The following is a 228,040-nucleotide window of genomic DNA, read 5'->3' on the forward strand; positions in this document are numbered from 1 at the left end:
CGTCTAGCCCATGAGTATGCAGGACCCGTTAGCGGACATGCTAACTCGAATCCGTAATGCCCAGATGGCTGAAAAGTCTGTCGTAAGCATGCCGTCTTCCACGTTGAAGGCAGCTGTAGCAAAAGTCCTGAAGGACGAAGGTTACATCGCGGATTTTCAGATCACCACCGACGCCAAGCCGTCGCTGTCCATCTCGCTGAAGTACTTCGAAGGCCGTCCGGTTATCGAAGAAGTGAAGCGCGTTAGTCGTCCAGGCCTGCGTCAGTACAAGTCCGTTGAAGATCTGCCGAAAGTTCGTGGCGGTCTTGGCGTGTCTATCGTCTCCACCAACAAAGGTGTGATGACGGATCGTGCTGCGCGCGCTGCCGGTGTCGGCGGCGAAGTTCTTTGCACTGTGTTCTAAGGGGGGATAAGCATGTCTCGCGTCGCTAAGAACCCCGTTAAGCTGCCAGCCGGTGTCGAAGTCAAATTCGCAGGCCAACAGCTTTCGGTGAAGGGTGCCAAGGGTACTCTTGAACTGAACATCCATTCGTCCGTTGAGATCGTTGAAGAAGCTGGTGAGCTGCGTTTCGCTGCTCGCAATGGCGATCAACAAACTCGCGCAATGGCCGGTACCACGCGTGCGTTGGTGAACAACATGGTCCAGGGCGTAAGCCAAGGCTTCGAGCGCAAGCTCCAGCTGGTCGGTGTTGGTTACAAAGCGCAAGCAAAAGGTCAGGTTCTGAACCTGGCTCTTGGCTTCTCGCACCCAGTGGATTACGAACTGCCGGAAGGCATCACCGCTGAGACTCCTAGCCAGACCGATATCCTGATCAAGGGCATCGACAAGCAGCTGGTAGGTCAAGTGGCCGCCGAGATCCGCGACTTCCGTCCACCAGAGCCGTACAAAGGCAAAGGTGTGCGCTACGCGGACGAAGTCGTCCGTCGTAAAGAAGCCAAGAAGAAGTAGGGCATAGCAAATGACCGACAAAAAAGTTACTCGACTGCGTCGCGCTCGCAAAGCACGCCTGAAAATGCACGAACTCGAAGTCGTGCGTCTCTGCGTGTTCCGCTCGTCGCAGCACATCTACGCCCAGGTCATCTCGGCCGACGGCAACAAAGTCCTGGCAAGTGCCTCGACTTTGGATAAAGAACTGCGTGATGGTGCCACTGGCAACATCGACGCGGCCACAAAGGTTGGCCAGCTGGTCGCTACGCGTGCTAAGGCCGCTGGCGTATCGCAAGTGGCTTTCGACCGCTCTGGCTTCAAGTACCACGGCCGCGTTAAAGCGCTGGCTGATGCTGCTCGTGAAGCTGGGCTGGAGTTCTAAGTTATGTCAAATAACGACCAAAAGCGCGACGAAGGCTACATCGAGAAGCTGGTTCAAGTTAACCGCGTAGCCAAAACCGTTAAAGGCGGCCGTATCTTCACTTTCACCGCGTTGACCGTGGTTGGTGATGGTAAAGGGCGTGTTGGCTTCGGCCGTGGCAAGTCGCGTGAAGTGCCTGCTGCGATCCAGAAGGCAATGGAAGCTGCTCGCCGCAACATGATTCAAGTTGACCTGAATGGCACCACTCTGCAGTACGCAATGAAGTCCGCTCACGGCGCTTCGAAGGTGTACATGCAGCCTGCTTCTGAAGGTACCGGTATCATCGCTGGCGGCGCTATGCGTGCTGTCCTCGAAGTTGCTGGCGTTCAGAACGTTCTGGCCAAGTGCTACGGCTCGACTAACCCGGTAAACGTGGTTCACGCCACTTTCAAGGGTCTGAAGGCTATGCAGTCTCCTGAGTCCATCGCTGCCAAGCGTGGCCTGCGTGTTGAGGAGATCAAGTAATCATGGCTACCGTTAAAGTTACGCTGATCAAAAGCATGACCGGCCGCATCCCTAACCACAAACTGTGCGTTAAGGGTCTGGGTCTGCGTCGCATCGGTCACACTGTAGAAGTCCAGGATACTCCCGAGAATCGCGGGATGATCAACAAGGCTTACTACATGCTGCGTGTCGAGGGTTAATCGATGAAACTCAATGATCTGAGTCCGGCGCCGGGTTCCCGTCGCGAAAAGCATCGTCCGGGCCGTGGTATCGGTAGTGGTTTGGGCAAGACTGGTGGCCGTGGTCACAAAGGTCAGACCTCCCGCTCCGGTGGTACCATCGCTCCAGGCTTTGAAGGCGGTCAACAGCCGCTGCATCGTCGCCTGCCTAAGTTCGGTTTCGTTTCCCTGAAAGCCATGGATCGCGCAGAAGTGCGTTTGTCCGAGCTGGCCAAAGTGGAAGGCGACATCGTTACTGTGCAGTCCCTGAAAGATGCCAACGTGATCAACGTCAACGTACAGCGTGTGAAAATCATGCTGTCCGGTGAAGTGACTCGCGCTGTCACTATCGGCAAGGGAATCGGCGCCACCAAAGGTGCGCGTGCGGCTATCGAAGCAGCTGGCGGCAAGTTCGAGGAATAAATGGCTAAGCAAGGTGCTCTCTCTGCGCTCGGCAAAGGCGGTATGTCTGAACTCTGGGCTCGTCTGCGTTTTCTGTTCCTGGCGATTATCGTCTACCGAATAGGCGCACACATCCCGGTTCCAGGTATCAACCCGGACCGACTCGCAGACCTGTTTCGACAGAATGAGGGGACCATTCTTAGCTTGTTCAACATGTTCTCCGGCGGCGCGCTGGAACGGATGAGCATCTTTGCACTGGGGATCATGCCGTACATTTCGGCATCGATCATCATGCAACTGATGACCGCCGTCAGCCCGCAGCTGGAGCAGTTGAAGAAGGAAGGTGAAGCTGGCCGTCGCAAGATTAGCCAGTACACCCGCTACCTCACCGTCGCTCTCGCTCTGGTCCAGGCTATTGGCATGTCCATTGGTCTGGCCGGGCAGGGCGTCGCGTTCACTGGTGACTTTGGCTTCCATTTCGTCGCGGTAACCACATTTGTGGCTGGTGCGATGTTCATGATGTGGCTGGGTGAGCAGATTACTGAGCGTGGTGTTGGCAACGGTATCTCGATGTTGATTTTTTCGGGTATCGTCGCCGGTCTTCCGAGAGCAATCGGGCAGTCTTTCGAGTCTGCGCGTCAGGGTGATATCAACATCTTCGCACTGGTTGCCATCGGTTTGCTGGCAGTAGCGATTATCGGTTTCGTGGTGTTCATTGAGCGTGGTCAGCGTCGTATTGCTGTTCACTACGCCAAGCGTCAGCAGGGCCGCAAGGTTTTTGCTGCGCAGACAAGCCACTTGCCGCTGAAGGTGAACATGGCCGGTGTTATTCCGGCTATTTTCGCGAGCAGCATCTTGCTGTTTCCGGCTTCGTTGGGTGCCTGGTTCGGTCAGTCTGAAGGTATGGGCTGGTTGCAGGACATCTCGCAGTCGATCGCTCCTGGTCAGCCGTTGAATATTCTGCTGTTTAGTGCAGGGATTATTTTCTTCTGCTTCTTCTATACGGCGTTGATGTTCAATCCGAAAGACGTAGCGGAAAACCTGAAGAAGTCCGGTGCCTTTATTCCGGGCATCCGTCCAGGTGAGCAGTCTGCGCGCTATATTGATGGCGTTCTGACCCGCTTGACCCTGTTCGGTGCTCTTTACATGACGGCCGTGTGCCTGTTGCCCCAATTCCTGGTGGTTGCAGCAAACGTTCCGTTCTACCTTGGCGGGACCTCGTTGCTGATCGTGGTCGTGGTTGTGATGGACTTCATGTCCCAAGTACAATCGCACCTCGTTTCGCACCAGTACGAATCCCTGATGAAGAAAGCCAACCTGAAGGGTTACGGCAGCGGCATGTTGCGCTGAGTACCCATAAGGTTCGAGGAGTTGGTGATGAAAGTTCGTGCATCGGTGAAAAAGCTGTGCCGTAACTGCAAGATTATTCGCCGCGAAGGTGTTGTTCGAGTAATTTGCAGCGCGGAACCGCGTCACAAACAGCGCCAAGGCTGAGTGTGATTGTGCTTCAAGCCCGGTAGCTAGTGCGCTACCGGGTTGATTATTTGTTATTACAGCGATATTATCTCGCGCCCTATTTCTTGGCTTCCGGGGCGTAGGTAGCTGTCAATTGGAGTCCCACTGAATGGCCCGTATTGCAGGCGTTAACATTCCAGATAACAAGCATACTGTTATCTCGCTGACCTACATCTATGGTGTTGGTCGCACTACTGCGCAGAAGATCTGTGCAGTGACTGGGGTAAACCCAGCAGCAAAGATCAAAGATCTGAGCGACGAGCAAATTGAACAGCTGCGTGGCGAAGTGGCGAAGTTCACCACTGAAGGTGACCTGCGTCGCGAAATCAACATGAAAATCAAGCGCTTGATGGACCTCGGTTGCTATCGCGGTCTGCGTCATCGTCGTGGTCTGCCAGTACGCGGTCAGCGTACCAAGACCAACGCGCGTACCCGTAAAGGTCCGCGTAAGCCGATCCGCAAGTAATCGCCCCAGCGAATCGACAGGAATTTAATCATGGCAAAACCTGCTGCTCGTCCTCGTAAAAAAGTTAAAAAGACAGTGGTTGATGGCATCGCCCACATCCATGCATCTTTTAACAACACCATCGTGACCATCACCGACCGTCAAGGTAACGCTCTTTCCTGGGCTACCTCCGGTGGTTCGGGTTTCCGCGGTTCCCGCAAGTCCACCCCGTTCGCTGCTCAAGTAGCTGCTGAGCGTGCTGGTCAAGCTGCGCTGGAATACGGCCTGAAAAACCTCGACGTAAACGTCAAGGGTCCAGGTCCAGGTCGTGAATCCGCAGTCCGCGCTTTGAACGGCTGTGGCTACAAGATCGCCAGCATCACCGACGTGACGCCAATCCCGCACAACGGGTGCCGTCCGCCGAAGAAGCGCCGCGTGTAATCCAGGAGATTGTAAAGAATGGCTCGTTACATTGGTCCAAAATGCAAACTCGCTCGTCGCGAAGGCACCGATCTCTTCCTGAAGAGCGGCGTGCGCGCGATCGAATCGAAGTGCAACATTGAAGCAGCACCTGGTATCCACGGCCAACGCCGCGGTCGCCAGTCCGACTACGGCACCCAACTGCGTGAAAAGCAGAAGGTCCGTCGTATCTACGGCGTTCTCGAGCGTCAGTTCAGCGGCTACTACAAAGAAGCTGCTGGCAAGAAAGGTGCAACCGGTGAAAACCTGCTGCAACTGCTCGAATGCCGTCTGGACAACGTTGTATACCGTATGGGCTTTGGTTCGACTCGTGCCGAATCCCGCCAGCTGGTATCGCACAAGTCGATCAGCGTAAACGGTCAGACCGTAAACGTTCCGTCGTATCAGGTTCGTGCTGGTGACGTGGTTGCAGTTCGCGAGAAAGCAAAAAACCAACTTCGCATTGTCCAAGCTCTCGATCTGTGTGCCCAACGTGGCCGCGTAGAATGGGTAGAAGTAGACACTGAGAAGAAGTCGGGCGTTTTCAAGAACGTTCCTGCTCGCAGTGATCTGTCCGCCGACATCAACGAAAGCCTGATTGTCGAGCTCTACTCCAAGTAAGGGCTAGAAAATAGGTGCATCCATGCAGATTTCGGTAAATGAGTTCCTGACACCCCGCCACATTGATGTGCAGGTTGTCAGTCCAACCCGCGCCAAGATCACTCTCGAGCCTCTCGAGCGTGGTTTTGGCCACACCCTGGGCAACGCGCTGCGCCGCATCCTGTTGTCCTCAATGCCCGGCTGCGCAGTAGTCGAGGCCGAGATTGACGGTGTGCTCCACGAGTACAGCGCCATCGAAGGTGTACAGGAAGACGTAATTGAAATCCTGTTGAACCTTAAAGGTCTGGCCATCAAGCTGCACGGTCGTGACGAAGTTACGCTGACCTTGTCGAAGAAGGGTTCGGGGGTGGTTACCGCTGCCGATATTCAGCTGGATCATGATGTCGAGATCGTTAATCCCGATCACGTAATCGCTAACCTGGCGTCTAACGGCGCCCTGAACATGAAGCTCACCGTAGCTCGTGGTCGTGGTTATGAACCAGCCGACTCGCGTCAGAGCGATGAAGACGAAAGCCGCAGCATCGGTCGCTTGCAGCTCGACTCTTCGTTCAGCCCGGTTCGCCGTATCGCTTACGTGGTGGAAAACGCCCGTGTCGAACAGCGTACCAACCTGGACAAGCTGGTTATTGATCTGGAAACCAACGGTACCCTGGATCCTGAAGAGGCTATCCGTCGCGCTGCAACCATCCTGCAACAGCAGCTGGCTGCGTTCGTCGACCTCAAAGGTGAAAGTGAGCCGCTGGTTGTCGAGCAGGAAGACGAGATCGATCCGATCCTGCTTCGCCCGGTTGACGATCTGGAACTGACTGTACGTTCGGCTAACTGCCTTAAGGCGGAAAACATCTACTACATCGGCGACCTGATTCAGCGTACCGAAGTAGAGCTGTTGAAGACTCCGAACCTGGGCAAGAAATCCTTGACTGAAATCAAGGACGTTCTGGCCTCCCGCGGTCTGTCCCTCGGCATGCGCCTCGACAACTGGCCGCCTGCAAGTCTTAAGAAGGACGACAAGGCGACTGCCTGATCGTCGTAATCACCGAACGTAGTGTTTGGTAAGGAATGAACCATGCGTCATCGTAAAAGTGGTCGTCACCTGAGCCGCACCAGCTCGCACCGCAAGGCCATGTTCCAAAACATGGCGGTGTCGCTGTTCGAGCACGAGCTGATCAAAACTACTCTGCCAAAAGCCAAAGAACTGCGCCGCGTTGCCGAGCCGCTGATCACTCTGGCCAAGACAGACAGCCTGGCTAACCGCCGTCTGGCTTTCGACCGTACTCGTTCGAAAGCTATCGTCGGTAAGCTCTTCAACGACCTGGGCAAGCGTTACGCTACCCGTGAGGGTGGCTACCTGCGCATCCTCAAGTGCGGTTTCCGCGCTGGCGACAACGCGCCTATGGCGTACGTCGAGTTGGTTGATCGTGCTACTGCTGGCGAAGCTGTATCCGCCGAGTAAGACGTCAGTCTGAAACAAAGAACCGGGCCTAGTGCCCGGTTTTTTGTGCCTGTAAGAAATGCGTCGTCCGTACAAGTTTCTGACATGGTTGAACTGCCACTATGTGCCGGGAAAACATAATTAGTAATTATCTATCGATGCCTGCAAGTTAATGAATTTGTAGCTGTAACGTCGATGATCAATACTTCCCGCCAAGCCCATTAGCCGGCAGTTCAAGACTGACAGAGGAAGAAGACCGCATGAGCCAGACCAAGACGCTTACAACCGCCAGTGGCGCGCCAGTCGCTGACAACCAGAATTCCCGTTCCGCCGGCCCACGCGGTCCGCTGCTTCTCGACGATTTCCATCTGATCGAAAAACTTGCGCACTTCAACCGTGAAAACATTCCAGAACGCCGTGTCCACGCTAAGGGCTCGGGCGCTTACGGTACGTTCACCGTCACCCGTGACATCACCGAATACACCAGTGCAAAGTTGTTCGAATCGGTAGGCAAACAAACGCCAACCTTTCTGCGCTTTTCCACCGTAGGTGGCGAGCGTGGTTCGGCCGACACTGAGCGCGATCCGCGCGGCTTCGCCTTGAAGTTCTACACCGAGGAAGGCAATTGGGACATCGTCGGCAACAACACGCCAGTGTTCTTCATCCGCGATCCGCTGAAATTTCCTGACTTTATCCACACGCAAAAGCGTCTGCCGCAAAGCAACCTGAAAAGCGCGCAGATGATGTGGGATTTCTGGTCGCATTCGCCTGAAGCGCTGCACCAGGTCACCATCCTGTTTTCTGATCGTGGCATCCCTGACGGCTACCGTCACATGCACGGCTTCGGTAGCCACACCTACAGCCTGATCAACGCCAAAGGTGAGCGTCACTGGGTGAAGTGGCACTACAAGACCCAGCAAGGCATCAAGAACCTGGCGCCAGCCGAGGCCGCCCGTTTGGCCGGTACCGACCCGGACTATGCGCAGCGTGACCTGTTCGAGGCTATCGAGCGCGGTGAATTCCCGAAATGGCGCGTGTGCATTCAGATCATGACCGAAGCGCAGGCGGCGGCTCATTACGAGAATCCGTTCGACGTGACCAAGACTTGGTCGCAGAAGGAGTTTCCGTTGATCGAAGTTGGTGAGCTGGAGTTGAATCGCAACCCGTTGAACTACTTCGCTGAAGTTGAACAGGCGGCGTTTGGCCCGAGCAACATGGTGCCAGGCGTCGGTCTGTCGCCAGACCGCATGCTGCAAGGCCGTGTATTCGCATACGCTGACGCGCACCGCTACCGTGTGGGCACCAATCACCAGCAATTGCCGGTGAACGCTCCGCGCAGTCCGGTGAATACTTATCAGCGTGACGGCTCCATGGCGTTCGGCAGCAATGGCGGCGCGGCGCCGAACTATGAACCGAACAGCTACGTTCAGTCACCGAAGCAAGCGCCGCATTACGCGGAGCCAGCGCTGGCCTTGAGCGGTGCCGCTGATCGTTATGATCACCGCGAAGACACCGACTACTACAGCCATGCCGGTGCCTTGTTCCGCTTGATGAGCGACGAGCAGAAAGCATTGCTGGTCAGCAACATTGCCGGCGCAATGGCGGGCGTTTCCAGCGACGTCGTCGATCGTCAGTTGCAGCATTTCTACAAAGCCGATCCGGCGTATGGAGAAGCAATCGCAAAGCTGCTCAACTGACAGCTTAACGTAGTCTAAACGAGAAGCAGAACCGCCCTCATTTGGGCGGTTTTTGCGTTATTTGGCCCGCTTTTCTCAGAATATCTTCGCTTTTATTGCGCGCGGTGAGTGACCTTCCGGTCAGGTTGGTTCAAACTACAGACTTTCAGGAAGGGAGATGTAGGGCGATGCAAGGCCACCCAGATGTAATCGATTACCTCAATACGTTGCTGACCGGCGAACTGGCCGCGCGTGACCAATATTTCGTTCATTCGCGGATGTATGAGGACTGGGGGTTCACCAAGCTCTACGAGCGCATCAACCACGAGATGGAAGAAGAAGCCGGCCACGCCGATGCGTTGATGCGGCGGATTCTGATGCTCGAAGGCACGCCGCGCATGCGTCCGGATGATCTGGATGTCGGCACCACGGTGCCTACGATGCTCGAAGCTGATCTGCGCCTCGAATACAAAGTCCGCGCTGCGCTGTGCAAAGGCATCGAACTTTGCGAGCAACACAAGGACTATGTCAGCCGCGAAATTCTGCGGGTTCAGCTCAACGACACCGAAGAAGATCACACCTACTGGCTGGAAAAGCAGCTGGGCCTGATCAAGCTGATCGGTCTCGAGAACTACCTGCAGTCCCACGCGTCCTGATTGCACGGCTACAAAAAAGCCCCTGTCACTTCAACGGTGACAGGGGTTTTTTCATGCCTGGCAGTTAAGCCCGATCGCGGATCAGCAGCGGCTTGAGGTAATGGCCGGTGTGAGATTGCTTCATCTCGGCAACTTCCTCCGGCGTACCGGTGGCAATGATCTGCCCGCCCTTGGAACCGCCTTCAGGACCGAGGTCCACCAACCAGTCAGCGGTCTTGATCACATCGAGGTTGTGCTCGATTACCACCACGGTGTTGCCGTGATCGCGCAGACGATGCAGAACATCGAGTAACTGCTGGATATCGGCGAAGTGCAGGCCGGTGGTTGGCTCATCAAGGATATACAGGGTTTTGCCCGTATCGCGTTTGGACAGCTCGCGCGACAACTTGACCCGCTGTGCTTCACCGCCGGACAGGGTCGTCGCCGACTGCCCGAGCTTGATGTAGGACAGGCCGACATCCATCAGCGTTTGCAGTTTGCGCGCCAGTGCCGGCACCGCATCGAAGAACTCCCGTGCTTCCTCGATGGTCATTTCGAGGGTTTCATGGATGCTCTTGCCCTTGTATTTGATCTCAAGGGTTTCGCGGTTGTAGCGCTTGCTCTTGCACACGTCGCAGGGCACGTAGATGTCCGGCAGGAAGTGCATTTCCACCTTGATCAGGCCATCGCCCTGGCACGCTTCGCAGCGACCGCCCTTGACGTTGAACGAGAAACGCCCCGGGCCGTAACCCCGGGAGCGCGACTCGGGCACGCCGGCAAACAGTTCGCGGATCGGCGTGAACAGCCCGGTGTAGGTCGCCGGGTTGGAGCGCGGCGTACGGCCGATGGGGCTCTGGTCGATATCGACGACTTTGTCGAGATGCTCCAGACCTTTGATGCTGTCGTGCGCAGCCGCTTCCAGCGTGGTCGCGCCATTCAGTGCGGTGGCGCTCAGCGGGAACAGCGTGTTGTTGATCAGTGTCGATTTACCCGAACCGGATACGCCAGTCACGCAAGTCAGCAGGCCGATCGGGATGTCCAGATCGACGTTGCGCAGGTTGTTGCCACGCGCACCTTTGAGCGACAGGTTGAGCTTCTTGTTGCGCGGCGTGCGTTTGGCCGGCACTTCGATCTTCACCCGGCCGGACAGGTATTTGCCGGTCAGCGAATCCGGGTGCGCCATGACTTCGTCCGGCGTGCCTTCGGCAACGATCCGCCCGCCGTGCACACCGGCGCCCGGGCCGATATCGACGACATAGTCAGCCAGACGAATCGCGTCTTCATCGTGCTCGACCACAATCACCGTGTTGCCGATATCGCGCAAATGCTTGAGCGTGCCAAGCAGCCGATCGTTGTCGCGCTGATGCAGGCCAATGGATGGTTCATCGAGGATATACAGAACGCCGACCAGGCCGGCGCCAATCTGGCTGGCCAGACGAATCCGCTGCGCCTCGCCACCGGAGAGCGTGTCCGCGCTGCGATCCAGCGACAGATAGTCGAGGCCGACGTTGACCAGAAATTGCAGACGCTCGCGGATTTCCTTGAGGATCTTGTCGGCGATCTCGCCACGCCGCCCGGTCATCTTCAGCGCGCCGAAATATTCGCAGGCATCGCCGATCGGCAGATTGGTCACTGCCGGCAGGGTTTTCTCGCCGACCCAGACGTGCCGCGCTTCACGACGCAGACGCGTGCCACGGCAATCCGGGCAGGCCTGATGGCTGAGGAACTTGGCCAGCTCTTCGCGCACGCTCGCCGATTCGGTTTCGCGGTAACGACGCTCAAGATTCGGCACGATGCCCTCGAAAGGGTGCGAGCGTTTGACGATGTCGCCACGGTCGTTGAGGTATTTGAAGTCGACGTTCTGCGAGCCGCTGCCATGCAGGATGAACTTCTGCTGCTCGGCGCTGAGGTCGTTGAAGGGCTTGTCCAGGCTGAACTTGTAGTGCGAGGCGAGTGAGCCGAGCATCTGGAAGTAATAAACGTTGCGCCGGTCCCAGCCGCGTATTGCACCTTCGGCCAGGGTCAGCTCGCCATTGACCAGACGCTTGATGTCGAAGAACTGCTTCACACCCAGGCCATCGCAGGTCGGGCAGGCGCCGGCCGGGTTGTTGAAGGAAAACAGCTTGGGTTCCAGTTCGCTGATCGCATGGCCGCAGATCGGGCAGGCGAAGCGTGCGGAGAAGATCATTTCTTCGCCAGGCTCGTTGTCCATCGGCGCGACCAGGGCAATGCCGTCGGCCAGTTTCAGCGCGGTTTCGAAGGATTCGGCCAGACGTTGCTGCAGATCGGCGCGGACCTTGAAGCGGTCGACGATCACATCGATCGAATGCTTCTTCTGTTTATCCAGCTTCGGCAGCTCGTCGAGCTCGCAGATCCGCCCGTTGACCCGGGCGCGGACGAAACCTTGCGCACGCAATTCTTCGAAGACCGACAGGTGTTCGCCCTTGCGCTCGCGGATCACCGGCGCCAGCAGCATGAGTTTGCTGCCTTCCGGCTGCGCCAGCACCAGATCGACCATCTGGCTGACGGTCTGCGCTTCCAGTGGAATGTCGTGATCCGGGCAACGCGGCGTACCGACGCGGGCATAGAGCAAGCGCAGGTAGTCGTAGATTTCGGTGATGGTGCCGACCGTGGAACGCGGGTTGTGCGAGGTCGACTTCTGTTCGATGGAGATCGCCGGCGACAGGCCTTCGATGGTGTCGACGTCGGGTTTTTCCATCATCGACAGGAACTGCCGGGCATAGGCCGACAGCGATTCGACATAGCGGCGCTGACCTTCGGCATACAGCGTGTCGAACGCCAGCGACGACTTGCCGGATCCGGACAGGCCGGTGATGACGATCAGCTTGTCCCGTGGCAGGGTCAGGTCGATGTTCTTCAGGTTGTGGGTACGGGCCCCACGTATCAGGATCTTGTCCAAAGTGGCCTCGCTTGGCGGGCGTCGAAAACGTAGGAGTATACGGGCAAATACTGGATGGATGCACACTATCAAACGAAGGGCGTTTTGCCGTTCATGAAGAGAGTTTCATCTATACGCGTCATAGCGTCGCGATATACCCCGTCTTCCGATGGGACTGGTAGAATCGCCGCCGGTTCACACGAGGTTTTTCCATGCACGATCCCCACAGCGAACGCATGAGTGGCAGCGAGACCCGCGCGGCGAGCGGTCTGGCCCTGGTGTTCGCCTTCCGTATGCTTGGCATGTTCATGGTGTTGCCGGTGCTGGCGACCTATGGCATGGATCTGGCGGGAGCGACCCCGGCCCTGATCGGGCTGGCGATTGGCGCTTACGGTCTGACCCAGGCAATTTTCCAGATTCCGTTCGGGATCATTTCCGACCGCATCGGTCGCCGGCCGGTGATCTACCTCGGCCTGATCGTCTTCGCTCTCGGCAGTGTTCTGGCTTCCCAGGCCGATTCGATCTGGGGTGTGATCGCCGGGCGGATCCTGCAAGGCGCCGGGGCGATTTCCGCAGCGGTGATGGCGCTGCTTTCCGACCTGACCCGCGAGCAGCATCGGACCAAAGCCATGGCGATGATCGGCATGACCATCGGCCTGTCGTTCGCCGTGGCCATGGTGGTCGGGCCGTTATTGACCAGTGCGTTCGGGCTGTCCGGGCTGTTCCTCGCCACTGGCGCCATGGCGCTGCTCGGCATCCTGATCATCATGTTCATGGTGCCGCAATCCACCGGGCCGTTGCAGCACCGGGAATCCGGCGTGGCCCGGCAGGCGCTGATGCCGACGCTCAAGCACCCGGACCTGCTGCGCCTGGATCTGGGCATCTTTGTGTTACATGCCATGTTGATGTCGAGCTTCGTTGCCTTGCCCTTGGCACTGGTGACAAAAGCCGGTCTGCCCAAGGAACAGCACTGGTGGGTCTACCTCACCGCGCTGCTGATTTCGTTCTTCGCCATGATCCCGTTCATTATCTACGGCGAGAAGAAACGCAAAATGAAACGAGTTTTGCTCGGCGCCGTCATGACATTGATGCTGACTGAACTATTCTTCTGGCAGTTCGGCGACAGCCTGCGTGCTCTGGTGATCGGCACGGTGGTGTTTTTCACCGCGTTCAATCTGCTCGAGGCATCGTTGCCGTCGCTGATCAGCAAGGTTTCACCGGCAGGCGGCAAGGGCACGGCCATGGGCGTGTACTCCACCAGCCAGTTCCTCGGTTCGGCACTCGGCGGGATACTCGGCGGCTGGTTGTTCCAGCATGGCGGTCTGTCGGTTGTGTTCCTCGGATGCGCCGCGCTGGCTGCACTTTGGCTGGCCTTTGCTGTTACCATGCGCGAACCTCCCTACGTGACGAGCCTGCGCTTGCCGTTGTCGCCCGAAGCGATCCGCGAAGCGGGTCTGGTCGAGCGCCTCAAGGCCCTGGTAGGGGTAACAGATGCAGTGATAGTCGCCGAAGAGGCGGCTGTTTACATCAAACTGGACAAAGAATTAGTGGATCGCAGCACCCTCGAACGCCTGGTCAACAACCCGGCCGGGGCTGCGTGCGACGCTTAGGAGAACGTTATGGCCCGTGGGGTTAACAAAGTCATATTGGTCGGCACTTGCGGCCAGGATCCCGAAGTTCGCTACCTGCCTAACGGTAACGCCGTGACCAACCTGAGTCTGGCCACCAGCGAACAATGGACCGACAAGCAGACCGGTCAGAAGGTCGAGAAGACCGAATGGCACCGCGTATCGATGTTCGGCAAGGTGGCCGAGATCGCCGGTGAATACCTGCGCAAGGGTTCGCAGGTCTACATCGAAGGCAAGCTGCAGACCCGCGAGTGGGAAAAGGACGGTATCAAGCGTTACACCACTGAAATCGTGGTCGACATGCAAGGCACCATGCAACTGCTCGGCGGCCGTCCACAACAGGGCGATCAGCAAGGCGGCGGCAACAACTACCAGCAGCAGGCGCCACGTCAGCAGGCACCGCGCCCGCAGCAGTCGGCTCCACAGCAGCGTTCGGCTCCGGCACCTCAGCAGGCCGCACCGCAACCGGCTCCGGATTTCGACAGCTTCGATGACGATATTCCGTTCTGATTTGCCGCTGTAACCGCTTTGAATGAAAAAGGCCCGTCGCTTAAACGACGGGCCTTTTTTGTTCAGGAAATTCCTGGCTACTCGCAATCTCCTGTGGGAGCGAGCCTGCTCGCGAATGCGTCAGATCAGTCGATGCACCTGTAACTGACAGGACGCTTTCGCGAGCAGGCTCGCTCCCACAAGGTAACTTCGTCTTAATCCAAGATCAGGTGCGGCAAAAATCGACTTGAATCCTTGGTGATCAGACTATTGTCCTCACGCACACCAATCCCTGCCGCCTCATCACCAATCACCCACGAGCCAATCAGCGTGTAGCTGTCGCCAAACTTCGGCAGCGGTGCGAGCTCCTGCAGGATGAACGGCGCATCGGTGTAAGGCCCGTCCTCTTTGACGATCAGACCTTCCGCTGTTTGCAGTTCGATGTTGGCACCTTCGCGGGAAAAGTACGGCTTGCGCACCCAGCCCTTCGGCACGGCACTCTGCGGATTCGGATCAAGGTGCGCGGCGAGCAGATTCGGATGTCCCTTGTGCAATTCCCACAGCAGCGGCAGCGCACCTTTGTTCGACAGAATCGCCTTCCACGCCGGTTCGAAAAACTGCGTGTCACACTCGGCGATCGCCGCGCCGAACGGTTCGTGGAAGATGAATTCCCAGGCGTGCAGCTTGAACAGGTGCGGGATCCAACGATCCTGCAGATCGACGAAACGACCTTCAGCCGTCAGGCCGATGTCTTCGATATCGATGTGGCGTGATTCGATGCCGACCTTTTCCGCGATCAGCCGCAGATAGTCGGTGGTGCCTTTGTCCTCGACCGAGTCCTTCATCGAGGCAAAGTAGAACGGCCGCTTCAACTGCAACTCGGCGAAAGCCTGATGCAGCTTGGTGTCGATGCTGTTGAACTGGTCGGCATGCCGGGGCAAGGTGCCGCGTTCGATGCATTGTTCCAGCCAGCCCCACTGAAACGCCGCCGCCTCGTAGAGGCTGGTCGGCGTGTCGTAGTTGAGCTCCAGCAGTTTCGCCGGCCCGTTGCCGCTGTAGGAAAAGTCCATGCGACCGTACAGATGCGGATGACCTTCACGCCAGGAGGTGCGGATCATGTCGTAGTACGCCGCCGGGATGCTGAGGCGATCGAGCAACTCCTCGCTGTTGACCACGCGATCAACCAGGTCCATGCACATCTCGTGCAGTTCGGTGGTCGGGTCCTCCAGATCGTTTTCGATTTGCGCGAGGCTGAACTGGTAGTAGGCGCTTTCGTCCCAGTACGGTTCGTCGTCGATGGTGTGGAACAGGAAACCGAGGCTTTCGGCGGTGTGTTTCCAGTCGGGGCGCTCGGCGCAGTGGATCTTTTTCATGTCAGCTGCTCGAGCGTCCGGAACTGCTGCCCCAGCCACCCCAACCGCTGCGGGCGCTGGACTGGCTGCCGAAGCCGCCGCGCGAAGTCGACGACGCAACGTTCACCGGTTTGCTCTTGCTGCTCTCGTAATCCGACTGGCTGCGCGAGGTTGTGTCAGCTCGGCGGTACTGCGTTGAGGTGTTGTACGGCTGGCGCGTTTCGCGATCACGGTAAACGGTGCGTTCGGCGTTGTTGCTCATTGCGTTGCCGATCAGCCAGCCGGTCAGCCAGCCATTGCCGCCGCCACCTGAGCCACCGGAATAGTGCGAGCCGCCGTGGCTTGCGCTGCTGCTGGTGGTGGAGTCGCCCGCCGGCATTTGCGAATTGGCGATGGCATCGAGATCCTGCGGCGTCTCGGCATTGCCCGGCACTTTGAAGCCGCCGAGTTTCGGCACGAAACGGCCATCGGAATTTTTCTGACACCAGCCAGCGGCAAAGTCTGCGTCGCACTTGGCCTTGTCGGTGTAGGCCGGGGCGATGCGCCGGTGTTCGTTCAGGGCGGCGACGTAGGCGCTGGAGCAGAGATCGGCGGCCACTTCGGCGTCGACACACTGTTCAACGCTCTGGAAGTTGCGCGGCTGATCCAGCGCCGCTGCTTCACCGGAAATCGCCATCGCCACCGACGCGGCGAGGGACAATTGCACGTATTTGCTGCGTTTCATCGAGAGGCTTCCTGCCGGTCAGTGGGACGGGGTCATGCACGCGGCATTGAGCATGCCGACGCTGATCGCCACGGCGGCGACATAAATGCCGGCGGCGACTTCGCCGTTGGCGATGCGCTGGGACGTGCCCTTGAGCACCAGCCCGGTAGCGACAAACGCCAGCAATTGCACGACGGCGGCGATGACCGCCCAGAGGACGAAGTCGAGCACGTTGACCGAGTAGGCGATCACGTTGCTCGCCGGAATGGCGAAACCGATGATCGCCCCGGAGAGGGCAATGGCGGCGGCAGTGTTGCCGGCACGGATCAGTTCGAATTCCTTGTGCGCGGTAATGCGCGTGTAGACGAATTGAAACAGCATGAACAGCAACACGGCGCCGATCAGGTAGACGACAAAACCGACCAGCGCGGTTTTGTTCAGGGAAACGGCCAAGACTTCCAGCATGAAAAACTTCCTTTTTTAAATGGCGCTCAAATCAGTCGTGTACAGCGAGATGCCCAGCGAGGTGCTCAGGCTGACGGTGCCTTCTTCGTCCTGTTCGACGGAGAACAGCAGCAGTTCGCGGCGATCGGTCAGACCGGTGTCGCGGGCATACAGCATGGCGTGGTGCTTGATGGTGTAGGACTCGTCCGGGTTGACCACGTGTTCGGTCATTGGCACCAGTTCGGTCTGATGCAGTTCGGTGCCCCATTCGCGGGTGTATTCAACACCGTCGTGGGTGTAGGTCGGCAGACCTATCAGGCTGTTGGGGCCGGCCAGACGCTGGAGTTCGGCGTCACTGTTGACCGTTACATAGCTGAGGTAATTGAACAGGGTGACCGACTCGACCTGATCGTCGCCGGTGACGTGGATCTGCACCCAGAAATCCTCGTCGTTCATGTAGTAGCGGTGCAGTTTGTTGGACTGGCCGAGATCGACCCAGCCGGCGCTCCACACCGCTTGATCGAATGGCACCCGCACCGAAGTCGAGCCTTCCAGCAGCAACGCCAGGGTCGTGTCGAAGCGCACGCCTTTGCCTTGTGCCATGCCCAGCGGACCGCTGGCGGCGGTGGTCGTTGGCGCAGCGGTCTGCCAATTGCTGGTGCCGAGCAAGTCTTTAAACCATCCCATGGGTACGTTCCTTGAAGCGGGTGGAGGTGTTCGGGGGTGAAAAAGTGGCGGTAGTGTAACGGGCGAAGCGGTGAACGAGCAGAGGCAATTACGCCGCAAAACCATGTGGGAGCGAGCCTGCTCGCGAATGGGTTGTGTCAGTCACTCGATTATTTGACTGTCACGACGCTTTCACGAGCAGGCTCGCTCCCACAGGTTACCCTTCAGTGATTACTGCGCGGACTTCTGCTTCAGCCGCTCAAGGATCGCATTGGCGCTGCCTTCGTTCGGCGTGATGCCGGCGTCGCGCAGTTTGCGTTCCAAGTCGTTGCCGGTAGAGGCGTCGGCCAGTTCGTCTGCGGCGTTCAGTTCGGCAGCGCGTTGCTGCTGCTTGGCTTGCAGGCGGTTCAGGGTGCCGACTGCGGTTTCCAGTTTGCCGTTGGCGCCGCCGCTGGCAATCGAGGCGCTGACCTGGGCTTTCTGCACGCTATCGCGGGCCTTGGCCATGTCCACTTGCTGGCGCAGGCTCTTGATTCGCGATTCGGCTTTGCTGATGTCTTTGCGCATGTTGTCGGCGTAGGCGCCGAATTCATCGCTGAGTTTCTTCTCGGCAGCGAGGTCGTTGGTCAGGGTCGAAATCGCTTCGGCCACTTCCAGCGCCAGGTCTTCACGGCCGGCATTCAACGCGGCTACAGCCTTGGCTTCGAGGTCCTTGATCTTGGCGTCGTATTCGCTGACGCGGTCGGCGGCCAGTTTATGCTTGGCCATGATCGTCACCAGTTCGCGGCGGGCATTGGACAGCGCGGTGTCGGCGTCGCGGATTTCCTGATCGAGGATGCGCAGGGCCTGCTGGTCGGCGATGGCTTCGCCGACTTCATTGGCGCCGCCGCGCAGTGCGGTGAACAACTTGCTCCAGATGGACTGAGTCATTGGATATTCCCTGTTGATTACTTGAAGAAGTGTTCGAAGGCTTCGCTGGCGCGCTGCACGTTGTCGACCAGGGTTTTCACCTCGGTGACCACGTTGGTCAGGCTCGAATCAGCACTGAGGGCGCCGAACATGTTGTAGACGGTCTGCCCGTTCGGCATCGACTCGATCCCGATCGACGACAGCGGGAACATCTCGCGGCTGCGCAGCACGGCATCGTTGAACGCCTGGACGTTGCTGATCGAATCGATGTCCACCAGCACGGTGTCGACGATGATCTGCTGACCGGCCAGGGCGATGTGAATCGGCAGGCCGCCGAATTCGTTCATTTCCAGCTTGATGCTCGGCTCGGAGCTCTGGATCAGGGACAGCGAAATCTCTTGGGAAGCCACCTCTTCCAGCGCCTTGAGGGCATTGAAGAGGCTGTCGATGGTCCAGTTGTTGCCTGCGCTCATGTATTTCTCCGACATGAAAGAGCCAGCCAGAATCGGTTGGCGTAGCTGTTGCTCCATTTGCTTGAGCAAGCTTCGGTTTTCCGGAAGCACCCAAGTTTCGTGTTTCACATAACCGGCGGCGGCCAGGCCTGCGCGCATCTGCTTCATGTAGAAGCTCGATGGTTTTTTCGCCGACGTCTTGCCACGCTCGCCCTTGGGGCTGGCTGCGGCAGTCGTCCGAGTGCGGCTTGTCATGGCTGGAATCCGGTTATGAGCGTCTCACGCGTGGGCCACACTACAGCCAATGCAAAGTGCCATCAATGACTCACGCGTGAGATTTTCGTGACAGACGCAAAAAGGCCCGCAACGCGGCGGGCCAGGGGATTGCGCAGTTGTTGCTAGGCGTTGCTGCTGAGGAACTCGTCAGTGGATACCACGCTGGCATAGGCGAAACCCAGCGCGGCCATGAATGCTGCGTGCACATGGGCGGCCGGCACCGTCAGGCCGTTGAATTCCAGATCACGGCTGGCGCAGGCATCGTGAATCACGGTCACGCTGTAACCCATGTCCGCCGCCGCGCGGGTGATGCCATCGACGCACATATGGCTCATGCTGCCGACCACCACCAGGTCGGTGATGCCGTGTTCGTCGAGCACCGCTTTCAGTTCGGTTTCACGGAACGAGTTGACGAAGTGCTTGAGCACCACCGGCTCATCGGCATGGTTGAGCACTTTCGGATGCAGTTTCGCGCCCTCGGAGCCGGGAGTGAAAAACGGTGCCTCGTCGGAAGTGAATTCATGCCGAATGTGCACCACCGGATCGCCCGTTTCGCGAAAGGCTGCGATCAGTCGTGCGGCGTTGTCCGCAGCGGCGTCGGCGCCGACCAGCGGCCACTTGCCTTGGGGGAAGTAGTCGTTCTGGATATCGACTACGATGAGCGCTTGCTTGGCCATGGGATTGTCCTCGAGGCAGTGATTGGGTGTGGTCTCAGTATTGACGCTGGCCGAAGATTCGAGGATTGGCCGCACCGACAATAAACGGGGGAAAACTGACAATGGCTGCACAAAGAGCCGCCACCGCTGAGCTGGGCGTGCTGATTTACCCCGGCGCGCAACTGGCGGCGGTGCACGGTCTGACCGACCTGTTCGCCGTGGCCAACCGCATCGCCGCCGAGTATCAGGCTGTGCAATTGCCCTTGCTGCGGGTCAGTCACTGGCAGGTCGAGGGCGAGCAGTTGCCGACGCGGGTTTACGACAGTCATCCGGGCGACGAGGACGTTTTGCTTGCCGTGCTGATTCCGCCGTCTCTCGGCGGGTTCGATGCGGCGCAGATGACCGCGAGTCTTGCGCAATGGCTGCGCGATCAGCATGCACACGGCGCGACCCTCGGTGGTGTTTGTGTGGGCTCGTTGATGCTCGCTGAAAGCGGCTTGCTCGACGGTCGCAGCGCCACCACCCACTGGACCTCGGCCCAGGCGTTTGCCGAGCGTTACCCGAAGATCAAACTGAAGGCCGACACGCCGATTGTCGACGACGGCGACCTGATCACCACGGCCGGGCTGATGGCCTGGTCCGAACTGGGACTGCGCCTGGTCGATCGCTTGCTCGGCCCGAGCATCGCCACCGCGACCGCGCGTTTTCTGGTGATGGAACACAGCGACAGCGCCAGTAAATGCGGGAGCAATTTCGCGCCGATCCTCAGCCATGGCGACGCGTCGATTCTCAAGGTCCAGCACTGGCTGCAAAGCACCGGGGCGACGGATGTTTCGCTGAACGCGATGGCCGAGCGCGCGGGCCTTGAAGAACGCACTTTCCTGCGCCGATTCCGCGCCGCTACAGGCTTGAAACCGACCGAATATTACCAGCACCTTCGGGTTGGCAAAGCGCGAGAAATGCTCGAGTTCACCAATGGCACGATCGACCATATTGCCTGGACGGTGGGCTATCAGGATCCGGGCGCGTTTCGTGCGATCTTCAAGAAGATTACCGGGTTGGGGCCGAGTGAGTACCGGGGGCGGTTTGGTCTGACGCGGTAGCCTGAGCACTGGAGTAACCCTGTGGGAGCTGGCTTGCCAGCGATGCGATCAATCAGTTGCAAAACAGGTGACTGATCCACCGCCATCGCTGGCAAGCCAGCTCCCACAGGTTTTTGCACAAGACCACGGATCGTGCAATTTGCCGGAGTTTTGCGCGCTGTCGTGCAGTTTGAAACGGGCGTGATGCCAGCACTTATCAGGCAAACGCCTGTTAACCGGGCGATTGCGGCCGATTGCTCATTGGCCTGATCTCTGCAAATTCCCTGAGTGAACCCATCGACTGATGCAAGGGGAACGCATGACCCCGACACCCAGCAACAAAATCGTCGTGGCCCATTCGGTGCGTGCCGAGGCGCCGCAACATGAAGTCGAGACCAACAAGGCTCTGGCGCGTTGGATGGCGCAGATTCTCGGCTGCAAATTCGGCGGCAGTTACGATCCGGCCAAACATCAGGGCCGCGAGCTGTATCTGCTGCCAACGCAAACCATCGTTGGCGCCGCCCACGCTCAAGCGCTGGGCATCAAAGGCCCCGATGACTTGTGGGGCGGTTACGTCGAATACGATTTCATCTGCACCAAAGCCATCAGCCACGGTTTGCGCAGTCATCTGGCGCACGCGCCGCAGGGCTGGTCGCCGCTGTTTTCGGAACGGGTGCGCAACGTTGTGCTCGACGGTCTCAGCGTATTTGCCCTGGAAGATGCACGGCCTGCCGCCGAACATCTGCTGTACGCCGGGCCGATTCGCTTGAAGCCGATTCACGCTTGCGCCGGGCGCGGTCAGGAAGTGATCAAAAGCCTCGACGCGTTCGATGAGATCCTCGTGCGGCCCGAGTCGCAAAGCCTGTTCAGCGACGGCGTAGTGCTGGAGCAGGACTTGAGCAACGTCGTCACCCACAGCGTCGGCCAGTCGTTCATCGGCGGCAAAGTGTTGAGCTATTGCGGTGATCAATACTTGACCGAGGACGGCGAGGGCGAAGAGGTCTACGGCGGTTCGAATTTGCTGGTGGTGCAGGGCGGCTATGACCAATTGCTCGCGCTGGATCTGCCTGATGATGTGCGTCTGGCCATCGAGCAGGCGCAGGTCTTCGACAGTGCCGCCAACGAAGCCTACCCGCGCTTCTTCGCCTCGCGGCGCAATTACGATATCGCCCAGGGCCTCGACGCCAGCGACAACCCGCGCAGCGGCGTGCTCGAACAATCCTGGCGCATGGGCGGTGCCAGCAGCGCCGAAGTGGCGGCGCTGCAAAGCTTCGTCAACGATCCACAGATGCGCGCGATTCGCGTGTCGTCGGTGGAAACCTATACCGATCAGGCGCTGCCGGCGGACGCCATCGAGGTCTATCGCGGCCCGGCGGAAAACAGCGCGTTTCTTCTCAAATACGTAACGGTCCAATCCTATGACGGCTAGAAGCGAAAGCATTCAAATCGACATTGATGACGAACAGATGAGCGGGACTTTTCTCAGTCCCAAATCGAAGGTCCCGGGGGTGTTGTTTGTGCACGGTTGGGGCGGCAGTCAGGAACGTGATCTGGAACGGGCCAAAGGCATCGCCGGCCTGGGTTGCGTATGCCTGACTTTCGACCTGCGCGGGCACACCGGCGGCACCGGAATCCCGCTGACCCGGGTGACCCGTGAAGACAATCTGCGTGATTTGCTGGCGGCCTACGATCGCTTGCTGGCGCACCCGGCCCTCGACACTTCGGCGATCGCCGTGGTCGGCACCAGTTATGGCGGCTATCTGGCCTCGATCCTGACCTCATTGCGCCCGGTGCGCTGGCTGGCGCTGCGCGTGCCGGCGCTGTACCGCGACGAGCAATGGCACACGCCCAAGCGCGATCTGGACAAGGCCGACCTGCGCGATTATCGCGGCACGCTGGTGCGCGCCGACAGCAATCGCGCCCTGCATGCCTGCTCGCAATTCACCGGCGACGTGCTGTTGGTGGAATCGGAAACCGACGATTTCGTGCCCCACGCGACGATCATGAGTTACCGCGCCGCGTGTCAGCAGACCCACTCGTTGACCCACCGGATCATCGATGGCGCGGATCACGCGTTGAGTGACCCGGTGTCGCAGCAGGCCTACACCTCGATTCTGGTGGACTGGATTACCGAGATGGTGGTGGGGGAGCGGTTGAGCATTATCCAATCCAGATGATCTGTCGCGTGTACCGGCCCCCTTCGCGAGCAGGCTCGCTCCCACAGGTTGAACGCATTTCAAATGTGGGAGCGAGCCTGCTCGCGAAAGGGCCATCAGCAGCAATGCCTGGTCAGGACGGTTTCTTCTCAATCCGCAAGGCCTTGGCCTTGGCTTCCACCACCAGATACATCACCACCGTAATCAACAGCGGCAGCAGAAAATAAATCGCCCGATACGCCAGCAATCCCGCGACCAGACTGCCGCGCGATGCCTCGTGCTGCAGCAGCGCCACGAACACTGCCTCAAGCACACCCAGCCCCGCCGGAATGTGCGTGATGACCCCGGCAATCGCGCTGATCAACAGCACGCCGAGCACCAGCGGATAATCCAGTTTGCTCGGCAGCAGAGTGAAGATCACCGCCGCCATCAGCGACCAGTTCAACGCGCCCAAAAGCAATTGCAGCACCGCCATGCGCAGCGATGGCAGGTTGATTTCCACGCCGCGAATCGACCACTCGCGGCGCTTGGAAAACTGACACGCCGCCAGATAGCCGGCGCTGACCAGCAGCAATAACACACCGACCAGTTGCAAGGCCGAACTGCTGAGCTTCCAGCCCGGCGGCATCGTCACCAGACCGCTGCTGAACACTACGCCTGCGATGGTCATGTAGCCGAACCAGTTGGTCGCCAGGCTCAGGCCAAGAATCTTGGCGATGTTGCCTTTGCTCACGCCCAGCCGCGAATACAGGCGATAGCGCATGGCGATGCCGCCGACCCAGGCGCTGAGATTGAGGTTGAAGGCGTAGCTGATGATGCCCACCGGCAGGATCTGCTTCCAGGTCAGGTCCTGACGAATGTAGGTGCGGCCGATCAGGTCGAAACTGGCGTACACCAGAAAACTCAGCAGGGTCAGGCTGGCGGCGATGATCAGCGTGCGCACCTTGAAATCGGCGAGGGTCTCCAGCACCTCGGCCCATTCGATGCGGGTGGCGAACATCGTCAGCAGGACGATCAGCGCGAGGAAAAACAGGATGGTCAGCGGACGTTTCCAGCGGCTCCATTTCGACGGCGCCGCTTGTGCCGAATGGCTATCGGAGTGCACTTCGGAATGACTCATGGACGCGCACCTCGGAAAGGCTTCAGACGCGGTTTATGCGCCGGCAGCCAACCGGCCATGGCCGGAAAGTGCCGCAGGAAGTGGAACACCAGAAAACCCACGGTCATGTGCCAGATGCGCCCACGCGGCAAGAGTTTGGCGTCCATGGCTTTGCAGTGGTTCTGGCTGAGGTCTTCGAGGCGTTCGTACAGGTGCTGATTGAACGCTCGATCGCGGATCAGCACGTTGGCTTCCAGATTCAGCGACAGGCTCAGCGGGTCGAGATTGCTCGAGCCCACGGTGCTCCAGTCATCGTCGACCAGCGCGACCTTGCCGTGCAGCGGGCGCTGGCAGTATTCGTGGATCTGCACGCCGGCACGCAGCAGATAATCGTAGGTCATGCGCGCCGCCAGTTTCGCCACGAGCATGTCCGGCTGGCCCTGCAGGATCAGCCGCACCTCGACGCCACGGCGGGCGGCGTTGCGGATTTCGCGCAGCAAACGGTAGCCGGGAAAGAAGTAGGCGTTGGCGATGATTACCCGGCGCTTGGCCTTGCGCAGCACCTGCAAATACACGTCTTCGATATCGGTGTTGTGTTGATCGTTATCGCGGAACACCAGGCGCACCTGGCCGTCGTGGTCGGTGAAGGCCATTTCCTCCAGACGCTGGCGCCGGCGCTGCCACCAGAACCGCGCGCGTCCGGGACGACCGCTTTGCAGCAGGGCGAAGTGATGGATATCGGCGACCACCGGGCCCTGGATCTTCACCGAATAATCCTGCTTGGCTTCAGGGCCGAAGTCGGCTAGGTGATCGCCGGAAAAGTTGATCCCGCCGATGAACGCGATCAAGCCGTCGACCACCACGATCTTGCGGTGCAAGCGGCGGAACCAGTTGGTGCGGATGCCTAGGTGCTTCGGCGCCGGATCGAAGATCTGCAAGTGCACGCCGGCATCGCTCAAGGCCGACAGATAGCCAGTGCTCAGCTCGCCACAGCCGAAGCCGTCGAGGCTGACCGTGGTGCGCACGCCGCGCTGGGCGGCTTCGATGAGGATCTGCTGCAACTCGGCGCCGACCTTGTCTTCGAAAACGATGAAAGTCTCCAGCAGGATCTCGCTCTTGGCTGCGCGCATAGCTTCGAACACGCGGGGGAAATATTCCTCGCCGTTCTCCAGCAGCTCTACGCGGTTGTTGCTGTGCCATTGATACTCGACGTCAACGTGGCCGGGCTCGCGCACCGGCGGATTCAGCGGGACCGGGTCGACGGCGGATTTTTCCAGTGGCGCACTGTTCATAGTTCAATCTCCACCGATAACGGTGCGTGGTCGGAAAGGTGGGACCAGGGCCGGTTGGTCAATACTTTTGGCCGGCTGGCCTTGAGGTTGCGTACGTAGATGCGGTCGAGTCGTAGCGCTGGCAGCCGCGCGGGAAAACTGCGCGCGGGTTTGCCGTACTGCTCGGCGAACACTTCGCGCAGGCCACAGGGCTTGAGCTGCGCATCGGCACGCTGGCGCCAGTCGTTGAAATCGCCAGCGACGATCACCGGGGCATCGGCGGGCAATTCAGCGAGACGTTGCATCAGCAGATCCAGTTGCGCGTTGCGGTGGCTCTCGCGCAGGCCCAGATGCACGCAGATCGCATGCACTTCGGTGCCGTCTCCGGGCAGGCGCAGCACGCAATGCAACAGGCCGCGGTTCTCATGGCCGCTGATCGACACATCGAGGTTGTCGTGGCGGATGATCTGGAATTTCGACAGCAGCGCATTGCCGTGATCGCCCGCCGGATACACCGCGTTGCGCCCGTAGGCGAATTGCGGCCAGAGGCTGTCGGCGAGAAATTCGTATTGCGGCATCGTCGGCCAGTTGTCGTAGCGTTTCGGATGCTGCTCGTGCGTGCCGTGCACTTCCTGCAGAAACACCACGTCGGCGGCGACGCTGCGCACCGCTTCACGCAGCTCCGGCAGAATGAAACGCCGGTTCAGCGCGGTGAAGCCCTTGTGCGTGTTGACGGTCAGTACGGTGAAGGTGCGCACCGAGGGCGCAACCACGGAGCCTTCGTCGGTAAAACCGACCGGTTCGGGAATGCTCATGACAGAACTCCTTCTGCGGCAACTTGCCCGGGAGTCGTGGCGAGGTCTTTATCGAGGTCGAAGCGCTGCAACAGGTTGCGTGCGTCGTAGGGCGCGCGGACTTTGATGTCGTTGTCGAAGTAGCAGAATACTTCGCGGGATTTGCGCGCGCGGGGTTTCAGGCGTGGCGCTATCAGGTGGGCGTCCTCTGGCTGTTTACCGTGATGCCAGGCGTCGATGCGCTCGGCCCAGCGCTTGAGCGCTTGTTCGGAATAACCGCTGGCGTAGAGTTCTTCGGCGCCGTGCAGGCGCAGATAGACGAAGTCGCTGGTGAGGTCTTCGCGGTACGGCCATTTGCCGGCGGTGTCGGCGACCACCAGCGCGGTGTTATGGCGCTTGAGCAGGCGCACGAACTCCGGGTCGATGAAACTTTCATGGCGGATTTCCACGGCATGGCGCAGTGGCTTCTTGCGCCAGGCTTTGATGCTGGCATGGCCGGGCAGATGCGAATCGTGCTGGCGGGCGAGGGCGGCTGCGGCTTGGGTATCGTGGGGCAGTTGCGCGAGAAACTGGTCGAAACGCTCGGCGTCGAATTTGAAGTTTGGCGGAAACTGCCAGAGGATCGGCCCGAGTTTTTCCTTCAGCTCCAGCACACCCGAGGCAAAGAAATTCGCTAGCGGTTTTTCGATTTCGCGCAAGCGGCGCACGTGGGTGATGAAGCGCGGCGCCTTGACGCTGAAGACGAAGTCATCAGGGGTTTCGGCGTACCACTGGGCGTAACGTTCAGGGCGTTGCAGGGCGTAGAACGATCCATTGATTTCGATGCTGTTGACCGCGCGGGAGGCGAACTGCAATTCGCGCTTCTGCGCCAGTCCCTTCGGGTAGAAATCCCCGCGCCACGGGGCGTAGCGCCAGCCTGAAATACCGATGTGAATCGTCGCCATCCCATCCTCCCGTAGAAAGTCCTCGTGTTGCCGATGTTCTGTGATGACTGCGGCGGGTGCGGGAAAGTTTCGGTGGTGTTACGGACGGTCGCGATTGGGAATTGCTTGCGATTCATTGTGGGAGCGAGCCTGCTCGCGAATACGGACTGTCAGTAGACGATCCATCGACTGACCCAACGTTTTCGCGAGCAGGCTCGCTCCCACAGGGCATGTGTGTGGCGCTGGTCGCTGAACTTGCCGCGCAATTACCGATCAGTTCCTTACCAGGGTCAGCCACGGGAGATCGGAGCTTTGCGCAATTTCAGGATCGCCATTCTGCTGGGAGCGCTGCTGTGCTTGGGCGTCAACGCATCGCAAGCCGCCGCGCTACCAGGCGTTCCGGCCGCCGCCGATACGGCGGAAAAACCCGCCGAACCGGAACCGCTGGTGCAGGGCGGTCTGCTTGGGGCGATCAGTACGAGCATCGACGATGTGCAGGAAAAACTCGATCTCAACGAACACCTGGTCGATGCCTGGCGGCTGCGCGCCGACCGCGCGGCGGATGAGGTCGATCGGCTGGTCAAGCAACCGTCGAACCGCTCGGGCTGGAGCGTGGCCGGGGATTTCCTCACGTTGTCGGGAGTCTGGCTGGGCAGTTTCGCCCTGCTCACCGTGCTCGGCAGTCTGTTGGCCAAGCGTCTGCGTGAGGGCCGCTGGTTGCGCACCCGCCAGCGCAGTCAGGATCTGCTCGGCTACGTGCTGCCGTACACCGTGCCGGCGCTGATCTGCCTGCCGCTGACACTGTATGTCAGCCATTTTCTGCAAGCTTCGGTGGGCCGTGCGCTGGCGCTGTGTCTGGCCTATGCCACCAGCAGCGGCATCTTTTCCACGTCGATGTTGTTGTGCGTGGTGGTGATGTTCAATGTCGGCCACAAGCGCGCCGCCGCGCGAATCATCCGTGAATACTGCCCGCGCCCGCTGTTCCTGATCGGCTTTCTCGCCGCCCTCAGCGATGCCCTGACCAGCCCGCAGATCGCCCGACAATTGGGCGGCAATATCACCAGCAGCATCGCCGTGTTCACCGGGCTGATCGCCTCGGTCATCTTCGGTTTGCTGGTGATTCGCCTGCGCCGGCCGGTGGCACATCTGATCCGCAATCGCCCGCTCAGCCAGCGTTTGAAACAACCGTCGCTGCAGGAGTCGCTGCGGATATTTTCCGGGTTGTGGTACTGGCCTATCGTGCTGATGGTGCTGGTCTCGGCAGTCAGCCTGATCGGCATTGGCGAGGACAATCAGAAAGCCCTGCGCTGTGCCTTGTTCACCACTGTGCTGCTGATCACCACGGTGTTTCTCAGCACGGTGTTGCAGCACCTGTTCAAGTCGCGCAAAGCCGAGGCGATCCAGCGCAGCAGTGCCTACAAGGAACGTTTTCTCAGCCTGTTGCATGCGTTGCTGCGGATTGTCATGGCGATTGTGTTCATCGATATTCTCGGGCGGATCTGGGGCGTGTCGTTGCTCGATTTCGCCCAGAGCAGCACGGTCGGCCGGGCGATCAGCAATGCCTTGAGCAGCATCGGCCTGATCTTCCTGGTGACATGGCTGCTGTGGGTGGTGCTCGACACGGCGATTCAGGAAGCGCTGAAACCGCCGCTGAGCAAACGCGCGGCACGCCAGCCGAGCACGCGGGTGAAAACCATCCTGCCGCTGCTGCGCAATGCGATCAAAATCATCCTCGTGGTGATCTGCGCGATTACCACCATGGCCAACCTCGGCATCAACGTCGCGCCGCTACTGGCCGGTGCGGGCGTGGTCGGTCTGGCGATCGGTTTCGGTTCGCAGCAACTGGTGCAGGACGTCATCACCGGGCTGTTCATCATCATCGAAGACACCCTGTCGATCGGCGACTGGGTGGTGCTCGATTCCGGCCACGCTGGCACGGTGGAAGGCCTGACCATTCGCACCTTGCGCCTGCGCGACGGCAAGGGTTTTGTGCATTCAGTGCCGTTCGGCCAGATCAAGGCTGTGACCAACCAATCACGCCAGTTCGCCTTCGCATTCTTCTCGGTGCAGTTCACCTACGACACCGATGTCGACAGAGCCATCGAGCTGATCCGCGAGGCCGGCGATTCGATCCGCGAAGACCCGTTCCTCAAGTACAACCTGCAAGGGCCACTGGATGTGTTTGGCGTGGACAAAATGGATCTCAACGGCGTGGTCTTGACGGCGCAATTCCGCACGGTGTCCGGTGGGCAATATGCGGTGAGCCGCGCGTTCAACCAGCGCTTGAAGAAGCTTGTGGATAACACACCGAATGTGCATTTTGCGCAGACTTATCCACAGCAGGTGTTATTGCCGAAGCGGCAGGAGGAGGGGGCGGTGGTTGCGGGTGAGGTGCCGCAGGAGTCGCGGACCTGAAGCATGATTTTGGGGTGCAGGGCCGGCCATTCGCGAGCAGGCTCGCTCCCACAGGGGAAACGGGATTGGACTGTGGGAGCGAGCCTGCTCGCGAAGACGCCGGTGCGAACACTCTCAATGCCGGATCAGCTTGGCATGCAGTTGTCCCATGGCTATCGGATCCAGCTCTACCCAAACCTGCTGCTTGCCGGCAATCACCGCCGCCACCGCCACCCCATCGCGATAAACCAGCCGATTGCTCACCAGCGCCGGCACTTTCACCCCGGGCAACAACGTCCCGGCCAGATTCAATGGATCAACCCCACACACCGCCACCAGGCTGCCGTCCTGCGGGCGTCGGCGTACTTCGCGCAGCAAGGGAATGGCTTCGGGCAGGGCGAATTGCTCGCCAGCCAGACCACTGACAAACCGCCCGCCACGAATCTCGCCCCGCGCTTCCAGACGATGAAAGGTGCGCAGCAATTCCCGCCAGCTCGGCAGCCAGTCCGCTTCGCGTTCCAGCAAGCGCCAAAACACCACGCCGTAGCGGTCCAGCAGGGTCATGGCGACGTGTTCGAGTGTCTCGGCGGCATCGGCTGACGAACCCCGGCGCAGCAATGCCCAGCGCCCGGCATCGTCCATGCCGCCGATAAACGCGCCGCGCCCGCGTCGGCTACTGCGCTGCTGGCGCTTGCTTGCAGGAGTGATTAGCGCACGCAAGCCGGCGAAGCTGTCGGCATTCACCAAACCTGCGGCGACCAGTTCCTGCAAGGCGATTTCCAGTTCGCTGCGCAACAGGCGCGCTTCATGAATCAACTCATCGAAAAACAGCGCGCCATGCTGACTCAGCGCCTCGAAGACTTTCTGTGTTTTCGGCGATAACTCGCTCACTGGTGTCTGTTCTGCCAATGCACTCCACAGACCCACTTGGCTGCGCGGCAGCAGCACGATCGGCGTACTGCGCAATGCCGAGCCGCTGACCTTCTGCCGCGCATTGATGCGCGTCCACACCAGTTTGCCGTTGCGGCACAGTTCATCCAGCCAGCTCGGCGAATAGTCCTTGAGGCGGGCCGGCAGGATGTCGCTGTCCCACGCCGAAGCTGCCGCCGGGTAGCCTTCGAATTGGCCGACAATCGCCGGCAGCACCGCACTGCCCTGACCTTGGGTGGCCGGCGTCAGATGCTGCCAGTCGAACAGAAAACGCATGAAGTCCTGCAATGCCACCGGTTCGATTTCCCGGCGCAGGCGCTTGACCGTGTAGCGATGGATGCGCGCCAGCAGATGGCGTTCGCACCATTCTTCAATCGCGCTGATCGGCGTGAACTGGCCGCGCAACACATAGCCTTCGCGTTCCAGTTGCGCGAGGGCCTGATTGACTTGCGCGGCTGGCAGCGCGAGCGGTTCGGCGATGGCGGGCAACGGGATCGGCCCAAAGGCGCCGAGGCGGGCGCGGATCACTTCGACCAACGCCTCATCGAATGCCCACGTGTCGTCGAAGCCGGGCAGCGCGACTGCTGCGCTTGCCAACGTCGCCTGTGGATAAAGTGCTTGCAGGCAACTCAAGCGTTCGCGGGCCAGCCATAACTGATGCTCGGCGTCGATCTGCAACAGGCAGGCGCGGCCGCTGGCCATCAGCGTTTGCAGCCAGTCCGGCCAACCCGCGTTGGCGCGGGCTTCGGCGTCGCTGATGCAGGCGAGGCTCATCAGCGCTTCATGCATCTCATCCAGGGAGTTGGGCGACGGCCAGGCTTCTTCGCGCACTGCGGTGATCGCATCGGCATCGAGTGCGCCGAGATCATCCGTCGACTGCGGATCGCTCCAGCGTCGATTAATCACCGCTTGCGTGCGGCGTTCCTCCAGCGGCGCGTCGTCGAGAAACGTGTACGGCCGGGCGCTGAGGATTTCTGCCGCCAGCGGCGACGGTGCCGGCAGATCACGGGCGATCAAGCGCACCTCGCCACGCTCCATGCGCCGCAGCAGGGTCAGCCAGCCTTCGCTGTCCATCGCTTCGTGCAGGCAATCGTCGAGGGTCTGTTCCACCAGCGGATGTTCTGGGACTTCACGCTCGCCGGCGAGGTTTTCCAGGCAGGCGATCTGGTCGGGGAAGACGCTGGCGATCAGGTCTTCGCTTTTCATCCGTTGCAGTTGCGGAGCGACTTTGCGCCCGCCGGTAAAACGCGGCAACGCCAGCGCCACTCCGGCATTCCAGCGCCAGCGCACGCCGAACAACGGAGCATCAAGCACGGCTTGAATGAGCGTGTGTTCAGCGCTGTTGCTGTGCAGGTAACGCCAGACTTCGTCGAGCTCGAAGCTGTGACTGGTGGACAGCGACAGCACGATCGCGTCTTCGCTGGCGGCGGCCTGCAACTCGAAGTTGAAGGTGCGGCAGAAACGCTTGCGCAGCGCCAACCCCCAGGCGCGGTTGATGCGGCTGCCGAACGGCGTGTGAATGATCAATTGGGTGCCGCCGGACTCGTCGAAAAACCGCTCCATCAACAGCGTGTCCTGCGAGGGCAGGGCGCCGAGGGTTTGCCGCGCGCGCGCCAGATATTCGACCAGTTGCTCGGCGCTGGCGAGGTTGAGGCCGAGTGTGGTGGTCAGCCAGTCGAGCGCCGGTTGCAGATTACCGGGACTGGCGCTGAGCAATTCGTCCAGCTGCGCTTGCAGGCGCGCGACGGCCGCCGACAGTTCATCACTGCGCCCCGGCGCTTCGCCGAGCCAGAACGGAATGGTCGGCGGCATGCCCTGCGCATCCTCGACGCGCACTTTGCCGCTTTCCACCCGCAGGATGCGGTACGAGGTATTGCCGAGCTGGAACACGTCGCCGGCGATACTTTCCACGGCGAAGTCTTCGTTGACGCTGCCGATGTTCAAACCCTGGGGTTCGAGCAGCACGCTGTAGTCGGCGTTGTCCGGGATGGTGCCGCCACTGGTCACGGCGGTCAGTTGCGCGCCACGCCGGCCACGCAAGGTGCGACTGACGGCATCGCGGTGCAGGTAGGCGCTGCGGATGCCTTGGCGGCCGTTGTAACCCTCGGCGAGCATGCTCAGCAGGGCCTGATAGTGTTTTTCATCGAGGTCGCGATACGGCCAGGCTCGGCGGAACATCGCCAGCAATGCGTCCTCCGACCACTCCTGGCAACTGACCTCGGCAATGATCTGCTGCGCCAGCACGTCCAGCGGTTTTTCCGGAATGTGCAGCGTATCGAGCTCGCCCCGACGCACGCAGTCGAGCAGGGCGGCGCATTCGATCAGATCGTCGCGGGTGGTGGCGAACAAACGCCCCTTGGGCGTGCCGCCGACCTGGTGTCCGGAGCGACCGACCCGTTGCAGAAACGCAGCAATCGAACGCGGCGAACTGATCTGGCAGACCAGGTCGACTTCACCGATATCGATGCCCAGTTCCAGTGATGCAGTGGCGATCAGCACTTGCAGCTCGCCGCGCTTGAGCCGTTGTTCGGCGTCGAGGCGAAACTCCTTGGCCAGGCTGCCGTGGTGCGCAGCCACGGCCTGCTTGCCGAGGCGTTCGCTCAGATGCCGGCTGAGGCGCTCGGCAAGGCGTCGGGTGTTGACGAAAATCAGTGTGGTGCGGTGCTCGCGGGCGAGTTCGGCGAGGCGCTCGTACACCAGTTCCCAGACATCGTTGGCCATCACCGCCGACAACGGCACCGGCGGCACTTCGATACCCAGATCCCGAGGGCGGGCGTGGCCAATGTCGACGATTTCGCAGGGGCGATCGTGACCGACCAGGAATTGCGCCACGGCTTCTACCGGTTTCTGCGTGGCGGACAGGCCGATGCGGGTCAGCGGTTCGGCGCACAACGCTTGCAGTCGTTCAAGGCTCAAGGACAGATGACTGCCGCGCTTGCCGGCGGCCATGGCGTGGATTTCGTCGATGATCACCGTGCGCGTGGTGCCGAGCATCTTGCGCCCGGATTCCGAGCCGAGCAGCACGTACAGCGATTCCGGGGTGGTGACCAGAATGTGCGGCGCGCTCTTGCGCATGGCGGCGCGGTCTTTCTGCGGCGTGTCGCCGGTTCGTACGGCGGCAGTGATGGTCAGCTCCGGCAGGCCCATTTCGCGCAATTGCGCAGTGATGCCAGCGAGCGGGTTCTGCAGATTGATCTGAATGTCGTTGGACAGTGCCTTCAGCGGTGAGACATAGACCACCAGGGTTTCGGCGGGCAGACCATCGGGCTGTTCCAGACCTCGATGGACAAGCTCATCAAGCACGGCGAGGAACGCGGTCAGGGTTTTGCCCGAGCCAGTGGGCGCGGCGATCAGCGTCGACCGGCGCTGGCGGATCAACGGCCACGCACGGGCCTGAGCGGCGGTGACCGCCGGGAAAGTCTTGTTGAACCAGGCGCTGACGGCGGGGTGAAAACCGGCCAGCGCATTGTTGGCGGGGAGGGGCAGATTCATGACTGAAGTTATGCGGGCGGGGGCGGGAAGATGCAAGTACCGTTCGGACGCCTTCGCGAGCAGGCTCGCTCCCACCTTGGAACCGGTCCCCTTTGGGAGCGAGCCTGCTCGCGAAGGGGCCGGTCAGGACGCCGCAAATTCGCGGATCTACACTTTACGGATGACGGTTGCGCACTAAACCCGCAAAATGCAACGATTCCGGCAATTATCGACGACGGTTCCACGAGAACCGTCGCCAAAGCCATCGTTCCAATCAGACTGGGCCTGCTGACTCTATGCGAATGCGCCTTATGTTACTGGGCGGCGGAAATGCCCTTGGGCAGGCGCTGATTCGCCTCGGTGCGGAAGAAGACATCGGTTTCCTCGCCCCCCGCCCGCCCGAAAACGGCTGGGATGCCGCGAGCCTCACCCAACTGCTCGACGACACCCGTCCCGATGCGTTGATCAACCTCGCCTACTATTTCGACTGGTTCCAGGCCGAGAGCGTCAGCGAAAGCCGCATGAGCGGTCAGGAACGCGCCATCGAGCGTCTGGCCGAACTGTGCCAGCACCACAACATTGTCCTCGTGCAGCCGTCGAGCTATCGCGTGTTCGACGGCTCGCGGGCCACGGCCTACAGCGAAAAAGACGAACCGGTGCCGCTGGGCCTGCGCGGTCAGGCCTTGTGGCGCATCGAGCAAAGCGTGCGCGCGACCTGCCCGCAACATGTATTGCTGCGGTTTGGCTGGCTGCTCGACGACAGTCCGGACGGCACCCTCGGACGCTTCCTCGCCCGTGCGGAACAACCCGAAGAGTTGTTGCTGGCCGATGATCGGCGCGGCAATCCGACTCCGGTCGATGACGCCGCTCGAGTGATCATCTCCGTGCTCAAGCAACTCGACTGCGCCGCGCCGCTGTGGGGCACTTATCATTACGCCGGCCACGAAGCGACCACGCCGCTGGCGCTGGGCCAGGCGATTCTCACCGAAGCACGCAGCCTGCATCCGCTGGCGATCGAAGCTCCAACCGCGCAGGCCCACGCTGCGCGCCCGGACGCCGCCGAAGAGCCGCAACACGCGGTGCTGGCCTGCAAGAAAATTCTCCACACTTTCGGGATCAAGCCGCGCGCCTGGCGTGCCGCACTCCCAGGCTTACTGGACAGGTTCTATCGACATGGCTGAAGCAACGGTTCTAATCACTGGCGGAGCCGGATTCATCGGCTCGCACCTGACCGATGCCTTGCTCGCCAAGGGCTATGCGGTACGCGTGCTCGACGACCTGTCGACCGGCAAGCGCAGCAACCTGCCGCTGGACAATCCCAAGGTCGAACTGGTGGTGGGCGATGTCGCCGATGCCGCCCTGGTCGCCAGCGCCATGCAAGGTTGCAGCGCCGTCGCGCATCTGGCGGCCGTGGCCTCGGTGCAAGCCTCGGTGGACGATCCGGTGAAAACTCACCAGAGCAATTTCATCGGCACCCTGAATGTCTGCGAAGCCATGCGTCTGGCCGGGGTCAAGCGTGTGGTGTATGCCTCCAGCGCGGCGGTGTACGGCAACAATGGCGAGGGCGAGTCGATTGATGAAAACACGCCAAAAGCGCCGCTGACACCCTATGCCTCGGACAAACTGGCCGGTGAGCAGTACTTCGATTTCTACCGTCGCCAGCATGGCCTGGAACCGGCAATTTTTCGCTTCTTCAACATCTTCGGCCCCCGCCAGGATCCGTCCTCGCCGTATTCCGGGGTGATCAGCATTTTCAGCGAGCGCGCCTCGAAGGGTTTGCCGATCACCGTGTTTGGCGATGGCGAGCAGACTCGCGATTTCCTCTATGTCGGTGATCTGGTCGATTTGCTGGTGCAGGCGCTGGAAAAGCCTGATGTACAGGAAGGCGCGGTCAATGTTGGCTGGAATCAGGCGATGAGCCTGAAGCAGATGCTCGAAACATTGAAATCAGTGGTCGGTGAACTGCCGCCCGTGAGTTACGGGCCGGCGCGTTCGGGTGATATCCGCCATTCGCGAGCCGATAACCGACGCTTGCTGCAGCGCTTCGAAATGCCGCCGCAGACGCCGATGAGTGTGGGCTTGGCGCGGTTGCTCGGGCGCGGATGAAACAAGCTTTCGGACATGAAAAAGGCGCCCTTCATCAGGCGCCTTTTTCACGGCCGGAATATTGCTATCCCTGTGGCGAGGGGATGTTATCCCCCGATCGACTGCGTACGGTCTTCGTCAGGTCTGTGCCTGCCCGCCACCAAGCCTCATTCACCACCACGTGAACGTTCAGTAAAAAATCGACTTAGAACTTATAGCCCAAACCGACCATGTAGATGAACGGATCGACATCCACATTCACCCGTGCGCGGGTGCCGGGGGCGACGGCGTTGTTCTCGACGGTCGCGCGGGTATCGATATCGATATAGCGCACCTGGGCGTTGAGCATGATGTTGTCGGTGATCATGTAGTCGGCGCCGACCTGCCAGGCCAGACCCCAGGAGTTTTTCGCCTTGAAGTTGCTGAAGCCGTTGGCGCTGGCTTCGCTGCCGACGTGTTCGTCGTAGATCCAGGTGTAGTTGATGCCACCGCCGACATACGGCTGGAAAGCCGATTTCGAATCCAGCGGGTAGTAGACGACGCTGAGGGTCGGCGGCAGGTGTTTCAGGGTGCCCAGCTTGCCGTTGGCGGCGGGCAGGGCGGTGCCCTTGAGCTTGACGTCATGCTCGAACGGCGTGGCTGCCAGCAGCTCGATACCGATGTTATTGGTGAGCATGTAGGCGAAGTTCAGACCCAGTTGGGTGTCGCTGCTCATGGTCGCCTTGCCGCCCAGATTGGTGCCGCTCAGCGGACCCTGGTCGACCTTGACGCTGGAGCTGTCGGCCTTCGGGTTGACGGTGATCGCGCCAGCGCGCACAAGGATGTCACCGGCTTCGTGGGCGTGGGCGAGCGGGGCTGCGAGCGCGAGGGCAAACAGCGAGGCGCTGAGCAAGGACTTGTTCATGGGGGCTCCGAAAGGACATAAAAATTCGATGTCCTAGGGTACGAAGCCGTCTGATACGGTGTTTTGACTCAGCTCAATGAAACAGTGAAGGGGCGGGGTTTTGTGGAACCTTTGAGGGCCTATTCGCGAGCAGGCTCGCTCCCACCTTGGAATGTGATCACCTGTGGGAGCGAGCCTGCTCGCGAAGACGATAGACCAGCCAATACAAAACTACCGGGAATTACTCCGGCAGTTCATACGCATAAATCTTCTCCGCCTCCATCTGATACCCGGCATCGGCCAGCTCACTGCTCGAGGCTTTCACCTGCAACGGTCCTTCAACCCAGTACGGCTGATACAGCTCATCAAGCTTCACGCCCAGTTCGCTTTTCACATGGACGATCTGGTTCGACGGCGGTGGCGGTACGTGGATGCAGGCGCCGAAATACGGCACCAGCAAAAAGTCGGTAGTGCGCCCCTCTTCGCTGACTTCCAGCGGCACGATGTAACCGGGCAGGCGAATGTTCTGCCCGTCGAGGCTCTTCACTACCGGTGCGTTGGGCATGTCCTGCTTGGCCGCTGGTGCGGACTCGGCGGAGAGTGCGTCGCCCATCTTCGACAGGTCGTGCAGCGGGGTCATGTTGGGTACTTCCGGCGCGGCGTCCGGCGGGATCATTTCCGACCAGGTCAGGTCTTTCGGCGCCGCCGCCCACACGGGCAGGGCGACCAGCATCAGCAGCGCAAGCAGGGCGCGGGGCATGGTGAACATCCTCATAAACGGATCGACAGGCCATCGGCCAATGATTGGCGATACGCGCGCCAGGCCGGCACGCTGCCCATCAGCAGCGCGGCCGCCAGAATGCCACCGAGCAGCGTCCATTCATACTCGCTCGGCCATGCCAGCGGCAGATACAAACCGTAATTGGCCTGCACGTACCCTTGCGCAGCGGCGATGCCGATGTACAGCAACGCCAGCCCGGCAATCACCCCGGTCAGCGCCAGGGCAAAAGCTTCCAGCACCAGCAGACTTGCGATGTGCCACGGCCGCGCCCCCACCGAACGCAGAATCGCCATCTCCCGGCGACGTTCGTTGAGGCTGGTGAGAATCGCCGTGAGCATGCCGATCAGCCCCGTCAGCACAACGAACAGCGAGACCACGAACAAGGCTTTCTCGGCCGTACTCATCAGGCTCCACAATTCCTGCAAGGCCACGCCCGGCAGGATCGCCAGCATCGGTTCGCCACGGTACTCGTTGATCTCGCGCTGCAAGGCAAAGGTGGAAATCTTGCTGTTGAGGCCGAGCATGAACGCGGTGATCGCTTGCGGGGTCAGGTCCATGTTGCGCGCCTGATCAGCGCTGATCCGCCCGTTGCCGCGCGCCGGCACACCGTTGTGCCAGTCGATGTGAATCGCCTCCATGCCGCCGAGGCTGATGTGCAACGTGCGGTCCACCGGCGTGCCGGTACGCTGGAGAATGCCGACCACGGTGAAGGGTTTGTCGTCGTGCTTGACCAGGCTGATCGCCGCCACGCCGTGGGCCAGTACCAGTTTGTCGCCGAGCTTGTAGTGCAGCGCTTCGGCGACTTCGGCACCGAGCACCACTTCGAAAGGATCGGTGGCAAACGCGCGACCGTCGGCCAGCGCCAAGTGTTGCTGGCGCCCGTACTGGTAGTGCTCGAAGTAGGCTTCGGTGGTGCCCATCACGCGATAGCCGCGATGGGAATCGCCGAGGGACATGGGGATTGCCCACTTCACTTTCGGATTGTTGGCGAAGTGTTCAAAGCTGTCCCAACGGATGTTGTTGGTAGCGTTGCCGATGCGGAACACCGAATACAGCAGCAGGTTTACCGACCCCGAACGAGCACCGACGATCAGGTCAGTACCGCTGATGGTGCTGGCGAAACTCGCCTTGGCTTCGGTGCGCACACGCTCGACGGCGAGCAGCAGGCACACCGAAAGAGCAATGGCGAAGGCGGTGAGCAATGCGGTGAAACGGCGGTTGGCCAGGCTGGCCATGGCCAGACGAAACAGATACATCTCAGACCTCGGCGGACGTGGCGGCGCGATTGAGTTCGGCCAGGGACAGATGACGGTCGAACAGCGGCGCCAGGCTCTGGTCGTGGCTGACGAACAACAGACTCGATCCGGCCTCGCGACACTCGGCAAACAGCAGGCGAATGAAGTTCTCGCGGGCGTCGTAATCCAGTGCCGACGTCGGTTCGTCGGCGATCACCAGTTCCGGTTGGCCGATCAACGCGCGGGCGGCAGCGACCCGTTGTTGCTGGCCGATGGACAGCGAGTCGGCGCGGCGGCTGAGGATGCTTTCGTCTTTCAGACCCAAGTGCGCGAGCAGGGTGGCGGCGGCCTGATCGACGCTGCCGTGGCGCTGTTTCGCCCGTTGCGCGCGCAGTTTCGAGAAGTGACACGGCAACTCAACGTTCTCGCGCACCGAGAGAAACGGCAACAGGTTGAATTGCTGGAAAATGTAGCCGGTGTGATCGACACGAAACGTATCGCGCTTGCCGGCAGACAGCTCGGTCAGCTCCTGGCCGAGCAGGCGAATGCTGCCGCGACCGGGCTTCTGCACCCCGCCAAGCAGGCCGAGCAGAGTGGTCTTGCCGCTGCCGCTGGGGCCTTTGAGAAACAGGGTTTCGCCGGCTTCCAGACGAAACGCCGGGATGTCCAGCAGCGGCGGGTGACCGGGCCAGTTGAAGCCAAGGTCGGAAAGTTCGATGAGTGCTTGGGTCATGGCACCGATTTTCATGAAGTGAACACATAACCCTGTGGGAGCGAGCCTGCTCGCGAAAGCGCTGGGTCAGACACCCACATGTCAGCTGACACGCCGCCTTCGCGAGCAGGCTCGCTCCCACAGGGGATTTCGGTGGATCCTAGAATTTCAGCGCAGCCGACTTGGTCGTCACTTCGGTACCTTGCTGGCCGGTCGCGCTGATCAGTTGTACCTGAATCTTCTGCGTCGCCGGGAAGGTCTTGAAGATGTTTGTCAGGTTCAGCGTGCTCAGTGCCCCCGGTGTGGCGCAGTTGAATTGGTAATGCGCGTGGATTTCGCTGTGGTCGTGGTGATGCTCGTGACCGTCCTTGTCCGCTTCATCTTCGTCGTGATCATCGGCGTCCGGCTTGTCGCCGAACAGCGGGCTTTCCAGTTCCTGGCTGACCACCTTGCAACCGGCCGCAGCGGGCAGGCTGAACAGGGCCAATGGTTTTTCCAGTTGCGCACGAGCGGCAGCGACTTTGGCCTTGTCGGCGTCCGACGTGGCCGCATGTTCAAAACCCACCAGATTCATCGCCGGGCTTTCCAGCTCCAGCTCCAGGGTCTGACCGTCGAGCGCGGCGTTCAGCCGACCCACGCCATGTTCGTGAGCGCCGAGGCTGCCGTGCTCATGATCGTGATCGTGCTCATCAACCGCATGGGCAGCGGCCAGCGGCAACAGGGCAAACGGCAAAGCGAGCAACAGACGACGCATGACGGACTCCGAGAAAAATGAAAAGTTTGTTATGTAATCTTATAACGAAAGTGCGCAGAGTGTGCCCGTGCGCTTGAGATTGCGCAAGACATGGCTAAGCACCGCCCGGGATGAGTTCGCGGGCGGTGCTGGGATTGGATGTCATGCTTGCAGAATCAGAAGCCTGCGCCGGGATAGTCGAACCAATAGTGTCCCGAAAGAACATCGTTGATCAGATTTGCGTCGAGCACGCTCGGCGCATCGCGACTGAAACGCTGTCGCCAAGCCGGAAGCCACCAGTAGTTGATGGCTGTTCCGCGCGGAAATACCACCAGAGTCAGCACCTCCTTATCCATTTTGCCCTGCGTGTAGAGTTGATGACTGCGATCCATCAGGGCCATGTACTGGTCGATTGGCAGTCTGAACATAAGTGCCATGGTGAAGATTTTTTCACTCTGACTGAACGCCGGACTCTGCAGTACCCGCAATGCTTCGCAAGTGTGTGAGTTCGGTTGACTCGCTATGCTCTGGCCTTCGGGGGTTGAAAGTATGTCGAAACGATCATCCATGTCTCGCCAGTCGGTCCGGTTATTGCGCTCAAAGTAATCACGAATAACAAGGGTCAGTGGACCTGCAGTTTCCCCGTCAGCGGGACAAGCCGAAAGATCGGCAGGCAACCAGATGCGCCATGCCACGATGAGCAAAAACGGAATTATGAGGAGGAGCGAATAAGGGCGTTTCATTGTGGCGTGCTGTGTTTATAGCGTCGGAAAATAGTGAAGTCATGGTCGCTGGGATTTGCATTACCGGTCGCATGGCGAAAACCTGCGTCGTTAACTTCAACTTTTTCCCACCCTGCAGAAATGCATACGCCCTTCGTTAGAACGAAGCCGACATGGCCGCTGGCGTCGGAATAATTCATTGCGTAAGCGCCGACGTCCCCGGGCAACGGCGTGCGCTCGACTTTCCAGCTATTGAGCAATCGTTGTCCATTCGCCCATTCACCCGCAAGCGGAGGACTAACCTTGGAGAAATATGGCAGGTATTTCGATTTGCCATGTTCAATCAACGCCACGTTGACCCCAATTGCGGTCAGCACGTCGTAGACGAACAGATTGCATTTATTTGTGTTTGGTGGAAATTCCACGCTCTGCCTGAGAGTAGGGTGTGGCAGCGACTTTTTGCTTTTATTCCCTGCCCACTGTGTTGATCCCCGGTGTGACAGCGCCTCCATCAGTATCCTGCGCGGCATGTCCTGAATGACGACTTTCACCGTTCGGGTTTCATTTGTACGTTTCACACCATATTCGACTTCGTAGAACGCGTCGTTCGAGACAGCGCCGCTGGTCGTTAGCGGGACTTTTACCCACGGTGATATCGCTACGATCGAAAGAGACTTCCCTGGATTCAACGTAGCAGTGTGCATACCTTTTTTTGTACCGGAGTTCCCCACAATCTGAACCGTCACTTCGTGGGTGTCTCGGGTTTTGATCGACGGTAGTTCCTTGCCCGCGAGCGTTATAGCGATCTGGCCGTTTTTGGATATCAATGAATAAATGCGAGGCCTGTCATCGTTTTGAACGATGTTGTCATCTACGACCTGACCGTCGATAAGCAGCTGAAATTTTACGCCTGGCGGTGGCTGCATCAGAAAGTCTTTAAAGATGAGTTTGATTTCCGATTTCATGACAAATCCTGTGTCAGGGGCTCTTCATAGGCATAGAAAGTCCATTCGGAATCTTCCCCTACCAACAGGGTGTCGTAATCCGAAGCGTTTTTTACCGGGTGTTCGCAGCCTTCGCCTGTGAGGTTGCAAGTGCTGTCTTGTAAAACGGCAACCTTCGCCTTGTCCTTGATTTTGTAAGCCCAACCTGGCTTTTCCGTGTCATCAAGGCGTTCGATGATGACCTGCAAGTAGCGATAAGAGGTCAGGGCAGCAATCGGTGGCCCCATGTCAATTGGAGCGGGCCGGCCAATTCCTGCGAAACCACTGTGTTGCTGAGTGAGCAGCTTATTGGTCATAGGCGGACAACCGCAGGCGACGTAGTCACCCTCTAGCGCAGCTGGTCCGGCAGGTAAAATCAGCGTTCTTTCACCCACTGCTACGATGGGGCCTTTGCCAGGCCCACAGACCGGACAACTGGCGAGTTGTCCAATGGAAGCGATTATTCTTCCTTCGATATTGAGGTTCTCATTTCCTTCAAGTATCACGCCACCTGTAGAGGTCGGGCCTCCTTTAGAGGCCAGTTTTCGTCCTGAAGACATTGGGAATCCTTCCCGCAAAAAGAGATTAATTTAGCCGATTAACCGGTAATTACCAGATGTGTTTGGCGCCCTTTACTTGGCGTTGCACAAGTCCCGTGGGAGCATGCAGGTCAGAAAAATGCAGGAGCGAACTCGATGTTGCGGATACGCGGAACGGTCGGCGAGGTGCCGGTGGATTTGACGGTGGAGCTGGATGACAGCGATTGGGCGAGGCTGGGTTCGGCGCTGAGCGGGCAGGCGCCGGTCGTGCAGTCTGAGGCAGTGGCGTCGGCCCCGGCGGCGAAGCCGGTGAATCAGGACGATGCGCTGTGGCAGGTGGCCAAAGACTTGCTGCGCAACGCCGGGCAACTTAGCGGGCCGGATCTGCTCGATCAGTTGGAGGCGCTCACCGGCAGTGCGGTAGCGGGCAAGCGTCTGCTCGTGCGTCTGCGCCATAGTTCCGATGTGAAAGTGGCGAGCGGCGGGGATACGCCGCTCTATAGCTGGATCGGGTGAGGCCTTAATACAGCGCCGCAAACACTTTGCGACGGTAAGCCGTCACCAACGGATGATCATTGCCCAGCAGTTCGAACACCTGCAGCAAGGTCTTGTGCGGCAAGCCTTCGCCGTAGCTGCGGTTGCGGATGAATAGCTTCAGCAGGGCGTCCAGCGCCGCTTCGTATTGCTGGCGCGCCAGTTGCTGGATCGCCAGTTGGTACACCGCTTCATCGTCCTGTGGATTTTGCGCCAGGCGGCTTTTCAGGTCGGCGGCGTCCGGCAGGTCGCGGGCGAGGCCGAGGAACTGGATCTGCGCCTTGGCCCCGGCGAGTGCGGCTTTGTGCTCATCGCTCTTGACCGCGTCGAGCACGGTTTGCGCTTCGCCCAGCTCACCGCGTTCGGTCAGGCAGCGTGCGTAAAGGATCAGCGCTTTGGCGTTGGTATTGTCTTCATTGAGAATGGTCACCAGCACCGCTTCCGCCTCGGCGAAGTGACCTTCGTCGAACATCGCTTGGGCCTGTTCGAACGGGTCGGCAGCGGCCGGTGGCGGCATCTGCACATGCGGTTCCAGCAGGGCGCGCACGGCGGATTCCGGTTGTGCCCCGGCAAAGCCATCGACCGGCTGACCGTCCTTGAACAGCACCACGGTCGGCAGGCTGCGAATGCCGAAGCGGGCGACGATGTCCTGCTCGATGTCGCAGTTGACCTTGGCCAGCAGCAACTCGCCCTGATAGCTCTCGGCAATGCCCTGCAGCATCGGCATCAACGCCTTGCACGGCGCACACCATTCGGCCCAGAAATCCACCAGCACCGGTTTGTTGAAGGAGGCTTCGATCACCGACTGGTCGAAATCGGCAGTCGTGGCGTCGAAGATATACGGCGTTTGCTGACTCATGGGGGATCTCGTAAAAGCGTGGATGGGCTCACTATAAAGCTTCGCGAGGGGCTGCTGAAAGCTGTAACACTGATCGTTCCCATGCTCCGCGTGGGAATGCCTCCGGTGACGCTCTGCGTTACGCCGTACGAAGGGACGCGGAGCGTCCCGGGCTGCATTCCCACGCAGAGCGTGGGAACGATCATGCGCGGGTGGCGTGGTAAAGGCTCACATGCCGAAATTCCTCAGGCTCGGCCAGATCCGGCAAGGTCATCGCCTCGAGCATTTCAATTCGCTCATACAACGGATGACGAAAATCCCGCACCCGTGAATCCGCCACCAGCGCCTCGCGGCCGCGAGTGAGAAACGCGTCGAGCAGCGGCAGGTTGGCCCGGTCATACAACACGTCCGCCACCAGAATCAGATCGAAGCGATCGGCCTCGGCAAAGAAATCCGGCGAATAACTCATCTGCACATCGTTGAGCTCGGCGTTCGCCTTGCACGCGGCGATCGCCAACGGATCGAGATCGCAGGCCACCACTTCCAGCGCTCCGGCCTTGACCGCTGCGATGCCGGCGATCCCGGAACCGGCGCCGAAATCCAGCACGCGCTTGCCGCGCACCCAGTCGGGAAACTGTGCCAGATAACGCGCCACGGCCAAGCCGCTGGCCCAGCAAAAACTCCAATAGGGCGGTTCATGCAGGATGCGCTGGGTTTCTTCCTGGCTGAATTCGCGGGCCATGTTGTCGCCATCGATCAACCACAGCTGCAAATCAGTGCCCGGCAACGTACAGGCTTTCAGTCTGGCGTCGCCGAGCAATTCCCCCAAGGCCTGTTGCAGGTCGAGCGGTGCTGTCATGGCGCTTTGACGAATTGCAGCTGGCCCAACGCCTGAGTGGTCGGTTGAGTGATGGTCTGCGACGGCAGGTGCAGGATCAATTGCCCGGACTGGCTGGCACGACCGCGCAGCTCAACCCGTGCGCCGGCCGGAAACGCCTCGGGGTTGAAGCGCAGATGAAACGGCAGGATCTGGTTGTTGCCGATCAGGCTGGAACTGGCGAGCAATTGTTGCGGGCGATCCTTTTCATCGATCACCAGCAGCGCCAGTTCGACCTCAGCGCCGGCCGGCACGCCTTGCAGGGTGCCGCTCAATTCGCGCTGATGGGCTGGCAGCGGACCGAGTTCGGCGGCCTCTTTGGCTTTTTTCTGCGCCTGTTGCGGCGCGGGGCCTGGGGTCGGCGGTTGCGGCTTGGGTGCGTCGCTGCCACAGGCCACCAGCAGGCTGAAAAGACTGAGCAGAACGAGCGGACGTAACGGCATTGGAGGCTCCGGCAGAATGAATTCCATGGATCAGACGATCATGCCGTTCTGTATACCGCAAAGCCTATGGCTTGTCTTGCCACGGGGATGCGCTACCATGGCCCTCCCATTTTTTGTTGCCAGCCACCATGCACTGTCCCTTCTGCGGTGCCAACGACACCAAGGTCATCGACTCGCGTCTGGTCGCCGAGGGCGAACAGGTGCGCCGCCGGCGTGAATGCCTGGCCTGCGGCGAACGTTTCACGACGTTCGAGACGGCCGAACTGGTGTTGCCGCGCCTGATCAAAACCGACGGCAGCCGCCAACCGTTCGACGAAGAAAAACTCCGCGCCGGCATGCAACGCGCGCTGGAGAAACGTCCGGTCAGCGTCGAGCGCCTCGAATCCTCTCTGGTCCATATCAAGCACAAGCTGCGCGCCACCGGCGAACGCGAGGTCAAATCCCTCGTGGTCGGCGAGCTGGTGATGGCCGAGCTGCAAAAGCTTGATGAAGTCGCCTATATCCGTTTTGCCTCGGTGTACAAGCGCTTCCAGGACCTCAATGAATTCCGCGAAGAGATCGACCGCCTCGCCCGCGAACCGGTGAAAGAATGACCACCGCCGCCGAGCAGGCGATCCTCGACGCGCATTTCATGGCCCGCGCGCTGGAACTGGCGCGCAAGGGCCACTACACCACCCATCCCAATCCGCGAGTCGGTTGCGTGGTGGTGCGTGACGGCCAGATTGTCGGCGAAGGCTGGCATGAGCGCGCCGGCGAACCCCATGCCGAAGTCCACGCCCTGCGCGCCGCTGGCGAGCAGGCCCGGGGCGCGACGGCGTATGTGACCCTCGAACCTTGCAGCCACCACGGGCGCACGCCGCCGTGTGCCGATGCCTTGGTGACCGCTGGCGTTGCCCGGGTCGTGGCGGCGATGCGTGATCCCAATCCGCAGGTCGCCGGGCGCGGTTTGCAGCGCCTGGCCGAGGCTGGTATTGCCACCGAAAGTGGTGTGCTGGAGGCTGAAGCACGCAAGCTCAATCAAGGTTTTCTGAAACGCATGGAACTTGGCTTGCCATTCGTGCGGGTCAAGCTGGCCATGAGCCTCGACGGGCGCACGGCGATGGAAAGCGGCGAGAGCCAGTGGATCACCGGCCCGGCGGCGCGTTCGGCGGTGCAGCGTTTGCGCGCTGAGGCGGCGGTGGTGCTGACCGGCGCCGACACGGTGTTGGCCGATGGCGCACGCTTGACCGTACGCGCGGACGAACTCCGTCTCGACAGCGAGCAAACTGCGCTGGCCATGAGTCGCCCGCCATTGCGCGTATTGATCGATGGCCGCCTGCGGGTGCCGCTGGATGCGCCGTTCTTCAAGGCCGGGCCGGCGCTGGTCGCCACCTGTGTCGCGGTCGAGGAGCAATATGCCAATGGCCCGGAATGCCTGATCGTGCCGGGTGCCGACGGCCAGGTCGATCTGCATCAATTGCTTATCGAACTGGCCAGCCGTGGCACCAACGAGGTGCTGGTCGAGGCCGGGCCGCGTCTGGCCGGCGCCTTTGCGCAACTGGGGCTGGTCGACGAATTCGTGATCTTCATTGCCGGCAAATTCCTCGGCTCCACGGCGCGTCCGCTGCTCGACTGGCCGCTGGCGCAGATGAAAGATGCGCCGGAACTGAAAATCACTGAAATCCGCGCGGTGGGCGATGACTGGCGAGTCACTGCGATCCCTGTCCCTGCAGCCCGCGTATAATTCCCGGCCATCGCGTTAGCGCTGGCCTCGTTCTCAAGGAGAACCCCATGTTCACCGGCATCATCGAATCCATCGGCAGTATCCGCGCACTGACCCCAAAGGGCGGTGATGTGCGGGTGCACGTCGCAACCGGCAAGCTCGATCTGAGTGACGTCAAACTCGGCGACAGCATCGCCGTCAACGGCGTTTGCCTGACCGCCGTCGAGTTGCCGGGCGACGGCTTTGCCGCCGACGTCAGCCGCGAAACCCTCGATTGCACCGCCATGAATGACTTGAAAAGCGGCAGCCCGGTCAATCTGGAAAAAGCCCTGACCCCGACCACTCGCCTCGGCGGGCATCTGGTCAGCGGCCACGTCGATGGTGTCGGCGAAGTGGTATCGCGCAGCGACAATGCCCGCGCCGTGGAATTTCGCATCCGCGCGCCGAAAGAGCTGGCCAAGTACATCGCCCACAAAGGCTCGATCACCGTCGACGGCACCAGCCTGACCGTGAACGAAGTCGATGGCGCCGAATTCATGCTGACGATCATTCCGCACACCCTCAGCGAAACCATCATGGCTTCATACAAGCCGGGCCGCCGGGTGAATCTGGAAGTCGACCTGCTGGCGCGTTATCTGGAGCGTCTGCTGCTGGGCGACAAGGCCGCCGAGAAGACCGCCGGCAGCACCATCACCGAAAGCTTTCTGGCCCAAAACGGCTACCTCAAATAATTCAAAAGAAGGGGGTGCCTTGTGGCGCTCAATAGCATCGAAGAACTGGTTGAAGACATCCGCCAAGGCAAGATGGTTATCCTCATGGATGACGAAGACCGCGAGAACGAAGGCGACCTGATCATGGCCGCCGAATGCTGCCAGGCCGAACACATCAACTTCATGGCCAAGCACGCCCGTGGCCTGATCTGCATGCCGATGAGCCGCGAGCGCTGCGAACTGTTGAAGCTGCCGCTGATGGCACCACGCAACGGTTCCGGTTTCGGCACCAAGTTCACCGTCTCGATCGAAGCCGCCGAAGGCGTGACCACCGGCATCTCCGCCGCCGATCGCGCGCGCACCGTGCAGGCCGCTGCGGCCAAGGACGCCAAGGCTGAAGACATCGTCAGCCCGGGCCACATCTTCCCGCTGATGGCCCAGGCCGGCGGCACTCTCGCTCGCGCCGGCCACACCGAAGCCGCTTGCGACCTGGCGCGCATGGCCGGTTTCGAGCCGAGCGGGGTGATCTGCGAAGTGATGAACGACGACGGCACCATGTCCCGTCGCGCTGAACTCGAAGCCTTTGCCGCCGAACACAACATCAAGATCGGCACCATCGCCGACCTGATCCACTACCGGATGATCCACGAACGTACCGTTCAGCGGATTGCCGAGCAGCCGCTGGACAGCGAACTGGGCCAATTCAACCTGGTGACCTATCGTGATTCGGTGGAAGGCGACGTGCACATGGCCCTGACGCTGGGCACTGTCTGCGCTGAAGAACCGACGCTGGTTCGCGTGCACAACATGGACCCGCTGCGCGATCTGCTGATGGTCAAGCAACCGGGCCGCTGGAGCCTGCGCGCCGCCATGGCTGCGGTCGCCGAGGCCGGCAGCGGTGTGGTGCTGCTGCTCGGTCACCCGCTCGATGGCGACGTGCTGCTGGCGCATATCCGTGAAACCGGTGAGCAGGCAACGCCGAAAAAACCGACCACCTACAGCATCGTCGGGGCCGGTTCGCAGATCCTGCGTGACCTCGGCGTGCGCAAAATGCGCTTGATGTCGGCACCAATGAAATTCAATGCGATATCCGGTTTCGATCTGGAAGTTGTAGAATACGTGCCCTCCGAATAATGACCGGCTGTTTCCGGACTCCAATTCGCGGCAAATAATCACTGAGGGGCGCGTAGCAGACGCGTCCCGGCTCTTTAAGAGAACTGACGAATGACCCTGAAGACCATCGAAGGTACCTTCATCGCCCCCAAAGGCCGCTACGCTCTGGTAGTGGGCCGCTTCAACAGCTTCGTGGTTGAAAGCCTGGTCAGCGGTGCCGTTGATGCCCTGGTTCGCCACGGCGTGAGCGAAAGCGACATCACCATCATCCGCGCGCCGGGCGCCTTCGAAATCCCGCTGGTTGCGCAGAAAGTCGCCCAGAAAGGCGAGTTCGCAGCGATCATCGCCCTTGGCGCGGTCATTCGTGGCGGTACTCCGCACTTCGAATACGTAGCTGGCGAGTGCACCAAAGGCCTGGCCCAGGTCTCCATGGAATTCGGCGTACCGGTCGCGTTCGGCGTGCTGACCGTCGATTCCATCGAGCAAGCCATCGAACGTTCCGGCACCAAGGCCGGTAACAAAGGTGCCGAAGCTGCCCTGTCCGCTCTGGAAATGGTCAGCCTGCTGGCGCAGTTGGAGGCCAAGTGATTAGCGACGAAAGCGATCGTTTCAACCCGCGCGATCCGAAACCTGCGGATGCCGGCAAGCCGTCGAAGAGCGCCAAGCGTCGCGAAGCCCGTCAGCTCGCGACCCAGGCGCTGTACCAGTGGCACATGGCCCGGCAATCGCTGAACGAGATCGAAGCGCAGTTTCGCGTTGATAACGATTTCACCGATGTCGACGGCGCCTACTTCCGTGAAATCCTTCACGGGGTTCCGCAGTTCAAGACCGAAATCGACACTGCCCTGACGCCTTGCCTGGATCTGGCGATCGAAGAGCTGGACCCGGTTGAACTGGCGGTTCTGCGCCTGTCGACCTGGGAATTGCTCAAGCGCGTCGACGTGCCATACCGCGTTGTGATCAACGAAGGTATCGAGCTGGCCAAGGTGTTCGGTTCGACCGACGGCCACAAGTTCGTCAACGGCGTGCTCGACAAGCTGGCCCCGCGCCTGCGTGAAGCTGAAGTGAAGGCGTTCAAGCGCTGATCGGCGCTTGAATACTTTTTCTCGGCCATGGGCGAGTTTGAGCTGATCCGCAATTTTTTCGCCGCCGCGCCTTGTGCGCAGGGCGGCGAAGGCGTTGCTCTGGGGATCGGCGACGACTGCGCCTTGCTGGCGGTTCCCGCTGGGGAACAGCTGGCGGTTTCTACCGATACGCTGGTGGCCGGTGTGCATTTCGCCGACCCCTGCGATCCGTTTCTGCTCGGCCAGCGCTCGCTGGCCGTCGCGGTCAGTGACCTGGCCGCCATGGGCGCCGCGCCCGTTGCCTTTACCCTTGCCCTGACCTTACCGACGGTAACCGCCGACTGGCTGCAAGCCTATGCCCGGGGTTTGAACCGCATGGCGCAAAGCTGCGGCGTCGCACTGATCGGCGGCGACACCACGCGCGGGCCGTTGAGCCTGACGGTCACCGTGTTCGGCCGCGTACCCGCTGGCCAGGCCTTGACCCGCAGCGGTGCGCAGGCCGGTGATCTGCTCTGCGTCGGTGGCGAACTGGGCAATGCCGCCGGCGCCTTGCCGCTGGTATTGGCCCAACGTGATGCCGAAGCGCATATCGCCCAGCCGCTGCTCGAGCATTACTGGTCGCCACAGCCGCAACTGGCCCTCGGTCAGGCCCTGCGCGGCAAGGCCACGGCGGCGCTGGATATCTCCGACGGCCTGCTCGCCGATTGCGGGCATATCGCGCTGGCGTCGAAGGTGCGACTTGAGATTGAACGCGAGCGTGTACCGTTGTCGGATGCTTTAGTCGCGTTTCTCGGCCAGCGCGGTGCCGAGCGCGCGGCATTGAGCGGAGGTGATGATTACGTACTGGCGTTCACCTTGCCGTCCGCCGAGTTGCCGGCACTGCTGGCCGATGGCTGGCCGATTCATGTGATCGGGCGAGTGCTGCCGGGCCAAGGCGTGCTGCTGCTGGACCGCGACGGGCGCGACATCACTCCGCAGATTCGCGGCTACCAACATTTTCAGGAGACACCGTGACAGATCACCCGAAACAGGTCCCTGCCGAATTCGTGCCTCCTTCGGTCTGGCGCAATCCGTGGCATTTCCTCGCGTTCGGCTTCGGCTCCGGTACCTTGCCAAAAGCGCCGGGCACGTGGGGCTCGCTGGTGGCGCTGCCGTTCATTCCGCTGTGGCAGATGCTGCCCGACTGGGGCTACTGGCTGATGCTTGGCATCACCATGCTGTTCGGCTTCTGGCTGTGCGGCAAAGTCGCTGACGATTTGCGCGTGCACGACCACGAAGGCATCGTCTGGGATGAAATGGTCGGCATGTGGATCACCCTGTGGCTGGTGCCGGAAGGCTGGTACTGGTTGCTCGCGGGTTTTCTGGTGTTCCGCTTCTTCGATATTCTCAAGCCGTGGCCGATCCGCTGGATCGACAAGCACGTGCATGGCGGCGTCGGCATCATGCTCGACGACGTGCTGGCCGGTGTGTTCGCCTGGCTGGCGATGCAAGGGCTGGTCTGGGTATTCGCCTGATTCGACTCACGTGAGGAAACACGCAATGCTGCGACGCGGGTTGGCGCTGCTGCTTCTGGCTCTGCTGGGCACGTTCGCCCATGCGCAGGCCGCCGCGCCTGTGCCTGCGGTGATCCATCTGGCCAGCGAAGACTGGGAGGATTACACCGCCGCCGACGGCCACGGTCTGGCCTGGGACGTGTTGCGCAAAGTGTTCGAGCCGGCCGGGGTCAAGCTGGACATCCGCACGGTGCCGTACACCCGTTCGATCGGGCTGGTGCAGTTGAAGGAAGTCGACGCGCTGGTCGGCTCCTACCGCGACGAAGCCGAGCACGTGCTGTACCCGCAATCGAAGTTCGATTCTGATCACATCTACGCGCTGGGCCTGGCGAGCAGCCCCCCGCCGACCCAGGCGACCTTGGGCAAATATCGGTTGGCCTGGGTGCGCGGCTACCGCTACGAAAACTACTTGCCGAACATCCAGCGCTTCAACCAGATCGAACGACGTACCGGCATTCTGCTGATGCTCAAGCAGGGCCGGGCGGATTACTACATCGATGCGCTGACCGAGATTGAAGCGGTCGTGCGCGATGCCGCGGATCCAGCGCAGTATCGCTATTCGCATCTGGCTGAGTTGCCGCTGTTTCTCGGTTTCGCCGATACCCCACAGGCTCGCGCGTTGATGGCGCTGTATGACCGGCGCATGGCGGAGCTGGTCAAGAGCGGAGAGTTGAAGCCGGTCTTCGAGAAGTGGCAGCAGCCGTATCCGTTTGATCCAAAATGATCACAATGTCCTGTGGGAGCGCATGGCAACTGTCATCAAACTTTTTGATGGTTATGCCCGATAATTCAGCCTAAGCGTCCACAGGAACCTGCTGTTACAATGCCCGCCTGCGAATTTTCAGTCTTCTAGATCAGGAGCACATCGGTGCCTGTCGTCTTCGTCGCCGCTTCCAAGCTGCCAACGCCTTTTGCGCAATTCACCATGCACGGCTTTCTAGATGAGAGCACCGGGCGTGAGCACGTCGTGCTGAGCCTCGGTGAAATTGCCGATGGCGCCCCGGTACTCGGTCGCCTGCATTCCGAATGCCTGACCGGCGATGCCTTGTTCAGCCAGCGTTGCGACTGCGGCTCGCAACTGGAAGCCGCGTTGCAGGCGATCGCCCGCGAAGGCCGCGGCGTGCTGCTGTATCTGCGTCAGGAAGGGCGCGGCATCGGGCTGCTGAACAAGATCCGCGCCTATGAATTGCAGGACGGCGGCGCCGACACCGTGGAAGCCAACGAGCGTCTGGGCTTTGCCGCCGATCAGCGCGACTACGCCATGTGCCTGCCGATGCTTGAGCATCTGGGCGTGAAATCCCTGCGCCTGATGACCAACAACCCGCGCAAGGTCAAAGCGCTGACCGACATGGGCATCGTCGTCGCCGAGCGCGTGCCGCTGCACACCGGGCACAATCCGCACAACAAACTCTATCTGGCGACCAAGGCCAGCAAGCTCGACCACATGATGGGCAACGAGCATCAGGGCGAGGTTGACCGCGCGTGACCCGTGGCCAGGTGCGGCGGCGGTTGTCGGTGGCCTGGTGGCAATACCTGGCGCTGGCCCTGTTGCCGCTGTTCGTGCTCAACGCGCTGTTCGGTGAAGGCCAGGGCCTGCTGCCAGTGCTGGCAATGCCTTTGTTCATCGCCGGCGTCGCCTCGATGTTTGTCAGCCTGAAGTATTTCGCCCGCTACAAACACGCCCTGATCGCCACGCAAAAAGCCCTCGATACCGCCGAAGAACCCGCCGCCTGGATTGCCCTTGCGGCGCGTCGGCGTACGGCGTCGCTGGTAGCGTCCTTGCCGGCCTGGATTGGCGCACTGGCGGTATTCGTCGGCCTCGAAGCCGTGCCGTTGATGTTGCTGGCGCTGTCCACCGCCGTGCTGTTCTACCTCTATCGTATTCCGCGTCAACTCGGCTGATGCATCGCCTGTGGCTGGCGGTTCTGCTGCTCGCCCTGAGCAGCCCGGCGCTGGCCGCACTGCGTGTGGTCAGCCTCGCCCCCTCACTGTCTGAAATCGTCGTTGAACTGGATTCCGCTGACCTGCTGGTCGGCGTACTGGATGCGGGCGAGCGGCCGGCGGCGATAGCGGATGTTTCATCAGTGGGCCGCTACGGCCAGCTCGATATGGAGCGCTTGCTCAGCCTGAAACCGGATTTGCTGCTGCTCTGGCCCGGTAGCGTCGGCGCGGGGCAGCGTGATCAGCTCAAGCGCCTGAACATTCCGACCTTCGTCGCCGAGCCGCATACGTTGGCGCAACTCGCGGCGCAGATCGAAGCCATTGCCGAACAGCTCGGGCGTCCTGAACGCGGGGCGAAACGAGCGGCCGAATTGCGCAAACAACTGGATGACCTTCGTCAGCGTTATCGTCGTGATGTGCCGCTGCGGGTGTTTTATCAAGTCTGGGACAAACCGCTGTATACCATCGGTGGCGGGCAGATCATCAGCGATGCGCTTGAGGTGTGCGGCGCGCGCAATGTCTTCGCCGAGCTGAATCTGCCGGCACCGCAGGTGAGTATCGAGGCGGTATTGCAGCGTGATCCGGAAGTGATTGTCGCCGGTGATCAGGCGCAGCTAGGGGCGTGGAAGACCTGGCCGCAGGTGGCGGCGGTCAGGCAGGGGCGGTTGTTGCTGGTCAGTGACAAAGGTCTGGAAAGGCCCAGTGGTCAGATGATCAGTGCGACCGCCAAACTCTGCCAATTGATCGCGCCGGATCGGTAGACCGCATCGCCTGTATTCGCGAGCAGGCTCGCTCCCACACTGGATTTGCGTTGAAAACAAACTGTGTGGCCGCACTCAGTCTACTGTGGGAGCGAGCCTGCTCGCGAAGAGGCCTGCCAACCAACACAAATCTCAGTTCAGAGTTCAGGGGTCCATGTCACCCCAAACATCCACGCCCGACCTTCCTCACGATAGCCATACTGCGCGCCTTCATAGCTGTAATTCGCCCGGCTGTAGCCCTTGTCCAGCAGGTTATCCACCTTCAGATCCAGCTTGATCTCACGGTTCAGCGCCCAACTGCTGCGCAGCCCGAGCGTGCCGTAGCCACCCAGCGACTGGGTGTTGTTCAAGTCGTCGTAACTGCCGCTGACCAATTGCCAACTGGCGCCGAGTCCCAAGCGATCAAACTGCCGATCCAGATCCCAACTGGCCGTGCGCCGCGCCCGTCGCGCCAGCGTATGCCCGGTATCGCGATCACGCGGATCAATGATTGCCACGCCAAGATTGCTCTGCCAGCCAAACAGCTCCTGTTTCAGTGCTGCTTCAAAACCATTGATCCGCGCTGACGCAACGTTCTGCGGGCGGGAGTTGCTGCCGAAGATGATCGCGTCTTCCAGGTCGGTGCGGTAAATCGAGGCTTCCAGCCGCGCGCTGTCGCTCAACTGGCTGCGCCATTGCAGTTCGTAGCTTTTCGAAGTTTCCGGTTTCAGGTCGGGATTGCTGAAATCCGGGTAGTACAGGTCGTTGAAGGTCGGCGCACGGAACCCTTCGCTGTAGCTCAGCAGCACGTCGTTGTCCGGGTTCAGCGGCAGGGTGAAAGTGCCGCTCCAGGTGTTTTGGCTGCCGAACTGCTGGTTGTCGTCGTGGCGCAGGCCGAACTCGGTGGAGAAACTGTCGGCCTGATAGCGATGCTGGATGAACGCGGCGCGATTCCAGCGGCTGTCCTCCTCAAACGCAGTGCTGCTGTTGACCCGGTCTTCGTACCAGTCGCCGCCGAGGATAAGGCTGTTGCGCGCGTCCAGCGTCAGGTCGTTCTGCCAGTTCACCGAGTCGCGATAGGTGTTGAACACCGTGCGCTCGTCGCTGAGCTTGTCGAAGGTCTTTTCGCGGTTTTCGCTGTGGCCGAATTCGATGCGGGTTTTCCAGGTTTCGTTGACCCGCGCATCGACATAACTGCTGATGCTGCTGACATTGAAGTCGCTGTAGGGCTGCTGTTGCACCGACTCGAAAGTGTCCATGTCGAAGCGGCCGAACGGATTGTCGAATTCGCCCCTGCCACGGTTATCCAGCAGATTGGCGCCGACTTCGACGTCATCGGTCAGCGCGTGGCTGAGGCTCAGGCTCAGGGATTTGTTGCGGTAGGCGTCATGGTCGCTGTCGCTTGGATACGACTCGTGGGTACGGTCGATCCCGGCCGTTTCGTCGAGGCTGGCGCCGAGGTTGAAGCGGGTTTTGTCGTCGCCGCCGGACAAGCCGAGGCTGCGTTCCCAGGTCTGCTGACTGCCGAAGCCCAGATGCAGGCGTGGCTGCAAGCCTTGCTCGGTGCCGCGTCGGGTGAAGATCTGGATCACCCCGCCAATCGCGTCGCTGCCGTAAATCACCGAGCGTGAACCGCGCAGCACTTCGACGCGCTCGATCTGCTCGATGTTCAGATGTTGCAGGTTGCTGTCGCCGGAAGTCGAGTTACCGATGCGCTGGCCATCGACCAGCACCAGGCTCTGCGCCGATTGCGTGCCGCGAATGTAGACCCCCGGCAGACTGCCGCGCCCGCCGGTCTGCGCCACTTGCACGCCAGGCACGCGCCGCAGCAGATCGGGCACGTCGCTGGGTTGCAGGCGATCGATGTCTTCGCGGGTGAACACGGTGTTGGCGGCGCTGCTGTCGTTGCGCGCCTCGACCTGACGATTGGCGCTGATCAGCGTGTCCGGCAGCTTCAGCGCCTGATCGCGTTCGAATGTATCGGCAAGGGCGCTGGCGGTTGGCAGCAGGAGGAAGGGCAGGGCGAGGCGGGAGAGGTTCATGGACAGTCCAACGGGAGTTTCAGGTGTACACAAATCAAATGTGGGAGCGAGCCTGCTCGCGAAGGCGGTGTATCAGTCAGTTCGTCTTTGACTGACAGTCCGCTTTCGCGAGCAGGCTCGCTCCCACAAGGGTATTGCGTTTATTGGGCGAGCAATGCCAGGCGCTGGCGAATCGACGCTTCGATCCCGGCCTCATCCAGCCCGCACTCGGCAAGCATCTGCGCCGGTTTCGCATGCTCGACGTAAATGTCCGGCAAGCCCAGATGCAGCATCGACTTGAGAATGTTCTCGCGGGCGAGGAATTCGCTGACCGCGCCGCCGGCGCCACCCATGATTGCGTTCTCTTCGATGGTCACCAGCAACTCGTGGTTGCCGGCGATCTCGCGTACCAGCGCTTCATCCAGCGGTTTGACGAAACGCATGTCGACCACGGTGGCGTCGAGCTTCTCGGCGACTTTCAAGGCTTCGCTCAGTTGCACGCCGAACACCAGCATGGCGACCTTGCTGCCCTGACGACGAACGATGCCCTTGCCGATTTCGATCGCTTCGAGATCTTTTTCGATGACAGCATTCGGGCCGCTGCCGCGTGGGTAACGCACTGCCGCCGGGCCGTTGTAGAGGTGGCCGGTGGTGAGCATTTTGCGCAATTCGTTTTCATCGCTCGGGGTCATGATGACCATGCCCGGGATGCAGCGCAGGTACGACAGGTCGTAGCTGCCAGCGTGGGTCGGGCCGTCTTCGCCAACCAGGCCGGCGCGGTCGATGGCGAACAGCACGTCCAGGTTCTGCACCGCGACATCGTGTACGAGTTGGTCGTAACCGCGTTGCAGGAATGTCGAATAGATCGCCACCACCGGTTTCGCGCCTTCGCAGGCCATGCCGGCAGCGAAAGTGACCGCGTGCTGCTCGGCAATCGCCACGTCGAAATAACGCTCGGGGAAGCGCTCGCTGAACGCCACCAGATCCGAGCCTTCCTTCATCGCCGGGGTAATTCCGACCAGACGAGCGTCAGCCGCCGCCATGTCACACAGCCACTCGCCAAACACCGCCGAATACTTCGGCCCGCTGACGGCTTTCGGCGCAGCGGCGGGGGCGTCCAAAGGTTCGAGTTTGGTGATGGCGTGGTAACCGATCGGGTCGACTTCCGCCGGGGCGAAGCCTTTGCCTTTCTTGGTGACGATGTGCAGGAACTGCGGGCCTTTGAGATCGCGCATGTTGCGCAGCGTGGCGATCAAGGTGGGCAGATCGTGGCCGTCGATCGGGCCGATGTAATTCCAGCCCAGCTCTTCGAACAGGGTGCCGGGGACCAGCATGCCCTTGGCATATTCTTCGGTGCGACGGGCGATTTCCCAGGCGCCGGGCAGGCGCGAAAGGACTTTCTTGCTGCCCTCGCGCATGCTCGCGTAGGTGCGGCTGGAAAGGATCTTCGCCAGATAATTCGACAACCCGCCGACGTTGCGCGAGATCGACATATCGTTGTCGTTGAGGATCACCAGCATGTTGGCGTTGACTTCAGGCGCATGGTTGAGCGCCTCGAAAGCCATGCCGGCGGTCAGCGCGCCGTCGCCGATCACGGCGATGGCCTTGCGATCGCTGTCCTGCAGGCGGGCGGCAATGGCCATGCCCAGCGCGGCGCTGATCGAAGTGCTGGAGTGGCCGACGCCGAAGGTGTCGTACTCGCTCTCGGAGCGGCGCGGGAACGCGGCAATGCCGTCCTTCTGACGCAGGCTGGCCATGCGCTCGCGGCGACCGGTGAGGATCTTGTGCGGATACGCCTGATGCCCGACGTCCCACAGCAGACGGTCGTCCGGGGTGTCGAAGACGTAATGCAGCGCGATGGTCAGCTCGATCACGCCCAGGCCGGCACCGAAATGCCCACCGGTCTGGCCGACCGTGTAGAGCAGTTCCAGGCGCAACTCATCGGCCAGGGTTTCCAGCTCGGCTTCGCCTAACCGGCGCAGGCCGTCCGGCGTGTTCGCGCGGTCGAGCAGGGGCGTGGTCGGGCGCTTGCGGGGAATCTCATGAAACGTCGTGGGCATCAGGCGAATCGTTATAGGTATAAAAGATGCGGCAGTTTACCTGATGCATCGCCCCCTGCCCACGCGTTGGTCTTTTTTGGCCGATACGCCGTCAGTTGCGTCGCTCGACGATATACCGCGCCAGCTCGCGCAGCGGCTCGGCGGCCGCGTCAAACGGTCGCAGCGCCTGCAAGGCCTGATCGCGCAGTTCCAGAGCGTAGGCCTTGGCGGCGTCGAGGCCGAGCAGCGCCGGGTAGGTTGGCTTGTCGCGGGCAATGTCGGCGCCCTGCCGTTTGCCGAGGGTCGCGGTATCGCTTTCCACGTCGAGGATGTCGTCCTGCACCTGAAAGGCCAGGCCGATGGCCTGTGCATAAGTCTGCAAAGCCTGAAGCTGATCAGGCTGGGCGCGGCCGCTGGCCAGGGCACCAAGCTTGACGCTGACCTCAATCAGCGCGCCGGTCTTGTGCCGGTGCATCTGTTCCAGGGCTTGTTGATCGAGCTTGAGACCGACCGAACCCAGATCGATGGCCTGACCACCGACCATGCCCGCCGGACCGGCTGCATGGGCCAGCGCTGTGACCATCTGCAGACGGATTTCGCTGCTGCAATCGCTCAGGCGCGGGTCGAGCAGGGCGCTGAAGGCCAGGCTCTGCAAGCCGTCACCGGCGAGGATCGCGCAGGCTTCGTCGAATTTCTTGTGGGTCGTCGGCTGGCCGCGACGCAGATCGTCATCGTCCATCGCCGGCAAATCGTCATGCACCAGCGAGTAGGCGTGGATCAGTTCGACCGCACAGGCCGCGCCGCTGGCCTGTTCAGCCTTTGCGCCGAGGGCTTCGCATGCGGCGTAAGCCAGCAACGGGCGCACGCGCTTGCCGCCGTTCATCACGCTGTAGCGCATCGCTTCGTAGAGCCGCGCCAGTTCCGGCAGCGGCGCGTTGAACAGCGTCTCCAGCGCCGCGTTGACCCGGGCCTGACTGCTCGCCGAATACGCCGCGATCATTCTGGCTCATCCGCGTCGAAGGGTTCCTCGGCGAGCTCGCCATCGCGCTCCAGCAGCACCTGCACTTTCTGCTCGGCCTGGGCCAGCGCCGCCTGGCAGTCACGGGTCAGACCGATGCCCTGCTCGAAAGCGGTCAGCGAGTCTTCCAGCGACAATTCACCGTTCTCCAGACGCTCGACCAGTGTTTGCAGGTCGGCGAGGGATTGTTCGAAATCCAGTGCAGCTTTTTTGCGGGCCATGGCGGCAAATTCCGGTAGACGTTAAACCGGCGCGACACTAGCAGATAGGGGGGGTATGGGCAAATGAGGCGCCCTACCCAAAGCCGCGCACATGACCCCCGTGGCGAGGGGATTTATCCCCGCTGGGTTGCGTAGCAACCCTAAAACCAGACAACCGATACTCTCAGGAAAATCGAAGTCGCCGGTTTTACGACTGCTGCGCAGCCGAGCTGGGATAAATCCCCTCGTCACAAAGTTAATGTGAAGTTTCGGGGCTGAGGCTTATTCGGCTCATTTTATGAGCCGAATAACTTCGCTATTCGGCTCACGCCCTCTCGAAAGCGAGATTCCTACAGCAATCACACATGTATCCGATTGTTAAAAAACTGCCGAATCGCTACTCTTCGCGGCTTCTACGGCCCCGACAGTTGCGGGGTATTCAGACGAAACGCAGTTCACCGCTGTGAAGTACCGAGGATCGGGTGCAAGGTTTCGTTCAAGGCATGGCAGGAGGCGTCACATGCGTTCATTTCTTTTGCTGCTGATCGGCCTCGCCTGCGCGCCTGCGCTGTGGGCCGCGCCGACTGCGCAGTTGTCCGAGCCGGTCGGCGGCTGGCGTTATCACGGCCTGCTCGATCGTTCGGAAAATCCGCAGGTCGCCTACCCGACGCCGCCGATCGATCGCGGCATTCAGCGCAATCGCACGATGATCCAGGGCCAGCTCAAAGCCCTCGGCCGCATGCGTCCGCCGCACAGCCTCGCCGTCAACGGCAATCCATTGAATCTGTACACCGACGATCAGGGGCGTTTTGCCCGGCCCTACGCATTTGGCGCCGGTTCCAACAGCGTCGAAGTGATCAGCGCCGAAGGCCAGTCGCTCAAGCGCGTGCAATTTTATGAAGCAAATAATCTGCGCACGCCGGCGAAGATTCGTCTTGTCTTGGGATGGGACGACCCGAAAGCCGAGCTGGATCTGCATATTGTCACCCCCGACGGTCAGCATGCCTTTTGGGCACGGCCGGCGCTGAGCAATGGCGGCGGCCTCGACCCGGATGGTGTCGACGGCCCCGGCCCGGAAATGTTCACCATGACCGCGCCGCTGCACGGCACGTATCTGGTCTACGTCAACTATTGGGGCAACTACGGCGATGGTGGCTATAACTTCGAGGAAACCAGTAATCAGAACGAGGTGATCACCTCGCAGATCACCCTGGTGCTCAACGAAAACACCGTCGACGAAAAACGAGAAACCTTCATCGTGCCCCTGCGGGCGATCGGTGATTTGTTGCTGGTCAAGACTTTCAACTATTAAGCATCCCGCCACGGATGAACTCGGATGTTGTGAACATGAGCGATAACACTGTGACTCCAGCTGCCGCGACACCGGCGGCCAAACCTTCGCGGCGCTGGCCGCTGGTCGTGCTCGGCCTGTGCCTGGTGGCCGGTGTGGCGGGCGGTTTCGGCTGGCTGCTGCTCAAGCCCAAAGCGCCGCCGGCGACACTTGCCAGTGACAAGCTCGGCCTCGGCCGTCCAGACGCCTTGCTCGAAACTCGCTCGCTGAGCCAGTTGCCCAAGGACCTCCTGACGGTGCCGTTTCTCAAGGCCACGCTCACCGAGGATTTCGTCTTCTATTACGAAACTCACGCCGACCGCCTCGGCCTGATCGGCAGCCTGCGGCGGATCATCTACGAGCATGACCTGAAGTTGCAGGACAGCCTGATCGAGCAGCTTTTCGATCAACCGGCCGATGTTGCGCTGTGGCGTGGCGCCGATGGCCGCTTGAAGGATTTCCTGCTGGTGATGGATCGCGGCGGATTGGCCAAGCTGCTCGAGCCGTTGGCGAAAGTGGCGCTGGATGACACTCAGCTCAGCATCTTCGGCACTCTCAAAGTCGGCGGCGATGACGTGCCGCTGTATCAACTCAGCTACAACGCCAGCAAATCACTGCTGTTCGCGTCGCGCGGCGACAAACTGGTGGTGTTGTCCAATCCAGCCAAGTACTACGACCCCGAGAGCGGCGTCTCGGAAGAGTCGGGCCGAGTTTCCGCGCAAGCGCTGGCGGCGTTACTCAACGGTGAAAAGCTCTTCCCCGAAGCGTTCGGCTTGCCAGCGAAAAAACCGGAAACCAAGCAGCGTCTGTCGGTCAATTCCAGCGTGCTCGCCATGGGCTATCAGCGCTTCATCCCGAATTTCGCCGGGCTGCGTTTCGACATGGACGACAAGGGCTGGCACAGCTATCTGGCCATGGATGAACTGGAAAACCAGCCGGACTTCGATTTCAAACCGGTCTGGCAGGCGATGCCGTTGGGGGCGAGCGCTTGCGTGACCCTGCCGGTGGCGGCGGAGCCGCAGAAGCCGATATTGATCAAACTCGGTGCCGATGAAGCTGTTGCGCAAACGCTGACCGAACACGTCGCTGGCGCGGCCGGCCTGTGCTGGTACGCCGATTCGCGGTTATACACACCGTTGCTGGTCGCCAGCCTCAAAGACGAAGACAGCAGCAAGCTTGACGGTGATCTGGGCAAGTTGTTCGGTTCGATGGTCGGCGCGTTCGAAGCCAATGTCGCCGAAAGCGTATTCCCGGTGATCGACAAGCAGGAAGGCCAGAGCCACGTCTGGCAGCGTCAGGTCAGTTCCAGTTTCGGTCCGTACGCGGCGAAGACCGCTGAAAACCCGGAGGCGATTTCCGGCAAGGCGTTCATGAAAGTCAGCCTCGCCCGTCATGGCTCGACGCTGCTGTTCTCCCTCGACGACAAACTCGTCGACAAAGCCCTCGGCACTCTCGACAAGCGCTTCCCGCCGATGGCCGACGGTTTGCCAAAAGACGTACTGATGCCGATCTACTTCGGCCCGGACGCGATGGCGCAACTGATGCAGCGCGAAACCCTCGACAGCCTGCCGCAGGACATGGAGCCGGTGTTTTATAACGCTGCGCAAACCTACCTGATGCCGAAACTGCGCACCCTCGGCGGCTACGGCAAATATGCCCTGACCCTGCCCGAAGGCAGCGAGCCTGACGGCCACTGGCAATGGCTGCCGCTGGAATGGAAAGCGCTGTGAGCGCACTGATCCGCAGCCTCGGCTTGCTTGCGTTGCTGCTGAGCGCAGGCGCCCGAGCAGTTGAAGCGCCAGCGCTCGGCCCGGCGCAATCCCAGGTGTTTCGCGCCTGGTTTGTGCGCATCGCTCAAGAGCAGCTCAGCCAGGGCCCGAGCCCGCGCTGGTATCAACAGGACTGCGCCGGGCTGGTGCGCTTTGCCGCCAACGAAGCGCTGAAAGTCCACGACGACAAATGGCTGCGCAGCAATGGCCTGTCCAATCGCTATCTGCCGCCGGAACTGGCGCTGAGCGACGCGCAACGCAAGCTCGCGCAACAGTGGCAGCAGGGCGGCGGCAAGGTCGGGCCGTACGTCAACGCGATCAAACTGATTCAGTTCAACAGCCATCTGGTCGGCCGCGATGTGTCGCAGGCGCGGCCCGGTGACCTGATGTTTTTCGATCAGGGCGACGACCAGCACCTGATGATCTGGATGGGCCGCTACATCGCCTATCACACCGGCACCACCACCCCCACTGACAACGGCATGCGTTCGGCAAGCCTGCAGCAACTCATGACATGGAAGGACACCCGATGGATACCCGACGCAGCCAACCCCAACTTCATCGGCGTCTATCGACTGAACTTTCTTTCCCAATGACCGGTGCCCGCATGTTGCGTATCTGTTCGCGAATTTCCTTGCTGTTGGCGTTGTTGCTGCCGTTTACCTGCGTCAACGCCGAAGACTCGGTGGAGCCGAGCAATTACACACCGGTGGCCGGTGAGAGTTTCTTTTTGCTTGCCGACAGCAGTTTTGCCAGCGACGAGCCGGCGATGGTCCGCCTCGAAGCCCCGGGTCGTGACTACCGGCGCTTTCGCATGGAACCGTACGGCGGCGCCGACATTCGCGTATACCGCATCGACAAGCCGCTGGATTTCCTCAAGCGCCAGAAGAACCTGCATCGCGTCGTCAGCGACGGCCAGTTCAAGGGCGAAGGTCTGTCCAACACTCTCGCCTATCTGTGGGACAACTGGTATCGCAAGTCCCGCCGGGTGATGCAGCGTGCGTTCTCCTACGAGTCGCGCAAGCAGGTCACCGAAGAAGTGCCGGAGTTGAAAATGGGCGAGGCCATGGTCGCGCCGACGCCATACGACGCGCAGCCGCAATTCGCGCTGATCCCGGGTTTGCCGGTGGTCAGCCAGTTCCGTTATCCGCTGTGGCAGGCCAAGCCTATCCAGCCGCCGGCCGGGGTCAATCTGGCCGGCTCGTCCAGCGACTTCGTCAGCGTCGCGCCGGGCAACGTCTACATCCCGTTGGGTAACCTGAAGCCGGGGCTGTATCTGGTTGAAGCGCTGATCGGCAAGTACCGCGCGACCACCATGGTTTTCGTCTCCAACACCGTCGCAGTGAGCAAGATTGCCGGTGATGAACTGCTGGTCTGGGCCGCGCGCAAGCACGAAGGCAGTTCGGTGCCGAAGGTCAACGTGCTGTGGACCGATGGCCTCGGCGTGATGAGCAGCGGTGCTACCGATGCCGACGGTCTGCTGCGCCTGAAACACGTCAGCCCGGAGCGCTCGTTCGTCATCGGCGAGGACGAAGAGGGCGGCGTGTTCGTCTCGGAAAACTTCTACTACGACAGCGAAATCTACGACACCAAACTTTACGCCTTCACCGACCGGCCGCTGTATCGTCCGGGCGATTGGGTGTCGTTGAAAATCGTCGGTCGCGAGTTCAAGAATGCCCGTGATTCGGTGTTGCCGGGTGCGGCGGATGTCAGTGTCAGCGTGCTTGATGCCACGGGGACCGAATTGCAGACCCTCGATCTGAAACTGGATTCCAAGGCCGGTACTCAGGGCCGTTTCCAGTTGCCGGATAACGCCGTGGCTGGTGGTTACGAGATCCGTTTCAACTACAAGGAGCAGGCCTACAGCAGTGCTTTCCGTGTGGCTGAATACATCAAGCCGCACTTCGAAATCTCGCTGAATCTGGCCAAGCAGGATTACCGTACCGGTGAGCCGGTGAAAGGCAGCCTGGTGTTGCTCTACCCGGACGGCAAACCGGTGGCCAACGCGAAATTGAGCCTGAGCCTGTGCGCCCAGCAACTGTCGATGGTCGACAACGAGCTGCAATACCTCGGGCAATTTCCGGTGGAACTGACCAGCACCGAACTGACTACCGACAGTAAAGGCAACGCGACACTGGATCTGCCAGCGGCGGAAAAACCGAGCCGCTACATGCTCACCGTGTTCGCCAGCGACGGCGCGGCGTATCGGGTCAAGACCACCAAGGAAATCCTCATCGACCGTGGCGCGGCGAGCTTCCGCTTGAGCGCGCCGCAGCGGTTCAGCGCGGTCGCTGACAAGGTTGCCTTCAGCTACGCGAATGAGGGTGGCACCGAACAAAGCAAAGCCGTAACGCCGAGCAGCTACGCTTGGGTGCGCCTGGAAGATCAGAGCACCGGCGAAGGCAAACTCGCCGCAACGGACAAAGGCTTCAGCCTCGCCTTCGAACGTCCGGGCACCTACAACCTGACGCTGAAGGATCAACACGGTCGCGTCCTCGGCGCCACCGGCCACTCGGTCACCGGCGACGGTGTGAAAGCGGTGCAGGGTACCGTGGAAATCGTCCTCGACAAGCCCGAGTACAAGGCGGGCGAAGAAGCGCTGGCGCTGATCACCTTCCCTGAGCCGGTCAGCGATGCACTGCTGTCGCTGGAGCGCGACAAGGTCGAAGCGACCGCGCTGCTGGCCAAGGGCGCTGACTGGTTGAAGCTGGAAAAACTCAGCGACACCCAATACCGCGCGCGCATTGCGGTGAAGGACAACTTCGCGCCGAACCTGACCTTCTCCGTGCTCTATACCAAGGGCGGTCAGTACAGTTTCCAGAACGCCGGGATCAAAGTGGTCGCGCCGCAAATCGACGTGGCGATCAGCACCGACAAAGCGGTGTACCTGCCGGGCGATACGGTCACGGTCGACCTGACCACGCAGTTCGCCGGCAAAGCGGTTCCGGCGCATCTGACGGTCAGCGTGGTCGACGAAATGGTCTACGCGCTGCAACCGGAAGTCGCGCCTAGCATCGACCAGTTCTTCTATCACCCACGGCGCAACAACGTGCGTACCAGTGCCAGCCTGTCATTCATCAGCTACGACGTGGCATTGCCGGGCAGCCCCGGCGCACCGGGCAAGGCCAATCGCAGCGAGCGCGGCGTGAAAGTGCTTGAGCGTCCGCGCCGTGAAGACGTCGACACCGCTGCGTGGCAGCCGGAGTTGTTGACCGGCGCCGACGGCAAAACCCGCTTCACCTTCAAGATGCCGGACTCGCTGACCCGCTGGCGCATCACCGCGCGGGCGATTGCCGATGACGGTCAGGTCGGGCAGAAGAAGCAGTTTGTCCGTTCGGAAAAACCGCTGTACCTGAAGTGGAGCGGGCCGAGCAGATTCCGCAAGGGCGATCAGCCGCAACTGGGCGTGTTCGCTTTCAGTCAGGCGGAGAAACCGGTCAAGGCTGAATTGGTCACGCACTATGCCGGCGCCGAACAGCGCTCGCCGGTGACCCTGAACAGCGGCATCAATTACCTGCCACTGCCGGCGTTCGCTTTGGCCTCTGGCGAGTGGACGGCGGAGCTTGTGCAGGATGGCAAAGTCGCCGATGCCCTGGCTGTGCGCTTGAGTGCCACCGGTGAAGGCTGGCAGGTCACCCAGACACAAAGCCTCGACGTGGTTAGCGGCGATACACCCTTGAGTTTGCCGGCGGATGCCACGGATATCCGCCTGCGTCTGGATGACGGTCCGCAAGCGCTGTTCCGTTCCGCCCTCGATGATCTGCTCGGCTACCCGTACGGCGGCGTCGAGCAGACGGCCAGTCGCTTGCTGCCGTTGAGCATCGCCTATCCATCGCTGGCTTCGAACCCGCAGATTCGCGATCGCTTGCGCCTGATCATGCAGAACAGCCGCCTGCGCCTGGTGCAAATGGCCGGGCCGTCGGCGAGCTTCACCTGGTGGGGCTACGACGGCGAGCCGGATGCATTTCTCACCGCCTATGCCTATTACGCCGACTGGAATGCCAGCCGCGTACTCGACCTGACCCTGCCGCCGGAGCACTGGCAGCGGGTGCTGGAGGTCTATGCCAAGCAAGCGCCGAATACACCATTGCTGCAACGGGCGCTGATTCTGTCGTTCGCCAAACAGATGCAGCTGCCAGTGAACACGCTGCTCAGCGGTTTGATCGACGATCTGGCCAAGGCCGGTGAAGGCGCTGCCGAAACCTTGCTCGACGACGGCCAGAACAGTCTGGTGATGAACGACCCGGATTCGGCACTTGGTCTGGCGACGGCACGGGTACTCACTGCATCGTTGGCCTCGCAGGCGAAAGTTGCTTTGCCGGAGGCGTTCAATCGGCAACTGGGCGCAGCGCAACAACGTCTGGCGGTCAGCTCGCAGCCCTTCGTTGAAGCACTGAACCTGTCGCTGCAACCGTTTGATCAGGCTCGCGCCACGGCGTTGCTGCAACGGTTACTGCCGCAGCAATCGACACTGGAACGTGCACTGGCGCTGACCTGGCTGCAACGCAGCATCGCTCAGGCTTCGCCGACCATCGCGCTGATGCCGGGTGAAGGCTGGAAGAAAAACTACGGGGCCAGCGGCGAGATGTACTGGACATGGCAGGGCGCGGCGCCGCTGCCGAGCGTGCTGAGCGTGTCCGGCACGCAAGAACGACCGCTGCGTGCAGCACTGAGCTTCCAGACGCAACAGCCGCAGGTCGATCCGATGGCCGTGACCATCACCCGGCGCCTGTCGCGTCTGGTGCCGGGCGAAGAAGCGTTCACCTTCAAACTCGAGCCGGTCGGCACTAAACCGTTGTCCAGCGACAGCCTGTACCTGGATGAGGTGATCCTCACCAGCAAGGCACCGAAACCGTTGCGCTACGGCGTGCTTGAAGTGCCGCTGCCACCGGGCGCGGATGTCGAGCGCACGACCTGGGGCATCAAGTTGCAGGGCAAGGACGGCACCGAACCGACCGCGCTGGAGAAGGCGCGTTTCGAACCGGGTCAGTTGGCTTACGCGGTGCCGGTCGATGCATTGAGCGGTGAGTTGCGCCTGCGTCATCTGGTGCGCTTCTCGCAGAAGGGCCAGTTCAACCTCCCGCCGGTACGCTTCAAGCAAGTGTATGCACCGCAGCATCAGGCCCAAGAGGCGAAAGCCGCCCTCGGTCAGGTCACGGTCAACTGACATGCGCCGGCCGCTGTTGTGGCTGCTGATGGGTGTGATGCCTGCGCTGGCGACAGCGCAGGACGAGCTGTTGCGTGTGGCCTATCAGGGCGAGTTGTTGTCGTTGAGTCAGACGCAACTGATCAAGCGCGAACCGTTGCCAGCGTCGCTGGATGCGCCGCTGGGCAGTCTGTGGAAGTTGTTCGTCTACGCGTGGCTGGTGGATACCGGTGCACAGGAACCGGCGTATGAATGTCGCGGGCAGTCCAAAGAAGAAGTTTATTGCTGCTCGGCGGGCGGCAAGATCGAGCGGGATCAGGCACTGGTGAAGTCCTGCGGTCTGTATTTCGAACCGGCGCGGTTGGGCATTGCAGCGACGGATTGGCGAGCGTATTGGCAGGCGCGGCAAGCGCCGACGTGGTTGCTGGATTTGCCAGCCGTGCAACCGGCAACAAGGGTTTCGGTTGCCGAGTTATTGAGCGTTCTGGCGTTGCTGCCAGCGCAGGAACAGATGCGCCGCGTGCTGCTCGATGTCGTACTGAACGCGGCGGACGGCAATGTCGCCGGCGAGTTGGGCGGACGCCTGCGGGTGAAAACCTGGAGCTGGCTCGGCGACCAGGATGCACAATCGCGCCAGGGTGGATTCGCCGGCTGGAGCGCCGACGGCGCGCCGATCTGGGTGGGCGGGCGCGGCACCAGTCAGATGGTCCTGCGTCATTACGGCCAAGCGTTGGCCAGCGTATTGCCGACGGCTTGGCCGGTGGACGCGGGGCGTTGTGTGGAAGTCGGGCTGTTTTCGAAATATCCGGTTTCGAAGGTTCTGGTCGGGGATCGTGTCGCCACGTCCGGGCCATTGCGCGGCGACTACCGCGTCGAATTCGCCAACGGCAACGCGCTGCTCATCCACAGCGACGGCGAATTGTTTCTGCTCAACGACAAACTCGTCGCAAGGCTTGATCGCGAAGAATATGTCGCCCGCGTCCTTGAGCGCGAAGCCAAACCGGAACCTGCCGAAGCCGCCAAGGCGCTGGCCGTAGCGATCCGCACTTATCTGCTGCAAAACGCCACGCGCAACGGCGACTGCCTGAGCATCGACGACAGCAGCAATCGCCAGCGCGTCGCCCCGCGTCCAGCCTCGGCCGAGTCACGCAACATCGCGGCGTGGACGGCGGACCTGGTACTGGCCGGCAGCACCGTCACCTATCACTCCGACCAGCCCGGCCCGGACAAACTCGCCTGGCAGCAAGCCGTCGAGCAAGCGAACGCCGGCCAACGTTACGACGCGATTCTGCTGCACGCCTATCCACGCGCCAGCCTCAGCCGTTGGGACAACCCGGTCGCCTCCTGCGAAGCATTGCCCGCCGCGCAAGACTGGCTGCAGAAGCAGCGGCGCGGCTGGCGTCCGAGGCTTGAAAGCGAAACCGGCTACAACGAAGTCAGCACTTTCGCCGTATGCAAACTCGCCTTCGGCCGGCCCTTCGTCGACCGTGAGCGTCAGCGCATTTATGTGCGCGGCGTGCTGACCCTGCAGGATCGCCTCGACCTGACTCATGAATATCTGCACCTGGCCTTCGAAGCACACCCCAACGGCCAGGATGAAACCTACATCGAAGGGCTCGCCCGTCACCTTTTGCTGGAATAGACCATGACACTCCGTTATCCACAGGTCTTGCTGCTGCTCTGTGCCCTCAACGTACTGCCGCAAGCGTTCGCCGCCGATGGCGTCAAACTCGACACCCCGGTGGGCGGCTGGCGCAGCGGCGCACCGCAAGGCGAGGGCGAGAGCTTTCGCCAGACCGTCAACTACCCGGCCTCGTCGGTCAACACACCGCTTGGCCAGGCCAATACCGCCAGAATCAGCGGCCAGATCAAAGCCGTGCCGAAGAACAACGAACCCGGCCGCCTGATCGTCAACGGCGTCAGCATGCCGCTGAAAATCGACCCCGCCGGCGGCTTCGATCGCCCGTTCTCCTTCCCCAACGGCAGCAACAGCATCGAAGTGCGCAGCGCCGACGGCCAGCAACGCCACCGCACGCAATTCCTCAACACCCGCGGCGGCGCCACCCCGGCCAAATTGCGCGTGCTGCTGGCCTGGGACAGCGACGGCACCGACCTCGACCTGCACCTCGTCACCCCCGACGGCGCCCACATATGGTACGGCAACCGCGTCGCACCCAACGGCGCCGCCCTCGACGTCGACGTCACCACCGGCTACGGCCCGGAAATCGCCGCCATGCCCGCGCCGATCAAGGGGCAGTATCTTGTCTATGTGAATTATTACGGCGGCGGGTATCGCGGAGATGACGAAGGTGGGGATGAAGCGGTGCAGGCGCTGACCACGGCGCAGGTGACGGTGATTACTGAAGAAGGGACGCCGAGCGAGAAGATGGAGACGTTTGTAGTGCCGATGCGGACGGCGGGGGAGCTGACGTTGGTGAAGTCGTTCAGTTATCCGTGAGGGGCATTTGTCCAACAGGTTGTTGGACAAATTCAGCAACTGTAGCTGGGCGCTCGAACAGCTTACAGATCAGCCAGACTGACCTGCATTCGCTGAGGAGCGGCGAGGCGCTCGTGAACGATGGCGGCAAGTTCGTCATCTTCTTCACTGGCCAACTTATCTTCGGCAGGCGGCTCGCCTCGTTCGGCGGCGCGCTTCAGCGCGTCCTCAATGGGGAATGAGGTTTTGGGCATTTGGTGTTTCCTGCGATATTTGGCGGGACGGTAACCAGTGCATTGGGCGCTATACAAGCTGGAATGCAATTTCAGCAATGGATATGGTTTGTTGCAGGCATTAAAAAGCCGGCTTGTGGCCGGCTTCTCGGGGACTGGCTTGGTTTATTTTTGGTAAACCGCGCCAGCCTTCAAAACGTACATCCGGATCTGCGTCCGGCTGTGGGACTTGGTCAGACGTTGGTCTGCCTCGTCGGGCGTCATCCGAGCCGCAGGGCGGGTCGATGCGCGAATGTGGGGCGCAGGATACTGAGTTTTGCTTTGGATTCCCAGCCTCAAGTGCGGTTTAGAGCGACTGAAGCGGTACAAACTCGGGATTTGTACCGGTTGTCAGGGCCTCTTCGCGGGCGAGCCCGCTCCCACAGGTTCTGGCAAACAGTCATAGAAACGGCACCACCGGCCGGCGCTTGCCCAGTGTCGACCACCAGAACACCCAGCCAAGAATGTGAATCCGCTGCTCTTCGATCTGCGCCGGCCGGAAGACCTCGTCGGGGTATTCGGCGCTGTTGTGGCTGCGCATGCGCAGGCCGTTGCCGGGCATGCGGTGCAGGTATTTGATGCGCAGCATGCCGTCGTGCTCTACGGCGTAGATTTCGCCGTCGACGACCTGGGTCAGGCCACGGTCGATGGCGACGATGGAGCCGTCTTCGATGCGATCGGCCATGCTGTTGCCGATCATGTGCGCGCAGATGGCGTTGGCGTGCTGGATGTCGAGTTGATCGAGGTGGGCGCGGGGCAGGCGCAGGGACTGGTCGGGGTCGAGGATGACGTGGGTTTTGCCATCGCCGTTGGCGATCGGGGTTTCCTTGAAAAATGCCAGGTCGATGTCGCTGGGGTTGATGACGGTGTAGACGCCGCAGATGGACTGGGCATCGAACGTGTCGCCGTTGCTGGCGGGTGGGTGCAGGCGCGCGACCTCCTTGACGCCTTCCCCGGTTTTCAGCCATTCACTATTGACCGACAACAGGCGTGAGACTTCTTCCATGCGATACGCCGGGACGCCCCGGGTGTACCAGTTATGAACGTTTTGGGCTTCCGTGCCCCAGAACCTTGCGAAATCCGTGGTGCTGATGTTCGCTGCTTCCAGGAGTGCCTTGAATCGTGGACCGCTAGTGTTCTTTCTCATAAACACGGAGTCTACGGCCGGACTAGAGCGGTTTGAATAAACCGGGCGTTCAAAAAAAGCCTGTATTTTGCGACGGGATGTAAGACGTACTTGTGGGAAATTAAACAGATTAAAACTGCATGTAGGAATTTAAACGGTTTGTTTAGTCGGGCTTTTTCAAGAGCCCCTCACCCAACCCTCTCCCGGAGGGAGAGGGGGCCAACCAAGGTGTATTTCGAGTTACATCGACCAGAACAACCGAGTCGATTATGCAGACGCCAATAACAAAAAACCCCGGAAATCCGGGGTTTTTTTCAAGCGTCACGCAAGGCGCAATGGCTTAGCCCTTGTAGGCGGCAACCGACTTGGTGATCGCTTCGCGGGCGGCGTCTGCGCCGGCCCAGCCTTCGATCTTGACCCACTTGCCCTTCTCGAGATCCTTGTAGTTCGCGAAGAAGTGCTCGATCTGCTGGATCAGCAGGGGTGGCAGGTCGGTGTATTCCTTCACGTCGACGTACAGCTGCGACAGCTTGTCATGTGGCACGGCGATGACTTTGGCATCGCCGCCGCCGTCGTCGGTCATGTTCAGGATGCCGACTGGGCGCGCGCGGATCACCGAGCCTGGCGCTACCGGGTAAGGGGTCACGACCAGTACGTCGAGGGGATCACCGTCGTCAGCCAGGGTGTTCGGGATGTAACCGTAGTTGGCCGGGTAGAACATTGGGGTGGCCATGAAACGGTCAACGAACAGGCAATCGCTGTCTTTGTCGATTTCGTATTTGATCGGCGCGTGGTTGGCCGGGATCTCGATCGCGACGTAGATGTCGTTCGGCAGGTCTTTGCCAGCCGGAATCTTGCTGTAGCTCATTGGGCGTTGCCCCCGTAGTTGACCAAAAACACTTGGCCGGATTGACCAAAAAGTGGCGGCGATTATAGGCACATTCCTACGCCGACGCCACGTACCAGAAGTCGTGCAGAGCTTAGTCGTGCGCCTGATAGACCGGGTCTGTGGCCTGAAGTTGCCGCAGTCTGCCCAACGGATCCTGCCGGTAGAAAAGCTGCAGTTGCAAGTAGACCTGTGGATAAGCCTCGTGGAGCAGGTCCGGGGCGCTGAAGAAGTATTCGCTGGTGACGGCGAAGAACTCCGCCGGGTTCTCGGCGGCGTAGGGATCAATGGCGGTTTCGGCGTCGGGATCGTGGTCGAGCTGGCGGTTGAGGTCGTCGTAGGCGGCCTGCATCACTTCGGCCCAGTCGCTGACGCGCATGTCGGCGTGCAGTGGCGGCAGGCCGTTGGCGTCGCCGTTGAGCATATCGAGCTTGTGCGCCAGTTCGTGGATCACCAGGTTGTAGCCTTCCCAGCCACCGCTGGCCTGTACGCCGGGCCAGGCGAGAATCACCGGCCCCTGCTGCCAGGCTTCACCGCTGTGTTCGCCGTCCCACTCATGCTCGACGCCGCTGGCATCGCGATGACGTTGCGGGCTGAGGAAGTCATCCGGGTACAGCACGATCTCGTGGAAACCCTGGTACCAATTCAGATCACCGAGATGCAGCAACGGCAACTGCGCTTGGGCGGCGAGCAGCAGGCGTTGCTCCTGATGCAGTTCGACGCCGGGCAGGGCGGTCAGGTGTTTGTCGTCGAGAAACAGCACACAGGCTTCGCGCAGCCACTGGTCTTCAGTCGCGCTGATGCCATCGAGGAAGGAGAGTTGATGGCGCACCCGTTGCCACAGGTCGTCGGCAATCGGGTGCCTGGCCAGGAGGCGCCGGCATCGCCAGGCGCTCAGTGACCACATCGGATCAGTGCGATTGCACTTTGGTGCCGCCGAACCGGCTGCGCACCACGCCGATGATCATCGGCACCAGCGACAGCAGGATGATTGCCACCACCAGCAGCGAAAGGTTTTTCTTGATGAACGGCACGTTGCCGAAGAAATAACCCAGGGTGACCAGACCGCCAACCCAGAGGATGGTGCCGAGCACGCTGAAGCCGAAGAAACGCGGGTACGGCATCCGCGCCACGCCCGCGACGAACGGCGCGAAGGTGCGGATGATCGGCAGGAAACGCGCCATGGTCACGGTCTTGCCGCCGTGCTTGTCGTAGAAGTCGTGGGTTTTTTGCAGGTAGTCGCGACGGAAGATTTTCGAGTTAGGGTTGCTGAACAGCTTCTCCCCGGCCGTGCGTCCGATCACGTAGTTGGTACTGTCGCCCATGATCGCCGCCAGCATCAGCAGGCCGCCGAGCAGCACCGGATCCATGCCACCGCCGGCAGCCACTGCGCCAGCGATGAACAGCAGCGAGTCGCCCGGCAGGAATGGCATCACCACCAGACCGGTTTCACAGAAGATCACCAGAAACAGGATGGCGTAGATCCATGGCCCATAGTTGTTCACCAGCAAATCGAGATACACATCGAGATGCAGGATAAGGTCGAGCGGGTTGAAATCCATGGGGGCACCTGTATGACGGCCCGACTCGGCAGGCCTGTGCGGATGACTTCGTGTAAGCCTACAGCGGGGTGTAGTTTTTCTTACAAGCCGGAAAGATCGGGATTATACGGTCTGACCGCTGAAAAGCGCGCCGGTTTTGTAGCGGGGAGTGTCGCGAAGTGAGCAATTGTCAGGGAAGGGGCGGCCGTGGCGAGGGAGCGAACTCCCTCATCACCGAAGCCGTTGGAGTCAGAGCTCGTCGCTGATTGGCAGTACGTAGTTCTTGAACTCGGTGTCTTCCTTGAAGCCGATCGATTCGTAGGTTTTCTGCGCCACTTCGTTGTTCGCGCTGGTCGAGACGCGCATGCGCACGGCCTGGGTTTCCTTGGCCATTTTCTTTGCGGTGCGGATCAGGTTGTCGGCCACCAGTTGCCGGCGCGCATCTTCGGCAACGTAGATATCGTTGAGAATCCACACGCGTTTGAGCGACAGCGACGAAAAGCTCGGATAGAGCTGGCAGAAGCCCATGAGTTTCTTGTCGTCATCGTCGGCCAGGGCCAGATAGATCACCGACTCTTTGCGGCGCAGGCGTTTTTCGAGGAACGCGCGGGAGGAATCCGGGTAAGGCAGGGAGCCGTAGAACTCGCGATATTTGACGAACAAAGGAGTCAGCAAATCCAGATGTTCGAGGGTCGCTTGAATAATCCGCATGATAGGTCTCGTCTTCAAGTGGCTGTCTTCAACTGCTCTGACGGCGATGGGAAACCCGGGCGGCCGTGCGTCGATCCTGCCTGAAAGCAGCGCAGAAAGGCAATGCGGAAACGGTTCAGGCTGGCGGTGGATCGAGCAGGAAGTTGCCTTTCATGTCGACAGCGTCGTCCGCCTCCAATGTGTGCAGCTGAGCTTCATCCTTCAGGTTGACCCCCGACAGCTGGCGCCGACACGCCTCGCGCATCAGATACAGCAAGCGATGCGCCGCCATGCCGTAGCTCAAACCTTCAAGCCGAACATTGGAAATGCAGTTGCGATACGCGTCGGTCAGGCCGACCTTTGGCGCGTAGGTGAAATACAGCCCGAGGCTGTCCGGCGAACTCAGGCCCGGGCGCTCGCCGATCAGCATTACCACCATTTTCGCCCCGAGCAACTGGCCGATCTCGTCACCGATGGCGACGCGACCCTGCTCGACCAGCACCACCGGCGCCACGGACCAGTCGTCGCCGCTCATCTGTTCTTCCAGGCGCGTCAGGAACGGCAGGGTGTGGCGATGCACCGCCAGCGCCGACAGGCCATCCGCGACGACAAGCACCAGATCGACGCCGCCCGGGTATTGGCTGGCATAGTCGCGCAAGGTCTGCGCCGCTTCATCGCTGAGCTTGCGCCCCAGGTCCGGGCGTTGCAGGTAGGTGTGTCGGTCCGGCGCGGCGCTTTGCAGCGCCAGGGTTTCCCGCCCGCGCTCGCTCAGTTGTGCGCTGATTTCGCTGTGATCGAAGGCCAGGTGCACGGCATCGCGGGCCTGGGCGTGGGCAAACTGAAAATCCAGCTGCGCCCGCGTCGGCAGACTGGTGCCGGTGCGGCCCAGGGCAATGCGTGCCGGGGTCAGGCGGCGCAGTTCCAGCCACGGGTTTTGCGGATCGACCGGAGGTTTTTCCATAAGACTCATCCCAAGTGCGCCAAGGCCTGGCGGAAGGCCGGCGGCAGATTGTTGCCGAAGCGAACCTTGCCGTCCGCCTGGGTGAAGATGCCCATGTTGGCCAGCCATTGCTCGAACTCCGGCGCCGGTTTCAGGCCCAGGGTCTGGCGGGCGTACAAAGCGTCGTGAAACGAAGTGGTCTGGTAATTGAGCATGATGTCGTCCGAGCCGGGGATGCCCATGATGAAGTTGATCCCGGCGACACCGAGCAACGTCAGCAGGGTGTCCATGTCGTCCTGATCGGCTTCGGCGTGGTTGGTGTAGCAGATGTCGCAGCCCATCGGCACGCCGAGCAACTTGCCGCAGAAATGATCTTCAAGGCCGGCGCGGATGATCTGTTTGCCGTTGTAGAGGTACTCCGGGCCGATAAATCCTACGACGGTGTTCACCAGGAACGGCTTGAAATGTCGCGCCACGGCGTAGGCCCTTGTCTCGCAAGTCTGTTGATCTATGCCGTGGTGGGCGTTGGCCGACAGCGCGCTGCCCTGACCGGTTTCGAAATACATCAGGTTCTGCCCGAGGGTGCCGCGCTTGAGACTGAGCCCGGCGTCGTAGCCTTCCTGCAACACGTTGAGATTGATGCCGAAACTGGCATTGGCGGCCTCGGTACCGGCAATCGACTGGAACACCAGATCCAGCGGCACGCCACGGTTGATCGCCTCGATCGAAGTGGTGACGTGGGTCAGCACGCAGGCCTGGGTCGGGATGTCGTAGCGCTGGATGATTGCGTCGAGCATTTCCAGCATCGCGCAGATCGAAGCGATGCTGTCAGTGGCCGGGTTGACCCCGATCATCGCATCGCCGTTGCCGTAGAGCAGGCCGTCGAGAATGCTCGCGGCGATGCCGGACGGCTCGTCGGTCGGGTGGTTGGGTTGCAGGCGGGTTGACAGGCGCCCGCGTAAACCGAGGGTGCCGCGAAATTGGGTGACCACGCGGATTTTCTGCGCGACCAGCACCAGATCCTGCACGCGCATGATTTTCGACACGGCGGCGACCATTTCCGGGGTCAGGCCGGGGGCGAGGGCGCGCAGGCTGGTTTCGTCCGCCGCATCACTGAGCAGCCAGTCGCGAAAGCCGCCAACGGTGAGGTGGCTGACCACGGCGAAGGCTTGCTTGTCGTGGGTGTCGATGATCAGCCGGGTGACTTCATCGGCTTCGTAGGGAATCAGCGCTTCTTGCAGGAAGTGGGTGAGCGGGATGTCCGCCAGGGCCATTTGCGCGGCCACCCGTTCGCCGTCGTTGAGCGCGGCGATCTCGGCGAGAAAATCCCCCGAGCGGGCGGGGCTGGCCTTGGCCATGACGTCTTTGAGGCTGTCGAAGCGGTAAGTCTGCGCGCCGACCGTGTGAGCAAAACTGGCCATTCAGCGTTCTCCGTGACGGCGCAGAATGCGTCTGCGCCGTGGTTTTCGACAATCAGTGCAAGGCTTGTTCAGCTTTTTGAATCGCCGCGAATTCTTCTTCCGGCGTGCCCGCTACCAAGTGATGCCGACTGTAGAAAGCAAAGTAAGCAATTAACACTCCATAGATGATCGCGGCGCCGATCACCACCCGTGGATCGACGAGGAAGCCCGCCACCACGGCGATGCACGCCAATACCAGCGCCACACCCGAGGTGAAAATGCCACCCGGCGTGCGGTACGGCCGGTCCATTTTGGGGCGCCGGATGCGCAGGGTGATGTGCGCGGCCATCATCAGCACGTAGGAAATGGTAGCGCCGAACACCGCGACGAGAATCAGCAGGTCGCCCTGACCGGTCAGCGACAGACCAAAGCCGATGATGCCGGGAATCACCAGGGCCAGCACCGGCGCCTTGCTCTTGTTGGTCTGCGACAGTTTGCGCGGCAGGTAACCGGCCCGCGACAGCGCGAAGATCTGCCGCGAGTAGGCGTAGATGATCGAGAAGAAACTGGCGATCAGCCCGGCAAGACCGACCAGATTGACGAAGCTGCCCATCCACGTCGAGCCACCGTAGGCCTTGCTCAGTGCTTCGACCAGCGGATTACCCGACGTCAGCAGCGAATTTGCACCGGCGCCGCCAGGGCCGACGATCAGAATCAGCAGGGCGAACATCAGCAGCACCAGCATCGCCCCGATCAGACCGCGCGGCAGGTCGCGCTTGGGGTTTTTGGTTTCTTCGGCGGCCAATGGCACGCCTTCAACGGCAAGGAAAAACCAGATCGCATAGGGAATCGCCGCCCAGACGCCGACATAGCCGAACGGCAGAAACGGACTGGCGCCGACCGCAGTGGTCACCGGGATGTCGAGCAGGTTGGCAACGTCGAAGTGCGGCACCATTGCCACCAGAAACACGCCCAGCGCCAGCGCGGCGACGGCGGTAATGATGAACATCAGCTTGAGCGCTTCGCCGACCCCGAAAATGTGGATGGCGATGAAGACGATGTAGAACGCCAGGTAGATCATCCAGCCGCCAATGCCGAACAGCGACTCGCAGTAGGCGCCGATGAACACCGCGATGGCAGCGGGGGCGATGGCGTACTCGATGAGGATCGCGGTGCCGGTGAGAAACCCGCCCCACGGTCCGAAAGCACTGCGGGCGAAACCGTAGCCGCCGCCAGCGGTGGGAATCATCGAGGACAATTCGGCCAGGGAAAAGCACATGCACAGGTACATGGTCGCCATCAGCAGCGTGGCGAGAAACATGCCGCCCCAGCCACCCTGGGCGAGGCCGAAATTCCAGCCGGCGTAGTCGCCGGAAATCACATAAGCGACGCCGAGGCCCACCAGCAGGACCCAGCCGGCGGCGCCTTTTTTCAGTTCGCGTTGTTGGAAATAATCGGTGCCGACTTTTTCGAAGTCGACGGAGGAGCCGGTCGCCGGAGCGCCGGCCGGGGATTCGCTTGGCATAGGGTTCACCATTTTTATTGTTTTATTGGCCCGGCTACAGCCAGGAACCTGATCGTTCCCACGCTCTGCGTGGGAATGCAGCCCGGGTCGCTCCGCGTCCCTTCGAAACCGAACGCGGAGCGTCCGTTGAGGCATTCCTTTGCTGCGCGTGGGAACGATCAGCATCGCAGGATCAGAAGAATCCCAACGGATTGATGTCGTAGCTCACCAGCAGGTTCTTGGTCTGCTGATAATGGTCGAGCATCATTTTGTGGGTTTCACGCCCGACGCCGGACTTCTTGTAACCGCCGAACGCGGCATGCGCCGGATAGAGGTGGTAGCAGTTGGTCCACACGCGACCGGCCTTGATCGCCCGGCCCATGCGGTAGGCGCGGTTGATGTCGCGGGTCCACAGGCCGGCGCCGAGGCCGAACTCGGTGTCGTTGGCAATCGCCAGGGCTTCGGCTTCGTCCTTGAAAGTGGTGATGCTCACCACCGGGCCGAAGATTTCTTCCTGGAACACGCGCATCTTGTTGGTGCCCTTGAGCAGGGTCGGCTGGATGTAATAACCGGTGGCCAGGCTGCCCTCGAGTTTTTCCACTTTGCCGCCGGTCAGCAGTTCCGCGCCTTCGCCTTTGGCGATTTCCAGGTACGAGAGGATCTTGTCGAATTGCTGCTCGGATGCCTGGGCGCCGACCATGGTGTCGGTGTCCAGCGGGTCGCCGCGTTTGATCTGGCTGACTTTCTTCATCACGGCCTGCATGAATTCGTCATAGATCGATTCCTGCACCAGTGCGCGGGAAGGGCAGGTGCACACTTCGCCCTGGTTGAAGAACGCCAGTACCAGGCCTTCGGCGGCTTTTTCGATGAAGCTCGGCTCGGCCTGCATGATGTCTTCGAAGAAGATGTTCGGCGACTTGCCGCCCAGTTCCACGGTGGATGGGATGATGTTTTCCGCCGCGCATTTCATGATGTGCGAGCCGACCGGGGTCGAGCCGGTGAAGGCAATCTTGGCGATGCGCTTGCTGGTCGCCAGCGCTTCGCCGGCTTCTTTACCGAAGCCCTGCACGACGTTGAGCACACCCGGCGGCAGCAGGTCGCCGATCAGCTCCATCAGCACGCAGATGCCCAGCGGGGTTTGCTCGGCAGGCTTGAGCACCACGCAGTTACCGGCGGCCAGCGCTGGCGCGAGTTTCCACGCGGCCATCAGCAGCGGGAAGTTCCACGGAATGATCTGGCCGACCACGCCCAGCGGTTCATGGATGTGATAGGCCACAGTGTTGCCGTCGATTTCCGCAGCGCTGCCTTCCTGGGCGCGCAGGCAACCGGCGAAATAACGGAAATGGTCAGCGGCCAGGGGGATGTCGGCGTTGAGGGTTTCACGGATGGCTTTGCCGTTGTCCCAGGTTTCGGTGATCGCCAGCAGTTCGAGGTTTTCTTCGATGCGGTCGGCGATTTTCAGCAGGATCAGCGAGCGCGCCTGCACCGAAGTGGCGCCCCACGCATCGGCGGCGGCGTGGGCAGCGTCCAGCGCCTTGTCGATGTCTTCGGCGGTGGAGCGGGGGAATTCGGCGATTGGCTGGCCATTGACTGGCGAGGTATTGGTGAAGTACTGACCTTTGACCGGCGCGACGAACTCGCCGCCGATGTAGTTGCCGTACTTGCTCTTGAACGAGACTTTGGCGCCGTCAGTACCGGGGTGGGCGTAACGCATGATGATGTTCTCCTTGGCTTTGTACTTATTAGAGAAACGCGCAAGTGCGCTTGCTTTAAGCGTAGAGCAAGGGCCGGGCCACTGCCGTGCAGGTCAGGCAAATCAAGGGCTTGGCCGGTTTGTCTCGGACGAATGGAGTGGTGCTGTGACGGTATCGGTACAGCGCGAGTGACAGTTTGTACCGCTTGCGGCACAGCCCATGACCGGGCGGTCTTGCCAGCATTGCAATGCCGGAGCCGCTGGAGGATGCTGGGCGTCACCTCATGCTTTGGGCCATCGCGCCCCGGGGAGAACAATAAGAAATGCACGACAACCATTTGAGTCGCCATGCCCGCCAGGTTCTCACCGTCACCCAGGGCAAACCGCACCTGCACGGCCCCGGCGCCGATCCATCGATCGCCCGTTCGTGGCTGCGCTGCCTTGAGGACTATCACCTCGATCCTTCTGTGACCATGGCGCCGACCGTGCTCGAGCATGGCCGGGTGCTAGAAAGTCGCGAACGTCTGCAACAAGTGCTGCAAATCGCCGGCACCGAGATGAGCAGCCTGCATCAGCAGCTCTCCGGCGCCGGCCATGCGGTGCTGCTGACCGATGCGCGTGGGGTGATCCTCAATTGCGTGACCGCGCCGGCCGAACGGAAGATTTTCGAGCGTGCCGGGCTCTGGCTCGGCGCTGACTGGAGCGAAGCCTGCGAAGGCACCAACGGCATCGGTACCTGCCTGGTGGAGCGTCAGGCGCTGACCATTCACCAGGACGAACACTTTCGCGGCCGCCACACCGGGCTGACCTGTTCGGCGAGCCCGGTGTTCGATCCCCATGGTGAGTTGCTGGCGGTACTCGATGTGTCTTCGGCGCGGCCGGACGTCTCGCGGCAGAGCCAGTTCCACACCATGGCGCTGGTCAACCTGTCGGCGAAAATGATCGAGAGCTGCTACTTCCTGCGCTGTTTCGACAATCAGTGGTTGCTGCGTTTCCATCTGCAGGCCGAGTCCGTCGGCCTGTTCAGTGAAGGGCTGCTGGCGTTTGACGGCGAAGGGCGGATCAGCGCAGTCAACCAGAGTGCGATGAACCTGCTCGGGCATATTCGCGGTGGTTTGCTCGGTAAACCGGTGGAAGCGTTTTTCGATTGTTCGCTGGATGACCTGCTTGGCCGCGCGAGTGCCAACGCCAGCGCCAGTTGGCCGCTGCGCACCCGTGATGGCCGGCATCTGTTCGCGGTGTTGCGCGGCGAATCGCGCAAACCTACTGCCATTGTTCCAGCGCCAATCGCTACTCCAGCGCCACGCCTGTCCGGCATCTGCCTCGGCGATGAAGCGTTGCAGGCGGAATTTCGCAAAGCCCTGCGCGTGTTCGAGCGCGACGTGCCGCTGTTGATCAACGGCGAAACCGGCTCGGGCAAGGAAGCGTTCGCCAAAGCTGTGCACCAGGCCAGCCAGCGCTGCGGCAATGCTTTCGTCGCACTCAATTGCGCGGCCATTCCGGAAAGCCTGATCGAGAGCGAACTGTTCGGCTATCGCGGCGGCAGCTTCACCGGCGCGCGCAAGGACGGCATGCGCGGCAAGCTGCAACAGGCCGATGGCGGCACCTTGTTCCTCGACGAAATCGGCGACATGCCACTGGCGTTGCAAACGCGCTTGCTGCGTGTGCTGGAAGATCGACAAGTGGTGCCGATTGGCGGCGAGCCGCAAGCGGTAGACGTGCGCATCATCAGTGCGACGCACCGCAATTTGCTCGAGCGGGTCGAGGACGGCAGTTTCCGTGAAGACCTGTATTACCGCTTGAACGGGCTGGAAGTGGCGTTGCCGGCTTTGCGCGAGCGCAGTGATAAATCGCAGTTGCTGGATTTTCTCCTGGCGGAGGAGGCGGGAGGCGAAACGATTCTGATCGACGAAGCCGCGCGGCAGGCGCTGCTGGCGTTCGATTGGCCGGGCAATGTGCGGCAGTTGCGCAATGTCCTGCGTACGCTGGCGGCGTTGTGTGATGGCGGGCGGGTCGGCGTTGAGGATTTGCCGGTGATGATTCGGCAGGCGCGGCCGGCGGTGGTGGCGGCGCAGATTGTCGCGCAGCCATTGGACGACGCCGAGCGTGTCGCATTGCTCAATGCGCTTGAGCAGACGCGCTGGCATATGACCCATACCGCTGAACAGTTGGGCGTCAGCCGCAATACGCTGTACAGAAAGCTTCGCAAGCACGGCATCGCCCGCTCTGCCTGACGACCTGATCGTTCCCACGCTCCGCGTGGTAACGCCTCCCCGGACGCTCCGCGTCCGCTTTGGGACGCAGAGCGTCCCGTGCTGCATTCCCACGCAGAGCGTGGGAACGATCAGGTCGAACAGGCCCGCCCCTCAGCTAAAGAGTGCCATTTCCCCCTCCCTACGCTAACCTGCGGCCATGTTTTACGAGGTCGACTATGCACATTCATATTCTGGGTATCTGCGGGACTTTCATGGGCTCGATGGCGGTGTTGGCCAAAGAGCTGGGCCATCACGTCACCGGCTCCGACGCCAACGTCTATCCGCCGATGAGCACGCAGCTCGAGGCCCAGGGCATTCAGCTGACGCAGGGTTATGACCCGGCACAGCTCGATCCGGCGCCGGATCTGGTGGTGATCGGTAATGCCATGTCCCGTGGCAACCCGGCGGTGGAATATGTGCTGAACAAAGGCCTGCCATACGTCTCCGGCCCGCAGTGGCTGGCCGATCACGTGCTGCAAGGGCGCTGGGTGCTGGCCGTGGCCGGTACCCACGGCAAAACCACCACCAGCAGCATGCTCGCCTGGGTGCTGGAGCATGCCGGCATGAGCCCGGGTTTCCTCATCGGCGGCGTGCCGCAGAATTTCTCGGTATCGGCGCGCCTGGGCGGTACGCCGTTTTTTGTGATCGAGGCTGACGAATACGACAGCGCATTCTTCGACAAGCGCTCGAAGTTCGTCCACTACCGTCCACGCACGGCAATTCTGAACAACCTTGAATTCGATCACGCCGACATCTTCCCTGATCTGCCAGCGATCGAGCGTCAGTTCCACCATTTGGTGCGCACCATTCCGAGCGAAGGTCTGGTCATCCACCCGACCACCGAGCCAGCGTTGCAGCGCGTGATCGAAATGGGCTGCTGGACGCCGGTGCAAACCACCGGCGCCGGCGGTCAGTGGCAGGTCAAGTTGCTCAGCGAGGACGGTTCGGCGTTTGAAGTGATGTTCGAAGGCGTGTCCCAGGGCACCGTCGAGTGGGAATTGACCGGTCAACACAACGTCGCCAATGCCTTGGCTGCTCTGGCCGCAGCGCGTCACGTTGGCGTGGTGCCGTCCATGGGCATCGCCGGTTTGAGCGCGTTCAAGAACGTCAAACGGCGTATGGAGAAAGTCGCCGAGGTGCGCGGCATCACCATTTACGACGACTTCGCTCACCACCCGACCGCCATCGCCACCACGCTTGATGGCCTGCGCAAACGCATCGGCGACGCGCCACTGATTGCGATCATCGAGCCGCGCTCCAATTCGATGAAGCTCGGCGCCCACCGTGACGGTCTGCCGGACAGCGTGGTCGATGCCGATCAGGTGATCTGGTATGCCCCGGCCAACCTCGGCTGGGACCTCGGCGCCACCGCAGCGTTATGCACCGTGCCGTCCATCGTCAGCGATTCGCTGGAAGGCATCATCCAACGCGTGAAGAGCCAGGCGCAGCCCGGCACGCACGTGGTGATCATGAGTAACGGCGGCTTCGGCGGCCTGCACGGCAAGCTCGCCGAGGCACTGCAATGAACAGTTTTTCCCAGGCCGGCGGCCCGGAACGCATCACCCTGGCGATGACCGGTGCTTCGGGCGCGCAGTACGGTTTGCGCCTGCTCGATTGCCTGGTGCGCGAAGATCGCGAAGTGCACTTCCTGATCTCCAAGGCTGCGCAACTGGTAATGGCCACCGAGACCGACGTGTCCCTGCCGAACAAGCCGCAGATGATGCAGGCCTTTCTGACCGAATATACCGGCGCGGCTGCTGGGCAGATTCGCGTGTACGGCAAGGAAGACTGGATGTCGCCGGTAGCCTCCGGCTCCGGCTCGCCGGCAGCCATGGTGGTGGTGCCGTGTTCGACCGGCACGCTGTCGGCGATTGCCACCGGCGCATGCAACAACCTGATCGAACGCGCGGCGGACGTCACCCTGAAAGAGCGCCGTCAGTTGATTCTGGTGCCGCGTGAGGCGCCGTACTCGAGCATTCATCTGGAGCACATGCTCAAGCTGTCGAATCTGGGCGTGACGATTCTGCCGGCCTCGCCGGGCTTCTATCACCAGCCGCAGACCATCGATGATCTGATCGACTTCGTTGTGGCGCGGATTCTCAATCTGCTTGGCATCCCACAGGACATGCTGCCGCGCTGGGGCGAGCATCACCTGAGCAGCGATGAATAAGCTGCTGGTGCTTGTGCTGGCGCTGCAATTGGGCGGGTGCGCCACCGTGCGCACGCTGGATGCGGCCAAACCCGGCGCACCGGTGGTGTACGCCGGGACGCGCCTGGATTTGTATGCGTTGAACGGCGGCTGCTGCGCCATGGACCGGTTCGGTGCCGAGGCGCCGAGCTATCCGGGCGTGGACCTGCCGGCTAGCGCGTTGCTCGATACGCTGTTGTTGCCGTTGTCGTTGCTCACCGTGATTGGCGTGGGCTTTCAGGCGACTGGTGGATTGTAGCGACTGATCGTTCCCACGCTCTGCGTGGTAACGCATCCTGTGACGCTCCGCGTCACGCTTTTTAGGACGCAGAGCGTCCATGGCTGCATTCCCACGCAGAGCGTGGGAACGATCATCATGGGCGGATGGATTATTTGCCGAGCTTGCGCAGCTCATCCGACTCGATCACCCGCACCCCATCCTGTTCTTCCAGCGCCAGGCGCCACATTGCTCGCGCCAACTGGCACGCTTCGATGCCGTGGTATTTGCCCGGAATCAGCTTCGACAACGGCCCGGCCAGTTGCTCGACCAGACGCGGTTCGGTGCGTTCGCCAAGCAGCAGCGAAGGTCGGCAAATGGTCAGCTGCGGCCAGTTCTGCGCGCGCAGCGCCTGTTCCATTTCACCCTTGACCCGGTTGTAGAACACCGAGGAATTCGGATCGGCGCCAATCGCACTGATCACGATCAGGTGCCGCGCGCCCATCTCCCGCGCGCGCTTGGCGAACGCCACGACCATGTCCAGATCGACTGCGCGAAAGGCTTCTTCGGAGCCGGCCTGTTTGATCGTGGTGCCGAGGCAGCAGTAGGCGATATCGACCCGGCCACTGAGCTGCGGCAGAAACGCCTGCGGGTCGCCGACCGGGTTTTCCAGATGCGGATGCTCGGCCAGCGGCCGACGTGAAGGGGCGAGGACACGGGTAATGGTTGGCTCGTTGAGCAAACGGTCGAGCAGATGTTCACCGGTCAGTCCGGTGGCTCCGGCAAGCAATACGTGCTGAGGCGTCAAGTACATAGTGTCTCTCCCTTGATACTGTTCAGCTTAGTTGCCTTTTTTCGCCGCGTCGTTCAATGCGCTGCTTTGCAACGCTTTGCGCGCCTGCTGTTTTCGCAGCAGCTGCCAGTGCGACAGCACGGTTTTCGGCGCCCAGATCTGCGGCTCCGAGGCTTCGAAGCCGTCGGCCAGTTCGCGTTCGGCGACGGTGGCCTTGGCCAGTTTGAATGCCTGCTCAAGGTCGTCGGTCTGGTTCAGTGCCTGGGCAAACAGCGCATCGCCGAAATAAGTGAAGTTGGCTTCTTCCGAGCAACCGAACGACACCCGATCGGCGCGCGAGGCAGTCATGATCAGCGTGCGTTCGTCTTTCAGCGCCGGGATGAAGCCGCCGGAATAGCACGAAGAAATCACGATGACCTTGTCGCGATGCTTCAGCGGCGCGAGCACGGCGGCGAGCTCATCGGCGGGCAGGTCGGCCAGTTCCATGCGCGGCTGATCGAGCACCAGTTCATGCTCGGCGGTGCCGTGGCTGGTCAGATAAATGAACAGCAGATCTTCCGGCCCGCTGCGTTCGGCAAGGGCTTGCGCGGCGCGGCGCAGGTTTTCCCGGGTGGCCATCGGCCGGTCGCCGAGATGATCGCGATGATTGACCAGACGAATCTGGCCGAAGGCGCCGAAGCGCGTATTGAGCATGTTGGCGACATAGTCTGATTCACGCAGGAACACGCTTTGCTTGCCGTCGCCGCCGAGGGTCAGGGTGTACAACTCGACTGCCGGAGTCGAAGCGGGAATCGCCGCCAGTGCGTCGTCGAGCAGACGACCCTGGGCGAGCAAACCGAGTTCGAGAGTGTCGGGCAGCAACTTGCCGTCGGCGTCACGAACGCGTTGGCCGTTGATCCAGGTGCCACTGAGCACGCTGCCATCGGTCAGCACCAGCGTGCCGCGTCCTGAATAGCTGTCGTTGTCGAAGCCGCCGATGTAGAAGCTGCCATCGGCGAGGTTCAAACGGCCCTGGCCGGTGAAGCGCCAGTCATTGAACACACCGATGTAATGGCTGCCATCCGCGCCGATCAATTCGCCCTTGCCGGTCAGCGCGCCTTCCTTGAACTGGCCGAGCCAGACGTCGCCGTCGGCGTTCTCGTAGCGGCCCTTGCCGTGCAGTTGATTGTTCTTGAAACCGCCGACGTAGATATCGCCGTCGGCGCTGTTGTAAGTGCCGTTGCCTTCCAGTTGGCCGTTGACGAAATGCCCGCTGAACGAATTGCCGCTGGCATCGCCGCGCTGGCCTTCGCCGTTGGGTTTGCCGTGGGCGAACTGGCCTTGATAGGAGCTGCCGTCGTCCATTTCCAGACGGCCGAGGCCGGAATACTGGTCAGCCTTGAACTCGCCGCGATAGGTCATGCCGTTTTCTTTTAGCGTGCCTTCGCCATCGCGCCGGCCCTGCTTGAAACCACCGGTATAACTGCTGGCATTGGTGCTCAGGCTGCCCTGACCATCGAACAGCCCTTGCTGGAACTGGCCGCGATAGACCTCGCCGTTGCTGCCATGCCATTCGCCCTGCCCGTGCCACTGGCCCTTGTCGAACTCCCCGGCGTACCAGCTGCCGTTGGGGTAGTCGACGCGGCCCTGACCTTGCAGCAAGCCGTCGACCAGCTCACCGCGATAGCGACCGCCATCGGGCAGGCGCGCATCCGGCGGCAACAGCGATTCGCCGTCGCCGCAAGCGGTGAGCATCAGGGTCAGGGCAAGGGGTGCAAGTCGAGCGATTGAGCGCATAGCGGGATCCGGGCAATTAGGCGACCGAGTATGCCGCAGCTATGCGTCGCATATATACAGACGTGACGCGAAACAGCGTGCGCTGCTTCGCATCCGGGATGATCAGACGAAGCAGAGTGACAGCGGCTCGGCGATGTAGGCCGGTTTGTCCGAACCTTCTATCTCCAGTGTCGCGGTAGCCTTGAGCAACCACTGGCCGGGTTTTTTCTCGGTCACTTCGACCATGTCGACCTTCAGTCGGACTTTCGAGTTGACCTTGACTGGCTGGATGAAACGCACGCTGTCCAGGCCATAGTTGACGACCATCTTCACGCCTTCGGGCAGCACGAGGATGTCTTCCATCAGTTTTGGCATCAGCGACAGCGACAGGAAACCATGGGCAATCGTGCTGCCAAACGGCGTTTGCGCAGCCTTGACCGGATCGACGTGAATGAACTGAAAATCACCGGTGGCTTCGGCGAACAGGTTGATGCGCTCCTGATCGATGGTGAGCCATTCGGAACGTCCAAGTTCCTTGCCGACATAATCTTTGAGCTCTGCAACGGGAACATAGGGCATTGAGACTCTCCTTGGGTTCATCGGTTTTATAGTTTTTCAGGGGGCGGATTTGACCGGCCTGCGAACCACTGTAGATCATCATGGCGATTTGCTCAGGTCAACCGACCATGCTTTTGGCGAATGCCGGTCCATAGCGCCGGCATGCTTATAATGCCGAGCCCCTGCTGGCTGAAAATGTAAGACGGAGATGTCGGATGTTGTTACGTGGCCTGACCCTGCTGGTGCTGTTCCAATTGCTTGGCACCGCGCTCAATCACTTGCTGTTGCCGATATTGCCGGGGCCGATCATCGGGCTGCTGCTGTTGCTGGTGTTTCTGATCATTCGCGGTGAAGTCGGCGAGCCGTTGAATCAGGCAGCGGGCAGTCTGCTGCGTTATCTGCCGTTGCTGCTGGTGCCGCCGGCGGTGGGCGTGATGGTGTATGCCACGGCGATTGCAGCGGATTTCTGGGCGATTGTCGGCGCGCTGGTGATCTCGCTGATCCTGTCGATGGCCTTTGCCGGCGTGCTCATGCAGCGGCTGGTCAAACGTCACGCGCCGCCGGCGGAGGAGTCCTGATGCTGTTTGACTGGCAAGGCGCGTGGGCGTCGGTGATTCATCATCCGCTGTTCGGCATCGGCATCACCCTCGGTGCCTATCAGCTGGTGCTGGCGGCGTTCGAGAAAACCCGCTGGATCTTTCTGCAACCGGTGCTGGTCTCCATGTTGTTGGTGATCGGTGTGCTGGTCGGCTGCGGCCTGACTTACGCGGAATACCGCAAGAGCACCGAGATCCTCAGCATTCTGCTGGGGCCGGCCACGGTGGCGCTGGCGGTGCCGCTGTATTTGAATCTGCGGCGCATTCGCCAATTGTTCTGGCCGATTTTTACTACGCTGGTGATAGGCGGGGTGGTCGCAACGGGCATGGGCGTGGCGCTGGGCTGGTGGTTCGGTGCCGATCACATGATCCTGATGACCATGGCGCCGAAATCGGTGACCTCGCCGATCGCCATGCTGGTCGCCGAGCAGATCGGCGGCGTGGCGGCGCTGGCCGCGGTGTTCGTGCTGATCACCGGGGTGATTGGCGCGATCTTCGGCCCGGCGCTGCTGACCCGCCTCGGCGTGCACAGCCCCGAAGCGCGCGGCATGGCGCTGGGCATGACCGCGCATGCGGTCGGCACGGCGGTGGCGATGCAGGAAAACGACGAGTGCGGCGCGTTCGCCGCGCTGGCAATGAGTTTGATGGGCGTGGCCACGGCGGTGTTCCTGCCGTTGGCGGTGTCGATGGTGGTGTAAGGAAATGTCTATGAGTCTGCCGCTTTTTCCGCTGAACACGGTGCTGTTCCCCGGCTGCAACCTCGATCTGCAGATCTTCGAGGCGCGCTACCTCGACATGATCGGCCGCTGCATGAAACAGGGCGTCGGCTTCGGGGTGGTGTGCATCCTTGAGGGCAGCGAAGTCGGTGTGGCACCAGAAGGTTTCGCAATGGTCGGTTGCGAGGCGCGGATCACCGATTTCGAGCAACAGGACAACGGCTTGCTCGGCATTCGCGTGCAAGGCGGGCGGCGTTTCACGGTGTTGCGCACCGAAATGCAGCGCGATCAGTTGATTGTCGCTGACGTCGAATGGCTGGACGATGAGCCCGAGCAACCGTTGCAGGACGAGGACGCCGACCTGGTCGCGCTGCTCAAGGCGCTGGCCGAACACCCGATGGTCGAGGCGTTGAACATGGGCACCGAAGCCGCCGGGCAACAGTCGTTGGCCAATCAGCTTGCCTATCTGTTGCCTTTTGCCGAAGAGGACAAGATCGATCTGCTGCAACTCGACGACCCACAGCAACGGCTGGATGCGATCCAGGCATTACTCGACGAACTGCAGGGCGAACTGTTCGCCTAGTTTCACTTTGAATCAACTCGCGCTGCCTGCCAGTATTGTTTCGCTTTTGTCTTTGTCTTAATTTCAAGTTGCTCGCAGGATGCGAGCAACTTGAAAATAACAAGGATAAATCATGACTTTATATGAAGATGAACGGGCATTCTGGGACGATATTGCTGGCAAGTATATCTTGAAGCATGCCGGTACTGATCATAACGCTGGCCACGTCATTGAGGCGGCAGCGATTTATGCGGATCGCATGGTAATGGCCCGGCGGAAACGAAAAACCGAAAACATTCCAGATGGCGATGTTCTGCGGATGTCGGCAACAGCCACAGTCGCTATCTGATCCTTTTCCTTTTTCAAATTTTCTGTCGCTGTCTTGAACATGACAGCAGAGTGTTTACCAATGGGTAGTTCTATGTCTTTGGCAAAAGTAAACAATGAAAGCTTCAGTGCCAATCTTTATCTGGACGGTCTTCCGGTAGTTCTTAATCAGCAACGCCTGCAACAGACCCTGCGCCACAAGCGCATAACTCAAGGCGAAAAACTCGATGCTGAAGTGGGGTTGGCCGACTCGCGGACATCCGCCCTTATCACCTTGGCTGACAATGAGGACGATGCTCCGTTGCTGTTGAAATTTGTTCCTGAAGGTAACTTTTACGCAATCCAAGTGATCCATCCGGGCGTGTTTGACGGTGCGCGATTATTCATCGAAGACAAGACACATAATTTGCTGGTCAGCACCAGCGCTCCGGCACAACTCTATTCAATCAGTACCTACGGCGTGGCCAAGGCTTCTTTAAGCAATATCGCATCCGGCCCGGCTTATATCGAATTGAACAGCGAGCCGAAAGATAAACCGCTGTATCGTCAGGTAAGCGATGGCATGAGCAAATTCCTCGACGCGAACCCCAACGGGACAGGGCATAACGCCTTCAATCCAAAACCCGCAAGGTTTGTGATCAGCGTGCTCAAATAGCGCAACGCCGCCATTGAAGGACAGACGCCATTCGTTATCGAATGGCGTCTGGATTTCACGGCCGATGATGTTCAGCAACGGGCCAGACTATATCGTTGGAACATGTTTTCCTGCCCTTGGGCAGCCTCACTATGGGGCCATTGGAGGCAGCTACGCGATCGATCAACTGATCGTATGAATTGTTGTGATTGCCCCCAGCCCAAGTGTGCTCCTCGATATCCGCGGCATCGCCTCCGGCCTTCCTGAAAACATCCTCGACTCTTGCCGCCCGACTCAGGTCCGAGCGCACCAGCCATATCCGCTCGGCACTGATGCCTCGCGTGGGCATGGAAATACGTCCTTCGTGGCTGTCGCCATCAAAATCCCTGTTGTTCAGGTAAAGGTTTTCCACCCTTGGGACCACTTCGATGCCGCGGGTGTCGATGACATACAGGAAACCATGTGTCTGTTTGCGTCGCAGCAACGGATAATCGCGCGAATTATCCATTTCAAATGAGGTGTCTGACTCTTCACCCGAACTGTGTCGATTTCCGCTGGATGAGTCACTGTCGGAAAAATGCCCCGGATAGCGATTGGCCTGGCTGTTGTAGTGCCGAGGGTTGGAGTAGTAATCAAAACGCAGGTATTGAATGCCGTTGCCCAATGAAAACGTCGAGCTGAAGGCATGCCGGGTTGTCGAGTCGGAAGGGTTGCCCCGCAACTTCACCAAACGTTTGTCCCGCGCCAGTTCGAAGGGGGTGCGCAAATCGGCGCGGAACATTGCCGGAATATCCGTACGGTAAAGATAATCATGCTTGTTGCGCATGTAGCCGGCATGTTCCAGATAGCTTTGCAAAAAGTCTGCTTCGTAACGCTGTTGGACAGGCGGCAAGTCACCCTCGATGCTTTCACCTTCTTGCCGCAGTCTCAGACTGAAGGGGCCAAGCTCTTCGGCAATCGGTTCGAAGCGTTTGGCATCCTGCACATTTCGGGTCAGGCTTTTGTGCTGTTCGGCCCATGCGGGAAAGCCGTTTTCCATGTCCGGACGCAAGCGTTTTTGTTGCGCGGTGCTGAGATTGTAGGTGCGTAAAAGCTCGGCGCACTCACTGCGAGTCTTTTGCGGGTGGGACCATTTCATGGAATCCAGAAGGAATTTGTAGTGACTTTTGATATCTCTGCGTCTTGCCCAGCCCGGCGGGCCCCCGATGGCCTCGGCCTCGGTACGAAAGGCAAGAATTTCTGCGCCGCGCAGGCTGTACACATCCCATAGTTCGCCATCGGTCCAGTTCACCAGCTTCAACGGCAAGGCGGCATCCGCGCGTGCTTCGCTCGGGTCTGCCTTGATCAGGCGGCCATATTTGCCCTTGAATGCGAAGCCGACATTCAGCCGAGTATTCACTTGCCCTTCATAGGGATTTTCCGCCCATTCGTGTACCGCGTAATAACCTTGTTCGTTCGGCACCGGCTGGGAACGCGGCTTGGCCAACTCATACAGGGTGTAGCGGTCGGGCGGGTACTCTTCGATGGGCTTGTTCAAACCCCACAAATCAGTGTCCGCGACTCGATAAAGAGGCGGTCCCGATGGCGTCCGTTCACTGGGCAATCTGGCGCGCCAGGCTTTGATCAGATCGTGGTACGCCACCATTACCGTCTGCCCTGCGGCCGATCCGTCGTCGTTGGCGACGTCTGCGAACTTGCGCCCCTTGTATTCTTTCAGGCCGTCTGCATCCGGGCGTAGAGTCCCGTCGATGTCTTGCAGGTAAGCCTCCAGCGGCGACATGGCAGACCGCTGAGTAGGCCTCTGCGCATCAAGGATCCGGCTCACCGTTATCACGGGTTCCGGGCTGGCGTGACTGCCGTGAGGACCGCGGGCGAGAATGTCCGGCGATGTGAGCGAGCCGTCCGGCCTGACGCGGCCAGGCAAGCGTGCATCAAGATCGATGGGACGATCCAGGCTGATCGGGCGGGAGGTCGAGGTGCCCGGCGTTTCCGGTGTCGGTAATGGGCGAAGTGTCCCGGGTTTCTGGCGCATAAAGGTCATTCCATGTAGTGAACCCGGCCAGTCATTGGCCGAGGTGATCAAGTGCCGGAATGGAGCTCAGGTCCATCCCGGCACGTTGTTGAAACCGGCAGCGCGCGGTCAGTTGATGTTGACGGGAATGAACAGGTCTTCGCGTTTGACGCGTGTCTGCCGATCAGTCAGCAGGCTCCAGTGGCGGTTTACCGAGTTGTAAACCAGCGTGCCCACTGTGTCGGGCTGGTAGCCGATGTGAGTCACGTAGACCCGCGCTGCCAACTCGTTGCGCTGCCGGTGTTGCTCGATTTCGGCCAACAGCGCATCGACGCTGGCGTAGCCTTGGGCATTGATCACGTACAGCTGCAACATCTCGAGCAGCAGCGAGACTTGATAGAGATTGCCGGCGGTGGTTGCCACGCTGACCGATTCCACCGGTGTGTCATCGCCGATATCCGGCAATTGGACAGTCACGCTGGCGATGCGCAAGCGGTTGTCCTGCAATTGGATTTCGTCGCGAGTGACGGTTTCGTCCATTGTCCTGGTGTACAGATTCCAGCTTGAGGCGTTGGCCGTTTTTGCCGCAGCCCCAGGTGTGGCCAGGCGCACGATGCAGTTGCTGGCCAGGTAGATGTCGTACGTCGCGCTATGACCCTCAAGCAGATAAATGCCGGTATGCGCCCGGGATTCGATGACGATTTTGCTGGGTCGATCGGTCAGCAGCGGCTTCTCACTGATGGCGGGCCGGGTGAACGGGTATTTGCCGTTGCGCCGTTTCAGCCAGCTTCGAGTGCTGACCTGTCGTGCGCCGGGGTTGTTGGCGTCCTCTTCGTAGTCCAGGTGCGGCAGTTGCAGGCGATAGGACACTCCGTCCCGCATGACCACAACGATGTCTTGCGCCAATTGCGGCGTGGTCACTTTGAGGCTGTTGCGCCCGCTGTACCCGGTGGCGGCAGCGATCGGTTGAATCACGCCCTTGAATGCCAGCACTTTTGCCGGCAACCGCAGCGACAGGCAGAAGTCTTTGTAGGTCAGGTGAGTATTGCCCGAAACGCCTTTGCGCACCTGGACGGCATAGCTGAGCTCGACGTCGATGATTTCGTCGTCGCCGTAGTCCAGAAAAACGCTGCGCGGCCTGGTGGCGCTGCGTGCGATGACGAACTCGACCTCGCGCTGAGTACGGGTGACAAAATGTCGGCCCAGGCTCTGATTGTCGATCGTCACCGTACCGCCATTGACGATCGCCGGGGCAGGGGCGGGCTGACCAATGACGGTCACGGCGACATCGATGTCCTGACTCAGCGCTGGACCTGGTTCCTGAGGGAGCTGAGCCAGCAGTTCGTAGCCATCCTGGGTGCGGAACAGCCATCGATCGTTATGCAACCGACGCTGGCCGTCGACCATTCGATAGACGTTTTCCAGGGTCAGCACGTGGTCCGGGTCGTCGCCGTCCTTGCCGCGCAAGGAATTGATCACCAGCGAGGTGCCGATGATCTGCCAGCGCTGAATCACCGCGTACGGCCAGCCCAATTCGATCACGCTCGAATGCGCGCTGTCCTCGGTAATTGTCGTGCGTGCGTTGGTGTGAGCGATGTAATAGCGATCGACGCCGCTACCGCCGTCCACGTGACATTCGAGGCCATAGATGGCAATCGTGTCGTTGCCGGCACCGGCGCTGACGCGATCATGGCCATGGGCGGAGATCTGGTTGGCCTCGGTATTGCCGATGACGTGGCTGCTGCCTTTGCGCAGCGTCGAAACGTTCTCGAACGATGTCAGGTGCGCGACTTCAATGCCTGGGCCTTCCGGGTCCAGACCACGCAGCGTGACCTTGCCGCTCGGCAGGTCAATCCGATGGCCGATGTATCGTGTATCAATGGCCGGCCGCTGGCCTTCGAACGCAAACGTATCGCTACCGTCGCCGCCGTCCAGCACGTTGATGTGCGGCGGTTTGGTCAGCCGATCCAGTTCCTCGTCAGCGACCTGCTGATAGAACGCATCGTTTTTGTCGCCACCGCTGAGCGCCTTGTGTCCCTGGCGGTAGGTAAACAGGTTGGGCTGCGCCTTGACGCCAGTGACACGGTCATTGCCGTCGCCCAGGCGCCAGAACACGCCTTTGCCTTCGCCTGCACTGCCGTTGACAACGCCCTTGAGGTTGTCGGGTAATCCATGGCTTGCATCGATGATATCGTCGCCGCCAACGATCACCGCCTGGCTGTCGAGTCTGAACGGCGGCTGCCCGACGCTTTCGTCCCACTGGTAACGCCATAGTTCGACAGGGCGCAATTCGGCGCGAAACGCGCCATTGACCACTTGGGCGATGGAGTCGCTGTAAGCGCCGGCAAGCATGTCTTTGGCCGACAGTTCGAGCTGTTTTTCGTAGTCACTGGAAAGCCTGGACAGCTTGAAGCGATCCATCACTTCGGCGTCCAGTTCCTTGCCGGTAAAAGCGAACCATCCCGAGCGCAGACGCTCGAGTGTTGTCAGTTCGATGTAATCATCGATCTGGTCGACGACCCTGGCGGCTTGATAGATCAATGAACCGGAGATGAGCAGTGCGGCAGCCGCGAGGCCGAGCGGGCCGGCAACACTGCCGAAACCGGCCAGCGCGGCGACGCCCAGCACCAGGCTGATGCCTGCGCCCGCTACACTCAGGGCAGCGCTGAAATAATGGTCCTGAGCTTCTTTGCCCGATGACGCGGCGGCGGCGTTGAACGATTTGATCGCGTCGACAATGTCGAACGGCAAGGTGATCGCGCTGGCGAACATTCCCGCGCCACGGCTCATGTATTTGCCGATCGAGGTCAGCGCAAAACCCCTCAGTACATTGCTGCCCTGAGTCAGCATTGCCTGGCCTGTTCTGGCCAGACCCCGCTCAATGATCAGCGAGCCGAGTTCTGCGGCGATGGATCCGCCGTAGTAGAGCATTTCCAGCGCCTCGCCTTTTTTGATCGCATCGGTCAGGGCCATGTAGCCGCTGTAGATGCCGAAGGCTTGCATGCCGACTCCTGCGCCGCTCATCAAATAGCTTTTGGTCTTGTTGATCCAGCCGGGCGCGTGTTCAAACGCGTCCGCCCGGTGGATTTCCAGCTTTTGCGCAGCCTTGCCCAATTTGTTGAGACGATCCATGGCGCTGCCCGAAACCAGCGGCGTATCACTGACGAACAATGGGCCGGCATCGACCGAGCGCTTGCAGGCAATCTCATAGAACAGCAGTGCCGCCATGTCATTGTCGGGAAAGTCCACGGCTTTCAAGCGGGACTGCACCTTTGCGGACTCGAAATGGAGTCCGTCCAGAAAAGCCTGATCCACGCGCTTCATGTTGGCATTCGCCGGACTGACAGGTTGACCGTCTACGGTCGCCCCCAGCGCTTGCAACTCGACCCGACTGATCACGACCTCGCCGATACGCAGTGGGCCCAGGTGTTTGTCGATTGCCTTCAGAGTCTGGCGAAGGGATGGGGGGCTGTCAGGCACCTCGCCTGGCACGTCCGCTCGATCGGGCATGGGTGTGGACGGCGTATGGGCATTGGCCGAGGCGTCTATGGGGGTAACTTGAAGCGCGCGCACGTGGGCGACATGAGCCGCGGGAACGATGAGTTTCGACACGTATTAATCCTTTAATGGTGTGCATGAGGAGCCGGTTTCCCTGGCGGCTTTACTTGAGCATTTGAAGTTCGGGCCAGGCGATGTCATGGGCAAACTCGTCCTTGTTGCCTGAGAGCCTGATTATCGGCAGGCCCGCCGCCTCCACCTGGTCGATCAACTGGTCGTATTCGAACCGGTTGGAGTGCCCGGCATGGGTGGCCGCTTCGATTCGATCAGCGTTTGCCCCAGCCTGCTCTTTGATGTCTTCGACCCTGGCGCCCTTGGTCAGGTCTGTGTTCAGTAACCAGACACGCTCGGCTGAAACTCCTCTGCGCGTGACCGAGATCAGCCCTTCGAAATCGTCGGAGGGGAACCAGGTCGGCGGGGTGTCACGCGCAGCGGAATTGAACATCATGTTTTCTTCGTGGGGGACGACCTCCAGATCGCGCGTGTCGAGTGCGTAGAGAAACATTTCCGTCTGCCGTGTGCGCGTGGACCGGTAGCCGCGTTCGTGATCCCATGCCACAGGGCTGTCAGGATCCGACCAGTCTGACGAGGAGTCACTCGGTGTATCACTGGCGTCGCTTGCGCCGCTTTCCGAACCGCTGTCGCCCGTGTCGCGTCCCGGGTATTTATGGGTCTGGCTGTTGAAACGCAGGTATTCGGGATCGGGGGTGCGGGCATATCCCTGTCCTGCCTGGAGACTGAACGTCGCGCTGATCGGCTTGTGTGTGGTCGCGCCGGGTTCGTGGTGATAGCGCGGCAGCATGGTGCCGTCGTTCGCCAGCTCGAACGGCGTGCGCTCGTCACCGCGAAACAGCGCCGGAATGTCCGTGCGGTACAGGCAGTTGTTCTTGTTGCGCAGATAACCGAGCTGTTTCAACAGCGCTTCGCGCACCTCGGGGGTCAGGCTGTTTTCTGCGTCGTACCAATCGTGGCGGGCATTGCGCTTGAGGTTGAGCTGCTCGAGCGCATCGGCGGCAAACTGGTCGAAGCGTTGCGGGTTGCTGACGTCCTCCAGCAAGCGCTTGTGCGCCAGTGCCCACGCCGGGAGCGTCAGATGGCTGGCCATTTCCTGCTGCAAGCGTGTGAGTTGCCTGGGCAGCAGATTGAACGATTGCAGAAAGGCTTCGCGCTCTGCAAAGCCCATCTGCGGGTGCAGCCAGCGCAACGAGTCGCGCAGCAGATCGGTTCGCGGATTTTCCGTGGTTGTGGGGTGTGCCCACTGTGGCGGCGTGCCGGTGGCCTGGGCTTGGACACGAAAGCGCGCAATGTCCTCGCCCTGTAGCCCATATAGCTGCCATATCTCATGATCGGTCCACTGTTTGAGGTGGAGCGGCGACGCTGCGAATCCACCCGCTGGAGGATCAACCGCTATGTAATTGCCATATGAATCCCGGAAGGCGAACAGCATGTTGTCTTTGCGTGAGCCAAATAGCGGATTCATTTCGTAATAGCCCTGAGCATCCGGCGAACGCCAGGATGGGCTGTAACGACTTTGATTGATGGGTATTGTCACGGGGGCGAGGCGCGGTCGCTTTGGCGCGGGTTGTTCGGTCAGGCGCCAGGTGGGGCTGTCTGCGTTTTTGTACAGGCGCGGTCCGGAGGGAACGCGCTCGGTGAGTAACTTGCTGCGCAACGCGCCGGTTTCATCCTCACCCACATGCGTGGTTTGCAGAGCTCCCTGATATTCGACGTCTGCGAACTTTCTGCCAACGATCCAGCGAAATCCATCATTGTCGGCAGGCTGCATTCCACGCACAAAGGTCTCTGATAACCAGTAATCGTTTATTGAAGTGGAATGTTCCGAGCGATAGGCGCTGTGTGCCGGTAACTGAAAGATTTCAACCGCTGGCAACCGCGGATTCGCATCGGCAAGGGCGCTGTCGAAGTTGGTACTGTGCAGCGCAAGATCGGGGATGCCGGCTCTTGGCGATATTTCAATGCTGCTGACATCAAACATGGGCCGATGTGGCGTTGGTACGTTTGCATCAGTTTGATGCGTGGTTGTGACTGACGTCTTGCGGGGTATTTTTGGACTCATGAAAGACTCGATAAGAAATGGATTGTTGTATGACTCGGCAGAACTTCAATGCATGGTTTGAATAAATATGGATAGCCAGCAAATGACCGAGTCGGGCCCATCAATCTAACTGTTTTTCAAAAGCGCGAAACACTGAGCAGGCATGTTTCAACTTGAATATGTAACGCTAGTTTTGCGTCGATCGAGAATGCGGAAATGTCGGTTTTATAACCAGGAAAGTTAACCGGGAGGGAGGAAGTTTGCGTAGGTTGCAAGCGCCGCTCTTGTCGGAATATTCCGAAAGAGCGGCGTATAAGAAATGTCGCTTGTAAATTGCCTGTTTTAGTAGGCGTAACGCAACAATGTATGTGGCAAGTGGCGCATAACGAAGAATCCGAACAGCGCGACCATGGACGGCAGGATCAGCCACCAGATCTTGAAAGGCATGGCGTTGAGCGGCGCCTGCCGCTGGTTTAACCACAGCATCGCGGCGCAGACGCAGCTTGCAAGCATTGCACCGGCCAATATGTCGGTTGGCCAGTGCGCGCCGAGATAGACCCGCGACAAAGCAATGGAGAATGCCGGGATGCAGGCAATCAGCAGCCAGGTCAGGCGCATGCGTGGCGGCTGCCCGCGTCCGGCCAGGACACCCAGCGTCAGGAACAGGGCGAATGCGCCAGAAGCATGGCCGCTGGGCATGCTGTAGGTGGTCAGTGGATCGCTGAGCACTTCCGGGCGTACCCGGGCGAAAAAATACTTGGTGCCGGTGTTGGCCATGGCGGTGATCAGCATGGTGGCGCCCGCGAACACTGCCTGGCGCCACTGCTTGCACAGCAACAGCAATATGACGAGCAGGGCGCTGAACAGCAGCATGTTGCGGAATTCGCCGATCAGGGTCAGCGTCACGGCGATTTCGTCCAGCGCTGGCTGGCGATGTTCCTGCACCAGAGTCATCACACCGTTGTCGAGCGCGGTGAGGTATGGATAGCCGATAAACAGCCCGATCAGGATCAACAGGCTCATGCCGCCGATCCAGATTGTCGCGCGACGATGGCGGCGCACGCTGCTGTTGACGCTCAGGCCGACCATCACCGCAATGCTGGCCGCGACAATCCCGGCTTCGAGCCAGAAACCTTCAGGCAATGGCAGGCGGAACGCTGCGCCCGTGGCCCAGCCCGGCAATAGATAAGCCAGGCTCCAGCCCGCAGCGGCCAGCAGGCTGACGGCGAAGAAACGCGGGAAGGGCATGTCGCACATCCCGGCGACCATCGGCAGCATCGGCCGCAGCGGGCCGATGAAACGCCCGACCAGCAGGCTGGCGATGCCATAGCGCTGGAAGTACGACTCGGCGCCGGCCATCCATTCCGGGTGATGGCGTAGCCCGGGGAGGCGGCGGATGTTCTGGTGGAAATGGCGGCCGAGGAAGTAGGAAATCAGGTCGCCAAGAATGCCGCCAAGAAAGCCCAGCAGCAGCGTTTCGCTCAATGACAGCGCGCCGCTGCCGGCCAGCACCGCCACGGCAAACAGCAGCACCGTGCCCGGCACGATCAGCCCGGCGATCGCCAGACATTCCACGCACGCCACGATGAACACCGCTGCGGCCAGCCACTGCGGATTGGCGCCGAGCCATCCGGTGATGCTATCGAGCCATGGGCCCATACAGAAAAACTCCATTCATTCTTTAAGTAATTGTTACGCGGTGGACTGCTGACCTGTGGGAGCGAGCCTGCTCGCGAATGCGCTGTGTCAGACGATAGAAGCGTTGGCTGGCACGACCCCTTCGCGAGCAGGCTCGCTCCCACAGGGGGAGACATCATTCATTGACGGATTCGGCGTCGGTTACGGGAAGCAAAATATAATCCCGGCCTTCGACCTGACCCCGTCGCAGCGGGTTCCGCGTGCACCATTGCGCATACGCAGCGTCAACGAAGCGATACATCAGGTGTTCATCACGGCCCAGCGGAATGCCCAGCCGGGTGGTTTGAATAATCTGCGAAGGTGCCGGCCCCGTATCTTCGACCAGCAACAATTCATGGTCGAAACGCTTGGCGTCCCACATCGGTACTTTCAAACCCAATGCCTTGCACAACAACGTCTGCCCGGCGCACAACTTCTGCGTCGGCCGCGGTCGGCCCTGGGCATCGGGATTGTTCAGCAGCATCTGCGCCAGACTCGCCGGGCCGCTGACCTCGTCGACCCACGGATAGGCGGATTTGATCAGCACGGCATTGCCCGGACCTTGCGCACTGAAGTTCAGCGAATCACCGCCGCGGGCGTAGTACATATAGATGTGGCCGCCATCCAGAAACAAAGCCTTACGCTTTTCTGTGTAACCGAGCGAGGCATGACTGCCTTTTTCCGCGAAGTAATAGGCTTCGGTCTCGATGATTCGCGCACTCAGCCACAGGTCACCGACGCGATGGCGGATGACTTTGCCGAGCAGCGCCTGCGCCAGAACCTGGGCGTCGCGGTCGAAAAAACTGTCCGGCAGGCCCACGGGCAGGCGCGCGGACTCGGGGCAAAGGGGCACGTTGGTCATGATGGGCAAGGTTTATCCAGGCTCAAGAGGTCGTGATGATAACAACGCTGAGCTTAATTACGTCTGAACGACGGGCAAACGCAGCTCATTTCGACCATCCGCCCGTCACCGCTGTTAGTCCCGGGACGCGACAGCTATAATCTGCCGCTTTCCTCTTTGCCAAGACCCCAGCAGACCATGACTGAGTCCGTTCTTGACTACATGACCCGATTGGGTCGCGCCGCCCGCGCTGGCTCCAAGGTCATCGGTCGCGCCAGCACCGCGCAGAAAAACCGCGCCTTGCAGGCTGCCGCCAATGCTCTGGACGCTGCACGCGCCGAGCTGGCCGCAGCCAATGAGCTGGATCTGGCTGCCGGTCGCGCGAGCGGTCTGGAGCCGGCGCTGCTGGAGCGTCTGGAACTGACCCCGGCACGCATCGACGGCATGATCGTCGGCTTGCGTCAGGTCGCTGCACTGGCGGATCCGGTCGGCGCGATCCGCGACATGAGCTTCCGTCCGTCGGGCATTCAGGTCGGCAAGATGCGCGTGCCGCTGGGCGTGATCGGGATCATCTACGAATCCCGTCCGAACGTGACCATCGATGCCGCCAGCCTGTGCCTGAAGTCCGGCAACGCGACCATCCTGCGCGGTGGCTCCGAGGCAATTCATTCCAATCGCGCGATTGCCGCGTGCATCCAGCGCGGTCTGGCCGAAGCCGAACTGCCCGCCGCTGTGGTGCAAGTGGTCGAAACCACTGACCGTGCCGCTGTCGGCGCGCTGATCAGCATGCCGGAATACGTCGACGTCATCGTGCCTCGTGGCGGTCGTGGCCTGATCGAACGCATCAGCCGCGATGCCCGCGTGCCGGTGATCAAGCATCTGGACGGCATCTGCCACGTTTACGTCAGCGAACACGCCGATCTGGCCAAAGCCCAGCGCATCGCTTTCAACGCCAAGACCTATCGTTATGGCATCTGCGGCGCGATGGAAACCCTGCTGGTCGATCAGGCTGTTGCCAAGGATTTCCTGCCGTCGATGGCTGCGCAGTTCCGCGGAAAAGGCGTCGAGCTGCGCGGTTGCGAGCGCACCCGGGCGATCATCGAAGTGGTCGCGGCCAGCGAAGACGACTGGCACACCGAGTACCTGGCGCCGATTCTGTCGATCCGTGTGGTCGACGGTCTGGAGCAGGCGATCGAACACATCAACCATTACGGCTCCCATCACACCGACTCGATCGTCAGCGAAAACCTCGCCGACACCCGCCGGTTCGTGGCGGAAGTCGACTCGGCCTCGGTGATGATCAACACGCCGACCTGCTTTGCCGATGGATTTGAATACGGATTGGGTGCCGAGATCGGCATTTCTACTGATAAGCTGCACGCCCGCGGCCCGGTCGGGCTCGAGGGGCTGACCTGCGAGAAGTACATCGTGGTCGGCGATGGCCAGTTGCGCGGCCAGGCGACGGTCTGACTTGACCGACCTCGACCTGACAGCGCCGCACACCGGCAGCGAGTCGCGCCCGCAACGCATTGGCGTGCTGGGCGGTACGTTCGACCCGGTGCACATCGGCCATTTGCGTGGCGCGCTGGAAGTCGTCGAAGCGCTGGCGCTGGACGAGTTGCGCCTGATGCCGAACGCGCGCCCGCCACATCGCGGGACGCCGCAGGTGTCGGCGCAGGATCGGCTGGCGATGGTCGAGTGCGCGGTGGCCGGATTGCCGCCGCTGGTGGTGGACGCCCGCGAATTGCAGCGGGACAAACCGTCCTGGACCATCGATACCCTGGAGTCGCTGCGCGCAGAGATGCCCGCCGAGACCCAGGTTTTTCTGCTTTTGGGCTGGGACGCATTTTGCGGCCTGCCCACTTGGCACCGCTGGGAAGAGTTGCTCCAGCATTGCCACATCCTGGTGCTACAGCGCCCGGACGCCGACAGCGAACCGCCGGATGCCTTGCGCAACCTGCTGGCAGCGCGTTCGGTGAGCGACCCGCTGGCCCTGAAAGGGCCGAGCGGACAGATTGCATTCGTCTGGCAGACACCGCTCGCGGTTTCCGCCACCCAGATCCGTCAACTGCTGGCCAGCGGTAAGTCGGTACGTTTCCTGGTGCCCGACGCGGTCCTGGCCTACATCGATGCGCACGGTCTGTATCGTGCGTCGAACTGAACAAGGCGTGCTTCACTGATACGAATCACCGTATCCCCAAGCCGCCGAATACATGAGCAAAACGAGTTACATATGACTGATAAAGATCTACCGAAAGTAAAGCGCAAAGGCACGTTCAAGAGCGCACCACTGCCGGAAGCCGTCAACACCAACGAGCCGCTCAAGGGCGACGAACTGGTCAAGATTGCCGTCGCTGCGCTGGAAGACGTCAAGGCCCAGGACATCCAGATCATTGATGTGCGCGACAAGCAGAGCATCACTGACTACATGATCATCGCCACCGGTACCTCCAATCGCCAGATCAACGCGATGCTGGACAAGGTCCGCGAGGAAGTGAAGAAGCAGGGCGCCAAGCCACTGGGCGAAGAAGGCAAGGGCGACAGCGACTGGGTTCTGCTCGACCTCGATCTGGTGATCGTGCACATGATGACCGCCTCGGCGCGTCAGTTCTACGACCTGGAGCGTCTGTGGGCCGGTGCCGAGCAAAGCCGTGCGGCCGATGCCAAGCACCACAGCCCGGAAAACACCCACGAGCATTTCACCAAGCTCAACAAAGACCAGTTCTAAGGGATCGCTGTGCGACTGCGCCTGATCGCCGTCGGTTCACGCATGCCCAAGTGGGTGGAAGAAGGCTGGCATGAATATGCCAAGCGTCTTCCGTCCGAGCTGGCGCTGGAACTGGTGGAAATTCCGCTCAACACCCGTGGCAAGAATGCCGACGTGGCCCGTTTCATCCGCCAGGAAGGCGAAGCCATGCTGGCCAAGGTCGGGCACAACGAGCGGATCGTCACGCTGGAGGTTCACGGCAAGCCGTGGAGCACCGAGCAACTGGCGGTCGAACTCGATCGCTGGCGCCTGGATTCGCGCACGGTCAACTTCATGGTCGGCGGCCCGGAAGGGCTGGCACCGGAAGTCTGTGCCCGCGCTGACCAGCGCTGGTCGTTGTCGCCGCTGACCTTGCCGCACCCGCTGGTGCGGATTCTGATCGGCGAACAGTTGTACCGTGCCTGGACCGTGTTGTCCGGCCACCCTTACCACAAGTAAGCCTGCCCTCATGTCTCAGCCGATCCGCATCAAGGACCACGAAAAGGACGCCCGTCTGGTGCGCAGCCGTGTCGTGTTCGGTGCGATCGTGATCGTGGCGCTGATCTGTGTGTTGATCGCGCGTCTGTATTACCTGCAGGTGATCCAGTACGAGTACCACTCGACCCTGTCGGAAAACAACCGCGTCCATGTGCAGCCGATTCCGCCAACGCGCGGGCTGATTTTCGACCGCAACGGCGTGGTCGTGGCCGACAACCGGCCGAGCTTCAGTCTGAGCATGACCCGCGAGCGCTCCGGCGACTGGCAACAGGTGCTCGACGTCATCGTCGAGGTGCTGGAGCTGACTCCCGAGGACCGGGTGATCTTCGAGAAACGCATGCGTCAGGGGCGCCGGCCATTCGAGCCGGTACCGATCCTGTTCGAACTGACCGAAGAGCAGATCGCCCGCATCGCGGTGAATCAGTTCCGCCTGCCCGGGGTGGAAGTGGTCGCGCAACTGGTCCGGCATTACCCGCAGGGCGCGCACTTTGCGCACTCGGTGGGCTACATGGGGCGGATCAACGAGAAAGAGCTGAAGTCGCTGGATCCGGTCAACTACAGCGGCACCCACCACATCGGCAAGACCGGCATCGAGCGGTTCTACGAGCCGGAATTGCACGGTCAGGTCGGTTACGAGGAAGTCGAGACCAACGCCCGTGGCCGCGTGTTGCGGGTGCTCAAGCGCACCGATCCGATTCCCGGCAAGGACATCGTCCTGAGCCTCGACATCAAGTTGCAGGAAGCCGCCGAGGCCGCGCTGGGCGGGCGTCGTGGCGCGGTGGTGGCGCTCGATCCAAAAACCGGCGAAGTGTTGGCGATGGTCAGTCAGCCGAGTTTCGACCCCAACCTGTTCGTCACCGGCATCAGCTTCAAGGCCTACGCCGAGTTGCGTGATTCCATCGACCGGCCGCTGTTCAACCGCGTGCTGCGTGGTCTGTACCCGCCGGGCTCGACGATCAAACCGGCGGTAGCGATTGCCGGTCTTGACGCTGGCGTGGTCACGGCTTCGAGCCGGGTGTTCGACCCGGGCTATTACATGCTGCCCAACTACGACCACAAGTATCGCAACTGGAACCGTACCGGTGACGGCTTCGTCGACCTCGACACGGCGATCATGCGGTCCAACGACACCTACTTCTATGACTTGGCGCACAAGCTCGGCATCGATCGGCTGTCGACCTATATGAACAAGTTCGGCATCGGCCAGAAGGTCTCGCTGGACATGTTCGAAGAGTCCCCGGGCCTGATGCCGTCGCGCGAATGGAAACGGGCGACGCGCAAACAGGCGTGGTTCCCCGGCGAAACCCTGATTCTCGGGATCGGCCAGGGCTATATGCAGTCGACGCCGCTGCAACTGGCCCAGGCCACGGCGCTGGTGGCCAACAAAGGCATCTGGAATCGTCCGCACCTGGCCAAGTCCCTCGACGGGGTCAAACCAGTGGATGAAAACCCGATGCCGAACATCGTCCTGCGCGACCCGTCCGACTGGAACAAGGTCAACCACGGCATGCAGCAAGTGATGCACGGTGCCCGTGGTACCGCGCGCAAAGCGGCGATCGGCGCGCAATACCGCATCGCCGGCAAGTCCGGTACCGCGCAGGTGGTGGCGATCAAGCAGGGTGAGAAATACGACCGCTCCAAGGTCCAGGAACGCCACCGCGACCACGCCCTGTTCGTCGGCTTCGCCCCGGCCGATGATCCGAAAATCGTCGTGTCGGTGATGGTCGAGAACGGTGAGTCCGGTTCCGGCGTTGCCGCGCCAGTGGTGCGCCAGGTCATGGACGCCTGGTTGCTCGACCAGGATGGCCACCTGAAAGCCGAGTACGCCAGCCCTATCACTGCGGAGGCCCCGGCCCGTGATGAATAATTTCGATCGCATGCTCTCCAGCGAGGATGTGATGCGTCGCCGCGCGACGTTGCTGCAAAGACTGCATATCGATGGCCCGCTGTTGATCCTGTTGCTGATTCTCGCCGCCGGCAGCCTGTTCGTGCTGTATTCGGCCAGCGGCAAGAGCTGGGAGCTGCTCGGCAAGCAGGCCACATCCTTCGGCATCGGCCTGGTGGCGATGATTGTCATCGCCCAGTTCGAGCCGCGTTTCATGGCCCGCTGGGTGCCGCTCGGTTACGTGATCGGCGTGATATTGCTGATCGTCGTCGACATCATGGGCCACAACGCCATGGGCGCCACCCGCTGGATCAACATCCCCGGGGTGATCCGCTTCCAGCCCTCGGAATTCATGAAGATCCTGATGCCGGCAACCATCGCCTGGTACCTGTCCAAACGCACGCTGCCGCCGCAGCTCAAGCACGTCGGCATCAGCCTGATGCTGATTGGCGTGCCGTTCATTCTGATCGTGCGCCAGCCGGATCTCGGTACCTCGCTGCTGATTCTCGCCGGTGGCGCCTTCGTCCTGTTCATGGGCGGCCTGCGCTGGCGCTGGATTCTCAGCGTGCTGGCGGCGGCGGTGCCGGTGTCGGTGGCGATGTGGTTTTTCGTCATGCACGACTATCAGAAACAGCGTGTCCTGACTTTCCTCGACCCGGAAAGCGATCCGCTCGGTACCGGCTGGAACATCATTCAGTCCAAAGCCGCGATCGGTTCCGGTGGCGTATTCGGCAAAGGCTGGCTGCTCGGCACCCAGTCACACCTGGACTTTCTCCCGGAAAGCCACACCGACTTCATCATTGCTGTGCTTGGCGAAGAGTTCGGTCTGGTGGGGATTTGCGCGCTGCTACTGATCTATCTGTTGTTGATCGGTCGCGGGCTGGTGATCACCGCTCAGGCGCAAACGCTGTTCGGCAAATTGCTCGCCGGCGCGTTGACCATGACTTTTTTTGTTTACGTTTTCGTCAACATCGGTATGGTCAGTGGCCTGTTGCCGGTCGTTGGGGTGCCGTTGCCGTTCATTAGCTACGGAGGAACTTCGCTGGTGACGCTGCTGTCAGCGTTTGGGGTTTTGATGTCGATCCATACCCATCGCAAGTGGATCGCACAGGTTTGAATAAGGTGAAGAGTGCAATGCAAGTAATGCGTGGCTGGGCGACTCGATGCGCGCCGCTGGTTGGCCTGATGGGCCTGCTGGGGAGCGTGCAGGAAGCGCTGGCCGGCGACTATGAAGGCTCGCCGCAGGTGGCCGAATTCGTCGGCGAAATGACCCGCGACTACGGTTTCGCCGGTGAACAACTGATGGGTGTGTTCCGCGAGGCGCAACGCAAGCAGTCGATTCTCGACGCCATCTCCAAACCCGCCGAACGGGTCAAGCAGTGGAATGAATATCGCCCGATGTTCATTACTGACGCGCGTATCGCCCGTGGTGTCGACTTCTGGCGTCAGCACGAGGCGACCCTGGCCCGTGCCGAGCAGGAATACGGCGTGCCGGCACAAGTGATCGTGTCGATCATCGGCGTCGAGACCTTTTTCGGACGTAATACCGGTAATTTCCGCGTGATCGACGCATTGTCGACCCTCGGCTTCGACTATCCTCCCCGTGCCGAATTTTTCCGCAAGGAACTGCGTGAGTTCCTGCTGCTGGCCCGCGAAGAGCAGGTCGATCCGCTGACCCTGAAAGGCTCGTACGCCGGGGCGATGGGCCTGCCGCAGTTCATGCCGAGCAGCTTTCGCGCCTACGCGGTGGACTTCGACGGTGATGGCCACATCAATATCTGGAACAACCCGGACGATGCCATTGGCAGCGTCGCCAGCTACTTCAAGCGCCACGGCTGGGTCGCCGGCGAGCCGGTGGTCAGCCGCGCCGATGTGCGCGGCGAGCAGGCCGATGAAGGCCTGACCACCGGTATCGAACCAGTGAAGACGGTCGCAGAGTTGCGGGCGCTGGGCTGGTCAAGTCATGATGCGCTGCGCGATGATATGCCGGTTACCGCATTTCGCCTCGAAGGCGACAACGGCCCTGAATACTGGATGGGCCTGCAGAATTTCTACGCGATCACGCGTTATAACCGCAGCGTGATGTACGCCATGGCCGTACATCAACTGTCTGAACAGCTGGTACAAGCACGGGGCGTCAAGTAATGCAGGCATTGCCTAACAATAAACCCCTGAAGCTGGTGGCTTTCGCTGCGTTGGCAGTCCTGGTCGCCAGTTGCACGACCAGCCGTACGCCGACGCAGAAAACCCCGTCCACCGCTGTCCGCGCCCAACCGGGCCTGGACATCAACCGCGCGCACAAAGACGGCGCGCCGTGGTGGGATGTCGATGTTTCGCGCATCCCGGATGCGACACCGACCCTGCACACCGGCCCGTACAAGGCCAACCCGTACACCGTGCTGGGCAAGACCTATTTTCCATTGCAGGAATCCAAGACCTACGTGGCTTCGGGCACAGCGTCCTGGTACGGCACCAAGTTCCATGGCCAGAACACCGCCAACGGCGAAGTGTATGACCTGTACGGCATGAGTGCGGCGCACAAGACCTTGCCGCTGCCAAGTTACGTTCGGGTGACCAACCTGGACAACAACAAGACCGTGATCCTGCGCGTCAACGACCGTGGGCCGTTCTACTCCGATCGCATCATCGACTTGTCCTACGCAGCGGCGAAGAAGCTCGGCTATGCCGAAACCGGCACCGCGCGGGTCAAGGTCGAAGGCATCGATCCGCAGCAGTGGTGGGCGGCCAAGGGCCGTCCGGCGCCGCTGATGCTCAATGAGCCGCAAGTGGCGCAGAATAGCGCGCCAGTGATCACGGCGTCGGCCGGCACCGTCGAGCAATGGACACCGCCGCCGCAGCAACACGCCGCGGCCGTGGTGCCCGTGCAGATCGATGCAAAAAAAAACGCTTCTGCACCAGCGTCTGGCCAGTATCTGCAGGTGGGCGCGTTCGCCAACCCGGACGCTGCCGAACTGCTGAGGTCGAAGCTCAGCGGGATGGTGAGCGCGCCGGTGTTCATCAGCTCGATCGTGCGCAATCAGCAGACCCTGCACCGGGTACGCCTGGGGCCGATCGGCTCGCCGGGTGAGATCGCCCAGGTGCAGAACAGTGTGCGGCTGGCCAATCTGGGTTCGCCCAGCGTGGTCACCGAGTAACACGTAGACCTTGATTGACGGTTCACTTGCGGTATTCGGGGGGTGAACCAGGTTGTTGGCTCGTCGAAGAACAAAAGCCCGGCAAGGGTGACTGGAGTGAGCAACTGAACACGCGATGGCCCGTTAGAAGGCTGTCTGAATAAGTTTTGCCTTCGGGCAAGTTTCCATTAGCGATTTCGAGAGACGGATGAACATCACCACCTTTGCCAAACGCCTGTGTCTGCTAGTCCCGCTGCTCCTCTCGCCAGCCGCCTTCGCGGCCGAGATGATGCCGTCGCCACCACAACTGGCCGCCAAGGCCTATGTTCTGATGGACGCCAGCAGCGGCAACGTGCTGGTCGAAAACAACGGCGACCAGCGTCTGCCACCGGCCAGCCTGACCAAGCTGATGACCGCGTACATCGCGACCCTGGAAATCCGTCGCGGTCAGATCGGTGAAAACGATCCGGTGACCGTCAGCGAAAACGCCTGGCGCACCGGCGGTTCGCGGATGTTCATCAAGGTCGGTTCGCAGGTCACTGTCAGCGACCTGCTGCACGGCATCATCATCCAGTCCGGTAACGACGCCAGCGTCGCCCTGGCCGAGCACATCGCCGGCAGCGAAGACGCCTTCGCCGACCTGATGAACAAGACCGTCACCGAACTGGGCATGACCAATACCCACTTCATGAACCCGACCGGTCTGCCAAACCCTGAGCACTACTCGTCGGCGCACGACATGGCGATTCTGGCCCGTGCGATCATCCACGAAGACCCGGCTCACTATGCGATCTACTCGCAGAAAGAGTTCTTCTGGAACGGCATCAAGCAGCCTAACCGCAACCTGCTGCTGTGGCGCGACAAGACCGTTGACGGTCTGAAAACCGGCCACACCGATGAAGCCGGCTACTGCATGGTGTCTTCGGCTGTACGTGATGGCCAGCGCCTGATCGCCGTGGTGTTCGGCACCAACAGCGAAGTGGCCCGCGCGGCTGAAACCCAGAAGCTGCTGACCTACGGTTTCCGCTTCTTCGAAACCCAGACCTTCTATCAGAAGGGCACCGAACTGGCGCAGGCGCCGGTATGGAAAGGCACCACCAGCCAAGTCAAGGCCGGCCTGGCGCAAGACCTGACCATGACCCTGCCGAAAGGCCAGCTGAAGAAGCTCGCTGCCAGCATGACCATGAACCCGCAACTGGTTGCGCCAATCGCCAAGGGCGACGTGATCGGTAAAGTCGAAGTCAAACTGGAAGACAAGGTGGTGCACAGCGCCGACCTGATCGCTCTGGATGGCGTCGAGGAGGGTGGTATCTTCCGCCGCATGTGGGATAGCATCCGTCTATTCTTCTACGGCTTGTTCAACTGATTTTGTGTTGACCTGCATGGCCCCGCCCCGATCCGGTGCGGGGCCATGTGCGTTACCACGGCTTGCGCTATAGAGGCCGTTACGCCATGACCGATACCGAAGTAAAGGCGCCAAAGATCGAATTTCCCCAGACCGATTATCCGATCAAGGTGATCAGTGATACGGGTGTTGGCAACAAGGACAGGATCATCGCGATCGTCCTGAAACACGCGACCATCAATGATGAGCGCATCGACGAGCGTCAAAGCAGCAACGGCAAATACACCACCATCCAGTTGCACATCGTCGCCACCGACCAGGATCAGCTGTACAACATCAACAGCGAACTGCGGGCTTCCGGCATCGTGCACATGGTGTTGTGATGCACGGCACGCTGGGCTTTCGCGAGCTGGGCCAGATGGCTTACGAGCCGGTCTGGCATGCCATGCAACGCTTTACCAACGAACGCGGCAATACTGCCGCCGACGAAATCTGGCTCGTCGAACACCCGCCGGTGTTCACCCAGGGCCAGGCCGGCAAGGCTGAACACCTGTTGCTGCCGGGAGATATTCCGGTGGTGCAGGTCGATCGTGGCGGCCAAGTGACTTATCATGGCCCCGGGCAACTGGTGGCTTATCTGTTACTGGATGTACGCAAGCTGGGTTTCGGCGTGCGTGATCTCGTCAGCCGCATGGAAGCCTGCCTGATCGAACTGCTGGCCAGCTACGGCGTCACCGCCGCCGCCAAGCCAGATGCTCCCGGCGTATACGTCGATGGAGCGAAAATCGCTTCTCTGGGTTTGCGCATTCGCCACGGTTGTTCCTTTCATGGCCTGGCCCTGAACGTGGATATGAACCTGGAACCGTTTCGACGGATTAATCCCTGCGGCTACGCCGGGCTGGCCATGACCCAGCTAAGCGATCACGCAGGATCGATTGAATTTGCCGAGGTAAGTGCCCGGCTGCGCGCGCAGCTCGTCAAACACCTCGACTATGCTGAGCAGACGACCCTCACGGGCGGAATCGACTGATATGACTACTGATGCAGTGCAAACCATGATCCCGACGCTCGACGTGACCGAGCGCCCGGCCCCGCGTCCCAAGGTTGAAGCCGGCGTCAAGCTGCGCGGCGCCGAGAAGGTTGCACGCATCCCGGTCAAGATCATTCCGACCACCGAACTGCCGAAGAAACCCGACTGGATCCGCGTGCGCATCCCGGTTTCGCCGGAAGTCGACCGCATCAAGAGCCTGCTGCGCAAGCACAAGCTGCACAGTGTCTGCGAAGAAGCGTCCTGCCCGAACCTCGGCGAATGCTTCTCCGGCGGCACCGCAACCTTCATGATCATGGGCGACATCTGCACCCGTCGCTGCCCGTTCTGCGACGTTGGCCACGGTCGTCCGAAGCCACTGGACGTCAACGAGCCGGAAAGCCTGGCCATCGCCATCGCCGACCTCAAGCTCAAATACGTGGTGATCACCTCGGTTGACCGTGACGACCTGCGTGACGGCGGTGCCCAGCACTTTGCTGACTGCATCCGCGAAATCCGCAAACTGTCGCCGAACGTTCAGCTCGAGACCCTGGTCCCGGACTACCGTGGCCGCATGGACATCGCCCTGGAAATCACCGCCGCCGAGCCGCCGGATGTGTTCAACCACAACCTGGAAACCGTGCCGCGCCTGTACAAGGCTGCGCGTCCGGGCTCGGATTACCAGTGGTCGCTGACCCTGCTGCAACGCTTCAAGCAGATGATGCCGCATATCCCGACCAAGTCCGGCCTGATGCTGGGTCTGGGCGAGACCGACGAGGAAGTCATCGAAGTCATGAAGCGCATGCGCGAACACGACATCGACATGCTGACCCTCGGGCAGTACCTGCAACCGTCGCGCAGTCACTTGCCGGTGCAGCGTTTCGTGCACCCGGACACCTTCGCCTGGTTCGCCGAAGAAGGTTACAAGATGGGCTTCAAGAACGTCGCTTCGGGCCCGCTGGTACGTTCCTCGTACCACGCCGACGAGCAGGCGAAGCTGGTCAAGGCCGAGCTGCTGGGTTCCTGATTCACTGCTGATGTAAAAATGCCCGCCGAGGACGGTTCCTCGGCGGGCATTTTTTTGCCTGAGACAAGGGGCTTTTGTTTGTCTCTTCAGCTGACTACTGTGTGTGCATGACTTTACCGCTGGAGCCCAAGGATGACCGTTCGACCGAGCCACACCCTGATTGCCCACCGACCCGTACCGGCACTGCCCTCCGAAGGGACGATTGGCGTCATCGCGCCTGCCGGCCCCGGCGCCCTAGACACTGAAAAAGCGCTGCAATGGATGCGCGCGCGCGGCTATGGGCTGAAGGTGTTTCCGGGTGTCTATGAGAAGGACGGCTACCTGGCCGGCAGTGACGACGTACGCCTGCGCGATCTGCACGCGGCGTTCGCTGACCCCGAAGTCGACGCGATCATTTGCCTGCGCGGCGGCTACGGCACGCCGCGTCTGCTGGACCGAATCGATTACGACCTGCTCAGCCGGCATGCCAAGCCGTTTGTCGGCTATAGCGACATCACCGCGCTGCACCTGGCCATCAGTCGCTACGCCGGGTTTGTGACCTTTCACGGCCCGCTGCTCAATGCCGACCTGCTCGGCGACAAGGAGCCGCCGACCGTCACGTCATTCTTCGCCATGCTGCGCGGGCAACTGAAGTCAGGGAGTGTACTGAGCCATCCGGCGGCTTATCCGTTATCAACCGTCGAACCGGGCATCGCTCACGGGCGTTTGCTCGGCGGCAATCTGGCGATGATTGCTGCAACCCTCGGCACGCCCTACGAGATTGATGTCGAAGGCGCAGTTCTGTTCATCGAGGACATCAACGAGCCGCTGTATCGCATTGATCGCCTGCTGACCCAGATGCGTCTGGCCGGCAAGCTGGCCCGGCTGCGCGGTGTGCTGGTCGGTGATATCGCCGGGGTGGAGGTCGACGCGCTGAATCGCCTGCTCAAGCAAACCTTTGAGCCGTTGCGGATTCCGGTGCTGTCGGGTTGGCGCAGTGGCCATTGCGACCCGAACCTGACACTGCCGTTGGGCGCGCTGGTGCGCCTGGATGCAGGGAAGCAGGAGTTGCTGCTGGAGCAGGATGTGGTCATCCGATAATTCGGGAGGCAAAAGATCGCAGCCTTCGGCAGCTCCTACATGGGATTGATGATCGTCCTGTAGGAGCTGCCGAAGGCTGCGATCTTTTGATTTGCTCTATTGGGAGCGCAGGCTCTCAAGCAACTTGTGCGTCGGATAGCCATCCGCCGGCCAGCCCAGCGCCTGCTGGGCACTGCGAATGGCCTTGCGGGTATTGGCGCCGATAATCCCGTCCGCTGTGCCGGCGTCGTAATTACGCGCGCTCAATAGCGTCTGCAGTTCGATGCGCTCGGTGCGGCTCAGCGGCAGATCATCTTTCGGCCAGTCGCCATTGATCAGGCCCGCGCCTTCAAAGCGCTCGGACAACAGGCTCACCGCCAGCGCATACGACGACGAATTGTTGTACTTGAGAATCGCCCGGAAGTTGTCGAGGATCAGGAACGCCGGGCCGCGATAACCGGCCGGCAGCAGCAGGGCGGCGGACAGTTGTTCGGAACCGGCTGGCACCTGCGCGCCATTGGGCAGGTTCACGCCCAGTTGCCGCCATTCGGCAACGCTTTTACGAATCGCGCCATCGGCCAGCGTGTAGTTGAAACCGCTCGGCAATTGCACCTCGAAGCCCCAAGGCTGGCCGCGTTGCCAGCCCGAGCTTTGCAGGTAATGCGCGGTCGAGGCCAGCGCATCGGCGGGGCTGCCCCAGATGTCGCGGCGACCGTCACCATCAAAGTCCACGGCGTGGGTGTTGTAAGTGGTCGGAATGAACTGGGTCTGGCCCATCGCGCCGGCCCAGGAACCGAGCATCTTCTCCGGGGTGATATCGCCCTGTTGCAGAATCTGCAGGGCGGCGATCAGTTGCGCGTGAGCAAAGCCCGGACGACGGCCTTCGTAGGCAAGGGTGGCCAGCGAGTTGATCACCGACTTGCTGCCCTGAAACTGACCGAAATTGCTTTCCATGCCCCACACCGACACCAGTGCCTGGCGATCAACGCCATAACGCTGCTCGATGCTTTGCAGAATGTCGGCGTACTGATTGATCAACGCCTGGCCCTTGCGGACGCGCAGTGGCGACAGCGCACCGTCGAGGTATTCCCACACCGGGCGGGAAAATTCCGGCTGACTGCGATCGGCACGGATCACGCTGGCGTCGAAGCTGATGTTGGCAAATGCCTGATCGAACAGCTCGGGGCGAATCCCGGCGGCGAGGGCGTCCTTGCGGAAGCCCGCCTGCCATTCGGCAAAGGTCTGGGTCGGTTGAATATCGAGCGGGTCGGCGGACGGCACTACCGGCGGAATAATCGCTGGGGCCGTGGTAACCGGGGCGGCTTGAAGCGGTTGTGCATCGGCGGCGGTGGGTTTTTCCGCGCAGGCGACAAGCAGAATGAAGCTGGAGGCAGCGATCAATTGGCGCACGGGCCAACGACGGGAAAGACTTGGGGGCATGCACAGTTCCAGGGAAACGAATCAGGTGCAGACCTTAACATGAGCGAGGGGTAGTGCGCTTCAGGCAGCCAGAAAGTAAAAAGCCTCCCGGTTGTCAGACCGGAAGGCTTCGCGGCGGTAGCTGCCTTTGCCCTTGGCTGGTCGTTCCTGGCGGCTGCGGAACAATGGCTGGGCGACGATGGATTTGGCCTTGTTGGGGCCATGCTTTGCTGGCTTTTTGCTCATGAGGGTTCTCTGGATTGAGTGGGTTTGGCGCGGCAAATAATCTGCCGATGTTGGGCGTCTGTCCAGTGCCTGTTGTGTAGGAATGTTCTGGCGCTTTCGCGAGCAAGCTCGCTCCCACATTTGGAATGCATTTCAATGTGGGAGCGAGCTTGCTCGCGAATGGCCGTTATGCGGGAAACAGGTTATTCGGCAGGAAGTGTCAGGCGCTGGCCTGCCATCAACAACGCCAGACGACTCAAGCTCATCCACGGCGAACCCGCCGCCTGGCCCTTGATCTGCGCGTCGATACGCTGCGCTTCAAGCAGCAATTGCGCCCAGCGTTGCGCCGAGTAGCGTTGCAAAGCCTTGCTCATCAGCGGCTTGCGCTTGTCCCAGACCGGCGGTTTCGACTGGCTGAAACACTTGTCCAGTGGCGTGCCCTGGCTGTATTGCAGGGAAATGTTGGCCAACAGGCGCAACTCCCGCGCCAGTGCCCAGAGGATCACCGGCGGTTCGACGCCTTCGCCGCGCAAACCCTCAAGCATGCGCAAGGCGTGGGCCGGTTCGCCGTTGAGTACCGCGTCGGTCAGGCCGAATACGTCGAACCGGGCACTGTCGGCCACAGCGGCCTGCACGGTTTCGACGGTGATCTGCCCACCCTCGGCCATCAACTTGAGCTTTTCGATTTCCTGGGCGGCGGCGAGCAGGTTGCCTTCGACACGCGCGGCAATCAATTCGACGGCGTCCTGACTGGCCGACAGGCCTGCCTGGGACAGGCGCTGACGAATCCAGCTCGGCAGCTGATTGGCATCCACTGGCCAGATCTGCACGAACTGGGTTTGCTGGCCTTCGACCAGTGCCTTGCCCCACTTGGTTTTCTGCGCGCTGCCATCGAGCTTCGGCAAGCTGATCAGCAGGACCGTGTCTTCCGCAGGACGTGAGCAATATTCGATCAGCGCGGCGGCGCCTTTATCGCCAGGCTTACCGGACGGCAGGCGCAGTTCCAACAGGCGTTTTTCGGCGAACAGCGACATGCTTGCGCCGGCCTGCAGCAACGTACCCCAATCGAAATTGGCGTCGGCGGCGAACACCTGACGTTCGTCGAAACCTTGCTGGCGAGCAGCGGTGCGGATGGCGTCGGCGGCTTCCTGACACAGCAACGGATCATCGCCGCTGATGATGTAGACCGGCGCAAGTGCGCCTTGCAGGTGTTTGCCGAGTTGCGCGGGAGCGAGCTTCATAAAGAAGGGCGAGCGGGGCGCCTGAGCGCCCCGGCCGTCTTACTGCTGCGGGATTTCGAGCGGCGACTGACGCGGAGTTTCCGCCTCAGCCTTCTGCGCCGCTTCCAGCGCATCGGCTTCAGCCTTGGCGCGGTCGTTGGCGGTTTGCTGCAGTTGCTGCAACTGGCCCGGGGTCAGCTGCGACAGGCGCAGCATCATGCGCTGCACCAGCTCGCGACGGATTTCATGACGGGCGTCGTTGGCTTCCTGATCGGAGCCGACGAGGTTGTTGCCGTCGTGAATGAACACCTTCTGCACTTCGAGCTTGTCGCTAAGCAGGGACAGGTCTTTGTCGCCGCGGATGTCATAGCTCAGCACAGTGTTGACCTGATACTCGCCTGTGCGCCCGGCACCGGCATAGCTGAGAATGCGCTGGCTTTCCTGTTCGTCAGCCAGATACAGCTTGTACGGCGCGCCTGTGTAGACCTTGACGCCGCTGGACTCCAGCGTCTGACGCAGCTGTCTTACGGTTTCGCCATAAGCGTTACGCGCGCTCAGGTCGATTTCCTTGATCGACAGTTCGTTGGTGCCGGTACCACGCAACTGGAAACCGCAGGCGCTCAGCAGAACGGCGAGGCCCATCACCAGCAGATTGCGTTTGATCATTGTGTTGCTCCCCTTGAAACCAGGTGAGCCGACTCTGCGGCCCGAAAGGTTTTACTGGCTGCCAGGCGAGCCTGGCAGCCGATCCAATTTAGCTGGCGACGATGTTGACCAGTTTGCCCGGTACCACGATCACTTTGCGAATGGTCAGGCCGTCGACGAAACGCAGCACGTTTTCGTTGATGCGTGCAGCGGCTTCGATCTCTTCGCGGGTGGCGCTGGCCGGCATTTCGATCTGCCCGCGCAGCTTGCCGTTGACCTGAATGACCAGGGTCAGGTTGTCCTGCACCAAGGCACTTTCGTCCACGGCCGGCCAGCCTGCATCGATCACCGCATCGGCGTGACCCAACTGCTTCCACAGTTCGTGGCTGATGTGCGGGGTGATCGGCGCCAGCAGCAGGGTCACCGCTTCCAGGCCTTCGTGCAGCAGCGCGCGGTCCTGTTCGGTGCCTTGGGCGGCTTTTTCCAGCACGTTCATCAGCGTCATCACCTGAGCGATGGCCGTGTTGAATTTGTGGTTCTGGCCGACGTCATGGCTGGCCTGCTTGATCGCCAGGTGAATCGCACGACGCACGGTTTTCTGCTCGTCGTTCAGAGTGGCGATATCCAGTTTGCCCGGCAGACCCTGGGTGACGTGGGCTTGCGCCAGACGCCAGACGCGCTTGAGGAAACGGTGCGAACCTTCAACGCCGGAGTCGGACCATTCCGCGCTCATGTCAGGCGGCGAGGCGAACATCATGAACAGGCGGCAGGTGTCGGCGCCGAACTGGTCGATCATCGACTGCGGGTCGACGCCGTTGTTCTTCGACTTGGCCATCTTCTCGGTACCGCCGATTTCCACCGGCAGGCCGTCGGACTTCAGCTTGGCGCTGATGACCTTGGCTTTGCTGTCACGCTCAAGTTCCACGTCTGCCGGGTTGAACCAGGTGTAGGCACCGTTGGCTTCGCGACGATAGTAGGTCTCGGCGATCACCATGCCCTGGGTCAGCAGGTTCTTGAACGGCTCATTGGAGCTGACCAGACCTTCGTCACGCATCAGTTTGTGGAAGAAGCGCGCGTAGAGCAGGTGCAGAATGGCGTGTTCGATACCACCGATGTACTGATCCACCGGCAGCCAGTGGTCGGCGGCGGATTTTTCTACCAGGCCACCTTCAAAGTGCGGCGAGGCGTAGCGGGCGTAGTACCACGACGACTCGACGAAGGTGTCCATGGTGTCGGTTTCACGCTTGGCCGGCGCGCCGCATTTCGGGCAGCTGCATTCGTAGAACTCGGGCATGCGCGCCAGCGGCGAACCGGCGCCGTCCGGCACCACGTCTTCCGGCAATACGACCGGCAGTTGATCTTCCGGCACCGGCACGTCGCCGCAGGTGGCGCAGTGGATGATCGGGATCGGGCAGCCCCAGTAGCGCTGGCGGCTGATGCCCCAGTCGCGCAGGCGGAACTGGGTGCGCGAGGCGCCCAGCTCTTTCTTTATCAGCGCCACTTCCATGGCGTCGAACGCGCCGGCGAAGTCGAGGCCGTCGAACTCACCGGAGTTGATCAGCGTGCCATGCTCGCCATAGGCGTCCTGCCACGGCGCCGGGTTGCTGTCACCGGAACTGGTGCGCACCACCGATTTCACCGGCAGGTTGTACTTGTGCGCGAATTCGAAATCGCGCTCGTCGTGCGCCGGAACCGCCATGACCGCGCCGTCGCCGTAGTGCATCAGCACGTAGTTGGCAACCCACACCGGCAGCTTCTCGCCGGTCAGCGGGTGCTCGACGAACAGGCCGGTCGGCAGGCCTTTCTTTTCCTGGGTGGCGACATCGGCTTCAGCGACGCTGCCGCCCTTGCATTCAGCGATGAACGCTTGCAGCTCGGGATTGTTCTGCGCGGCCAGGGTGGCCAGCGGGTGCTCGGCTGCGACGGCGACGTAGGTCGCGCCCATCAGGGTGTCCGGACGAGTGGTGAAGACTTTCAGGGTGCCGGCTTCGCCGATCGAATCGACGTTGTACGGGAACTGCACTTCCATGCCACGGGACTTGCCGATCCAGTTGCGCTGCATGGTCTTGACCTGTTCCGGCCAGCCAGTCAGTTCGTCGAGGCTTTCCAGCAGCTCGTCGGCGTAAGCGGTGATCTTGAAGTAGTACATCGGGATTTCGCGCTTTTCGATCAGCGCGCCGGAGCGCCAGCCACGGCCGTCGATGACTTGCTCGTTGGCCAGAACGGTCTGGTCGACCGGATCCCAGTTCACGGTGCCGTTCTTGCGGTAGATCACGCCTTTTTCGAACAGGCGGGTGAACAGCCATTGTTCCCAGCGGTAGTAGTCCGGCTTGCAGGTGGTCACTTCACGGGACCAGTCCACCGCGAGGCCGAGGCTGCGCAACTGCGACTTCATGTAGGCGATGTTCTCGTAGGTCCACTTGGCGGGCGCTACGTTGTTTTTCATTGCGGCGTTTTCCGCCGGCATGCCGAACGCATCCCAACCCATGGGCTGCAGAACATTCTTGCCCTGCATGCGCTGGTAGCGCGAAATCACGTCGCCAATGGTGTAGTTGCGCACGTGGCCCATGTGCAGCTTGCCGCTGGGGTAAGGGAACATCGACAGGCAGTAGTAGGTTTCCTTGCCTGGCTGTTCACTGACTTCAAAGGACTTTTGCTCATCCCAGAACGACTGGGCGGCGGCTTCGATCTCACGTGGCTGATATTGTTCGTGCATGGCTACTTTTGTACTGGATAGGGGTGGCCTAATCCTCTTCGACGGCGGCATCCGGGATGGCCCGGCTGCGCTGGAAGTGGAATGACAGGAAGCGCCGTAGCATACATGACCGCGCTTGGCCGAGGGAAACCCTGATTACAGCTGTTTGCCCGACCTTTTGGGCGACGAGGGCCGTTGGTCGCGGCGTGTAGCCGGTTCGTGCAGCGAAGCTAAGCTCTAATTGGGGAGTGAGTCTTATCTTCAATGAGGTGAGGGATGGTGGAGCAACGGAAAAAGAACGTAACGAAACCCGAGTTGTATGAAAGGTTGATCGATCGTCTGGGCATGGCGCTGGACGCCGTGAAAACCGCTGACCGGCTGCGCGACGAGCGCCCCCTGGAACTGGAATTGCGTGGCTTGAGTCCCGCCGAGTTCAAACTGGTCAAGGCCTATCTGGATCGCAGTGAACGTGAAACGCAGGGATGCCTGTCTCAAGCAGTGAAGCAGCTCGATGCAGCACATTCGGCCAAGGTCATCTGGCTCAAGGACAAGGCGCCGCGCAGAGACACCGGCAAGGTGCGTTCTGTGCAGGCCAAGTAAGCGCATGGCAGGTCATGAAACGGATCTTTTGCAACCGGATCCGGCCTACTGGTTGTAACGCGTAATCAACACTCTTAGGCTTCGGGCATCTTTGGAGATGCCCGATGCCCCTTCGCTATTTCATCAAACAACTTTTACTGCCGCCCGGCATTCTTTTGCTGCTGTTGCTGGCCGCCTGGTGGCTGCGCCGCTCACGGCCGCGTCTGGCGGGTGTGTGTTTTGCCCTCGGCTTTGGCGGCCTGTGGCTGATGAGCCTGCCGGTGGTCGTGCAGTGGAGCGCCAAGGCGCTGGAACGAGAGCCGCCGCTGGCGCGGCAGGAGTGGGCAACGCTGGCGCAACGCGCCGATGCGATCGTGGTGCTGGGCTCGGGGCGTGAGCGCGGTGATCTGGCCTGGGGCGAAGACCAGCCGACCGGCGTCGGCCTTGAGCGCCAGCGTTACGCCGCACGCTTGGCCAAGGCCTCGGGCCTGCCGATTCTGACCAGCGGCGGCCTGCATTACGGCACGCCCCCGACCGAGGCGAAGTTGATGGCGGATTCGTTGCGTGATGACTTCGACGTGAGCGTGCGCTGGCAGGAAGGCGAGAGCCGCACCACATGGGAGAACGCGAAGATGACGGCAGATATTCTCTTGCCGCAGGGGATCAAGCGCGTCGTCGTGGTGACGCAGGCGTGGCACATGCCGCGTGCGGTGTGGAGCTTTGAGCAGGCGGGTTTTGAGGTGGTGCCGGCACCGGTGGGTTTCCTCGGTACCGATAACGCACGGCCATTTGGCGGCTGGCTGCCGGAGTTCAAGTCGATCTGGCAGAGCGGGCAGTTGCTCAATGAAGCGGTGGGGCAGGTGGGGTATTCGTTGTTTTACCGCTGAAGATCATTGTGCCGAGGGGATTTATCCCCGATGGGGCGCGTAGCGGCCCCTCTCTTACCTTCAGAAGAGGAGACTGCTGCGCACTCCAGCGGGGATAAACCCCCTCGCCACATTTCTCAGAGGGTCTTCGACATCCGGCTGGCCATCAGCGCCCAGCCAAACAGCAGCAGGCACAACACGATCAACGGCCACGAGCGCCATTGCAAGTACGGCGTCAGGTCGTGCATCGGCACCACTTCGCCATACAACACGCCTTGTTCGAACTGCGGAATCTGCTCGGTGATCTGCCCGAACGGATTGATCAGGCCGGTAACGCCGTTGTTGGTCGCGCGGATCATCCAGCGTCCGGCTTCCAGCGCGCGCATCTGCGCCATCTGCAAATGCTGCAGCGGGCCGATGGACGTGCCGAACCAGGTGTCGTTGCTGATCGTCAGCAGCAGATCACTGCGTGCCGACAGGCCGGCGGCGAATTCCGGATAGACCACTTCGTAGCAGATAAACGGTGCGATCTGGTAACCCTTGGCTTGCAAGAGCGCTTGATCCGACGGGCCGCGCGCGAAGTCCGACATCGGCAGGTCGAAGAACGCGATCAAGCCGCGCAACACGTCCTGCAACGGCACGTACTCGCCGAACGGCACCAGTTTCTGCTTCAGGTAAGTGCCATCGCCTTCGCCGACCACGGTGATGCCGTTGAAGAAGCGCCGCTCGTGATGCACGGTCTGGCGAATCGGCACACCGGTGATCAACGCTGACTTACGCTCGGCGGCGAAGTTGCCCATCATCGTCAGGTAGCCCTCGGCGGACTCCTTCAATACCGGCACGGCGGTTTCCGGCCAGATCAGCAGATCGACCGGTTTGGAGCGGAAGCTCAGATCACGGTACAGCGCCAGTTGCGCGTTGAGCTCGGCCGGGTCCCATTTCATGCTCTGCGCGACGTTGCCCTGAATTGCGGCCACGGTCAGCGGTGCGCCGGACGGGCTGGTCCACGCGTGGCCTTTGAGGGCGATGCCTGCTACCCAAGGCCCCGCCAGAAGTACCACACCGGCCGCGATGAAACCCTTGCGTCGCGCCTGCAACAAGCGCGACGCGTTGTAGATCAGCGCTGCGGTAAGTGCCAGAACAAACGATACCAGCCACATGCCGCCCACCGGAGCGAGCCCGGCCAGCGGGCCGTCGAGCTGGCTGTAACCGGAATAAAGCCACGGGAAACCGGTAAGGAACCAGCCGCGAAACGCTTCCTGGCCGACCCACAGCGCAGCAAAGGCCAAGGCATCTGCCAGCGGTGCTTCGTTACGCCGCAACCAGCGCGCCCACAGCCACGCGGGCAGGGCGAAGAACCAGGCAATCGCCGCGGTGAACAGCAGCATCAGGAACCCGGCGAGCAACACCGAAGCGCCACCAAAGTGGTGGATGCTGTAATAGATCCAACTGGTGCCGGCACCGAACAGGCCGAAGCCGAAGCACCAGCCACGGCCGAGCGCCTGACGCGGGCTCAGCTCACGCAAACCGGCGTAGAACAAACCGACCGCGAGCAAAGCCAGCGGCCAGATGTTGAAAGGTGCCAGAGCGAAGGTGGTAATTGCACCGGCCGCCACGGCCAGCAGGTTACCGGGCCAGCCGGGGCGGGTTGTCCAGCGCATTTCAGTCCTTAGAATTAACGAGCGATAGGTGTCAGTCGCAGCAAATGAATCCGACGGCTGTCGGCGTTCAGGATGCGGAAACGATAAGCGCCGATTTCAGTGGTTTCGTTGCGTTTTGGTAAGTGGCCGAACGCGCTCATCACCAGACCGCCGACGGTGTCGAACTCGTCGTCGGAGAACTCGCTGTCGAAGAACTCATTGAAGTTCTCGATCGGCGTCAGCGCCTTGATCAGGAAGTCACCGCTGGGCAGCGGCTTGATGTAGCTGTCTTCTTCGACGTCGTGCTCGTCCTCGATGTCGCCGACGATCTGCTCGAGCACGTCTTCGATGGTCACTAGACCGGCGACGCCGCCGTACTCGTCGATGACGATCGCCATGTGGTTGTGGTTGGCGCGGAATTCACGCAGCAACACGTTCAGACGCTTGGACTCCGGCACGAAGGTGGCCGGGCGCAGCAGGTCCTTGATGTTGAAGCTGTCGCCGTTCTCCTTGAGGATCAGCGGCAGCAGATCCTTGGCCAGCAGCACGCCCATCACGTCGTCGTGGCTTTCGCCGATGACCGGATAGCGCGAGTGGGCCGAGTCGACCACGGCAGGGAGGAATTCGCGGGGTGTCTGGGTCGCCTTGATGCTGATCATCTGCGAGCGCGGCACCATGATGTCGCGCACTTGCAGGTCAGCCACCTGGATGGCGCCTTCGACGATGGCCAGCGCTTCGCTGTCCAGCAGTTTGTTCTGATGTGCATCACGCAGCAGCTCGAGGAGCTCCTGACGGTTCTTCGGCTCGTGGGCAAAAGCCTGGGTCAGTTTACCCAGCCATGACTTCTGCCCGTTGCTCGATCGATCTTCGCTCATAGCGATTACTCTGAATCCTTTGTTGTAACGATGGGGGAGTGTTCGGTTTCGTCATCCGCGTACGGATCGGGATAGCCCAGTTCAGCAAGCAACTCGCGTTCCAGTGCTTCCATTTCTTCGGCTTCGTCGTCATCTATATGGTCGTAACCGAGCAGATGCAAGCAACCGTGAATGACCAGATGTGCCCAGTGGGCCTTTAGTTCCTTGCCCTGCTCGGCGGCTTCGCGTTCGACCACGGCCACGCAGATCACCAGATCGCCGAGCAGCGGAATATCGAGAAACTCGTCAGGCACTTCCGCCGGGAACGACAACACATTGGTCGCGTAGTCCTTGTGGCGCCAGGTGTGATTGAGCTCGCGGCCTTCTTCCTCGTCGACCAGACGAATGGTCATTTCCGAATCAGCGCTGCGCTGGCGCAGGGCCAGTTCGCACCACTGGCGGAACTCGGCTTCACTCGGCGCGCTGGCCTCGGTGGCGATTTGCAGATCCAGCTCAAGCATCGCGCGAGGCTTCCTTCGCAGCTTCGGCACGGGTCTCGAAGCGCTCGTAGGCCTCGACGATCCGCTGCACCAACGGGTGGCGCACGACGTCTTTGGGCTGGAAATGGGTGAAGCTGATGCCCGGCACGTCTTTGAGCACTTCGATCACATGGTGCAGGCCGGACTTGGTGCCGCGCGGCAGGTCGACCTGGGTGATGTCGCCGGTGATCACGGCGGTGGAGCCGAAGCCGATGCGCGTGAGGAACATCTTCATCTGCTCGACGGTGGTGTTCTGGCTCTCGTCGAGAATGATGAAGCTGTTGTTCAGCGTACGACCGCGCATGTAGGCCAGCGGCGCGACTTCGATCACCTGTTTCTCGATCAGCTTGGCGACGTATTCGAAACCGAGCATTTCGTACAGCGCGTCGTAGAGCGGGCGCAGGTACGGGTCGATCTTCTGCGACAGGTCGCCGGGCAGGAAGCCGAGTTTTTCCCCCGCTTCGACCGCCGGACGCACCAGCAGGATGCGGCGGATCTGCTCGCGCTCCAGCGCATCTACCGCGCAGGCCACGGCCAGATAGGTCTTGCCGGTACCGGCCGGGCCGATGCCGAAGTTGATGTCGTTACCGAGGATTTCCTTCACGTAGCGCTGCTGATTCAAGCCGCGCGGGCGAATCATGCCTTTCTTGGTGCGCAGGGCGACAGTCGCTTCGGCAGGGGCCGGGTTGTCGATATCTGCTGATTCCTGAATGAACAGGTGCACCAGGTCTGGCGACAGCTCGGTACCCTTGGTTTCCCGGTACAGGCGGCGCAGCAGGTTTTCCGCGGACGTGGTGAGTTTTGGATCGCCAATCAACTCGAACTGGTTTCCGCGATTGCGGATCTCGATGGCCAGGCGCTGTTCGATCAAGCGCAAATGCTCGTCGAATTGCCCGCACAGATTGGCGAAGCGGCGAGCCTCAAAAGGCTCGAGGAGAAAACGATGTGGTTCGATGGGTGCGTTCAAGGTCGTATTTAGCCGCCCTGGGGCAATTAGGATGAAATCAAGGATAACGCCAGTGGCGTGGGTGCGAAAGCTCTTAAATATCTCAGCCGATCAGCGCCGCTGCGCTTTACCTGTGGGAGCGAGCCTGCTCGCGAAGGCGGCGACACATTCAAAATTGATGTGTCTGACAGACCGCCTTCGCGAGCAGGCTCGCTCCCACAGGAGAAATGCGGCGTTATTGAATTAAAGAACCACGCAGTGAGTGCGGTTGCGCGGCGTCGATGTGCACATCGGCGAACTGACCGATCAGGGTGGGATTGTCGCAGCGGAAGTTGACGATACGGTTATTCTCGGTGCGGCCCTGCAGCTCGCCCGGGTCTTTCTTCGAGTAATCGGTCACCAGAATGCGCTGGATCGAACCGACCATTTGTCGGCTGATTTCGAAGCCCTGCTGATTCAAACGATGTTGCAGCGCGTTCAGACGTTCTTTCTTCAATTCTTCCGGGGTGTCGTCGGCCAGATCGGCAGCGGGCGTGCCCGGGCGCTGGCTGTAGACGAACGAATAGGAGAAATCGAAGCCGACATCGGCAATCAGCTTCATGGTCTGCTCGAAGTCTTTCTCGGTCTCGCCCGGGAAGCCGACGATGAAGTCCGAACTGATGCAGATCCCCGGTACGGCGGCGCGCAATTTGCGCAGCTTGGATTTGTACTCCAGCGCCGTGTGGTTGCGCTTCATCGCCGCGAGAATCCGGTCCGAGCCCGACTGCACTGGCAAGTGCAAGTGCTTGACCAGTTCCGGCACTTCGGCGTGGGCCTGGATCAGGCTGTCGGAGAACTCCAGCGGATGCGACGTGGTGTAGCGGATGCGGTCGATGCCATCGACAGCGGCGACCACGCGGATCAGTTCGGCCAGGTCGGCCAGGCGACCGTCGTGGGTCTGGCCGCGATAGCCGTTGACGTTCTGCCCGAGCAAGGTCACTTCACGCACGCCGTGTTCGGCCAGGTGAATGATTTCCGCGATCACGTCTTCGAACGGTCGGCTGACCTCTTCGCCACGGGTGTACGGCACCACGCAGAACGTGCAGTACTTGCTGCAACCTTCCATCACTGACACATAAGCGCTCGGACCGTCGATGCGCGGCTCGGGCAGGTGGTCGAATTTTTCGATTTCCGGGAACGACACGTCGACCTGCGGCAGCTTGCTGCTGCGCGCGGCGTCGATCATTTCCGGCAGACGGTGCAGGGTCTGCGGGCCGAACACCACATCGACGTACGGCGCGCGATCGCGGATCGCCGCGCCTTCCTGACTGGCCACACAACCGCCGACGGCGATGACCATGTCCGGGTTGGCCAGCTTCAGTTCGCGCCAGCGGCCGAGTTGCGAATACACGCGGTCTTGCGCGCGTTCGCGGATCGAGCAGGTGTTGAGCAGAATCACGTCGGCGTCTTCCGCGCGAGCGGTGACTTCCAGGGCCTGATGTTCGCCCAGCAGATCGACCATGCGCGAGCTGTCGTACTCGTTCATCTGGCAACCGTGGGTTTCGATGTAAAGCTTCTTGGCCATGGATTCGGGTCGTCACGTGATTCAAAGAACCGCGCATTATAGGGAACAAGCCGTCAGGTTCCTACCGCTGTGCGTCCGGTGGCTATGCTATAGTTCGCGCCCTCATTTTTACCCCGATGTTATCCGCCCGCCATGACCAAACGCGAAGCTCCAATCTACAAGGTGATTTTCCTCAACCAGGGCCAGGTGTTCGAAATGTACGCCAAGCAGATCTATCAAAGTGATCTGTGGGGTTTCCTGGAAGTTGAAGAATTCGTCTTTGGCGAGCGTACGCAAATGGTCGTCGACCCGAGCGAAGAAAAGCTCAAGGCGCAATTCGAAGGCGTGGTGCGCAGCTTTGTACCGATGCATTCGATCGTGCGCATCGACGAAGTGGAACGTCTGGGCACGCCGAAAATCAGCGAAGCCCGGGGCGCGGTCGGCAATGTCATGCCGTTTCCGATGCCGATGCCTGAGAAGTAAGCACAGCTTTGGATTTGGAATGATGTTGTGGCGAGGGGATTTAGCGAAACGTCGCACCGCCCCGCTCGGCTGCGAAGCAGTCGCAATCCATCCAGCAATATGTGTCAGACAGAACCGGGTTGCAGGGTTTGGGGCCGCTTCGCAGCCCAACGGGGATAAATCCCCTCGCCACAGGTAATCTCCACAGCCTTTAGGGCAGTGGGGAGAATGGCGTGCGCCCGTCGGCGTTCTGCAGTTCCATCAGGTATTTGCGGAAAATCTGCCCGAGCACCTGAGTGGCGGTTTCGAGATCTTCGCGGGACATTTTTTCCGAGACTTCGTCAGCCGTGTCCAATGCCTCTTCAGCACCATTGACCGCTGCCATCTTCAGCACGATGTAGGCCTGGATATTGTTGGCCTGCACGCCTTCACCGTGGAAGAACATGCTGCCGAGCTTGAATTGCGCCTGGGCGTGGCCTTGCAGCGAGGCCTTTTCGAAATAGCTCAGGGCTTGATTGAGGTCGCGCGGCGCGTTCTTGCCGTCGTAGTAGAACTCACCCAACTCGTATTGCGCTTGCGCGTCCCCTTCGTCCGCCGCTTTCTGGCAGGCGGCCAATGCCTGCGTGACGTCTTGCGGCTGAGTATTGAGGGTGCAACGACCCATCGCCGGGATCAACAACGAGTTGCCGCCTGCTTGTGCATGCGCGAGCAGGGGCTGAAGGAGCAACAGGCAGCCCAATGCAAGGGTGCGGCCGGTGCGGTTCATGGGAATCGACTTACCTCTGAAGGGCACGCGGACCCGTCGAGGGATCCAATAAGCGCGCATTATGAAATAAGCAGGGCCAACCTTACAAAGTCTTTACTCGTTTTTCTGCTGCGTGGGGAATATATCGCCCGATTCAGGCAGGATTTTCGCAGACGCGTCGGAAAAACCGAGCGGATGTAGGCGAAAGCTGACGCTGGCCATAGCCAACGTCAGCGGTACGGCGACTATTTCAATGCGGCGAAGGCGCGCTCGGCAGCGTCCAGCGTCAGTTGCAACTCGGCTTCGCCGTGGGCGATCGAGGTGAAACCGGCTTCGAAAGCGCTCGGCGCCAGGTACACGCCACCTTCGAGCATCAAGTGGAAGAAGCGACCGAACATTGCCGCGTCGCTGGCCATCACGTCGTCGAAGGTGACGATGTCGTCGGCGCCGCTGAAGTACAGACCGAACATGCCGCCGGCCTGAGTGGTCACGAACGGGATGCCCGCAGCATCGGCACGCTGCTGCAGACCGTCGAGCATGCGCGCGGTGTAGTCGGTCAGTTCGGCGTGGAAGCCCGGGCGGCTGATCAGGCGCAGGGTCGTCAGGCCGGCAGCCATCGCCAGTGGATTACCCGACAACGTACCGGCCTGATACACCGGGCCCAGTGGGGCGATGCGCTGCATGATCTCGCGTTTGCCACCGAAGCAGCCCACCGGCATACCGCCGCCGATGATCTTGCCGAACGTGGTCAGGTCCGGCGTCACACCGTAGTGCGCCTGGGCACCGCCGAGGGCGACGCGGAAACCGGTCATCACTTCGTCGAAAATCAACACCACGCCGTGCTTGTCACACAGCGAACGCAGGCCTTCGAGGAAGCCCGGCGCTGGCGGCACGCAGTTCATGTTGCCGGCGACCGGTTCGACGATGATGCACGCCACGTCCTCGCCCACTTCGGCGAGCATCGCTTCAACCGCGTCGATGTCGTTGAACGGCAGGGTCAGGGTGTGTTTGGCGAAGGCTGCCGGCACGCCGGCCGAGCTCGGTACGCCCTGGGTCAGAGCGCCGGAACCGGCCTTGACCAGCAGGCTGTCGGAGTGGCCGTGGTAGCAGCCTTCGAATTTGATGATGCTGTCGCGACCGGTGTAACCACGGGCCAGACGGATCGCGCTCATGGTCGCTTCGGTGCCGGAGCTGACCATGCGCACCATGTCCATCGACGGCACCAGCGAGCAGACCAGATCGGCCATCTCGGTTTCCATCGACGTCGGCGCGCCGTAGGACAGGCCGTGTTGCAGCTGATTGCGCACCGCGTCGAGCACGTCCGGATGGCTGTGGCCGAGGATCATCGGCCCCCACGAACCCACGTAATCGACATAACGCTTGTCATCTTCGTCGGTGACGTAAGCGCCTTCGGCGTGTTTGAAGAACAGCGGGGTGCCGCCGACGCTCTTGAACGCGCGCACCGGCGAGTTGACGCCGCCGGGGATGTGTTTCTGAGCATTGGCAAACAGGGTTTCGGAACGAGACATGATCGGGCTCTCAAATCAGATTTTCAGAAGTTCGTTGAAGGCGCGGGCGCGGCGGGTCACTTCGGCGCTGCTCTCGGCGCCGAACAAACCGTGGATCACGGCGAGCAGATCGACACCGTGCTCGACCAGTGGCGCGGCGTTATCGAGGGTGATCCCGCCGATCGCGCAGACCGGCAAGTGCAGCGTGCGTTTGGCTTCGTCGAGCAAGTCGAGGCTGCAACTCGGCGCACCGGGTTTGGTGGTGGAATTGAAGAAGCGGCCAAAGGCAACGTAACTCGCGCCTTCTTTGGCAGCCTGTTCGGCCAGGGCGATTTGCCCGTGACAAGTCGAACCGATGATGGCTTTCGAACCGAGCAGCGCGCGGGTCGGCGACAGCGGGCCGTCGGTCTGCCCGAGGTGCACGCCGACGTTGAGGCGTGCGGCCAGCTCGGCGTCATCGTTGATGATCAGCTGCGTCTTGTAGCGCTCGCACAAGTTGCGCAACGCCTCGGCCTCGCGCAGACGGCGGGCCTCGTCGCTGCTCTTGTCGCGGTATTGCAGCAGGGTGACGCCGCCGTCGAGCGCCGCCTCCACGTAAGACAGAAACTTGCCGGCCAGCAACTGGCTGTCGGTAATGGCATACAGGCCACGGAGTTTCATCGGGCAGACCTCACGACGTTACGAGCAGAAATCCAGCGGCAGGCGACGCGGCACGAACTGGCCTTTGCCCAGTTGTTCGGCATCGCGCAGCGTCCGCCAGGTGTAATCCAGCGCACTGCGCACGGCACTGGCCAGGTGTTCGCCCTGAGCGAGTCGCCCGGCCAAAGCGCTGGCCAGCGTGCAACCGGAGCCGTGATAGCTGCCCGGCAGGCGCTGGCAGATAAAGGTTTCGCGCAGGCCGTCGCGGCTGTACACGCGGTTGTGGATTTCAGTTTCGTCGCCATGGCCGCCGGTAATCAGCAGGTTTTTGACGAATGGCAGGAGTTTTTCCGCGCACTCGTCGGCCGTGCCTTCGGGCAGTTCGGCGAGGATGCGCGCTTCAGGAAGATTGGGCGTGGCAATGATCGACAGCGGCAGCAGACGCTCGCGCATCGCATAGCCGACCTCGTCCTTGCCCAGGCGTCCGCCGCCGCCGGCACGCAGCACCGGGTCGCAGACCACTGGCAGGTGCGGGTGCGCCGAGAGCAGTTCGACCACGGTGTCGACCATCTCCAGCGACCCGAGCATGCCCAGTTTCACTGCGGCGACTTCGGAGTCGTTGAGCACGGCGTTGGCCTGGGCCAGTACCCACTCACGGTCGAGGACGCGGAAGTCAGTGACGTTGACGGTGTCTTGCACGGTCAGGGCGGTGACGGCCGGAGCCGCATGGCAACCCTGCGCGAGCAGGGCTTCGATATCTGCCTGCAAGCCGGCGCCACCACTGGGGTCGTGGCCGGAGAGACAGAGGACAACGGGGCGGGAGCTGTAGATATTCATGGTGCGCGAGCTTACCACCAAAGCTGATTTTGGGGTGTGGGTGGCAGAGCAAGATAAATGCAGGAGCTGCCGGAGGCTGCGATCTTTGACGTTCCTGACCATTCCAACAGCTCTATCTCGGTGCTTTGCCCTGGAACGCCCGTTCTAGAGCCGTTGTAGGAAAAATTTCCATGGTGCTCAATGGCCATCAACGGCTATGCTAGGCTGGATCCAAACAATCACAGGTAATACCGGTTTTACGTCTACTCAAAGGGAATGGGGGGCTTCCTGACACAACCGGACGAGCCACGCTGGGGCTTCAATGCGCTATTTGCTGATGTTGCTGTTCTGCTTGCCCCTTATGGCGAGCGCCGTCGAATTCGACGAATTCACCCAGAGCCTGCCACTGGGCCGATCGCTGCAAGTGTTCGAAGACCCGAGCGGTCAGGCGACGATTGCCGACGTCCGTGCGCAAGACGCCGCCGGTCAGTTCAAAGCTCACGACAAAGCCACGCTCAACGCCGGTTACTCGCGTTCGGCGTTCTGGCTGAAGATCGACCTGCATTACCGCCCGAGCAACCCGGCCGCCCAGCGCACCTGGCTACTGGAACTGGCGTATCCGCCACTCGATCACCTCGATCTTTACTTGCCTGATGCCACCGGTGCATACCGACTGGTGCGCCAGACCGGCGATGCCTTGCCCTTCGCCAGTCGCGAGATCCGCCAGAACAATTACCTGTTCGACTTGCCGTTCAAACCGGATCAACAGCAGACGCTGTACCTGCGACTGGCCAGCGAAGGCTCGATCCAGGCGCCGGTGACGTTGTGGTCGAGCACCGCGTACCTCGAAGACCAACCGGTGCGCCTGTATGTGCTCGGCATCATTTATGGCGTGCTGTTGGGGATGCTGGTCTACAACCTGTTCATTTACCTGAGCGTGCGCGACACCAGCTACCTCTATTACATCTTCTATATCGGCTCGTTCGGCCTCTATCAATTGTCGGTGAATGGCGCGGCGGTCGAGTATTTCTGGCCGGACAACCCATGGTGGGCCAACGCCGCGACGCCATTCTTCATCGGTTGCGCCGGGCTGTTCGGCAGCCAGTTCGCCCGCAGTTTCCTGCAGACCAAGACCCACAGCCCCTGGCTGGATCGCTTGCTGATCGGCCTGATTGCCTTCAGTGCGCTGGTGATCGGCCTGTCGCTGATGACCAGTTACGCCCTGGCCCTGCGCCTGGCGACCACACTGGCGCTGACCTTCACCGTGGTGATCTTTGCCGCCGGGATTCTTGCCTGGTGGCGCGGCTTGCGCGTGGCGCGTTACTTCATCATCGCCTGGTCGGCGTTCCTGCTCGGCGGCATCGTCAATACGCTGATGGTGCTGGGCCTGCTGCCCAACGTGTTCCTGACCATGTACGCCAGCCAGATCGGCTCGGCGATCGAGGTTGCGCTGCTGTCGCTGGCGCTGGCCGATCGCATCAACGCCATGCGCGAACAACAGGCGCAGACTTTGTTCGACGCCGGGCAGAAACTCGAAGTGCTCAACCAGCAACTGGCCCACAGCAACAAGCTCAAGGACGAATTCCTCGCGACGCTGACCCACGAATTGCGCACGCCGATGAACGGCGTGATCGGTTCGCTGGAGCTGATGCAGACCGTCGACCTCGATCCCGAGCTTGAGCAATATCAACAGACCGCCGCCGGTTCCGCCCGCGACATGATGCGCATGGTCAATGGCATCCTCACGCTCACTGAGTTGCAGGCCGGCAAGCTCAAGGCGACGCCGGGCAGTTTCAGCCTGCGCGGCGTGATCGAAGCGTTGCGCGTGCAGTTCGAAGGCAATGCAGCGAGCAAGTCGCTGGACTTCAAGGTCGAGGTGCTGCCGACCCTGCCGGATCGCTTGCTCGGCGACAGCGCGAAACTGGCGCAGTGCCTGGAATGCCTGCTGGACAATGCGATCAAGTTCACCCGCGTCGGCGGGTTGGCGCTGCGCGTCACCGGGCGGCCGTCGGCGGATGAGCGCATGGCGCTGTCGTTTGCGGTGATCGACACCGGTATCGGTTTCACTGATCTGGGCGAGGCGACCCTGTATCAGCGTTTCTTCCAGCTCGACGGTTCGATGACTCGCGAATACGGCGGCCTGGGGGTGGGTCTGGCGATCTGCCGGCAACTGGTCGAGTTGCTCGGCGGCAAACTCACCCATCGCTCCGAGCCCGGACGCGGCAGCCGCTTCCAGCTCGATGTCGAATTCGAACTGCCGGTGATCGAAGCGCCTGCGGATCAGCCGCCTCGCGATTGCATTCGTGCGCCGCAGGACTGCACAGTGCTGCTGGTGGACGACAACAGCGTCAATCAACTGGTGATGCGCGGCATGTTGCTCAAGCTCGGTTTCCGCGTGCGCAGCGCGGATAACGGCGCCGCTGCGCTGGACTGCCTGCAACGGGAAAGCTTCGATGCAGTGCTGATCGATTGCCAGTTGCCCAACCACGAAGGCGCATCGCTGTGCTGCCAGATCCATGCATTGCCAGGCTGCGCGCATTTGCCAGTGTTCATGCTGGCGCTGGGTGCGGATCGCGAACAATGCGCCCCGGGCGCGCCTATCGACTATCTGCACAAACCGGTGAAATTCGAGGATCTGCAGGCTGCCTTGCAGCGCCGCGTGCTCAGTTGCTGATGGGGTAAAAGCGCCGCAAAAACGGCGTCTATGACACTTTGTTCAAAAAAGCACCAGTGCTTAACTGGTGCCATTGCTGAACACGGAGCGCCGTCATGAACCTGCATCAGTTCGCCGAAACCCACGAAGTCACCAATCAGCCGCCGTCGCTGGACGGCACCAACCTGTACCGCATCGACCTGCCGCTGCAGGAGTGGTCGCGGCGTTTTGGTGCCGGTTGGGCCGAGTCGCGCATCGATGCCTATGGCGCACTGGCGGGTGGGCCGCTGATGGAAGCGGGGTTTCTCGCCAACCAGAACAAACCGGTATTTGCCAGCCATGATCGCTACGGCCATCGCATCGATCTGGTCGAGTTTCACCCGGCTTACCACGAGCTCATGCGCACTGCGATCGAACATGGCCTGACCTCGCTGCCTTGGGCACACCCGCAGGACGGCGCGCATGTCGCCCGCGCGTCGATGACCTATCTGCACAGCCAGGCCGAGGCCGGCAGTGGTTGCCCGCTGACCATGACTTTCGCCAGCGTGCCGGCCCTGCGCTTGCAGCCTGACCTGGCCGAACAGTGGCTGCCGAAAGTCCTCGCCACCGAATACGATCCACGCAACGTCGGCATGGCGCACAAGGCCGGCGTGACCATCGGCATGGCGATGACCGAGAAGCAGGGCGGCACCGACGTTCGCGCCAACACCACCAAAGCCTATCCGGTCGGCGCCAGCGGCCCGGGTCAGGCCTATGAGCTGGTCGGGCACAAGTGGTTCTGCTCGGCGCCGATGTGCGACGCCTTCCTGACATTGGCGCAAACCGACAAGGGCTTGAGTTGCTTCCTGCTGCCGCGCCATCGCCCGGACGACACGCGCAATCAGTTCTACATCCAGCGTCTGAAAAACAAACTCGGCAACCAGTCCAACGCCTCCAGCGAAGTGGAGTTTCGTGGGGCGCTGGCATGGATGATCGGCGAAGAAGGGCGCGGCGTGCCGACCATTATCGAAATGGTGGCGATGACCCGCTTCGATTGCATGGTCGGCTCCAGCTCGCTGATGCGCCAGGCACTGACCCAGGCCAGCCATCACTGCGCGCATCGCAAGGTCGGCGGCAAATTGCTCAGCGAGCAGCCGCTGATGCAAAACGTGCTGGCCGATCTGGCGCTGGAGAGCGAAGCGGCGTTGGCGCTGAGTCTGCGCATGGGCAAGGCGCTGGACCATCTGAATGATCGCCACGAAGCGCAGTTCGCGCGGCTGGTGACGGCAGTGGGCAAATACTGGATCTGCAAGCGCGCGCCAGGAATGATCAACGAAGCCGCCGAATGCATGGGCGGTGCTGGATATGTCGAGGACAGCATCCTGCCGCGCCTGTACCGGGAAGCGCCGGTGAACTCGACGTGGGAAGGGTCGGGGAATGTGCAATGTCTCGACGTGCTGCGCGCTCTTTCGAAGGAGCCGGGCGTGCTCGATGTGCTGTTCAGCGAACTGGGCGACGGCCATGGCGACAAACGTCTGGCCGCGCACATTCAGCAGTTGCAGGCGCAGTTCAAGGACACCAGTGACATTCAGTATCGGGCGCGGCAGTTGACCGAAGACATTGCGCTCGGTTTGCAGGCCAAGCTTCTATTGGAGGCGGGGAATTCAGCCGTAAGCGATGCTTTCATTGCCAGCCGTCTGAGCGGTGGCGGTCGCGTCTACGGCGCGTTGCCGCGTGGGCTGGACGTTGAAGCGATCGTCGCCCGCTCGACTCCACAGCTTTTCTGACCGCAATTTTCCCGACACCACAAAACCCTGTGGGAGCTGGCTTGCCAGCGATGGCGGTCTGTCAGTCAACATCGATGTTGAATGTGATGGCCTCATCGCTGGCAAGCCAGCTCCCACAGGGATTCGGGTTAACTGAAAGATTTCGGTACACCCACAACGCCACTGTTCCCGTGCGTCCACGATGCAGGCAAGATGAAGCTCTGCAAGTCAGAACACAGGAAGCTGATCGTGACCGAAGCGTTTATTGTCGTTCAAACCGCCGAACAAGCCGTGGATCGTCTGGCCGAGCTGCATGAGCGGGCCACCACTGCGCTGAATTCTGCCCTCAAGCGTTACCTCAAGGACCGCGTCGAGCCCGACGCCGAACAGCGTGCCCTGTTTCGTTATCCCGAACTGCGTCTGACCTACCACTGCCAGGGCGAAGTGCCGCAGACCACCCGCGCTTACGCCAAGGTGCAGTTGCCCGGTACTTACAGCGTCACCGTCACCCACCCGGCGGCGTTTCGCAAATACCTGCTCGAACAACTGACGCCGTTGATGCACGACTTCACCGTGACCGTCGAAGTCGGCGTCAGCCAGCAGAACATTCCGTATCCGTATGTGGTCGAGCAGGGCGATGAACTGGCCGGTTCCGGCGTCACTGCAGCGGTGCTGGCGCGGGTGTTCCCGAGCACCGATCTGTCCGCCGCTACCGATGGCATTGCCGACGGCCTCTACGACTGGGAAAACACCGATCCGCTGCCACTGGCACTGTTCGACGCCGCGCGCGTGGATTTCTCGCTGCGCCGGCTGGTGCATTACACCGGCAGTGACTGGCGCCATGTGCAGCCGTGGATTCTGCTGACCAACTATCATCGCTACGTCGATCAGTTCATCGTTCATGGTCTGGAGCAGTTGCGCCGCGACCCGCGTTTCGTGCGCATGGTCCTGCCGGGCAACGTGATCATCGAGAAGAGCATGGACCACGGCGAAGCCTCGGCGATTGCCGCCGGTGTGGTCTGGCACCGTTACCAGATGCCGGCCTATCACCTGATCGCCAGCGATGGCCACGGCGTGACGCTGGTCAACATCGGTGTCGGCCCGTCCAACGCCAAGAACATCACCGATCACCTGGCCGTGCTGCGCCCGCATTGCTGGCTGATGATCGGCCACTGCGGCGGCCTGCGTCAGTCGCAGACCATCGGCGACTACGTGCTGGCTCACGCCTACATGCGCCGCGACGGCATTCTTGATCGTGTGGTGCCGCCGAATATTCCGATCCCGGCACTGGCCGAAGTGCAGCTTGCGCTTCAACAGGCAGCGGCGAATGTCACCGGAGAGAAAGGCGACGACTTGAAGAAACGCCTGCGCACCGGCACGGTTCTGACCTACGACGACCGTAACTGGGAACTGCGCTGGGCTCAGGAGCGGCCGCTGATCAACCTGTCCCGCGCGGTTGCGGTGGACATGGAAAGCGGCACGATTGCAGCGCAAGGTTATCGCCTGCGTGTGCCTTACGGCACGTTGCTCTGCGTTTCGGACAAGCCGCTGCACAGCGAAATCAAACTGCCGGGCTCGGCCAACGCCTTCTATGAGCGCGCGGTCAGCCAGCATTTGAAAATCGGCATCGAAGCGGTGGATCTGCTGCGTACCGAACTCAACTCGCTGCACTCGCGCAAGTTGCGCAGCTTCGACGAGCCGCCGTTCCGTTAACGGTTAGTCGTGGTCATTTGGCGGTCGGGGCACTAGCATTGTCAGCCCTGATCGCTAAATGTTCTGTCTCTTATGTCCCGTCCCCCGCGTCCACCTTCCCGCCGTCCCGGCGTGAAGCCTCAGTCTTCTGCCCCGCGCCGTGTTGCCAAGGCACCACCGGCCGAGCCGAAACTGATCCTGTTCAACAAACCCTTCGATGTGCTGACGCAATTCAGCGACGGTGAAGGGCGGGCGACACTCAAGGATTACATCGATGTGCCGGGGATTTACCCGGCCGGACGTCTGGATCGCGACAGCGAAGGTTTGTTGCTGCTGACCAACGACGGCCAGTTGCAGGCGCGCATCGCCGATCCGAAACACAAACTGGCGAAGACTTATTGGGTGCAGGTGGAGGGCGAGCCGACGGCCGAGCAGTTGCAGCGCCTGCGTGATGGCGTCGAGCTGAATGACGGCATGACTCTGCCCGCCGAAGCGCGGCAACTGGCTGAGCCGCAATTGTGGCCGCGCAATCCGCCGGTACGCTTTCGCGCGACCATACCGACTTCATGGCTGGAACTGGTGATTCGCGAAGGACGCAACCGTCAGGTGCGGCGCATGACGGCGGCGGTCGGGCTGCCGACGTTGCGTCTGGTGCGGGTCAGGATTGGCGACTGGACGATTGAAGGGCTGGATCAGGGCCAGTGGCAGGAAGTGCCGGCGCGCTTATAAGGCGCCGGATTCGATCAGGCCGATCACCACACTCTTGATGATGAACGCGGCCACGCCCAGGCCCAGCACGAAAAACAGAATGAACGAGCCGAACCGCCCGGCCTTGGACTTCTTCGCCAGATCCCAGACGATGAAACCCATGAAAATGATCAGGATGCTGACCAGACCGGTCATCATCCACTCTTCGAACAGTGCTGGATCCATTGGCGATCTCCGGCGCGGACAGGGCTGAAAGGGCGGCGGCGAGTATACGCCAAGGGCGGATGGCGGGGCATTGATCTGCGTCGCCTGTGCCGGCCCCTTCGCGAGCAGGCTCGCTCCCACAGGTTGAAATGCATTCCCCTGTGGGAGCGAGCCTGCTCGCGAAAGCGATATCAGCTACGCAAATGAGTCAGCGGCAGTTCGGTGCTGTTGAGCACCTGGTTCAGCACAAAACTCGACCGCACGCTGGTGACCCCTTCAATCCGGGTCAGGTGCCCCAGCAGTAATTTCTGATAGTGATCCATATCCGGCACCACCACTTTCAACTGGTAGTCAGCATCCACTCCGGTCACCAGACTGCACTCCAGCACTTGCGGCAATGTGCGGATTGCCGCTTCGAAATTCTCGAAGCGTTCCGGCGTGTGCCGGTCCATGCCGATCAGCACATACGCGGTCAGACTCAGCCCGAGCATCTTGCGATCGAGCAATGCAACCTGGCGCGAGATATAGCCATCGTCTTCCAGTTGCTTGACCCGGCGCGAGCAAGGCGAGGGCGACAGACCGATGCGCTCGGCCAGTTCCTGGTTGGAGATACGGGCGTCGCGCTGCAATTCCGCCAAAATACTCAGGTCATACCGGTCGAGTTTGCTCATCAATCTGTCCTTGGTCGTAACTATTGCGGCGGATTATCTATCCAGGGTTAAAAATTGCGCAAGCAGTGTTTAATTGAGCAATTTTCGCAATCCTCTGTCGCGGCTTCAGGCCTATTCTTATCACCAGAATCACTGCTCGGTAACACAGTCCACGCGGCCCGCCCAATCAGGCCCGCCGCGGCCGCCACCCCCACCGGGGATGTGCCGGCCCCCGAGCTGCACACTGTCCAGAAGACGGCGTGAGGTGAGCCGACGTCAAAAGCGTCGAGCCAGGACGAAGTTCTCAGAAGGGAGGCCGACGGGTCTCCCTTTTTTCTTGCCTGCGATTTCATCTTGGCGCCTCAATAAATATGTCCCGCGACTGATAACCTGTTGCAGAACCCGGTGGGGCTGTTTCGAGTCTCAGCAACAAGCCCTGCCAACGACAGGCTCCCGCAGTGAGGAAAAGCATGAATTCGCGCATCTGGCGTCTGGCCGGTGTTGGTTTGCTGTGTGTGGGTGTCAGTGCGCAAGCGCTGGCCGATGAGCCGCAGATTCGTGGGCCGGGCAACGGGCCGCAGAACGACGGGATCATCCGTGGCGACAACAGCCGTCAGTTCGAGCACAACGGCCAGCCGCATAACAATGACGGTCAATGGCAGAACCGCAACCGTGCCGATGAGCGTCCGCAACCGCCTCGCCAGCCGGGCAACAACCTGCCGATCCAGCCGCGACCCGACGCCGTGCGCCAGACCCAGGAACCGCGTCAGGGTTACTACCGCGACGAGCGCCCGCAGAATGGTTACCACAATCAGCAATGGCAGACGCAGCCGCGTCCCGATGACAACCGCTGGCCGGGACGGCCGAACGGTCATGGCAATGGCTGGGGGCCTGGCCCGCAGTATCGTCCGGGCCATGTGATCGACCGTTTCCCGGATCGTGATTACCGCGTGCCGTATCGCGGTCAGGATTACTTCTATTCCGGCGGCTACTGGTATCGCCCGCAAGGCCCGCGCTACATCGTCGTGCAACCACCGCGCGGGATCCGCATCCAGTATTTGCCGGATTACGCCCGTGAAGTGTGGATCGGCGGCTCGCTGCTGTTCCTCGCCGCCGGCTCGTATTACGCCTATCAAGAGGCGACGCAGGATTACGTGGTGGTCGAGCCGCCGCTGCAGCAACCGCCGCAACCACAATCTCAAGGCTATGACGTCGAAGCCTATCCGGCCAACGGCCAGTCGCCGCAGCAAGTGCAGCAGGACGGTTACCAGTGCTCTCAGTACGCGGTGCAGCAAAGCGGTTTCGACCCGCGCACCGCGACCTATCAACCGGCACCCGAAGTGGTTCAGGCCTATCGCCAGGCGCAGGGCAACTGCCTGAGCAGTCGCGGTTATCAGGTCAGATAGGGGCAGCTGCACAAGCTACAAGCTGCAAGCTACAAGCTTGAAGCTAGAGGCTTTTCGCTTGTGGCTGCTTTTACAGGATCGGCGTGGACCAGTACCTCGGCTCTGGGATAAGCCTTGTGTATTGCCGCCGCCGCTTGATCGCTGATGCCATGGGCGACTGACAGGGTCAGTTCGCCCGGCAATTCCAGGTGCAATTGCACGAACCAGTGGTTGCCCGAGATCCGCGTGCGCAAGTCATGCGCACCCAGTACGCCGGGGACGCTGCACGCCAGTTCGAGCATGTGCTGGCTGACATCGGTCGGCAGTTCCTCGTCCATCAGCACCGAAAAACTTTCCCGGGCAATCTGGATTGCGCTCCAGAAGATGTACGCGGCGATCCCCAGGCCGAACCACGCATCCAGTTGCGCAAAACCCATCCGGGCCAACACCAGCGCGATCAGGATGCTGCCGTTGAGCAGCAGGTCCGAACGGTAATGCAGCGAGTCGGCACGCACGGCGTTGGAGCCGGTCTGCTTGATCACCCGGTGTTGCAGCATCAGCAGCGCGGCAGTCAGCAGCAGGGAAAACACGATCACACCGATGCTCAGCCACGGTGCGCCAAGTGGTTCCGGCGTCTGCAAGCGTTGGTAGGCTTGAAACGCGATCAGCACCGCGCTGCCACCGATGAACAACGCCTGCGCCATGCCCGCCAGCGATTCGGCTTTGCCGTGGCCATAACGGTGATCATCATCCGCCGGGCGCAAGGCGTAATGCACCGCCAGCAGGTTGAGCATCGAGGTGACGCCATCCAGCGCCGAGTCGGTGAGGCCGGCGAGCATGCTCACCGATCCGCTGAGCCACCAGGCAATCGCCTTGGCGACGATCAGCGTGCAGGCGACCGCCACCGAGGCGCGGGTCGCCAGCCGCAGCAGGCGGGCGTGTTCGGGGCTGGAGGTCATTGAACGTCCTTATTCAAGCAGCGGGTTGCAGGCCGAACATCGCCAGTTGCTGAGTGCTGCCCTTGTGCTGGATCAGGCGCGGATCATCCAGAGGAAAATCTCGGCCCAGCTCGCTCTCGAGAATCGCCTGCAACTTGTGATTGTCGACCTGTCCATCCGGGCCGATGGCTTGCTTGAGCTTGGCCGGATCGATCTGCGCGGTGTGGCCCGGTTCGAAATAGATCGCCCCGGTGGCGAAGTCGACGGCAAACGCGATCAGCCCGGGAATGATGTAGAACAGCAGGCCGACGGCATCGAGCACGGCAATCGCCGGGTCGATCTTGCCGTCGATCTGGCCACGGCGGTCCGGGTAGAAAATCGAACCGCACGCCGACAATTGCGTGAGCAGAGTGGCAACCAGAACACCGCCGATCAGGCGAGAGGGTAAGCGCATGGAAATGTCTCCTGAGTCATCAAATAACGAAGCTTCGTCTTGTGAAGTTAAGACCCTGACGAACGCCCGGCAGTTCGCCGTTATACTCGGCCCTCTGTTTGGGAGCCAGCATGATTTCTTTGCCGATCGACGATGTTTTACCCGCCCTGCGTGAAGCCCTCGCGTCACGCCACGAAGCCGTGCTCGAAGCACCTCCCGGCGCCGGTAAAACCACCCGCGTGCCCTTGGCCTTGCTCAACGAAGCCTGGCTGGCCGGGCAGACCATCGTCATGCTCGAACCACGGCGCTTGGCTGCGCGGGCGGCGGCGGAGCGTTTGGCCAGCGAGCTCGGCGAGCAGGTCGGTGAAACCGTCGGCTATCGCATCCGCCTCGACAGCAAGGTCGGCCCGAAGACGCGTATCGAGGTGGTCACCGAAGGCATCCTCACCAGGCGCTTGCAGGACGACCCGGCGCTGGACGGTGTGGGCCTGCTGATCTTCGACGAATTTCATGAACGCAGTCTCGACGCCGATCTGGCGCTGGCGCTCAGTCTGAACGGTCGCGAGCTGTTTCGCGCTGAACAGCCGCTGAAGATTCTGCTGATGTCGGCGACCCTCGAAGGCGAGCGCCTGGCCGGCTTGCTCGATGACGCGCCGATCCTGCGCAGTGAAGGGCGCATGTACCCGGTGACGATGCGCTGGGGCCGGCCGTTCCAACCGGGTGAATACATCGACCAGCGCGTTACCCAAACCGTACTCGAAGCGCTGCACGACGAGACCGGCAGCCTGTTGGTGTTCCTGCCGGGACAGGCGGAGATCCGTCGCGTACATCAGCAACTGGTCGACGCAATCGGCGAGCGCAAAGACGTTCTGCTGTGCCCGTTGCACGGCGAACTCGACCTCAATGCGCAACGCGCGGCAATCGACCCGGCGCCGCCCGGTCAGCGCAAAGTGGTGCTGGCAACCAACATTGCCGAGACCAGCCTGACCATCAACGGCGTACGCGTGGTCATCGATGCCGGATTGGCGCGGGTGCCGCGTTTCGATCCGGGCAGCGGCATGACCCGCCTCGACACCCAACGCATCTCCAAGGCCAGCGCCACCCAGCGTGCCGGCCGCGCCGGGCGATTGGAGCCGGGCGTGTGTTATCGCTTGTGGTCACAGGATCAGCACGAACAACTGGCGGCTTATGGCAGCGCGGAAATTCTCTCGGCGGATCTGGCCAGCCTCACTTTGCAACTCGGGCGCTGGGGCGTGACGCCGGGCGAACTGGTCTGGCTCGACGTGCCACCCGCCGCCGCGTATGCCCAAGCGCAGGATCTGCTGCAACGCCTCGGCGCCTTGCACGGCGACACGCTGACGGCCCACGGCCAGGCCATGGCCGAACTGCCGGCGCATCCGCGCATCGCGCATTTGCTGTTGCGCGGTCAGGCGCTGGGGCTGGCGGCAATGGCCTGCGATGTGGCGGCGCTGCTCGGCGAGCGCGATATCCTGCGCGGCGCTGGTGCGGATCTGCACAGCCGATTGGTTCTGCTTTCCGGCGAAGAACGTGCCGGTCGTGGCGCGCAGGGCGGGGTGCAACGCGCCCGGCAATTGGCTCGGCAGTATCGCGGCTACTTGCGCGGCAAGCCGAGCGAACCGGTAAACGATCCCGAGCATCCGCGCTGGCTCGGCGCGCTGTTGGCGCTGGCCTACCCGGATCGCGTCGCCCAGCAACGGCGGGCCGGTGGCGCCGAATACCGTTTGGCCAACGGTCGCGCGGCGCTGTTTGCTGAGGCCGACAGCTTGATGAAGCATGAGTGGATCGTTATCGCCGACCTCGGCAGCCGTCAGGGCCAGCGCGAAGAACGCATCTATCTGGCGGCGGATTTCGATCCGGCGCTGTTCGATTCGGTGCTCGCCGAACAAGTGCGCAGCGTCGATCAACTCGATTGGGATGAACGCGAAGGCGTGCTGCGTGCCGAGCGCCAGCGCAAGGTCGGCGAGCTGATTCTCAGCCGCGAACCGTTGACCGGTCTGGATGAAAACGCGCGCAGTCAGGCGCTGGTCAATCTGGTGCGGCGCAAGGGTCTTGAGTTGTTGCCGTGGACGCCGGAACTGCGCCAATGGCAAGCGCGGGTGGCGCTGTTGCGTCAGCTTGATCTGAGCACTCAGGACGACAGCCAATGGCCGGATGTCAGCGATGCGGCATTGTTGAATACCCTGGAAGACTGGCTGATGCCGTATCTGGGCAAGGTCTCGCGGCTCAGCCATTTCGCCAGCCTCGACCTGTCGAGCATCGTGCGTAATCTGCTGCCGTGGCCGCTGCCGCAGAAGCTCGACGAACTGGCGCCGCATCATTTGAGCGTGCCGTCGGGGTCATCGATTCGTCTGGATTACAGCGAACATCCACCGATTCTCGCGGTGCGTTTGCAAGAGCTGTTTGGTCTGGCCGATACGCCACGGATTGCCGGTGGCCGGCAAGTGGTCAAGCTGCATCTGCTCTCGCCGGCGCGGCGGCCGGTGCAGGTCACGCAGGACCTGGCCAACTTCTGGCGCAGCACCTATGCCGAGGTGAAGAAGGATCTCAAGGGGCGCTATCCGAAGCACTATTGGCCGGACGATCCCTTGGTCGCCGAAGCCACGGCGCGGGCGAAACCACGCGGCACCTGACCCGCAATGGCTGCGCGCCATTAGCCCATCCGTGCTAATTGCCCTTGGTTGTTCCGGCTCGCAAAATCGCCGCCTGAACAATAACAGCCTTGTTGCCTGGCAACTTGCGCCCAAGGAACGGAACTGCCCATGACCACTTTTTTCAAGCTGAAGAAGTTGATCTTCTTGTCGGCTGCGCTATTGGCCGCCTCCAGTTCGGCCATGGCCGAAGAGCCCGATCCGATTGGCGACTGGTGGATTATCTACGGCAACGGCGTGCCCCAGAAAAACATCATGTACGTCGCCGATGCGACGTCGGTGGTGCCTTCGCAGAAAACCAAAGGCGCAACCATGGTCGCGGTGACTCTGGTTTATGAAGAGCCGGGCAAACCGATGATCGACGTCTATAACCTCGAAGCCCAATGCTCTACGGGCAAGGTGCGTTTTATCAATGGCCAGTCCATCGAGCGTTTGGCCTACACCATGCGTCATCTGAAAGTTGCCAACCAATGGCAGACCCCGAAAGAGTTCTGGGTCCAGCAAGCGCTGAAGTTTGCCTGCGCGCCGGGCAGTCGCGCGAAAAACGACATGGCCGCCGTGGGCAAGATGGAATACCTGCAGATGATCGAGATGCTGCAGCAGATGTTTTTCAAGCTCGCGCCGATTCAGCAAAAGAGCCAGATGATGGACAACATCGACAGCCTGCTCGAACTTAAGAAATAAGCCGAGGCATCCAATGACTTACACACGTTTATGGCTGGCAACCCTGCTGGCAGGATTGCTCTTGAGCGGCTGTTCCACTATAGCGCAAAGCCGCTGGGAAGGCCGTGATATGCAGGAAGCACTGGACCTGTTCGGCACGCCCGACGCGATGGCAAAGGAAACCGGCCCGAACGGCGAACCCTTGGCCGTACTGACCTGGCACAAGTCCGCGAGCTGGACCTCCACCGAAGCGGCCGGCACTTCGATGACCCATACCGGCAATGGCATGGTGTACACCGAGCACTACCAACAGGTCGGCCACAGTTCTACCTGCAAGTTGCAGGCGAAGATCAATCAGCAGAAGAAGATCGCCCAGTTCCTGATCGAAGACGGGCGAATACTGCACGGCAAGTGCGCCAATGTCCGCTATGTTCCGGGCTACGTTCCGCCCGGCTTATAAGGGCAAAGCGCTCAGGGCGCAGCGGGCAGGAGGAACCGCGCAATCACCGGCAAATGGTCGGAGATGCGCAAGGTATCGTCCTGCCGCACCTGCGCTTGCAGGCGTTTGAGCTTCGGGCTGTAGAACAGATAATCCACCGTGCGATCCGGGCCGTTGAGGCCGGGGTCGTTGGGGTAATGGGTCAGCCATTTGGCTCGATCGATACCGCCGGCCTCGTTGTTGGTCGGGATCATCGGGTACTTGTCCCACAGCAGATGCAGTTCGCTGTCGGCAGAGTAGGGCGTGCGGCGCTCGACCGGCAGGCGTCGATACTGGCCCAGCGGCAGCAGATTGAAATCGCCACCGATCAGCCACGGCAGGCCTTGGCTTTCATACTTGTCGAGGACTTTGGCCACGGCAGCCACTTGCGCCTGCACGTTGCCGTCCGCCTGGCTGGCGCGCTGCAAGTGGGTGTTGAACACGGTCAGTTGTCCGCCATCGCTGAGCGGCAGTTTGACTGCGAGCAAAGCGTCTTTGGGCTGGAACTGGCGGCTGATGAAGTTGCTCGGGGCGACGGGCAGTTGCAGGCGTTCGGCGTGTTCGATGCGATAGCGGCTCAGCGTGGCCAACTGGCGGCCGACGCTGCCGTAGATATGTGGCTCGGGGACGAAATCGGCTTTCCAGTCGAAGGCGCTGGCACTGCACGGATACAGGTCGGCGACGCGTTCCTGCAACAGCTTGAGCTGATTCTGGTAGTCACTGGCCTTGGCGCCGTCGTCGAGCTCCTGCAACAGCACCACATCCGGTTGTTCGTCACGGATCACCCGCGCTACTTCGTCGAGGCTGAACGCCATGTCTTCGGCGGTCGGCGCCTCATCGTCGCCTTCGGCCAGGTCATTCCAGAATACGTAGCGCTTGCCGGCGAGGAACTGCACGTTCCAGGTCATGACTTTCAGCGCTTGCCCCGGCACCAGCGTCGGCGCGGTAGTGCCGCAACTGACCGGCAGGGTTTCGCGGGCATCGGGGCGCCAGGTCAGGCTGAACAGCAGCACACCGAACAGGACGGCGGCGAGGATGACGAGGAGCAGGGTGTAGCGCAGCAGACGGGTCATGGCTCGGCTTATAGCGTTACAGAAAGTGGCCCCGAGCATACCTGACGGCAGCGACGAAGCCCAAGCACGGCGCGGTCAGACTGCGCCGTTACGTTTGTCAGGCAATTCGCTGATCAGCATGAACAGACGGAACAGCACCACACTGGTGAACAGTTGCAGAAAGCTGTGAGCGCTGTCGATCAGCCCGGCAATCAGCGGATTCTGCGGCTCGGGGTACACCGCCAGCGTCGCGCCCTTGAGCAGCCACAACGGTGTCATCACGCAGAGAATGCACAGCAGGATGCGCCAGAAGTGCCCACGGGTCAGGCGCAGACTTTCCTTCATCGCCTGCAACGGTCCGAGGCCGCGCAGCACCAGCAGGTATTCGGCGAAGGCGAGCATGACCATCAGCATCAGGCCCGGCAGGAAGTACAACGACAGACCAAGCAGAATCAGCAAGGTATTGAGCGCGGTCAGCACGGCGAAGCGTGGCCACAGGGTGGCGGCCATCGCCAGCAGGTCACGGTTGCGCGGCGACTCGCCACGGCTGCGTGCATCGAGAAACAGGATCAGCGCGGCGGTGTACAGCGGATACACCAGCAGGCCGACGATGATGCTGACGCCGGCGAAGGTGTCCGGCCCGGTGGCGTGATCGACCGCCTGCTGCAAGAAGGCTTCGACAATCACCAGCGGCAGGCACAACTGCACGATGCTGCCCAGATGGCGTTTGAAAAAATACAAAGAGTCGCGCAGTACTTCGAGGGCATTCATCAGTCGGTATCGCAGGTCGAAAACAGTGGCTCACTTTAACCGATGCAACGCGAGCCGACACAAACGTAAACATTCGGTAAAGGTCATTGAAACGTTTTGTCACTGTCTCCATTACAGGAGAGCACCGCACCCGGAGTGGGCGCGGGCACGTTATTACCGGCAATCTACGAGGTCGCCATGAACAGCGAAGAGCAAACCCTGATCGATGGACTGTTTTCCCGGCTGCAACAGGCCGAAACGGAGGCAGCCCCGCGCGACGCCCAGGCCGAGGCGCGGATCAAGGAACACCTGACGCGCCAACCGGCGGCAGGTTATTTCATGACCCAGGCGATTCTGGTGCAAGAGGCCGCGCTGAAAAGCCTCGACGAGCAGAACAAGCAGCTGACTCAGCAAGTCCAGCGTCTGCAGGCCGAACTGCAATCGGCCAAGGCCCAGAGCGGCGCACCGGCATCCAGCGGTGGCGGTGGCTTCCTGTCGAGTATCTTTGGCGGCGGCAATTCACGTCCGGCGCCGAGCCAGAGCGCCGCACCGTCGTCCTCCGGCGGCTGGCGTGAACCGGCACCGCAGCAGAGCTATCAGGCTCCGGCACCGCAACAGAACTTCGGCGCCGCGCCGCCCAACTATGCGCAGCAGGCAGCCCCGGCGGCGGGCAACAGCTTCCTCGGCGGCGCGCTGAAAACCGCTGCGGGCGTAGCCGGCGGTGTGATGCTGGCGCAGGGCATCAGCAGCCTGTTCCACCACAATCAGCAACCGGAAGAAATCGTCGAGGTCATCAAGGAAGAACCGGCGCAGGTCGCCGACCAGAGCAACAACGGCTGGGGCGATGATCAGCGCGTGACGGACAACGGTTTTTCTGGCAATGACCAGGGCGGTTTCAGCGACGCCGATTACAGCAGCGACAATTCGTCGTTCTTCGATGACGACGACTCCTCTGTCTGACATCGTCTTTGAAGGCTGGCATAGACACTGAAGGCTGGCATAGCCTCTGAAGGCTGACATAGACACTGTGGTGAGGGGATTCATCCCCGCTGGGCTGCGCAGCAGTCCTCGCTTTAATCAGGAAAAGCGGGGCTGCTCCGCAGCCCAGCGGGGATAAATCCCCTCACCACAACACCGTTTGTCAGGGACACCTCGGCGCCAGCTGGTGATTATTCGCTGAATCTTTCTCTTGGCTGGCATACTGAGCGCCTTTTTCGGGCCTGATCGCCTGACCCCGCTTCGTGCGCTTGCGCGCCCACAGGAACTCCGGTGAAAAAAATCGCAGTGTTCGCCGATGTGCAGAACCTCTACTACACCGTGCGTCAGGCCTATGGTTGCCACTTCAACTACGCCGCATTGTGGGCCGACATCAGCAAGAACGGGCAGATCGTCGAGGCTTACGCCTACGCGATCGACCGTGGCGACAGCAAGCAGCAGCAGTTTCAGCAGATCCTGCGCAACCTCGGTTTTACCGTGAAGCTCAAGCCCTACATCCAGCGCAGCGACGGCTCGGCCAAGGGCGACTGGGACGTGGGCATTACCCTGGACATCATGGACGCCGCCGACCATGTCGACGAAGTGGTGCTGGCCTCCGGTGACGGCGATTTCGACATGCTGCTCGAACGCATCATCAACAAGCACGGCGTGCAAGCGGTGGCCTACGGCGTCCCCGGCCTGACCGCCAACTCGCTGATCCGCGCCGCCAGCCGTTACGTGCCGATCGAAGGCGCGCTGCTGTTAAAGAATTAAGCTCAAGAACTGATCTGTACGGAGTTGAACCCGGTTTGGAACGCATTGCAGTCATCGACTTTGAAACCACCGGCCTGTCGCCGAACAGCAGCTGCCGCGCCACGGAAATTGCCGTGGTGATGCTGGAAAACGGCCGCATCGTCGAGCGTTACCAGAGCCTGATGAACGCTGGGGTGCGCGTCCCCGCGTTCATCGAGCAACTGACCGGCATCAGCAACGCCATGCTGCGCACCGCGCCGCCGGCCGAGCGGGTGATGGAAGAGGTCAACGAGTTCGTCGGTTGTACGCCGCTGTTGGCGCACAACGCCTCGTTCGACCAGAAGTTCTGGGATTTCGAACTGGGGCGGATCAAACGCACCCGCCTGCAGAATTTCGCCTGTTCACTGCTGCTGGCGCGGCGCCTGATGCCGGCGGCGCCGAATCACAAGCTCGGCACGCTCACCACTTTCGCGCGGCTACCGCATACCGGTCAGGCTCACCGGGCCATGGCCGACGCCGAGATGGCGGCCAATCTGATGGCGCATCTGGCGCAAGAGTTGCGGGGCAAGCACGGGGTGCGCGAGTTGAATCACGACCTGTTGTGCAAGTTGCAGAAAGTCCCTGCGGCGAAAGTCGGCGAGCATTTGCAGCGTTATCGCTGATTCCAGGCACTCCGACTGGTCGTTCCCACGCTCTGCGTGCGAATGAAGTCCAGGACGCTCGGCGTCCCTTTCAAAGCCGAACGCAGAGCGTCCGTTGAGGCATTCCCACGCGGAGCGAGGGAACGATCCAAGATGGATGTCTGCTGATGCACCGCCTTCGCGAGCAAGCTCGCTCCCACAAGGACCTTGTCGGTCTCAGCTGCTTTCATGCAAAAGTGTACCGGCGCGAAAAACAGGTTTTGTAACTTATTTTTGCGCGGCGGTCTTTCTAGAATGACCGGTCCACAGAAATCTGACTGTCGAGCTGCCCATGCCTGCCTTGCGCCGTTTTTCCCTGCCATTGATCGCTGCGTTTTTTGCGTTGTACGTGATTTGGGGGTCGACCTATCTGGTGATCCGCATCGGCGTCGAATACTGGCCGCCGCTGTTGCTGGCCGGGGTGCGCTTCGTCATTGCCGGCAGCTTGATGTACGCCTGGCTGCGCTGGCGCGGGGCGCCGGCGCCGACCTGGGCGCAGTGGAAAGCAGCGGGGCTGGTCGGCATTCTGCTGCTCAGTTTTGGTAATGGCGCGGTCAGCGTGGCCGAGCACACTGGTGTGGCGTCAGGTGTCGCTGCGCTGGCGGTGGCGACGGTGCCGCTGTTCACCTTGTTGTTCGGTTACTTCTGGGGCGCGCGCAATACGCGGCTGGAGTGGGCGGGTGTGGCGCTGGGGATTATTGGCATCGCCATGCTCAACATGGGTTCCAACCTGCAATCGAGCCCGCTCGGTGCGATGCTGCTGATCTTCGCGGCGGCGAGCTGGGCGTTCGGCTCGGTGTGGAGCAAATACCTGCCATTGCCAGCGGGGGCCATGGCCAGCGCGGTGGAAATGCTCGTCGGCGGCGTGGTCTTGCTGATCGGCAGTGCGCTGAGTGGCGAGCACCTGCAAGCCATGCCGCCGCTCGAAGGGTGGCTGGCGCTGGCCTATCTGATTTTCTTTGGCTCGATCATCGCCTTCAATTCCTACATGTATCTGCTCAAACACGTGCGCCCGGCGGCAGCGACCAGTTATGCCTACGTCAACCCGGCGGTGGCGGTGTTGCTCGGTGTGGTGTTTGTCGGCGAGACCATCGGCATCGAAGAAGCGCTGGCGATGCTGGTGATCATCAGCGCGGTGCTGCTGATCAGCCTGCCGCAGTGGCGTCGACCTGCGCAGCCACCCGTGGAAGAGGCGAAAGCCGTTCCGACGGAAGCGCGTACGAATTAGGGTAAACTGCGCGGCATTGCATCCCCGCGTCATTTTTTCCTACGGTACTCCCATGACTTTCGCCTCCCTTGGCCTGATCGAACCCTTGCTGCGCTCCCTCGAGACGCTCGGCTACCAGACCCCGACGCCGGTGCAGGCGCAAGCCATTCCGGCGGTGCTGGCCGGTCGCGACCTGATGGCAGCGGCCCAGACCGGCACCGGTAAAACTGCCGGTTTCGCCTTGCCGCTGTTGCAGTTGCTGGCCATGGAAGGGCCGAAAGTCACCGCCAACTCGGCGCGTGCGCTGATTCTGGTGCCGACCCGCGAACTGGCCGAGCAAGTCCATGAAGCCGTGCGCCAATACGCGGAAAACCTGCCGCTGCGTACTTACGCCGTGTATGGCGGCGTCAGCATCAACCCGCAGATGATGAAGCTGCGCGGCGGCGTCGATGTGCTGGTCGCCACCCCTGGTCGCTTGATCGACCTGTTTCGCCAGAACGCGCTGAAACTCAATCAGCTGCAAACGCTGGTGCTGGATGAAGCCGACCGTATGCTCGACCTGGGCTTCTCGGAAGAACTGGCGAACATTTACCGCATGCTGCCGAAAAAGCGCCAGACCCTGCTGTTCTCCGCGACCTTCTCCGATGACATCCGCCTGCTTGCCGGGCAGATGCTCAACGATCCTTTGAGCGTCGAAGTCAGCCCGCGCAACGTCGCTGCCAACACGGTCAAGCAGTGGATCGTCACCGTAGACAAGAAGCGCAAGGCCGAACTGTTCGTGCACCTGATGCGCAAGAACAAGTGGAAGCAGGTGCTGGTGTTCGCCAAGACGCGCAACGGCGTCGATGCGCTGGTGGAAAAGCTTCAGGGCCTCGGTGTGAATGCTGACGGCATCCATGGCGACAAACCCCAGGCGACCCGCCAGCGCGCGCTGGACCGGTTCAAGCTCAGCGAAGTGCAGATTCTGGTGGCGACCGACGTCGCCGCTCGTGGTCTGGACATCGAAGACCTGCCGCTGGTGGTCAACTTCGATCTGCCGATCGTCGCCGAGGATTACATTCACCGCATCGGCCGGACTGGTCGCGCGGGTGCCACCGGTGAGGCGATTTCGCTGGTGTGTGCGGACGAAGTGAACATGTTGTCGGCAATCGAGATGCTGACGCGGCAGAACCTGAAGCGCCAGAACGAACCGGATTTCGAACCCGAGCACCGCGTGCCGGACACCGACGCCAGCGGTCAGGTGATCAAGAAGCCGAAAAAGCCGAAGAAGCCGAAAGCGTCGGGCGGTGGCGGTGGTAAACGCAATCTGGGCAAGTGGGTCGACAGCGGCGAGACCTCGGCACCGGAGCCATCGATCAAGCCAGTGCGCAAAGTGCCGGTGTTCAATACTGGACCGCGCAAGCGCAAACCCTGAAAGCAGCTTCGAGCGTTCAGCTGCAAGCTGCAAGTTAGAAGCGCTTTGCTTCGGCTTGCAGCTTGCAGCTCAGAACTTGCTGCTGCTTTTGAACCACTGGACGATTCCCAGCCCTGCCGCGCGCCCGCTGGCGAAACACCCGGTCAGCAAGTAGCCGCCCGTCGGCGCTTCCCAGTCGAGCATCTCGCCCGCACAAAACACCCCCGGCAGCGCCTTGAGCATCAAGCGCTCATCCATCGCCTCGAATCTCACGCCACCGGCACTGCTGATCGCTTCGTCCAGCGGACGGGTTTTCACCAGAGTCAGCGGCAGCGCCTTGATCGCTCGTGCCAGGAGCGCCGGATCGGCGAAGGTTTCGGCGTCGGTCAGCTCGCGCAACAACGCTGCCTTAACTCCATCAATCCCCACCTGACTGTGCAGATGCTTGGCCATCGAGCGCGAGCCACGTGGTTTGCTCAGCGCTGCCTGTAATTTATCCACAGGCCGGCCGGGCAGCAGGTCGATGTGGATAACCGCTGCGCCATAGCGATTGATTTCTTCGCGTATCGGCGCCGACAGCGCATAGATCAGGCTGCCTTCAATGCCGGTCGCGGTGATCACGCATTCGCCCAAGCGCGGGATGTCGTCGTTCAAACCGATGGCGATGTTTTTCAGCGGCGCGCCGGCGAATTTGCTCACCATCAGCTCGCTCCAGGCTTGCACCTCGAAGCCGCAATTGCTTGGCTGCAACGGCGCCAGATCCACGCCGCGCTGCTCAAGCGGCAACATCCACGCGCCATCCGAGCCTAGGCGCGACCAACTGCCGCCGCCGAGGGCGAGCAGGGTGGCGTCGGGGTTTACGCTGATTTCGCCTTGCGGGCTGGCGATGCGCAGTGCACCGCTTGCGTCCCAGCCGAGCCAGCGATGGCGGGTGTGGATAACTACGCCGCTGTCGCGCAGGCGCTTGAGCCAGGCGCGCAACAGCGGGGCGGCTTTCATGTCGGTGGGGAACACGCGGCCGGAGCTGCCGATGAAGGTTTCGATGCCCAGTTCGTGAATCCACTGGCACAAGGCATCAGCATCGAATCCGCGCAGCAGCGGGGCGATTTGCGGTGCGCGCTCAGCGTAGCGGGAGAGGAATGCCGGGTAGGCTTCGGAATGGGTGATGTTCATGCCGCCGACCCCGGCCAGCAGGAACTTGCGCCCGACCGAGGGCATGCCGTCGTACACGTCGACGCGGATTCCGGCCTGGCTCAGCACTTCGGCGGCCATCAGGCCGGCGGGGCCACCGCCGATGATGGCGACGTGGGTATTGGCGGGGGCGGAATTCAGGGTCATGGGCATGCGCTGCGGTATGGCGGAACAAGGCGCGCATTCTAACAGCGCTGAACCCTGTGGGAGACACCATGTGGGAGCGAGCCTGCTCGCGAACGCGGTCTGTCAGTCAATTAGATGTTGTGGGTGCTAAAGCTTTCGCGAGCAGGCTCGCTCCCACCGGGGCTGCGGTGTATTTCGAGGCTGGTTAAAAAATAAACAGTGCGCTGGGCGCCTTGGGCAGCATGGCCTGCAGTCCCTTTCGCTCAGGTTATCCACAGGCAGTTCCACAGCGATTGTGGGTAACGCAGCACGTTTCAATGACAGCCGTGTGAATCCCACACTCGTTGCGCGCTGTGATGGAGGATGCCGTGGCGGCGGGCGAGGGCGTGGCGATCCTTGCTGTAGCCGCCGCCGATCACCCCGACCACCGGAATGTCGCGGCCCAGGCAATGGCGCATGACCCGTTCATCGCGCTCGGCCACCCCGGCGTCGGTCAGTTGCAGATAACCAAGGGCATCGTCCTTGTGCACATCGACGCCGGCGTCGTAGAGCACCAGATCCGGTTGATACAGCGGCAGCAGGTAATTGAGCGTGTCATCGACCACCTGCAGATAGTCGGCATCGCCCATGCCTTTGGGCAGCGGAATATCCCAGTCACTTTCGGCTTTGCGTGCGGGAAAATTCTTCTCGCAGTGCAGGGAAACGGTAATCGCCTCCGGCGTGTCATGCAGAATCCGCGCGGTGCCGTCGCCCTGATGCACGTCGCAATCGAAAATCAGCACGCGATTGACCCGGCCGCTCTGCAACAGGTACTGGCTGATGATCGCCAGGTCATTGAAGATGCAGAAGCCGGCGGGGTAATCGTAGTGAGCGTGATGGGTGCCGCCGGCCAGGTGACAGGCCAGGCCATGTTCCAGGGCTTGCTCTGCGGCGAGAATCGAACCGCCCACCGCGCGCACGGTGCGTCGCGCCAGCGCCTCGTTCCAGGGCAGGCCGAGGCGCCGTTGGTCTTCGCGGGACAACTCGCCGCTCATGTAGCGTTCGATATAGCTGCGGTCATGGGCGAGGGCGAGGATGTCGTTGGGACAGATCTGCGGGCGCAGCAGGTCGGCGTCGCGGGTCAGGCCGCTGTCGACCAGGTGATCGCGCAGCAGACGAAACTTGTCCATGGGAAAGCGGTGATCCGCGGGAAACTCGGGGCTGTAGTCTTCGTGGTAGATCAACGGCAAGGGCATGGCTTGTTTCGCGCAGAACCAGGGAAAGAATGAACGATCCTACCAGCGATGTAGACTCAACGGCATGGAAATGGAGGGGACGATGGAGCCGATACTGGAGCTGCAAAGCGCGCGTTTGTTGATGCGTCAGTGGCAGGACGAGGATTTGCCGGCATTCGCCGCGATGTGCGCCGATCCGCAGGTGATGCGCTACTTTCCGGCGCCGCTGACCCGGCTCGAAAGTGCCGCGCTGATCGGCCGCGTGCGCGGGCATTTTGCCGAGCATGGCTTTGGCCTGTGGGCGCTGGAGCGCAAGGACACGGGCGAGTTCATCGGTTTCACCGGGTTGGGCGTGGTCGGCTTCGATGCGCCGTTTACCCCGGCGGTGGAGATCGGCTGGCGGCTGGCCAAGGAACACTGGGGCCTGGGTTACGCCAGCGAAGCGGCGTGGACCGCACTGCGCGCGGGTTTCGACCAGTTGAAACTGGAGGAAATCGTCTCGTTTACCGCCGGGCAGAATGCGCAGTCGGAGAAGGTCATGCAGGCGATCGGCATGCATCACGATCCGCAGGATGATTTCGATCACCCCAGGCTTGCGCTCGATCACCCGTTGCGCCGCCATGTCCTGTATCGCATCAGCCGCGAACAATGGCTGCAAACCTTGCATGAATAAGCCGACACGGACGTTTACAATGGCCGCCATCGTATTTGGCCCGTGCCAGAACCTGAATCGTCCGCCGCAGCCAAGACTGCGCGGCCATTGCTTTGTGTGAGGAGAGTCTGAATGAGCCAAGTGCTGGAAGATCTGGTCGATCTGCTGACCCTGGAACCGATCGAAGAAAACCTGTTCCGTGGTCGCAGCCAGGATCTGGGGTTCCGCCAGTTGTTCGGCGGTCAGGTGCTCGGCCAGTCGCTGTCGGCGGCCAGTCAGACGGTGGAAGAGGCGCGTCATGTGCACTCGCTGCACGGTTATTTCCTGCGCCCGGGCGATGCCAAGTTGCCGGTGGTCTATTCGGTTGATCGCGTCCGTGATGGCGGCAGCTTCAGCACCCGCCGTGTGACGGCGATCCAGAAGGGCCACCCGATCTTCACGTGCAGCGCTTCGTTCCAGTACGACGAAAAAGGCTTCGAGCATCAGGGCCAGATGCCGGCGGTGGTCGGCCCGGAAAACCTGCCCTCGGAGCTGGAGCTGATCCAGCAGCGTGCGCACCTGATTCCCGAGCACATGCGTGAAAAACTGCTGTGCCCGAAACCGATCGAAGTACGCCCGGTCACCGAAAAGGATCCGTACAACCCGCAACCGGCCGATCCGATCAAATATGTGTGGTTCCGCGCCGACGGCGCCCTGGCCGACATCCCGGCGCTGCACAAATACCTGCTGGCGTACGCCTCGGATTTCGGCCTGCTGACCACGTCGATGCTGCCCCACGGCAAGTCGGTCTGGCAGAAGGACATGCAGGTCGCCAGCCTCGATCACGCGCTGTGGTTCCACAACGACCTGCGCGCCGATGACTGGTTGCTCTACGCGATGGACAGCCCGTGGGCCGGCAACTCCCGTGGTTTTTCCCGTGGCAGCGTGTTCAACCGCGCCGGGCAACTGGTCGCTTCGGTGACTCAGGAAGGCCTGATCCGCCATCGCAAGGACTGGGCATGAGCCTGACCGAGGTTCGTCATTGGGTGTTCGACATGGACGGCACCCTGACCGTCGCCGTGCATGATTTCGCGGCGATTCGCGTGGCGCTGGCGATTCCGCCCGAGGACGACATCCTCACCCATCTCGCTGCATTGCCAGCGGATGAAGCAGCGGCCAAGCATGCCTGGTTGCTCGAGCATGAGCGCGATCTGGCGTTGGGCTCGACCCCGGCCACCGGCGCGGTGGAGCTGGTGCGCGACCTGCATGCGCGCGGTTATCGCCTCGGCATTCTCACGCGCAATGCGCGGGAGCTGGCACATGTCACGCTGGAGGCGATCGGCCTGGCCGACTGCTTCGCGGTCGAGGATGTGCTGGGTCGCGACGAAGCACCGCCGAAGCCGCATCCCGGCGGTTTGCTGAAACTGGCCGAAGCCTGGCAAGTGCCGGCCAGTAACATGGTGATGGTCGGCGATTACCGCTTTGATCTGGATTGCGGCCGAGCAGCGGGGGCGCGGACGGTGTTGGTGAATCTGCCGGATAACCCGTGGCCGGAGCTGACCGATTGGCATGCTCAGGATTGTGTTGAGTTGCGGCGGATGCTTCAGGCCTGAGATGGTTGTTGTCTGATCGGATGCCTTCGCGAGCAGGCTCGCTCCCACAGAGGAATGCATTCCAACTGGGGTATTCATTCCCGTGTCGGAGCGAGCCTGCTCGCGAAAGCGCCGGTGGATTCAGCAAAAAACTCACTGATCAAACAACGCCTTCTGCCCCTCCGCCGACGTCAACATCCCATCCCCGTCATGCCCGACCCCGGGCACTTCAATCAGCCGTTGATTGACCCCCTCAGGATGCCGGCGCAGCAAATAACCGAAATACAGCTTCCCGCGCATCAAGCGGTAAGCCCCTTGCGCCTCGGCCGCGCAGCTCTTGTCCAGCGCCGGATGTTCCGGATCGACGTCCTGCTGCCCGAGCAGATAAATCACCTCGCGTTTGACGTAAGCGCTCTCGACCTGCAACGGCGTTTGCCCGCCGGCATACACCGGCATGTCCGCCAGGCCGTACTTCCAGCGATTGAAACCAGGACATTGCGCGTGATCGAACGCCACTGGCCGCTGCTCGTTGAAGTACGCATAAGAAGAAGGATTGGCCACCACATAGCGCAAGCGAATGCCGTTGGCCTTGAGCGCTGGCTGATCCTTGGCCAGCAGGGCGTAACGCTGCACCACCTGACCACCGCCGGAGTGGCCGAAAATCACGATCTGCTTTACGTCCGGAAACTGTTTGCGATCGCTGACCCGCGCGACGATTTCATCCAGCGCCGCGTAGGAGCTCAGCGGATTTGGCCCGGTGGACAAGCCGCCGCCCATCCACTCGTTGCCCTGCCAGCGCAGCACCGTCGGCGGCAAGGAATACAGGGTGACGTCGCTTTCATTGAGAAACTGCGGAGCGATCACCAGCGTGTGCGCGGTCTGCCCGGCGAGCTCGGCGGCGCTTTCCGCGCTTTTGCGGTAGGTCTCGGCGTTGCGCAGGCGACCGTGAATGACGATCAGCACCCGCTCGATCTTCTCCGGTGCCGGGCCGATGCCCACTGCCATTTCCCCGGCCTTGAGTTGCAGGCGACCGGGGCTGATCGCATCGACGCCGGCGGCTTGCGCGGTGCCGGCGATGAACAGTAACGCCACAAGCCATTTATGCATTTACAGGGTTTTCGCCGCGAAGGTGTCGCACTGGCTTACCTGGCCTTGCGCGAATCCGGTTTTGAACCAGCGCACCCTTTGCGCTGACGTACCGTGGGTAAACGAGTCCGGCACCACACGGCCCTGACCCTGTTGCTGCAAGCGATCATCGCCGATGGCGTTGGCGGCGTTCAAGGCTTCTTCGATGTCGCCCGGTTCCAGCCAGTTCAGGCGTTTCTGCGCGTTATACGCCCAGACACCGGCGAGACAGTCCGCCTGCAATTCCTGGCGAACCAGCAAGCCGCCGTCGCCCTCCATCTGCCGGCCTTGCTGACGCGCCGCCTGCATCTTCGCCGAGACGCCCAGCAGCGTCTGCACATGATGGCCGACTTCGTGCGCAATCACGTAAGCCTGAGCGAAATCGCCAGCGGCTTTGAAGCGCTGCGACATCTCCTGAAAGAAGGCCATGTCCAGATAGACCTTCTGGTCGGCCGGGCAGTAGAACGGGCCGGTGGCAGAAGTGGCCATGCCGCACGCGGAGTTCACCCGACTGCTGAACAGCACCAGTGTCGGGTCTTTGTATTGGCGTCCGGCCTGCTGGAAGATCGGACCCCAAGTGTCTTCGGTGTCGCCGAGAATCGAGCGGACGAATTCAGCCTGTTCATCATTGGCCGGTGGCGCCTGGCGGGTTTGCGAGGTGGGCGCCGGCTGCTCCATCTGCCCGGTCAACTGACCGAGAATCTGCATCGGGTCCTGGCCGGTGAACCAGCCGATGCCGACGATCAGCACAATAGCGGTCAGGCTCAGACCTTTGCCGCCACCGAAGCGCATGCCGCCGCCACCGCCGGCATCATCACCCCGGGCGTCGACGACGTTGTCACTGCGTCGGCCTTTTTTCCATAGCATGTGGGAATCCTCTTTTATTGCCGGTGATGAAACTGCTGGTGATGAGTGTTGCCGCTGTGTGAGTGTGGCGCCAGTCCGGTCGTCCGTCCATGCACACGCGCCCACATGGTGCGAGCCTGGTATTGACGGTCGAGCGGGCCGTGAATTCAATCCCGAGTGGAATTTCTTCCGTCGAATTCATGAACCCGCTGTTTCGACGGCAGTCTGTGATGTTGCACACTGGCCGGGCGCCGAAGTGGCGGGAATCTTGCCTCAAGGTTTTGCCTGGCGGCGGTTTCCCGGCGAAGAAGAGTGCAACCTGTGCGGTTGCTGAAAGCTCAGCCGACTATGATTGCCACAACGATTGCCGCCAGCGCGAACGCTCGCCCGGATTTTTTTCAGAGATTGCCAATGACCGTCAGCACCCCGCTCTCCGGTGTCAACCAGCCCTTCAAAGGGATCCTGCTGATTGTCGTGGCGACATTCCTGTTTTCCAGCCACGACGCGTTGTCGAAATACCTCTCCGGTTTTTATCCGATCGTGATGGTGGTGTGGGCGCGCTATGTGGTGCACACCTTGTTGATGGCGGGGATTTTCCTGCCGCAGTCCGGCTTGCGTGTGCTGCGCACCAAGAAACCGTTATGGCAGCTCGCCCGTGCCCTGTGCCTGCTCGGCACCAGCCTGTTTTTCACCACGGCGCTGCTGTACATCCCGCTGGCGGAAGCCACGGCGGTCAACTTTCTCGCGCCGGTATTGGTGACGGCGTTATCGGTGCCGTTGCTCAAGGAACGCGTGACGCGCGGGCAGTGGATCGCGGTGATCTGCGGCTTCATCGGCGTGCTGATCATCGTCCACCCGGGCGGCGAACTGTTTACCCCGGCGATCCTGCTGCCGTTCTGTTCGGCGCTGTTCTTCTGCTTCTACCAACTGCTGACGCGCAAGCTCGCCGAAGTGGACAGCCCGACCACCAGCAACTTCTTTGCCGGGCTGTGCAATACGCTGGTGATGAGCGCGCTGGTGCCGTTCTTCTGGCAAGTGCCGACGTGGACTCACGCGGCGCTGATGCTGGCGCTGGGCAGTTGCGGGATGACGGCGCATCTGTTCCTGACCCAGGCCTTCCGTCACGCCGCACCGGCATTGCTGGCGCCGTTCGGCTATTGCCAGATTGTCTTTGCCGGGTTGTTGGGCTGGCTGCTGTTCAATCACACCCCGAGCGGGTTGACGGTGATTGGTATCGCAGTGATCTGTTGCAGCGGATTGGCGGCAGCGTGGCAGCAGAGCCGGCGCTGAAGAGCGGATCCCGGTACAACTTGTGGGAGCGAGCCTGCTCGCGAAAGCGGTGGGTCAGTCGCCATATTCAGCGGCTGACGTGACGCCTTCGCGAGCAGGCTCGCTCCCACAATGGGATGTATGCAGGCAGGTTATTCGACGGTCGGAATCTTGCGCGGTGCCATGAAGTACATCCACGTCAGTGCGAGGAAGTACATCGCCGGGATCAGCGTGAACAGCACCGTGTAGTTGTTGTTGGTGACGGTGAGGATGTGGCCGACGATCTGGGTCATGAACATCCCGCCGATCGCCGCGCACATGCCGCCGAAGCCGAACACCGTGCTCATCATGTGCTTGGGCGTGTAGTCCATCACCAGGCTCCAGATGTTCGCAGTCCAGGCCTGATGCGCGCCGATCGCCAGCGAGATCGCCGCCACCGCCACCCACAGGTTCGCCGAGCCGGCGGCCATGACCACGCCGATGATGCAGCAGGCAAACAGCAACATCGACAGCAGCCGCGCCTTGATCGAATTCATGCCGCGACCGATCAGGAACGAGGACAGAATCCCGCCGCCGACACTGCCGAAGTCAGCCGTGACGTAGATGATGATCAGCGGAATACCCATCTGCGTGACGTTGATGCCGAGGTTGTATTGCTGATTGAGAAACGGCGGCAGCCAGTACAGATAGAACCAGAACACCGGCGCGGTCAGCGAGTAGGCGAGGGCGAAGGCCCAGGTGCCGCGCATGCGCAGGATCTTGCTGAACGGCACGCGGGCCTGTTCCGGTTCGACTTGCTGCTGGATGTAATCGAGCTCCGACTGTTTCACCGTCGGATGGTCTTCCGGATTGAAATACTTCAAGCCCCAGAACAACAGCCAGATGCCGCCGAGTGCCGCCATGCACAGGAACGCCGCTTGCCAGCCCCACACATGCAGGACCAATGGCAGCAGCATCGGCGTGAACATCGCGCCGACGTTGGTGCCGGCGTTGAAAATGCCGGTAGCGACTGCACGTTCACCGGCCGGGAACCACAGGCGCGTGGTCTTTACACAGGCCGGGTAGTTGGCCGCTTCCGTCAGGCCGAGGATGAAGCGGCAGACCATGAAGCCGACCGCCGAGGTCGCCAGGCCATGGGCGCCGGTGGCCAGGCTCCAGAGCAGCACGGCGCAGAAGAACACGCGCTTGACGCCGACCCGGTCGATCAGGCGTCCCTGCAGGACAAAACCGATCGCGTAGCCGACCTGAAACCAGAAGTTGATGTTGGCGTAATCCATCGCCGTCCAGCTCATTTCCTTGGCGAGGATCGGCTGCATGACGCCGAGGGCGGCGCGGTCGATGTAGTTGAGGGTGGTGGCGAAAAACACCAGCGCCAGCATGCCCCAGCGGGTCTTGCCGACAGCCATGGCGCCGCGGATCTTGTCGCCTATGCCACCCGTGGCAGTGCTCATGGCCGGAGCCATGCGGGAAGTCTGTGAAGGAATCATGTGTTCCACCCGTTTTTGGATTTGTTATTTGGTGTTCTTTTCTGTCGAACACCTTGCCCGGTGGTTAGTGGCCGGACTCGATGTGCAACCGATGTTGGGCAGTGAACAAAAAATCGTCAATTCGCCAAATCGCCTTAGTGTTCGATAATCGCACGCAAAACTAACCGGGTAGTACACTTTAAATTGCTGCGCGCAGGGATGCAGCCAATAATTTCCCTCACTATAAAAACCCATTCCCCGGTAGGAGCTGCCGAAGGCTGCGATCTTTTGATTTTGCTGTTTTGGTAATCATGATCAAACGATCGCAGCCTTCGGCAGCTCCTACAGTAAAGATAAAGCGGCGCAGTCCGGGAGTTGAAACATGCAGCGTTCCATTGCCACCGTTTCCTTGAGCGGCACCCTGCCGGAAAAACTCGAAGCCATTGCCGCCGCCGGGTTCGACGGCGTGGAGATTTTCGAAAACGACCTCCTGTACTACGACGGCAGTCCCCGGGAAATTAAACAGATGTGCGCCGATCTGGGGATCGCCATCACCCTGTTTCAGCCGTTCCGTGACTTCGAGGGCTGCCGCCGCGATCGCCTGGCGCGCAACCTCGAGCGTGCCGAGCGCAAGTTCGATCTGATGCAGGAACTTGGCACCGACCTGGTGCTGGTCTGCAGCAACGCCTCGCCGGACAGTGTCGGCGATCAGCAAATCCTCGTCGATGACTTGCGCCTGCTGGCCGAACGCGCCGGCGCCCGTGGCTTGCGCATCGGTTACGAAGCGCTGGCGTGGGGCCGCCACGTCAATACTTATCAACAGGTCTGGGACATCGTCCGTCAGGCTGATCACCCCAACCTCGGCGTGCTGCTCGACAGCTTTCACACCCTGTCGCTGAAGGGCGATCCCAGCGCGATCGCCGACATTCCCGGCGACAAGATCTTCTTCGTGCAAATGGCCGACGCGCCGATCCTGGCCATGGACGTGCTGGAGTGGAGCCGGCATTTCCGCTGTTTCCCGGGGCAGGGCGAATTCGATCTGCCGGGGTTCCTCGCGCCGATCATCAAGAGTGGTTATACCGGGCCGTTGTCGCTGGAAATCTTCAACGACGGCTTCCGCGCCGCGCCGCCACGGGCCAACGCCGCCGACGGTTTGCGCTCGCTGCTGTATCTGGAAGAGAAGACCCGCCAGCGTCTCGAGCAGGAAGCGCCGCCGGTGGCCAACCGTGACATTCTTTTCGAAACGCCGCCGGCCAGCGAATACAACGGTGTGGAATTTCTTGAGTTTGCCGTCGACGAAGCGCTAGGCGCGAAGCTCAGTCACTGGCTGCAACGCCTCGGTTTTGCCAAGGCCGGGCAGCATCGCTCCAAGAGCGTCAGCCTGCTGCGTCAGGGCGATATCAACCTGATCCTCAACTCCGAGCCGTATTCGTTCGCCCACAGCTTTTTCGAAGCTCACGGCCCGTCGCTGTGCGCCACGGCCGTGCGGGTCAAGGACAGCGCCAGTGCGCTGGCCCGCGCCGTCGCTTACAAGGGGCAGCCCTATCGCGGGCTGGTCGGGCCGAATGAACTGGAACTGGCGGCGGTGCGCGCACCGGACGGCAGCCTGATTTATCTGGTCGATGCGGACGCCGACGTGTACGGCACCGATTTCAATCTGTTGCCCGACGCGCAGACCGGCGGCGGCCTCAAGCGTATCGATCACATGGCCATGGCCCTGCCTGCCGACAGCCTCGACAGTTGGGTGCTGTTTTACAAAAGCCTGCTGGATTTCGAAGCCGACGATGAGGTGGTCTTGCCCGATCCGTACGGTCTGGTGAAGAGCCGCGCACTGCGCAGTCGCGACAGCTCGATCCGGCTGCCGCTGAACATCTCCGAGAACCGAAACACCGCCATTTCGCATGCGCTATCGAGTTATCGCGGCTCCGGTGTGCACCACATCGCCTTCGATTGTGACGACATCTTCGCCCAGGTCAGTCGCGCCAAAGAGGCTGGCGTGCCGCTGCTGGACATCCCGCTGAATTACTACGACGACCTCGCCGCGCGTTTCGATTTCGACGATGAGTTTCTCAGCGAGCTGGCCTATTACAACGTGCTCTACGACCGTGACGCCCAAGGCGGCGAGTTGTTTCATGTCTACACCGAGCCGTTCGAAGGGCGTTTCTTTTTCGAGATCATCCAGCGTAAGAATGGCTATGCCGGCTACGGCGCGGCCAACGTTGCGGTGCGGCTGGCGGCGATGGCCAAATCCCGCAGTGGTGCGGTGCGTCAGGCGAAGTTGTAGGAAATTCGTAAACGCGGGATCAAACACCGGCTGCGCGGCTTCCTTCACTGTCCCGCGCGGCCCATAATCGCCAGCTTGTGCAGTGATGGCCGTGAGCCCGCGATGACCATGAATTCAGAACTTTCCGCCGCTGCTGTCGAGTCCGAGGCAGTGCCGCGCAAGAGTCGCAAGAACAACCCGGAAAAGACCCGCGAAAACATTCTCCAGGAGGCGATCGTCGAGTTCGTCCAGCAGGGTTTGTCCGGCGCCCGCGTCGACGCGATCGCCGAGCGCATCCACACCTCCAAGCGCATGATCTATTACTACTTCGGCAGCAAGGAGCAGTTGTACGTCGAGGTGTTGGAGAAGCTTTACGGCGATATCCGCAGCACGGAAAACCGCCTGCATCTGGACGAACTGCCGCCCGAGCTGGCGATCCGCCGGCTGGTGGAATTCACCTTCGATCACCACGACCACAACGTCGATTTCGTGCGCATTGTCAGCATCGAAAACATCCACAACGCCGAGTACGTAAAGCGTTCCGATGCGATCAAGGCGCTGAACAACACGATCCTCGATACCTTGGGCGGGATTCTGCAACGAGGCGCGGACGAAGGTCTGTTCCGGCGTGGCATCGATGCGCTGGACGTGCATCTGCTGATCAGTTCGTTCTGCTTCTATCGCGTGTCGAACCGCCACACGCTGGGGGAAATCTTCCAGATCGACCTGCCGGACGAAACCATCAAGCAGCGCCACCGCGAGATGATCTGCGAATCGGTGTTGCGCTACCTGAAGGCCTGAGTCGATCCCCCCTATGGGAGCGAGCCTGCTCGCGAAAGCGGTGTGTCAGTCGGCCTGTTCGTTGACTGAATCGGCGCCTTCGCGAGCAGGCTCGCTCCCACAGGGGCCGCTTTGATATTCAGCCATTCATGCTCTGAAAATGCTCGAGCATGCGCTGCGCATCCGGCACCACGCCGCTGAACAGTTCAAACGCCTTCACCGCCTGAAACACCGCCATGTTGCCGCCATCCAGCGTGCGGCAACCCAAGGCGCGGGCGTCGCGCAGCAGTTCGGTTTCCAGCGGGAAATACACAATCTCCGCGACCCACATTGCCTTGCGCAGCAACCCGGCCGGCACCGGTGACCCCGGCAGCTTGGTCATACCCATCGGCGTGGTATTGACCAGGCCATCGGCCTGCGCCAGCGCCCCGGGCAAATCCCGCCCCGCCTGCGCGCGACTGGCGCCAAAATGTTGATTCAGATTGTTTGCCAGGCTCTCGGCACGCTCGCGGTCCACATCAAAAATCGTCAATTGCCGTACGCCTTCGCTGAGCAGCGCGTGGGCCACCGCCGCGCCAGCGCCACCGGCGCCCATCTGGACGACGCGTTCACGGGCAGCGTCTGTCAGACCCCGGCGAAAACCCTCGGCGAAACCGAGGCAATCGGTGTTGTGGCCGACACGCTTGCCGTCCTTCAGCACCACCGTGTTCACCGCGCCGATGCCACGGGCTTCCGGCGACAACTCATCGAGCAGCGGGATGACTGCCTGTTTGCACGGGAAGGTGATGTTCAGCCCGGTGTAATTCATCCGCTCCGCCGCTTGCAGCAAGTCGGGCAGAGCCGTGCTGTCGAGGCGCAATTGATCGAGGTCGATGAGCTGGTACAGATACCGCAGGCCCTGCGCATCACCTTCGTGCTCGTGCAGTGCCGGCGTGCGTGAAGCCTGAATCCCGGCGCCGATCAGCCCGGCGAGTATCACCTTGGAACGCGACATGGTTCTTACCTCTGCAACCGCTGGCTGAAATGCTCCAGCGCCAGGCGATAGCCATGGCTGCCGAACCCGCACATCACCGCCGTGGCAATGCCGGAAACAAATGAATGATGACGAAACGGCTCACGGGCGTGGACGTTGGACAGGTGCACTTCAATCACTGGCAGCTCGCTGGCGACCAAGGCATCGCGAATCGCCACGGACGTGTGCGTCCACGCCGCCGGATTGATCACGATCCCGGCACAACGACCACGCGCGGCGTGAATCCAGTCGAGCAGCTCGCCTTCATGATTGGTCTGGCGAAATTCCACGGTCAGACCGAACTCGTCAGCCGCGCGACCACACAGCGCGGAAATATCCGCCAGGGTTTCATGACCATAAGTCGCCGGCTCGCGGGTGCCGAGCAGGTTCAGGTTCGGGCCGTTAAGCACCAGAACGGTAGGGGACATGGGGTAACTCCACTTCTTGTTTTTGGCATCGGCCGAGAGGGTTCAGCCTGTGGAGATAAAATGTACTAGATGGTTACATCGGTCAATTGGACAGAAATGACCTTGGCGTTTTATGTTCGGTGATCGCACAGATCAAAAGATTCCCCACAAAAAAGCCGTCAATCACGACGGCTTTTCCGTATCAGCTACCCGCAATCAACGCCGGGTCAGCAGCACACCGGATTCCATGTGATGGGTCCACGGGAACTGGTCAAACATCGCGCACTTGGTAATGCGGTGGGTGTCATGCAACTGGGCGATGTTGGCCGCCAGGGTGTCCGGGTTGCAGGAGATGTAGAGGATATTGTCGAAGCGCCGGGTCAGTTCGCAGGTGTCCGGGTCCATGCCGGCGCGTGGTGGGTCGACGAAGACGCTGCCGAATTCGTAGCTCTTCAGATCGATGCCGTGCAGGCGACGGAACGGGCGCACTTCGTTGAGCGCTTCGGTCAGCTCCTCGGCGGACAAACGCACCAGCGTGACGTTATCCACAGCGTTTTCGCTGAGATTGCTCAGGGCCGCGTTGACCGAAGTCTTGCTGATCTCGGTGGCGAGCACTTTGCGCACGCGAGTCGCCAGCGGCAGGGTGAAGTTACCGTTGCCGCAGTACAGCTCGAGCAGATCGTCGCTGCGATCGCCCAAGGCTTCGTATGCCCAATTGAGCATCTTCTGGTTCACCGTGCCGTTGGGCTGGGTGAACGCGCCTTCGGGCTGGCGATAGCTGAAGGTGCGACCGCCGACTTCGAGTTTCTCGACGACATAGTCCTGACCGAGCACTTCGCGCTTGCCTTTGGAGCGGCCGATGATGCTCACGCCCAGATCCGCCGACAACTGAGTTGCCGCCGCATGCCAGTGCTCGTCCAGCGGACGGTGATAGCACAGGGTGATCATCGCGTCGCCGGCCAGTGTGGTCAGAAATTCGACCTGGAACAGCTTGTGGCTCAGCGCCGAACTGGCTTGCCACGCGGCCTTCAACTGCGGCATCAACTGGTTGATGCGCAGGCTGGCAATTGGAAATTCTTCGATGAGTATCGGCGTGCGCTTGTCGTCCTGAGAGAACATCGCGTAATGGCGTTCGCCGCCCTCGCGCCACAGGCGGAATTCGGCGCGCAGGCGGAAGTTCTGCAGAGGCGAGTCAAACACCGTCGGCTCGGGTGCATCGAACGATGCCAGCAGATCACGCAAGCGCGTGACCTTGGCCTCGAGTTGTTCGGCGTAGGCTTGGGAATCGAAACTCATGCGTTGAACCAACCCAACTTGATCACAAACAGAATCGACAGAATCACCAGAGCCGGGTTCAGCTCACGGGCACGGCCGGACAGCAGCTTGATGGCGGTCCAGGCGATGAAGCCGAAGGCGATGCCGTTGGCGATCGAATAGGTGAACGGCATGGCCAGTGCGGTGACCACAACCGGCGCCGCCACGGTGATGTCGTCCCAGTCTATTTCCGCCAGGCCCGAAGTCATCAGCACGGCGACGAACAGCAGCGCTGGTGCGGTGGCGAAGGCCGGAACGCTGGCCGCCAGTGGCGAGAAGAACAGCGCCAGCAGGAACAGGATTGCCACGACGATGGCGGTCAGGCCCGTGCGGCCACCGGCACTGACGCCGGCTGCGGATTCGATGTAACTGGTGGTGGTCGACGTGCCCAGCAGCGAGCCGGCCATGGCCGCCGTACTGTCGGCGATCAGCGCACGGCCCATTTTCGGCATGTGGCCGTCCTTGCCCATCAGGCCGGCGCGCTTGGCGACGCCGATCAGGGTCCCGGAGTTGTCGAACAGGTCGACGAACAGGAAGGCGAAGATCACGCTGACCAGACCGATGTCCAGTGCGCCTTTGATGTCCAGTTGCAGGAAGGTCGGCGCCAGCGACGGCGGCATCGACATGATGCCGCCGAACTCGGTGACGTTCAATACGATCGAGGCGATGGTTACGGCGAGAATGCCGATCAGCACCGCGCCACGCACTTTCAGCGCTTCGAGGGCGACGATCACGGCGAAACCGACGGTGGCCAGAATCGGTGCCGGTTTAGTCAGATCGCCGAGGCCGACCATGGTCGCCGGATTGCTGACCACGATACCGGCGTTGTGCAGGGCGATCAGCGCCAGGAACAGGCCGATACCGGCGGCAATCGCCGAGCGCAGTGGCAGCGGAATGGCGTTGATGATCCATTCGCGGATGCGGAAGATCGACAGCAGGAAAAACAGCACGGCGGAAATGAACACCGCACCCAGCGCCACCTGCCAGGTGTGGCCCATGTGCAGCACCACGGTGTAGGTAAAGAAGGCGTTCAGGCCCATGCCCGGAGCGAGGGCGATCGGGTAGTTGGCGATCAGGCCCATCACGGTCGAGCCGATGGCGGCCGCCAGACAGGTGGCGACGAAGATCGCGCCCTTGTCCATGCCGGTCTCGCCGAGGATGCTCGGGTTGACGAACAGAATGTAAGCCATGGCCAGGAAAGTCGTGACGCCCGCAAGAATTTCGGTGCGCACGTTGGTGTTGTGTGCCTTGAGTTGAAACAGCCTTTCCAGCATGTCTGCTCCCCGTGACGCGCGTGGCGCCGTGAATGTATCGACCTCAACAGCAAAGCACAGACCGTCGCAAGCGCCTGGGAAATTGTCGTGGGCCGGAAAAAGCCGCGCATCATACCAGCCGCGTGAGGAATTTGGCGGATGTTGGTGTCGATCGTCGGCGAAGTTTTGCGCAGCCGACAACTGCGCCATACTGCGCGCTGATTTTTTGGAGTGGGCAGGCATGCGCAACGGCGGGATCAGGATTTTCGGATGGATTGCAGCACTGCTGCTGACAGCTCCGGCGTTCGCGGCATCGGCGCCGCCGTTGACCGAGGTGAAGGTGATCAAAGTGCAGTCATCGTCCTGCGGCCTGGAAGATATTGCCGATAACCAGCCGCAAACCCAATGCAATCACAGCGGGCCGAATATCAAGGTCTATGTGCTGGAAGTCGGCTATGGCCAGAACCAGCCACACGTGACTTTGGATGGCTTCGAGGTCAACGGCACCCGAGGTCCGGTGTGCGCCTTCGATAATGGCAATCTCACTGAATGCACCCCTGGCAGCAAAACCGTCGGTTCTCTTTATACCTTCGATCTGGCCGGCAAACAGCAAGGCACCTTCAACTTCAGTAACACCTCGATCAACGCTCCGCGCAACACGCTTTCGACTCAGCTTTACATCAAGTAACGGCTGTCTGCGAACAAGGTGGGACAAAGCTGACTACGCTTGACTGACTACCCAGCGGAAAGCGCCCATGACTTCCAGAGCCCTGATTGCCCTCGCCGAAGGCATCGACGATTTGCAAAGCGTGACCCTGATCGACGTGCTGCGCCGCGCCGGCATCGAAGTGGTCGCCGCCAGCATCGAAGGCCGGCGCATGCTGACCTGCGCGCGCGGCACCCGGCTGACAGCCGACGGCATGCTGGTCGATGTACTGGCACAGACTTTTGACCTCATTGCCCTGCCGGGCGGTGTCGTCGGTTCGCAGCATCTGGCGGCGCATCAGCCTTTGCAGCAGTTGCTCAAGTACCAGGCCAGCGCCGGCCGCCTGTTCGCCGCCATCGGCGAAGCCCCAGCCACCGCCCTCCAGGCATCAGGCGTGCTGCGCCAGCGCCGCATGACCTGCCTGCCCGGCGCCAGCCATCAGTTATCCGGCTGTACGTTTGTTGATCAACCGGTGGTGGTCGACGGCAACTGCATCACCGCCCAAGGCTCGGGCGCGGCACTGGAGTTTGCCTTGACCCTGGTTGAGCAGCTTGGCGGCAAGGCGTTGCGGGCGAGGGTGGCGGGGGAGTTGATGGCCTGAAAGATTCAGACCTTCTCTTCCACCGGCACATGCATCCGATCCCGATTCGCCAACGTCGGAAACAGTTTGATCCACGTCCCCGTCACCACCAGGGTGCCGATCCCGCCCATCACCACCGCCGGCACGGTGCCGAACCAGTGGGCAGTGAGGCCGGATTCGAATTCGCCCAACTGGTTCGATGCGCCGATGAACAGCCCATTCACCGCGCTGACCCGGCCGCGCATTTCGTCGGGGGTTTCCAGTTGCACGAACGAGGCACGGATAACCATGCTGATCATGTCCGCTGCGCCGAGCACCACCAGCACCGCCAGGGAGAACCAGAACGAGGTCGACAAACCAAACGCAATAGTGGCGACGCCGAAGATGCCGACGGCGGTGAACATCACCCGGCCGACATTGCGTTCTACGGCAAATCGCGCGAGAAACAGCGACATCAGCAACGCACCCACCGCCGGCGCCGAGCGCAACAGGCCAAGACCCCACGGGCCGGTCAGGAGAATGTCCTTGGCGAACACCGGCAGCAACGCCGTGGCGCCGCCGAGCAACACGGCGAACAGGTCCAGCGAGATCGCGCCGAGGATGTCCGGGCGGCTGCGGATAAAGCGAATCCCCGCCAGCAGCGAGTCCAGCGTGGCTTTGCCTTTATTCAATGGCGTCTGGCGTGCCGGCAGGTTGAGCATGAGCAAACAGGCGATCACGTACAGCAGCACGGTCGGGCCGTAGACCCAGACGCTGCCGAATGCATAGAGCAAACCGCCGAGGGCCGGGGCGACGATAGTGGCCGACTGCTGTGCCGATTGCGCGGCGGCAACTGCCCGGGGGAAAAGCGCACTGGGGACGATGCTGGGCAGCAGCGCCTGAGTCGTCGGCATCTCGAACGAACGGGCGGCGCCGAGCAGAAAGGCGAGGATGAAAATCATCTCGCGGGTGACGTGATCGGTGGCGCTGCCGATGGCCAGCGCCAAGGCAATCAGTGCCTGCAACGACTGGCAAAGCGCGGCGACCTTGCGCCGATCGTAGCGATCAGCGACATGCCCGGTGTGCAGCATGAACAGCACCCGCGGGGCGAATTCGACCAGCCCGACCAGGCCCAGATCCAGCACGTTGCCGGTCAGTTGATACAGGTTCCAGCCAATTGCCACGGTGAGCATCTGGAACCCGCTGGCGGTGAAAATCCGCGCCAGCCAGAAAGCCATGAACGGGCGATGGTGACGTAACAGCAGGGGCTCTTGTGTGGGCATCTGAAGGCAGGTCTTGGACGAGTGAACGGCGAGATTATCACCAGTCTGTAACAGGAAGTTGCTACGAGAAACAATTCAGTTAGCCAGACATCGATCTTTCATGCTGACAATCAGCCCTGTGGTGAGGGGTTTTATCCCCGTTGGGTCGCGCAGCGGCCCCAAAATCTCGAAACGACGACTGCTGCGCAGCCGGACGGGGATAAATCCCCTCGCCACAGGGGAGTGAGGCAACTTGTCACGCGGCAAACCACCACGCAGTTCATTGGCAAAAATGGGACTACTCTTTCAACGTTGCTTGATCCAGATCAAGACCCCGACCGGAACTGATCTGGCGGCCATTTGGCCAGACTCCCTGCGTTGCGATGGTTGCAAAAAAAGAACGAATCCGAATTCGCCGCACTCCATATCCGTGGGGGCAGTGGTGCAGGCCTCCGGGCCAGCTACCCGTATTACCTGACAGAGGAAGCCATATGTTCGGTTTAGAGGCTCTCGATCTCGCCCGAATTCAGTTCGCGTTTACCATCTCGTTCCACATTCTGTTCCCGGCCATCACCATCGGCCTGGCGAGTTACCTGGCAGTGCTCGAAGGTTTGTGGCTGAAGACCCGCAACGACACCTACCGCGATCTCTACCATTTCTGGTCGAAGATTTTTGCCGTCAACTTCGGCATGGGCGTGGTTTCCGGGCTGGTCATGGCCTATCAGTTCGGCACCAACTGGAGTCGGTTCTCCGACTTCGCCGGCGCCGTCACCGGGCCGTTGCTGACCTATGAAGTACTTACGGCGTTCTTCCTTGAGGCCGGTTTCCTTGGCGTGATGCTGTTTGGCTGGAACAAGGTCGGGCGCGGCCTGCACTTCTTCTCGACGGTGATGGTGGCGATCGGCACGCTGATTTCGACCTTCTGGATTCTCGCCTCCAACAGTTGGATGCAGACCCCGCAAGGCTTTGAAATCGTCAACGGTCAGGTGATCCCCACCGACTGGCTGGCAATCATCTTCAACCCGTCATTCCCTTACCGGCTGATGCACATGGCCACGGCGGCGTTCGTCGCGACGGCGTTCTTCGTCGGTTCGTCAGCGGCCTGGCACCTGCTGCGCGGCAGAGACAACCCGGCGATCCGCACCATGCTGTCGATGGCCATGTGGATGGCGTTGATCGTCGCGCCGATACAGGCTGTGATCGGCGACTTCCACGGCCTCAATACGCTCAAGCACCAGCCGGCAAAAATCGCGGCGATCGAAGGCCACTGGGAAAACCATGGCGACGAGGCGACGCCGCTGATCCTGTTCGGCTGGCCGGACATGAAAGAGGAACGCACCAAGTTCGCCGTAGAGATTCCATACCTCGGCAGCCTGATCCTCACCCACTCGCTGGATAAACAAGTGCCGGCGCTGAAGGAATTTCCACCTGAAGACCGGCCGAATTCGACCATCGTGTTCTGGTCGTTCCGGATCATGGTCGGCCTCGGTTTCCTGATGATCTTCACCGGGTTGTGGAGCCTGTGGCTGCGCAAACGTGACTCGCTGTATACCTCGCGGCCGTTCCTGCATCTGGCGTTGTGGATGGGGCCGTCCGGTCTGATCGCGATTCTCGCCGGCTGGTTCACCACGGAAATCGGCCGTCAGCCATGGGTGGTCTACGGTTTGATGCGCACTGCCGATGCTTCGTCGAACCACAGCTTCATGCAGATGAGCATCACCCTGATCATGTTCGTCGTGGTCTATTTCGCCCTGTTCGGCGCCGGTCTCGGCTACATGATGCGCCTGGTGCGCAAAGGGCCGAAGATCAGCGAAGGCAGCGCAACGCCGGACGGTGGTCCAGGCAAGAAACGCACCCCGGCGCGTCCGTTGTCCGCAGCCGACGATCCGGCCGAGGGCGAGCACGAAGACAACACTCGCTTGACCAAGGAGATTTGACTCATGGGTATTGATCTTCCGCTGATCTGGGCCGTGATCATCATCTTCGGCATCATGATGTACGTGGTCATGGACGGCTTCGACCTGGGCATCGGCATTCTCTTCCCGTTCGTACCCGGCAAGACCGATCGCGACGTGATGATGAACACCGTCGCCCCGGTCTGGGACGGCAACGAAACCTGGCTGGTGCTGGGTGGCGCGGCGTTGTTCGGCGCTTTCCCGCTGGCCTATTCGGTGGTGTTGTCGGCGCTGTACCTGCCGCTGATCTTCATGCTCATGGGCCTGATTTTCCGCGGCGTGGCTTTCGAATTCCGCTTCAAGGCCAAGGATGAAAAACGTCATCTGTGGGACAAGGCATTCATCGGTGGTTCGATCGCGGCAACGTTCTTTCAGGGCGTGGCGCTGGGAGCGTTCATCGATGGTCTGCCGGTGGTCAATCGCCAGTTCGCCGGTGGTTCACTGGACTGGCTGACGCCGTTTACGCTGTTCTGCGGCGCGGCGCTGGTGGTGGCCTATGCCTTGCTCGGCTGTACTTGGCTGATCATGAAAACCGAAGGCAAGTTGCAGGAGCAGATGCATGATCTGGCGCGACCGCTGGCATTCGTGCTGCTGGCAGTCATCGGCATCGTCAGCCTGTGGACGCCTCTGTCACATCCGGAAATCGCCTCGCGCTGGTTCAGCATGCCGAATCTGTTCTGGTTCATGCCGGTGCCGATTCTGGTGCTCGTCACCTTGTACGGCCTGATTCGCGCGGTGGCACGTAATGCCAACTACACGCCGTTCCTGCTGACGCTGGTGCTGATTTTCCTCGGCTACAGCGGTCTGGGCATCAGCCTGTGGCCGAACATCGTGCCGCCGTCGATATCGATCTGGGACGCCGCCGCGCCGCCGCAAAGTCAGGGCTTCATGCTGGTCGGCACGTTGTTCATCATTCCGTTCATCCTGGGGTATACCTTCTGGAGCTACTACGTGTTCCGCGGCAAGGTCACCCACGAAGACGGTTACCACTAATCCCATGCTGGGCTTGCCCTGTGGGAGCGAGCCTGCTCGCGAAGGCGTCCGCAGTGACGCCTTGGCTTAACGGAGATCGATGCAATGACCGGCAAACATTCCCTGCACGACATTGAAGAAGCCGAAAAAAAGCCACTGTGGCAGCGGCTCGGCTGGTTGGCCCTGATCTGGGTTGGCAGTGTCGGCGTGTTGTTCATCGCCGCCAGCCTGATGCGCATGTTCATGAATGCCGCAGGTTTGACCACCCACTGAAACATCCCGTCCCGGCGCCTTCGGGTATGGATTTGCAACCCTCCTCACGGAGGGTTTTTTTACGCCGCAGTTTTATTTGCGCGCCTTGAGGATGACGAATTTCGGCGTCGCCGCCACTTGCTCGACACCACGAAACAGGCGCGCCAGTTTGCTGTGATAGCCCAGATGCCGGTTGCCGACAATGTACAGCGCACCGCCGACCACCAGTGCCTCGCGCGCCTGTTGGAACATGCGCCAGGCGAGGAAATCGCCAACCACCTGCTGCTGATGGAACGGTGGGTTGCACAGCACCACGTCCAGCGACTGCGGCGCCTGCCCGGCCAGACCATCGCCAGCGCGCACGCTGACTTCGCGATCGGCCAATGCCGCGCGCCAGTTCTCGGCAGCCGATTGCACCGCCATGAACGATTCGTCGACCAGCGTGTAATGTGCATCCGGGTTCTGCAAGGCGCTGGCGATTGCCAGAACACCGTTGCCGCAACCGAGGTCGGCGACTCGCGCGTGGCCAAGGTTTTTCGGTAGATGCGGCAGAAACGCGCGAGTGCCGATGTCGAGGCCTTCGCGGCAGAACACATTGGCGTGGTTAAGCAATTCGATCGCCGGTTCGTCGAGGCGATAGCGAGTGGGGTAGGGCGATGTGGCGGGCGCTTTGCTTTCAGGCGTGGCGATCAGCAGTCGGGCTTTCTTCACGGCCAGCGACGCCTGCACCGGGCCAATGTAGCGCTCCAGCAAGTCGCCGGCAGCGCGCGGCAGATGCTTGACCATGGCGGCGGCGATCACTTGCGCGCCGGGAGCGAGTTGTCCTTGCAGGCGGATCAGCTGTTCTTCCAACAGCGCCAGCGTCTTGGGAACGCGGATCAGCACCCGATCAAACGGCCCGACCAAGGGCTCACTGGCCGGAATCGGACGAATCGCGTCGAACGCCTGACCATTGCGCAGCAAATTCTTTTCCAGCCCGACGAAACCCAGGAACGAGTCGCCGCTGCTGCTTACCTCGACCTTGTCCAACAGACTGATCGCCAAGGCGCCAAAGCTGTCATTGAGCACCAGCACGCGGGTGCTGCTCGCAGGTTGTTCGCTGGCGAGATGATTGAGCAGGTATTCGTCCGCCGCATCGAAGGCTTGCAGCGGTTCATTCTGCTGTTCAGGCTGGCGGATCAGGTCGAGCTGGGCGAAAGGCGTTTCGAGCAAGGGCATGGGGCGGGGACTCAGGATATTCGGCAGATATCCCGTTGCCGGCAGATGGTGCGACGGGATCCGACCAAGTGGACTGCGATGCAAGCAGGTTGCGTCATCACTTGGAAAGGCCTGAATGGTACGTTTTTTTGCGCCTAAATACTCGCAGGATTACCGTGCGATAACGCTCAGCTGTCAGATGATGCCGGCACGAGCGGCGGCGATCACTGCGGAAATCTTGTTGCAGACGTTGAATTTTTCGATGACGTTTTGCACATGATAGTTAACGGTGCGTTCGCTCAGGCTGAGGATTCTCGAAATATCGTGAGCGGTTTTGCCCATGGCGGACAATTTCATGATCTCCAGCTCCCGGGACGATAGCCTCGGCTTGCTGGGTTTGGCTGGTGTGGGAACGGTGCGGGCGTACAGGTCACTGAAGTGTCGGTTGGCAAAAAACAGATAACCGTAATGTTCATACAGTTCGAGCGGGCTGATCGGGCAGTGGGTGCGCGCCAGGCTGATGATGCTGCACAAACCGCTGGTGTCGTCATGAAAGGCCTGCGACCAGCCATGCTGCAGTCCATTTTTCTTCAACGCCTGCCACAATTCTGGCGCATCGGTGAACACTCTTTCTTCCCAGACGATCGGCAATACCGAATGATTGCAATGCGCTATTACCGGATCAATATTGCGGAAGTTCTCTTTGTTGTACTGGATGTTCCATTCTTTCGGATAGTTATTGATTTGCAAGGCATTCAAATGGACATCCCGATGGGGGGAGGTGACCGCTATCGCACAATAGTTAAAGCCCAGATTCTCGGCAAATCTCAGCAGTATCGGGTATGCCACCTCAATGCCTTTGGCAAATGTCAGTTGTTTCAATTGTGATTCCTTCCACGTTTCCATGAACTTTGCCTCCATCCTGATATAGGGGCGCCAAATGGATCCAAAAAATCCGGCACGAATCGAAGTGTAGGATCTTTCCTGCGAAACGCCTTACATTTTTTCGAGATTGAAACTTTGATGTTTTTTATAAAGTGTTCTTAGCAATACAGGCTGTTATATTTTAATTGGCATCTTAAAGTTATTGCTCTAGATCCAGCATTGCCAACAAATCGAATGTCTAGCGCTGATCCCGTCAATACCATTACCAATCACGAGTGTTTGGCAGCGCGATTTTGCGGGACACTGTGGGCAATCGTTTCAAGGAGTGCCTCATGACTGCCAGTGCCGAGAAGTACACCACCCAGACCTTGCTCGATGTGCAACCGTTGACGCCGAACCTGTTCACGCTGCGCACCAGCCGTGATCCCGGCTTTCGCTTTCGTGCCGGCCAGTTCGCCCGGCTGGGCGTGACCAAGGCCGATGGCAGCACGGTCTGGCGCGCCTATTCGATGGTGTCGTCGCCGTTCGATGAGTTTCTCGAGTTCTTTTCCATCGTCGTGCCGGGCGGCGAATTCACCAGTGAGCTGAGCCGGCTACAGGTCGGCGATAGCCTGATGGTCGAGCGCCAGGCGTTCGGCTATTTGACGCTGGATCGTTTTGTCAACGGCCGAGACCTGTGGTTATTGTCGACCGGCACCGGGGTGGCGCCGTTTCTGTCGATCCTGCAGGACTTCGAGGTCTGGGAGAAATTCGAGCGAATCATTCTGGTTTACAGCGTGCGGGAGGCGCGGGAACTGGCTTATCAGGAGTTGATCGGCGGGTTGGCGCAACGTGGCTATCTGAGCGAATACGCCCACAAGCTGCAATTCATCCCCACTGTGACCCGCGAAGCGCATCCAGGCGCGTTGCAGGGCCGGATTACCACGTTGATCGAAAACGGCGAACTGGAGCGAGCGGCAGGGGTTGAACTCTCGCCAGAGCATTCGCGAGTGATGCTGTGTGGCAATCCGCAGATGATCGACGACACACGCGCCTTGCTGAAACAGCGCGACATGCGCCTGAGCCTGACGCGCAAGCCGGGGCAGGTTGCGGTGGAGAATTACTGGTAACGAAAACGGCACCCGCGGGTGCCGTTTTGATGTGTAGCGAATGCCTCAGGGCCGCTCGTTCTGCGCCTTGAGCAGGTCGCGGATTTCGCCCAGCAGTTGCTCTTCCTTGCTCGGGATCGGCGGCGCGGTCGGGGCTACGGCTTCTTCGCGCTTGAGGCGGTTGATGGCTTTGACGCCCATGAAGATCGCAAACGCGACAATCACGAAATCCAGCACCGTCTGCAGGAATTTGCCGTAAGCCAGCACCACGGCGGGCGCATCGCCCTGGGCGGCTTTGAGCGTGACAGCCAGATCACTGAAGTCCACCCCACCGATCAACAGGCCAATCGGCGGCATGATCACGTCGCCGACAAACGACGAAACGATCTTGCCGAACGCCGCGCCGATGATGATACCGACGGCCATGTCGACCACATTGCCTTTGACCGCGAAGGCCTTGAACTCGCTAAGCACGCCCATAGTTATTTCCTTGTTACAGATGAGTTTGGTGTAGGCAGTGTAAATCAGCGAAACGCCTCCTGCGCGAAACACCTTCTTACAATGCCCGTTTTTATCGACACATCAATTGACGTTTAGTTTGCAAAATGCCAGCAATCGCGCGCGGGATACGCGCTAACCCGCTGACGGGAAAGCCAATGTCTTCAATCATGGCGTTACGTTCTTTCTATTTATGTTCCTCGGCACGGGCCTCTAGCCTTGCTGTGGCGCACCTGGATGCGCTCAATAAAACCAGAGGAACCTGATATGACTTCCGCTCTTGGACTGGGGGCTTTTCCCCATCGCCGCACTCTCGGCGTTCTCACCGCCAGCCTGCTGACCTTCTCGGTCAACGCCGCTCCGCTGACCCGCGATAACGGCGCTGCTGTCGGTGACAATCAGAACTCGCAAACCGCCGGCGCCACCGGCCCGGTGCTGCTACAAGATGTGCAACTGATCCAGAAGCTGCAACGCTTCGATCGTGAACGTATTCCCGAGCGCGTGGTACATGCACGCGGCACCGGCGCTCATGGCACCTTCACCGTGACCGATGACCTCAGCGACCTGAGCAAGGCCAAGGTGTTCGCCGCAGGCCAGAGCACGCCGGTGTTCGTGCGGTTCTCGGCGGTGGTGCATGGCAACCATTCCCCGGAAACCCTGCGCGACCCGCGTGGTTTCGCCACCAAGTTCTACACCGCTGACGGCAATTGGGATCTGGTCGGCAACAACTTCCCGACCTTCTTCATCCGCGATGCGATCAAATTCCCGGACATGGTCCACGCCTTCAAGCCCGATCCACGCACCAACCTCGATGACGATTCGCGCCGGTTCGATTTCTTCTCCCATGTACCGGAAGCCACCCGCACACTGACCGAGTTGTATTCCAACTACGGCACTCCGGCCAGTTATCGGGAGATGGATGGCAATGGTGTTCATGCCTATAAGCTGATCAATGCCAAGAATGAAATTCACTATGTGAAGTTTCACTGGAAGAGTCTTCAAGGCATCAAGAACCTCACGCCAAAACAAGTCAGTGAAGTTCAAGGTCAGGATTACAGTCATATGACCAACGACTTGGTGAGTAATATCAACAAGGGCAACTTTCCGAAGTGGGACTTGTACGTGCAAGTTCTCAAGCCGCAGGATTTGTCCAAGTTTGATTTCGATCCATTGGATGCAACCAAGATCTGGCCCGGTATTGCCGAGCGCAAAGTTGGACAAATGGTCTTGAACCGTAATCCGGCCAATGTCTTCCAGGAAACTGAACAAGTTGCCATGGCACCGGCCAACGTAGTTCCGGGTATCGAGCCTTCGGAAGATCGTTTGTTGCAGGGCCGAGTGTTCTCTTACGCCGATACGCAGATGTATCGCCTCGGTGCCAACGCTTTGCAATTGCCGATCAACGCACCGAAAACCGCAGTGAACAATGGCAATCAGGATGGCGCGATGAATTTTGGCGCCAGCCAGTCCGGCGTCAACTACCAGCCAAGCCGCCTGCAACCGCGTGAAGAAACGCCAGCGGCGCGTTACAGCCAGTCGGCGCTGGCGGGCAGCACGCAGCAGGCGAAGATCCAGCGTGAGCAGAACTTCAAGCAGGCCGGTGATCTGTATCGCTCGTACAGCAAGCAGGAACGTCGCGACCTGATCGACAGCTTCGGCGGCTCGCTGGCCACCACCGATGACGAGAGCAAGCACATCATCCTGTCCTTCCTGTACAAGGCTGACCCCGAGTACGGCAGCGGTGTGACCGAAGTGGCCAAGGGCGACCTCAGCCGTGTGAAAGCACTGGCGGCCAAACTGACCGACTGATAGCGATGCGGCGCACGCGAGGGCTGTCCCGCCTCGCGTGCGCTCAAGGAGAGCCCGATGCGTATTTTTCTTTTATGCCTGGCCGGGTGCCTGTCGTTCACCGCGTGGGCGGCACCGGTCGAGCAAAGCCCCGAGGCAATCAAGGCGCAGTTGCAGGATTACTACTTCGACGCCGCCCGCCGTGGTGACGTGCCGATGCTCGAGACCTTTATCGAGTCCGGCTATTCCCTCGATACCCGCGACAGCAAGGGTTACACCGCGCTGATTCTGGCCGCCTACCACGGTCAGGCGCCGGCGGTTGAGCGACTGTTGGCAGCGGGCGCGGACGCCTGTGCTCAGGATCAACGCGGCAACACGGCGCTGATGGGCGCGATATTCAAAGGCGAGTTGCAGATCGTCCGGCGCCTGATGGCCACCGATTGCAGCCCCGACCAACGTAACGGCGCCGGGCAGACTGCGGCGATGTACGCCGGGCTGTTCAAGCGTCTGGAATTGCTTGATGCGTTGAAAGCCAAGGGCGCCGACCTCAATGCCGAGGATCCGCTGGGCAACAGTGCCGCGCGTCTGGCCAGCGGCGAAATCCGTACCGCTGCGCCGCGCTGATCGGCGATGGCTGCGTTATCATCGCGTCTTTTGTTTCGGGGGTTCTGATGGCCAAGGCCAAGCGCATGTACGGCTGCACCGAGTGCGGCGCAACCTTTCCCAAGTGGGCCGGGCAGTGCGGCGAGTGCGGTGCCTGGAACACCCTGACCGAAACCATGATCGAAAGCGGCGGCGCCACGGCACCCACCGGGCGCACCGGTTGGGCTGGCCAACAGGCACAGATCAAGACGCTCGCCGAAGTCAGCATCGAAGAGATTCCACGTTTTTCCACCGCGTCCGGTGAGCTCGACCGCGTGCTCGGCGGTGGTCTGGTCGATGGCTCGGTGGTGCTGATCGGCGGTGATCCGGGGATCGGCAAGTCGACAATCCTGCTCCAGACCCTGTGCAATCTGGCCAAAAGCATGCCGGCGCTGTACGTCACCGGCGAAGAATCCCAGCAGCAGGTGGCGATGCGCGCTCGCCGTCTCGGCCTGCCGCAGGATCAACTGCGGGTGATGACCGAAACCTGCATCGAAACCATCATCGCCACCGCCCGCCAGGAAAAGCCCAAGGTGATGGTGATCGACTCGATCCAGACCATCTTCACCGAACAACTGCAATCGGCGCCGGGCGGCGTATCCCAGGTGCGCGAGAGCGCGGCGTTGCTGGTGCGTTACGCCAAACAGAGCGGCACGGCGATCTTCCTCGTCGGCCACGTCACTAAAGAAGGTGCGCTGGCCGGTCCACGTGTTCTGGAACACATGGTCGACACGGTGCTGTATTTCGAAGGTGAATCCGATGGTCGTCTGCGTCTGCTGCGGGCGGTGAAAAACCGTTTCGGCGCGGTCAATGAGTTGGGCGTGTTCGGCATGACCGACAAGGGCCTGAAAGAAGTCTCCAACCCGTCGGCGATTTTTCTTACCCGTGCTCAGGAAGAAGTCCCGGGCAGTGTGGTCATGGCGACGTGGGAAGGCACCCGGCCGATGTTGGTGGAAGTGCAGGCGCTGGTCGATGACAGCCATCTGGCCAACCCGCGTCGGGTGACGCTGGGGCTGGATCAGAACCGATTGGCGATGTTGCTCGCGGTGTTGCACCGCCATGGCGGGATCCCGACCCACGATCAGGACGTGTTCCTCAACGTGGTAGGAGGCGTGAAGGTGCTGGAGACGGCGTCGGATCTGGCGTTGATGGCGGCGGTGATGTCGAGTTTGCGCAACCGGCCGCTGCCGCATGATCTGCTGGTGTTCGGCGAAGTCGGCCTGTCCGGCGAGGTACGCCCGGTGCCGAGCGGGCAGGAGCGGTTGAAGGAAGCGGCCAAGCATGGCTTCAAACGCGCGATCGTGCCGAAGGGTAACGCTCCGAAGGAATCGCCTCCTGGCTTGCAGATCATCGCCGTGAGCCGCCTTGAACAGGCCCTTGACGCACTGTTTGAGTGAACGCCGGACCTCTGTGGTGAGGGGATTTATCCCCGTTGGGGCGCGTAGCGGCCCTGAAAAAACGGGTCTGCTGCGCAGCCCAACGGGGATAAATCCCCTCGCCACATAAATCCCCTCGCCACATAAATCCTCTCACCCCATAAATCCCCTCGCCACATAAATCCTCTCACCCCATAAATCCCCTCGCCACATAAATCCTCTCACCCCATAAATCCCCTCACCACATAGATCCCCCTCACCACAGGGCATTCCGAATCGGGATTGGGGGGCCTAGATTTCGATCAGGGCACCCAGTTCGCGCTCCAGCTCGGCCTCATCCGCCAGATTCAGTTCGATCAAGCGGCGCAGGCGCTGGATCGATTCCAGGCTGATGTGGCGGCAGATGAACCCCAAGTGGCCGTTTTCCTCGTGGGCCAGATGCACGTCCATTTCGATATCGACGTCTTCGCTCAGATGAATGTCGACGAAGAAGTCCTGCTCTTTATCCCCGAGCCACGGCTCCGGTCGCTCGATCAGCAGGCCCTTGAGCGACAGGTCGATCAACTTGACCGGCCAGATGTACTCGCCCTGTTTCAGCTCGGTTCTGGCATCGAACGCAATACGTTTGAAACGACGTCGATTGGCGGGGTGCTCGCTCATGGCGCAATCCTCATGAAGGTTCGCTGACTATAGACCGCGAATGCGGGCGCCAGCCAATCGCTCAAGCGTCTAGACCTATGTCGGGGTATGGCCTTTGGCGCCGTAAGCGCTAAACTCGGGGTGGCTGTCTTTCTTGTCCACCCTGGCTGGAATAATAAAATGAAAAATAATAATAGCCTGCTGCGCCACTTACCCTGGCTCGTGCTGGCAATCGTAGGAGCGTGCGCCCTTGGCGTAGTGGCATTGCGCCGCGGCGAGGCGATCAACGCCTTGTGGATTGTGGTCGCTGCCGTGGCCATTTATCTGGTTGCGTACCGTTACTACAGTCTGTTCATCGCCAACAACGTGATGCAACTGGATCCGCGTCGGGCCACCCCCGCCGTGCTCAACAACGATGGTCTGGACTATGTGCCGACCAACAAACACATTCTTTTCGGTCACCACTTCGCGGCCATCGCTGGCGCGGGGCCACTGGTCGGTCCGGTGCTGGCGGCGCAGATGGGGTATCTGCCCGGCACACTCTGGCTGATAGCCGGTGTGGTGCTGGCGGGCGCGGTGCAGGACTTCATGGTCCTGTTCATGTCGACCCGACGCAACGGCCGTTCCCTGGGCGACATGGTGCGTGAAGAGATGGGCCGGATTCCCGGAACCATTGCACTGTTCGGCTGCTTCCTGATCATGATCATCATCCTCGCGGTGCTGGCGCTGATCGTGGTCAAGGCCCTCGCCGAGAGCCCGTGGGGCATCTTCACCGTGATGGCGACCATCCCGATCGCGATGTTCATGGGCATCTACATGCGCTACATCCGCCCGGGCCGCATCGGCGAAATCTCCGTGGTCGGTGTGTTGCTGCTGCTCGGCTCGATCTGGCTGGGCGGGCAGATCGCTGCCGATCCGGTATGGGCCAAAGCCTTTACCTTCACCGGTGTGCAGATTACCTGGATGCTGGTCGGTTACGGTTTTGTCGCCGCGTCGCTGCCGGTCTGGCTGATTCTGGCGCCACGTGACTATCTGTCGACCTTCCTCAAGATCGGCACCATCGTCGCCCTGGCGATCGGCATCCTGATCACCATGCCCGAGCTGAAAATGCCGGCGTTGACCCAGTTCGTCGACGGCACCGGGCCGGTGTGGAAGGGCGGTCTGTTCCCGTTCCTGTTCATCACCATCGCCTGCGGCGCGGTATCGGGTTTCCACGCACTGATCTCGTCGGGCACGACGCCGAAGCTTTTGGATAACGAAACCAACGCCCGCTACATCGGTTACGGCGGCATGCTGATGGAATCGTTCGTGGCGATCATGGCCATGGTTGCCGCTTCGGTGATCGAGCCAGGCGTGTACTTCGCCATGAACAGCCCGGCCGCAGTTGTCGGCAGTGACGTCGCTTCGGTGGCGCAGGTTGTCACCAGTTGGGGCTTTGCGATTACGCCGGAAGCGCTGCAAGCGGTTGCCCATGACATCGGCGAAACCACCATTCTGGCTCGCGCCGGTGGTGCGCCGACCCTGGCGGTCGGTATCGCACAGATCCTGCACAGTGTCCTGCCGGGTGAAAACACCATGGCGTTCTGGTACCACTTCGCGATCCTGTTCGAAGCGCTGTTCATCCTCACCGCTGTGGACGCCGGCACCCGTGCCGGACGCTTCATGCTGCAGGACCTGCTCGGCTCCTTCGTACCGGCGCTCAAACGCACCGAATCGTGGGGCGCCAACCTGATCGCTACCGCCGGTTGTGTGGCGATGTGGGGCTGGTTGCTCTATCAAGGCGTGATCGATCCACTGGGCGGCATCAACACTCTGTGGCCGCTGTTCGGTATCTCCAACCAGATGCTCGCCGGTATCGCGCTGATGCTCGGCACCGTGGTCCTGATCAAGATGAAGCGCCAGCGCTACATCTGGGTCACCCTGTTGCCGGCTACCTGGCTGTTGATCTGCACTACCACTGCTGGTTTCATCAAGCTGTTCGACGCCAACCCGGCGATCGGCTTCCTGTCCCTGGCCAAGAAGTACAGCGATGCGCTGGCCAACGGTCAGGTGCTGGCACCGGCGAAAAGCGTCGAGCAGATGCAGCATGTGATCTTCAACGCCTACACCAACGCCACACTCACCGCGCTGTTCCTGTTCGTGGTCTTCAGCATCCTGTTCTATGCGCTCAAGGTCGGCATCGCCGCCTGGGGCAAAAAAGAGCGTACGGATAAAGAATCGCCATTCCAGGCCCTGCCGGATGCGTAACCAGAGGATTGCAGCATGTTCAATGACCTGAGTCGCCTCGGTAAATACCTCGGTCAGGCCGCGCGCCTGATGGTCGGCATGCCCGACTACGACACCTACGTCGAGCATATGCAAACCAAACACCCGGACAAACCGGTGATGAGCTACGAGATGTTCTTTCGCGAACGTCAGGAGGCTCGTTACGGTGGCAAGGGTGGGCCGAAGTGCTGTTGAGCTGACAGCCTGCGGTTGAGGTAATCCCCTGTGGGAGCGAGCCTGCTCGCGAATGCGGTGTGTCATCGGGCATTGATGTCGGCTGACACGACCCCTTCGCGAGCAAGCTCGCTCCCACATTTGTTTTTGTGTTGTTCATTTATTTTTGAAGGAGAAAGCGTTTGTCATCTCCCATTCCGGTAACGGTCCTCAGCGGTTTCCTCGGCGCCGGCAAGACCACCTTGCTGCGTCATTTATTGAAAGCCGAGCACGGCCTGAAAATCGCCGTGATCGAAAACGAATTCAGCGACGCCGGCATCGACACTCAGTTGCTGGGTGACGAGCCGGTGCAAGTCATGACCCTGGCCAACGGCTGCGTCTGCTGCACCATTCATACCGATCTGACCAAGGCGCTGTACCTGCTGCTCGAACGTCTGGACAGCGGCGAGATCGCCTTTGACCGTCTGGTAATCGAGTGCACCGGTCTCGCGGATCCGGCGCCGGTGGCGCAAACCTTTTTCATCGATGAAGAGCTGCGCGAGCGTTATCTGCTCGACGGCATCATCACCCTGGTCGACGCCGCTCACGCCGACGTGCACCTGACCCAGACCATTGCCCAGGCGCAGATCGGTTTCGCCGATCGCTTGCTGGTGAGCAAGACCGATCTGGTCGATGAACCGACGTTCACTGCGCTGAGCGAGCGCCTTACGCGAATCAACCGCCGCGCGCCGATCCGCGTGGTCGAGCATGGCAATATCGATCTGGCTGAATTGCTGGATGTACGCGGCTTCAACCTCAATGCTGACCTGGGCGGCGGTCTGAGCCTGCGTCCGGTGAGCAAGGCGCCGTCGATCGATCGCATCTCCAGCCTGGTGTTGCGCACCGATCAGGCGCTGGATATCGATCAACTCAGCGAGTTCATGAACGAACTGCTGGAAGAGCACGGCAAGCAGTTGCTGCGCTACAAAGGCGTGCTGAACATTGCCGGCGAAGATCGGCGGTTGGTGTTTCAGGGTGTGCTGAAACTCTATGGTTTCGACTGGGACACCGAATGGGCCGAGGGCGAGACGCGCGAGAGTGTGATCGTGTTTATTGCCGATGATTTGCCGGAAGAGAAAATTCGGGCGGGGTTTGCCAGGGTTGCAGCGCAACAAGCCTGATAATTTCAACAGCTCAAAAGGCCTCTTCGCGAGCAGGCTCGCTCCCACAGTAGAACGCATTCTGTCAGGAGGAATGCAATCCACTGTGGGAGCGAGCCTGCTCGCGAAGGCGGTCTAACCGACAGCACAATGCTCAAGGTCTGGACCGAGCAGTTTCTGCTCAAGATGATCCAGATGCCGATCCATCAACATGCCGGCTTTGGAAACATCACCTCGCTCCACAACCTCAACCAACGCCAAATGCTCCTGCCATGCGCAACAGCTTTGCGTCGAAAAATGACTCCGCGCAATTGCCAGCGACGTCAGCGGCACCAGACTGCGCAGAAAATGCGCCAGCGGCAGATTTCCCGCCATCCGTGCCAATTGCAGATGAAACTCCCCCGACAACCGAATCGCCGCCCCGCGCCGAGCCTGCTCGACGGCGCGCTTCTCGCGCTCTAGCAACGTGCGCAAGCATTTCAGATCGTCTGGCTGCGGACGCTGACACGCCAACCGCACCAAGGTGTTTTCAGCCAGCCGTCGCGCATGCAAGGTCTGCCGGATTAGTTCCCGATCAGGCGCGGCCACTCGTGGTCGATGATTGGCGCGCAACACCACGATCTGCTCATGGGACAACTGCGTCAGCACCCGTCGTACATCGGCGCGGCCGGCGCCGAACATCGCTTGCAGACTGTCCTCGGTGAACCGGCTGTCTTCATCGATACGCTGCTCGAGAATCGCGTCGAACAGTCGCGGATACAGATCTTCCGTCGGCGTGCCGAGCCGAGAGACGGGCAGGGCGGTCGAATTGGCATGCGAGGCTGAAGCAAAACTGTTCATGGCCGTTCTCCTGGCAAATCAGGTGGGCAAGTTGTCGTCCGGAATATTCAGCTCAACGCCCATGCGCTGGCCTTCGCGCAGAATGTGCCGACGCATTTCGGCGCTGGCCTGAGCGCTGTTCTTGCTGCGGATCGCGCGGACTACCGCTTCGTTTTCTTCCAGGCGTTCGGCCAGATGTTCCGGGGAATTGCGCAATACCTCGGCGCTTTGCTTGAGGGCGTTGCTGGTCTGCTGTACCACGCTCTGGAAAATCGGGTTCGAGGTCAGCGTGAACAGTTCTTCGTGGAAAGCGATGTAGGCACTGACTCCGGCCTCACTGTCACCGGCCTCGAGGGCTTCGCGCATGTCCATCAGGGTCAGGCGCAATTGGCCGACTTCCTTGCTGCTGATCGATTGCGCGACCAGCCCGACGATGAACGGCTCAAGGGTGTAGCGCAGTTGCAGCACGTCTTCGAGACTGGCGCCGGCGACTGCGCTGTCGTGGCTCTGGCTGTCGCTGACTTGTGCGTCGAGCACGACTACGCCTTTGCCCGGCATCGAGCGCACCAGGCCGAGGGTTTCGAGGACGATCACCGCTTCGCGCAGGCTGGGCCGGCTGATGCCCAGCTGTTCGGCCAGTTCGCGCTGGCCCGGCAGCATGTCGCCGGAGCGCCATTGGCCACGGGCCAACGCGGCGCGGAGTTTTTCCACCACTGAATTGACGACGGTTGAAGTTGTAATCACGTATTGGCTCCCTGCGCCGTGCCTGCATATTGGCAGGCACGGCACTCATTCAGAATTCTTTGGCCGCCGCCTGAGCGACGGTTTTTCGCGGTTGAAAGTTATAGCCCTGCTCACCGTTGAGCACCTTGTTCGCGCGCTGTACATCGATGTCTTTTTCCCAGCGGGCGATGGCCACGGTGGCGACGCAGTTGCCGATCAGATTGGTCAGCGCGCGGCCGATGCCCATGAACCAGTCCACCGCCAACACCAGCACCAGACCGACTACGGGAATCGCCGGGATCGCCGTCAGCGTCGCGGCGAGAATCACCAGCGCCGAACCGGGAATGCCGTGGGCGCCTTTGGAGGTGATCAGCGACACCAGCAGAATCGTCAGCAAGTCGGTCATCGCCAGCGGTGTGCCGGTGGCGTTGGCGATGAACACGATGGCCAGGGTCAGGTAGATCGAGAAACCGTCGAGGTTGAACGAGTACCCGGTCGGGATCACCAGACCGACCGTCGAACTGCCGATACCGAGGTGTTCGAGCTTGCGCATGATCTGCGGCAGCACGGCGTCGGAAGAGGCGGTGCCCATCACGATCAGCAGTTCTTCCCGCAGGTACTTGAGCAGCGGCCACATGCGCAGACCGGAAACGCGCATCACCAGACCGAGGATCAGCGCGACGAAGGCGACGCAGGTCAGGTAGAACAGACCGACCAGACTGCCCAGGTGCTGCAGCGAGTCGAGACCGTATTTGCTGGTGGTGAAGGCGATGGCACCGAACACGCCGATCGGCGCCAGACGCACGATCATGCCCATGATGCGGAAGATCACGTGGCTGAGTTCGTTGATCAATCGCGAAATCCCGGAAGCGGCTTCGCCAACCAGATTCAGCGCACTGCCGAACAGCACCGAGAACAGCAGCACTTGCAGAATATTGTTGTCAGCGAAGGCGCCGATCACCGAGGTCGGGATCAGGTCCATCAGAAATTGCGTGGTGGTGTGCATGTGCTGGCCGCGCTCGGCGAGGTCGCCCATGTCGGCGCTGGAGAGCTGCTCCAGATGAATGTTCGCGCCGCTGCCAATGCCGGTGCTGAAGGCGAACACCAGACCGATCACCAGAGCGATGGTGGTCAGCACTTCAAAGTAGATCACCGACTTCAGGCCGATGCGTCCGACCTTCTTCAGATCGCCCGCGCCGCTGATGCCGCTGACCACCACACAGAACACGATCAGGCCAATCAGCATCTTGATCAATTTGATGAAGCCATCGCCGAGCGGTTTCAGCTGGGCGGAGTATTCAGGAAGGGTCAGCCCGCAGACGATGCCGAGCATCAGTCCGAGAACCACTTGAAGGAAGATTGAACGCGAGCACCATCTGAGCATGGGAGGAATCCTGGGTCGGTGTCCTGGCTGCCGTACGCGTGGCGCAGCGGATTCAGGACTTAATTATTGTGGTCTTACCGGTATGTCCAGTGCAGGCGCAGTCTAGGCGCAGGTTTTCGTGGATCGCAAGGGGAAATTAGAAAATTGGCATGACCGGTCTTACCAGTTGTCTGGATGGCCCGGTCTTGAGCATTTGAGAAAAATTGGCGGCTATGCCTTTTTTTCTGGGCGGGGCGTGAGTCACGTTTTGATGACTGGTACATGTCTTTCGACGATGCTCAGGATGAAAGTGATCTTTGAACGTTCTTCGGTTTCGCCCAGATAGACGTAAGGCAGACTTGTGATTTTTATACCGCCCAAATAGGCATGATTTTTCAGTTTGAGAGAAACAGCTGTATGTACACCCGTTAAGTTGTCCAGCGTAATAGCGGTGCCGCTATGGTCGACAAGAATAAACGTGCTCAAGTTGTCAGTCTCTGGCTTGACGGCCTCGACGGTGTCCAGCCAGTGATTGCTGATTACCTGATTGAAATAGTTGCCCTGGTTTTTCACGGTGAGGATGTAGCCGTCAGGGGTATGACCGAAATGCAGCTTCAACGGTTTTATCCGGCCGCTCTGCTCGTTGCTCCGGATGCCGAGCAGGTGAGACTGATCCCGTGTTTGCGGGCGTCCGGTATAGAAACCGCCGCTGAACAGACTGATGGTAGCCATCGCCGGTTTGCCGTACAGCTGTTCAAGAAAGCCGACCCTGTGGTCGAACATTCTCAATGTTGCGATGAAAGATTTTTCGATATTGCGCGTCATGATGAAATCCATTTATCAAGTCGGGTTTCAGACTAAGCGGTTTTCATCTATGGCGGTTTGTATGTGTGTTGCAAGAGTTTGGTTTGAACAAAGAGATGAACAATCCTGCCGGACGGGATTAGCAGGTTGCTGCTTTATTCGGGTGGTATTTTTTTATTGAATTTATGGCAATAAAAAACCGGCCATCGTGACCGGTTTTTTATTGCGGATTAACGAGGCATCAAGCGCCGTACACCGGCAGTTTCTTGCAGATGGCTTTGACTTTCTCGCGAACGGCGTCGATCACCGCTTCGTTGTTCAGATCAGCCAGGATGTCGCAGATCCAGCCGGCCAGCTCTTTGCACTCAGCCTCTTTGAAACCGCGAGTGGTCACAGCCGGAGTACCGAAGCGCAGGCCGGAGGTGACGAACGGCGAGCGTGGATCGTTAGGCACGGAGTTCTTGTTCACGGTGATGAACGCTTTGCCCAGAGCGGCGTCGGCATCTTTACCGGAGATGTCCTGCTTGATCAGCGACAGAAGGAACAGGTGGTTTTCAGTACCGCCCGATACCACGTCGAAACCGCGTGCGATGAACACTTCGGCCATAGCCTTGGCGTTCTTCACCACTTGTTGCTGGTAAGCCTTGAACTCAGGCTGCAGCGCTTCCTTGAAGCAGATCGCCTTGGCCGCGATCACGTGCTCCAGCGGGCCACCCTGGGCGCCCGGGAATACTGCGGAGTTGAGCTTCTTCTCGATCTCGGCGTTCGCTTTGGCCAGGATCAGACCGCCACGTGGACCGCGCAGGGTCTTGTGCGTGGTGGTGGTCACGACGTCGGCGAACGGCACCGGGTTCGGATAGACACCAGCGGCAACCAGACCGGCGACGTGAGCCATGTCGACGAACAGGTAAGCGCCGACCTTGTCAGCGATCTCGCGGAAGCGCGGGAAGTCGAGAATCTGCGAGTAGGCCGAGAAACCGGCAACGATCATTTTCGGCTTGTGCTCGACCGCCAGGCGCTCGACTTCGTCGTAGTCGATCAGGCCGTTGGCATCGATACCGTATTGAACGGCGTTGTACAGCTTGCCCGAGGAGGAAACGCTGGCGCCGTGGGTCAGGTGACCACCATGGGCCAGGCTCATGCCCAGAATGGTGTCGCCACCTTGCAGCAGAGCCAGGTAAACAGCGGCGTTGGCCTGGGAACCGGCGTGCGGCTGAACGTTGGCGTAATCGGCGCCGAACAGTTCCTTGGCGCGGTCGATGGCCAGTTGTTCAACCACGTCCACGTATTCGCAACCACCGTAGTAACGCTTGCCCGGATAGCCTTCGGCGTACTTGTTGGTCAGGACCGAGCCTTGAGCTTCCATCACCGCTGGGCTGGTGTAGTTTTCCGAAGCGATCAGCTCAATGTGTTCTTCCTGACGCTGAGCTTCTTGCTCCATGGCGGCAAAAAGGTCGGCGTCGTACTTGGCAATAGTCAAATCACGGCTGAACATGGCGGTCCTCAAGGATCGGGGGCAGAAAAGGGGGGCATTCTAACCCAACCGCTTTTAGAAGGGCTATGAAACACAGTCAGGTTGTGGATAAGCGGGCTTCAAGCTGCAAGCTACAAGCTACAAGTCAAAAGCGCTTCGGCTTCCACTTGCAGCTTGCAGCTAACCTCTAGCAGCTCCTCTTCATGTTCAACTGACCTGAGCCGCCCGAAGCGGCTCAGGTCAGTCGAACATGAAGAGCGCGTCGTTACAGAACTGCGCTTCAAACCGTCCCGCCGGCATCGGCCGGCCGAACAGATATCCCTGCACCTCATCGCAGCCATGCTCGCGCAGGAAGTCCAGTTGCTCATGGGTTTCCACACCCTCGGCGATTACCGCCAGGTTCAGGCTGTGGGCCATGGCGATGATCGCCCGGGCGATCTGCGCGTCCTGTTCCCCGGACGGCAGGCCGTCGACGAAGGTGCGGTCGATCTTCAGCACGTCGATCGGGAATTGCTTGAGGTAGTTCAGCGATGAATAACCGGTGCCGAAGTCATCGACCGCGATGCTCAGGCCGAGGTTCTTCAGCCCGGCAAGAATCTGCATCGCCTCGCTGACTTCGCGCATCAGGATGCTTTCGGTCAGTTCCAGCTCCAGACACGCCGGCGGCAGGCCGGTTTCGCGCAGGATCGTCGCGATTCGCGTACCCAACTGGCCGTCGGAGAACTGCCGTGCGGAAATGTTCACCGACACCTTCGGCACCCGCACCCGTTGCTGGTGCCAGGTTTTCAGCTGTCGACAGGCCTCGCTGATGACCCAGTCGCCAACGTCCACCACCAGACCAAGCTCTTCCAGCACCGGAATGAAATCCCCCGGCGGCACCAGCCCGCGACGCGGATGGCGCCAGCGCAGCAGCGCTTCGGCGCCGGTCAGGCGCTTGCCGTCGCCACTGAACTGCGGCTGGTAATACAGGACGAATTCGTTCTGCTCCAGCGCATGGCGCAGATCGCTTTCCAGTTCCAGACGCTCCAGCGCACTGGCGTTCATGTCGGCCTGATAGAACTGGAAGTTGTTCTTGCCGCGTTCCTTGGCGTGGTACATCGCCGTGTCGGCGTTTTTCATCAACTGGCTGAGTTCATTGCCGTCCTGCGGACTCAGGGCGATGCCGATACTGGCGGTGACGAAGAACTCGCGGCCCTCGAGCACGAACGGCCGCACCAGGCTGGCGAGAATCTGCTCGGCCACGTGAATCGCCCGATTCAGCGCCAGTTCGCGGTTGGAGCGATGCTGCAGCAGCAGGGTGAATTCGTCGCCGCCCATGCGCGCCACAGTGTCATCGTCATCGACGCAGGCCAGCAGGCGCGTGGCCATGTCCTTGAGCATGCGGTCGCCGGCGGCGTGGCCCAAAGAGTCGTTGATCGGTTTGAAACGGTCGAGGTCGAGGAACATCAGCACCACCCACGACTTCTGCCGTTCGGCCGCTTGCAGCGCGGTGTGCAGACGATCCTGGAACAGCGTGCGGTTCGGCAGGTGGGTGAGGGCGTCGTAATAGGCGAGGCGGTGGATGCGCTGCTCGCTGGCCTTGCGCTCGCTGATGTCGCTGAAGAAACACACGTAACTGGCCAGATCGCCCTCATCGTCGAGCACGGCAGTAATGCCGACCCACGCCGGGTAATGTTCGCCGTTACGGCGCTTCATCCACACTTCGCCTTCCCAGGTGCTGTGCTCGTGCAACTGCTTGAGCACGTAGCGCAAGTGCGCGTCCTGCTGCTCGTCGACGGTGAGCATGTTCGGCAACTGGTCGAGCACTTCGCCGACGCTGTAGCCGCTGACCCGACTGAACGCTTCGTTGGCCTGGACGATGTACCCAGCGGGGTCGGTGATCAGGATTGCCGAAGTCGAGTGCTCGAATACCGTGGCGGCCATGCGCAGATCTTTTTCGGCACGGCGCTGCTGGCTGATATCGCGGCCGACACCGAGCACGCCTTCGAACGCGCCGTGTTCGTCCCACACCAGCACCAGGCGCAGTTCGATCGGAATCTTGCGGCCATCGGCACGCAGGCAATCGAAGAGGAACAGCTGCGTTTGCACCTGACTGCGCAGCAATGCCAGTTGCTCGGGCTTGTCCAGCGCCTTGCTGACGCGGTCCATCAGCACATGAATGCCGTTCAGTTGCCCGGGATTGGCGATGATCGATTGCCAGCCGTTCTGGAAAATCCATTCGGCGTTGTAACCGAGCACCGCCTGCACCGACGGGCTGACGTAGTTCAGCGAGAGCTTGCTGTCGGTGGAGAAAATCACGTCGCTGATGCTTTCGGCGAGCATGCGGTAACGCTGCTCGCTGTCACGCAGCGATTCGCTGGCCTCGATCTGTTCGGTGATGTCCTTGGCCACGCCGATGATCCGCGTGACCTGGTCGTGCTTGTCCCGCGCCAGCGCCTGTTCACGGATGTCGAAGCGCCGCCACTTGCCGTCGCGATGGCGGAAGCGCAATTGGCATTGCAACAATTGGCTGTAACCGGCGTGACGCTGCAACTGCCGCGAGCGATGGTAATAGTCGGCGTCTTCCGGATGCAGAAGGATTTCCCAGAAGTACTCGCCCATCTGATGCAGTTCAGTGCGGTTGTAGCCCAGGGTCTGGCCGAGGTGGTGGTTGCTGAAAATCATCCGCTGGCTGATCACGTCCTGCACATACAGATGATCGGGCACGGTGCGCACCACATCCGACCAGAAACCTTCACGCTCCAGCAGCGACAGTTCGATCAGCTTGCGGCTGGTGATGTCGTTGATGCTGAGGATCACCGCTTTATAGTCGTGCTGCTCCCTCGGCAGGCGCAAAACCATCCACAGATGCTGGTCGCGACCGTTGCTGTTGGGCAGTTTGATTTCCAGTTCCAGCTGTTTCTGCTGCTGCAGGACGGCGTCGAGGATCTGCTGACCGATCGCGCACTGCGGATGGCGCTGGCCATCGATCAGCAGTTGCCAGGCATCGTCGCAGGAGTGCACATCGAGCAGTTGCAGGGCGACCTGATTGACTTCGGTGACGCGCATTTCCGCGAGCAACTGCTGGCGCTGCTGCGGTTGGTCGAGCCAGGCCTTGAGCTGGTCACTGGTCTGGATCTGCGCCTTGTCGAACATCTGCTTGAGGCCGGACAGGTCAAGCACGCACAAGGCCACGCCGGTGCCTTCGAAAATATCCTGATAACGCCGCCGGCCTTCATGCACCTGGCGCTGACGCCGACGCATGTTCAGCAGCGCGATCACCGGCAACATCGAGAACGCCAGGCCGAGCAGGCATTTGCCGATGAACGCCGGCAGCAACTCTTCCAGTACGCGCTGGCGGTCGAACAGCCCGCGCAATTGCCAGTCGCTGCTGCTCAGCGGCACGGTCAGCACGGTGTTGGCGACATCGTCGGGCGTCAGCCCGCCAGCCTTGACCGAGGGCAGCCCGGCGTCGCGGCTGATGATCTGGTGATTGAGGCGGTTTTCCACCAGCCATAACGGGCGCAGGGCGGTGGCGTCCTGTTTGGTCAGCGAGTCGAAGAAGGTTGGCGTCAGGCGCAAGGCCCAGTAACCGCGACTGCTGCCGCTGGCCTGATGCAGTAGCAGATGCACCACCGAGCCGTCATCGGCATTGCTGAAGTAATGCGCCTGGACACGGCTGCGGCGCACCAGTTCGGTCAGGTAATCGGCGTCGGAACTGTCGGTGGCGCTGTCGCTGATGATCCGGCCGGAGGGCGAGAGCAGGGCCATGCTGCGCAGGTCGGGCAGTGAGCGTTGCAATTTGCGCAGAAGCATCTGCTGTTCGTCGGCAGTTTGCGGTTGTTCGACGATCGGTAGCAGATTGAGGGCGATTTGCGCATTCAGCGCCATGTTCAGGCTGACCTGGGCGGCGAGGTCGGCGGTGTAGTCGATGGTGTATTGGCGCTGATTTTTCTGAGTTTCGCGCAATTGATCGAGCAGTTGCCAGAACAGCAACGCGAGCAATAACAGCACGAGGGTGGCCAGCGCACCCTTTAATGTCCCGCGCAGGGGCGAGCCGGGCGCCGGTGGGGTGCTGCTCACAGAGGCTGGCGGAGTGACATTGGTCAAGCTGTGATCCTGCGATTTGGCTGGACTGGCGCGACGTGCACTATAAGCCGGACGCCCGAAGGGCGGCTAGCATGCCTTGACTCGTGGCGAAGTGCCAGCCCCTCTCGGCTGGACTGCCTTCCAGCATTAAGGTAGCTTTGCCGGTTAGACCGGGGGCGTTCCAGCCCCTACAATCAGACTTTTTCCAGCGCGCACGCATTGATCGCGATCAAGTGAACGACGCGCACAGTCTGGCCAGGCATCGCCTGCGCTCCAATCATTCATCTGTCACTGACCCAAGGTTCTCCATGGCTCAATACGTCTTCACCATGCATCGGCTGGGCAAAGTTGTTCCGCCGAAGCGGGAAATCCTCAAGAACATTTCGCTGTCCTTCTTCCCCGGCGCCAAGATCGGCGTGCTCGGCCTCAACGGTTCGGGTAAATCCACGCTGCTGAAAATCATGGCCGGCGTCGACACCGAGTTCGAAGGCGAAGCCCGTCCGATGCCGGACCTGAACATCGGTTACCTGCCGCAAGAGCCGCAGCTCGACCCTGCCAAGACCGTGCGTGAAGTGGTCGAGGAAGCGGTCAGCGTGATCAAGGATGCGCAAGCGCGTCTGGACGAGGTCTACGCGGCCTACGCCGACCCGGATGCCGACTTCGACAAGCTTGCTGCTGAACAGGCCAAGCTCGAAGCGATCCTGCAGGCCAGCGACGGCCACAACCTCGAGCGCCAACTGGAAGTCGCCGCCGATGCACTGCGTCTGCCGGCCTGGGACGCGAAAGTCGAACACCTGTCCGGTGGTGAAAAACGTCGCGTCGCCCTGTGCCGTCTGCTGCTGTCCGCGCCAGACATGCTGCTGCTCGACGAACCGACCAACCACCTGGATGCCGATTCGGTGGCGTGGTTGGAGCATTTCCTCCACGACTTCCCGGGCACCGTGGTCGCGATCACGCACGACCGTTACTTCCTCGACAACGTCGCCGGCTGGATTCTGGAACTCGACCGCGGCGCGGGCATTCCTTACGAGGGCAACTATTCGGGCTGGCTCGAAGCCAAGTCCGATCGCCTGGCCCAGGAATCCAAGCAGCAGTCGGCTCACGAAAAAGCCATGAAAGAAGAACTGGAATGGGTGCGCAAAGGGGCCAAGGCCCGCCAGTCGAAATCCAAGGCACGTCTGCAACGCTTCGAAGAAATGCAATCGCAGGAATTCCAGAAGCGCAGCGAAACCAACGAGATCTACATCCCGGCCGGTCCGCGCCTGGGCGACAAGGTCATCGAATTCAAGAACGTCACCAAAGGCTACGGCGATCGCGTGCTGATCGACAACCTGTCGTTCTCCATGCCGAAGGGCGCCATCGTCGGCGTGATCGGCGGTAACGGTGCCGGTAAATCGACGCTGTTCCGCATGCTGATGGGCAAGGAAACCCCGGATTCGGGCAGCATCGAAATCGGTGAAACCGTGCAACTGGCCTGCGTCGACCAGAGCCGTGAAGACCTCGACGGCAGCAAGACCGTGTTCCAGCAGATTTCCGACGGTTCCGACCAGATCCGCATCGGCAACTACGAGATCCCGTCGCGCACCTACGTCGGTCGCTTCAACTTCAAGGGCGGCGACCAGCAGAAGTTCGTCAAGGATCTGTCCGGCGGTGAGCGCGGTCGTCTGCATCTGGCGCTGACCCTGAAGGAGGGCGGCAACGTCCTGCTGCTCGACGAACCGTCCAACGACCTCGACGTGGAAACCCTGCGTTCGCTGGAAGAAGCCCTGCTGGACTTCCCGGGCGCCGCCATTGTGATCTCCCACGATCGGTGGTTCCTTGACCGTGTCGCCACGCACATCCTGGCGTACGAAGACGACTCGCAAGCGGTGTTCTTCGAAGGCAACTACACCGAGTACGAAGCCGACCGCAAAAAACGCCTCGGCGAAGCAGCGGCCCAGCCTCACCGGGTGCGTCACAAGAAACTGGCCTGATTCGGGTTGGTTGCACAAGAGCGGAGCCTTCGGGCTCCGTTTTTTTTTGCCCTGGTTTTTTCCTGATATACCGAGTTGCGGCTTTCGCGAGCAGGCTCGCTCCCACAGGGGTAACGCATTCCAAATGTGGGAGCGAGCCTGCTCGCGAAGATGGTGTAGCTGTTGGTGCAAGTCTTGAATCTGTGCTCCCCGCTCAGGTGCAAAAACGGATCAAAAACCCCTTGGATTTATATCCTGTGCACCATTTAATTTCATAACTGCGACATTTTGCTCTGTTCCTGTGCGCAATTCGTTTGTTACAGTCCGGCCCAATCTCCTCCAACGACAATAAATTTGCCGAGACTTTGCCCATGATCGAATCCGTCGAATCCTTCCTTGCGCGCCTGAAAAAACGCGACCCGGATCAACCCGAATTCCACCAGGCTGTCGAAGAAGTCCTGCGCAGTCTGTGGCCGTTTCTCGAAGCCAATCCGCATTACCTGACTTCGGGGATTCTCGAGCGTATCTGCGAGCCGGAGCGCGCGCTGGTTTTCCGGGTGTCGTGGGTCGACGATCAGGGCAAGGTCCAGGTCAATCGCGGCTTCCGTATCCAGATGAACAGCGCCATCGGCCCGTACAAGGGCGGCCTGCGCTTCCATCCGTCGGTGAACCTCGGCGTGCTGAAATTCCTCGCCTTCGAGCAGACCTTCAAGAACTCGCTGACCTCCCTGCCCATGGGCGGCGGCAAGGGCGGTTCCGACTTCGATCCGAAGGGCAAGAGCGATGCTGAAGTCATGCGCTTCTGCCAGGCGTTCATGAGCGAGCTGTATCGCCACATCGGTGCTGACGTCGACGTGCCGGCCGGTGATATCGGTGTCGGTGCGCGGGAGATCGGTTTCCTGTTTGGCCAGTACAAGCGCCTGAGCAACCAGTTCACCAGCGTCCTCACCGGCAAGGGCATGACTTACGGCGGCAGCCTGATTCGCCCGGAAGCCACCGGTTTCGGCTGCGTGTACTTCGCCGAAGAAATGCTCAAGCGCCGCGGGCAGAGCGTGGAAGGCAAGCGCGTGGCGATTTCCGGTTCCGGCAACGTCGCGCAGTACGCGGCGCGCAAGGTCATGGATCTGGGCGGCAAAGTGATTTCCCTGTCCGACTCCGAAGGCACGCTGTACTGCGAAGCAGGACTGAGCGAAGAACAGTGGCTGGCGCTGCTGGAGTTGAAGAACGTCAAACGTGGGCGCATCAGCGAACTGGCAAGCGCCCATGGTCTGGAATTCCTCGCCGGCCAACGTCCATGGTCGTTGGCATGCGATATCGCGCTGCCCTGCGCGACGCAAAACGAACTCGACGCCGAAGCCGCGCGCACGCTACTGCGCAATGGCTGCGTCTGTGTGGCTGAAGGCGCGAACATGCCGACCACGCTGGAGGCTGTGGATATCTTTATCGAGGCCGGTATTTTGTTCGCACCGGGCAAGGCGTCGAATGCCGGCGGTGTGGCCGTGAGTGGTCTGGAAATGTCGCAGAACGCCATGCGCCTGCTGTGGACCGCGGGCGAGGTGGACAGCAAGCTGCACGCGATCATGCAGTCGATCCACCACGCCTGCGTGCATTACGGCGAAGACAACGGTCAGATCAATTACGTCAAAGGCGCGAACATTGCCGGCTTCGTCAAAGTCGCCGATGCGATGTTGGCGCAAGGCGTGGTTTAAGCCGGTTCGATGCGGATCACTTCGATCAGTTGATCGCCGGCAGGTCGCTGCCATAGCACTTCATCGTTGAGCCGGGCGCCGAGCAAGGCCCGGCCCAGCGGTGAGGCCCAGTTGATCAGGCCCTGACTGGCGTCGGCCTGATCCTCGCCGACCAGTTGCACGCGGTGTTCAGTGTCGTGTTCATCGGCAAAAGTCACCCAGCTACCGATCTGCACCTTGTCAGTGGAGGTCGCAGCGACTGCGACTTGGGCGCTGCTCAGGCGTTGAGTGAAATAACGCAGATCCCGTTGCAGATCGGCCAGACGTTGTTTGTCGGCCTGCTCGCCCTTGGCCGTTTGCTCGGCGTGCAGGCTCTGCAACTCGATGACTTTCGCCTGCAACTGCGCCAGCCCTTGCGGGGTGACGTAGTTGGGCTGCGTGCTGACCTGACGTTCGACCGGCTGATCGGCCTGCGCGGCGGCGTTGTCTTCGTTGACGAATGCGCGACTCATGAAGTCCTCCTGTTAAAGGATTTGGGCCATGATTGCCGGCATTTGGTTTCAACGGATGTCTGCAAACGACCTATTGCGAGCGATAAGCCCGCCCGACGTCCTGGTCCTTCTGCTGCTGCCAGGAGCGTTCGCGTTCGTCCCAATGCTCGTTGCGATATTGCTCGCGATCCCTGTTTTCCAGCATCGCCTGACATTGGCGGAAGCCGTCGACCCAGCCGTCGGCGTATTGCTGATCCTTGAGATAGCGCGGCACGTTCTTGCGAAACTCACCGCTGATCGAGCCCGCCGCTTGCCGGCCGCTGACGCAACCGTCATCGAAACCGTCGGCGAAGGCCGGTGGATAACCTTTGGCGATCAAGTCTTCATGGGTGGTCTGGCAACCGCCCAGCGCCAATACAACGGCCAACAATCCCACGCACCGCCACATCGCACTCTCCCGCGCCGATACTCGGCTCATAAGGAAAGTCTAGAAGGCGATTCATGAGGCGGCTGTCGAAGGCCTGTGAAAAATCCATTGCACACCACAAAGCACCTGTGGGAGCGAGCCTGCTCGCGAAGGCGTCGTGTCAGGCAACACTACTATTGACTGAACCACCGCTTTCGCGAGCAGGCTCGCTCCCACAGGGAGATTTACACAGGCTCGGGATCAGTAGTGATACCACTTCACTTCCAGCATGACTTCCGTCTCGGGGCTGGCGAGCTGGCTGAATTCACGCTGCGCGCTCAGGCGCAAACCGAGGTTGCGCGACAGTTCCCACTGCTGATTCAGGCTCAGGCTGCGGCGCACTTCACCGTTGAAGAAGTAGTCGCCCTTGGCTTCCAGGCTCAGATTGCCCAGCGGGTTTTTCCATAGCACGCCGGTGTTGAAGCCACCGGCCGGGGAAACAAACTCGGCGAAGTCGTTGTTATGTTCCACGCGCACCGTGCCCAGCGCAAAGCCGAGCACGTCTTCGCCCAACTGCCACGTGCCGCCGCCGCCACCGTTGACATGGCTGACCAGCGTTTCGTCGTCATGCTTGCCCGGCACGCGCTCAAGGCCACCGGTGACTTGCCACGACAATGGTTGCAGCAGCTCGTTGCGCGGTGTCAGCGAACGAATGGTCGCCAGGTCCAGTTGCTGCAACTGCCAGTCATTGCCTTCGTACTGGCGCAGCTTCAGTTGCAGGATCTCGATCTGCGCGCCGAGGGGGAAGCTTTCGGCATTGTCATTGAGGTCGTGATAAGCCATGCGCAGGCCATATTCGCCGAACGCGCGATCGCCGCGCGTACCGAGGCCGGCCTGCCAGGTGCGGGACTCGTGGCCATCTTCGGGCAGACCGGGTTGCGGTATTTCCAGCTCCGGCGCCGGGTTCTTGTTGATCGCCCGCAGCAGTTCGAAACTGCGCTGCGCTCGTTGCGGGTCGCGCTCCTGACCGTTGGCGCGGTAGCGCTCCAGACGATAGGCAGCGTCAACGATCAACGCCTGACGTGCGCGCGGCAGGGCTTTGAACGTTGGCTCTTGCAGGACTTTTTGATCGGCGCTGACTTTCAGCACCCATTGCTGTTCGTCATCGCTCAACGGTTCGGCGCGGCTGAGCAGTTCACGTTCGCGGGACGGGCGATATTCGATGTGTTCGACCAGCCCGGCCTCTTTCACCGCTTTGACGGTGTCGGTGGGGATTGCGGTCAGCGGGAACTGTTCGGTCAGGCGCAGGCTCGGCCGCGCCACTTGCAGCAGTTCCAGCAAGCGATACGAGCAGTTTTCGTCGAAGAAGAAATAGTCGAACTGGATCTGCTTGAGCTCCCACACATGTTCGACCATGCGTGCGGTTTCTTCCTGTGTCAGATTGAGCCGGTATTCCCACAGGTCACGGTTTTCCAGGCTGCGGTATTCCGACAGTTTTTCCTGATACGGCACCAGCGCGAACAGCCCCGGGTAGCCGCCCATCAAGCCTTTCCAGGCATACAGAATGCTGTTGTCCGAGCCTTCGATGTAGGCACCGAAGTTGATCGCGTAGCTGAGCAGCGAAGTCTTGTCGGCCTGAACGTCCGCCTGATCGATGCGCAGCAGGGTGTGGCCGAACATCGACGACGGGCTGTTGAGATACGCCGCCGGGAAAATCATCACCGCACTGTGCGGCGAGACGTCCTTGAACCATTGCTTGTATTCGGCGCATTCCGGCGCTGGCAGGTCAGCGAGATTGAGCTGCGCTTTCAGCCAGCGCGTGCGCGCGGGGTATACGCATTGTGCGTGTTGCTCGCCGAGGCTGGCCGGGGCGTACAGCGCCTGCACGGTGGCGGCCAGTTCGCGGTCCGGATGCTCGTTGCCGTCGGGGGCGAGAAAGAACTTCTTGTCGCTGACATAGCTGCGCCAGCCGCCGAGTTTGGCGGTTTCGTAATGACCGAGGGAAATCCAGAAGCGGTCGTTGGCCAGTTGCTGCAAACGTTGAGGATCGATGTGAGGCGCGGCGGACAGCGGGGCGCAGACACAGAGCGCCAGCCAGGCAAGGCGTTTGAGCATAGGTGGCAACTTAAGTCGAAAGAAAACAAATCCCGGATCGGGGGTAATCACACACCCTGTGGCGAGGGGATTTATCCCCGCTGGGCTGCGAAGCGGCCCCATAAGCTGTGTCACCAATGCATCGGATACATCGCATGCACAGGTTTTACGACTGCTTCGCAGCCGAACGGGGATAAATCCCCTCGCTACAGACCGTATTCAAAATAAAACCCGCTTCCCGAAGGAAGCGGGTGGGGTCGAGCTTAAGCCTGAGTTGCGTACTTGGCCAGACGTGGGTCCGATTTCAGTACTGCCAGGGTGTTGGTATGCACGTCTTCAGCGGTCACGTCAGCTTTGCTGAAGATCTGCTGGAAGTGCTCGTGGGTCACTTGCGCGAAGTGCGCGCGATCTTCCGGTGCTACGCCCAGGACCACGGCATAGGTGGTCAGCGCTTCGCCGTTGCCTTTGGCCATGTCTTCGGACAGCTCGTTCATCATGCCATTCATGGCGAACCAGGATTTGCCGCCATAAGTCAGGGACGCGTTGGTCGAGCAGCCGTTGGTGCCGGAGGTCATACCGAAGGTAGCGTTACCGGAAGTGCCGTTGGTGGTGGAAGCAAGGAAGTGCGCCGGGGTGCCACGCTGACCTTCGAACAGCATGTTGCCCCAACCGCAATCCGGGCCGCCCGGGGCTTGCGCCATTGCGTTGATGGATACAGCGGTGAAGAGAGTACCGAGAAGAATCCGTTTCATAGCTTTGTTCTCTTTATGTGCATACCAATGGACAGGGTTCTGGCCCTTCGCGCTCTGCCCGAGGACAAAGCCGAAAGTGTCAGTGGGCCGGTATTAGTTCCAGCCGCGCAGTTTGGAGTTTAGGCACGTTCCAGCGGTTCCGTGACTTTTTGCAAAATATTTGGAATAAACCTCTGATTTAGCGGGACCCGTCGGCCGGCCGCGCGCTTGTCTATGCTTTGTCATGTGGCGCGCCTTGCCAGTGGGGCACGGGCAGCGCCAGAATGCCGCTACCTGCCCCGCCTGATTGTTAAGGAAGCCCGATGCCTGATCCTGTTGCTGCCAGCCTGCGTCTTGCGCCCGAAGCGCTGACTCGTCCGTTTTCCGCTGAACAGTTCAGCTTCACTAGCACCAATGATCTGGAGCCCTTTCGCGGTGTGCTCGGCCAGGAACGCGCGGTCGAAGCCTTGCAGTTCGGTGTGGCGATGCCACGCCCCGGTTACAACGTATTCGTCATGGGCGAGCCCGGCACCGGCCGTTTCTCGTTCGTCAAACGCTACCTGAAAGCCGAAGGCAAGCGCCTGCAGACCCCGGCGGACTGGGTCTACGTCAACAACTTCGATGAGCCGCGCGAACCGCGTGCACTGGAGCTGCCATCGGGCACGGCGGCCTCGTTCATCGGCGACATCAACGGCCTGATCGACAACCTGCTGGCGACTTTTCCAGCAGTTTTCGAACACCCGTCCTACCAGCAGAAAAAAAGCGCCATCGACCGCGCCTTCAATCAGCGCTACGACAAGGCGCTGGACATCATCGAGCGGCTGGCCCTGGAAAAAGACGTCGCCCTGTACCGCGACAGCAGCAATATCGCCTTCACCCCGATGCTCGACGGCAAGGCCCTGGACGAAGCCGAATTCGCGCAGTTGCCGGAAGCCGAGCGCGAGCGTTTTCACGATGACATTTCCGGCCTCGAAGAGCGCCTGAACGAAGAACTCGCCAGCCTGCCGCAGTGGAAGCGCGAGTCGAACAATCAACTGCGTTCGCTCAACGAAGAAACCATCACCCTGGCCTTGCAGCCGTTGCTGGCGCCGCTGTCGGAGAAGTACGCGGAGAACGCCGGGGTCTGCGGTTACCTGCAAGCGATGCAGGTCTACCTGCTGAAAACCGTGGTCGAACAACTGGTCGACGACAGCAAGACCGACGCCGTCGCGCGCAAGTTGCTGGAAGAACAATACGCACCGAGCCTGGTGGTCGGGCATCCGGCCAGCGGCGGTGCACCGGTGGTGTTCGAGCCGCATCCGACCTACGAAAACCTGTTCGGCCGCATCGAGTACACCACTGACCAAGGCGCGCTCTACACCACTTACCGGCAGTTGCGTCCGGGTGCGCTGCACCGCGCCAATGGCGGTTTCCTGATTCTCGAAGCGGAAAAAATGCTCAGCGAGCCGTTCGTGTGGGATGCGCTCAAACGCGCCCTGCAATCGCGCAAACTGAAAATGGAATCGCCGCTGGGCGAGATGGGCCGCTTCGCCACCATGACCCTGAATCCGCAGCACATCCCGTTGCAGGTCAAAGTCATCATCATCGGTGCGCGGCAGCTGTATTACACGCTGCAGGATCTCGATCCGGACTTCCAGGAGATGTTCCGCGTTCTGGTCGACTTCGACGAAGACATCCCGATGGTCGACGAAAGCCTCGAGCAGTTCGCCCAGCTCCTGAAAACCCGTACTTCGGAAGAAGGCATGGCGCCGCTGACCGCCGATGCGGTGGCACGACTGGCGACCTACAGCGCACGGCTGGCCGAGCATCAGGGGCGCTTGTCGGCACGCATTGGCGATCTGTTCCAACTGGTCAGCGAGGCGGATTTCATTCGCCATCTGGCCGGCGATGAAATGACCGACGCCGGCCATATCGAACGCGCTCTGAAAGCCAAGGCCACCCGCACCGGGCGGGTCTCGGCGCGGATTCTCGACGACATGCTCGCCGGAATCATCCTCATCGACACTGACGGTGCGGCGGTCGGCAAGTGCAACGGGCTCACGGTGCTCGAGGTCGGCGACTCGGCGTTCGGCGTGCCGGCGCGGATTTCCGCCACGGTCTACCCGGGCGGCAGCGGCATCGTCGACATCGAGCGTGAGGTCAACCTCGGTCAGCCGATTCATTCCAAAGGCGTGATGATTCTCACCGGTTATCTGGGCAGCCGTTACGCCCAGGAATTCCCCTTGGCGATCTCGGCGAGTATTGCGCTGGAACAGTCGTACGGTTACGTCGACGGCGACAGCGCATCGCTGGGCGAGGCGTGCACGCTGATTTCGGCGCTGTCGAAAACTCCGCTCAAGCAATGTTTTGCCATCACCGGTTCGATCAACCAGTTCGGCGAAGTGCAGGCAGTCGGCGGGGTCAACGAGAAGATCGAAGGCTTCTTCCGCCTCTGCGAAGCACGCGGCCTGACCGGCGAACAAGGCGCAATCATTCCCCAGGCCAACGTCGCCACGCTGATGCTCGATGAGAAAGTCCTCGCCGCCGTGCGCGCCGGGCAGTTCCACGTGTATGCGGTGCGTCAGGCCGATGAGGCGCTGAGCCTGCTGGTGGGTGAGCCGGCCGGGGAGCCGAACGCCGATGGCGAATTCCCCGAAGGCAGCATCAATGCGCGAGTGGTCGAGCGCCTGCGCGATATCGCCGAGATGATCAGCGAAGAGGACTTGAAAGAGGCTGAGAAGGAACTGGCGCAGGAGGCCCTCGCCGAAGCCAAACCGGCCTGATCAGTTCATTCCAGACCCTGTGGGAGCGAGCCTGCTCGCGAAAGCGCTGTATCAGTCGACGAATGAGTTGGCTGGTCCATCGTCTTCGCGAGCAGGCTCGCTCCCACAGTGCTTTTCCAGATTGATCTCTGCGGGGATCTTCGGGGAATGTGCCACTACTCTGACGCCAATATTCACACAATGACCATTCGGCGCCTTCTGGTTCCATTTGGCTTGCGCGGGACACTTTTCTTCTATTCTCAGGTCAAGGATATCGACAGTATCACTGGATCGAGCCAGTCCTCCCGTGGGGGCTGAATACCGGCTTTACCGAGGGTCGCCGCCATGTCGCGCAACCTCTGTCTCACCCGTCAATGCCTGGGTCTGGTGACCCGGATCGAATGCGCCGTCAAGCCGCTGGCCGGCGACAACGGCATGTGGACGCTGCTCTTCGCGGCCGGCATGGCCGGCGAACAACCTTCCGCGATCAAAGCCCAGGGCCCGTTTCACGGCCCGGTCGCGGCCGAGTCGATTCTCGACACCATCGTTGAAAGCCTGACCTTGCATGGTTACGAACTGGCCGATGATCCGCAGATCTGGAGCTTGCATCTGCAAGCGCAGTTGCGGCAGATCAACGGCGGCCGTGGGCGCAGTCTCAACGGTTAAGGCGCCGTCTGGTCCACCGGCGCCTTGTCGAGCTTGACCTCAAAGCCGTATTGCACGGTGGCGAGGTCGGTGCGCTGATAGGTCTCCACGCGAGTCGGGCGACCATAAAAGTAGTGCACGCCGAGTAGCGCGGGGCCTTCGGTGCTGGCGTCGTGGCTGACCGAAAGAATCTGCTTGAGGTAGTGGCCACTGTCGTCCTTGACGAAGAAACGCCATTCGTTGGCCGGGAAGGTTTTCAGGTCGACTACCAGCGTGTTGTCCTTGATCGCCAGGCCTTTAGGCAATGACTGCGCGTCGTAGGATTGCTTGGCCACCGTGGCCAGAAACAACGGCATCGAGCCCACGGCAATCGCCGGGGTTTCCGGAAACAGATTCAGATCATAAGTAATCGTCGCTTGCAGTGGATCGACCTGGTACGCCTCGGGCGGCAGTTCGATCGGCTCGTCGAGTTTGCCGCCGCGCTTTTCCGTGAAGAAGGTCACGGGACTGACGCCGGGGTTGAGTTCGTCGCCAAGCAATTCGTCATTGAAGGTGCGGCGGTGGGAAAACTCGATACGCGCCGCGCTCGGCTCTTCAACCGATTGATGAATGCGCACGCCGGCCTTCAATTGTTCCTCAGTCAGGTCCGCGCCTTTGAGCCAGTTGGCGGCGAGGTCGTCATACACCACAACTGGCAGGTCCAGCGGCTGCACGGCTTTGGCCGTGGTGTGCGGATTGAAGGTGCGCACCGGCAGGTCCAGGGATTTGCGCGTCACCGTTGCCGAGGAGAAGTCGAGCACGCTGACTTCCAGGGTCTCGATCGGGCCGTGGAAATACACCTTGTTGTAGCGGCGCGGGTGGTCTTTCTCGAAGGCTTGCTGGTCGTCGCTGAGCTGTTTTTCCAGGGTGTCGCTCCAGCTCTTCTGCTTCTGTAACTGCGTCAGTTGTTTCTGGTAAAACGCGACCTGCTCCGGGCTTTCGTTGATCGAACCGGCGCGCACCAGGTATTGGCCGCTGGCGTCGCGGGCCTGGACGATCAGCGGATTGATCCGGGTTTCGGCGACTTCCGCTGCCAGCGGCAGGCTGTTGCTGACTTCGACCTCGGCATAGTTCTTTTCCAGCTTGAGCAGTTTGACGCTGAGGTTGTCGTTGCTGCGGGTCTGGCCGACGTCTTTCTGTGTCAGGTCAAAGCTGTACAAGCGCCGTGGCGCGATAACTTCGACCAGGCCTTGCAGGCTGACCGGTTGTGGCAGGCTTTTTTTGTCGACGTTGAGGCCATCGATGAACGGGTAGGTCACCGTCAGGTCGTCGGGATTGGTCACGTTGGAGCTGGACGGGCTGAGCTGAATGCCTGGATCGGTCTCCGACCACTCCGGCTGCCAGGCGATCACGCGTTTGTTGCTCAACGTGACCGAGTGCCACTCGATGCCGTGCGGGAACAGGAACCCGCCGGGAATGTTCAGGTTGAACGGGAATACCGGCTGCAGATCGGTCAGGTAATCCGAGCTGGCGTCCTTGTGCAGCACGAACAGGCCGTCGATGAAGGTATCGACCAGCGCTTGCGGGGTAGGGTAGTGCTTGAGCACGGCGAGGGCGTCTGCGCCGTATTCGGTATGCGGGGTGATGTCGTCGAGCTTGAGCCGGGCGCGTTCGAGCAACAGCAGCGAACCGCCGAGTTCGGTGATGGCGTCCTTGAGCTTGGGATCGCTGATCGTGTCCAGTGACTGTTCGAAGGTGGCGGTCTTTTCGTCGAGGTTGGCGACTTGTTTTTCATCGCCGGGCGAGCAACCGCCGATGAGCAAGGCGAGGCAGATACCGGCAGTCGTCAAGGCTGATCGCACATCCATTTCCACGCGTCCTGTCCACTGTCATTGGGCTGTCAATGCTTTGGACACTAGCAGAAAAACTTTGTCACACACACGCAGGTGGCGGATTTTCCGGCGGTTTCTGGCTGTCACAGCGGGCTGTTATACTCGCCGCCATTTCCAGCCCCTTGTGTGAGAGTCAATGGAACGCTTTATCGAAAATGCAATGTACGCCACCCGCTGGCTGCTGGCGCCGATCTACATCGGCCTGTCCCTCGGTCTGCTGGCGCTGGCATTGAAGTTCTTCCAGGAAATCGTCCATATCCTGCCCAATGTCTTCGCCATGGCTGAATCGGATCTGATTCTGGTGCTGCTGTCGCTGATCGACATGGCGCTGGTGGGTGGTCTGCTGGTGATGGTGATGATTTCCGGCTACGAGAACTTCGTCTCGCAACTGGACATCGACGAAGGCAAAGAGAAGCTCAGCTGGCTGGGCACCATGGACTCGTCGTCGCTGAAGATGAAAGTCGCGGCGTCGATCGTGGCGATTTCTTCGATCCACCTGCTGCGCATCTTCATGGATGCCAAGAACGTCGATCCCGAGCATCTGATGTGGTACGTGATCATTCACATGACTTTTGTGGTGTCCGCGTTTGCCATGGGTTACCTGGACAAGGTCACCAAGCACTGATCAGCCGATCAAGGCAAAAGAGCCGCCCGTCTGTTGTGAAACAGACGGGCGGTTTCGTTTGTGGCTTGTGCTTTCAAGCGCAGCGGCCTATCCCTGTAACGGTGCGATTCGCCACGGTGTGAGGTGCTTCCATGAACCTGCAAGAGTTGAACGCGTTTGCTGTTGCCAGGAAGGTCGACGAGTTGAACCTGATCTCCATGGAAGGGGGCATTTACCTGTTGGAAGCGAGGATGCATGGGACGGCGTATCCGTTGAGCGATCTCAAGGGCAATATGCTGACGCTGCGCTCAGTGGAGCACGCGCGGGATCTGCTGCATGCCTTCCCGGTGCTGCCATTCAACCTTGTGCACACCTCAGTCCATGACGAAATGTGCGGGCTGGTCGCTGACCTCGATGAAAGCCTGAAAGTGCCGCTCGCCTGGCGCTCGGCCCTGTAGGCTCGGCCCCAAGTCCGGGGTATCTGTGCTAGTCTGCTCGCCCTTTTGGTTCCGGGCGCGCCGGGACGCGCTGTGCACGCACGGCAAGTCCTGTGGCCGTCCGCACAGCGGAGCAGTGTCATGTCCGAAGTAAATCTGTCCACCGACGAAACCCGCGTCAGCTACGGTATCGGCCGTCAACTCGGCGACCAGCTGCGCGATAACCCGCCACCGGGTGTCAGCCTGGACGCGATCCTGGCCGGTCTGACCGACGCTTTCGCCGGCAAGCCAAGCCGTGTTGGCCAGGAAGAAATGTCCGCCAGCTTCAAAGTGATCCGCGAGATCATGCAAGCTGAAGCAGCTGCCAAGGCTGAAGCTGCGGCTGGCGAAGGCCTGGCCTTCCTCGCCGAAAACGCCAAGCGTGACGGCATCACCACCCTGGCTTCCGGCCTGCAATTCGAAGTGCTGACTCAGGGCGATGGCGCCAAGCCGACCCGTGAAGACCAGGTGCGGACGCACTACCACGGCACCCTGATCGACGGCACTGTGTTCGACAGCTCCTACGAGCGCGGCCAGCCTGCAGAATTCCCGGTTGGCGGCGTGATCGCTGGCTGGACCGAAGCCCTGCAACTGATGAATGCCGGCAGCAAATGGCGCCTGTACGTGCCGAGCGAACTGGCTTACGGCGCGCAAGGCGTGGGCAGCATCCCGCCGCACAGCGTTCTGGTATTCGACGTCGAGCTGCTCGACGTTCTGTAATACCGAGCCTGCCTTGATGGCGGGCTGAAAAATGTGGGAGCGAGCTCGCTCGCGAAGGCGGTTTTTCAGTCGACTCATTCGTTGACTGATTTATCGCTTTCGCGAGCAAGCTCGCTCCCACAGGTTTTTTTAATGCTGCTCATATTTCGATCTTGTTGTGCAGCTCATTGGTCGGGCGCAACGCCCGGGCATAGCAGAACAGGAACAGATTGCGCACCAGCTCCTTGAGCACCAGCGGCTCGCTGGAATTGAGGCTGCTGACGTCCAGATCGCCTTGATCCTGCAGCTCATGCAAGGCTTCTTCTTCAAGCACCGCACAGACTTCGCCGGTTTCCCGATGGAGGATTCTGAGGTAAGGGTGTGGGCGATCCAGCCAGGCGTCGATCAAATAAGTCATGGGGCTCATCTCCTTGAAAGGTTTCAATGAGAATAATTCTTATTCATCAAATAGCAAGTGCCTATTGGCGGATCGTGGATTTTTCCGGGTAAAGATTGTGTCAGGTCAAAATGGCTGGCTGATGGCCATGCGCGGATTCATTGAGCCGAAGCGGGGAGGGCAAAGCTCCATCCCACGGCTGGCGCAGGATGGATGACGCAAGGCTCAGACTTTTCTGACGAACTCGGATTTGAGCTTCATCGGGCCGATGCCGTCGATCTTGCAGTCGATGTCGTGGTCGCCATCGCACAGGCGGATGTTCTTGACCTTGGTGCCGACCTTGACCACCAGCGATGTGCCCTTGACCTTGAGGTCCTTGATCACGGTGATGGTGTCGCCGTCCTGCAGGACGTTGCCGACCGAATCTTTCTTCACGGCATCATCGGCCGCCACTTCGGCTTCGCCGCTGGCAGACCACTCGTGGGCGCACTCGGGGCAGACCAGTTGGGTGCCGTCTTCGTAGGTGTATTCGGAATTGCATTTCGGGCAGGGTGGCAACGTGCTCACTAAGGTTCCTTGGGTATCAGGAGGACTAAAGGGCGCACATTGTATAGGGTTTTACGCGGAGGAGGGCATAGCGCAGAAACAACTGTGGGAGCGAGCCTGCTCGCGAAAGCGCTGTGTCAGTCAACATTGAGTCGATTGGCAGATTGCTTTCGCGAGCAGGCTCGCTCCCACAGGGGATGAATCAGTGCGTGCGGGCTACCGCGAACTCGCTCAGTTCCACCAGCGCATCGCGGTATTCGCTGGCCGGCAGCGCCTCGAGGCACTTGATCGCACGGGCCACGTAATCGCGGGCCAGTTGCGCGGTGTACTCCAGCGAGCCGGACGCTTCGACGGCGATGCGGATGCTTTCGAGGTCTTCGATCCCGCCTTTCTGGATCGCCTGACGCACCAGTGCCGCCTGTTCGGCTGTGCCTTCGCGCATGGTGTAGATCAGCGGCAGGGTCGGTTTGCCTTCGGCCAGATCGTCGCCGACGTTCTTGCCCAGGGTTTCCGCGTCGCCTTTATAGTCGAGCAGGTCATCAACCAGCTGGAACGCCACACCCAAGTGATCGCCGAACGTGCGCAGGGCTTCGCTCTGCTCGGCGGTCGCGCCGGCGAGCGCGGCGGCGCTGTGGGTCGAGGCTTCGAAGAGCATCGCGGTCTTGCCGCGGATGACTTCCATGTAGGTTTCTTCGCTGGTGCTGGCGTCACGCACCTTGGACAGCTGCAACACTTCACCTTCAGCGATGATGCGTGTGGCCTGGGAGAGAATCTTCATCACCGGCATCGAGCCCAGTTCGACCATCATTTCGAACGAGCGCGAATACAGGAAATCGCCGACCAGCACGCTCGGGGCATTGCCCCACATAGCGTTGGCGGTCGAGCGGCCACGGCGCATGCCGGACATGTCGACGACGTCGTCATGCAGCAGGGTCGCGGTGTGCAGGAATTCGATGGTGGCGGCCAGCAGGCGCATGTCGTCGCCTTCGCGACCCAGGGCCTTGCCACACAGCAACACTAATAAAGGACGCAGGCGTTTGCCGCCGGCCGACGTGATGTAATCGCCGATTTTCGATACCAGCGGCACTCGAGACGTCAGCTGCTTCTTGATGATGCCGTCGACGGCGCTAAAATCGTCCGCCACCGCGCGGTAGAAAGCTTGGGGTTGCATCAGCGAGAGTCGCTCCAGAAGGGTTGCGCGGCATGCTAGGACCCCCGTCCAGACCTGTCAAGGCGCGATGGACGGCCACTTGCGCGAGGCAGATTGCTTGCGTACAATCGCGCACCCTGAACTTCCTGGGCAGCACCTGCCTTACGCAATTGCACTTGGGCCGTTCCAGCCCCATGCAGCCATGCCAGCCAATACCTCTTCTTATAAAGAGCTGGGTGAGCAGGATTATCGGAGAAATACCATGTACGCAGTAATCGTTACCGGCGGTAAGCAATACAAGGTCGCTGAAGGTGAATACCTGAAGATCGAAAAACTGGAAATCGCTACTGGCGAATCCGTGACTTTTGATCGCGTTCTGCTGGTCGCCAACGGCGACGACGTGAACATCGGCGCACCAGTTGTTGCTGGCGCAACCGTCAAGGCTGAAGTGATCTCCCAAGGTCGTCACGATAAAGTCCGCATCATCAAGTTCCGTCGCCGTAAGCACCACATGAAGCGTATGGGCCACCGCCAGTGGTTCACCGAGATCAAAATCACCGGTATTCAGGCTTAATTACAGCCTAATTCCTCACTAGGAGAATTGAACTCATGGCACACAAAAAAGCTGGTGGTAGTACCCGTAACGGTCGCGACTCAGAAGCCAAACGCCTTGGCGTGAAGATGTATGGCGGCCAGGTCATCAAGGCCGGCAACATCATCGTGCGTCAGCGCGGCACCCAATTCCACGCTGGCTACGGCGTTGGCATGGGCAAGGATCACACTCTCTTCGCTAAAATCGAAGGCGTGATCAAGTTCGAAGTAAAGGGCGCCTTCGGTCGTCGTTACGTGAGCGTAATCGCGGCTTAATCGCGAGATCGCTGGAGAAGCCCTGTCTTGCGACGGGGCTTTTTCGTTTGTGGGGTGAGTCTCTTGCAAAGCTGTTTGTATGGGCTGTCGGCGTGCGATGCAGGTCGTGTCTTGGGGTCGCTGCGCTCATTTTTGCAAGAGTCTTATGTCTTGATTGTTTTTCGGCTCGTCCGTACGGCGAGAGGCGTTGGTTATGAAGTTTGTTGATGAAGTATCGATTCGCGTAAAGGCCGGTGACGGTGGCAACGGTGCCATGAGTTTCCGCCGGGAAAAATTCATTGAAAACGGTGGCCCGAACGGCGGTGATGGCGGTGACGGCGGTTCCATCTACATGATGGCCGACGAGAACCTCAACACCCTGGTCGACTACCGTTACACCCGTCACTTCGATGCCGAGCGTGGCTCCAACGGTGGCAGCACCGACTGCACCGGCAAGAAGGGCGAAGACCTGATCCTGCGCGTGCCGGTCGGCACCACCGTGATCGACTCTGCCACTCAGGAAGTCATCGGCGACCTGACCAAGGCCGGTCAGAAACTGATGGTAGTGCAGGGCGGCTGGCACGGTCTGGGCAACACCCGTTTCAAATCCAGTACCAACCGTGCACCGCGTCAGACCACGCCGGGCAAGCCGGGCGAGCAGCGCGACCTGAAACTGGAAATGAAAGTGCTGGCCGACGTCGGTCTGCTGGGCTTGCCGAACGCCGGTAAAAGTACCTTTATCCGTTCGGTCTCGGCCGCCAAGCCGAAAGTCGCCGACTACCCGTTCACCACGCTGGTGCCGAACCTGGGTGTGGTCAGCGTCGATCGCTGGAAGAGCTTCGTCATTGCCGACATTCCGGGTCTGATCGAAGGCGCTTCCGACGGTGCTGGCCTGGGCATTCGCTTCCTCAAGCACCTGGCGCGCACGCGTCTGCTGCTGCACCTCGTCGACATGGCGCCGCTGGATGATTCCAGTGCTCCGGACGCGGCTGAAGTGATCGTCAACGAGTTGATCAAGTTCAGTCCGTCGCTGGCCGAGCGTGATCGCTGGCTGGTGCTGAACAAGTGCGACCAGATCCTTGAAGAAGAGCACGATGCTCGGGTCAAGGAAATCGTCGATCGTCTGGAGTGGACCGGTCCGGTGTACGTGATCTCGGCCATCGCCAAGATCGGTACCGAGCGTCTGTGCCACGACATCATGCGTTACATGGAAGACCGTGCCGATCGCCTCGCCGCAGATCCTGCGTACAAGGAAGAGCTGGCCGATCTCGATCAGCGCATCGAAGACGAAGCCCGTGCGCAGTTGCAGGCGCTGGACGACAAGCGTGCCCTGCGTCGCAGTGGCGTGAAGTCGGTCCATGACATCGGCGACGATGACTGGGACGAAGAAGATGTGGATGACGAAGACGGTCCGGAAATCATTTACGTGCGTGACTGATCCGTTGCGATAAACTTGAACGCCGCTCAATCGAGCGGCGTTTTAGTATCCGGAAATCGATCGTTGGTCAGCAATCGCCACGATTAACGTCACGGGCAGTGCCAGGTCGCGCTGCCCTCAAGCTAAGGTTGAAGATGATGCGGAGCAAGGTGACAGGTGCGCAGCGTTGGGTCGTGAAGATCGGCAGCGCTTTGCTGACAGCTGACGGCAAAGGGCTGGATCGCGCGGCAATGAGTGTCTGGGTCGAGCAGATGGTGGCGCTGCATGAAGCGGGCGTCGAGCTGGTGCTGGTGTCTTCCGGGGCGGTGGCGGCCGGCATGAGTCGCTTGGGCTGGACCGCACGACCCAGTGCCATGCACGAGCTCCAGGCGGCCGCTGCAATCGGTCAGATGGGGCTGGTGCAGGCTTGGGAGTCGAGCTTCGCCGAGCATGGCCGGCACACTGCGCAGATTCTCCTGACCCACGACGACCTGTCCGACCGCAAGCGCTACCTCAACGCCCGCAGTACCTTGCGTGCGCTGGTCGAGCTGAAAGTCATTCCGGTGATCAACGAAAACGACACTGTGGTCACCGATGAAATCCGTTTCGGCGACAACGACACGTTGGCGGCGCTGGTGGCCAATCTGGTCGAGGCCGATCTGCTGGTGATCCTCACTGATCGCGACGGCATGTTCGACGCCGATCCGCGCAACAATCCTGATGCGCAGCTGATTTATGAAGCGCGCGCCGATGATCCGACGCTTGATGCGGTCGCCGGCGGTACCGGCGGTGCGCTGGGGCGTGGCGGCATGCAGACCAAGCTGCGCGCGGCGCGCCTGGCAGCGCGTTCCGGTGCGCACACCATCATCGTCGGCGGGCGGCTTGAGCGCGTGCTTGATCGTCTCAAGGCGGGCGAGCGCATCGGCACGCTGCTATCGCCGGAGCGCGGCATGCTCGCGGCGCGCAAGCAGTGGCTGGCCGGTCATCTGCAAACCCGTGGCACTCTGGTGCTGGATGAGGGGGCGGTGTCGGCGTTGTCCAAGGGCAACAAAAGTCTGCTGCCGGTGGGGGTGAAGCTGGTTCAAGGCAGTTTCCGTCGCGGTGAGATGGTCGTCTGCGTAGCGCCGGATGGTCGGGAGATCGCTCGGGGGCTGGCCAATTACAGCGCCCTGGAAGCGCAAAAAATCATCGGTCAGTCGTCGGATGCGATTGTCGGTTTGCTCGGTTACATGGCGGAGCCGGAACTGGTTCACCGTGACAACCTGATTCTGGTCTAAGGAAAATTCGATGCGTGTAGCGAAAGGATTGTTGGGCCTGCTGATGGCCATGCCATTGCTGGCCTCGGCCGAGGAAATCGGTCAGGTGTCGACGGTGTTCAAGTTTGTCGGGCCGAATGACCGGATCGTGGTCGAGGCGTTCGATGATCCGAAAGTCGAAGGCGTGACCTGCTACCTGTCACGCGCCAAGACTGGTGGAGTGAAGGGTGGTCTCGGTCTGGCCGAGGATCGCGCAGAGGCCTCGATCGCATGCCGTCAGGTCGGGCCGATCAAGTTCAAGGGTGAGCTGAAGGATGGCGACGAGGTGTTCAAGGAGCGCACCTCGCTGGTGTTCAAGACCATGCAGGTGGTGCGTTTCCTCGACAAGAAGCGCAACACGCTGGTGTACCTGGTCTACAGCGATCGCTTGATCGAGGGCAGTCCGCAGAATGCGGTCACGGCTATCCCGATCCTGCCGTGGGTGCCGGTCCAGCAATAAGCGCCACCAATCCGAACTGTGGGAGCGAGCCTGCTCGCGAAGAGGTCATGTCGGTCGATAGAAATACCAACTGGCAGATCGCATTCGCGAGCAGGCTCGCTCCCACATTTTTTTGCATGTAGCTTGTTAAATCACAGGCAATAAAAAACCGACCCTGAGGTCGGTTTTTTAATGACTACGTCGATTAAGCGGCTTCTTTCAGCGCTTTGACGTGGCCATTCAGACGGCTCTTATGACGAGCAGCCTTGTTCTTGTGGATGATGCCTTTATCGGCCATACGGTCGATAACTGGCACAGCCAGAACGTATGCAGCTTGAGCTTTTTCAGCGTCTTTTGCGTCGATGGCCTTAACTACATTCTTGATGTAGGTACGAACCATGGAACGCAGGCTGGCGTTGTGGCTGCGACGCTTCTCAGCCTGTTTTGCACGTTTTTTGGCGGAAGGTGAGTTGGCCACCGTCGAGCTCCTCGAAAGACTTTTTAGGAAATAGCAAACAAAATAGGCCGCGAATCATGCCGATGAAGACTTGTCTTGTCAAGGGCACTTGAATCGTTCCGCTAAGTGGTAGGTATAAAGAGGCGGGATATTTATTTCCGGCGCTTGACCTGTAAACTCGCGAGCTTTGGCTCTGTGCTGTTGCGGCGCGGAGTATCGCACAAGTAGGCGCATTGTTCGCCTGCTGTTTATCGACAGGCACAAACTCTCTCAATGAATCTGCTCAAATCGTTGGCCGCCGTCAGCTCTATCACGATGCTTTCCCGGATTCTGGGTTTTGTTCGTGACACGCTGATCGCGCGGACATTCGGCGCCGGGATGGCCACGGATGCCTTCTTTATTGCGTTCAAACTGCCCAACCTGCTGCGGCGCATCTTTGCCGAAGGGGCTTTCTCCCAGGCTTTTGTGCCGATTCTGGCTGAATATAAAAGCCAGCAGGGCGAAGAGGCGACGCGTACCTTTATTGCCTATGTATCCGGCCTGTTGACGCTGGTGTTGGCGGTGGTGACGGCGCTGGGCATGATCGCCGCCCCTTGGGTGATCTGGGCCACAGCGCCCGGTTTTACCGATACCCCGGAGAAATTCCAGCTCACCTCCGATCTGTTGCGGGTGACCTTTCCTTATATATTGCTGATCTCGCTGTCGTCGCTGGCCGGCGCGATCCTCAACACCTGGAACCGCTTCTCGGTGCCGGCCTTCGTGCCGACTCTGCTCAACGTCAGCATGATCGTGTTTTCGCTGTTCCTCACGCCGTATTTCGATCCGCCGGTCATGGCGCTCGGGTGGGCGGTGTTGGTCGGCGGTCTGGCGCAGTTGCTGTATCAGCTGCCGCACCTGAAAAAGATCGGCATGCTCGTGCTGCCGCGCCTGAACCTGCGCGACAGCGGCGTGTGGCGGGTAATGAAGCAGATGCTGCCAGCGATTCTCGGTGTGTCGGTCAGTCAGATTTCGTTGATCATCAACACCATCTTCGCCTCGTTTCTGGTCGCAGGTTCGGTGTCGTGGATGTATTACGCCGACCGCTTGATGGAATTGCCGTCGGGTGTGTTGGGTGTGGCACTCGGCACGATTCTGCTGCCGACACTGGCCAAGACCTATGCCAGCAAGGATCGCCACGAGTATTCGCGAATCCTCGATTGGGGGCTGCGCCTGTGCTTTGTGCTGGTGCTGCCGTGCGCATTGGCGCTGGGGATTCTTGCCGAGCCGCTGACTGTTTCATTGTTTCAGTACGGCCAGTTCAGTGGCTTTGATGCCGAGATGACCCAGCGTGCGCTGATTGCCTATTCTGTCGGCCTGCTCGGGATTATCGTGATCAAAGTGCTGGCGCCGGGCTTTTATGCGCAACAGAACATTCGCACACCGGTGAAAATCGCGATTTTCACGCTGGTCTGCACGCAGTTGTTCAACCTGGCGTTGATCGGCCCACTGGCCCACGCCGGCCTTGCCTTGGCGATCAGTGCCGGTGCTTGCCTGAACGCCGGGCTGCTGTTCTATCAACTGCGCAAGCAGAAGATGTATCAACCGCAGCCGGGCTGGGGCAAATTCGGTTTCAAGTTGGTCGTTGCAGTGACCGTGATGTCGGCGGTGTTGCTGGCCGGCATGCATTTCATGCCCGCGTGGGATGAGGGGCATATGCTCGAGCGCTTCCTGCGCCTGGGCGCGCTGGTGGTTGCTGGCGTGGTGGCGTATTTCGGTATGTTGTTGCTGTTGGGTTTCCGTCTGCGCGACTTCAATCGCAAGGCCTTGAGCTGAGGTTTCAGCCTTCATGAGCAGGCATGAGCCGGGGGTTTTGTCGGCTCGTTCACTTTGCGTTACGGTGTTGCCTGTCGTCGGCCGTCGGGTGTGGTTATAATCGACCACTTTATGAGCAAGAAGCGCGTTATGCAGCTGGTTCGAGGCCTCCACAACTTGCGCCCCCAGCATCGGGGCTGCGTCGCCACTATTGGCAACTTTGACGGTGTTCACCGTGGTCACCAGGCTATCCTGGCCCGGCTGCGTGAGCGTGCGCTCGAGTTGGGCGTACCCAGCTGCGTGGTGATTTTCGAGCCGCAGCCACGGGAGTTCTTTGCTCCCGACACCGCACCGGCACGTCTGGCGCGGTTGCGCGACAAGCTGCAATTGCTGGCCGCTGAAGGCGTCGACCGGGTGCTGTGCCTGGCGTTCAACCAGCGGCTGAGCAAGCTCAGCGCCAGTGAGTTCGTCGATACCATTCTGGTCGATGGCCTTGGCGTGCAGCATCTGGAGGTCGGTGACGATTTCCGTTTCGGTTGCGACCGCCTCGGCGATTTCGATTTTCTGATGCAGGCCGGGCAGGTTCACGGTTTCACCGTCGAAGCGGCGCAAACCGTCGAGCTGGACGGCATTCGCGTCAGTAGCACTCAGGTGCGCAACGCCTTGGCTGCGGCCGATTTTGCCCTGGCCGAACGCCTGCTCGGCCGTCCGTACCGCATCGCCGGTCGCGTGCTGCATGGTCAGAAACTGGCCCGGCAACTGGGCACGCCCACTGCCAACATTCAACTCAAGCGCCGTCGCGTGCCGTTCACCGGGGTCTATCTGGTGAATGTCGACATCGACGGCAAGACCTGGCCCGGCGTCGCCAATATCGGCGTGCGCCCCACGGTGCAAGGAGATGGCAAAGCCCACCTCGAGGTCCATCTGTTAGATTTTGCCGGCGATCTGTATGACCGGCGTTTGACGGTGGTTTTCCACCAAAAGCTGCGTGAAGAGCAGCGCTTCGCCTCTCTGGAGGCATTGAAAACGGCGATCAATGCGGATGTCGCCACCGCCCGTGCACTAGCCGCACCTAGCGCCCATCGCTAATGAAGAGCCTTAAATGACCGACTATAAAGCCACGCTAAACCTTCCGGACACCGCCTTCCCAATGAAGGCCGGCCTGCCACAGCGCGAACCGCAGATCCTGCAGCGCTGGGACAGTATTGGCCTGTACGGAAAGTTGCGCGAGATTGGCAAGGATCGTCCGAAGTTCGTCCTGCACGACGGCCCTCCGTACGCCAACGGCACGATCCACATCGGTCACGCACTGAACAAGATTCTCAAGGACATGATCATCCGCTCGAAAACCCTGTCGGGTTTCGACGCGCCTTACGTCCCGGGCTGGGATTGCCACGGCCTGCCGATCGAGCACAAGGTTGAAGTGACCCACGGCAAGAACCTCGGCGCGGATAAAACCCGCGAGCTGTGCCGTGCCTACGCCACCGAGCAGATCGAAGGGCAGAAGTCCGAGTTCATCCGTCTCGGCGTGCTGGGCGACTTCGCCAACCCGTACAAGACCATGGACTTCAAGAACGAGGCCGGTGAAATCCGCGCCCTCGCCGAAATCGTCAAGGGTGGTTTTGTCTTCAAGGGCCTCAAGCCGGTGAACTGGTGCTTCGATTGCGGTTCGGCTCTGGCTGAAGCGGAAGTCGAGTACGAGAGCAAGAAATCCTCGACCATCGACGTCGCGTTCCCGATCGCTGATGAAGCCAAACTGGCTGCCGCGTTCGGTCTGGCGTCGCTGAGCAAACCTGCTGCGATCGTGATCTGGACCACCACCCCGTGGACCATCCCGGCCAACCAGGCGCTGAATGTGCACCCGGAATTCAACTATGCCCTGGTCGATATCGGCGACAAGCTGCTGGTGCTGGCTGAAGAGCTGGTCGAAGCCTGCCTGGCGCGCTATGGCGTGGAAGGTTCGGTCATCGCCACCACCACCGGTAAAGAGCTGGAGCTGATCAACTTCCGTCACCCGTTCTACGATCGTATGTCGCCGGTGTACCTGGCTGACTACGTTGAACTGGGCGCTGGCACCGGCGTGGTTCACTCCGCCCCGGCCTACGGCGTGGACGACTTCGTGACCTGCAAGAAATACGGCATGGTCAACGACGACATCCTCAACCCGGTACAGAGCAACGGCGTGTACGTGCCGTCGCTGGAATTCTTCGGTGGCCAGTTCATCTGGAAGGCCAACCCGGCCATCGTCGAAAAACTGACCGAAGTCGGTGCGCTGATGCACACCACCGTCATCGAACACAGCTACATGCACTGCTGGCGCCACAAGACCCCGCTGATCTACCGCGCCACCGCGCAGTGGTTCATCGGCATGGACAAGGAGCCAACCAGTGGCGAAACCCTGCGCGTGCGCTCGCTCAAAGCCATCGAAGACACCAGGTTCGTTCCGGCCTGGGGCCAGGCGCGCCTGCACTCGATGATCGCCAATCGTCCGGACTGGTGCATCTCGCGTCAGCGCAACTGGGGCGTGCCGATCCCGTTCTTCCTCAACAAGGAAAGCGGCGAGCTGCACCCGCGTACCGTCGAGCTGATGGAGGAGGTCGCCAAACGCGTTGAAGTCGAAGGTATCGAAGCCTGGTTCAAACTCGACGCTGCCGAACTGCTGGGCGATGAAGCGCCGCAGTACGACAAGATCAGCGACACCCTCGACGTCTGGTTCGACTCGGGCACCACGCACTGGCACGTCCTGCGCGGTTCGCACCCGATGGGTCACGAGAGCGGCCCGCGTGCCGACCTGTACCTGGAAGGTTCCGACCAGCACCGTGGCTGGTTCCACTCCTCGTTGCTGACCGGTTGCGCCATCGACAACCACGCGCCGTACCGCGAACTGCTGACGCACGGCTTCACCGTCGACGAGTCCGGCCGCAAGATGTCCAAATCGCTGGGCAACGTGATCGCGCCGCAGAAGGTCAACGACACCCTGGGCGCCGATATCATGCGTCTGTGGGTCGCTTCGACCGACTACTCCGGCGAAATGGCGGTGTCCGAGCAGATTCTGCAGCGCAGCGCTGATGCCTATCGTCGTATCCGTAACACCGCGCGCTTCCTGCTTTCCAACCTGACCGGTTTCAATCCGGCCACCGACCTGCTGCCGGCTGAAGACATGCTGGCGCTGGATCGCTGGGCGGTGGATCGCACGCTGCTGCTGCAACGCGAGTTGCAAGAGCACTACGGCGAATACCGTTTCTGGAACGTCTACTCGAAGATCCACAACTTCTGCGTGCAGGAGCTGGGTGGTTTCTACCTCGACATCATCAAGGACCGCCAGTACACCACCGGCGCCGACAGCAAGGCCCGGCGCTCGTGCCAGACCGCGCTGTTCCACATCTCTGAAGCGCTGGTGCGCTGGATCGCGCCGATCCTCGCCTTCACTGCTGACGAGCTGTGGCAATACCTGCCGGGCGAGCGTAACGAGTCGGTGATGCTCAATACCTGGTACGAAGGCCTGACCGAGCTGCCTGAAGGCTTCGAGCTGGGTCGCGCCTACTGGGATCGCATCATGGAAGTGAAAGTCGCGGTCAACAAAGAGATGGAAATCCAGCGTGCGGCGAAAGCCGTCGGTGGCAACCTGCAGGCCGAAGTGACGCTGTTTGCCGAAGAGGCGCTGAGCGCCGACCTGGCCAAGCTGAGCAACGAGCTGCGCTTTGTCCTGATCACCTCGACTGCCAGCGTTGCACCGTTCGTGCAGGCTCCGGCCGATGCAGTGGCCACCGAAGTCAGCGGTCTGAAACTGAAGATCGTCAAATCGGCGTTCCCGAAATGCGCACGTTGCTGGCATTGCCGCGAAGACGTCGGCGTGAACCCGGAGCATCCGGAAATCTGCGGGCGTTGCGTCGACAACATCAGCGGTGCTGGCGAGGTTCGTCACTATGCCTGATGCCATTGGCCGTTTCGGACGGCTGAGCTGGCTGTGGTTGAGCTTGCTGGTTCTGGTCATTGACCAAGCCAGCAAGTTCTACTTCGAAGCCAAGCTCGAAATGTTCCAGCAGATCGTGATCATTCCCGATCTGTTCAGCTGGACCCTGGCCTACAACACTGGCGCTGCTTTCAGCTTCCTCGCCGACAGCTCCGGCTGGCAGCGCTGGCTGTTTGCCCTGATCGCCATTGTCGTCAGTGCCGTGCTGGTGGTCTGGCTCAAGCGTCTGGGTCGCAACGACACCTGGCTGGCCGTCGCCCTGGCGTTGGTGCTGGGTGGCGCGCTGGGCAACCTGTATGACCGCATTGCCCTGGGCCATGTGATCGACTTCATTCTGGTGCACTGGCAGAACCGCTGGTATTTCCCGGCGTTCAACATTGCCGACAGCGCGATCACCGTTGGCGCGATCATGCTGGCACTGGACATGTTCAAATCGAAGAAAACCGAAGAGGCTGCTCATGACTGAACCGCTATCGACTGAGCAACGCATCGGCCAGAACACCGAAGTCACCCTGCACTTTGCCTTGCGCCTGGAAAACGGTGACACCGTCGACAGTACCTTCGACAAGGCCCCGGCGACGTTCAAGGTCGGCGATGGCAACCTGCTGCCGGGTTTCGAAGCCGCACTGTTCGGCTTCAAGGCCGGCGACAAGCGCACCCTGACCGTCGAGCCGGAAAACGCTTTTGGTCAGCCGAACCCGCAGAACGTGCAGACCATCCCGCGTTCGCAGTTCACCGACATGGAGTTGTCGCCGGGTCTGCTGGTGATCTTCAACGATGCGGCCAATACTGAATTGCCAGGTGTGGTGAAGGAATTCGACGACACGCAAGTGACCGTCGACTTCAACCACCCGCTGGCTGGCAAGACGCTGACCTTTGACGTGGAAATCATTTCCGTCAAAGCGATCTAAAAATGCAGGAGTGAGCTTCTGTGGCGAGGGAATTTATCCCCGCTGGGGTGCGAAGCGCCCCCAGACCAGTCAACGGATTCTGAGATAAGTCCGTTGATAGTCTACGACTGCTACGCAGCCGAGCGGGGATGAATCCCCTCGCCACAACAAGCAGGTCTCCACAGTCTGTTTTCCATTGTTTTCGCGCGCAAGACACGAGGCACAGCATGCAAATCAAACTCGCCAACCCCCGTGGCTTCTGCGCCGGTGTGGACCGGGCGATCGAAATCGTCAACCGCGCCCTGGAAGTTTTCGGGCCGCCGATCTATGTGCGTCACGAAGTGGTGCACAACAAGTTCGTCGTCGAAGACCTGCGCAGCCGTGGCGCGATTTTCGTCGAAGAGCTCGATCAGGTACCCGATGACGTCATTGTCATCTTCAGCGCCCACGGTGTTTCCCAAGCCGTGCGCAACGAAGCTGCAGGTCGTGGCCTGAAAGTCTTCGATGCAACCTGCCCGCTGGTGACGAAGGTGCACATCGAAGTCGCCAAATACAGCCGCGACGGTCGTGAATGCATCCTGATCGGCCACGCCGGTCACCCGGAAGTCGAAGGCACCATGGGCCAGTACGACGCCAGCAATGGCGGCGCGATCTACCTCGTTGAAGACGAAAAGGACGTGGCCGCATTGCAAGTGCGTGATCCGGAAAGACTCGCCTTCGTCACCCAGACAACCTTGTCGATGGACGATACCAGCCGTGTGATCGATGCCCTGCGCACGCGCTTCCCGGCCATCGGTGGCCCGCGCAAGGACGATATCTGCTACGCCACACAAAACCGCCAGGACGCCGTCAAGCAACTGGCCGACGAGTGCGACGTGGTACTGGTGGTCGGCAGCCCGAACAGCTCCAACTCCAATCGCCTGCGCGAATTGGCTGAGCGTATGGCGACTCCGGCCTACCTGATCGACGGTGCCGAGGACCTGCAACAGAGCTGGTTCGACGGCGTCGAGCGCATCGGCATTACCGCTGGCGCCTCGGCACCGGAAGTGCTGGTCCGGGGCGTGATCCAGCAATTGCAGGCCTGGGGCGCGACCGGTGCCGATGAGCTGGCTGGCCGTGAGGAAAACATCACGTTCTCGATGCCGAAAGAGCTGCGCGTCCGTTCGATCTGACGCTTCTGCCTTTGTCGCACAGCGCCTGTTCAGTCTCCTGACTGCCCAGGCGCACGCGACCGGTCGCCGCCAGCACGATCTGCCGCTGGCTGACCGGCTCGTGCGGCGAGCAGACGTGTATTGTCCCTGCCTGAAACCGCCGTCCCGGCATCAGCGGTTGCCCCAAATGACTGAACCGCACGTAGCGGCTCACCCACCAATTGCCGACAATCGCCACCTTCGCCTCACTGGCGCGCTCCACCAGCAGCGGATTGCTGCTGTCCTCCGGCCCCTTGCCGCTTCTATCCAGAATGATCCGCCAACCCTGACTCCAGTCGCCGTCAATGCCATGGATCACCACACTTTGATTGTGGGTCATAGCCAGGGTGCGAGCGTGGCGGATGCCTTCGAGCAGCGACTGCGCTGCGTGGTCGCGCTGAGTCGCTTGCTTGAGCGCGGCGAACGCCGGGCTGACCAGCAGCAGAACAATTGCGCCAATCGCCAGTCCCATAAGCAGTTCAATCAGGCTGAAACCGTGTTGCGGCATGAAAAATCCCTCCGTGGAATGGTATGAGCAGCGCAATCCGTGCGCCGCGCAGGGCAAATCAGTCGGCGCGTGCCGAGCGAATGTTCTAGCGTGTAAAAGCAGGTATAGCCGACGGCAACGGAGGGCACCGATGGATCTTCGTACAAAAGGTTTCACGCTGGTCGAGTTGCTGGTCGCCATCGCGGTGTTCCTGATACTGATCACGCTGGCGGTGCCGGCCTTTACCCGTACGATCCAGAGCAGCAGGGCGGATACCGAAGTCGGCGACTTGCAGCGGGCGATCAATTTCGCTCGCCTCGAGGCAATCAATCGCGGCGTGACCACGCGTCTGCGTCCGACCGCCGGCGGCAGTGTGTGGACCGGTGAGCTGGCGGTCTACGACAGCACTGGCAATCCGGCCAATGTGTTGCGGGTTGTTCCAGCGATGAGCAGTGGCGCGACTCTGACGCTACCCTCAGGAGTGACCGCACTGGATTTCAACAATCTTGGTGGTCTGGCGGCACCGTCGACGGCGGTAGTCATCGGTTACACGCTGGGCACGCAAAGCAGGACGCTGAACGTGTGTTTGAACGGACGCATTCAACTGGGTGGAAATTGCGGATGAGGGCAGGGAGCAAAAACGCACAGGAGGGCATGACGCTGATCGAAGTGCTGGTCGCGTTGCTGATTCTGACCGTCGGGCTGTTGGGCGCAGCGGCGGTGCAACTCAATGCGCTGAAGTACACCGACAGTTCGCGGATGACCAGTCAGGCCAGTTTCATCGCCTATGACATGATGGATCGCATCCGCGCCAATTCCGGCGCCAACTACACCGTCACGCCACCGACCTCGGGCAATCTCAGTAATGCGCGGGATCAGGATCTCTACGATTTCACCACCAACATCGCCAACTTCGGCGGTCCGACCGCGACGGGCAGCATCACCCTCAATCAACGGGTCTACACCATCACCATTACCTGGAGCGATGCGCGCGCGGCGAACGCTGCCAGTGCCCAGCGCAGTTTCGTCCTGACCAGCCGGGCGGCGGTCGATCCGGTGGCCACACCATGACACGTTCCAACCGTGGTTTCGGCCTGATCGAGTTGCTGATTGCCCTGGCTTTGGGGTTGATCGTTGTACTCGGTGTGGTGCAGATTTTCATCGCCGCAAAAAACACCTACGTCAGCCAGAACAGCGCCGCAGCGATGCAGGAAGATGCGCGCTTCGTCCTCAGCAAAATGATTCAGGAAATCCGCATGGTCGGCATGTTCGGCTGCCTCGGCACCATCGTCGACTCCAGCTCAGCAGGGGATTTCAACACTGCGCAACTCATCCCGATCAACTGGGATAACGCCAGTCTCAAGCTGACCCTGGTCACCGCCGATGTCGGCAGCGGCGGGGGCACGCCGACCTGGACGGTGATTTCCGATTGCCGCAACAGCGCGGTCGCCTACAGCGGATTGCGCAGCCCGACCACGGGGCAGATCGCGTTCCCGATCCGGCGCCTGATCTACAGCTTCAGCAATAACCAGATCCTCATGGGCACTGGCAGCGGCAATCCGGCGCAGCAAGTGCTGGTCAACAATGTCAGCGCCTTCAACGTCACCTTCGGTCTGGCCAGTTCGGCGACCGACGTCGCAGCCTCGACCTACAGCAGCAACCCTGGCGATCCCGCGCGCATCCGCAGCGTGCGCCTGAGCCTGACCCTCACCGACCCGAATAATCGGGTGCGCAATCAAACCTTCAACGTGGTTGCGGCATTGCGCAACCGCTTGCCATGAGGGGGCGGCGATGAGGATTTCCTTGCAACAACGTCAGGCCCAGCGCGGCATGGTCTTGTTGGTCAGTCTGGTGTTTCTGCTGTTGCTGACATTGATCGGTTTGTCCTCGATGCAGAGCGCCAACCTGCAAGAGAAAATGGCCGGCAGCGTCAGCTTGCGCAATCAATCGTTTCAGGCGGCCGAAGCTGCATTGCGTGTCGGCGAAAGCGCAGTACAACTGGACAGTTATTCGTTGGCGGTGTGCAGCGGCACGAGCCAATGTCTGCCGCCGGCGGAATCGTCATCGGTCAGCTCGGCAGGTTTCAATTCGACCTCCGGGGTGACGTGGATCGCTGCCGGTAATGGCTTTTATGGCGTGCAGAACATCGGCACGACCCTGACGGCGGTGAACGTGCCAAGTAACACTTCGGCGACGTTGTATCGAGTCACTGCGGTCGGCATCGCCGGCAATTCGCGTAGCGTGGTGGAGAGTGTCTATGCGAAGTATTGAGCGCGGCCTGTCGCTGCTGATCGGCATGCTGCTGAGTAGCTACCTGGCGGCACCGGCCTGGGCTTTCACGCCTTCCGATTCGCCGCTGCTGAGCGCGGCAGCGGTGGCGCCGAACGTGATGCTGCTGATCGATGATTCGGGGAGTATGAACAGCATCATTTACGCCGCCGGATTCGACCCGAACGTCAACCGCACTCCAGCCCGGCAGTGCAATGCCTTCCTCGGCTTGTGCTCTGCACTCAATGCGCCGCAGATTACCGGCGACACGGTGTTTCTATCGAGCCTGCCGACTTCCGGTTGCTCGGGAGGCGCCTATGCGTTCTACAACAACAGCGTGGCGCCCTTGTGCCTGAAACTGCCCGACCCCGTAGGCAATGAGAACACTCGGTATTCCGCCGATTACATTTCCTACATAGTCAGCCTCGCCAACAGCAACGGCACCCGCGACTTCACCACGGGGGCGATCCCCAACGATTACCGGATGAACGTGGCGCGCAACGTTTCCACTGCACTGGTGAGCAGCAACCGCACCTTGCGCATGGGCCTGTCGACATTCAATCCGGCGACCAGCAGCAACCCGGGCAACGGCGGTTTCATCGCCCGCTCGATCACCGATTTGTCACCCGTCGCGGGCAGCGTCACCCAGGCCCAGGCAGACACCAACTACAACGCGCTGATCTCATCGATCAACGGCTTGAACGCCGTGGCCAACACGCCATTGGCCGAGAGCTATTACGAAGTCACGCGCTACATGCGTGGCTTGGCGCCTTACTACAACGGCACACCGGCGACCTATACCAGTCCGATTCAATACCGCTGCCAGAAAAACTACGGCGTGGTGATTACCGATGGCTTGCCGACCTATGACCGTACCTTCCCGACCAACGATCCGCTGGGAGGCAGTCGCTTACCGAACTGGGATGGCGTGAATAACGATGGCGACAACCTCAACGGTGACGGCGAAGGTGACACGCTGTATCTGGATGACATCGCCAAATTCGCCTTCGACATCGACATGCGTTCGACCGGCACCGACGCCGCCGGCAAGAGCTGGAACGCGTTGGATTTTCCCGGGCAGAACATGAACACCTACACCGTGGGTTTCGCTGCGGATAACGATATGTTGTCCGACGCCGCCAGTTACGGGCAGGGCAGGTATTACCAGGCGACCGACAGCTCCGGGCTCAATGCGGCGTTATCGTCGGCACTGAGCGATATCACTTCCAAGGCCGGCTCCGGTGGTGCCGGTGTTGCCAGCAGCAGTACGTTGACCAGTGGCAGCAGTTTTTACCAGACAACCTACGATCCCAAGGATTGGCGCGGCACGATCAGGTCGTTCGGCTTTACCTCGACCGGCACGGTAAATACCTCGACGGCGCAATGGTCGACCGACACCACCATCGTGCCCTCTGCCACAGCGCCGACTTTCCAGTCATGGAACACCTTGAGCAACACGCCCATTGCTCTGGCATTCGGCAGCTTTTCCCCAGCCCAGCAGAACACGTTGAATCAGGGCCTACCCACCGGTATCA

217 protein-coding genes and 1 pseudogene (1 of these 218 cut by a window edge) are annotated in these 228,040 nt (G+C 60.8%); 121 read left to right on the forward strand and 97 right to left on the reverse strand.

Annotation, left to right across the window (positions count from 1 at the left end; all coding sequences use genetic code 11):
- The first annotated feature begins 10 nt into the window (after positions 1–10).
- The 15 genes from rpsH (at position 11) to bfr (ending at position 9,217) form a co-directional block, all read left to right on the forward strand.
- A complete protein-coding gene (gene rpsH / locus J5M66_RS09895; RefSeq protein WP_016772944.1) occupies positions 11–403 on the forward strand; it encodes a 30S ribosomal protein S8 in 393 nt (130 codons plus the stop codon).
- A gap of 12 nt (positions 404–415) precedes the next feature.
- Positions 416–949: a 50S ribosomal protein L6 gene (gene rplF / locus J5M66_RS09900; protein ID WP_003228722.1), complete on the forward strand. Its 534-nt coding sequence runs from the start codon at positions 416–418 to the stop codon at positions 947–949.
- Positions 950–959: 10 nt separating this feature from the next.
- Positions 960–1,310, forward strand: coding sequence for a 50S ribosomal protein L18 (rplR, locus tag J5M66_RS09905; protein ID WP_003186037.1), 351 nt, complete (start codon positions 960–962; stop codon positions 1,308–1,310).
- Between the two features lie 3 nt (positions 1,311–1,313).
- Positions 1,314–1,814, forward strand: coding sequence for a 30S ribosomal protein S5 (gene rpsE, locus J5M66_RS09910; protein ID WP_007955637.1), 501 nt, complete (start codon positions 1,314–1,316; stop codon positions 1,812–1,814).
- Between the two features lie 2 nt (positions 1,815–1,816).
- On the forward strand, positions 1,817–1,993 hold the full coding sequence (gene rpmD / locus J5M66_RS09915; protein WP_003176408.1) for a 50S ribosomal protein L30: 177 nt from the start codon (positions 1,817–1,819) through the stop codon (positions 1,991–1,993).
- Between the two features lie 3 nt (positions 1,994–1,996).
- Positions 1,997–2,434 carry a 50S ribosomal protein L15 gene (gene rplO / locus J5M66_RS09920; protein WP_003228720.1) on the forward strand — a complete coding sequence of 146 codons (438 nt, stop codon included), beginning with the start codon at positions 1,997–1,999 and terminating at the stop codon, positions 2,432–2,434.
- The gene (secY, locus tag J5M66_RS09925; protein WP_016772945.1) at positions 2,435–3,763 is read left to right on the forward strand and encodes a preprotein translocase subunit SecY; all 1,329 of its coding nucleotides are present in this window, start codon (positions 2,435–2,437) and stop codon (positions 3,761–3,763) included.
- A gap of 27 nt (positions 3,764–3,790) precedes the next feature.
- Positions 3,791–3,907, forward strand: a complete 117-nt coding sequence (gene rpmJ, locus J5M66_RS09930; RefSeq protein WP_002555468.1) for a 50S ribosomal protein L36 — start codon at positions 3,791–3,793, stop codon at positions 3,905–3,907.
- Between the two features lie 130 nt (positions 3,908–4,037).
- Positions 4,038–4,394 carry a 30S ribosomal protein S13 gene (rpsM, locus tag J5M66_RS09935; protein WP_003186020.1) on the forward strand — a complete coding sequence of 119 codons (357 nt, stop codon included), beginning with the start codon at positions 4,038–4,040 and terminating at the stop codon, positions 4,392–4,394.
- A gap of 30 nt (positions 4,395–4,424) precedes the next feature.
- Positions 4,425–4,814, forward strand: a complete 390-nt coding sequence (rpsK, locus tag J5M66_RS09940) for a 30S ribosomal protein S11 (RefSeq protein ID WP_002555466.1) — start codon at positions 4,425–4,427, stop codon at positions 4,812–4,814.
- Positions 4,815–4,832: 18 nt separating this feature from the next.
- Positions 4,833–5,453 (forward strand): 30S ribosomal protein S4, encoded by a 621-nt coding sequence (gene rpsD, locus J5M66_RS09945; protein WP_003176404.1) that lies wholly within the window; start codon positions 4,833–4,835, stop codon positions 5,451–5,453.
- A 22-nt stretch (positions 5,454–5,475) separates the two neighbouring features.
- Complete coding sequence (gene rpoA / locus J5M66_RS09950; protein WP_016772946.1) at positions 5,476–6,477, forward strand: DNA-directed RNA polymerase subunit alpha; 1,002 nt, start codon at positions 5,476–5,478, stop codon at positions 6,475–6,477.
- A 42-nt stretch (positions 6,478–6,519) separates the two neighbouring features.
- Positions 6,520–6,906 (forward strand): 50S ribosomal protein L17, encoded by a 387-nt coding sequence (gene rplQ / locus J5M66_RS09955; protein WP_003176402.1) that lies wholly within the window; start codon positions 6,520–6,522, stop codon positions 6,904–6,906.
- Positions 6,907–7,145: 239 nt separating this feature from the next.
- Positions 7,146–8,582, forward strand: coding sequence for a catalase (locus J5M66_RS09960; protein WP_207809720.1), 1,437 nt, complete (start codon positions 7,146–7,148; stop codon positions 8,580–8,582).
- Positions 8,583–8,749: 167 nt separating this feature from the next.
- Complete coding sequence (gene bfr, locus J5M66_RS09965) at positions 8,750–9,217, forward strand: bacterioferritin (protein ID WP_016772947.1); 468 nt, start codon at positions 8,750–8,752, stop codon at positions 9,215–9,217.
- A gap of 64 nt (positions 9,218–9,281) precedes the next feature.
- Here bfr and uvrA read toward each other — a convergent pair whose 3' ends face one another.
- Positions 9,282–12,116, reverse strand: a complete 2,835-nt coding sequence (uvrA, locus tag J5M66_RS09970; protein ID WP_130888365.1) for an excinuclease ABC subunit UvrA — start codon at positions 12,114–12,116, stop codon at positions 9,282–9,284.
- Between the two features lie 191 nt (positions 12,117–12,307).
- On the opposite strand from uvrA, the gene J5M66_RS09975 reads away from it, so the two are divergent.
- Both J5M66_RS09975 and J5M66_RS09980 read left to right on the forward strand, forming a co-directional pair.
- Positions 12,308–13,705: an MFS transporter gene (locus tag J5M66_RS09975; RefSeq protein WP_160768660.1), complete on the forward strand. Its 1,398-nt coding sequence runs from the start codon at positions 12,308–12,310 to the stop codon at positions 13,703–13,705.
- A gap of 9 nt (positions 13,706–13,714) precedes the next feature.
- Positions 13,715–14,233 carry a single-stranded DNA-binding protein gene (locus tag J5M66_RS09980; protein ID WP_003228709.1) on the forward strand — a complete coding sequence of 173 codons (519 nt, stop codon included), beginning with the start codon at positions 13,715–13,717 and terminating at the stop codon, positions 14,231–14,233.
- Between the two features lie 194 nt (positions 14,234–14,427).
- On the opposite strand, the gene J5M66_RS09985 is transcribed toward J5M66_RS09980, so the two are convergent.
- The 7 genes from J5M66_RS09985 to J5M66_RS10015 all read right to left on the reverse strand — a co-directional run bounded on the left by J5M66_RS09985 (position 14,428) and on the right by J5M66_RS10015 (position 19,691).
- Entirely contained in the window at positions 14,428–15,585 is a 1,158-nt protein-coding gene (locus J5M66_RS09985; protein WP_125918198.1) for a glutathionylspermidine synthase family protein, read from the reverse strand.
- A gap of 1 nt (position 15,586) precedes the next feature.
- A complete protein-coding gene (locus tag J5M66_RS09990; RefSeq protein WP_024014516.1) occupies positions 15,587–16,288 on the reverse strand; it encodes a DUF1190 domain-containing protein in 702 nt (233 codons plus the stop codon).
- An 18-nt stretch (positions 16,289–16,306) separates the two neighbouring features.
- Positions 16,307–16,732: a DUF350 domain-containing protein gene (locus J5M66_RS09995; RefSeq protein WP_016772952.1), complete on the reverse strand. Its 426-nt coding sequence runs from the start codon at positions 16,730–16,732 to the stop codon at positions 16,307–16,309.
- Positions 16,733–16,747: 15 nt separating this feature from the next.
- The gene (locus tag J5M66_RS10000) at positions 16,748–17,398 is read right to left on the reverse strand and encodes a DUF2491 family protein (RefSeq protein WP_207809718.1); all 651 of its coding nucleotides are present in this window, start codon (positions 17,396–17,398) and stop codon (positions 16,748–16,750) included.
- A gap of 210 nt (positions 17,399–17,608) precedes the next feature.
- Entirely contained in the window at positions 17,609–18,307 is a 699-nt protein-coding gene (locus J5M66_RS10005; RefSeq protein ID WP_016772954.1) for a PspA/IM30 family protein, read from the reverse strand.
- Positions 18,308–18,324: 17 nt separating this feature from the next.
- A complete protein-coding gene (locus J5M66_RS10010; protein ID WP_223631314.1) occupies positions 18,325–18,906 on the reverse strand; it encodes a YjfI family protein in 582 nt (193 codons plus the stop codon).
- Positions 18,907–19,136: 230 nt separating this feature from the next.
- On the reverse strand, positions 19,137–19,691 hold the full coding sequence (locus J5M66_RS10015) for a cysteine hydrolase family protein (protein ID WP_123443237.1): 555 nt from the start codon (positions 19,689–19,691) through the stop codon (positions 19,137–19,139).
- 101 nt (positions 19,692–19,792) lie between these two features.
- On the opposite strand from J5M66_RS10015, the gene J5M66_RS10020 reads away from it, so the two are divergent.
- The 3 genes from J5M66_RS10020 to J5M66_RS10030 all read left to right on the forward strand — a co-directional run bounded on the left by J5M66_RS10020 (position 19,793) and on the right by J5M66_RS10030 (position 22,929).
- Complete coding sequence (locus tag J5M66_RS10020) at positions 19,793–20,773, forward strand: GlxA family transcriptional regulator (RefSeq protein ID WP_123443238.1); 981 nt, start codon at positions 19,793–19,795, stop codon at positions 20,771–20,773.
- A gap of 298 nt (positions 20,774–21,071) precedes the next feature.
- Positions 21,072–22,181 (forward strand): DUF3182 family protein, encoded by a 1,110-nt coding sequence (locus J5M66_RS10025; protein ID WP_207809716.1) that lies wholly within the window; start codon positions 21,072–21,074, stop codon positions 22,179–22,181.
- On the forward strand, positions 22,171–22,929 hold the full coding sequence (locus J5M66_RS10030; protein WP_016772959.1) for an alpha/beta fold hydrolase: 759 nt from the start codon (positions 22,171–22,173) through the stop codon (positions 22,927–22,929). The genes J5M66_RS10025 and J5M66_RS10030 overlap by 11 nt, the downstream gene beginning before the upstream one ends.
- 112 nt (positions 22,930–23,041) lie before the next feature.
- Here J5M66_RS10030 and J5M66_RS10035 read toward each other — a convergent pair whose 3' ends face one another.
- From J5M66_RS10035 to J5M66_RS10050, 4 genes are read right to left on the reverse strand one after another with little or no spacing between them, the layout of a single operon-like run.
- On the reverse strand, positions 23,042–24,028 hold the full coding sequence (locus J5M66_RS10035) for a lysylphosphatidylglycerol synthase domain-containing protein (protein ID WP_024014510.1): 987 nt from the start codon (positions 24,026–24,028) through the stop codon (positions 23,042–23,044).
- Positions 24,025–25,299: a cardiolipin synthase ClsB gene (gene clsB, locus J5M66_RS10040; protein WP_207809714.1), complete on the reverse strand. Its 1,275-nt coding sequence runs from the start codon at positions 25,297–25,299 to the stop codon at positions 24,025–24,027. The genes J5M66_RS10035 and clsB overlap by 4 nt, the downstream gene beginning before the upstream one ends.
- A complete protein-coding gene (locus J5M66_RS10045; protein WP_056790768.1) occupies positions 25,296–26,093 on the reverse strand; it encodes an endonuclease/exonuclease/phosphatase family protein in 798 nt (265 codons plus the stop codon). The genes clsB and J5M66_RS10045 overlap by 4 nt, the downstream gene beginning before the upstream one ends.
- Positions 26,090–27,016 carry a DUF72 domain-containing protein gene (locus tag J5M66_RS10050; RefSeq protein ID WP_076564311.1) on the reverse strand — a complete coding sequence of 309 codons (927 nt, stop codon included), beginning with the start codon at positions 27,014–27,016 and terminating at the stop codon, positions 26,090–26,092. Before J5M66_RS10050 ends, J5M66_RS10045 begins: the two co-directional genes overlap by 4 nt.
- A gap of 291 nt (positions 27,017–27,307) precedes the next feature.
- On the opposite strand from J5M66_RS10050, the gene J5M66_RS10055 reads away from it, so the two are divergent.
- Positions 27,308–29,410 carry a mechanosensitive ion channel family protein gene (locus tag J5M66_RS10055; protein ID WP_207809712.1) on the forward strand — a complete coding sequence of 701 codons (2,103 nt, stop codon included), beginning with the start codon at positions 27,308–27,310 and terminating at the stop codon, positions 29,408–29,410.
- 114 nt (positions 29,411–29,524) lie between these two features.
- Here J5M66_RS10055 and J5M66_RS10060 read toward each other — a convergent pair whose 3' ends face one another.
- The gene (locus J5M66_RS10060) at positions 29,525–33,811 is read right to left on the reverse strand and encodes a DEAD/DEAH box helicase (protein WP_207809710.1); all 4,287 of its coding nucleotides are present in this window, start codon (positions 33,809–33,811) and stop codon (positions 29,525–29,527) included.
- Between the two features lie 275 nt (positions 33,812–34,086).
- On the opposite strand from J5M66_RS10060, the gene J5M66_RS10065 reads away from it, so the two are divergent.
- Both J5M66_RS10065 and J5M66_RS10070 read left to right on the forward strand, forming a co-directional pair.
- The gene (locus J5M66_RS10065) at positions 34,087–34,971 is read left to right on the forward strand and encodes a sugar nucleotide-binding protein (RefSeq protein ID WP_038860943.1); all 885 of its coding nucleotides are present in this window, start codon (positions 34,087–34,089) and stop codon (positions 34,969–34,971) included.
- Positions 34,964–35,896, forward strand: a complete 933-nt coding sequence (locus tag J5M66_RS10070; RefSeq protein ID WP_207808236.1) for an NAD-dependent epimerase/dehydratase family protein — start codon at positions 34,964–34,966, stop codon at positions 35,894–35,896. Before J5M66_RS10065 ends, J5M66_RS10070 begins: the two co-directional genes overlap by 8 nt.
- Positions 35,897–36,080: 184 nt before the next feature.
- Here J5M66_RS10070 and J5M66_RS10075 read toward each other — a convergent pair whose 3' ends face one another.
- The 8 genes from J5M66_RS10075 to J5M66_RS26945 form a co-directional block, all read right to left on the reverse strand.
- A complete protein-coding gene (locus J5M66_RS10075) occupies positions 36,081–36,779 on the reverse strand; it encodes an OmpW family outer membrane protein (RefSeq protein WP_016772968.1) in 699 nt (232 codons plus the stop codon).
- A 220-nt stretch (positions 36,780–36,999) separates the two neighbouring features.
- Positions 37,000–37,518, reverse strand: a complete 519-nt coding sequence (locus J5M66_RS10080; protein ID WP_024014502.1) for a DUF3299 domain-containing protein — start codon at positions 37,516–37,518, stop codon at positions 37,000–37,002.
- A gap of 11 nt (positions 37,519–37,529) precedes the next feature.
- Entirely contained in the window at positions 37,530–38,795 is a 1,266-nt protein-coding gene (locus tag J5M66_RS10085) for an ABC transporter permease (RefSeq protein ID WP_071173729.1), read from the reverse strand.
- Between the two features lies 1 nt (position 38,796).
- Positions 38,797–39,507 (reverse strand): ABC transporter ATP-binding protein, encoded by a 711-nt coding sequence (locus tag J5M66_RS10090; RefSeq protein WP_041477850.1) that lies wholly within the window; start codon positions 39,505–39,507, stop codon positions 38,797–38,799.
- A 139-nt stretch (positions 39,508–39,646) separates the two neighbouring features.
- Complete coding sequence (locus tag J5M66_RS10095) at positions 39,647–40,240, reverse strand: DUF2796 domain-containing protein (RefSeq protein ID WP_207808235.1); 594 nt, start codon at positions 40,238–40,240, stop codon at positions 39,647–39,649.
- A 155-nt stretch (positions 40,241–40,395) separates the two neighbouring features.
- Positions 40,396–40,962, reverse strand: coding sequence for a hypothetical protein (locus J5M66_RS10100; RefSeq protein ID WP_038860944.1), 567 nt, complete (start codon positions 40,960–40,962; stop codon positions 40,396–40,398).
- A complete protein-coding gene (locus J5M66_RS10105) occupies positions 40,959–41,906 on the reverse strand; it encodes a CHAP domain-containing protein (RefSeq protein ID WP_056790741.1) in 948 nt (315 codons plus the stop codon). Before J5M66_RS10105 ends, J5M66_RS10100 begins: the two co-directional genes overlap by 4 nt.
- Complete coding sequence (locus J5M66_RS26945) at positions 41,903–42,484, reverse strand: PAAR domain-containing protein (protein WP_225914395.1); 582 nt, start codon at positions 42,482–42,484, stop codon at positions 41,903–41,905. Before J5M66_RS26945 ends, J5M66_RS10105 begins: the two co-directional genes overlap by 4 nt.
- 135 nt (positions 42,485–42,619) lie before the next feature.
- On the opposite strand from J5M66_RS26945, the gene J5M66_RS10120 reads away from it, so the two are divergent.
- Complete coding sequence (locus J5M66_RS10120; RefSeq protein ID WP_016772976.1) at positions 42,620–42,979, forward strand: hypothetical protein; 360 nt, start codon at positions 42,620–42,622, stop codon at positions 42,977–42,979.
- Between the two features lie 4 nt (positions 42,980–42,983).
- Here J5M66_RS10120 and trxA read toward each other — a convergent pair whose 3' ends face one another.
- From trxA to J5M66_RS10135, 3 genes are all read right to left on the reverse strand, one after another.
- Positions 42,984–43,856, reverse strand: a complete 873-nt coding sequence (trxA, locus tag J5M66_RS10125) for a thioredoxin (RefSeq protein WP_016772977.1) — start codon at positions 43,854–43,856, stop codon at positions 42,984–42,986.
- A 181-nt stretch (positions 43,857–44,037) separates the two neighbouring features.
- A complete protein-coding gene (locus tag J5M66_RS10130) occupies positions 44,038–44,694 on the reverse strand; it encodes a 50S ribosomal protein L11 methyltransferase (RefSeq protein WP_123443247.1) in 657 nt (218 codons plus the stop codon).
- Complete coding sequence (locus J5M66_RS10135; protein ID WP_042610623.1) at positions 44,691–45,155, reverse strand: YbaY family lipoprotein; 465 nt, start codon at positions 45,153–45,155, stop codon at positions 44,691–44,693. Before J5M66_RS10135 ends, J5M66_RS10130 begins: the two co-directional genes overlap by 4 nt.
- 128 nt (positions 45,156–45,283) lie before the next feature.
- Here J5M66_RS10135 and nrdR point away from each other — a divergent pair, with 128 nt between their 5' ends.
- The 12 genes from nrdR (at position 45,284) to J5M66_RS10195 (ending at position 53,999) form a co-directional block, all read left to right on the forward strand.
- Positions 45,284–45,748: a transcriptional regulator NrdR gene (gene nrdR / locus J5M66_RS10140; RefSeq protein WP_007910946.1), complete on the forward strand. Its 465-nt coding sequence runs from the start codon at positions 45,284–45,286 to the stop codon at positions 45,746–45,748.
- On the forward strand, positions 45,745–46,878 hold the full coding sequence (gene ribD, locus J5M66_RS10145; RefSeq protein ID WP_123443248.1) for a bifunctional diaminohydroxyphosphoribosylaminopyrimidine deaminase/5-amino-6-(5-phosphoribosylamino)uracil reductase RibD: 1,134 nt from the start codon (positions 45,745–45,747) through the stop codon (positions 46,876–46,878). The genes nrdR and ribD overlap by 4 nt, the downstream gene beginning before the upstream one ends.
- Positions 46,879–46,925: 47 nt before the next feature.
- Positions 46,926–47,588, forward strand: a complete 663-nt coding sequence (locus J5M66_RS10150; protein ID WP_016772981.1) for a riboflavin synthase — start codon at positions 46,926–46,928, stop codon at positions 47,586–47,588.
- A 21-nt stretch (positions 47,589–47,609) separates the two neighbouring features.
- The gene (ribBA, locus tag J5M66_RS10155; RefSeq protein WP_024014490.1) at positions 47,610–48,701 is read left to right on the forward strand and encodes a bifunctional 3,4-dihydroxy-2-butanone-4-phosphate synthase/GTP cyclohydrolase II; all 1,092 of its coding nucleotides are present in this window, start codon (positions 47,610–47,612) and stop codon (positions 48,699–48,701) included.
- A 90-nt stretch (positions 48,702–48,791) separates the two neighbouring features.
- Entirely contained in the window at positions 48,792–49,268 is a 477-nt protein-coding gene (gene ribE / locus J5M66_RS10160; protein WP_003228649.1) for a 6,7-dimethyl-8-ribityllumazine synthase, read from the forward strand.
- The gene (nusB, locus tag J5M66_RS10165; protein ID WP_024014489.1) at positions 49,265–49,765 is read left to right on the forward strand and encodes a transcription antitermination factor NusB; all 501 of its coding nucleotides are present in this window, start codon (positions 49,265–49,267) and stop codon (positions 49,763–49,765) included. Before ribE ends, nusB begins: the two co-directional genes overlap by 4 nt.
- Positions 49,766–49,792: 27 nt before the next feature.
- Positions 49,793–50,758 (forward strand): thiamine-phosphate kinase, encoded by a 966-nt coding sequence (thiL, locus tag J5M66_RS10170; protein WP_123443249.1) that lies wholly within the window; start codon positions 49,793–49,795, stop codon positions 50,756–50,758.
- Entirely contained in the window at positions 50,755–51,258 is a 504-nt protein-coding gene (locus J5M66_RS10175; protein WP_039761886.1) for a phosphatidylglycerophosphatase A, read from the forward strand. The genes thiL and J5M66_RS10175 overlap by 4 nt, the downstream gene beginning before the upstream one ends.
- Positions 51,259–51,283: 25 nt before the next feature.
- On the forward strand, positions 51,284–52,021 hold the full coding sequence (locus tag J5M66_RS10180; RefSeq protein WP_123443250.1) for a transporter substrate-binding domain-containing protein: 738 nt from the start codon (positions 51,284–51,286) through the stop codon (positions 52,019–52,021).
- Between the two features lie 144 nt (positions 52,022–52,165).
- Positions 52,166–52,783, forward strand: coding sequence for a GTP cyclohydrolase II (gene ribA / locus J5M66_RS10185; protein WP_024014485.1), 618 nt, complete (start codon positions 52,166–52,168; stop codon positions 52,781–52,783).
- Positions 52,780–53,199 carry an MFS transporter gene (locus tag J5M66_RS10190; protein WP_123443251.1) on the forward strand — a complete coding sequence of 140 codons (420 nt, stop codon included), beginning with the start codon at positions 52,780–52,782 and terminating at the stop codon, positions 53,197–53,199. Before ribA ends, J5M66_RS10190 begins: the two co-directional genes overlap by 4 nt.
- Positions 53,199–53,999 carry a cobalamin-binding protein gene (locus J5M66_RS10195; RefSeq protein WP_207808234.1) on the forward strand — a complete coding sequence of 267 codons (801 nt, stop codon included), beginning with the start codon at positions 53,199–53,201 and terminating at the stop codon, positions 53,997–53,999. Before J5M66_RS10190 ends, J5M66_RS10195 begins: the two co-directional genes overlap by 1 nt.
- A 137-nt stretch (positions 54,000–54,136) precedes the next feature.
- Here the strand turns inward: J5M66_RS10195 and J5M66_RS10200 are convergent, their stop codons facing one another.
- From J5M66_RS10200 to J5M66_RS10215, 4 genes are all read right to left on the reverse strand, one after another.
- The gene (locus J5M66_RS10200; protein ID WP_207808233.1) at positions 54,137–56,020 is read right to left on the reverse strand and encodes a TonB-dependent receptor; all 1,884 of its coding nucleotides are present in this window, start codon (positions 56,018–56,020) and stop codon (positions 54,137–54,139) included.
- Between the two features lie 140 nt (positions 56,021–56,160).
- Entirely contained in the window at positions 56,161–58,059 is a 1,899-nt protein-coding gene (gene dxs, locus J5M66_RS10205; RefSeq protein ID WP_073475710.1) for a 1-deoxy-D-xylulose-5-phosphate synthase, read from the reverse strand.
- Positions 58,060–58,150: 91 nt separating this feature from the next.
- Positions 58,151–59,038, reverse strand: coding sequence for a (2E,6E)-farnesyl diphosphate synthase (gene ispA, locus J5M66_RS10210; protein WP_207808232.1), 888 nt, complete (start codon positions 59,036–59,038; stop codon positions 58,151–58,153).
- The gene (locus tag J5M66_RS10215) at positions 59,035–59,277 is read right to left on the reverse strand and encodes an exodeoxyribonuclease VII small subunit (protein ID WP_016772991.1); all 243 of its coding nucleotides are present in this window, start codon (positions 59,275–59,277) and stop codon (positions 59,035–59,037) included. The genes ispA and J5M66_RS10215 overlap by 4 nt, the downstream gene beginning before the upstream one ends.
- 499 nt (positions 59,278–59,776) lie before the next feature.
- Here J5M66_RS10215 and J5M66_RS10220 point away from each other — a divergent pair, with 499 nt between their 5' ends.
- Genes J5M66_RS10220 through J5M66_RS10245 form a run of 6 tightly spaced genes read left to right on the forward strand, consistent with a single transcriptional unit; the run spans position 59,777 to position 69,959 of the window.
- Positions 59,777–60,568, forward strand: a complete 792-nt coding sequence (locus tag J5M66_RS10220; protein ID WP_110602936.1) for a DUF2135 domain-containing protein — start codon at positions 59,777–59,779, stop codon at positions 60,566–60,568.
- A 35-nt stretch (positions 60,569–60,603) separates the two neighbouring features.
- Positions 60,604–62,316 (forward strand): DUF2138 domain-containing protein, encoded by a 1,713-nt coding sequence (locus J5M66_RS10225; protein ID WP_207808231.1) that lies wholly within the window; start codon positions 60,604–60,606, stop codon positions 62,314–62,316.
- On the forward strand, positions 62,301–62,951 hold the full coding sequence (locus J5M66_RS10230; protein WP_207808230.1) for a DUF1175 family protein: 651 nt from the start codon (positions 62,301–62,303) through the stop codon (positions 62,949–62,951). The genes J5M66_RS10225 and J5M66_RS10230 overlap by 16 nt, the downstream gene beginning before the upstream one ends.
- Positions 62,948–67,522: an alpha-2-macroglobulin gene (locus J5M66_RS10235; protein WP_207808229.1), complete on the forward strand. Its 4,575-nt coding sequence runs from the start codon at positions 62,948–62,950 to the stop codon at positions 67,520–67,522. The genes J5M66_RS10230 and J5M66_RS10235 overlap by 4 nt, the downstream gene beginning before the upstream one ends.
- 1 nt (position 67,523) lies before the next feature.
- A complete protein-coding gene (locus tag J5M66_RS10240) occupies positions 67,524–69,143 on the forward strand; it encodes a DUF2300 domain-containing protein (protein WP_207808228.1) in 1,620 nt (539 codons plus the stop codon).
- Positions 69,144–69,146: 3 nt separating this feature from the next.
- Positions 69,147–69,959, forward strand: a complete 813-nt coding sequence (locus tag J5M66_RS10245) for a DUF2135 domain-containing protein (protein ID WP_206421506.1) — start codon at positions 69,147–69,149, stop codon at positions 69,957–69,959.
- Between the two features lie 62 nt (positions 69,960–70,021).
- On the opposite strand, the gene J5M66_RS10250 is transcribed toward J5M66_RS10245, so the two are convergent.
- The 10 genes from J5M66_RS10250 to J5M66_RS10295 all read right to left on the reverse strand — a co-directional run bounded on the left by J5M66_RS10250 (position 70,022) and on the right by J5M66_RS10295 (position 80,011).
- Complete coding sequence (locus J5M66_RS10250) at positions 70,022–70,192, reverse strand: hypothetical protein (RefSeq protein WP_016772997.1); 171 nt, start codon at positions 70,190–70,192, stop codon at positions 70,022–70,024.
- A 418-nt stretch (positions 70,193–70,610) separates the two neighbouring features.
- Positions 70,611–71,357, reverse strand: coding sequence for a S24 family peptidase (locus J5M66_RS10255; protein ID WP_073475694.1), 747 nt, complete (start codon positions 71,355–71,357; stop codon positions 70,611–70,613).
- 319 nt (positions 71,358–71,676) lie between these two features.
- Positions 71,677–72,204 carry an inorganic diphosphatase gene (ppa, locus tag J5M66_RS10260; protein WP_003205933.1) on the reverse strand — a complete coding sequence of 176 codons (528 nt, stop codon included), beginning with the start codon at positions 72,202–72,204 and terminating at the stop codon, positions 71,677–71,679.
- A 112-nt stretch (positions 72,205–72,316) separates the two neighbouring features.
- The gene (locus J5M66_RS10265; RefSeq protein ID WP_207808227.1) at positions 72,317–73,129 is read right to left on the reverse strand and encodes a zinc-dependent peptidase; all 813 of its coding nucleotides are present in this window, start codon (positions 73,127–73,129) and stop codon (positions 72,317–72,319) included.
- Positions 73,130–73,133: 4 nt separating this feature from the next.
- Entirely contained in the window at positions 73,134–73,784 is a 651-nt protein-coding gene (locus tag J5M66_RS10270; protein ID WP_016773001.1) for a DedA family protein, read from the reverse strand.
- Positions 73,785–74,012: 228 nt separating this feature from the next.
- On the reverse strand, positions 74,013–74,474 hold the full coding sequence (locus J5M66_RS10275; protein WP_016773002.1) for a GNAT family N-acetyltransferase: 462 nt from the start codon (positions 74,472–74,474) through the stop codon (positions 74,013–74,015).
- 115 nt (positions 74,475–74,589) lie between these two features.
- The gene (eutC, locus tag J5M66_RS10280) at positions 74,590–75,414 is read right to left on the reverse strand and encodes an ethanolamine ammonia-lyase subunit EutC (protein WP_130927826.1); all 825 of its coding nucleotides are present in this window, start codon (positions 75,412–75,414) and stop codon (positions 74,590–74,592) included.
- Between the two features lie 5 nt (positions 75,415–75,419).
- On the reverse strand, positions 75,420–76,814 hold the full coding sequence (locus J5M66_RS10285) for an ethanolamine ammonia-lyase subunit EutB (protein ID WP_024014467.1): 1,395 nt from the start codon (positions 76,812–76,814) through the stop codon (positions 75,420–75,422).
- Between the two features lie 52 nt (positions 76,815–76,866).
- Positions 76,867–78,318, reverse strand: coding sequence for an ethanolamine permease (gene eat, locus J5M66_RS10290; RefSeq protein WP_122610986.1), 1,452 nt, complete (start codon positions 78,316–78,318; stop codon positions 76,867–76,869).
- A 172-nt stretch (positions 78,319–78,490) separates the two neighbouring features.
- Positions 78,491–80,011, reverse strand: coding sequence for an aldehyde dehydrogenase family protein (locus J5M66_RS10295; protein ID WP_024014465.1), 1,521 nt, complete (start codon positions 80,009–80,011; stop codon positions 78,491–78,493).
- A gap of 302 nt (positions 80,012–80,313) precedes the next feature.
- On the opposite strand from J5M66_RS10295, the gene J5M66_RS10300 reads away from it, so the two are divergent.
- From J5M66_RS10300 to J5M66_RS10315, 4 genes are all read left to right on the forward strand, one after another.
- Entirely contained in the window at positions 80,314–82,224 is a 1,911-nt protein-coding gene (locus J5M66_RS10300) for a sigma-54-dependent Fis family transcriptional regulator (RefSeq protein ID WP_207808226.1), read from the forward strand.
- 197 nt (positions 82,225–82,421) lie between these two features.
- Positions 82,422–83,771: a UDP-N-acetylmuramate:L-alanyl-gamma-D-glutamyl-meso-diaminopimelate ligase gene (gene mpl / locus J5M66_RS10305; protein ID WP_207808225.1), complete on the forward strand. Its 1,350-nt coding sequence runs from the start codon at positions 82,422–82,424 to the stop codon at positions 83,769–83,771.
- Complete coding sequence (gene ubiX / locus J5M66_RS10310; RefSeq protein WP_150638397.1) at positions 83,768–84,415, forward strand: flavin prenyltransferase UbiX; 648 nt, start codon at positions 83,768–83,770, stop codon at positions 84,413–84,415. The genes mpl and ubiX overlap by 4 nt, the downstream gene beginning before the upstream one ends.
- On the forward strand, positions 84,408–84,692 hold the full coding sequence (locus J5M66_RS10315; protein ID WP_095181909.1) for a YceK/YidQ family lipoprotein: 285 nt from the start codon (positions 84,408–84,410) through the stop codon (positions 84,690–84,692). The genes ubiX and J5M66_RS10315 overlap by 8 nt, the downstream gene beginning before the upstream one ends.
- Before the next feature lie 130 nt (positions 84,693–84,822).
- Here J5M66_RS10315 and J5M66_RS10320 read toward each other — a convergent pair whose 3' ends face one another.
- The 3 genes from J5M66_RS10320 to J5M66_RS10330 form a co-directional block, all read right to left on the reverse strand.
- A complete protein-coding gene (locus J5M66_RS10320; RefSeq protein ID WP_016773010.1) occupies positions 84,823–85,464 on the reverse strand; it encodes an oxidoreductase in 642 nt (213 codons plus the stop codon).
- A 27-nt stretch (positions 85,465–85,491) separates the two neighbouring features.
- Positions 85,492–87,219 (reverse strand): C13 family peptidase, encoded by a 1,728-nt coding sequence (locus tag J5M66_RS10325; protein WP_071173707.1) that lies wholly within the window; start codon positions 87,217–87,219, stop codon positions 85,492–85,494.
- A gap of 102 nt (positions 87,220–87,321) precedes the next feature.
- Positions 87,322–87,777: a MaoC family dehydratase gene (locus tag J5M66_RS10330; protein ID WP_016773011.1), complete on the reverse strand. Its 456-nt coding sequence runs from the start codon at positions 87,775–87,777 to the stop codon at positions 87,322–87,324.
- 194 nt (positions 87,778–87,971) lie between these two features.
- On the opposite strand from J5M66_RS10330, the gene J5M66_RS10335 reads away from it, so the two are divergent.
- The 5 genes from J5M66_RS10335 (at position 87,972) to J5M66_RS10355 (ending at position 90,612) form a co-directional block, all read left to right on the forward strand.
- Positions 87,972–88,334 (forward strand): CidA/LrgA family protein, encoded by a 363-nt coding sequence (locus tag J5M66_RS10335; protein ID WP_130888561.1) that lies wholly within the window; start codon positions 87,972–87,974, stop codon positions 88,332–88,334.
- Positions 88,334–89,050, forward strand: coding sequence for an LrgB family protein (locus J5M66_RS10340; protein WP_016773013.1), 717 nt, complete (start codon positions 88,334–88,336; stop codon positions 89,048–89,050). The genes J5M66_RS10335 and J5M66_RS10340 overlap by 1 nt, the downstream gene beginning before the upstream one ends.
- A 10-nt stretch (positions 89,051–89,060) precedes the next feature.
- A complete protein-coding gene (locus tag J5M66_RS10345) occupies positions 89,061–89,651 on the forward strand; it encodes an LON peptidase substrate-binding domain-containing protein (RefSeq protein WP_110602915.1) in 591 nt (196 codons plus the stop codon).
- Between the two features lie 112 nt (positions 89,652–89,763).
- Positions 89,764–89,979 carry a hypothetical protein gene (locus J5M66_RS10350; RefSeq protein ID WP_024014458.1) on the forward strand — a complete coding sequence of 72 codons (216 nt, stop codon included), beginning with the start codon at positions 89,764–89,766 and terminating at the stop codon, positions 89,977–89,979.
- Between the two features lie 72 nt (positions 89,980–90,051).
- The gene (locus tag J5M66_RS10355; RefSeq protein WP_122881753.1) at positions 90,052–90,612 is read left to right on the forward strand and encodes a hypothetical protein; all 561 of its coding nucleotides are present in this window, start codon (positions 90,052–90,054) and stop codon (positions 90,610–90,612) included.
- A 55-nt stretch (positions 90,613–90,667) separates the two neighbouring features.
- Here the strand turns inward: J5M66_RS10355 and J5M66_RS10360 are convergent, their stop codons facing one another.
- From J5M66_RS10360 to J5M66_RS10380, 6 genes and pseudogenes are all read right to left on the reverse strand, one after another.
- Positions 90,668–92,623 (reverse strand): hypothetical protein, encoded by a 1,956-nt coding sequence (locus tag J5M66_RS10360; RefSeq protein WP_207808224.1) that lies wholly within the window; start codon positions 92,621–92,623, stop codon positions 90,668–90,670.
- A 108-nt stretch (positions 92,624–92,731) separates the two neighbouring features.
- Positions 92,732–96,082, reverse strand: coding sequence for a calcium-binding protein (locus J5M66_RS10365; protein ID WP_280074483.1), 3,351 nt, complete (start codon positions 96,080–96,082; stop codon positions 92,732–92,734).
- Positions 96,083–96,263: 181 nt separating this feature from the next.
- Positions 96,264–98,156: a hypothetical protein gene (locus J5M66_RS10370; RefSeq protein WP_243432970.1), complete on the reverse strand. Its 1,893-nt coding sequence runs from the start codon at positions 98,154–98,156 to the stop codon at positions 96,264–96,266.
- Between the two features lie 402 nt (positions 98,157–98,558).
- Positions 98,559–99,875: a bifunctional DedA family/phosphatase PAP2 family protein gene (locus tag J5M66_RS10375; RefSeq protein WP_122610978.1), complete on the reverse strand. Its 1,317-nt coding sequence runs from the start codon at positions 99,873–99,875 to the stop codon at positions 98,559–98,561.
- A 50-nt stretch (positions 99,876–99,925) separates the two neighbouring features.
- Positions 99,926–100,033 (reverse strand): annotated as a pseudogene (locus J5M66_RS26950) (metal ABC transporter ATP-binding protein); the annotation flags it as partial.
- Positions 100,030–100,755, reverse strand: a complete 726-nt coding sequence (locus J5M66_RS10380; protein ID WP_016773021.1) for a DNA-3-methyladenine glycosylase — start codon at positions 100,753–100,755, stop codon at positions 100,030–100,032. The pseudogene J5M66_RS26950 and the gene J5M66_RS10380, both read right to left, overlap by 4 nt.
- Before the next feature lie 177 nt (positions 100,756–100,932).
- Between J5M66_RS10380 and J5M66_RS10385 the strand changes: the two genes are divergently transcribed.
- The 13 genes from J5M66_RS10385 to J5M66_RS10445 all read left to right on the forward strand — a co-directional run bounded on the left by J5M66_RS10385 (position 100,933) and on the right by J5M66_RS10445 (position 113,476).
- Complete coding sequence (locus J5M66_RS10385) at positions 100,933–102,204, forward strand: glutamate-5-semialdehyde dehydrogenase (RefSeq protein WP_207808221.1); 1,272 nt, start codon at positions 100,933–100,935, stop codon at positions 102,202–102,204.
- Between the two features lies 1 nt (position 102,205).
- Positions 102,206–102,895 (forward strand): nicotinate-nucleotide adenylyltransferase, encoded by a 690-nt coding sequence (gene nadD, locus J5M66_RS10390; protein ID WP_016773023.1) that lies wholly within the window; start codon positions 102,206–102,208, stop codon positions 102,893–102,895.
- A gap of 72 nt (positions 102,896–102,967) precedes the next feature.
- Positions 102,968–103,462, forward strand: coding sequence for a ribosome silencing factor (gene rsfS / locus J5M66_RS10395; RefSeq protein WP_016773024.1), 495 nt, complete (start codon positions 102,968–102,970; stop codon positions 103,460–103,462).
- 9 nt (positions 103,463–103,471) lie between these two features.
- The gene (gene rlmH / locus J5M66_RS10400; RefSeq protein WP_011063671.1) at positions 103,472–103,939 is read left to right on the forward strand and encodes a 23S rRNA (pseudouridine(1915)-N(3))-methyltransferase RlmH; all 468 of its coding nucleotides are present in this window, start codon (positions 103,472–103,474) and stop codon (positions 103,937–103,939) included.
- 10 nt (positions 103,940–103,949) lie between these two features.
- Entirely contained in the window at positions 103,950–105,845 is a 1,896-nt protein-coding gene (gene mrdA, locus J5M66_RS10405; protein WP_071173699.1) for a penicillin-binding protein 2, read from the forward strand.
- Between the two features lie 31 nt (positions 105,846–105,876).
- Positions 105,877–106,980: a rod shape-determining protein RodA gene (rodA, locus tag J5M66_RS10410; protein ID WP_207808237.1), complete on the forward strand. Its 1,104-nt coding sequence runs from the start codon at positions 105,877–105,879 to the stop codon at positions 106,978–106,980.
- Positions 106,981–106,997: 17 nt separating this feature from the next.
- Positions 106,998–108,008 (forward strand): lytic murein transglycosylase B, encoded by a 1,011-nt coding sequence (mltB, locus tag J5M66_RS10415; protein ID WP_110602899.1) that lies wholly within the window; start codon positions 106,998–107,000, stop codon positions 108,006–108,008.
- The gene (locus J5M66_RS10420) at positions 108,008–109,018 is read left to right on the forward strand and encodes a septal ring lytic transglycosylase RlpA family protein (RefSeq protein WP_016773027.1); all 1,011 of its coding nucleotides are present in this window, start codon (positions 108,008–108,010) and stop codon (positions 109,016–109,018) included. Before mltB ends, J5M66_RS10420 begins: the two co-directional genes overlap by 1 nt.
- 187 nt (positions 109,019–109,205) lie before the next feature.
- Positions 109,206–110,363, forward strand: a complete 1,158-nt coding sequence (locus tag J5M66_RS10425) for a D-alanyl-D-alanine carboxypeptidase family protein (protein ID WP_016773028.1) — start codon at positions 109,206–109,208, stop codon at positions 110,361–110,363.
- Positions 110,364–110,449: 86 nt separating this feature from the next.
- Positions 110,450–110,725 carry a DUF493 domain-containing protein gene (locus tag J5M66_RS10430; protein WP_207808220.1) on the forward strand — a complete coding sequence of 92 codons (276 nt, stop codon included), beginning with the start codon at positions 110,450–110,452 and terminating at the stop codon, positions 110,723–110,725.
- On the forward strand, positions 110,725–111,372 hold the full coding sequence (gene lipB / locus J5M66_RS10435) for a lipoyl(octanoyl) transferase LipB (RefSeq protein ID WP_071173697.1): 648 nt from the start codon (positions 110,725–110,727) through the stop codon (positions 111,370–111,372). The genes J5M66_RS10430 and lipB overlap by 1 nt, the downstream gene beginning before the upstream one ends.
- A 25-nt stretch (positions 111,373–111,397) precedes the next feature.
- Entirely contained in the window at positions 111,398–112,396 is a 999-nt protein-coding gene (lipA, locus tag J5M66_RS10440; RefSeq protein WP_160768663.1) for a lipoyl synthase, read from the forward strand.
- Between the two features lie 132 nt (positions 112,397–112,528).
- Positions 112,529–113,476, forward strand: coding sequence for an LD-carboxypeptidase (locus tag J5M66_RS10445; RefSeq protein WP_207808219.1), 948 nt, complete (start codon positions 112,529–112,531; stop codon positions 113,474–113,476).
- A gap of 96 nt (positions 113,477–113,572) precedes the next feature.
- Here J5M66_RS10445 and J5M66_RS10450 read toward each other — a convergent pair whose 3' ends face one another.
- The 5 genes from J5M66_RS10450 to leuS form a co-directional block, all read right to left on the reverse strand.
- The gene (locus J5M66_RS10450) at positions 113,573–114,895 is read right to left on the reverse strand and encodes a lytic murein transglycosylase (protein ID WP_207808218.1); all 1,323 of its coding nucleotides are present in this window, start codon (positions 114,893–114,895) and stop codon (positions 113,573–113,575) included.
- A 60-nt stretch (positions 114,896–114,955) separates the two neighbouring features.
- The gene (gene arfA / locus J5M66_RS10455) at positions 114,956–115,120 is read right to left on the reverse strand and encodes an alternative ribosome rescue factor ArfA (protein WP_016773035.1); all 165 of its coding nucleotides are present in this window, start codon (positions 115,118–115,120) and stop codon (positions 114,956–114,958) included.
- Positions 115,121–115,302: 182 nt separating this feature from the next.
- Positions 115,303–116,340, reverse strand: a complete 1,038-nt coding sequence (holA, locus tag J5M66_RS10460) for a DNA polymerase III subunit delta (RefSeq protein WP_016773036.1) — start codon at positions 116,338–116,340, stop codon at positions 115,303–115,305.
- Positions 116,341–116,379: 39 nt separating this feature from the next.
- The gene (gene lptE, locus J5M66_RS10465) at positions 116,380–116,985 is read right to left on the reverse strand and encodes an LPS assembly lipoprotein LptE (protein ID WP_016773037.1); all 606 of its coding nucleotides are present in this window, start codon (positions 116,983–116,985) and stop codon (positions 116,380–116,382) included.
- A gap of 88 nt (positions 116,986–117,073) precedes the next feature.
- Complete coding sequence (gene leuS, locus J5M66_RS10470; RefSeq protein ID WP_207808217.1) at positions 117,074–119,680, reverse strand: leucine--tRNA ligase; 2,607 nt, start codon at positions 119,678–119,680, stop codon at positions 117,074–117,076.
- A gap of 255 nt (positions 119,681–119,935) precedes the next feature.
- Here leuS and J5M66_RS10475 point away from each other — a divergent pair, with 255 nt between their 5' ends.
- Positions 119,936–120,259, forward strand: coding sequence for a hypothetical protein (locus J5M66_RS10475; protein ID WP_024014441.1), 324 nt, complete (start codon positions 119,936–119,938; stop codon positions 120,257–120,259).
- Between the two features lie 104 nt (positions 120,260–120,363).
- A complete protein-coding gene (locus J5M66_RS10480) occupies positions 120,364–121,125 on the forward strand; it encodes a YdcF family protein (protein WP_123443277.1) in 762 nt (253 codons plus the stop codon).
- 116 nt (positions 121,126–121,241) lie between these two features.
- On the opposite strand, the gene lnt is transcribed toward J5M66_RS10480, so the two are convergent.
- From lnt to miaB, 5 genes are all read right to left on the reverse strand, one after another.
- Positions 121,242–122,765, reverse strand: coding sequence for an apolipoprotein N-acyltransferase (gene lnt / locus J5M66_RS10485; protein ID WP_016773040.1), 1,524 nt, complete (start codon positions 122,763–122,765; stop codon positions 121,242–121,244).
- Positions 122,766–122,779: 14 nt separating this feature from the next.
- Complete coding sequence (locus J5M66_RS10490; RefSeq protein ID WP_122610970.1) at positions 122,780–123,619, reverse strand: HlyC/CorC family transporter; 840 nt, start codon at positions 123,617–123,619, stop codon at positions 122,780–122,782.
- Between the two features lie 5 nt (positions 123,620–123,624).
- Positions 123,625–124,119 carry an rRNA maturation RNase YbeY gene (ybeY, locus tag J5M66_RS10495; RefSeq protein ID WP_016773042.1) on the reverse strand — a complete coding sequence of 165 codons (495 nt, stop codon included), beginning with the start codon at positions 124,117–124,119 and terminating at the stop codon, positions 123,625–123,627.
- Positions 124,112–125,104 (reverse strand): PhoH family protein, encoded by a 993-nt coding sequence (locus J5M66_RS10500; RefSeq protein WP_016773043.1) that lies wholly within the window; start codon positions 125,102–125,104, stop codon positions 124,112–124,114. Before J5M66_RS10500 ends, ybeY begins: the two co-directional genes overlap by 8 nt.
- Before the next feature lie 214 nt (positions 125,105–125,318).
- Positions 125,319–126,647 (reverse strand): tRNA (N6-isopentenyl adenosine(37)-C2)-methylthiotransferase MiaB, encoded by a 1,329-nt coding sequence (gene miaB / locus J5M66_RS10505; protein ID WP_136494074.1) that lies wholly within the window; start codon positions 126,645–126,647, stop codon positions 125,319–125,321.
- A gap of 132 nt (positions 126,648–126,779) precedes the next feature.
- Here miaB and J5M66_RS10510 point away from each other — a divergent pair, with 132 nt between their 5' ends.
- Positions 126,780–127,109 carry a DUF1820 family protein gene (locus J5M66_RS10510; RefSeq protein WP_016773045.1) on the forward strand — a complete coding sequence of 110 codons (330 nt, stop codon included), beginning with the start codon at positions 126,780–126,782 and terminating at the stop codon, positions 127,107–127,109.
- Positions 127,110–127,299: 190 nt separating this feature from the next.
- On the opposite strand, the gene J5M66_RS10515 is transcribed toward J5M66_RS10510, so the two are convergent.
- From J5M66_RS10515 to J5M66_RS10530, 4 genes are all read right to left on the reverse strand, one after another.
- Positions 127,300–127,854 (reverse strand): tetratricopeptide repeat protein, encoded by a 555-nt coding sequence (locus J5M66_RS10515; protein ID WP_016773046.1) that lies wholly within the window; start codon positions 127,852–127,854, stop codon positions 127,300–127,302.
- Between the two features lie 224 nt (positions 127,855–128,078).
- Complete coding sequence (gene hemL, locus J5M66_RS10520) at positions 128,079–129,362, reverse strand: glutamate-1-semialdehyde 2,1-aminomutase (RefSeq protein ID WP_016773047.1); 1,284 nt, start codon at positions 129,360–129,362, stop codon at positions 128,079–128,081.
- 15 nt (positions 129,363–129,377) lie between these two features.
- Positions 129,378–130,001, reverse strand: coding sequence for a thiamine phosphate synthase (gene thiE, locus J5M66_RS10525; protein WP_024014437.1), 624 nt, complete (start codon positions 129,999–130,001; stop codon positions 129,378–129,380).
- Between the two features lie 18 nt (positions 130,002–130,019).
- Positions 130,020–130,817: a hydroxymethylpyrimidine/phosphomethylpyrimidine kinase gene (locus tag J5M66_RS10530; RefSeq protein WP_007909650.1), complete on the reverse strand. Its 798-nt coding sequence runs from the start codon at positions 130,815–130,817 to the stop codon at positions 130,020–130,022.
- A gap of 301 nt (positions 130,818–131,118) precedes the next feature.
- Here J5M66_RS10530 and J5M66_RS10535 point away from each other — a divergent pair, with 301 nt between their 5' ends.
- The 4 genes from J5M66_RS10535 (at position 131,119) to J5M66_RS10550 (ending at position 137,615) form a co-directional block, all read left to right on the forward strand.
- Positions 131,119–133,470 (forward strand): hybrid sensor histidine kinase/response regulator, encoded by a 2,352-nt coding sequence (locus tag J5M66_RS10535; RefSeq protein ID WP_207808216.1) that lies wholly within the window; start codon positions 131,119–131,121, stop codon positions 133,468–133,470.
- 95 nt (positions 133,471–133,565) lie between these two features.
- Complete coding sequence (locus J5M66_RS10540) at positions 133,566–135,215, forward strand: acyl-CoA dehydrogenase family protein (protein ID WP_207808215.1); 1,650 nt, start codon at positions 133,566–133,568, stop codon at positions 135,213–135,215.
- Between the two features lie 192 nt (positions 135,216–135,407).
- Positions 135,408–136,907: an AMP nucleosidase gene (gene amn / locus J5M66_RS10545; protein ID WP_016773051.1), complete on the forward strand. Its 1,500-nt coding sequence runs from the start codon at positions 135,408–135,410 to the stop codon at positions 136,905–136,907.
- A 72-nt stretch (positions 136,908–136,979) separates the two neighbouring features.
- Positions 136,980–137,615: a pseudouridine synthase gene (locus J5M66_RS10550; protein ID WP_016773052.1), complete on the forward strand. Its 636-nt coding sequence runs from the start codon at positions 136,980–136,982 to the stop codon at positions 137,613–137,615.
- On the opposite strand, the gene J5M66_RS10555 is transcribed toward J5M66_RS10550, so the two are convergent.
- A complete protein-coding gene (locus J5M66_RS10555; protein WP_016773053.1) occupies positions 137,610–137,819 on the reverse strand; it encodes a DUF2788 domain-containing protein in 210 nt (69 codons plus the stop codon). The genes J5M66_RS10550 and J5M66_RS10555 overlap by 6 nt on opposite strands.
- Positions 137,820–137,989: 170 nt before the next feature.
- Positions 137,990–138,469 carry an Lrp/AsnC family transcriptional regulator gene (locus J5M66_RS10560; protein ID WP_007909658.1) on the reverse strand — a complete coding sequence of 160 codons (480 nt, stop codon included), beginning with the start codon at positions 138,467–138,469 and terminating at the stop codon, positions 137,990–137,992.
- A 449-nt stretch (positions 138,470–138,918) separates the two neighbouring features.
- Here J5M66_RS10560 and J5M66_RS10565 point away from each other — a divergent pair, with 449 nt between their 5' ends.
- Positions 138,919–139,854, forward strand: coding sequence for a DUF6515 family protein (locus tag J5M66_RS10565; protein WP_207808214.1), 936 nt, complete (start codon positions 138,919–138,921; stop codon positions 139,852–139,854).
- 29 nt (positions 139,855–139,883) lie between these two features.
- Here the strand turns inward: J5M66_RS10565 and J5M66_RS10570 are convergent, their stop codons facing one another.
- Both J5M66_RS10570 and J5M66_RS10575 read right to left on the reverse strand, forming a co-directional pair.
- Positions 139,884–140,792: a cation diffusion facilitator family transporter gene (locus tag J5M66_RS10570; protein ID WP_207808213.1), complete on the reverse strand. Its 909-nt coding sequence runs from the start codon at positions 140,790–140,792 to the stop codon at positions 139,884–139,886.
- Between the two features lie 13 nt (positions 140,793–140,805).
- Positions 140,806–141,225, reverse strand: coding sequence for a hypothetical protein (locus tag J5M66_RS10575; protein WP_016773056.1), 420 nt, complete (start codon positions 141,223–141,225; stop codon positions 140,806–140,808).
- A gap of 110 nt (positions 141,226–141,335) precedes the next feature.
- On the opposite strand from J5M66_RS10575, the gene hrpB reads away from it, so the two are divergent.
- The 3 genes from hrpB to J5M66_RS10590 all read left to right on the forward strand — a co-directional run bounded on the left by hrpB (position 141,336) and on the right by J5M66_RS10590 (position 144,996).
- Positions 141,336–143,855 (forward strand): ATP-dependent helicase HrpB, encoded by a 2,520-nt coding sequence (gene hrpB, locus J5M66_RS10580; RefSeq protein WP_207808212.1) that lies wholly within the window; start codon positions 141,336–141,338, stop codon positions 143,853–143,855.
- Between the two features lie 129 nt (positions 143,856–143,984).
- Positions 143,985–144,557, forward strand: coding sequence for a hypothetical protein (locus J5M66_RS10585; RefSeq protein ID WP_207808211.1), 573 nt, complete (start codon positions 143,985–143,987; stop codon positions 144,555–144,557).
- A gap of 13 nt (positions 144,558–144,570) precedes the next feature.
- Positions 144,571–144,996 carry a hypothetical protein gene (locus J5M66_RS10590; RefSeq protein ID WP_024014428.1) on the forward strand — a complete coding sequence of 142 codons (426 nt, stop codon included), beginning with the start codon at positions 144,571–144,573 and terminating at the stop codon, positions 144,994–144,996.
- Between the two features lie 11 nt (positions 144,997–145,007).
- Here J5M66_RS10590 and J5M66_RS10595 read toward each other — a convergent pair whose 3' ends face one another.
- Both J5M66_RS10595 and J5M66_RS10600 read right to left on the reverse strand, forming a co-directional pair.
- Entirely contained in the window at positions 145,008–146,087 is a 1,080-nt protein-coding gene (locus tag J5M66_RS10595) for an endonuclease/exonuclease/phosphatase family protein (protein WP_024014427.1), read from the reverse strand.
- A gap of 75 nt (positions 146,088–146,162) precedes the next feature.
- Positions 146,163–146,837, reverse strand: coding sequence for a YciC family protein (locus J5M66_RS10600; protein ID WP_016773061.1), 675 nt, complete (start codon positions 146,835–146,837; stop codon positions 146,163–146,165).
- A 177-nt stretch (positions 146,838–147,014) separates the two neighbouring features.
- Between J5M66_RS10600 and J5M66_RS10605 the strand changes: the two genes are divergently transcribed.
- From J5M66_RS10605 to J5M66_RS10625, 5 genes are all read left to right on the forward strand, one after another.
- Positions 147,015–147,776 carry a DUF2076 domain-containing protein gene (locus tag J5M66_RS10605; RefSeq protein ID WP_207808210.1) on the forward strand — a complete coding sequence of 254 codons (762 nt, stop codon included), beginning with the start codon at positions 147,015–147,017 and terminating at the stop codon, positions 147,774–147,776.
- A 309-nt stretch (positions 147,777–148,085) separates the two neighbouring features.
- A complete protein-coding gene (locus tag J5M66_RS10610) occupies positions 148,086–148,565 on the forward strand; it encodes an NYN domain-containing protein (RefSeq protein WP_016773064.1) in 480 nt (159 codons plus the stop codon).
- 35 nt (positions 148,566–148,600) lie between these two features.
- Complete coding sequence (locus tag J5M66_RS10615) at positions 148,601–149,206, forward strand: 3'-5' exonuclease (protein WP_076564198.1); 606 nt, start codon at positions 148,601–148,603, stop codon at positions 149,204–149,206.
- A gap of 310 nt (positions 149,207–149,516) precedes the next feature.
- The gene (yedA, locus tag J5M66_RS10620) at positions 149,517–150,452 is read left to right on the forward strand and encodes a drug/metabolite exporter YedA (RefSeq protein ID WP_110602775.1); all 936 of its coding nucleotides are present in this window, start codon (positions 149,517–149,519) and stop codon (positions 150,450–150,452) included.
- Positions 150,453–150,504: 52 nt separating this feature from the next.
- A complete protein-coding gene (locus tag J5M66_RS10625; RefSeq protein ID WP_024014423.1) occupies positions 150,505–151,845 on the forward strand; it encodes a DEAD/DEAH box helicase in 1,341 nt (446 codons plus the stop codon).
- Positions 151,846–151,914: 69 nt separating this feature from the next.
- Here J5M66_RS10625 and J5M66_RS10630 read toward each other — a convergent pair whose 3' ends face one another.
- Both J5M66_RS10630 and J5M66_RS10635 read right to left on the reverse strand, forming a co-directional pair.
- Positions 151,915–153,162, reverse strand: a complete 1,248-nt coding sequence (locus J5M66_RS10630; RefSeq protein ID WP_207808209.1) for a TIGR03862 family flavoprotein — start codon at positions 153,160–153,162, stop codon at positions 151,915–151,917.
- A gap of 293 nt (positions 153,163–153,455) precedes the next feature.
- Positions 153,456–154,376 carry a histone deacetylase gene (locus tag J5M66_RS10635; RefSeq protein ID WP_024014421.1) on the reverse strand — a complete coding sequence of 307 codons (921 nt, stop codon included), beginning with the start codon at positions 154,374–154,376 and terminating at the stop codon, positions 153,456–153,458.
- 82 nt (positions 154,377–154,458) lie between these two features.
- On the opposite strand from J5M66_RS10635, the gene J5M66_RS10640 reads away from it, so the two are divergent.
- The 3 genes from J5M66_RS10640 (at position 154,459) to J5M66_RS10650 (ending at position 156,599) form a co-directional block, all read left to right on the forward strand.
- Entirely contained in the window at positions 154,459–155,028 is a 570-nt protein-coding gene (locus tag J5M66_RS10640) for a GNAT family N-acetyltransferase (RefSeq protein ID WP_110603105.1), read from the forward strand.
- A gap of 111 nt (positions 155,029–155,139) precedes the next feature.
- On the forward strand, positions 155,140–156,009 hold the full coding sequence (gene tesB, locus J5M66_RS10645) for an acyl-CoA thioesterase II (protein WP_016773073.1): 870 nt from the start codon (positions 155,140–155,142) through the stop codon (positions 156,007–156,009).
- A complete protein-coding gene (locus tag J5M66_RS10650) occupies positions 156,006–156,599 on the forward strand; it encodes an HAD family hydrolase (RefSeq protein ID WP_110603110.1) in 594 nt (197 codons plus the stop codon). Before tesB ends, J5M66_RS10650 begins: the two co-directional genes overlap by 4 nt.
- A 132-nt stretch (positions 156,600–156,731) precedes the next feature.
- On the opposite strand, the gene J5M66_RS10655 is transcribed toward J5M66_RS10650, so the two are convergent.
- Together J5M66_RS10655 and J5M66_RS10660 are read right to left on the reverse strand one after the other, a co-directional pair.
- Positions 156,732–157,685: an alpha/beta fold hydrolase gene (locus J5M66_RS10655; protein ID WP_024014418.1), complete on the reverse strand. Its 954-nt coding sequence runs from the start codon at positions 157,683–157,685 to the stop codon at positions 156,732–156,734.
- A complete protein-coding gene (locus J5M66_RS10660) occupies positions 157,686–158,570 on the reverse strand; it encodes a neutral zinc metallopeptidase (protein ID WP_207808208.1) in 885 nt (294 codons plus the stop codon). It abuts the gene before it with no gap.
- A 390-nt stretch (positions 158,571–158,960) separates the two neighbouring features.
- Here J5M66_RS10660 and J5M66_RS10665 point away from each other — a divergent pair, with 390 nt between their 5' ends.
- Entirely contained in the window at positions 158,961–159,839 is an 879-nt protein-coding gene (locus J5M66_RS10665; RefSeq protein ID WP_016773077.1) for a DMT family transporter, read from the forward strand.
- Positions 159,840–159,970: 131 nt separating this feature from the next.
- On the opposite strand, the gene J5M66_RS10670 is transcribed toward J5M66_RS10665, so the two are convergent.
- Positions 159,971–161,305 carry an MFS transporter gene (locus J5M66_RS10670; RefSeq protein WP_041477757.1) on the reverse strand — a complete coding sequence of 445 codons (1,335 nt, stop codon included), beginning with the start codon at positions 161,303–161,305 and terminating at the stop codon, positions 159,971–159,973.
- A gap of 361 nt (positions 161,306–161,666) precedes the next feature.
- Between J5M66_RS10670 and quiC the strand changes: the two genes are divergently transcribed.
- Positions 161,667–163,568, forward strand: a complete 1,902-nt coding sequence (quiC, locus tag J5M66_RS10675) for a 3-dehydroshikimate dehydratase QuiC (RefSeq protein WP_024014416.1) — start codon at positions 161,667–161,669, stop codon at positions 163,566–163,568.
- 102 nt (positions 163,569–163,670) lie between these two features.
- Positions 163,671–164,348 (forward strand): TetR/AcrR family transcriptional regulator, encoded by a 678-nt coding sequence (locus tag J5M66_RS10680; RefSeq protein WP_024014415.1) that lies wholly within the window; start codon positions 163,671–163,673, stop codon positions 164,346–164,348.
- Positions 164,349–164,466: 118 nt separating this feature from the next.
- Here the strand turns inward: J5M66_RS10680 and J5M66_RS10685 are convergent, their stop codons facing one another.
- From J5M66_RS10685 to J5M66_RS10700, 4 genes are all read right to left on the reverse strand, one after another.
- The gene (locus tag J5M66_RS10685; protein ID WP_206421529.1) at positions 164,467–165,321 is read right to left on the reverse strand and encodes a shikimate dehydrogenase; all 855 of its coding nucleotides are present in this window, start codon (positions 165,319–165,321) and stop codon (positions 164,467–164,469) included.
- Positions 165,322–165,326: 5 nt separating this feature from the next.
- Positions 165,327–165,767 carry a type II 3-dehydroquinate dehydratase gene (gene aroQ / locus J5M66_RS10690; protein WP_016773081.1) on the reverse strand — a complete coding sequence of 147 codons (441 nt, stop codon included), beginning with the start codon at positions 165,765–165,767 and terminating at the stop codon, positions 165,327–165,329.
- Between the two features lie 195 nt (positions 165,768–165,962).
- On the reverse strand, positions 165,963–167,042 hold the full coding sequence (gene trmA / locus J5M66_RS10695) for a tRNA (uridine(54)-C5)-methyltransferase TrmA (protein WP_123443299.1): 1,080 nt from the start codon (positions 167,040–167,042) through the stop codon (positions 165,963–165,965).
- Complete coding sequence (locus J5M66_RS10700; protein ID WP_016773083.1) at positions 167,039–168,334, reverse strand: NCS2 family permease; 1,296 nt, start codon at positions 168,332–168,334, stop codon at positions 167,039–167,041. The genes trmA and J5M66_RS10700 overlap by 4 nt, the downstream gene beginning before the upstream one ends.
- A gap of 220 nt (positions 168,335–168,554) precedes the next feature.
- Between J5M66_RS10700 and J5M66_RS10705 the strand changes: the two genes are divergently transcribed.
- Positions 168,555–169,001, forward strand: coding sequence for a DUF4879 domain-containing protein (locus J5M66_RS10705; protein ID WP_130900881.1), 447 nt, complete (start codon positions 168,555–168,557; stop codon positions 168,999–169,001).
- Positions 169,002–169,068: 67 nt separating this feature from the next.
- Complete coding sequence (locus J5M66_RS10710) at positions 169,069–169,620, forward strand: DJ-1 family glyoxalase III (protein WP_207808207.1); 552 nt, start codon at positions 169,069–169,071, stop codon at positions 169,618–169,620.
- A gap of 5 nt (positions 169,621–169,625) precedes the next feature.
- Here the strand turns inward: J5M66_RS10710 and J5M66_RS10715 are convergent, their stop codons facing one another.
- The gene (locus J5M66_RS10715) at positions 169,626–170,861 is read right to left on the reverse strand and encodes an MFS transporter (protein WP_042610527.1); all 1,236 of its coding nucleotides are present in this window, start codon (positions 170,859–170,861) and stop codon (positions 169,626–169,628) included.
- Positions 170,862–171,331: 470 nt separating this feature from the next.
- Between J5M66_RS10715 and J5M66_RS10720 the strand changes: the two genes are divergently transcribed.
- The 3 genes from J5M66_RS10720 (at position 171,332) to J5M66_RS10730 (ending at position 174,040) form a co-directional block, all read left to right on the forward strand.
- Positions 171,332–172,777 carry a cytochrome ubiquinol oxidase subunit I gene (locus J5M66_RS10720; protein WP_041477768.1) on the forward strand — a complete coding sequence of 482 codons (1,446 nt, stop codon included), beginning with the start codon at positions 171,332–171,334 and terminating at the stop codon, positions 172,775–172,777.
- Between the two features lie 3 nt (positions 172,778–172,780).
- Positions 172,781–173,788 (forward strand): cytochrome d ubiquinol oxidase subunit II, encoded by a 1,008-nt coding sequence (gene cydB, locus J5M66_RS10725; RefSeq protein WP_016773089.1) that lies wholly within the window; start codon positions 172,781–172,783, stop codon positions 173,786–173,788.
- An 84-nt stretch (positions 173,789–173,872) separates the two neighbouring features.
- Positions 173,873–174,040: a DUF2474 domain-containing protein gene (locus tag J5M66_RS10730; RefSeq protein ID WP_016773090.1), complete on the forward strand. Its 168-nt coding sequence runs from the start codon at positions 173,873–173,875 to the stop codon at positions 174,038–174,040.
- 72 nt (positions 174,041–174,112) lie between these two features.
- On the opposite strand, the gene J5M66_RS10735 is transcribed toward J5M66_RS10730, so the two are convergent.
- Both J5M66_RS10735 and J5M66_RS10740 read right to left on the reverse strand, forming a co-directional pair.
- Entirely contained in the window at positions 174,113–175,237 is a 1,125-nt protein-coding gene (locus tag J5M66_RS10735; RefSeq protein ID WP_206421531.1) for a class I SAM-dependent methyltransferase, read from the reverse strand.
- Between the two features lie 174 nt (positions 175,238–175,411).
- Positions 175,412–176,122: an autoinducer binding domain-containing protein gene (locus J5M66_RS10740; RefSeq protein WP_206421532.1), complete on the reverse strand. Its 711-nt coding sequence runs from the start codon at positions 176,120–176,122 to the stop codon at positions 175,412–175,414.
- 311 nt (positions 176,123–176,433) lie between these two features.
- Between J5M66_RS10740 and J5M66_RS10745 the strand changes: the two genes are divergently transcribed.
- On the forward strand, positions 176,434–177,210 hold the full coding sequence (locus tag J5M66_RS10745; protein WP_206421533.1) for a ferredoxin--NADP reductase: 777 nt from the start codon (positions 176,434–176,436) through the stop codon (positions 177,208–177,210).
- A gap of 45 nt (positions 177,211–177,255) precedes the next feature.
- Here the strand turns inward: J5M66_RS10745 and mscL are convergent, their stop codons facing one another.
- Entirely contained in the window at positions 177,256–177,669 is a 414-nt protein-coding gene (gene mscL, locus J5M66_RS10750; RefSeq protein ID WP_024014404.1) for a large-conductance mechanosensitive channel protein MscL, read from the reverse strand.
- Between the two features lie 285 nt (positions 177,670–177,954).
- Between mscL and katB the strand changes: the two genes are divergently transcribed.
- From katB to radA, 3 genes are read left to right on the forward strand one after another with little or no spacing between them, the layout of a single operon-like run.
- The gene (katB, locus tag J5M66_RS10755) at positions 177,955–179,496 is read left to right on the forward strand and encodes a catalase (protein WP_207808206.1); all 1,542 of its coding nucleotides are present in this window, start codon (positions 177,955–177,957) and stop codon (positions 179,494–179,496) included.
- A 57-nt stretch (positions 179,497–179,553) separates the two neighbouring features.
- On the forward strand, positions 179,554–180,099 hold the full coding sequence (locus J5M66_RS10760; protein WP_207808205.1) for an ankyrin repeat domain-containing protein: 546 nt from the start codon (positions 179,554–179,556) through the stop codon (positions 180,097–180,099).
- 47 nt (positions 180,100–180,146) lie between these two features.
- Positions 180,147–181,514: a DNA repair protein RadA gene (gene radA / locus J5M66_RS10765; protein WP_024014403.1), complete on the forward strand. Its 1,368-nt coding sequence runs from the start codon at positions 180,147–180,149 to the stop codon at positions 181,512–181,514.
- Between the two features lie 270 nt (positions 181,515–181,784).
- Here the strand turns inward: radA and J5M66_RS10770 are convergent, their stop codons facing one another.
- Entirely contained in the window at positions 181,785–182,153 is a 369-nt protein-coding gene (locus J5M66_RS10770; RefSeq protein ID WP_071173654.1) for a PilZ domain-containing protein, read from the reverse strand.
- Positions 182,154–182,312: 159 nt separating this feature from the next.
- Between J5M66_RS10770 and J5M66_RS10775 the strand changes: the two genes are divergently transcribed.
- From J5M66_RS10775 to yjiA, 3 genes are all read left to right on the forward strand, one after another.
- Positions 182,313–184,379, forward strand: a complete 2,067-nt coding sequence (locus tag J5M66_RS10775; RefSeq protein ID WP_016773099.1) for a carbon starvation CstA family protein — start codon at positions 182,313–182,315, stop codon at positions 184,377–184,379.
- Between the two features lie 15 nt (positions 184,380–184,394).
- Positions 184,395–184,592 carry a YbdD/YjiX family protein gene (locus tag J5M66_RS10780; protein ID WP_003228401.1) on the forward strand — a complete coding sequence of 66 codons (198 nt, stop codon included), beginning with the start codon at positions 184,395–184,397 and terminating at the stop codon, positions 184,590–184,592.
- 161 nt (positions 184,593–184,753) lie between these two features.
- Positions 184,754–185,731, forward strand: coding sequence for a GTPase (yjiA, locus tag J5M66_RS10785; protein WP_207808204.1), 978 nt, complete (start codon positions 184,754–184,756; stop codon positions 185,729–185,731).
- Positions 185,732–185,845: 114 nt separating this feature from the next.
- Here yjiA and J5M66_RS10790 read toward each other — a convergent pair whose 3' ends face one another.
- From J5M66_RS10790 to morA, 6 genes are all read right to left on the reverse strand, one after another.
- Positions 185,846–186,550: a GntR family transcriptional regulator gene (locus tag J5M66_RS10790; protein WP_207808203.1), complete on the reverse strand. Its 705-nt coding sequence runs from the start codon at positions 186,548–186,550 to the stop codon at positions 185,846–185,848.
- 18 nt (positions 186,551–186,568) lie between these two features.
- Entirely contained in the window at positions 186,569–187,273 is a 705-nt protein-coding gene (locus tag J5M66_RS10795) for a FadR/GntR family transcriptional regulator (protein ID WP_197892630.1), read from the reverse strand.
- A gap of 49 nt (positions 187,274–187,322) precedes the next feature.
- Entirely contained in the window at positions 187,323–188,636 is a 1,314-nt protein-coding gene (locus J5M66_RS10800) for a C4-dicarboxylate transporter DctA (protein ID WP_110603140.1), read from the reverse strand.
- Positions 188,637–188,876: 240 nt separating this feature from the next.
- Positions 188,877–189,440 (reverse strand): hypothetical protein, encoded by a 564-nt coding sequence (locus J5M66_RS10805; protein ID WP_243432971.1) that lies wholly within the window; start codon positions 189,438–189,440, stop codon positions 188,877–188,879.
- Between the two features lie 220 nt (positions 189,441–189,660).
- Positions 189,661–190,914 (reverse strand): serine hydroxymethyltransferase, encoded by a 1,254-nt coding sequence (gene glyA, locus J5M66_RS10810; protein WP_041477786.1) that lies wholly within the window; start codon positions 190,912–190,914, stop codon positions 189,661–189,663.
- A 219-nt stretch (positions 190,915–191,133) separates the two neighbouring features.
- On the reverse strand, positions 191,134–194,982 hold the full coding sequence (gene morA / locus J5M66_RS10815; RefSeq protein ID WP_123443306.1) for a cyclic di-GMP receptor MorA: 3,849 nt from the start codon (positions 194,980–194,982) through the stop codon (positions 191,134–191,136).
- Between the two features lie 287 nt (positions 194,983–195,269).
- Here morA and ettA point away from each other — a divergent pair, with 287 nt between their 5' ends.
- On the forward strand, positions 195,270–196,934 hold the full coding sequence (gene ettA / locus J5M66_RS10820) for an energy-dependent translational throttle protein EttA (RefSeq protein WP_016773108.1): 1,665 nt from the start codon (positions 195,270–195,272) through the stop codon (positions 196,932–196,934).
- A 350-nt stretch (positions 196,935–197,284) separates the two neighbouring features.
- On the forward strand, positions 197,285–198,622 hold the full coding sequence (gdhA, locus tag J5M66_RS10825) for an NADP-specific glutamate dehydrogenase (RefSeq protein ID WP_207808201.1): 1,338 nt from the start codon (positions 197,285–197,287) through the stop codon (positions 198,620–198,622).
- On the opposite strand, the gene J5M66_RS10830 is transcribed toward gdhA, so the two are convergent.
- The 4 genes from J5M66_RS10830 to J5M66_RS10845 form a co-directional block, all read right to left on the reverse strand.
- Complete coding sequence (locus J5M66_RS10830; RefSeq protein ID WP_039761720.1) at positions 198,619–199,113, reverse strand: GreA/GreB family elongation factor; 495 nt, start codon at positions 199,111–199,113, stop codon at positions 198,619–198,621. The genes gdhA and J5M66_RS10830 overlap by 4 nt on opposite strands.
- A 70-nt stretch (positions 199,114–199,183) precedes the next feature.
- A complete protein-coding gene (locus J5M66_RS10835; protein ID WP_206422161.1) occupies positions 199,184–199,540 on the reverse strand; it encodes a hypothetical protein in 357 nt (118 codons plus the stop codon).
- A gap of 219 nt (positions 199,541–199,759) precedes the next feature.
- Complete coding sequence (locus J5M66_RS10840; protein ID WP_024014368.1) at positions 199,760–201,613, reverse strand: DUF4105 domain-containing protein; 1,854 nt, start codon at positions 201,611–201,613, stop codon at positions 199,760–199,762.
- A 242-nt stretch (positions 201,614–201,855) separates the two neighbouring features.
- Positions 201,856–202,344 (reverse strand): DUF3015 domain-containing protein, encoded by a 489-nt coding sequence (locus tag J5M66_RS10845; protein WP_016773112.1) that lies wholly within the window; start codon positions 202,342–202,344, stop codon positions 201,856–201,858.
- A 302-nt stretch (positions 202,345–202,646) separates the two neighbouring features.
- Between J5M66_RS10845 and J5M66_RS10850 the strand changes: the two genes are divergently transcribed.
- On the forward strand, positions 202,647–205,085 hold the full coding sequence (locus J5M66_RS10850) for an ATP-binding protein (protein WP_024014367.1): 2,439 nt from the start codon (positions 202,647–202,649) through the stop codon (positions 205,083–205,085).
- Positions 205,086–205,409: 324 nt separating this feature from the next.
- Complete coding sequence (locus J5M66_RS10855; RefSeq protein ID WP_016773114.1) at positions 205,410–205,730, forward strand: hypothetical protein; 321 nt, start codon at positions 205,410–205,412, stop codon at positions 205,728–205,730.
- Here J5M66_RS10855 and J5M66_RS10860 read toward each other — a convergent pair.
- Complete coding sequence (locus J5M66_RS10860; RefSeq protein ID WP_207808200.1) at positions 205,727–207,556, reverse strand: hypothetical protein; 1,830 nt, start codon at positions 207,554–207,556, stop codon at positions 205,727–205,729. The two genes, J5M66_RS10855 and J5M66_RS10860, sit on opposite strands and share 4 nt — an antisense overlap.
- 160 nt (positions 207,557–207,716) lie before the next feature.
- Between J5M66_RS10860 and J5M66_RS10865 the strand changes: the two genes are divergently transcribed.
- The 3 genes from J5M66_RS10865 (at position 207,717) to J5M66_RS10875 (ending at position 209,380) form a co-directional block, all read left to right on the forward strand.
- On the forward strand, positions 207,717–208,205 hold the full coding sequence (locus J5M66_RS10865; RefSeq protein ID WP_122698530.1) for a TIGR00645 family protein: 489 nt from the start codon (positions 207,717–207,719) through the stop codon (positions 208,203–208,205).
- 131 nt (positions 208,206–208,336) lie between these two features.
- The gene (locus J5M66_RS10870; RefSeq protein WP_024014365.1) at positions 208,337–208,642 is read left to right on the forward strand and encodes a DUF6482 family protein; all 306 of its coding nucleotides are present in this window, start codon (positions 208,337–208,339) and stop codon (positions 208,640–208,642) included.
- Between the two features lie 120 nt (positions 208,643–208,762).
- A complete protein-coding gene (locus J5M66_RS10875) occupies positions 208,763–209,380 on the forward strand; it encodes an FKBP-type peptidyl-prolyl cis-trans isomerase (RefSeq protein WP_016773117.1) in 618 nt (205 codons plus the stop codon).
- Between the two features lie 139 nt (positions 209,381–209,519).
- On the opposite strand, the gene J5M66_RS10880 is transcribed toward J5M66_RS10875, so the two are convergent.
- From J5M66_RS10880 to J5M66_RS10890, 3 genes are all read right to left on the reverse strand, one after another.
- On the reverse strand, positions 209,520–209,777 hold the full coding sequence (locus tag J5M66_RS10880) for a hypothetical protein (RefSeq protein WP_016773118.1): 258 nt from the start codon (positions 209,775–209,777) through the stop codon (positions 209,520–209,522).
- A 204-nt stretch (positions 209,778–209,981) separates the two neighbouring features.
- On the reverse strand, positions 209,982–210,323 hold the full coding sequence (locus tag J5M66_RS10885) for a zinc ribbon domain-containing protein YjdM (protein ID WP_016773119.1): 342 nt from the start codon (positions 210,321–210,323) through the stop codon (positions 209,982–209,984).
- Between the two features lie 181 nt (positions 210,324–210,504).
- The gene (locus J5M66_RS10890; RefSeq protein ID WP_016773120.1) at positions 210,505–211,473 is read right to left on the reverse strand and encodes a polyprenyl synthetase family protein; all 969 of its coding nucleotides are present in this window, start codon (positions 211,471–211,473) and stop codon (positions 210,505–210,507) included.
- Between the two features lie 241 nt (positions 211,474–211,714).
- Between J5M66_RS10890 and rplU the strand changes: the two genes are divergently transcribed.
- The 5 genes from rplU (at position 211,715) to J5M66_RS10915 (ending at position 215,470) form a co-directional block, all read left to right on the forward strand.
- Positions 211,715–212,026, forward strand: a complete 312-nt coding sequence (gene rplU, locus J5M66_RS10895; RefSeq protein WP_007924746.1) for a 50S ribosomal protein L21 — start codon at positions 211,715–211,717, stop codon at positions 212,024–212,026.
- 35 nt (positions 212,027–212,061) lie between these two features.
- Positions 212,062–212,319, forward strand: coding sequence for a 50S ribosomal protein L27 (gene rpmA / locus J5M66_RS10900; RefSeq protein ID WP_016773121.1), 258 nt, complete (start codon positions 212,062–212,064; stop codon positions 212,317–212,319).
- A gap of 193 nt (positions 212,320–212,512) precedes the next feature.
- On the forward strand, positions 212,513–213,736 hold the full coding sequence (gene cgtA / locus J5M66_RS10905) for an Obg family GTPase CgtA (protein WP_016773122.1): 1,224 nt from the start codon (positions 212,513–212,515) through the stop codon (positions 213,734–213,736).
- Positions 213,737–213,873: 137 nt separating this feature from the next.
- Complete coding sequence (gene proB, locus J5M66_RS10910) at positions 213,874–214,992, forward strand: glutamate 5-kinase (RefSeq protein ID WP_039761700.1); 1,119 nt, start codon at positions 213,874–213,876, stop codon at positions 214,990–214,992.
- 10 nt (positions 214,993–215,002) lie between these two features.
- Positions 215,003–215,470 carry a CreA family protein gene (locus J5M66_RS10915; RefSeq protein WP_039761698.1) on the forward strand — a complete coding sequence of 156 codons (468 nt, stop codon included), beginning with the start codon at positions 215,003–215,005 and terminating at the stop codon, positions 215,468–215,470.
- 184 nt (positions 215,471–215,654) lie between these two features.
- On the opposite strand, the gene rpsT is transcribed toward J5M66_RS10915, so the two are convergent.
- Positions 215,655–215,927 carry a 30S ribosomal protein S20 gene (gene rpsT / locus J5M66_RS10920; RefSeq protein WP_003228351.1) on the reverse strand — a complete coding sequence of 91 codons (273 nt, stop codon included), beginning with the start codon at positions 215,925–215,927 and terminating at the stop codon, positions 215,655–215,657.
- Between the two features lie 252 nt (positions 215,928–216,179).
- On the opposite strand from rpsT, the gene murJ reads away from it, so the two are divergent.
- The 6 genes from murJ (at position 216,180) to ispH (ending at position 223,732) form a co-directional block, all read left to right on the forward strand.
- Positions 216,180–217,718 carry a murein biosynthesis integral membrane protein MurJ gene (gene murJ / locus J5M66_RS10925; RefSeq protein ID WP_016773124.1) on the forward strand — a complete coding sequence of 513 codons (1,539 nt, stop codon included), beginning with the start codon at positions 216,180–216,182 and terminating at the stop codon, positions 217,716–217,718.
- A gap of 129 nt (positions 217,719–217,847) precedes the next feature.
- Positions 217,848–218,786 carry a bifunctional riboflavin kinase/FAD synthetase gene (ribF, locus tag J5M66_RS10930; protein ID WP_016773125.1) on the forward strand — a complete coding sequence of 313 codons (939 nt, stop codon included), beginning with the start codon at positions 217,848–217,850 and terminating at the stop codon, positions 218,784–218,786.
- A 13-nt stretch (positions 218,787–218,799) separates the two neighbouring features.
- Complete coding sequence (gene ileS / locus J5M66_RS10935) at positions 218,800–221,631, forward strand: isoleucine--tRNA ligase (protein WP_207808199.1); 2,832 nt, start codon at positions 218,800–218,802, stop codon at positions 221,629–221,631.
- Positions 221,624–222,136, forward strand: a complete 513-nt coding sequence (gene lspA / locus J5M66_RS10940; RefSeq protein WP_024014359.1) for a signal peptidase II — start codon at positions 221,624–221,626, stop codon at positions 222,134–222,136. The genes ileS and lspA overlap by 8 nt, the downstream gene beginning before the upstream one ends.
- Entirely contained in the window at positions 222,129–222,581 is a 453-nt protein-coding gene (gene fkpB, locus J5M66_RS10945) for an FKBP-type peptidyl-prolyl cis-trans isomerase (RefSeq protein WP_016773128.1), read from the forward strand. The genes lspA and fkpB overlap by 8 nt, the downstream gene beginning before the upstream one ends.
- A gap of 206 nt (positions 222,582–222,787) precedes the next feature.
- The gene (gene ispH, locus J5M66_RS10950; RefSeq protein WP_016773129.1) at positions 222,788–223,732 is read left to right on the forward strand and encodes a 4-hydroxy-3-methylbut-2-enyl diphosphate reductase; all 945 of its coding nucleotides are present in this window, start codon (positions 222,788–222,790) and stop codon (positions 223,730–223,732) included.
- Here ispH and J5M66_RS10955 read toward each other — a convergent pair.
- Positions 223,689–224,258, reverse strand: a complete 570-nt coding sequence (locus J5M66_RS10955; protein ID WP_207808198.1) for a GspH/FimT family protein — start codon at positions 224,256–224,258, stop codon at positions 223,689–223,691. The genes ispH and J5M66_RS10955 overlap by 44 nt on opposite strands.
- Before the next feature lie 130 nt (positions 224,259–224,388).
- On the opposite strand from J5M66_RS10955, the gene J5M66_RS10960 reads away from it, so the two are divergent.
- The 5 genes in view from J5M66_RS10960 to J5M66_RS10980 are tightly spaced (at most 10 nt apart) and all read left to right on the forward strand, a layout consistent with a single transcriptional unit that may run on beyond the window.
- A complete protein-coding gene (locus J5M66_RS10960; protein ID WP_122698535.1) occupies positions 224,389–224,862 on the forward strand; it encodes a GspH/FimT family pseudopilin in 474 nt (157 codons plus the stop codon).
- Complete coding sequence (gene pilV, locus J5M66_RS10965) at positions 224,859–225,308, forward strand: type IV pilus modification protein PilV (RefSeq protein ID WP_016773132.1); 450 nt, start codon at positions 224,859–224,861, stop codon at positions 225,306–225,308. Before J5M66_RS10960 ends, pilV begins: the two co-directional genes overlap by 4 nt.
- Complete coding sequence (locus J5M66_RS10970) at positions 225,305–226,018, forward strand: prepilin-type N-terminal cleavage/methylation domain-containing protein (protein ID WP_207808197.1); 714 nt, start codon at positions 225,305–225,307, stop codon at positions 226,016–226,018. The genes pilV and J5M66_RS10970 overlap by 4 nt, the downstream gene beginning before the upstream one ends.
- 10 nt (positions 226,019–226,028) lie before the next feature.
- The gene (locus J5M66_RS10975) at positions 226,029–226,508 is read left to right on the forward strand and encodes a PilX N-terminal domain-containing pilus assembly protein (RefSeq protein WP_016773134.1); all 480 of its coding nucleotides are present in this window, start codon (positions 226,029–226,031) and stop codon (positions 226,506–226,508) included.
- Positions 226,495–228,040 carry the 5' portion of a PilC/PilY family type IV pilus protein gene (locus J5M66_RS10980; protein ID WP_207808196.1) on the forward strand. 1,544 nt of this gene lie beyond the right edge of the window, so 1,546 of the gene's 3,090 nt are visible here — the first part of the coding sequence; its start codon is at positions 226,495–226,497; its stop codon lies beyond the right edge, outside the window. Before J5M66_RS10975 ends, J5M66_RS10980 begins: the two co-directional genes overlap by 14 nt.

This window comes from Pseudomonas sp. 67(2021) (assembly GCF_017491835.1).
Lineage (GTDB): Bacteria > Pseudomonadota > Gammaproteobacteria > Pseudomonadales > Pseudomonadaceae > Aquipseudomonas > Aquipseudomonas atacamensis.

Coding starts and splice junctions, on each gene's coding strand:
- rpsH (WP_016772944.1), top strand. CDS start 11: ATGAGTATGCAGGACCCGTTAGCGGACATGCTAACTCGAATCCGTAAT.
- rplF (WP_003228722.1), top strand. CDS start 416: ATGTCTCGCGTCGCTAAGAACCCCGTTAAGCTGCCAGCCGGTGTCGAA.
- rplR (WP_003186037.1), top strand. CDS start 960: ATGACCGACAAAAAAGTTACTCGACTGCGTCGCGCTCGCAAAGCACGC.
- rpsE (WP_007955637.1), top strand. CDS start 1,314: ATGTCAAATAACGACCAAAAGCGCGACGAAGGCTACATCGAGAAGCTG.
- rpmD (WP_003176408.1), top strand. CDS start 1,817: ATGGCTACCGTTAAAGTTACGCTGATCAAAAGCATGACCGGCCGCATC.
- rplO (WP_003228720.1), top strand. CDS start 1,997: ATGAAACTCAATGATCTGAGTCCGGCGCCGGGTTCCCGTCGCGAAAAG.
- secY (WP_016772945.1), top strand. CDS start 2,435: ATGGCTAAGCAAGGTGCTCTCTCTGCGCTCGGCAAAGGCGGTATGTCT.
- rpmJ (WP_002555468.1), top strand. CDS start 3,791: ATGAAAGTTCGTGCATCGGTGAAAAAGCTGTGCCGTAACTGCAAGATT.
- rpsM (WP_003186020.1), top strand. CDS start 4,038: ATGGCCCGTATTGCAGGCGTTAACATTCCAGATAACAAGCATACTGTT.
- rpsK (WP_002555466.1), top strand. CDS start 4,425: ATGGCAAAACCTGCTGCTCGTCCTCGTAAAAAAGTTAAAAAGACAGTG.
- rpsD (WP_003176404.1), top strand. CDS start 4,833: ATGGCTCGTTACATTGGTCCAAAATGCAAACTCGCTCGTCGCGAAGGC.
- rpoA (WP_016772946.1), top strand. CDS start 5,476: ATGCAGATTTCGGTAAATGAGTTCCTGACACCCCGCCACATTGATGTG.
- rplQ (WP_003176402.1), top strand. CDS start 6,520: ATGCGTCATCGTAAAAGTGGTCGTCACCTGAGCCGCACCAGCTCGCAC.
- J5M66_RS09960 (WP_207809720.1), top strand. CDS start 7,146: ATGAGCCAGACCAAGACGCTTACAACCGCCAGTGGCGCGCCAGTCGCT.
- bfr (WP_016772947.1), top strand. CDS start 8,750: ATGCAAGGCCACCCAGATGTAATCGATTACCTCAATACGTTGCTGACC.
- J5M66_RS09975 (WP_160768660.1), top strand. CDS start 12,308: ATGCACGATCCCCACAGCGAACGCATGAGTGGCAGCGAGACCCGCGCG.
- J5M66_RS09980 (WP_003228709.1), top strand. CDS start 13,715: ATGGCCCGTGGGGTTAACAAAGTCATATTGGTCGGCACTTGCGGCCAG.
- J5M66_RS09985 (WP_125918198.1), bottom strand. CDS start 15,585: ATGAAAAAGATCCACTGCGCCGAGCGCCCCGACTGGAAACACACCGCC.
- J5M66_RS09990 (WP_024014516.1), bottom strand. CDS start 16,288: ATGAAACGCAGCAAATACGTGCAATTGTCCCTCGCCGCGTCGGTGGCG.
- J5M66_RS09995 (WP_016772952.1), bottom strand. CDS start 16,732: ATGCTGGAAGTCTTGGCCGTTTCCCTGAACAAAACCGCGCTGGTCGGT.
- J5M66_RS10000 (WP_207809718.1), bottom strand. CDS start 17,398: ATGGGATGGTTTAAAGACTTGCTCGGCACCAGCAATTGGCAGACCGCT.
- J5M66_RS10005 (WP_016772954.1), bottom strand. CDS start 18,307: ATGACTCAGTCCATCTGGAGCAAGTTGTTCACCGCACTGCGCGGCGGC.
- J5M66_RS10010 (WP_223631314.1), bottom strand. CDS start 18,906: ATGAAGCAGATGCGCGCAGGCCTGGCCGCCGCCGGTTATGTGAAACAC.
- J5M66_RS10015 (WP_123443237.1), bottom strand. CDS start 19,691: ATGGCCAAGCAAGCGCTCATCGTAGTCGATATCCAGAACGACTACTTC.
- J5M66_RS10020 (WP_123443238.1), top strand. CDS start 19,793: ATGGCTGCACAAAGAGCCGCCACCGCTGAGCTGGGCGTGCTGATTTAC.
- J5M66_RS10025 (WP_207809716.1), top strand. CDS start 21,072: ATGACCCCGACACCCAGCAACAAAATCGTCGTGGCCCATTCGGTGCGT.
- J5M66_RS10030 (WP_016772959.1), top strand. CDS start 22,171: ATGACGGCTAGAAGCGAAAGCATTCAAATCGACATTGATGACGAACAG.
- J5M66_RS10035 (WP_024014510.1), bottom strand. CDS start 24,028: ATGAGTCATTCCGAAGTGCACTCCGATAGCCATTCGGCACAAGCGGCG.
- clsB (WP_207809714.1), bottom strand. CDS start 25,299: ATGAACAGTGCGCCACTGGAAAAATCCGCCGTCGACCCGGTCCCGCTG.
- J5M66_RS10045 (WP_056790768.1), bottom strand. CDS start 26,093: ATGAGCATTCCCGAACCGGTCGGTTTTACCGACGAAGGCTCCGTGGTT.
- J5M66_RS10050 (WP_076564311.1), bottom strand. CDS start 27,016: ATGGCGACGATTCACATCGGTATTTCAGGCTGGCGCTACGCCCCGTGG.
- J5M66_RS10060 (WP_207809710.1), bottom strand. CDS start 33,811: ATGAATCTGCCCCTCCCCGCCAACAATGCGCTGGCCGGTTTTCACCCC.
- J5M66_RS10065 (WP_038860943.1), top strand. CDS start 34,087: ATGCGAATGCGCCTTATGTTACTGGGCGGCGGAAATGCCCTTGGGCAG.
- J5M66_RS10070 (WP_207808236.1), top strand. CDS start 34,964: ATGGCTGAAGCAACGGTTCTAATCACTGGCGGAGCCGGATTCATCGGC.
- J5M66_RS10075 (WP_016772968.1), bottom strand. CDS start 36,779: ATGAACAAGTCCTTGCTCAGCGCCTCGCTGTTTGCCCTCGCGCTCGCA.
- J5M66_RS10080 (WP_024014502.1), bottom strand. CDS start 37,518: ATGCCCCGCGCCCTGCTTGCGCTGCTGATGCTGGTCGCCCTGCCCGTG.
- J5M66_RS10085 (WP_071173729.1), bottom strand. CDS start 38,795: ATGTATCTGTTTCGTCTGGCCATGGCCAGCCTGGCCAACCGCCGTTTC.
- J5M66_RS10090 (WP_041477850.1), bottom strand. CDS start 39,507: ATGACCCAAGCACTCATCGAACTTTCCGACCTTGGCTTCAACTGGCCC.
- J5M66_RS10095 (WP_207808235.1), bottom strand. CDS start 40,240: ATGCGTCGTCTGTTGCTCGCTTTGCCGTTTGCCCTGTTGCCGCTGGCC.
- J5M66_RS10100 (WP_038860944.1), bottom strand. CDS start 40,962: ATGAAACGCCCTTATTCGCTCCTCCTCATAATTCCGTTTTTGCTCATC.
- J5M66_RS10105 (WP_056790741.1), bottom strand. CDS start 41,906: ATGAAATCGGAAATCAAACTCATCTTTAAAGACTTTCTGATGCAGCCA.
- J5M66_RS26945 (WP_225914395.1), bottom strand. CDS start 42,484: ATGTCTTCAGGACGAAAACTGGCCTCTAAAGGAGGCCCGACCTCTACA.
- J5M66_RS10120 (WP_016772976.1), top strand. CDS start 42,620: ATGTTGCGGATACGCGGAACGGTCGGCGAGGTGCCGGTGGATTTGACG.
- trxA (WP_016772977.1), bottom strand. CDS start 43,856: ATGAGTCAGCAAACGCCGTATATCTTCGACGCCACGACTGCCGATTTC.
- J5M66_RS10130 (WP_123443247.1), bottom strand. CDS start 44,694: ATGACAGCACCGCTCGACCTGCAACAGGCCTTGGGGGAATTGCTCGGC.
- J5M66_RS10135 (WP_042610623.1), bottom strand. CDS start 45,155: ATGCCGTTACGTCCGCTCGTTCTGCTCAGTCTTTTCAGCCTGCTGGTG.
- nrdR (WP_007910946.1), top strand. CDS start 45,284: ATGCACTGTCCCTTCTGCGGTGCCAACGACACCAAGGTCATCGACTCG.
- ribD (WP_123443248.1), top strand. CDS start 45,745: ATGACCACCGCCGCCGAGCAGGCGATCCTCGACGCGCATTTCATGGCC.
- J5M66_RS10150 (WP_016772981.1), top strand. CDS start 46,926: ATGTTCACCGGCATCATCGAATCCATCGGCAGTATCCGCGCACTGACC.
- ribE (WP_003228649.1), top strand. CDS start 48,792: ATGACCCTGAAGACCATCGAAGGTACCTTCATCGCCCCCAAAGGCCGC.
- thiL (WP_123443249.1), top strand. CDS start 49,793: ATGGGCGAGTTTGAGCTGATCCGCAATTTTTTCGCCGCCGCGCCTTGT.
- J5M66_RS10180 (WP_123443250.1), top strand. CDS start 51,284: ATGCTGCGACGCGGGTTGGCGCTGCTGCTTCTGGCTCTGCTGGGCACG.
- J5M66_RS10195 (WP_207808234.1), top strand. CDS start 53,199: ATGCATCGCCTGTGGCTGGCGGTTCTGCTGCTCGCCCTGAGCAGCCCG.
- J5M66_RS10200 (WP_207808233.1), bottom strand. CDS start 56,020: ATGAACCTCTCCCGCCTCGCCCTGCCCTTCCTCCTGCTGCCAACCGCC.
- dxs (WP_073475710.1), bottom strand. CDS start 58,059: ATGCCCACGACGTTTCATGAGATTCCCCGCAAGCGCCCGACCACGCCC.
- ispA (WP_207808232.1), bottom strand. CDS start 59,038: ATGATCGCGGCGTATTCGGCGAGCAGTCAGGCCCGGGTCAACGCGGCG.
- J5M66_RS10215 (WP_016772991.1), bottom strand. CDS start 59,277: ATGGCCCGCAAAAAAGCTGCACTGGATTTCGAACAATCCCTCGCCGAC.
- J5M66_RS10220 (WP_110602936.1), top strand. CDS start 59,777: ATGCGTTCATTTCTTTTGCTGCTGATCGGCCTCGCCTGCGCGCCTGCG.
- J5M66_RS10225 (WP_207808231.1), top strand. CDS start 60,604: ATGAGCGATAACACTGTGACTCCAGCTGCCGCGACACCGGCGGCCAAA.
- J5M66_RS10230 (WP_207808230.1), top strand. CDS start 62,301: ATGGAAAGCGCTGTGAGCGCACTGATCCGCAGCCTCGGCTTGCTTGCG.
- J5M66_RS10235 (WP_207808229.1), top strand. CDS start 62,948: ATGACCGGTGCCCGCATGTTGCGTATCTGTTCGCGAATTTCCTTGCTG.
- J5M66_RS10240 (WP_207808228.1), top strand. CDS start 67,524: ATGCGCCGGCCGCTGTTGTGGCTGCTGATGGGTGTGATGCCTGCGCTG.
- J5M66_RS10245 (WP_206421506.1), top strand. CDS start 69,147: ATGACACTCCGTTATCCACAGGTCTTGCTGCTGCTCTGTGCCCTCAAC.
- J5M66_RS10250 (WP_016772997.1), bottom strand. CDS start 70,192: ATGCCCAAAACCTCATTCCCCATTGAGGACGCGCTGAAGCGCGCCGCC.
- J5M66_RS10255 (WP_073475694.1), bottom strand. CDS start 71,357: ATGAGAAAGAACACTAGCGGTCCACGATTCAAGGCACTCCTGGAAGCA.
- ppa (WP_003205933.1), bottom strand. CDS start 72,204: ATGAGCTACAGCAAGATTCCGGCTGGCAAAGACCTGCCGAACGACATC.
- J5M66_RS10265 (WP_207808227.1), bottom strand. CDS start 73,129: ATGTGGTCACTGAGCGCCTGGCGATGCCGGCGCCTCCTGGCCAGGCAC.
- J5M66_RS10270 (WP_016773001.1), bottom strand. CDS start 73,784: ATGGATTTCAACCCGCTCGACCTTATCCTGCATCTCGATGTGTATCTC.
- J5M66_RS10275 (WP_016773002.1), bottom strand. CDS start 74,474: ATGCGGATTATTCAAGCGACCCTCGAACATCTGGATTTGCTGACTCCT.
- eutC (WP_130927826.1), bottom strand. CDS start 75,414: ATGGAAAAACCTCCGGTCGATCCGCAAAACCCGTGGCTGGAACTGCGC.
- J5M66_RS10285 (WP_024014467.1), bottom strand. CDS start 76,814: ATGGCCAGTTTTGCTCACACGGTCGGCGCGCAGACTTACCGCTTCGAC.
- eat (WP_122610986.1), bottom strand. CDS start 78,318: ATGCCAAGCGAATCCCCGGCCGGCGCTCCGGCGACCGGCTCCTCCGTC.
- J5M66_RS10295 (WP_024014465.1), bottom strand. CDS start 80,011: ATGCGTTACGCCCACCCCGGTACTGACGGCGCCAAAGTCTCGTTCAAG.
- J5M66_RS10300 (WP_207808226.1), top strand. CDS start 80,314: ATGCACGACAACCATTTGAGTCGCCATGCCCGCCAGGTTCTCACCGTC.
- mpl (WP_207808225.1), top strand. CDS start 82,422: ATGCACATTCATATTCTGGGTATCTGCGGGACTTTCATGGGCTCGATG.
- ubiX (WP_150638397.1), top strand. CDS start 83,768: ATGAACAGTTTTTCCCAGGCCGGCGGCCCGGAACGCATCACCCTGGCG.
- J5M66_RS10315 (WP_095181909.1), top strand. CDS start 84,408: ATGAATAAGCTGCTGGTGCTTGTGCTGGCGCTGCAATTGGGCGGGTGC.
- J5M66_RS10320 (WP_016773010.1), bottom strand. CDS start 85,464: ATGTACTTGACGCCTCAGCACGTATTGCTTGCCGGAGCCACCGGACTG.
- J5M66_RS10325 (WP_071173707.1), bottom strand. CDS start 87,219: ATGCGCTCAATCGCTCGACTTGCACCCCTTGCCCTGACCCTGATGCTC.
- J5M66_RS10330 (WP_016773011.1), bottom strand. CDS start 87,777: ATGCCCTATGTTCCCGTTGCAGAGCTCAAAGATTATGTCGGCAAGGAA.
- J5M66_RS10335 (WP_130888561.1), top strand. CDS start 87,972: ATGTTGTTACGTGGCCTGACCCTGCTGGTGCTGTTCCAATTGCTTGGC.
- J5M66_RS10340 (WP_016773013.1), top strand. CDS start 88,334: ATGCTGTTTGACTGGCAAGGCGCGTGGGCGTCGGTGATTCATCATCCG.
- J5M66_RS10345 (WP_110602915.1), top strand. CDS start 89,061: ATGAGTCTGCCGCTTTTTCCGCTGAACACGGTGCTGTTCCCCGGCTGC.
- J5M66_RS10350 (WP_024014458.1), top strand. CDS start 89,764: ATGACTTTATATGAAGATGAACGGGCATTCTGGGACGATATTGCTGGC.
- J5M66_RS10355 (WP_122881753.1), top strand. CDS start 90,052: ATGTCTTTGGCAAAAGTAAACAATGAAAGCTTCAGTGCCAATCTTTAT.
- J5M66_RS10360 (WP_207808224.1), bottom strand. CDS start 92,623: ATGCGCCAGAAACCCGGGACACTTCGCCCATTACCGACACCGGAAACG.
- J5M66_RS10370 (WP_243432970.1), bottom strand. CDS start 98,156: ATGTTTGATGTCAGCAGCATTGAAATATCGCCAAGAGCCGGCATCCCC.
- J5M66_RS10375 (WP_122610978.1), bottom strand. CDS start 99,875: ATGGGCCCATGGCTCGATAGCATCACCGGATGGCTCGGCGCCAATCCG.
- J5M66_RS10380 (WP_016773021.1), bottom strand. CDS start 100,755: ATGACCAACGTGCCCCTTTGCCCCGAGTCCGCGCGCCTGCCCGTGGGC.
- J5M66_RS10385 (WP_207808221.1), top strand. CDS start 100,933: ATGACTGAGTCCGTTCTTGACTACATGACCCGATTGGGTCGCGCCGCC.
- rsfS (WP_016773024.1), top strand. CDS start 102,968: ATGACTGATAAAGATCTACCGAAAGTAAAGCGCAAAGGCACGTTCAAG.
- mrdA (WP_071173699.1), top strand. CDS start 103,950: ATGTCTCAGCCGATCCGCATCAAGGACCACGAAAAGGACGCCCGTCTG.
- rodA (WP_207808237.1), top strand. CDS start 105,877: ATGCGTCGCCGCGCGACGTTGCTGCAAAGACTGCATATCGATGGCCCG.
- mltB (WP_110602899.1), top strand. CDS start 106,998: ATGCAAGTAATGCGTGGCTGGGCGACTCGATGCGCGCCGCTGGTTGGC.
- J5M66_RS10420 (WP_016773027.1), top strand. CDS start 108,008: ATGCAGGCATTGCCTAACAATAAACCCCTGAAGCTGGTGGCTTTCGCT.
- J5M66_RS10425 (WP_016773028.1), top strand. CDS start 109,206: ATGAACATCACCACCTTTGCCAAACGCCTGTGTCTGCTAGTCCCGCTG.
- J5M66_RS10430 (WP_207808220.1), top strand. CDS start 110,450: ATGACCGATACCGAAGTAAAGGCGCCAAAGATCGAATTTCCCCAGACC.
- lipB (WP_071173697.1), top strand. CDS start 110,725: ATGCACGGCACGCTGGGCTTTCGCGAGCTGGGCCAGATGGCTTACGAG.
- lipA (WP_160768663.1), top strand. CDS start 111,398: ATGATCCCGACGCTCGACGTGACCGAGCGCCCGGCCCCGCGTCCCAAG.
- J5M66_RS10445 (WP_207808219.1), top strand. CDS start 112,529: ATGACCGTTCGACCGAGCCACACCCTGATTGCCCACCGACCCGTACCG.
- J5M66_RS10450 (WP_207808218.1), bottom strand. CDS start 114,895: ATGCCCCCAAGTCTTTCCCGTCGTTGGCCCGTGCGCCAATTGATCGCT.
- arfA (WP_016773035.1), bottom strand. CDS start 115,120: ATGAGCAAAAAGCCAGCAAAGCATGGCCCCAACAAGGCCAAATCCATC.
- holA (WP_016773036.1), bottom strand. CDS start 116,340: ATGAAGCTCGCTCCCGCGCAACTCGGCAAACACCTGCAAGGCGCACTT.
- lptE (WP_016773037.1), bottom strand. CDS start 116,985: ATGATCAAACGCAATCTGCTGGTGATGGGCCTCGCCGTTCTGCTGAGC.
- leuS (WP_207808217.1), bottom strand. CDS start 119,680: ATGCACGAACAATATCAGCCACGTGAGATCGAAGCCGCCGCCCAGTCG.
- J5M66_RS10475 (WP_024014441.1), top strand. CDS start 119,936: ATGGTGGAGCAACGGAAAAAGAACGTAACGAAACCCGAGTTGTATGAA.
- J5M66_RS10480 (WP_123443277.1), top strand. CDS start 120,364: ATGCCCCTTCGCTATTTCATCAAACAACTTTTACTGCCGCCCGGCATT.
- lnt (WP_016773040.1), bottom strand. CDS start 122,765: ATGCGCTGGACAACCCGCCCCGGCTGGCCCGGTAACCTGCTGGCCGTG.
- J5M66_RS10490 (WP_122610970.1), bottom strand. CDS start 123,619: ATGAGCGAAGATCGATCGAGCAACGGGCAGAAGTCATGGCTGGGTAAA.
- ybeY (WP_016773042.1), bottom strand. CDS start 124,119: ATGCTTGAGCTGGATCTGCAAATCGCCACCGAGGCCAGCGCGCCGAGT.
- miaB (WP_136494074.1), bottom strand. CDS start 126,647: ATGGCCAAGAAGCTTTACATCGAAACCCACGGTTGCCAGATGAACGAG.
- J5M66_RS10510 (WP_016773045.1), top strand. CDS start 126,780: ATGACCAAACGCGAAGCTCCAATCTACAAGGTGATTTTCCTCAACCAG.
- J5M66_RS10515 (WP_016773046.1), bottom strand. CDS start 127,854: ATGAACCGCACCGGCCGCACCCTTGCATTGGGCTGCCTGTTGCTCCTT.
- hemL (WP_016773047.1), bottom strand. CDS start 129,362: ATGTCTCGTTCCGAAACCCTGTTTGCCAATGCTCAGAAACACATCCCC.
- thiE (WP_024014437.1), bottom strand. CDS start 130,001: ATGAAACTCCGTGGCCTGTATGCCATTACCGACAGCCAGTTGCTGGCC.
- J5M66_RS10530 (WP_007909650.1), bottom strand. CDS start 130,817: ATGAATATCTACAGCTCCCGCCCCGTTGTCCTCTGTCTCTCCGGCCAC.
- J5M66_RS10535 (WP_207808216.1), top strand. CDS start 131,119: ATGCGCTATTTGCTGATGTTGCTGTTCTGCTTGCCCCTTATGGCGAGC.
- J5M66_RS10540 (WP_207808215.1), top strand. CDS start 133,566: ATGAACCTGCATCAGTTCGCCGAAACCCACGAAGTCACCAATCAGCCG.
- amn (WP_016773051.1), top strand. CDS start 135,408: ATGAAGCTCTGCAAGTCAGAACACAGGAAGCTGATCGTGACCGAAGCG.
- J5M66_RS10550 (WP_016773052.1), top strand. CDS start 136,980: ATGTCCCGTCCCCCGCGTCCACCTTCCCGCCGTCCCGGCGTGAAGCCT.
- J5M66_RS10555 (WP_016773053.1), bottom strand. CDS start 137,819: ATGGATCCAGCACTGTTCGAAGAGTGGATGATGACCGGTCTGGTCAGC.
- J5M66_RS10560 (WP_007909658.1), bottom strand. CDS start 138,469: ATGAGCAAACTCGACCGGTATGACCTGAGTATTTTGGCGGAATTGCAG.
- J5M66_RS10565 (WP_207808214.1), top strand. CDS start 138,919: ATGAATTCGCGCATCTGGCGTCTGGCCGGTGTTGGTTTGCTGTGTGTG.
- J5M66_RS10570 (WP_207808213.1), bottom strand. CDS start 140,792: ATGACCTCCAGCCCCGAACACGCCCGCCTGCTGCGGCTGGCGACCCGC.
- J5M66_RS10575 (WP_016773056.1), bottom strand. CDS start 141,225: ATGCGCTTACCCTCTCGCCTGATCGGCGGTGTTCTGGTTGCCACTCTG.
- hrpB (WP_207808212.1), top strand. CDS start 141,336: ATGATTTCTTTGCCGATCGACGATGTTTTACCCGCCCTGCGTGAAGCC.
- J5M66_RS10585 (WP_207808211.1), top strand. CDS start 143,985: ATGACCACTTTTTTCAAGCTGAAGAAGTTGATCTTCTTGTCGGCTGCG.
- J5M66_RS10590 (WP_024014428.1), top strand. CDS start 144,571: ATGACTTACACACGTTTATGGCTGGCAACCCTGCTGGCAGGATTGCTC.
- J5M66_RS10595 (WP_024014427.1), bottom strand. CDS start 146,087: ATGACCCGTCTGCTGCGCTACACCCTGCTCCTCGTCATCCTCGCCGCC.
- J5M66_RS10600 (WP_016773061.1), bottom strand. CDS start 146,837: ATGAATGCCCTCGAAGTACTGCGCGACTCTTTGTATTTTTTCAAACGC.
- J5M66_RS10605 (WP_207808210.1), top strand. CDS start 147,015: ATGAACAGCGAAGAGCAAACCCTGATCGATGGACTGTTTTCCCGGCTG.
- yedA (WP_110602775.1), top strand. CDS start 149,517: ATGCCTGCCTTGCGCCGTTTTTCCCTGCCATTGATCGCTGCGTTTTTT.
- J5M66_RS10625 (WP_024014423.1), top strand. CDS start 150,505: ATGACTTTCGCCTCCCTTGGCCTGATCGAACCCTTGCTGCGCTCCCTC.
- J5M66_RS10630 (WP_207808209.1), bottom strand. CDS start 153,162: ATGACCCTGAATTCCGCCCCCGCCAATACCCACGTCGCCATCATCGGC.
- J5M66_RS10635 (WP_024014421.1), bottom strand. CDS start 154,376: ATGCCCTTGCCGTTGATCTACCACGAAGACTACAGCCCCGAGTTTCCC.
- J5M66_RS10640 (WP_110603105.1), top strand. CDS start 154,459: ATGGAGCCGATACTGGAGCTGCAAAGCGCGCGTTTGTTGATGCGTCAG.
- tesB (WP_016773073.1), top strand. CDS start 155,140: ATGAGCCAAGTGCTGGAAGATCTGGTCGATCTGCTGACCCTGGAACCG.
- J5M66_RS10650 (WP_110603110.1), top strand. CDS start 156,006: ATGAGCCTGACCGAGGTTCGTCATTGGGTGTTCGACATGGACGGCACC.
- J5M66_RS10655 (WP_024014418.1), bottom strand. CDS start 157,685: ATGCATAAATGGCTTGTGGCGTTACTGTTCATCGCCGGCACCGCGCAA.
- J5M66_RS10660 (WP_207808208.1), bottom strand. CDS start 158,570: ATGCTATGGAAAAAAGGCCGACGCAGTGACAACGTCGTCGACGCCCGG.
- J5M66_RS10665 (WP_016773077.1), top strand. CDS start 158,961: ATGACCGTCAGCACCCCGCTCTCCGGTGTCAACCAGCCCTTCAAAGGG.
- J5M66_RS10670 (WP_041477757.1), bottom strand. CDS start 161,305: ATGATTCCTTCACAGACTTCCCGCATGGCTCCGGCCATGAGCACTGCC.
- quiC (WP_024014416.1), top strand. CDS start 161,667: ATGCAGCGTTCCATTGCCACCGTTTCCTTGAGCGGCACCCTGCCGGAA.
- J5M66_RS10680 (WP_024014415.1), top strand. CDS start 163,671: ATGACCATGAATTCAGAACTTTCCGCCGCTGCTGTCGAGTCCGAGGCA.
- J5M66_RS10685 (WP_206421529.1), bottom strand. CDS start 165,321: ATGTCGCGTTCCAAGGTGATACTCGCCGGGCTGATCGGCGCCGGGATT.
- aroQ (WP_016773081.1), bottom strand. CDS start 165,767: ATGTCCCCTACCGTTCTGGTGCTTAACGGCCCGAACCTGAACCTGCTC.
- trmA (WP_123443299.1), bottom strand. CDS start 167,042: ATGAGTTTCGATTCCCAAGCCTACGCCGAACAACTCGAGGCCAAGGTC.
- J5M66_RS10700 (WP_016773083.1), bottom strand. CDS start 168,334: ATGCTGGAAAGGCTGTTTCAACTCAAGGCACACAACACCAACGTGCGC.
- J5M66_RS10705 (WP_130900881.1), top strand. CDS start 168,555: ATGCGCAACGGCGGGATCAGGATTTTCGGATGGATTGCAGCACTGCTG.
- J5M66_RS10710 (WP_207808207.1), top strand. CDS start 169,069: ATGACTTCCAGAGCCCTGATTGCCCTCGCCGAAGGCATCGACGATTTG.
- J5M66_RS10715 (WP_042610527.1), bottom strand. CDS start 170,861: ATGCCCACACAAGAGCCCCTGCTGTTACGTCACCATCGCCCGTTCATG.
- J5M66_RS10720 (WP_041477768.1), top strand. CDS start 171,332: ATGTTCGGTTTAGAGGCTCTCGATCTCGCCCGAATTCAGTTCGCGTTT.
- cydB (WP_016773089.1), top strand. CDS start 172,781: ATGGGTATTGATCTTCCGCTGATCTGGGCCGTGATCATCATCTTCGGC.
- J5M66_RS10730 (WP_016773090.1), top strand. CDS start 173,873: ATGACCGGCAAACATTCCCTGCACGACATTGAAGAAGCCGAAAAAAAG.
- J5M66_RS10735 (WP_206421531.1), bottom strand. CDS start 175,237: ATGCCCTTGCTCGAAACGCCTTTCGCCCAGCTCGACCTGATCCGCCAG.
- J5M66_RS10740 (WP_206421532.1), bottom strand. CDS start 176,122: ATGGAAACGTGGAAGGAATCACAATTGAAACAACTGACATTTGCCAAA.
- J5M66_RS10745 (WP_206421533.1), top strand. CDS start 176,434: ATGACTGCCAGTGCCGAGAAGTACACCACCCAGACCTTGCTCGATGTG.
- mscL (WP_024014404.1), bottom strand. CDS start 177,669: ATGGGCGTGCTTAGCGAGTTCAAGGCCTTCGCGGTCAAAGGCAATGTG.
- katB (WP_207808206.1), top strand. CDS start 177,955: ATGACTTCCGCTCTTGGACTGGGGGCTTTTCCCCATCGCCGCACTCTC.
- J5M66_RS10760 (WP_207808205.1), top strand. CDS start 179,554: ATGCGTATTTTTCTTTTATGCCTGGCCGGGTGCCTGTCGTTCACCGCG.
- radA (WP_024014403.1), top strand. CDS start 180,147: ATGGCCAAGGCCAAGCGCATGTACGGCTGCACCGAGTGCGGCGCAACC.
- J5M66_RS10770 (WP_071173654.1), bottom strand. CDS start 182,153: ATGAGCGAGCACCCCGCCAATCGACGTCGTTTCAAACGTATTGCGTTC.
- J5M66_RS10775 (WP_016773099.1), top strand. CDS start 182,313: ATGAAAAATAATAATAGCCTGCTGCGCCACTTACCCTGGCTCGTGCTG.
- J5M66_RS10780 (WP_003228401.1), top strand. CDS start 184,395: ATGTTCAATGACCTGAGTCGCCTCGGTAAATACCTCGGTCAGGCCGCG.
- J5M66_RS10790 (WP_207808203.1), bottom strand. CDS start 186,550: ATGAACAGTTTTGCTTCAGCCTCGCATGCCAATTCGACCGCCCTGCCC.
- J5M66_RS10800 (WP_110603140.1), bottom strand. CDS start 188,636: ATGCTCAGATGGTGCTCGCGTTCAATCTTCCTTCAAGTGGTTCTCGGA.
- J5M66_RS10805 (WP_243432971.1), bottom strand. CDS start 189,440: ATGACGCGCAATATCGAAAAATCTTTCATCGCAACATTGAGAATGTTC.
- glyA (WP_041477786.1), bottom strand. CDS start 190,914: ATGTTCAGCCGTGATTTGACTATTGCCAAGTACGACGCCGACCTTTTT.
- ettA (WP_016773108.1), top strand. CDS start 195,270: ATGGCTCAATACGTCTTCACCATGCATCGGCTGGGCAAAGTTGTTCCG.
- gdhA (WP_207808201.1), top strand. CDS start 197,285: ATGATCGAATCCGTCGAATCCTTCCTTGCGCGCCTGAAAAAACGCGAC.
- J5M66_RS10830 (WP_039761720.1), bottom strand. CDS start 199,113: ATGAGTCGCGCATTCGTCAACGAAGACAACGCCGCCGCGCAGGCCGAT.
- J5M66_RS10835 (WP_206422161.1), bottom strand. CDS start 199,540: ATGTGGCGGTGCGTGGGATTGTTGGCCGTTGTATTGGCGCTGGGCGGT.
- J5M66_RS10840 (WP_024014368.1), bottom strand. CDS start 201,613: ATGCTCAAACGCCTTGCCTGGCTGGCGCTCTGTGTCTGCGCCCCGCTG.
- J5M66_RS10845 (WP_016773112.1), bottom strand. CDS start 202,344: ATGAAACGGATTCTTCTCGGTACTCTCTTCACCGCTGTATCCATCAAC.
- J5M66_RS10850 (WP_024014367.1), top strand. CDS start 202,647: ATGCCTGATCCTGTTGCTGCCAGCCTGCGTCTTGCGCCCGAAGCGCTG.
- J5M66_RS10855 (WP_016773114.1), top strand. CDS start 205,410: ATGTCGCGCAACCTCTGTCTCACCCGTCAATGCCTGGGTCTGGTGACC.
- J5M66_RS10860 (WP_207808200.1), bottom strand. CDS start 207,556: ATGGATGTGCGATCAGCCTTGACGACTGCCGGTATCTGCCTCGCCTTG.
- J5M66_RS10865 (WP_122698530.1), top strand. CDS start 207,717: ATGGAACGCTTTATCGAAAATGCAATGTACGCCACCCGCTGGCTGCTG.
- J5M66_RS10870 (WP_024014365.1), top strand. CDS start 208,337: ATGAACCTGCAAGAGTTGAACGCGTTTGCTGTTGCCAGGAAGGTCGAC.
- J5M66_RS10875 (WP_016773117.1), top strand. CDS start 208,763: ATGTCCGAAGTAAATCTGTCCACCGACGAAACCCGCGTCAGCTACGGT.
- J5M66_RS10880 (WP_016773118.1), bottom strand. CDS start 209,777: ATGACTTATTTGATCGACGCCTGGCTGGATCGCCCACACCCTTACCTC.
- J5M66_RS10890 (WP_016773120.1), bottom strand. CDS start 211,473: ATGCAACCCCAAGCTTTCTACCGCGCGGTGGCGGACGATTTTAGCGCC.
- rplU (WP_007924746.1), top strand. CDS start 211,715: ATGTACGCAGTAATCGTTACCGGCGGTAAGCAATACAAGGTCGCTGAA.
- rpmA (WP_016773121.1), top strand. CDS start 212,062: ATGGCACACAAAAAAGCTGGTGGTAGTACCCGTAACGGTCGCGACTCA.
- cgtA (WP_016773122.1), top strand. CDS start 212,513: ATGAAGTTTGTTGATGAAGTATCGATTCGCGTAAAGGCCGGTGACGGT.
- proB (WP_039761700.1), top strand. CDS start 213,874: ATGCGGAGCAAGGTGACAGGTGCGCAGCGTTGGGTCGTGAAGATCGGC.
- J5M66_RS10915 (WP_039761698.1), top strand. CDS start 215,003: ATGCGTGTAGCGAAAGGATTGTTGGGCCTGCTGATGGCCATGCCATTG.
- murJ (WP_016773124.1), top strand. CDS start 216,180: ATGAATCTGCTCAAATCGTTGGCCGCCGTCAGCTCTATCACGATGCTT.
- ribF (WP_016773125.1), top strand. CDS start 217,848: ATGCAGCTGGTTCGAGGCCTCCACAACTTGCGCCCCCAGCATCGGGGC.
- ileS (WP_207808199.1), top strand. CDS start 218,800: ATGACCGACTATAAAGCCACGCTAAACCTTCCGGACACCGCCTTCCCA.
- lspA (WP_024014359.1), top strand. CDS start 221,624: ATGCCTGATGCCATTGGCCGTTTCGGACGGCTGAGCTGGCTGTGGTTG.
- fkpB (WP_016773128.1), top strand. CDS start 222,129: ATGACTGAACCGCTATCGACTGAGCAACGCATCGGCCAGAACACCGAA.
- ispH (WP_016773129.1), top strand. CDS start 222,788: ATGCAAATCAAACTCGCCAACCCCCGTGGCTTCTGCGCCGGTGTGGAC.
- J5M66_RS10955 (WP_207808198.1), bottom strand. CDS start 224,258: ATGCCGCAACACGGTTTCAGCCTGATTGAACTGCTTATGGGACTGGCG.
- J5M66_RS10960 (WP_122698535.1), top strand. CDS start 224,389: ATGGATCTTCGTACAAAAGGTTTCACGCTGGTCGAGTTGCTGGTCGCC.
- pilV (WP_016773132.1), top strand. CDS start 224,859: ATGAGGGCAGGGAGCAAAAACGCACAGGAGGGCATGACGCTGATCGAA.
- J5M66_RS10970 (WP_207808197.1), top strand. CDS start 225,305: ATGACACGTTCCAACCGTGGTTTCGGCCTGATCGAGTTGCTGATTGCC.
- J5M66_RS10975 (WP_016773134.1), top strand. CDS start 226,029: ATGAGGATTTCCTTGCAACAACGTCAGGCCCAGCGCGGCATGGTCTTG.